Consider the following 230686-nt stretch of genomic DNA (forward strand, 5'->3'; position numbering starts at 1 on the left):
GGCTAGCCCGTTTTTAATGGCCTTAAATACAGCCATATTAGTTAGCAACCACGTTAAGTAGTTTACCTGGCACGTAAATGATCTTACGAATGGTTTTACCATCAGTAAATTTAGTTACGTTAGCTTCTGCAAAGGCAAGTGTTTCTACTTGTTCTTGCGTTGCATCTGCTGCCACAGTTAGCTTAGCGCGAAGTTTACCGTTTACTTGAACGATGATGAGCTTTTCATCTTCAACCAGGGCTGATTCGTCAACTGTTGGCCATGCTGCATCTAAAATATCACCTTCTTTACCAAGCTCTTCCCACAACTCATGAGATAAATGCGGCGTAATAGGGGCAAGCATAATGATTAACGCTTCAAGTGCCTCATTTGCAATGGCAATGTCTTGTGCATCGTTAAGTGGCGCTTTAATTAACTTATTAGACAGCTCCATGATGGCAGCAATCGCCGTGTTAAACGTTTGACGACGTTCAACATCATCACTTACCTTTGCAATGGCTTTGTGTAATTCGCGACGAAGTACTTTTTGTGGGTTAGTAAGCGCAGACTTTTCAAGTGCTTGGTAACCTGCCGCTTTCACGTCTACTGCGTATTTCCATACACGTTTTAAGAATCTGTGTGCGCCTTCAACGCCAGAGTCTGACCATTCAAGTGTTTGTTCTGGTGGTGCAGTAAACATCATGAATAAACGCACTGTATCAGCACCGTATTGTGCAATTACTTGTTGTGGGTCTATACCGTTATTTTTAGACTTAGACATTTTGCTCATGCCTGAAGAAAATACTGGTTCGCCATCTTCCTTGTGCCATGCTTTAGTAACTCGACCTTTTTCGTCAGTTTCTGTTTCTACATCGCTTGGTGAAATCCAAATATCACCACCTTTCTCATCTTTACGATAGAACGTTTCAGCCAATACCATGCCTTGACATAGTAAGCGGTCAAATGGCTCGTCTGAATTTACTAAACCAAAGTCACGTAATAGTTTATGGAAAAAGCGTGAGTACAATAAGTGTAAAATTGCGTGTTCAATACCACCTATGTATTGGTTTACAGGTAACCAATAGTTAGCGGCTGCTGGGTCTAACATGCCTTCGTCGTAACGTGGGCTACAGTAACGTGCGTAATACCAAGACGATTCCATAAAAGTATCGAAGGTGTCAGTTTCGTGAGTAGCAGGTACGCCGTTAACTGTGGTTTTAGCCCACTCAGGGTCTGCTTTTATTGGTGATGTTACACCATTCATTACCACGTCTTCTGGTAAGCGAACTGGTAACATATCTTCTGTTGCAGCAAGCTCGTTGCCGTTTTCGTCGCTCAGCATTGGAATTGGAGAGCCCCAATAACGTTGGCGGCTAACACCCCAGTCACGTAAGCGGAAGTTTACTTTACGCTCACCCACGCCTAGTGCTTCTAGTTTGTCGGCAATCGCATTAAACGCTGCTGAAAAGTCTAATCCGTCAAATTCGCCAGAGTTTACTAATACACCTTTTTCGGTGAATGCTTCTTGCGCTAGGTTTACTTCAAGGTCTGAGCCTTCAACTGGCGCAATAACTTGTTTAATATCTAGGCCGTATGCATTTGCAAACTCAAAATCACGTTGGTCGTGGGCAGGTACTGCCATTACCGCGCCTGAGCCGTAATGCATAAGCACAAAGTTAGCCACCCAAATAGGCACTTGCTCGCCTGTTAATGGGTGAGTTGCGTAAAAGCCAGTTGCAATACCTTTTTTCTCCATTGTTGCCATATCTGCTTCGGCTACTTTGGTGTTTTTGCATTCTTCAACAAACATTGCAATCGCATCGCTGTTTTTAGCGGCTTCTTGGGCAATAGGGTGTCCACCGGCAACGGCAAGATAAGTTACACCCATAAAAGTATCTGGGCGAGTGGTGTATACGCTAAACTTTTCGTTGTTATCGGTACGCGTAAACTCAATGTCTAAACCTTCAGAGCGGCCAATCCAATTGCGCTGCATGGTTTTAACTTGCTCAGGCCAGTCTTCTAATTTGTCTAAATCGTCTAAAAGCTCTTGTGCGTAGTCGGTAATCTTAATAAACCACTGCGGGATTTCTTTTTGCTCAACCACAGCGCCAGAGCGCCAACCACGACCGTCAATAACTTGTTCGTTAGCAAGTACAGTTTGATCAACCGGATCCCAGTTTACGGTCGACATTTTTTTGTACACTAAGCCTTTTTCGTAAAGCTTAGTAAAAAACCACTGCTCCCACTTATAGTACTCTGGGTGACACGTTGCAATTTCACGATCCCAATCGTAACCAAAACCTAATTGCTTAAGTTGGTTACGCATGTAATCAATGTTTTCGTAAGTCCACTTTGCAGGCGCTGTTTTATTTTTAATAGCGGCGTTTTCTGCAGGTAAACCAAACGCATCCCAGCCCATAGGCTGCATTACGTTTTTGCCTTGCAGGCGCTGGAAACGAGAAACAACATCACCAATGGTGTAGTTACGCACATGACCCATATGCAGTCGACCACTCGGGTAAGGGAACATAGAAAGACAGTAATATTTTTCTTTGCTCTCATCTTCAGTGACTTTAAATACTTGATTTTCTTCCCAGTAGCTTTGTACTTTTGACTCTATATCTTGCGGGTTATATTGCTCTTGCATCTACGATTCCAGACTTCTTGCAAACTAATAAAAAATTGCCGATAGGATAACCCAAATAAAGCACTATTCACAGCGTCAAAAACACCGTTTTGCTAAATTGTAACCTTCATGTCAGATTAACCTATACTTATCTATGTTAAACGTCAGGCGTGTTGACCTGTGTAGATTGAAATTTGCTCAGTTTAGGGTTTTCTAATCACATTATAAAATGTTACCTAGTGGCCTGAGTAAAGATTCATAAATATTGCGTCAACCCAACTCGTTTATTAGCAATTTTGAAGGAGTACATAATGGCAGATTATAAAGCATGGCTTAGTGATTTAAGCGCGTGGCTAAAAGACATCAAAGATCATGAGGTAAAAGATGCGGTAACTCGTTTTGTTGAATCAGAGCAAGCACTTAAAAATTTAGGTGAGGAAAAATATCAGCTCTACCGCAACTACTTAAAACGTGACATAGAGCACCTTAGCGAGAACGATTCCCACTATAATTCGCTTGCATGGCAAGAACTTAAAGAGTCTTTATGGTTTGAACTTTCACATATAGAAGACAAAACTCAGCTGGAATGGCAATCCTTAAACCAAGATTTTAAACATAATGGGGTGTATCACGCAGGTGAATGGATAGCCATGGGCACATTAGTATGTAAGAATTGCACTCATAGTTACGATGTTTATCACGCCACACAAATTTTACCGTGTATTGAGTGTGATGGAATCTATTTTAGTCGTAAGGCACTGCACCCTTAAGCATATGTATTAAGTGGCTGCTGGCCACTTAATACGCCCAAAAGCCAGCGATTATGCTGGTATATAAAGAAGTTAGAATGACGAAAAAACTGCTGCCACTACCTGTATCAACGCTTGCACCTAGTATTTCTGCTAATCACGTACTGACGTGCATGAATAATCCCTACCCAGAGCAACTCAATTTTATTGGGCAACAACGTGCACAAAGTGCGCTGGACTTTTCGCTGGGGATGGAATTACCTGGTTATAACGTTTACGTTATGGGCGAAGCCGCACATGGGCGTTACACACTCGTCAAGGACAAACTAAAACAACATGCCAAAGGCCGAGTAACCCCAAACGAATGGTTGTATGTTAATAACTACGACGACCATCGCGAGCCAATAGCATTGTTTATGCAGGCAGGGCAAAGCAAGCAATTGAGTGACGACATAGACTCATTTTTAGACGAAGTGCTCGACACGTTTCCAGCCGCATTTGATAACCCTGCTTATCAGCGAAAGAAAAAATCAATTGATCGTGAATTTAATGATGCTTACGACAGCGCAATTACCGCCGTTGAAGTGGCTGCGCTTGAGCAAAGCGTTGCACTTGTTGAAGAAAAAAGCTCAGTGGGCTTTGCGCCACTTATTGATGGTAAGCAGTTGAGTGATAGCGAGTTTGCAGAACTAGAAGATGAACTTCGCGAAGAGTTTTTTGAGAAAATAGAAAAACTAGAAGATGCGTTAATTGAAGCACTGATAGAGTTGCCGCGTTGGAAACGTGAATCTAAAGAAAAACTCCGCAACCTTAAAAAGTCGACCGCTGAGCAAGCAACTAAACCACTGTTAAAAGATTTAGAACATAAATACGCCACACATATTGGCGTGCTTCGCTATTTAAAAGACATACGTGTAGAAATTATAGATGCTGTACTTGAATGGCTAGACGATGAAGACGAAAACGAAGAAAATAAAGAAGACTTTGATCGTAAAGGCATGCTCACTGACTTTTTTGCACCCAATATTTTAGTCGAGTTTAAAGAAGACGATGCAGCCCCCGTGGTGTACGAGCCTAACCCTACCTTTGGTAATTTATTTGGCAAAATAGAGTATGCCACTTCACAAGGTACACTAATCACCAGCTACCGCTCAATTCAGCCCGGTGCATTACACCGTGCAAATGGCGGTTATTTGATAATGGATGCTGAAAAAGTAATGGCTAACCCACAGGTGTGGGATGGGCTAAAGTTATCGCTGAAAATGCACCAAATTAAAAATGACTTACCATATCAAGATAGTACAGTAGGCACGAGCTTTACGCTTCGCCCGCAACTGATCCCACTTGATGTAAAAATTATTTTATTAGGCTCGCGCGATTTGTATTACACCATAGGTCAATACGATGAAGAATTCGCAGAGCTATTCAGAGTACTAGCTGATTTTGATTACTACTTACCAAGCAGTGATAAGTTACAGTATCAGTTTATTACTAAAGTGACAGAGTACTGCGAAAAAACGCTTAAGTGCACTACAACGCAAGCCGCTATGGTGAGATTGCTTAAATTTAGTTATCGCCAAGCTGAGCATCATAATAAGCTGTCAGCGCGTTTTGCTGATGTGTTAGAGCTGGTGGCTGAGGCAAGTTACTACGCAAAACAAGATAAGCTAACGGTTATTGATGCGCATCATATTGATGAAGCCATTGAGGGTAAGCAATACCGCACCGGTCAAATTAGTGAAAATATGCTCAGTGATATCAAAGAAGGCCACACGTTAATTGCTACAACCGGACAAGCCATTGGTAAAGTAAATGGCTTAACGGTACTGCACATTGGTGACACGTCGTTTGGTACACCGGCGCGAATTACTGCCACGGTATACGCCGGCGCTGATGGCGTAATAGACGTAGAGCGCGAAGCAGAACTGGGTAAAGCTATTCACTCTAAAGGCGTGATGTTACTTACTGGTTATTTAGGTAATAAATATGCTCAGCAATTTAGCCTTACGCTCAGCGCAAACATTGCAATAGAACAAAGCTATGGCTACATAGACGGCGATAGCGCCTCGTTGGCAGAGCTTTGCGCGTTAATTTCGGCTATTACAAGCTTACCAATAAGCCAATCAATTGCGCTTACGGGGTCTATAAACCAACATGGTGATGTACAAGCCATTGGTGGTGTAAACGAAAAAATAGAAGGCTTTTTTAAGCTGTGTAAAATGCGCGGCTTAACGGGTGAGCAAGGCGTTATTATTCCTAAGTCAAACCAAGTTAATTTGGTTTTAGACGACGAAATACTCAACGCAGTAGAGCAAGGTAAATTTAATATTTACGCAGTAGAGACGGTCGATCAGGCGCTAAATTTACTGATGGATATTGAAGCGGGCGAACTCATCGACGATGTATACCCTGAAAGTTCAGTAAACGGCATCGCACTTGCGCGTTTAAAAGAGATTGCCGATATTGTTAATGGCGATAACGAAGACGATGCGGATGACGAGCTAGAAAACGAAAAACGAGAAGAAGAGAAAAACTAATTATGATCAATATTATTTTGGCGGTTGTGATCGCTATTTTGTGCGTTTTAATATTTAAAAATAGTAAAAAAGCCAAACAACAGGCGATTGCTAATGCGCAAATTGAAAGCGACTATTTAGTGGCAAACGCTAAAGTAGATGGTGTATTGGAAACTGCATCTGGCCTGCAATATAAAGTATTGCACAAAGGAGAAAACAGCAACACACCTAGCCCAACAAGTATGGTCAATGTGCATTACCACGGTACACTCATCGACGGCACTGTGTTTGATAGCTCAGTAGAGCGCAAGTCACCTATCAGCTTTGGTTTACACCAAGTTATTAAAGGGTGGACCGAGGGGTTACAGTTAATGAGCCCGGGAGACAAATTTCAGTTTTATATACCGCACCAATTGGCTTATGGCGAAAAGCGGGTAGGGAGCATTCCACCAGCATCACTGCTTATTTTTGAAGTAGAATTGCTTGCAATAGAGTCATAAAGTTACCGTGTTTGCTCACTTTTAACCGATTAAAAGTGAGCATGACGTACTAACCTGCAAATTCAATGTGTGCTATTTCAAGCTTAAATTTTCCCGCCTGTTTTCCTGCAATCATAAAACCAAGTTGTCTAATATCACTAAAATCAATCACTGGTTGCTGGGCTAGCGTACGACCACGAAAAGTAAGCGTAAAATCGCTTGGGGTAAAATTAATGTTAGTCCATTCATTTTCTATTGTTTTAAATGAGTGTGTATACGCAGGTCCATCAAGGTAGTTGGATGTGCGCAGCCTTAGTTGATACGTTTGACCGTCACCTTTAACACGTAAATTAATAGTATTTGCGTTTTGGCCCTGTGTGTTGAGCTCAGTGCGGATAGAAGCAAACCCTCCGTTATTTTTAAGCGATACATTACCTTCAAATACCAATGCCTCTTTTGTATGGCTTACTTGGCTATTAGACACGCCCCCCATGACCGAATCGTTTACAACGTACCAACGCTGATTGGCGTTAACCTCTGCGCTTAGCAGCAAAGTATTAAATATAAAAAGAGAGGCTAATTGTTTAGTGGTCATTGGGGTTGCTCCTAAAGGCTTTGATTAACTAATACGCTCACACATATAAATTGTTCACTTAACCTAAACTAATTTATTAATAACGCGCAGGGCTTGCTGGCTTTTAAGGATAAAATATGTGAAATCTAGGGTTATTTAGTCGCTGCGCAAAGTTGGCAACTTAGTGGGCTAAATAAAAATTGAGTAAAGCTTCTGCGTCCCGCTCACCCTTTTACCTTCACCTTGAAGGCAACAAACAGTAAATAGCGCTTGTTTGAATTAGCTTGAGCAAAAAATAAAAAGCGCGTAAGTTAAACGCGTTACCTATTTTAATAACAAGAATTAAAATGAAAGCAAAAGAAATAGAACAATTAGAATTATCTAAAACCGAAACTAGAGAAGTCATTACCCCTTATGCATTTAAAGTTGATAACGCTCTGTTAGGCATTCCTCTAGCAACACCTCTTAAACGAGCTTTAGCAATAGTAATAGATGCTGCCCTAATATTTATAGCTGCAAAGCTTAGCGCCACCTTAATTGCGTTTGTTGCTGCTATGGCTTTTTATAAAGGCACCGCGCAGCAATACCTTCCTAAAATGTCGAGTGTATGGAGAAGAATATTAAAAATAATGGCAGCGAGTATTTTATTTGTAAGCGCTCTTGCAGTGCTTTCAATTGGCATAGACTACTTAGAAGACGATAACAGTGAAATCGCCTCAGTTATTCAAGGTGTAAAAATAGAAGACGAAATACAGCTTACTGAGTCAGAAAAACACCGTGTAAACGCCTATTTAATTGAAGTAGTAGACGAGAGCTGTGAGCAGTCTTGCCAACAAAATGCGCTTGATAATTTGATAGGACAAGTACCCAAGTTAGCAGAAATGGACGATCTTCAAAGCCCACAACTTGCTAGAGCACTTTTACAATTATTAGTGCTCAGTGAAAATAACGAAATAAAGCCTGCACAATTAATAGAAGAAAAACCTGCTCAAACAACTACAAACAGTATTTTGCAGTGGGGCAAAGGTATTATTCAAGACTTAGGCTTAGGTTTTGGGTGGGCTGCTGTTTACTTTACGCTATTTTCATTACTTTGGCGTGGTCAAACTCCCGGTAAGAAGGTGTGCAATATACGTGTTGTTGCCTTAAATGGCGAACCACTTGGTTTGCTTGATTGTTTTGGCCGCTACGGTGGTTACGGCGCAGGTTTTGCCACTGGGTTGCTAGGCTTTTTACAAGTGTATTGGGACCCAAATAGGCAAGCCATTCAAGATAAAATATCAGCGACTGTGGTTATACAAGGTAGCGTAAAGCAAATTGTGAATATAGAAACAGTAGAAGAAACCGTAAAAGCTAAATAATTAATAGTTATAGGTACGCAAGTGAAGTTTTTAATGTTGACGATTATCACTTTATTTTTTGCAATCAGTGCAAGTGCTTCCGAGTCGGTTTTATTAGCAAAAAATGATCATATAGAGTCTCGAATTTTAAAAGAGAGGCGATTTTATAGCGTTTACTTACCACCTAGTTATAGCCAAAATACTGATAAAACATACCCTGTAGTTTACTTACTTGATGGTGATAGCACACATTTAAAAGCAGTTGCAGGGCTGGTAGAAGCGCTAAGTACAGAGCGTTTAGAGCAACAAATACAGCAAGCTATTATTGTAGCTATTCCTAACAGCCAAAACGCAATAAGAGAGCGCGACTTTACACCTACCAATGTTGATTGGACGTTTAAGGGTAAATTATTAGAAAGGTTTGAAAATATCGGCAATGCCGCAAATTACAGTGCATTTTTTGAAAAAGAACTTATTCCACATATTAATAAAAACTACCGAACATCAAATAAGCGGGTATTAATTGGTGAGTCTTTTGGTGGCTTGTTTGCAAGTTACGTACTGTTGACTAATCACACATTATTTACAGATTACTTAATAATTGATGCTACCTACATTTGGGATAATAATTATTTAAACCGTTACTTTAAAAATAATCAACTTGAAAATAAAGAGATGGCAGGGAATGTGTATTTTACCTTTGCGAATAACGCAACAGCATTTGGTGATATAGGTAAAACAAATTATCAGTGGGGATTGGCGTTTGCAGATAAATTAAGGAATCACCCAAGTAAAAAATTAACAGTAAAACAGCGTTACTTTGAAAACGAAACACACGGTACCGTTGCTGCACTTAGCTGGTATTATGGATTGAAGGAGTTGTTGGTTTATTTATAGATCAAAAATGATAGCTGACTGCTGACAGCTATTACGCTTATATTAATTTCTAAACCTTACCCCAACTCCACCAATCCCCAATAACGCCACAATTCCCCATACAAACACATTGCCATATTGGCTATACACACTATTACCTTGTATCAATTTTACATCGGCTTTTAATACAGCGGCTTCAAACTGTGGCATGGTTTGTTGTGTATTGCTTAGCGGGTCGTATACGGCGCTTACACCGTTGTTGGTAACACGTACCAGCGGGCGTTGTAACTCAAGGGCACGCATGCGGGCAATTTGCATGTGTTGCAATGGCCCAATTGATTGACCAAACCACGCGTCGTTACTGACAGTAAATAATATATCTGAGTTAGTTTTATAATTGCCGCGTACTAAATCGGCAAATACTATTTCGAAGCAAATAGCAGGGAGCAGATTAAAGCCATTGGCGCGCAAGTTGTTTTGTATTCTGTCGCCTCGTGAAAATGAGGACATAGGTAAATCAAACAAAGGCGCGATTGGGCGCAGAATATCTTGAAACGGTACAAATTCTCCAATCGGCAGTAACTGGTGTTTTTGATAGCGATTTTTACTGAGGTATTCATAATGGCCGTGCTCGTCGCCGCGCTCTTTGTTACCCAGAACTATAAGTGTATTAAATATGGCTTTAGTATCGATTTGGTAGTCAACAATGCCCGTAATAAGGGCGGTTTCATTAAATGAGGCTGCGCTATCTAGCCCAGCTAAGTAGCTGTCGGCAAGGGCTTCTATTTCAGGAACTGCGGCTTCAGGCCAAACAATTAAATCAGCATCCCAATGTGGGCGAGTCATGTCTTGGTATTTGCTCATGGTGGTCCAAAACTCGCTCGGCTCAAAGCGAAGGTGCTGCTTTATATTGCCTTGTACTAGTAAAGTCGACATTGATTTACCTGAGTACTCAACGGTGTTTGTTGCACGCGAACCAATACACAAAACAGTAAATACAGTAAGCGTAACCAGCGGGGTCTTTATGTCTTTTTGTGTTATCCGGTACAGTGCAAAGCCAATGGCAATACATACTAAAGTCAATCCAAATTCACCAATGTAAGGGGCCAGTATATTTAATGGTCCATCGGTTTGGGTATACCCAAAACTTAACCACGGAAACCCGGTAAGGACCACCCCCCGTAAATATTCACTCAGAGCAAAAAAGCTAATAAGCAGCAAACCAAAGCTATTTGTGCTGGTGGCAAAACGAGTTGTTAAGTAGAACGCTAAGGCGGGATAAAGCGCTAAGTAGCCGCACAATAGTGCCATTAACGAAAAAGAGGCTACAAGCGGCATACCGCCAAAGGTAGCTATAGACACATGTACCCAACTAATACCTGCACCAAACCAGCCTAAACCAAATATAAAACCATATTTAGCGGCATTCTTCGCATGGGCTTTTCCGGTATTGTTTGGATTAATACAAAAAATGACAGCTGCAATACTAATAAATGCAATTGGCCAAATTTCAAAAGGGGAGTAGCTAAAAGTTAAAATAAGGCCCGCAATAAATGCGAGCCATGATTTTATATCTTTTGCTAATAGGGTCAGTCTAGTTAGCAGTTTCTTCACTGTCGGTGTCATCAGCCTTAGGAACGGTGACTTGCAGTTGCAAGATACGACGATTGTCGGCATTGGTTACTTTAAATTGGTAACCATCTATGTCTATTGTTTCACCACGGCTAGGCATATGGCCAAATGCATGTAAAACGGTGCCACCAATAGTGTCGGCTTCTTCTGTGCTATACCCTGTACTGAAGTGCTCGTTAAAGTCATCTACTGGCGTTAAGGCCTGAACAACATGAACGTGTTTTGCAAGTTGACGAATATCTTGTTGTTCTTCTTCTTCGTCGTGCTCGTCTTCTATTTCCCCAACAATGGTTTCAAGAATATCTTCAATTGTAACGAGTCCCGATACACCGCCGTATTCATCAATAACGACAGCCATATGATAGCGTTGCTGACGAAATTCATTAAGCAGAGTGTCAACACGTTTGCTCTCAGGTACGACCATGGCAGGGCGTAAGTAATCGCGTATTGAAGGTAAATGCTCGTCTTTATTTAAGATAAGCGGCAGCAAATCTTTAGCAAGTAAAAAACCTTCTACGTGATCTTTGTCTTCAATCACCACAGGGAAGCGTGAGTGAGTTGAGTCAACCATCATGGGTATTAGCTCTTCAAGCGGGCTGTCGATCTCAAGAGTGACCATTTGTGAGCGCGGGATCATTATGTCTCGCACTTTAAGCTCAGATACACTAAGCACACCTTCAATCATTTCTTTTGTTTCTGGATCGATTACGTCTCGTTCTTGCGCATCGGCAATCACTTCGACCAGCTCTTCTCTATTCTGGGGTTCCCCTTGCAGCATTTGGGTTATTCTACCCAACCACGTTTTGCCAGAAGAACCCTGGCTAGATTGCGAGTTACCGTCGCTCATTGCGTCTAATTGCTCCGTTAATTTAAATTTCGTCCCGGTATGGGTCTGCTATATTTAGCTCTGCAAGTAATTGCTTTTCTATGCTTTCCATTTGCAAAGCGTCTTCACTCTTTATATGGTCAAATCCAAGTAAATGCAAGCACCCATGAATGACCATGTGGGCAAAGTGGTCATGAAATGACTTCTCTTGCTCCACTGCTTCAGCCAATACAATGGCTGGGCAAATAACTAAGTCACCAACAAGGGGAAGCTCTATTCCTGGTGGCGCTTCAAATTCAAACGACAATACGTTAGTGGGTTTGTTTTTACCCCGGTAGTCGTTATTAAGTTGTTGTGATTGCGCTTCGTCGCTAATTACTATGGTGAGTTCTGACTCATCACGATATTGGCTTAACGCTTTATCAGCCCATAATGCAAATTGGGCTTCACTAGGGAGGTTGTCAAACTCACAGGCTATTTGTAAATCAAGTTCGGTTGTCAAAGTATTACTCTTTAGTAGTAGAGTTAAGTTGAGCAGCTAGCTCGTCTTTTGCTTTTTGCTTTTCAATTCGCTTCAAGCGCTCGCTCTCATCGTTACGCTCGTATGCTTCAACAATGCGCGCAACAACAGGGTGGCGCACTACATCGTGTGCTTTGAAGTAGTTAAAACTAATTTCATCTACGCTATCGAGCACTTCTATAGCATGGCGTAGGCCAGAGCGTGTACCGCGCGGTAAATCAACTTGGGTTATATCACCAGTGATCACCGCTTTTGAATTAAACCCTATACGGGTTAAAAACATTTTCATTTGTTCTGCTGTGGTATTTTGACTTTCATCTAAAATAATAAACGCATCGTTTAATGTACGACCACGCATATAAGCAAGGGGTGCAACTTCAATGATATTTTTTTCTATTAGCTTTTCGACTTTTTCAAAACCGAGCATCTCGAATAGCGCATCGTAAAGCGGGCGCAGGTATGGGTCAATTTTTTGGCTTAAGTCACCAGGTAAAAAACCAAGCTTTTCACCAGCTTCTACAGCGGGGCGCGTTAACAAAATACGACGAATTTCTTGTCGCTCAAGGGCATCAACTGCGGCAGCTACTGCTAGATAGGTTTTACCTGTACCAGCAGGGCCTATACCAAAAGTAATGTCGTGATTTAATATATTGGCAACGTAAAGGCCTTGGTTGTCGTTTCGGGGCTTAATAACACCACGGCGCGTTTTTATAACCATTTCTTTGCCGTATGCACTGCTTGAAGCATCTTGCTCTAGGGCTTTAGATTCTGTAATTGCCAAGTGAACATTATCAGGTTCTATTTCACCAATAACACCGCGTACAGGTTGAGTATCAACATATAGATTTTTTAAGATTTCGACCGCAGAGGCACTATTGAGTAGTTTTCCCGTTACTTTAAAAAAGTTGTCACGGTGAATAATTTCAACAGCTAGGCGGCGTTCAATTTGTTTGATGTTTTCGTCAAACGGGCCACATAAAGAAGATAGGCGTTTGTTATCGGCAGGTTCTAAATAAATCTCTAATGTTTTTAACTGATTACTCAAAATTGCTTCCTATAGAACGGCGCCAGTATTTACTGGCGCTAGGTATATTGACTAAGGAACGAAAGTAGCTACGCCAATCTCGTTAACAGTCTCTGGTTTTGGCTCACTGCTTGCTGCTTTGGTTAAAATAGCTGATGGAGCGATATCGCGTCGTAAGTTCATTTCTGATTCTGTACGAATTAAGTCACCACGTAAAGAGTTAGGCAGTGCTTCAGTGATACGTACGTCAACGAACTGGCCGATCACCGAATGTGGACCAACAAAGTTAACAACACGGTTATTCTCGGTACGACCGCGTAATTCCATTGGATTCTTTTTCGATGGACCTTCAACCAAAATACGCTGTTCTGTATCGAACATTTGGCGGCTAATGTGCTGTGCCATTTGTGTAATACGGTTCTGTAACAGGTATAAGCGTTCTTTTTTCTCTTGCTCAGTTACGTCGTCTGGTAAGTCGGCAGCAGGCGTACCAGGGCGTGCGCTGTAAATAAAGCTAAAGCTCATATCAAACCCAATATCGTTGATAAGGTTCATCGTGGCTTCAAAATCAGCTTTACTCTCTCCCGGGAACCCGATGATGAAATCTGACGACATGCTTAAGTTAGGGCGAATTTTACGCAGCTTTCTAATTGTTGATTTGTATTCAAGTGCCGTATGGCCGCGTTTCATTAGGTTTAGTATACGGTCAGAGCCACTTTGTACCGGTAAGTGTAAGTGATCTACAAGCTCTGGTACGTCAGCATATGCATCTATAATATCTGGTGTAAACTCTACTGGATGCGATGTTGTATAACGAATACGGTCAATACCATCAATTGCAGCAATTAATCGAATTAAATCGGAGAAGTAACAAATGTCGCCATCGTGAGTATCACCACGGTATGCGTTCACATTTTGCCCCAATAGATTTACTTCACGCACGCCTTGCTCTGCAAGTTGTGCCACTTCAAGGAGTACGTCATCAACTGGGCGGCTAACTTCTTCGCCACGGGTATAAGGTACAACACAAAAGGTACAATACTTAGAACACCCTTCCATTATTGATACAAACGCAGAAGGGCCCTCAGCTTTTGGCTCAGGTAGGCGGTCAAACTTTTCAATTTCTGGGAACGAAATATCAACAACTGACGAACCTTTATTACCTTGCACTTGCTTAATCATTTCAGGTAAACGGTGCAGTGTTTGTGGGCCAAAAATAACATCTACAAATGGAGCTCGCTGGCGAATAGAATCACCTTCTTGAGAGGCAACACAACCGCCTACACCAATAATTAGCTCTGGCTTGTCGTCTTTTAACAACTTCCAACGGCCTAATTGGTGAAATACTTTTTCTTGTGCTTTTTCACGAATTGAACAGGTGTTAAGTAAGATTACGTCGGCATCTGTTGCATCTTCAGTTAGCTGGTAGCCATTGGTGGCATCTAAAAGTTCAGCCATTTTCTGAGAGTCGTATTCGTTCATCTGACAACCCCAGGTTTTGATATGCAGCTTTTTGCTCATTGAAATTTAGCCTCGTGTTCAATTCGATAATGGCACAAATATGTGCTTGAAACAGAATTAAGGAGCAAGCTTGCTCACTTAAAGGACGCGTATTTTAGCTGGATACCCGCCCAGATCCAAGTATAGTTTTCATGTTTGTGATCTCAAATCAAACTCAGACGAGTTTAATAGCTTGATAGTTATATACTCTCGCACTATAGCGGTGAGTTACGGTACAATTAAAATAGATTAACGTATTAACAAAATGATGAAAAACATGACTCAAAATAATGTGATAGTGGTTGGCGGCGGCATGGTTGGTGCGGCAATGGCAATAAAATTAGCACAACAGGGTAAGTCAGTGCGCATTATCGAAAAACACCTAATCGATCCGCCTCATGTTTTGAGTAATGACAACGTTGATATAAGAGTATCGGCTATTAATCGTTTTTCTGAAAAGTTACTCGATGGTTTAGGGGCTATGCCCATTTTAAGAAAAGGCCGGATTGCGCCATACCAACAGTTAGAAGCTTTTGAACGCGGCGACGATAAATTGTTATTTGATTGCGCCGACATTAATACCACGCATTTGGGCCACTTAATCGAAAACAGTTTAATACAAGCCAGTTTATGGATGCAGTTTGAGCAATACGATATTGAAGTCATCGAGCAAAAACAGGTTGTTAGTAAAATTGAACAAAATGCCGATTCGATTACCTTGGTATATGGCGAGCAACGTTATACCGCAAGCTTAGTGGTTGCAGCCGATGGCGGACAATCACAATTACGAACTAAAGCAAATATTGGTGTAACCGGTTGGCAGTACCAGCAGCAATGTATGGGCGTACTTATTAAATTGGACGCGCCTCAACAAATAAAGACATGGCAGCAATTTACGCCATCAGGCCCGTTGGCTTTTTTACCTATGCAAGCACCTTACGCTAATTTAATTTGGTATGACGATGCCAACACATTAAACACATTTAAAGGATTAGATGGAGCACAATTAAAAAGTCATATTTTGGCTAAGTTCCCTGGCCTTGTAGGCGATTTTGAAGTGCAAAGTCATGCTGTGTTTCCAATTACTCGTCAACATGCTAATAATTATTCTTATGGTCGTTTGGTGTTAGTAGGCGATGCTGCGCACACTATTAATCCATTGGCTGGGCAGGGCGTTAACTTGGGTTTCCAGGACGTGGTCGCCTTAGCCACTATATTAAATGATGCAACCGACGTCGGATGCGCGTTAAAGCTGCAAGAGTACGAACGCACTCGCCGAAAAGCTAACTTATTAATGATGAGTATGATGGATGCCTGCTATTTTGGTTTTTCAAACCAAATAGCCCCACTAAAATGGGCGCGTAGCCAATTTTTAAAAATGGCTAACAATACTGGGGTGGTAAAAAACTGGGTATTAAAGTACGCAATTAGCGGTGAATTTAGCTAAGAATATGCGTTTACATTTAAGATATGTATTTTACTCATTAAACCAATTTGTAATCCTTTGACTATTCAGCCCTTAAAATGAGAGCTTAAAAGTTATTTTAAAGCTCTTAATCCTAATTTTATTTCCCTTTTACGTATATTTGCCATACTCAAGTAATAAGAAGTCTTTAGCTTGAGGGCCTATGGAAAGTTTATTAATTGTAATCTTATTAGGTATTTTGCTTTTAGGTTTTAGCATTCAGCCAATAATAACAATATGCAAAAAGACTAAAAATATGGCATGGAGTTTACTTCTTGCTTTAGTTGTTTTATTTATTTTTGGGTATTGTTGGATATTACATTATTTTGCAAATAACACTTTAGATAACTTGGTCTTAATTAGTATCTCACTCATTTTATTAGGAGGGGGTATTTTTGTATTTCTAATAATGCGCCTCAGCTTAAAAAGTATTTTAGAAATAGAAAAGTCTGAAAATCATCAACGATTCCTAGCAGAGCATGACAGCTTAACAAGCCTCCCTAATCGCAAATGTTTTTTTAATCTATTGATTCAGCATATTAATAATGAGCAACCATTTAGTTTATTTTTATTTGATTTAAGTAATTTTAAACGTGTAAATGAGCTCTACGGTAATAGCTTAGGAGATGAATTGTTGTGCATATTCTCCAAAACATTAAATCTAAATTTATTAAACATAGGTGAACTGCACCGAATTGGCGGTGATGAATTTGCGTTAATTTTAGATTCAGCAAATGAGCAAGATATTTATGATTGTATAGACGTTATAAAGGGTTCTGTTGAAGAGCCTTTTTTAATTAGTGCGCAAAAAGTATGGTTAAAGCTAAAAGTCGGCGTTAGCTCATATCCTCAAGATGCGTTTTATGCCAATGAGTTATTTAAAAATGCAGATTTAGCTTTACTTGAAGCTAAAAGCACACAGCAGTTATTTGTTAATTATTTTGAAGGATTGAGTGAAAGGGCTGATAACTTTCTTGATATGACTACAAAAATAAAAAGCGCCCTTATAAACCATGAATTTGAGCTTTATTTTCAGCCAATATTTTGCACTCGTTTTGACGAAATACATGGTGCAGAAGTATTAATTAGGTGGCCGCAGAAGGACGGTTCGTTTATTACTCCTGATCAATTTATCAAAGTGGCTGAGCGTACGGGGATGATTCTTAATATCACTCAATGGGTTGTAATTGAAACAATAAAAAATTTACAGCGTTTAAAATCGTTAGGTTTTACTGGCACCATGCACGTAAATTTATCAACACGAGACCTTGAAAGTGAGAGCTTTGTGCAGTTTATAGAAGAGCTCCTTAAAGAGGACCCTACGTTAAGTAACTACATTGTTTTTGAAATTACAGAAGGTGCAATGATGACTGACTTGGAGGCTGCTCGAGCAATGATGTATAAACTTAACAGTCGTGGATTTGAATTTAGTGTAGATGACTTTGGTACCGGGTTTTCTTCCTTATCTTTACTGCGAGAGCTACCTATAAATCAAATTAAAATAGATCGGTCTTTCATTAATAATATGCTTACTAAAATAGCTGATTATGCAATTGTAGAATCGACGTTATTTTTAGCACATAGGCTCAATTGTAATGTGGTTGCAGAAGGAATCGAAACGAAGGAGCTACAAGAAGCACTTAAATCAATGAATTGTGAATTCCTTCAAGGCTATTATTTTAGCAAGCCACTACCTTTAGGGCGCTTTATAGAGAAATACTTAAATAAAGGCAGCTAAAGCATTATGTAGTAATAGCAATGCGTAATAAAATTTATGAGACTAAACTTGATGTTAGTAGTATTGAGATTTTTAATAAAACGACTAAGTAACTCAATTTTCACTATGAATCAGCAGTGTTTTTATTTACAGAATTAAATTATTAAACGTATTATTTTTTCAATCAGCTTCAGTACATTTATATCACGAGGTGTTTAGCGACTGATCTTAAAATATTGAATTAGTTGGATAGATTTTATAGAAGATGATCTATTGGATGATAGAATTTATTTTAGATAGTACAAAGGAGACGGTTAGAAAATTGGCTGGGATACCAGGATTTGAACCTGGGAATGCCAGGATCAAAACCTGGTGCCTTACCGCTTGGCGATATCCCAACTTTAAATTTGGATGAGTTTTAGTTCTAATTAAGAACGTGGTGCGGAAGGAGAGACTTGAACTCTCACATCCTAAGATACTGGAACCTAAATCCAGCGCGTCTACCAATTCCGCCACTCCCGCAGTTCTATTCTTTATCAACATTCTTTGGTAGAAGAAGTTGGCTGGGATACCAGGATTTGAACCTGGGAATGCCAGGATCAAAACCTGGTGCCTTACCGCTTGGCGATATCCCAACAAAGAAATATTTGATTGTTTTAGTTCTAATCAAGAACGTGGTGCGGAAGGAGAGACTTGAACTCTCACATCCTAAGATACTGGAACCTAAATCCAGCGCGTCTACCAATTCCGCCACTCCCGCAGTTCTATTCTTTATCAACATTCTTTGGTAGAAGAAGTTGGCTGGGATACCAGGATTTGAACCTGGGAATGCCAGGATCAAAACCTGGTGCCTTACCGCTTGGCGATATCCCAACAAAGAAATATTTGATTGTTTTAGTTCTAATCAAGAACGTGGTGCGGAAGGAGAGACTTGAACTCTCACATCCTAAGATACTGGAACCTAAATCCAGCGCGTCTACCAATTCCGCCACTCCCGCATATAGTTTTATGTTTATACTCATAACAGAGTTATTCTTTAACAACACTCTTTGGTAGAAGAAGTTGGCTGGGATACCAGGATTTGAACCTGGGAATGCCAGGATCAAAACCTGGTGCCTTACCGCTTGGCGATATCCCAACAAAGAATTAGCTGATAGTTTTAGTTCTAATCAAGAACATGGTGCGGAAGGAGAGACTTGAACTCTCACATCCTAAGATACTGGAACCTAAATCCAGCGCGTCTACCAATTCCGCCACTCCCGCATATAGTTTTATGTTTATACTCATAACAGAGTTATTCTTTAACAACACTCTTTGGTAGAAGAAGTTGGCTGGGATACCAGGATTTGAACCTGGGAATGCCAGGATCAAAACCTGGTGCCTTACCGCTTGGCGATATCCCAACAAAGAATTAGCTGATAGTTTTAGTTCTAATCAAGAACATGGTGCGGAAGGAGAGACTTGAACTCTCACATCCTAAGATACTGGAACCTAAATCCAGCGCGTCTACCAATTCCGCCACTCCCGCATTTTAACTTTGAATAATCAAAGAAAGGTAGTTATTTTAAACTCTTCATTGAGTTGCAATTTAACTCTTGCAGAGCCAATTCTTAAAAAGAAATGGTGGCTAAGACGGGATTTGAACCTGTGACCCCATCATTATGAGTGATGTGCTCTAACCAGCTGAGCTACTTAGCCATTGTTGGCTGGGATACCAGGATTTGAACCTGGGAATGCCAGGATCAAAACCTGGTGCCTTACCGCTTGGCGATATCCCAACAATAAACAACTGATAGTTTTAATTCTTATCAAGAATAATGGTGCGGAAGGAGAGACTTGAACTCTCACATCCTAAGATACTGGAACCTAAATCCAGCGCGTCTACCAATTCCGCCACTCCCGCACACAAGGTAGTTATTTTAAACTCTTCATTGAGCAACAAAAAATAAATGGTGGCTAAGACGGGATTTGAACCTGTGACCCCATCATTATGAGTGATGTGCTCTAACCAGCTGAGCTACTTAGCCATCTTTTTTGTTAGCACTTCATCGCTGAGTGCGGGGCGTATTATGCTGACATGACCCAAATTCGTCAACACCTTTTTTGCAAAAAAACGCTTAACTGTGTTTGTTTGCAGGAAAATTAAGCTAACAGGCTAAATTTTAATAAAAACGACGTTTTTTTAACACCGATTAAAGAGGAAGTATAACAGGTTACGCTTTTTTAAAATTAACTTAGTGTTATTTATCCCCTAAAAGCTGACAGCGTATATACGTTTAAAAACAAAAAAGGCTCGTAAAAACGAGCCTTTAAAATTTATTTCCCTAAATAGAGGGAATAAATACTTATACGTTAAACAGGAAGTTCATTACATCGCCATCTTTAACAATGTACTCTTTACCTTCTTGGCGCATTTTACCCGCTTCTTTTGCACCACTTTCACCTTTACAGTTAATGTAGTCGTCATAAGCAATGGTTTGTGCACGGATAAATCCACGTTCAAAATCGGTATGAATTTTACCAGCAGCTTGCGGCGCTGTTGCACCTACAGGAATTGTCCAAGCTCGCACTTCTTTTACGCCTGCGGTAAAGTAAGTTTGTAGCTTGAGTAATTCGTAGCCGCCTCGAATTACAAGGTTAAGGCCTGGCTCTTCTAAGCCAAGGTCAGCCATAAATTCGAGTTTGTCTTCATCATCAAGTTCAGATAACTCAGATTCGATTGCTGCGCACACAGGGACAACCACAGCGCCTTCTGAATCAGCTATAGCGCGAACGCGGTCAAGTAGTGGGTTATTCTCAAAACCATCCTCAGCTACGTTTGCAATATACATAGTTGGCTTGATAGTTAAGAAGTTAATAGAGCTGATAGCTGCTTTTTCTTCTTTAGTTAATTCTAACGATCGAAGTGTAAGGCCTTCATCAAGGTGTACTTTTACTTTTTCAAGCGCCGCATTTTGTTCTTTTGCGTCTTTATCGCCGCCTTTCGCTTTTTTAGCATTACGGAACATAGCTTTCTCAGCACTGTCCATATCAGCAAGTACTAATTCAGTATTGATCACGTCAATATCGTCAGCAGGGTCAATTGTACCCGCTACGTGTATTACATTTTCGTCTTCAAAACAACGTACTACATGACCAATTGCATCAGTTTCACGAATATTCGCTAGGAACTGGTTACCAAGGCCTTCACCTTTTGATGCGCCTTTTACAAGGCCTGCAATATCAACAAACTCCATACTTGTAGTAAGAATACGTTGTGGGTTTACAATTTTAGCAAGCTCGTCCAAGCGAGGATCTGGAACAGGTACCACACCTGTATTAGGCTCAATGGTACAAAAAGGAAAATTAGCGGCTTCAATACCCGCTTTAGTTAATGCATTGAAAAGCGTTGATTTACCTACGTTAGGCAAGCCAACGATGCCACATTTAAAACCCATAGTAAGATACCTTGTTTAGAATTCGTTTAACCGTGCACTTGGACTCAAGTTTATTAGGGTTTAAACGAATGAAGTCTGTTTTGTGCTTTTAGCACGCCGTCTTTTGCAAGTATTTCCATACAACGAACCGCTTCATCTACAGCAGCATCCATTTTTTCTTGGTCAACCTTTGGCGCTTTTCCAAGCACCCATCCGGTAACCATTTCACGATGTCCTGGATGACCTATGCCAACACGTAAACGCATAAAATCTTTTTGATTTGCCATTTTTGCCATAATGTCTTTTAAGCCATTATGACCACCGTGTCCGCCCCCTTTTTTTAATTTGGCGACACCGGGCTCTAAATCCATCTCGTCATGTGCGACTAAGATATTTTCAACAGGGATTTTGAAAAAGTTGGCTAAACTACTGACCGCTTTACCACTTAAATTCATGTAAGTAGTGGGGATCAATAACTTGAATTCTTGGCCTTGGATTATCACTTTGCCAGTAAGGCCGTGATATTTAGGATCGTGTTTTAGCGTACAGTTGTAGCGTGCTGCGAGTTGCTCGATGAACCAAGCACCTGCATTGTGGCGTGTATTTGCGTATTCGGGGCCTGGATTAGCCAGGCCCACAAGCATTTGAATAGAATTCAAGGTGCGAGACCTTAAATATTATTCTGCAGCGTCTGAAGCTTCTTCGTCTTCAGCTGGAGCTGCTTTGTTTGCTTTGATTGTAACTACTGAAAGGTCATGGCCTTCGCCTTTACCTAATTCAACAGACGCAACGCCTGCAGGTAGTTGTAAATCAGAGATATGGATTGAATCACCAGCTACTAACTCAGAAACATTTACTTCAATGAATTCTGGTAATGCTTTTGGAAGACAAGAAATTTCAACATCAGTTAACTGGTGAACAACAGTTGCGCCAGCTTTAGTTACGATTTCTTCACCGATGAAGTGAAGAGGAACTTTAGTTGTTAATTTATGAGTTGCGTCTACACGTTGGAAATCAAGGTGAGTAAGCTTAGGCTTGAATGGGTGACGTTGAATATCTTTTAAGATAGCTTCAACTTTCTCGCCGCCTACATTAAGTGTAAGAATATGAGTGTAAAAACCTTCGTCTTCTTGTGCTTTGATCATATCTTTATGAGCAAAAGTAAGAGATAAAGCTTCTTTGTCAGCTCCGTAAAGGATTGCAGGAACTTTGTCTTCGCGACGTAGGCGGCGGCTCGCACCAGTACCAGTTTCTACGCGAAGTTCAGCGTCATATGTATAAGTTGTGTTAGACATGATGTCTCCAATTATTTAAAAGTTTAGGGCCTTTGCGACCAAGGTCCCTAGCCAAAAGGCGCGCTATCATACCACTGTGATTCAGTAAAATATACATAGCATACAAAAAAAGCGCCAAAAGGCGCTTTTGTTTTCAGCAAATACCTGAGATTAGTGCTCAAACATCGCTGAAATAGATTCTTCGTTGCTAATACGACGAATAGTTTCTGCTAACATATCAGCAAGCGTTAGCACTTTTACTTTATCAAGCGCTTTAAGTTCATCAGATAATGGAATTGAGTCGGTTACAATAACTTCGTCAATAACAGAATCACGTAAATTTTCAGCTGCTTTACCTGATAAAATAGGGTGAGTTGCATAAGCAAATACGCGTTTAGCACCATGTTCTTTAAGTGCTTCAGCGGCTTTACATAACGTACCGCCAGTATCAATCATGTCATCAACAATGATACAGTCACGGCCTTCTACATCACCAATAATATGCATTACCTGAGAAACATTTGCCTGTGGGCGGCGTTTATCAATAATAGCCAAATCAGTATCGTCTAATAGTTTTGCAATTGCACGTGCGCGCACTACACCACCAATATCTGGAGAAACAATAACAACATCATCAAAATGACGCTCTTTCATATCTTCAAGTAATACAGGGCTACCAAATACATTATCTACTGGTACATCAAAGAAGCCTTGAATTTGCTCTGCATGTAAATCAACCGTAAGTACACGGTCTACACCTACACTCGATAAGAAATCGGCAACAACTTTAGCAGTGATTGGTACGCGGGCAGAACGTACGCGACGGTCTTGGCGGGCATAACCAAAATAAGGAATGACGGCAGTAATACGACCCGCAGATGCGCGACGAAGAGCATCAACCATAACGATAAGTTCCATAAGGTTATCGTTTGTAGGGGCACAGGTTGATTGCAAGATAAAAACATCCGAGCCACGAACATTTTCATTAATTTGAACACTGATCTCACCGTCGCTAAAACGGCCAACAACAGCATCGCCTAATTCAATATATAAACGTTTTGCAACTTTTTGAGCTAACTCAGGTGTTGCGTTACCAGCGAAGAGCTTCATGTCAGGCACGGTAGGGTTCCTCAGGCACTGAAATTTTGGACTAACGAGCAATGATAAAAATCATTACGAGTTAACTTATGATTACTTTTACGTTACTTCATTGATCGAAAATGGCGGTTAACTCCGTATGAGCAGGAGAGATATTAGCATTTGACGCTACAAATCCCTGCCAAGTATGGGGGAGGTTAGCAAGTACATGGCTAGCTTGAGCTTGTGTATCAAACTCTACAAAACAACATGAACCTGTTCCGGTCATCTTCGACGGAGCGTATTTTAGCAACCACTGGAGGGTTTTTTCAACCTCGGGGCATAGCTTTTTAACTAAAGGCTCACAATCGTTGTGCAAAGTTTGCTGTTTCCAATCACCTGAGATTTTTGGTGTATCGCGTTTTAAGTCGGGGTGAGTGAATATTTTAGCGGTGCTTACATGCTGGTTTGGGTGCACAACACAGTACCATTTTTGCGCAAGTTCAACACGGTGTAGTTTTTCCCCAATGCCTTGCGCAATGGCGCTTTCACCACGTATAAATACAGGCACATCAGCCCCTAATTGTAAGCCTAAATTAGCAAGTTTATTAATGTCATAATTAATATTCCACAATTTATTGAGCGCTAATAGTGTTGTTGCCGCATCAGACGACCCCCCTCCAACACCTCCTCCCATAGGTAGTCGTTTTATCAAATTTATTTTTACACCGTGCTTAGTTTTAGTATCAGTTTGTAACATTAAAGCAGCTTTATAGATGAGATTATCTTCAAGTGGTATGTCTTTAGTATCACCAGTGATTAAAATTGATGATTCATCTGTTAACTCAAAAGAGAGCTCATCGCCGAAGTTTAAGAAGGTAAATAAGGTTTCTAATTCGTGATAACCGTCATCTCGGCGCGCATTAATATGTAAAAATAAATTGAGTTTTGCAGGTGCAATAAGTGAAAAAAAGGTTTTGCTATTCATAGTTAATTAAATTGCCAGTCATATAGTTGAATTTTAATTTTAATTTTTTGGTGTTTGAGCGTCAGTTTTGTAGGCAACCAATAACCAGCGGTTTGTATATAATCTGCATAGTTTATTTGCCATTGTTTACTTTCATTATCTAACCAAAGTACTTGTTTCGAACGGCCAAGTTCATCAACTTGCAACGTTTGTGAATCAATAGTGCCTTTAAGCCAGTTATCAGCATTATTAACAGGTAAAGCAAAGCCAGTTAAGCGCTTAAGCAGCGCAGATGCATTGGTATCTACATAAACTTTATCGTCAAATTCAAGCTCAGCAACATTGCGCGACTGTTTTAGTTGTAAAATGCGTGTGCCAATAAATGAAGTCAGTACTAAATTATTGTTATTTTCTTGTTGCTGCCAATTTAAGTTTGCAGATTGGCGCTCATCGGGACTAATAAAAGCAAGTTTCCCCTCTACATGCCAAGTTTTTTGATTGGCGAGTTTACCTTTCCAGTTGTCGTAAATTGCTGTTTTATTTGGTAATTGTTGCGCGCAGCCACTTAAAAACATAAAAGTTATAGCTAATATTAAATAATGTCTAATCAAATGTTGTTCCTTACTTTCCATATTCCGCTGATTTTTGGTAAAATTGCCGCCTTTAAAGTAGGGCTCAGCAATATTTGGCAAACATGACCATAATAGCACTAGGTATAAATCACAAAACTGCTTCCGTAGAACTGCGTGAAAAAGTGGCTTTTTCGCCTGAGCAAATGTCAGAGGCGTTGCAGCAATTAAGTGGCCATGCCGACTTTAATGAAGCTGTGATCGTGTCTACCTGTAACCGAACAGAAATCTATTGTAGCCTTGCTCAGCAAAATTCCCAAACACTGTTAGCATGGCTTGCCAGTTTCCATGGTTTAGATGAACAGGAACTGAGTAATAACATTTATTGCCATGAGGGCAATCAAGCAATTAACCATTTAATGCGCGTTGCCTGCGGTTTAGATTCGCTTGTGTTAGGTGAACCGCAAATTTTAGGGCAAATTAAACAAGCCTATAATAGTGCTAAAACTCATGATGCAGTGGGTGTTACATTTGATCGTTTGTTTCAAAAGACATTTTCGGTTGCGAAAGAGGTCCGAACTGAAACTAATATAGGCGCCAGTGCAGTTTCGGTGGCGTTTGCGGCTGTTAATTTAGCTAAGCATATTTACGGCAAGCTTGATAAAACCAATGTGTTATTAATAGGTGCAGGCGAAACAATAGAGCTTGTTGCTAAGCATTTGTATCAAAATGAGCCACAAAATATAACAGTAGCCAATAGAACGATTGAACGAGCACGAAACCTCGCTGATGAAGTGTCGGCAGATGTCATTGCATTAGCGCAGTTGCCAGAGCGTTTGCACAACGCAGATATTATAATAAGCTCAACGGCCAGTACACTGCCTATTATTGGTAAAGGTGTTGTGGAGCAAGCACTAAAGCAGCGCCGTAACAAACCGATGTTATTTATTGATATTGCGGTACCGCGCGACATTGAAAGCCAAGTTGGTGAGCTAGATGCGGCTTATTTATACTCGGTTGACGACTTACAAACGATTGTAAGTGAAAATATGGCAGCGCGAGAACAAGCTGCACAGCAGGCACAAATAATTATTACTGAGCGCACTAAAGAGTTTTGTATGTGGATGCGTTCACTCGATTCTGTGGGGTTAATTCGTCACTATCGAAACGATGTTCAAACAATTAAGTCGGAATTAGTAGAAAGAGCAGTTAGCCAGCTTTCTAGTGGTAAAGACGCAGAAAAAGTAATTTTAGAATTGGCCAATAAGTTAACCAACCGCTTAATGCACGCGCCTACCCGTGCCATTCAAGATGCGGCTAAAAAAGGTGAATTGGCTCAATTAAATCAGTTGAAAAAAATGTTAGGTATTGATCAGGAATAACCGTTAAATGAAAGAGTCTGTTTATAATAAATTAGAAACGCTAGTAGAGCGCTACGAAGAAGTACAAGCACTGTTGAGCGACCCGTCGGTTATTAGCGATCAAAATCGCTTTCGTGGCCTTTCAAAAGAATACTCTGAGCTTGAAGAAATAGTTAAAACTTTTTTAGCATATCAACAAACAAAAGAAGATTTAGCAAGCGCTGAAGAGATGCTTAAAGACTCAGACCCTGATATGCGAGAAATGGCACAGGAAGAGTATAAAGAAGCCAAAGCACAAATATTAAGTCATGAAGATGAAATTCAGGTATTAATGCTTCCTAAAGATCCAAAAGATAATAACAATGTATTTTTAGAAGTCCGCGCAGGCACAGGGGGTGATGAAGCCGCTATTTTTGCCGGTGATTTATTTAGAATGTACAGCCGTTTTGCTGAAACGCAAAAGTGGAAATTAGAAGTAGTAACTACCAATGAAGGTGAACACGGTGGTTACAAAGAAGTCATTGCTAACATTAGCGGTGAAGGCGTATACGGTAAGCTTAAATTTGAGTCTGGCGTACACCGTGTACAACGTGTACCAGAGACTGAATCGCAAGGTCGTGTTCATACATCGGCGTGCACCGTAGCGGTAATGGCAGAAATACCAGAAGCTGAAGCAATTGAAATTAACACCGCCGATATAAAAGTAGATACTTTTAGAGCATCGGGTGCAGGTGGCCAGCACGTAAATAAAACTGACTCAGCAATTCGTATTACGCATTTACCTACGGGTGTGGTTGTTGAATGTCAAGATGAGCGTTCGCAACATAAAAACCGTGCTAAAGCGATGTCAGTACTTGCAGCACGTTTACAGCAAGCTGAAGATGAGAAGCGTCATGCAGCAGAAGCCTCTGAGCGTCGTAACTTAGTTGGTAGTGGTGACCGTTCTGAACGTATTCGTACATATAACTATCCGCAGGGACGTATAACCGATCACCGTATCAACTTAACGCTGTACCGCTTAAATGAAGTTGTAGCGGGTGATTTAGGTGCCATTGTAGACCCATTAATGCAAGAGCACCAAGCTGATTTACTTGCCGCAATGGGCGATGAGTAATAGTGAATCAAACTCTCGAGCAAGCTGTTGCTGCTGGCGCTAATTTATTAGCGCAAAGCAGCGAAAGTGCGAAATTAGACGCACAGGTATTACTTCTTCATGTTCTTGATAAACCACGTAGCTACCTTTTTACTTGGCCCGAAAGGTTGCTCAGTACAGAGCAACAACACACCTTTGACACTCTTTGCGCTCGGCGATTAAACGGCGAACCTGTAGCGCATATTATAGGGCAACGTGAGTTTTGGAGTTTAACCTTAGAAGTCAATGCAACAACGTTAATTCCGCGGCCAGATACTGAAACATTAGTTGAGGCTGCACTTGGTTTAGGAATTTCAAAAAATGCAAAAGTTTTGGACTTGGGAACAGGTACTGGGGCAATTGCATTGGCATTGGGTAGTGAAATGCCTTTGTGGAATATTACAGCGGTAGATAAAGTGACTGACGCTGTAGCGCTTGCAACTCGGAATCAACAGCGTCTAGGACTTGGTAATGTGCGTGTTAAACAAAGCAATTGGTTTAGCTCACTTGATAATGAATATTTTGATCTTATAGTTACCAACCCGCCGTACATAGAAAGTAGTGACGAACATTTGGCTCAAGGCGATGTGCGATTTGAACCTTTATCTGCCTTAGTTGCTGAAGATTCAGGAATGTCTGATATTAAACAAATAATTACACAATCACGTGACTATTTGCTATCTAGTGGCTATCTTCTAATAGAGCACGGTTATGACCAAGGTTTTGCTGTTCGTGAATTTTTTAAAACGATGGCCTTTGTTAATATTAAAACGATAAAAGATCTTGGTGAAAATGACCGTGTAACGCTCGCACAGTGGCCATAATAAGCTTAATTATTACTGCATCCGTGTGTTAAATGTGTCATGTAGGAATTCTAATTATGATGGGTGACTTTTTATTTTCAGATGAGCCAGATACACCGGTAGATAACACCGATCTGGGCACCTGGAAAGTACTAATCGTTGATGACGAACCTGAAGTTCATGCAGTTACTAAATTGGCATTGAGTGATTTTGAGTTTCAAAATAAACGTTTAGAATTTATCAGCGCGTATTCTGGCGCTGAGGCTAAAACTTTAATTGATGAGCATAAAGACGCAGCAATTGTTCTACTTGATGTTGTAATGGAAACAGACGATGCAGGCCTACAAGTTGTAAAATACATTCGTGAAACCGCAAAAAATAACCACATTCGTATTATTTTACGCACCGGCCAACCTGGTCAGGCACCAGAACGCCAAGTAATAGTTAATTTTGATATTAACGACTACAAATCAAAAACAGAACTCACCGCACAAAAATTATTTACAGTTATCATGTCGAGCCTTCGTTCGTACCGCGATATTATTTCAATAGAACAATCTCGTGTTGGCCTTGAGAAAATAATAACTGCATCACGCAATATTTTTTCTGCACATTCAATAGAGCATTTTATAGAAGGAGTAATGCAGCAACTTACATCATTGCTTGGTATTTCAGATCAGGCTATGTACGCGACCACCCTTGTTGCACAAAACCCAGCATCTCAGAACAATAAAATGATTATTTGTTCAGGTACCGGTGAGTTTGAAAAAAGTGAAGGTAAAGACCTTGAAGAGGTGCTACACGCAGATCAACTAAGCGCATGCCAAGAAGCGTTAAATAATCAGTCTATTATCTACAAAGATAATTACCTATTTGCTTATTGCAGCAGTGAATATAACCACAGCTCAATGCTGTTTATCACAGGCATTCCAAATACACTAACCGATACACAACGCAACCTCGTTGAAATTTTTGCTCAAAATGTACAATTAGCCTTTGAAAATGTTCAGTTACAATCAGAGATTGAGGCCACGCAACAAGAGCTTGTTTACAGATTAAGTGAAGCGGTTGAACAACGCTCTACTGAAACAGGTAATCATGTAAAACGTGTTGCACATATTTGCCATGCTTTGGCGCTTGGTTATGGTTTATCTAAACAGCAAGCTGATTTGATTAGATTAGCTGCGCCTTTGCATGATGTAGGCAAAGTAGGTATCCCCGATTCGGTATTAAATAAGCCCGCAAGGCTTGATGCACCAGAGTGGGAAGTAATGAAAACCCACACTGATAAAGGCTATGGGATTTTAAAAGGATCAGCACATGAAATTGTCAGTGCAGGTGCCACTATAGCCAAGGAACATCACGAAAAGTGGGATGGTTCTGGTTACCCTGAAGGTTTAGCAGGGAATAAAATTAATATATTCGGCCGCATTGTGGCATTGGCTGATGTATATGATGCGTTAAGGCATAAACGCTGCTATAAAGATTCATGGACGCTCGAGCGTGTTGTTGAAGAGATAAACGCACAAAAAGGCACGCATTTTGAACCAAAGTTAGTTGATGTTTTTAACGCAAACCTTGATGAACTTGAAATAATTATTAAACGTTACCCAGATTAATTTTATATAAATAGAAGAACAGAGGCATATGGATTATTTAGCAGTAAAGCACTCACACATGGCAATAGCAGCATTGAGTGTAGTTTTATTTTATATTCGATCTTTTTCACGAATGGGCAGTGGCAAAATTGCTCGCAATAAAGTTGTATTTATTGGTAGTCATAGCATGGATACATTACTTTTAATTTCTGCATTTACACTCATGTATATGGGGAAGATAAACCCGTTTGAACAACATTGGTTATTAGAAAAAATTATATTAGTGGTTGCTTATATTGCTATTGGAATTATAAGCGCTAAGCAAACTAATTTTTTGGCTAAAATATCTTACCTTATTGTAAATACGTTTGTTATTTTAGCTATTGGTTATTTGGCAACAGCCAAGTCAGCATTACTACTTTAAGCCTTAAATAAACTTACCGAGCTTTAGTATCTCTAAAGCTCGAATATTCCCTCCATGCATTTGATCAAGTACATTTCGTTATTGGAATATATGGGTAGAATTAGGTAAACTACGCGTTCGTTTTCTAGAAATGTTGCAGTATTGATGACCACTTTTGGGTTTGATGAACACGATGACTCTTATATTGATGATGCTTACGATGACTTTACCCCTGCGGCAATTTATCGTTGTATTAAGGCTGAATCGAAATGGGATCCACAACTAGACTTAACAGCCGCTTTTGATGTTCTTGCTGATTTTGAAAAACAAATTAATGCATTATGTATTGTTGTACCCGACTCTCATGAACGCTTAGATAAGTTGCTAGACACCTTTTACAGTACATGGCTATTTAGCGCTTCGAGTTTAAAAGTACCTGAGCATAAATTAAATAGCCTAAGCTACACCCTAACTATGCGTAGCGGCTCGCCAACTACTCTGGCAATTTTACTTTGTCATTTTTTACAACAGGCTAACCTCGATGCCAGTATGAGCCTAAATCAAGGCGATATAGGTGTTCATATTGCTATGAGCGATGAAGAAGGCTATTTGGTTGAGCCAAGTAGCGGTCAGCAAAGTTGGTATATTATTCCTGAAAATGCTGATGAAGCTGAAGGGCAAGAACAAGAGCCCTTAGAACTTATTTTTGACGATGAAGTTTATAAGCTTTTCTTAGCGCAGCAAAAGTGGTCTTTCATTAGTGAAAATAAATTTGGCCATGCATTAACATGCGTTGAAATGTTAATGGAATTAATTGGCGACGACCCTTACGAAAGGCGTGATAGAGGGTATTTATTAAATCAGCTCGATTGCCCTAAAATGGCCCGAGATGATCTACAATTTTTTGTAGATGAATGCCCAGATGATCCAGCAATAGAAATCATCCAACACCAAATTGAAGAATTAGAAGATAATAATAAAACTCACCATTAATATTAGGGAATACCATGGTTGAAACACAAAGCGCATTAATCACTAATGATGCAGTTGTGCTTGGTTTACTCGCAGTTATTTTGGGGTTTATATTTAAAACCTCAAACAGCGAGCGCCCAGCATTAAAAACGTTCTATAAATATGTACCGGCTCTATTACTTTGCTACTTTTTACCTTCTTTGCTTAATACGTTTGGTATTGTCGATGGTAATAAATCGAATGTTTATTACGTTGCTTCACGCTATTTATTACCTGCCTGTTTGATACTTTTAACTATTAGCATTGATTTAAAAGCGATTTTAAACTTAGGCCCTAAAGCACTAATTATGTTTTTAGTGGGAACGCTCGGTATTGTTATCGGCGGACCCCTGGCTATATTAGTTGTGAGCGCGGTAGACCCTACAATTGTAGGCGGGCATGGGCCAGATGCTGTATGGCGCGGCATGACCACCGTAGCTGGAAGCTGGATTGGCGGTGGTGCAAACCAAGCCTCAATGAAAGAAATGTTTGAGGTGGGCGGCGATATTTTTTCAGTGATGGTCACCGTTGATGTCATAGTGGCTAATATTTGGATGGCAGTTTTGTTACTAATGGCAGCTAACCATAAGAAAATTGATGCTGCTACAGGAGCAGACACCAGCGCCATTGAAGATTTAAAGCAGCGTGTTGAAAAATACCATGCAGAGCATGCGCGCATGCCAACACTGAATGACTACATGACATTGCTTGCTATTGCATTTGGTATTACTGGTTTAGCCCATTTTTGCGCAGACTTTTTAGGGCCGTTTTTCGCTAATAACTATTCATGGGCAAAAGAGTACAGTTTAACCAGTAAGTTTTTCTGGCTAATTGTCATTTCAACTACCATTGGTATTAGTTTGTCTTTTACTAAAATAAGACAGATTGAAGCATTTGGTGCATCTAAAGTAGCTTCAAGCTTTTTATACATTTTAGTTGCCTCAATTGGCTTACATATGAATGTAACTGCTATTTTTGATAACCCGGGCTTGTTTTTAGTGGGCGCTATTTGGATGCTAGTACACGCTGGTTTAATGTTGCTTGTTGCAAAATTAATTAAAGCACCGCTTTTTTATATGGCAGTAGGCTCGCAAGCTAATGTCGGAGGCGCAGCGTCTGCGCCTGTTGTTGCGTCAGCATTTCACCCTTCGCTTGCGCCTGTCGGTGTTTTACTGGCTGTATTAGGTTACGGAGTGGGTACATACATGGCTTATATTTGTGGATTAATGTTGCAAGCAGTTGCACCTTAAGGAATTAAAATGAAAGATCAAATTATCAAAATTAATGATATTGAATTGGCAAACAACAAACCGTTTGTTTTATTTGGTGGTATGAACGTTTTAGAATCGCGCGATTTAGCCATGCGCATTGCAGAACATTATGTTGAAGTGACAACTAAACTAAACATACCATATGTGTTTAAAGCATCATTTGATAAAGCTAATCGTTCTTCAATCAACTCGTACCGTGGTCCGGGAATGGAAGAAGGGTTAAAAATATTTGAAGAAATTAAAAACACCTTCAATATTCCTCTTATCACTGACGTTCACGAACCGCATCAAGCGGCGCCGGTTGCTGAAGTGGTTGATGTTATTCAGTTGCCTGCTTTTTTAGCCCGTCAAACAGACTTAGTTGTTGCTATGGCAAAAACAGGTGCGATTATCAATGTTAAAAAGCCGCAGTTTTTAGCACCACATGAAATGCGCCACATCATTACTAAATTTAATGAGGCTGGTAATAATAATATTGCACTTTGTGAGCGTGGCTCTAGCTTTGGTTATAATAACCTGGTTGTTGATATGTTAGGAATGGATGACATGAAAGCAATGGCACCTGTAATTTTTGATGCAACGCATGCGTTGCAACGTCCAGGTGGTCGTGCAGATTCAGCTGATGGGCGTCGAGCTCAAGCGGCAGAGCTAGCCAGAAGTGGAATGGCTTTGGGGATCGCTGGTTTATTTATAGAAGCACATCCAAACCCTAATGAAGCAAAGTGTGATGGACCATGTGCATTAGCCCTAAGTAAATTAGAAGGTTACCTATCGCAAATGAAAGCAGTAGATGATTTGGTTAAGAGTTTTGCGCCTTTAGATACCAGCGCTAGCGACTTATAAAAAGTGACCGCATAATAAAAAGCGACATTAGTCGCTTTTTTTACACCTTAAATATACTCTTTCTTGTCATGGGTATATAATTCATGCATAAGAAAAACTAATTCAAAGCTTGGTTATTATGTCAAGACGAGTCCCCCCATTAAACGCACTCAAAGCATTTGAAGCTGCAGCACGGCATTTAAGCTTTACAAAAGCCGCAGAAGAGCTTTATGTAACGCAAGCAGCTGTCAGTCATCAAATAAAAACACTCGAAGAACATTTAGGTTTAAAGCTATTTTTACGAAAAAATCGCTCGTTATTATTAACGGAAGAAGGCCAAGGTTATTTTTTAGATATTAAAGAAATTTTTACGCAACTGATTGATGCTACAGAAAAGTTACTTGCGCGAGGAGCTAAAGGCTCATTAACGGTAAGTTTAACCCCTAGTTTTGCAATTCAATGGTTAGTGCCTCGTTTAAGTTTATTTAATGAGTTACACCCTGAAATTGACGTAAGAATAAAAGCACAAGACCAAGACGAAAATTCGTTAAGTGACGATGTCGATATTGCCATTTACTACGGGCGTGGCCACTGGAATGGAGTGCAAGCTTATAAGTTACATACAGAGTATTTAGTGCCATTGTGCAGCCCTATGTTATTGAGTGGCCCCAAACCACTTGATCAACCCAGTGATTTAGCACAGCACACCTTATTGCATGACACTACACGTAAAAATTGGAAAACGTGGATGAAAACTGCGGGTGTACGTAACGTACAAGTAAATCAAGGGCCTATATTTAGCCACTCTTCTATGGTGCTGCAAGCTGCTGTTCATGGCCAAGGCGTTGCAATTGGGAATAGTGTGTTAGCCAAACCAGATATTGATGCAGGGCGACTAGTTATTCCGTTTAGCCACAGTCTAGAAAGTAAAAACGCTTATTATTTGGTGCTTCGTGAGTCACAAACTGAACTGGGAAAAATAGTGTCATTTAAAGAATGGATGCTAAGTTTGGTTGAACAAGAGCAAGAGTATTAATCATGATTGAATGGTTCAAAAGTCAAAGCCAACCCGCAATTGCACAGTTTATTTTTGCCCATGGTGCTGGTGCTGGCAGTGATTCTGATTTTATGCAGCACGTGGCTGCACTGATCAGTGAGCAGGGTGTTGATGTTGGTTTATTTGATTTTGAATATATGCAAATTGCAAAGCAAACCGGCAAGCGACGCCCACCAGAGCGTGCTCCCAAGTTGCTTGCATACTATGAGCAAGTATTAACGCATGCCCAACCTAAATTACCCTTGTTTATTGGCGGTAAATCAATGGGCGGGCGAATGGCGTCAATGCTTGCATGCACAACTAAGCAGCCGATCAAAGGCGTTATTGCATTTGGTTACCCATTTCATCCACCAGGTAAACCAGACAAGCTTCGAACAGAACACTTTGCTGATATTCCTTGTCCTTTTTTAGTGTTGCAAGGTGACCGAGATACATTTGGTACGCGTGAAGAACTAAAAACGCTGGCAATGCCAAAACAGCCCGACTATGTATGGCTGGCTGATGGTGACCATTCATTAAAACCACGTAAAAAAAGTGGCATTACTGAATTAGAAAACCGCCAAATAGCAGCTTCTAGTGCAGTACAATTTATAAACAAAATGTTGGGTAAATAATGACAAAACTATTTTTAATGGCAGGCAGTTTATTTTGTATGTTTTCGGTTATGTTGGGGGCTTTTGCCGCTCACGGACTGAAAAGTCGTCTATCAGAATATTCGATAGGTGTGTTTAAAACAGCCGCTGAGTATCAAATGGTGCACGGTTTAGCATTAATTGCAGTAGCTTTACTCTTAAAATGGGGTATTAGCCTAAATTGGGCTGGCCACTTTTTTATAATAGGTACATTGCTTTTTAGTGGCAGCCTATATTTATTAGCACTGACAGGAATGAAGTGGTTAGGGCCAATTACTCCTCTTGGTGGGGTGTGCTTTATTATTGGTTGGATTGTTATTTTAGTGCAAGTTGCACGATTTAAGTTTTAAAAAGTTTAAGGGTTATTATGTCTAGTGTTGTGATTTATTGTCGCAGTGGGTTTGAAAATGATGCAGCTGCTGAAATAACATTTCATGCTGCTGAGCAGGGTTTTGCAGGGTATGTAAAGGCAAAACCTAATACAGGTTACGTTATATATGAATGTTTTGAAGCGCAGCATAGCGACGAGATAATCAAAAAAATCGATTTCAAAAATATGGTGTTTGCTCGCCAGTGGTTTGCCGGCACATTATTAGAAGATATGCCTTTAGAAGACCGTGTAGGCGCAGTTGTGCAAGCAGCTAAAGATTTTCCTTTATGCGCTGAACTACGAGTAGAGACGCCTGATACAAACGAAGGGAAAGAACTACTTACTTTTTGTAAAAAAATATCCACACCGCTTAAAAAAGCACTAGAGAAACAAAACACCGTGTTGCGTGAGTCAAAGGCAAATCGGCCTGTGATGCATGTGTTATTTTTGGAAAATAATACCGCATATGTTGGCTACTCATACAGCTATAACAATTCACCCAACTTTATGGGGATTTTACGTTTGCGTATGCCAAGCGATGGTCCTAGCCGTTCTACACTTAAACTTGATGAAGCGTTTTATGTGTTTATACCAGAGCAACAAAGAGAAACACGTGTTGCTGCAGGTATGCGATGTGTTGACCTAGGCGCATGCCCAGGTGGTTGGACATATCAGTTGGTGCGCAGAGGCATGTTTGTTAATGCAATAGACAATGGACCAATGAATGATAACCTAATGGAAACAGGGCAGGTTAAGCATTTTAGAGAGGATGGCTTTAAATATCGTCCAGAGAAAAGAAACATTACTTGGCTTGTATGTGACATGGTAGAAAAACCAACCAAAGTAACCAGCCTAATGATTGACTGGGCAGTTAATGCCTATGCAAAAGAGCTTATTTTTAATCTTAAGTTACCAATGAAAAAGCGCTTTGACAGTGTATATGAGTGCTTAGCAATGATAAAAGAAGAGCTCGCTAAGTACGGTATTAGCTACGAATTACAAGCTAAACATTTATACCATGATAGAGAAGAGATCACGGTGCATTTAAATGTGACTAAAGTCCCTCAAAGCTTATACAGGTGATTAAAGACAAAAAATGGGCCGCTAGGCCCATTTTTATATACACACTGTTACTAAAGTAATAACTTCATTTAAGAGTTAGCTTCGGTATTTTGGTCGGTAATTATCTACCCACAAACGCGTAGCACCGCATACGGCAACAGGCATTACAATTAGGTTCACAAATGGGATGGCTGTTAATAACATAACAGCAAAACCAAACCCATAAGAAAGCCCTTGTTTAGACTTTAAGTCGTTTTTCATCTTTTTAAAACTAATTTTATGGTTATCAAACGCATAATCTTTATACTGCACCGCATACATCCAGCAAGTAAATAATACCCACAGAATTTGCCCTATTACCGGTAATACCCACAGTAATATAAAAAAGCCAATAGCACGTGGTAAGTAATAGCATAGCTTGGTCCACTCACGGGCAAGCATACGTGGTATATCTTTTATTAAGTCAGCAAAGCCATCATCGTTAATTTTTTGACCCGTTAGGTACAACTCTACTTTTTCGCTTAAAAGTGCATTAAATGGGGCTGCAATAAAGTTTGTAATCACGGTAAACACCATACTATAACTAAATAGCACGACTAATACCGCAATTGGCCACATTAACCATTCTAACCAGCTTAGCCATTCGGGAAGCATATTGTTGATATAATTAAAACTGTCACTCAGCCAGCCAAATAAGAAAAATAATGAACTACCGAATAATAAAATATTAATCAAAAGCGGAATGAGCACAAAGCGCTTTAATCCTTTTTGGCTTATTAATTTAAACCCTGAAAAAAAATATTCCATACCTTGTATGATCTGCACAACAACCTCAATCAATGTTTACAACTAAAGTTAGTATAAATAGCTTAATAATTTTGAACAGCTATTTTGCGTAACAAAGTGTTTAAAGCAAGGTATACGCATTTTTTATCAGTTCCTTATTTGAAAGTACTGAGTCTGAATAATTTAAAGCTGTAATTGTGTTAAAACACCATGCAGAGGTTGTTCATTTGTTACAATTCGGTATAGTTTCACAACATATAATTAATATAAATTTGAGATACTCAATGCAGTTAGTTGATTTAAAACCGAATGACCAGGATGTGATTAATGTTTTTGCTGATATCGACCGACTTATAAACTCTTTATACCCTGTAGCTACCGCGCAATCACTTACCTTAAGCGAACTAGATAAACCTAACGTTTATGCCATTGGGTTAAAAAATGATGACGGGATTGTTGCTTGTGGGGCAATTGTAATGCAATCAGGGGAACCATCTTACGCAGAAGTAAGACGCCTTTATGTAAACCCTAGTTACCGTGGGAAAGGGTTATCTCGCAGAGTTATGCAAATTCTTTTGCACTACGCAGGCGAAGAAGAAATACCATTAATTAGATTGGAAACCGGCCCTAAACAAATTGAATCGATTAAACTATATGAAAATTTAGGATTTAAACGTTGTGGTTGTTTTGGTTCTTATAAAGATAACCCGCAAAGTGTGTTTATGGAGCTTGGCTTAAGCCAATAACAAGCAGATTTTAAAACACCTATATTTTATAGACTAACGCTATGCTGTCTATTATTGTATAAAAAACAGCAGTTAGCAGTAAAAGTCGTTTATTTAAAGCTATACTTTACGTTACCTAAGCGAATAATTTTATTCGGTACTGAATACGTACTGTTTTTAAAAAACATCTGTAAGCTAAAAACAATAATGAAAGTGTGTGGTGTCAAATGGAAACAGTTAGATTAAATAAGTTGTTATCCCATCAGCAAGATATTTTATCTAAAATAGCGCTTGGACTCCCGTTTGAGGATGTTCTTGACGAAATTTGCTTATCGATAGAAGAACTTATTGATGAAAAATCCGCTAAATGTTCTATTTTGTCACTAAACAAAGGGCAATTGCTGCACTGTGCCGCGCCTAACATTGAGGATGGTTATTGTCAGGCAATCAATGGGGTTCACATAGGTCCAAATGTTGGCTCGTGCGGTACTGCTGCTTATTTAGGCGAGCGCGTTATTGTTGAAGACATAGCTAATTCATCGTTGTGGGCTGATTTTAAAGACGTCGCTTTACAGTTTGGATTGCAGTCGTGTTGGTCTACCCCTGTTATTTCAACTAAATCTAGTATTTTAGGCACGTTTGCCATTTACCACGATAAGCCCAAAAAGCCTTCACCTTTCGAACTTGAATTAATCGACTATTTTGTAAATTTCACAAGTATTGCACTTGAAAAAAATGCAGAGTACATAAAAGCTAACCAGCTCATTACTGATTTAGAAAAAAGTAATGAAAAATTTGCAGCTTTTACAAAGGTTATGCCCGATTTAACACTTATTATTAGTGAAGAGGGTGAGTATATGGATATTTATGGCACCACCGACGCGCTTTTATACAAGTCACAATCTGACTTAATAAATAAAAAAATTAATGACGTAATGCCTGCTGAAGATGCCACATCAATAATGGCGGTAATAAATAAAACATTGCTCACAAACGATGTTCAAGTATTTGAATACGAATTAGATATCGACGGCAAAATAATGGTTTTTGAAGGTCGTACATCACCCATTAAAGATTACCAGTCAGATAACCCATCTCAGCGTTATATTGTTTGGGTTGCACGCGATATAACAACAAGAAAAAAAGCAGAGCTAGAAGTAGAAAGGCTTGCCTTTTATGACCCATTAACAGGTTTGCCAAATAGACGAATGCTGAATGACAAATTATCAGCCTATGTTGAGAATATAAAGCAAAGCGATGTGACCGGTGCGTTATTATTTCTAGATTTAGATAACTTTAAACGAATAAACGATTCAGTAGGCCACAGCGCGGGTGATGAAGTTCTTGTAGAGCTTTCAAAACGATTTAATGATGTTGTTAGTGAAAAAGATACATTAGCGCGTGTTGGTGGCGATGAGTTTATTATATTGCTTGAATATGTTGGTGATAATACAGAAAGTGCAATTTTAGAGTCTGAAAAAATAGCAAAAATAATACAAAGTGTTTTTTATGATAAATTTGAAGTGGGCCGCTTAGCCTTTCAGGTCAGTTGTAGCATTGGTATTTGTTTAATAGATAAAAGCAATCATTTAACCGATAATATTCTTAAATTTGCTGATACGGCTATGTACCGTTCTAAAATGAAAAACGGCAATAGCTGCAGCTTTTATGATCCCGAGTTACAAGCATTGCTTGAAAATCAGGCCGAACTTGAAACCGACATTGTAAGAGCCATTGCACACGATGAGTTTAGTGCGTATTTTCAGCCGCAAATAAATGCAAATGGTAAAATTACGGGTGCAGAGGCTTTAATTAGATGGCATCACCCTAGTAAGGGGCTGATTGCGCCTAATGACTTTATTCCAATCGCTGAGCAAAATGGGGTTATTCAAAAGCTCCAAAATACCGTTCTACGTGATATTTGTATTTTAATAAATGAGCTTAATAGCAAGCAGCTGATTGATGATTCATTTAAAGTGTCAATCAACATCAGTCAAGTCCAGTTCAATTCAACGACGTTAAAAACGGAATTATTAAATGTTGTTAATGATTATAATGTTAATCCATCGAATATTAAGTTAGAGATCACAGAGTCTATGCTTAGCGGCGATATAGCCAGCGTAATATCGCAAATTGATGAGTTAAAGCAGCAAGGTTTTATTTTCTCAATAGATGACTTTGGTACAGGCTATTCGTGTTTAACGCATTTGAGCTCGTTTTCAGTGAATGAATTAAAAGTAGATAAAAGCTTTATAGATAAAATATTAGATAAAGGCACAGGGTTTAGTATTGTGCAAACCATTATTAATTTAGGTAAAAGCCTTAACTTAACAGTTGTTGCTGAAGGTGTTGAAACCGAAGAACAATTTACCGTACTTAAAACAATGAGCGTTGACATGATTCAAGGCTATTTAATTGCTAAGCCTATGAACTTCGATGATTATTTATGCTGGCATCAGTCTTATTAAAATGTAGACACCTTCAATTTTAAATTAACATGCTTTGGTAATTTGGCTGGAGTCTGTCGTAGTATCAAAACGACTAACAAGAATCCTGTTCTTGTTAATCACATTCGTATAAAATTCACCACCTAACGTCCTATAGTTTTCACAATTAACGCAATACAGAGCGAGACTTCCTTATCCTTTCTAATAAAGACACCAGTTCAGTGACCGATTTAACAGTAGTTACTCATAACGGTAATTTTCATGCCGATGATGTATTTAGCATCGCGGTGCTTAAACATGTCTACCCTTCGTTTAATTTAGTACGTACACGTGATAAAGCGCTTATGGACAGTGCTGATATAGTGATTGATGTAGGTGGGCAATACGATCCCGATGCTGGGCGTTTTGATCACCACCAACGTGGTGGTGCAGGGGAACGTGAAAATGGAATACCGTACTCGTCATTTGGATTGGTGTGGCAAAAGTATGGTTTAGCACTGTGTGACAATAATCAAGCAGTTGCAGACAGAGTTGATGCAGGATTAGTTTCAACCATTGATGCAATTGATTGTGGTCATGTTGAGGGTGTTCAGCAGGGTATAAGTTTAAGTCAAACAATTTCAATGTATAATCCAACATGGGAAGAGAGCCCAGAGTTTGATAAGTGCTTTGATGAAGCTGTCGAATTTGCTTCTCGTATGCTGACTCGATTTATAGCGTCAGCAAGTGGCAGTGTCAATGCAAAAGCAATTGTCGCTAAAGCGATAGAAAGTGCTGAAGATCCTCGCGTTATTGTGCTTGAAAAGTACACGCCATGGAAAAAAACAGTCCATATTTTGTCAAGCGAAGCGTTGTACATGGTTTACCCTTCACATTCAGGTCAATGGATACTTCAAACAGTTCCTGTTGAGCCCGGCTCGTTTGAAGATAGAAAGTCGCTTCCTAAAGCATGGGCTGGTTTGTCTGATGAAGATTTCCAAGCAAAAACGGGGTTAGACGACGCTGTTTTTTGTCACAATGGGCTATTTATTGCTGGCACTAAATCATTTGAGAGCACAATGAAGCTTGCCGAAGTGGCGTTAGCTGAATAAATGATTTAGCTTCAATAGTTAATTAGCCTGATTCTGAAATCAAATCTCTAAAGCAGACTTCAGGCTAAGTAATTAATTTGCTCCTACGCAGTTGTTTAAACCACACCTAACATTACCCCTCAATATATAAGTGTGTTACCAATCTGAGCTTTTCTTAAAGCTAGGCCCAATAAAATAAGGTTTTGTTGGTCATGCTGTTTACTATTTATTTTTAATATTAAAAATCACTCGTTACGAGTAAAAATACTTGTTGGACTTAAAGGTCTATTTTTCTTTTAATGCGCGCAATTAGCCGAACCGGCATTCATTAAATAAAAGAGAAAGATAAATGAAAGAGACAACATCACTAGAACAAGCTCGCACGAGTTACAATGTTCGTCATTGGAGCCAAGGTTTTTTTGGTATTAATGATCAAGGTGATGTGTATGTTGCCCCAAAGGCTCACGCCCCAGAGCAAACTATTGCACTGACAGATATTGCAAAACAACTTCAAGAAAAAGGCTTAAGCTTACCGGCTTTAGTGCGCTTTCCACAAATTTTACATCATCGTGTGCACAGTTTATGTGGCGCATTTAATACCGCGATTGAAAACTATGGTTACCCAAAAGACTACTTATTAGTTTACCCAATTAAAGTAAACCAACAACGTGAAGTGGTTGAAGAAATAGTAGCAAGCCAAGCCGAATTAGAAAAAAAACAATTAGGCCTTGAGGCGGGCAGCAAACCAGAGCTTTTAACTGTTTTGGCAATGGCAGAAAAAACCAGTGCAGTGATTGTATGTAATGGCTACAAAGACAAAGAATATGTGCGCTTAGCACTGATTGGCGAAAAGCTAGGCCACAAAGTATACATAGTGCTTGAAAAGCTCTCTGAGCTTGACATGGTACTTAGCCAAGCAAAAGCGCTAAATGTTAAACCACGTATTGGTATTCGCGTTCGTTTAGCATCACAAGGCAAAGGTAAGTGGCAAGCAAGTGGCGGTGAAAAATCTAAATTTGGCTTATCAGCGTCGCAAGTTTTACATGTAGTAAACCGCTTAAAAGAGGCAGGTCAACTTGATTTAATGCAACTTGTGCATTTTCACTTAGGCTCGCAAATGGCAAACATTCGTGATGTGCGTTTAGGTGTGAGCGAAGCCGCGCGTTTTTACTGTGAGCTACGCAAATTAGGTGCAAGCATTGAGTGCTTAGATGTAGGGGGCGGTTTAGCTATTGATTACGACGGTACGCGCAGCCAATCGCATAACTCAATGAATTACAGCTTAGCTGAGTATGCAAATAACATTGTGTACACCATAGGTGATACGTGTAAGCAGTACGCGCAGCCCATGCCGACGATTATTTCTGAGTCGGGGCGTGCACTAACGGCGCACCATGCGGTGCTTATATCAAACGTGATAGGCACAGAAAGCTACGTACCAGAGGAGCTAAAAGCGCCTGCTGGCGATGCACCGCTTTTATTAAATAATATGTGGGCATCGTTTGTGCAGTTAACCGATTTAACGGATGACCGCGCACTGATTGAAATTTATCACGACAGCCAAGGGGATTTAGCAGAGGCACATAACCAGTTTGCACTTGGGCTTTTAGATTTAACGCAGCGTGCGTGGGCAGAGCAAGTTAACTTACGTATTTGTTATGAGCTTAACAAACACATGGATAACAAAAACCGTTTTCATCGTCCAATTATTGATGAGTTAAATGCGCGTTTAGCCGATAAGTTTTTTGTAAACTTTTCGCTTTTTCAATCATTGCCTGATGCGTGGGGGATTGATCAAGTGTTTCCGGTATTGCCATTAAGTGGCTTAACCGAAGCACCAAAAAAACGTGCTGTATTACTTGATATAACCTGTGATTCAGACGGCGCACTTGAGCACTATGTTGATGGCCAAGGCATTGAAAGCACTTTACCGGTGCCTGAGTACAGTGCAGATAAGCCTTACTTAATGGGCTTTTTCTTAGTGGGTGCATACCAAGAAATTTTAGGTGATATGCACAATTTATTTGGCGATACGCACAGCGCTATTATCAATATGGATGAGCAAGGCGTTGCCAGTATCAGCGAAATAAATCAAGGCGATACGGTGGCCGATATGATGCGCTATGTGCATTTAGATGTTGAGAGCTTTCAGCAGTCGTACGCGCAGTTAGTGTCTGCAAAAATAGATAAAAATGAACAGCAAAGCGTTTTAGACGAGTTGCAAAACGGCCTTAATGGCTACACTTATTTAGAAGAGTTATAAGCAATGTCTAGCTTATTTGGTCATGTTGACCACTCATTGTATTCAAACGGGATGACGTTTTTACGTCGTCCTATGGTGCAAAATATTAATGCCATTGATGCAGATGTCGTTGTACTAGGCTTACCGTTTGACTTAGCAACATCGGGCCGTCCCGGTGCTCGCTTAGGGCCAGATGCCATTCGTAGAGCGTCGGTACATTTAGCCTGGGAAGACACTAAATACCCGTGGACATTTCCTTTGTTTGAGCGTTTAACGGTTGCTGATGCGGGTGACTTTACTTATCCGGTAGGCGATCCTGAGTATTTTACGGCACAGCTAGAAATGGCTGCAGAGCAAATACTTCGCCAAGGGGCAACGCTGTTAGGCCTTGGTGGCGATCACTTTGTAACGCTTCCGCTATTGCGCGCGCATGCAAAAATACATGGCAAAATGGCGCTGGTTCATTTTGATGCGCACACTGATACATACAGCAATGGCTCGCGTTTTGATCACGGCACTATGTTTTATCATGCACCCATGGAAGGGCTGATTGATGTAGAGCACAGCATACAAATAGGTATTCGTACCGACTTTGACCAATCAAAGCATGAGTTTGCAGTGATTGATGCAATGCAAGCTAACGATTTGCACGCCAATGAAATAGCAGCCCAAATACGCGAGCGGGTAGGCGACTTACCCGTTTACCTAACGTTTGATATAGACTGCCTTGACCCGGCATTTGCACCAGGTACAGGCACACCGGTTTGTGGTGGTTTAACATCAGATAAAGTGCTTAAAGTACTGCGCGCGCTTAAAGGTATAAATATGGTGGGAATGGATGTGGTAGAGGTATCACCGTCGTATGACCAAAGTGAGCTTACCGCTATTGCCGCAGCAACAATTGCGAGCGAATTATTGCATTTGTGGACACATAAAAATAAGTACTCACTCTAAAGTGCCCCAATAATAAAAGAGGATGTAAATCCTCTTTTATTATTTAGAGGTATCGATTACTCAAGAGTTTTATTTCTTTCAGCCATATAAAGCTCAAGGCAATAAGCGGTAAGTTGGTAGTAACTGGATTAAATGCTTCTATTAACAAATTTGGCTGCATGACCGCAACGGCCCCTAACAGGCCGCATAATAAGAAAATATTTAACCAAACTAGCTGTTTATTTTTATAAAATATAATAAGTAACAGCCCAAAAATAACCTCAGCAATACCGGCACCACGCGTAATCAAATCAGACACTTGTGCAGAATAGCCAGCACTGCCAGTCATTAACTTTTCAAGAGGGGCAACGTGATAAATTTTTGGAAAAAAGCCATGATACATCCAACTCAACCCCACAATATAGCGTGCAATTTGTATATAACCGCGGTTATTTCCTAGCATTATCTATTCGCTCCTGTGAGCTGGGGTGGCTTGATAAGTATTCGAGTAAGTTATTTACCTTTTTAAGGTGTTCGTTTTCAGTGGTATGCGCACTTTGCAAAGCTTCAATTGCATCGGCAAAATCGTTGCTTGAATAGCCTAAGTTTTCTAGTTGAGTTAATGCATAACTGTCGGCTTCTCGTTCCATATCTCGCGAAAAGCCTTGTTGGGCAAACGAGGCACCAGTCCCCAAGGCAACCTCAGCTATTCCCTCTAAATCACCGAATATAACGGCAAGTACAATCGTACTTGCTGCCGATTGTGCTGTTATGCGAACACTATGCTGGTGGACGACATGGCCAATTTCGTGAAGTAATACGGCTTTTAGTGCATTGGGCTTATCGGCCAGTAAATTAGCTAATTCATCTGTGACCACAATTCGGCCATGAGGGAGTGCAAACGCATTAGCACCAAAGCTTTGGGATTTATAAAACGAAAGCCTATACACCGACTTTTCAAGTGCAAGCTCATCAAGCATAGTTTTAAAGTGTCGCTGAACTCTGGCTTGTTGTTCGTCAGGTAGCTCTGTTGGGTCGAGTGCTAATTTTTTAATTACAGCAAAACTTTGCTCACCCATTTGTTCAACAACGCTATGCGGTAGAGTATCAACACTGTAAACAGCAATTGCGGGCACAACTTTGTATAGCATTAACCACATAAAAAGAGGTGTAACTACAATTGCTGCAATAATAGCCCACTTGTTTTTTTCAAGCCGCTCTAATGAGTGATGATTTTTGGCGTTAAATGGCCACCTAAAATCTACATCAAGCGGAATAAAGCGACCACCATCGTCAAAGCTTAGTTCGTCGGCAAGACCTGCAATCGCCGAACTTAAATTAAGTTCGTTAATTGCATAGCGGACAGGTTCTTCGTTACCGTGATTAATTTCAACGTGTGAGCCGCTAATTTTAGCGACACACAGTTGATAGTTACTCGAAGCGTTTGGAAAATAATGTCCCTGAACGTTCATAATAAACTCTTATGTTAACGACAAATCAATATCAAATACGTTAGCCGCTTCCTCAGCAAAGGATGACTGCTGCTCTTGCGTTGTATCTATTAAGTTTAATGCGCCAGGGTATATATCAACGGTTGTAGCCTCGGCAAGCATTTTTGATGTGCGAATTTGTGTCCAGGGGTAAGCAAGCCCTAATGAAAACACAATAGCTAACATGTTGGTTAAAAGTAAAATGGCGTAAGGAATAGGCTTAAGCTGTGATTTAAACGATGCTACATCTTCAAATTGGCTATTATTAAAAATATGATTTCTAATTGCCGCTTTCCATACCGCGGTTACTATGGCAATCATCACGACGTAAGCAATCATTAACCCACCAAACATAACCCCCATTTTTGCAGGGTCTTGAGCTGCTTGTTGGTTTTCTACATTGAGTAAATCAAGTCCAAATAGTCCTAAAATAGCCATAAATATCACCATGGTGATAGAGCTCACCACAAAACAAATAAGGGCTGTAAGGTAGTAGGTTTCACCTTTGAGGTTTACGGCTAATGGCTTATTACCGTAACTAATATTACTGTGAATGTAAGTATCTATGCGCTTTAAAACATAAGGCATTAATAAATAAAGTGTAAATACACTGGCAATAGGTAAAAGAATAAAGTTAATGAAGGCTTCGCCGTAATCTCCTTTAAACGAAAAACGCACATTACGATGACGGGTCATACGCATATTAAAACGTAAGCCTTGGTTAATAATCCACGGCATTAAAAAAATAAAAGCGATGGCAAATAAGAAGCCTATGAGTGGAAGAAAGCTGACAGCAAATGTGTAAATTAAAAATACAATAACGGCTAAAATACGGCCTTTTAAAATTTGCATTGGAGTAGCTAAGTAGTCAAAGCTGTGGCCATCTATACGAGTATGCCCATAAAAATAACGCATTGTACGCACTTTTGCCCAGGCAGAATAAATGCCCAATGTTAATACGCTTAGTAAGATATTAACTATCCAAATACCAAAAAACTCACCGCCTTTGCCACTAAATTGTACTTTAGAGCTAGATAGCGGGGTGAGTGGATTCGCGCTCGATTCGTTTGATTGTGAAGGAGTTGGGTGTATTGATTCCATTAAAAGCCATTCCATGTTGTTTTTTTGTTAATTTACCGATTTCAAGTGCAAAACTCAATATTTATCCCTGCAATCGGACTTTTAATCTCTAAGGTGAGTTCAAACTAGGTGATACATTTTTTATAATGAACTCTGTTATACTGGGCGGATAATTTTATGGGGCTGTTATGATTTCAAAAAACCAACTCAAACTTATTCGCCAACTTGGCCAAAAAAAGTACCGAAAGCAATATAATCAATACCTTGTACAAGGCGAAAAAAACGTACTTGAGTTGCTTAATAGTTCACTAAACGCAGTTGATGTATTTGCAACTTCGGCATTTATAAATGCTCATCAAAGCCGTTTTCCAAACACCCATATCATTGAAGCTGACGAGGACGTTCTTACTAAAGCGAGCACGCTTGTAAGTAATAATGCTGCTATTGCAATTGTTGATATGCCAAAAGCCGACTTACCCACAATAAAAGGGTTAATATTGGCCCTTGATGGCGTGTCTGATCCTGGCAATTTAGGCACAATAATTAGAGTAGCCGACTGGTATGGTATTAAACACATTGTAACCAGCACAGACAGTGCAGATGCCTATAACCCAAAAACAATTAGCGCCACAATGGGGTCATTTGTAAGAGTTTCAGTTAGTCAGGTCGATTTGCCTGCTTACCTACAAACACTCAAGTTACCAATTTACGGTGCGTTTTTAGATGGCCAAAGCGTACACAAAACACAGTTTAATGGCGAAGGTGTATTGTTAATGGGGAGTGAGTCTCATGGCATACGACAAGCCTGTGCGGGTTTAGTAACCGATAAAATAACAATTCCTGCGTTTGGTGAGGCCGAGTCGCTCAATGTTGCTATGGCAACTGGGATTATTTTAGATAATTTTAAACGTCAAGCTTAACAAACGTGTGTTCTTTGAGTTAAATTGCCCATGAATAACAACAATAATAAATTGGTAAAACAACAAGATGCGCTTAAGCACTATTAAATTAGCGGGCTTCAAATCGTTTGTAGAGCCCACTAAAATACCGTTTCCAGATCAAATGACCTGCGTTGTTGGGCCAAACGGCTGCGGTAAATCTAATGTGATTGATGCGGTAAGATGGGTGCTTGGAGAAAGCTCAGCTAAAAACCTGCGTGGCGATGCCATGACAGATGTTATTTTTAACGGCTCAACTAATCGAAAAGCCATTTCGCAAGCCTCTGTAGAGCTGATTTTTGATAACTCGCTAGGCGAGCAAGAATTAAAAAGCACCTTTGCCGATAGAAACCAAATAGCGATTAAGCGTTTAGTAACACGCGATGGCCAATCGTTATACTTTTTAAATGGCAGCAAATGCCGCAAGCGTGACATAACTGATATATTTTTAGGCACTGGGCTTGGTCCTCGCAGTTATGCGATTATTGAGCAAGGGATGATATCGCGCTTAATTGAAAGTAAACCTCATGAACTTCGCGTGTTTTTAGAAGAAGCTGCGGGCGTATCTAAATACAAAGAGCGTCGCCGCGAAACGCAAACGCGGATTAAAAGTACCCGAGAAAATTTAGAACGTTTATTAGATGTTCGTAAAGAGCTGCAAAGCCAGCTCGATAAATTGGCTGTTCAGTCACTTGATGCTAAAAAATACCGTGAACTTAAAGCAACAGAGCGCACATTAAAAGGTCAAGTAGCTGTCTTAAAATGGCAAAAGCTGCATCAACAACAATTAGACAAAAGCGAGCAAATCAAAAAGCTTAATGAGCAAATAAGCTTTTTTAAAACGGCTCACTCAGGGCACGATGATGTGCTTGCAACACTTGAAGGAGAGGTTCAAGCTCAGCAAGATAAATTAGGTGATGCGCAGCACCAGCAACATCTTATTCATACCGAGTTAACTCGAGCCGAACAGCAAAAAATTAGTGTTAAACAACAAATACAGTCACTTAAACAAAGCTTAATAAAATTACAACAACGCCAAACAGATAGCCTTGAGCAAAAAGCGCAACAGCAGCACATATGCAAAGAACTTGATGAAGCACTGCAAGAGGCAATAGAAAGCAGTTTAATGTGCGAAGAGCAAGTGAGTGAATTGTCATTTGAGCTTGAGGGGTTGCAGGGTACTAAGCAGCGAAGTTATTCGAATTGGCAAACACTCAACGAACAACAGCAACACCTTACCAATCAGGTGCAGTCGCAAAGTAGTGAAATAAAGCACACGCAACAGCAAATAAATCATGTTAATGAGCAACTTAGCCAATTAAATTTACAGCTTGATGAACTAAAAAATAATAATGTAGAACAGCAGCTGGCCGAGCAAAAACAGCAGCGCCAAGCACTCACTGAGGCGCTTGCAAAAAATCAAAGCGCGCTTGCGCAATGTGAAGTTAAATTGACTCAGCAAAATAGGCAGGTTGATGAAACTCAAGACAATCATAAAACACTGACACAGAAAGAAAATGAACTAAACGCCCGTATTGCAGGGCTTAAAAGTGCATTGGGGTTAGATGAAAAGGTCACTAACTCAACTGGGGTTTTAAGTCAGCTCATAGTGCTAGAGGGTTTTGAGCCATTAATAGAGCAAGCACTTAAGTCGCTTACGCATTTAAGTGTAACAGAGCAGCAATCAACTAATAGCATATGGCCAAGCAGTCAGCCTTCACTTAAGGCAAGCTTGGCAGATTATATTACCGCTGGCGTGTACCCTGACTTACTCACGCGAATTGGCTATAGCGAACACGCCGATTTATCTATGCTAAATGATGACTATTACATTGCGATAATGGATAAAAAAGGCGCATTGCATGGTCGTAATTGGCACGTAAACGCAGACAGTAACACCGACAACTCATTGCTAATAAAGCATAAGCAACTTCACGCGCACACCGATGAGGTCATACAGGTTAAAAGTCAGCTTGAACAGGTCAAAAGTGAGCTTGAACAATACACTGTAATACAAGCAGAGCTTAATACCGAACAAAAAGCACTCAAAGACGTTATTCATCAGCTTGCTCAACAAATTGCTATTTCAAGTACCCGAAGCGATATGCTCACAGAGCAAGTTACTCAACATCAACATCAGCTATCAAAAATAAAAACACAAGAGCAAACAATAAGTGCGTCACTGGTGCAACTCAATAAGCAGCTTGATGAACAAACCGAGCAATATGAACTATTTGTTGAGCAGCAATCAGATTTAACAGATGAAACTGAGACTGCGAATGATGAGCGCATGCTCAGCGATAAAAATTATAGCCAAGCACTCAGCGCATTGGAGCAATACAAAGCGCAGGCTCATCAGCTAAGCTTAAGTCAGCAAAAAGCACGTAGTGAATGGCAGTTAAGTCAAACAAAACTGAGCCATGCAGCGCAAGCCTATGAAGAGGCAAAACAAGGAGCTGAAGAATTAGTTTTGGAAATAGAGGCGTTACTTATACCAGAAGAAACACTCAGTGAATCAATCTCAACCTTACTAGAAAAGCATCAGCAAGGCGAACAAAGATTAGCGCAATTGCAAAACGATTTATCACAAGCTAAAGACGCCTTACATACAAAGCAAGCTAGCCTTAAAAATTCGCAAGGTGAGCTGCAAGGGCTTCAAGAACAACATCAAAAATTAACACTTGAAGAGCAGAGTTTACTAATAAAGGCACAAGCTGCACTTGAGCCATTAGAAGAGCTTAAACAAAGCTTAAAAGCCGTACTTGAAACATTACCTGACGACTTAACCCTAAATGCAGCGCAAAACCAATTAACAGGTATTACAAATCAGCTAGACAAGCTGGGTGCGGTTAACTTAGCAGCTATAGAAGAGTTTGATGTTGCAAAACAGCGCAGTGAGTATTTAGATAATCAGTTAGAGGATTTAACTAAAGCGTTAAATACCCTTGAAGGGGCTATTCGGAAAATAGATACCGAAACAAAAACACGCTTTAAAGCCACGTTTGATCAAGTTAATGAAGACTTTGCACAGCTGTTTCCTAAAGTTTTTGGTGGAGGGAGTGCGTATTTGGAATTAACCAGTGACGATTTACTTGAAAGTGGTGTTAGTATAATGGCACGGCCGCCAGGTAAGAAAAATTCAACTATTCACTTGTTAAGTGGTGGAGAAAAAGCGCTGACGGCATTATCATTAGTGTTTTCTATATTCAGGCTAAATCCAGCCCCGTTTTGTATGCTGGATGAAGTTGACGCACCATTAGATGACGCAAACGTTGTTCGCTTTTGCCGTTTGGTGGAAGAAATGTCACAATCAGTGCAATTTATTTATATAAGCCATAACAAAATTGCAATGGAGATGGCGGGGCGTTTAACCGGTGTTACCATGGCAGAGCCGGGTGTATCTCGAATGGTTGCAGTAGATATTGAACAAGCGGTGCAACTTGCACACGCATAAATTTTTATAACACGTGTATTAGTTTTTAATTACTATACAGGTTTTAGGCATAACAAATAATAAAAGGTGAGGGGATGGCCGAACAATTAAGATGGGTTTTAATCATTATCAGTGTGATTGTCATTGGTGGCTTATTAGTCCATGGTTTATGGTCTGTAAGAAAAAAAGAGAGCCCAGATACGTCCGTTAATGAACGGGTTGAACCACTCCAAGAAAGCCAAACAGCTTCCTCTCATTCATATACTCAAAAAGCTGAGCCAAAAGAGCCGGTAATTAGTGAGCGTGACGAACCACAGCTAGGTGAACTTAACTTTGATGCTAATGAGCCTCAAATTGAGCCCAGCGCGCCAGAGGTTCCTATTGAAGATGACCTAAGTGTTGTTGACGATTTAGAGTCGGTTGAGCAAACTAATGAACAACCAAAAGAGCCAGTACCCGATTTTGTTATTGTACATATACAAATGCCAGAAGGGTTAACTATGCAAGGCAGCAAGTTATTACCTGCTGTGAATACGCTTGGTTTTAAATATTCTGAAGAAGGCTTTTTTAATCGTCATTTAGACCCTGCAGGCCAAGGACCAGTGTTGTTTAGATTAGTTAATATGTACAACCCAGGAACGTTCGATATAGACAATATGGAACAGTTTAGCACCGCAGGTGTTAGCTTATTTATGACCTTGCCGTGTGACGGTGACGGACTAGCAGCCTTTAATATGTTGCACAGTGCGGCTAAAAAAATAGCCGACGAATTTGGCGCGCACATATTAGACGCAGAACGCGAAGAAATGAGTGTTGAGCGTGTAAGGCAATATGTTGAGCAGGTTCGTGCTTTTTCAGCGTAACAATTTGTAATATATAATTTTTACAAGCCACTGGGCGATATCGTCAAAGTGGCTTTTTTATGTTTTTTGAGGTTTAAATGTCTAGCAGCATTAGTGAGCAAATTAATCATCTTCGTACCCTATTAGAGCAGCACAATTATAATTATTATGTGCTTGATACCCCAAGCATTCCTGATGCTGAATACGATAGGCTATTACGCGAACTCAGTGCGCTTGAAACACAAAATCCTGAATTTTTATCTGCTGACTCACCGACTCAAAAAGTAGGTGGTGCAGCGCTTAGTAAATTTGAGCAAGTTGCTCATCAAGTGCCAATGCTATCGCTTGATAATGCGTTTAGCGAAGATGAATTTACGGGCTTCAATCGCCGAATAAAAGAGCGCTTAATGAGCACCGATGTGCTCACTTTTTGCTGTGAGCCAAAACTTGATGGGTTAGCGGTATCTATTATTTATCGTGATGGAGTGTTGGTACAAGCTGCAACACGGGGTGATGGCTTTACAGGCGAGAATATTACTCAAAATGTAAAAACAATTCGTAACGTCCCCCTTAAGTTGCGTGGCGACTACCCCAAAGAGCTTGAAGTGCGTGGTGAAGTATTTATGGACAGCGCTGGGTTTGAAAAGCTAAACAATGAAGCGCAAAAGCGTGGCGAAAAAGTATTTGTAAATCCACGTAATGCGGCGGCAGGTAGCCTACGCCAGCTAGACTCTAAAATTACCGCAAAACGCCCACTGATGTTTTATGCATACAGTACTGGTTTGGTTGCTGATGGCTCAATCCCTGAGGATCACTTTCAGCAATTAGAAAAGCTAACTGATTGGGGCTTACCCCTTTGTCCAGAAACAAAGCTGGTGGAAGGGCCACAAGCTGCACTTGATTATTATGATGATATTTTAACGCGTCGCAGTGAGCTTAAATATGAAATTGACGGCGTAGTAATAAAAGTTAATAAAAAAGCCCTACAAGAGCGTTTAGGCTTTGTAGCGCGGGCACCTCGTTGGGCTATTGCCTATAAATTTCCGGCGCAAGAGGAAGTCACTCAACTCCTTGATGTAGAGTTTCAAGTTGGTCGTACAGGTGCAATTACGCCTGTTGCTCGTTTAGAACCTGTGTTTGTAGGCGGTGTAACGGTGTCTAATGCAACGCTTCACAATGGTGATGAAATTGCTCGGTTAGGCGTTAAAGTCGGCGATACAGTGATTATACGCCGTGCTGGTGATGTGATTCCGCAGATAACACAAGTTGTGCTTGAACGCAGGCCCACAGATGCAAGAGACATTGTGTTTCCATCAGCTTGCCCTATTTGTGACTCCCATGTAGAAAAAGTAGAAGGGGAAGCTGTAGCCCGTTGTACTGGTGGCCTAGTATGCCCCGCGCAGCGCAAGCAAGCTATAAAGCACTTTGCCTCGCGCAAGGCACTAGATATAGATGGTCTTGGCGATAAAATTGTTGATCAATTAGTGGACCGTGAGCTTATAAAAACTCCGGCTGATTTATTTATATTAAAGCAAGGTCACTTTGAATCACTTGAACGCATGGGGCCTAAATCGGCTAAAAACTTAGTTACTGCTTTAAATGAAGCAAAAGCCACTACCCTTGCTAAATTTTTATATTCACTGGGTATTCGAGAAGCCGGTGAGGCTACGGCACAGAATTTAGCGAATCACTTTTTAACGCTAGAGAATATTATTAGTGCTAGTGTTGAAAGCCTCACACAAGTAAGCGATGTAGGCGATATTGTGGCATCGCATGTACGAGGCTTTTTTGATGAAGAGCACAATTTAGCGGTGGTCAATGCGCTTATTGAGCAAGGTGTTCATTGGCCTGCGCTAAGTGCACCGTCAGAGGATGAGCAACCGCTGGCGGGGCTTACTTATGTACTTACAGGTACGCTCAATACGCTTAACCGCAATGATGCTAAAGCGCGCTTACAACAGCTAGGTGCAAAGGTGTCAGGTAGTGTATCTGCTAAAACTGATGCTTTAGTAGCGGGTGAAAAAGCCGGTTCTAAACTCACAAAGGCTCAAGATTTGGGGATAGACGTGCTCACAGAGGATGATTTAATCGAGCTCCTTAAAAAGCATAACGGCTAGGAAAGTAGTAATGAGCCAATACGGACCTCAATACTGGGATAAATACGGGAGTTATCGCACGCCTGTTGCGTTTCACTTAAGTTTAGTGGTGTTGCTGCGTGCTTATTTTATTTGGGTTATTGCGGCACTGAGCCGACGACCAGAGCTTGACTTAATGTCGTTATTTTTTAGATCTAAAAGCGACTTTTTTATTGCTATTGCCATTGGCAGTATTGCGATATTACCTACGTTGTTATTTTGCTTGCGCCGCCCTCGCGATTCACATAAAGCCACTGACAGATTAGCGAGTATTTGGCGGCATATGCGCTGGCCATTAATTGTATGCGCGCTAATAGATTTAACGTGGCTAATAGTACAAGCGGCACATAGCCATTACCGGTTTTCACTTTTTTTAGCGGTGCAAATGGTTATTGTTTTTTGGGTGCTTTGGTATTTAGTTAAAAGTCGTTATTTAACCGTGTTTTTTAAAGATTGGCCTGAGCCAACAGAAAAAGCATCAGATGACAAAAAAGATCTTAAAAAGGATTCATAGTGGACGCAGTAAACAAAAAAATAGCATTAATCATTGCACTCATCGGTTTTGTGCTTATTGGTTTAATGTTTGCTTTTGAGTTGTTTGAAGTTATGTGGTTTAAAGTGTTGATAGGAGTTTGGGTGTTTGTATTTTGTTCAAGCATGTATAGGCTTACACCACTATTTAAAGCGCGAAACCGTTTAGAGCACTTTGTTCAACGCGATGCGCAGCACTTACTAGTGTTTAGCCTAATGGGCTTTTTTGATAAAAAACATGGTCCAAATTGGTTGGTTATACAAAGTATTGAGCGCGTAGTGAGTAAAGATGACGAGCTAATTATTTGTAGCAATAATGACCGGCAACTAAGTGTTAGCTTACCCGTTAAAAAAGCGGAATTAGAGGCGTTTATGCAGCGTATTTTTACTACTGCAGAAAAGCAAACCATTACCTTTGAACAAGCTTGATCGTGGCGTCATTCATCCACGTAACAATAAAAAGATTTAGCCATATAACCTGATCTTTGTTTTATATAAATTAATTATCTAGAGGCCAGATTATACACCCTATTCGTAATACAGGTTTTCATGAGGTTACTATGTTGAAATGGAAAGATGTGATTAACTTTGCCAATAATGGCAACCCTGCACCCAGTAAAAAAGTCATTAAAACCGATGAACAATGGCGTGAACAATTATCAGAAAACGAATACTACGTAACTCGTATGAAGGGGACAGAGCGTCCTGATATGTCTGGCAGTTGTACATTACTAGAGCCCGGTAAATATGTGTGTGTTTGTTGCGATAATTTATTGTTTGATGCTGACGAAAAATTTGAAAGCGGAACAGGCTGGCCTTCATTCACTCAGCCAGCAACGATAGAAGCAATTGGCTATGTACGCGACGTCAGCCATGGCATGGAGCGTGTAGAGGTTGTATGCAACGTGTGTGATGCGCATTTAGGGCATATATTTCCAGATGGACCACTACCGACGGGCCTTCGATACTGCGTTAATGGTGCAGCAATGAAAAAGCTTTAGTCTTTGAGGTTTAGCTTCATCTCTTTTGCTTGATTCATAATTTTATCTAAGCGCTGCGCTTGATCTGCTGGCAGGTCAGATTTGTCCAATAAGGCGTAGCATTTTTTAGCAAGCCCTATATTCAATGAGCTGCCACTTTGCTTGGTCGAATCAAACAAGCATTGTAATAAATTAAGTGCAATGCTTTGATTGCGTGGCATAACTCTAAACGCATGCGTAAATGCTTCAAGTGCTGTGTTTAATTGCCCTTTGTTAAATTGGGTTACCGCATGGTTATTAAGTTCTTTTGGCCCCATTTTAATGTCACGTCGTTCGCTTTGTTGTTGCTGTATATAGCGTAAGTAGGTGGGTTCGCTGGTATTTGGGTGTCTTTCACAATGATTAATTATTTGCGAAAATAACATTTGCGCCTTTTGATGAAACCCTAGCTCATGAAAGGCTTTTGCTTTATCAAGTGCGCCATCTACTGAGCGTATTATAGAGTCGTCATCTTCTAATTGTTCAATGAGCTTTTTAGCTTTTTGATGCTCATCTTTTAAATAATGAAGCCGCGCATTAAGCACATCAATTTGCGATTGATTCGTACTGTTAGGAAATTGGGTTTTTAAATCGTTTATATACTTATTTGTCTGCCTTGAAATTCGCTGCACTTGATCGGTTTGATCCGTTGTTAACGCAAAATCGATTCCTGCTCGAGCCGCATTTAAGTAAATGTCGGGATGATCGTAAATAGAGTGCTTAGCAAAGTTTGCTATATCTTTTTGTGTAAGGTAATTTTTTTCGTAGTCGTGGTTAATTAACGAGACCGTACTTAACGATTTTTGACGCGATATATTACGAGGTGCAATTGTGGCAGCTTGACTCAAAAAATCTTGTGCCAATTCAAATTGATTGAGTTTTATTTCTAACCGGCCTAGTAAGTCTAATGCAACAAGGCGTGTTTCTTGACGTTCTAGCATGGTTTTTAACATGCGCTGCGCCAAAATGTGCTCGTTGTTGGCTATAAGCGCTTCAACTAGCCCCACCTTTGCCCAGGCAAACTTTTGAATGTCGAGCACGGATTTAAAAAAATCTTTGGCCTCTTGAGCCCGCTTTAACCGAAGAAGAGCGTCACCTTTCAGGCGAAGTAAGATAGGGCTGTAATTATTGTCTTTTCTTTCAAGTGCGGCATCAATATATTTTACTGCTTTTGAATCATTGCCATCATCAATAAGCGTGAATACGGTTTGAAGATCGTGTTTGCGCTTTAAAATACGTTCAATTCGGGTTTTGAGTTCTTGCCCTGTAAAAGGTTTAACTAAAAAATCATCCGGTTGAAGCTCAAGTACACTGTGTACTAATGAGCCACTTGTTTCAGCTGAAATAAAGATAAAGCCAGTGGAGTTTTTTATAAGTTTTTTTACTCTTAGCTCTTCGTACAATTGGTAACCGTCTTGGTGTTTGTTTAAATTAAACGAACAAACAATTAAATCAAACGATTCACTTAAACATTGCTCTTTGGCTGAATTTGCATGATCGGCAAAACTCAACTGCCGAAAGCCGAGCCTTTCTAACGATTGTTTCATATAGCTTTGAGCAAGCGGTTGCTCTTCGACTATTAGTATTTTGGCTTTTGAAAATATCTTAGTTGGCATTGGCTTAAGCGTTATCACTTTTAACACAGACTATAATCAACAGTTTAGCTGGTTACAAGGGAATTTAAATGTTAGTTGTATTTATTAGGTAATTCGGTTTAACTAATACGTTTGTATGGTCATAAAATGCCATTTTTATTCAGTGCTGTAATGACGTCTTAATAAGGGGGGCTTTTTTATAATAGATTTAATTATTAGAATGGGTATTGAATAAAAATAATTGAGAGTGGGTATTAAAGGAGTAGTTACATGCGGTGGGTGATACTGGAATTGAACCGGTGATCTTCGCCATTACTTGTAAAGAAAGGCGATGCTTTTTTATAACTTATTTATTCTAGTAATCATTTAATAAAAATAGGAAAGGAATTGAAAATAGGTATCGAAGAAGTATTTATATGTGGTGGGTGATACTGGACTTGAACCAGTGACCCTCGCCTTGTAAGGGCGATGCTCTCCCAACTGAGCTAATCACCCACATATAATAGGTATTACTTTTTTAAACTTATTAATTAATCGCTTAGTATAATTTGGTGGGTGATACTGGACTTGAACCAGTGACCCTCGCCTTGTAAGGGCGATGCTCTCCCAACTGAGCTAATCACCCAAATTATATATTTAATATGCACCATTCTAAAAATGGTGGGTCGTACTGGACTTGAACCAGTGACCCTCGCCTTGTAAGGGCGATGCTCTCCCAACTGAGCTAACGACCCATATTAAATTTTAAAACGCGACTATCAATATAATAGATTTATATGTGGTGGGTGATACTGGACTTGAACCAGTGACCCTCGCCTTGTAAGGGCGATGCTCTCCCAACTGAGCTAATCACCCACATATAAATTAAAAAGCTACTATTAAAATAAATAGTACTGGACTTTAACCAGTGAACCTCGCCGTTACTTGGAAGTAGCGGTTATGCTCTCTTTTTTCTAAACTGAGTAATGACCCATTTAGATTTTTGTAATATGCACCATTCTGAGAATGGTGGGTCGTACTGGACTTGAACCAGTGACCCTCGCCTTGTAAGGGCGATGCTCTCCCAACTGAGCTAACGACCCATATTACAATTTAAACTACTATTTTTATAATCGATTTTATATGTGGTGGGTGATACTGGACTTGAACCAGTGACCCTCGCCTTGTAAGGGCGATGCTCTCCCAACTGAGCTAATCACCCACATATAAATTAAAACACGACTATTAAAATAAATAGTACTGGACTTTAACCAGTGAACTTCTCTGTTACATGTAAGTAGCAGTGATGTTCTCTTTTTCTATATGAACTTAGCGTCCGTATAGAATTTAGATGCGAACACTTTTAAAAGTGGTGGGTGATACTGGACTTGAACCAGTGACCCTCGCCTTGTAAGGGCGATGCTCTCCCAACTGAGCTAATCACCCGCATCTAAACAACTTCACATTGCTGCGTTGTTGTGGGGCGCTATTATAGATAGAGTTGAAAATGTGTCAACACTTGAATGACAAAAATGTACTGAATGAAGGTTTTATAAACAACAAGATATGGCGGGCGTCTATTTTATAGGCAAAACATGTTCAGTAACGTAATTGTGTGGTGTATTTGTGGTGTTTATAACTCACATTAGTGGTTAATCTAGTTTTTTTGGGGGAATACACAAGCGATCACTTTTAATTGTTGAACATTTAAACCTTCTATAATAAGAATATATATTTTGTTACCTCTCTAAAAAGTCATAACAAATAAAATAGAAAAAGTATTTTAAAGTGTAACTATAAAAAGCATGTGTGTTTTACTACATTTACCCAACTGGCCTGTTGATATGAAAGTGGGATGTTAGGTCGGTAATTTATAAATTATATTTGCAATGTTTGAATTGCATATAAATGTATACCTTTTGAGGGTAGGGTAGTGAACTACAATTCACTGACTAGCAACGCTACATAAAATAAAAGTGTAGGGGAGTCGCATTAGGGCAATGATTTTAATCAAATTGTGTTTTTTAGCATGCTTGATAGCCAGTTTGTTGAAAATTAAACCATTTAAATAAAGCTGGATAAAAAACTGTTGACTTTATTTTGGGTGGTGCATAGAATGCGCCCCGCACTAAGCAATACACGACGTAGTTATTACGGCGAGTGTTGATTAAGTTGGGGCTATAGCTCAGCTGGGAGAGCGCTTCGCTGGCAGTGAAGAGGTCTGCGGTTCGATCCCGCATAGCTCCACCAATTATCAGTGTTTGTCCTAGGGTAGCAGTTTTCTGCGTCCCCATCGTCTAGAGGCCTAGGACACCGCCCTTTCACGGCGGTAACAGGGGTTCGAATCCCCTTGGGGACGCCATCTAGTTTTAAGCTAGAGGTGGTTTTACCAAGAGAATAGCGTAACAATTAAAGCTCGAGTCTTTAATTGTATTATATGCATTACCTTAGCAACTCATGATGTGAGTCAAACTCATCAAATGTCCTAGTGACACATTTATGTGTCCCCATCGTCTAGAGGCCTAGGACACCGCCCTTTCACGGCGGTAACAGGGGTTCGAATCCCCTTGGGGACGCCATCTAGTTTTAAGCTAGAGGTGGTTTTACCAAGAGAATAGCGTAACAATTAAAGCTCGAGTCTTTAATTGTATTATATGCATTACCTTAGCAACTCATGATGTGAGTCAAACTCATCAAATGTCCTAGTGACACATTTATGTGTCCCCATCGTCTAGAGGCCTAGGACACCGCCCTTTCACGGCGGTAACAGGGGTTCGAATCCCCTTGGGGACGCCATCTAGTTTTAAGCTAGAGGTGGTTTTACCAAGAGAATAGCGTAACAATTAAAGCTCGAGTCTTTAATTGTATTATATGCATTACCTTAGCAACTCATGATGTGAGTCAAACTCATCAAATGTCCTAGTGACACATTTATGTGTCCCCATCGTCTAGAGGCCTAGGACACCGCCCTTTCACGGCGGTAACAGGGGTTCGAATCCCCTTGGGGACGCCACTTACTATTTTAATAGTTAGTGTAGTGTTATTAAGAAAGCTCGCCTGAAACGAGTCAAACCATTCAGTTGTCCTAGTGACACATTTATGTGTCCCCATCGTCTAGAGGCCTAGGACACCGCCCTTTCACGGCGGTAACAGGGGTTCGAATCCCCTTGGGGACGCCACTTGCTTTCATAAAGTAGGGTAGTGTTGTTAAGATTTAAATATACCTCACCAACTATTTTTATTCATACCTCAATTTATTTTCCAAGTTTATTTTCATTTTAATCACAATCTAAAATATCCACTCAATTATGTCCTAGATTTAAGCAGACTCAACAAACATAACCTGTATGATCCATTCAGGGCTTATAAATATTTTACTTGTTAACCTATATAAAACTTCCAGAAAAAGAGGAGGATTTATGGCAAGTGGATGGGCGCGAGATGGCGCAATTCAAGAGCAAATAGATGCAAGTGTTAACGATGCAGTACAATACGCAAGAAGAAACTTAATCACTGGAGCTAGTGCTGAGATTTGCGATGAGTGTGACGAGAAAATACCACAAGCAAGAAGGCTAGCATTACCAGGCGTACGCTACTGCATTTCATGTCAAGCAGAATTAGAAGGACTACCAAGCAATTCTAACGCGTTCAATCGCCGTGGTAGTAAAGATAGTCAACTACGATAAAGGTGCCAAAGGCACCTTTTTTTATGGGTAAAATACCACGCCTTATTATTTATGATTTTTTCTGAATAAGCTCAATTGCATACCCATCAGGGTCTTTAACGAATGCAATTTGGGTTGTCCCACCTTTAACTGGGCCGGGTTCTCGACTTATATTTCCACCTGCCGCTTTTATGTCATCGCACGCTTTATATATGTCTTCAAATTCAATGGCGATGTGCCCGTAGGCGTCTCCTAAGCTGTAACTACTTTGATCCCAGTTGTATGTTAGCTCAAGGACGGTTGTATCTTTTTCGTCGCCATAGCCTATAAAGGCCAACGTGTACCGGTACTCTTCATTTTCAGAGCGACGTAGCTCTTTCATACCAAGAACATGCGTGTAAAACGCAATGGATTTTTCTAAATCTGTAACGCGAAGCATAGTGTGTAATAAGCGCATTTAAGTAACCTTAAACTTTATTGGAATGTAGTCGGCCTTTCATTCAGACGTTTTGAAATACGTTTTTTATAGAAGGCGTATTGCTTTGTTAGTTTGAGATTATATAAGGGCAGCACATGTTTATTACAACCAATAAAACGTCCATTTAGTATTTAAGTATGAATAAATAAAAAATTTATTATTTATATGTGAGTTAACAACTTAAATTAATTACCAATTTTAAATAAAAATGCGACTGGTTAGCCAATTTTTACGCTTATTGGTCAACCTGTCACTGAAAGTTTATTTTAATATTATTTAACAATGCTTTTACACGAAGAGTTAGGTTTTAGCTTTTATCTTGTTGTAATTATTGGGTATTTTTATTTACATTAGTATTTGGTTGTAACTGGCTAATTTACAAAAAGCAACTTATTGGTTGACAATAAATGCATTTGGTCATAATGTTTGTGCATACCAATTGGTAACCTCGTTAACGTTGTTACTAAATGGGATAGCAATTAACTAGAGTTACACTAAATTTTTGAACTTAAATAAGAACTAAAAATGCAAAAACCAATAAAAATTTGGCTCAACATTTTTACTTACACTAAGCACGGAAAACTTATTTATTTAACTTAATAAAGTGGCTCTACTGAATTAAATAAAAGACAGAGCGTACCTATTTTATGGGGTAAATCATTACTCATTATCATAAAAGTTTGCGCCATCATATCTAGGAGTTTTTCATGTCAAAACCTGTAATCGGTTTCATCGGTCTAGGCCTTATGGGCGGCAATATGGCCGAAAATTTACAAAACAAAGGCTATGAGCTGATTGTTATGGATTTAAGCAAAGATGCAGTTGCTGCATGTGTTGCTCGAGGCGCAAAAACAGCAAGCACGGCGAAAGAACTTGCTTCAGGTGCAGATATTGTAATGCTTTGTCTAACAACTTCAGCTGTAGTTGAAAAAATTGTTTACGCAGATGATGGTATTTTAGCTGGGATCAAAGAAGGCGCAGTGCTTGTGGACTTCGGTACATCGATACCATCTTCAACTAAAAAAATTGGTGCTGACTTAGCTGCTAAGGGTGCTGGTATGATTGACGCGCCATTAGGTCGTACACCTGCACATGCCAAAGATGGTTTATTAAATATTATGGCGTCTGGCGATATGGCGACCTTTAATAAAGTGAAATCTGTATTAGAAGACCAAGGCGAGAACGTTTTTCACTTAGGTGATTTAGGCGCTGGCCACACAACTAAGTTAATCAATAACTTTATGGGAATGACGACTGTATGTGCTATGTCACAAGCGTTTGCTGTTGCAGAGCTTGCAGGTGTAGACCGTCAGCAATTGTTCGACATAATGTCTACTGGTCCGTCAAATTCTCCGTTTATGCATTTTTGTAAAAACTACGCGGTTGATAATGTAAGCGACTTAGGTTTTTCTATCGCCAATGCAAATAAAGACTTAGGCTATTTTTTACAAATGGTTGAAGATTTAGGCACTCAATCAAAAATTGCTGAAGGTTCGTCTGCTAACTTACAAGCTGCATTTGACGCAGGTATGGGTCAAGGCAACGTGCCAGAGATATTTGATTACTTCAAAAAACTAGAAAAGTAATTCTTTTCTAGCTTTAAAGCGCTTTAAGCTTATGACTTAAAGCGCTTCAACACACATGACACCAATTGACTTAAGTCTTTATGTATTGTCAGTCTATTTAACCCTGATAGCGCATTTACTTAGTCACAACGAAAAAGAGTTAACTATGCGTTTGATTAATACAATAAAGCTTAGTCTAGTTCTCATCGGTTGCCTATCAACACACATAGCGGCCAAAGATTATTTTGTAGAGGACCAACAGGCTTTCAACGATATTGCAGCAAACCTACTTGCAGGCGATAAAGTTATTCTTAAAAATGGAACTTGGTCTGATTTTGAAATTTTATTACAGGGCCAGGGTAAAAAAAATGCACCTATTACGTTAACAGCTGAAACACATGGCAGCGTTATTTTATCAGGCCAATCTAACCTTCGTCTTGCGGGTCAATATCTTGAAGTGTCGGGTTTAGTTTTTAAAGATGGCTATACACCCAGTTCAGCAGTAATTGAGTTTCGTCGAAATAAAAAAGAGTTAGCTTACCACTCTCGTGTTACCAACGTTGTGATCGACAATTATAATAATCCAGATAAGCGAGAGTCAGATTATTGGGTAGCACTATACGGCCAACACAATAGATTTGACCACAGTCACCTTGTGGGAAAAAGAAATAAAGGCGTGACAGTCGCTGTTCGATTAAATACTCCTCAAAGCCAACAAAATCATCACAAAATTGACAATAATTATTTTGGCTACCGTCCTACATTTGGATCTAATGGTGGCGAAACACTACGAATAGGTACAAGTCATTATTCTTTAACTGACTCGTATACCTTGGTTGAAAATAACTACTTTGAACGCACTAATGGTGAAGTTGAAATAATATCTGTTAAGTCAGGTAAAAATACCCTTAAAAATAATGTGTTTTATGAAGCTCGAGGCACACTAACGCTACGCCACGGGAATGGAAATCTCATAGAAGAAAACGTATTTATTGGTAATGGTGTTGATCATACTGGCGGTATTCGCGTAATCAACAAAGACCAAATTGTTAAAAATAACTACCTAGAAGGGTTAACTGGCTACCGCTTCGGGAGTGGTTTCACTGTGATGAACGGCGTACCTAATTCGTCAATTAATCGCTACCATCAGGTAGAAAACGCCACAATCGAAAATAATACATTCGTAAATGTACGTCACATACAGCTCGCGGCAGGAAGTGATGCTGAACGCAGTGCAGTCCCAATAAACAGCACAATGAGCAACAATTTGATTGTAAATCAAGGTGGTAATCAGCCATTTACAACATTTGACGACGTGACTGGTTTAGTACTTAGTAATAATGTTGCCAATACCAACGTGATAGATGAGCTAGCTTATGGTGTAGAAAAGCAAGATATAAAGCTAAAAAAAGCCAAAAATGGATTATTTTACCCAGTATCTAAAAAGTTAAATGTAGGCGTTAAACGCGACTTAAAAGTATTACAAAAAGAAGAGGTAGGTGTTAGTTGGTATCCTAAAACACCTGCATTAACAGCATTTGATTCGGGCAAAACAATCAATGTTAAAGCGGGTGCAGATGCTTTATTAAATGCTATTGAAAATGCTAATACAGGTGATGTATTGGTATTGGCACCTGGTCAATACGATATTTCTAAATTAGTAAAAATAAACAAAACACTTACCATAAAGGCAAAGAAAGAAGGCCAATCAAAGCTTACCTTTCAACGTTCTACCATATTTGAAATTCATGATGGCGGCAGCTTAAAAATTGATGGTTTATCAATTTCAGGTGAGAACGCCCCTGACGCTATTGGTAACAGTGTGGTTCGTACACAAAAGTGGGGAATGATAGAAAATTACCGCTTTGAAATGACAAATACAGAAATCAATGCATTAGATATTAATCATTCATTTCATTTTTTTGTCACTGGTAAAGGGGCTATGGCCGATACCGTTGTATTAAATAATAATACATTTAATGAAATTACGGGTGATGTATTACGCCTAAATACAGAAATTGAAGACTTAGGTGTTTACAACGCAGAGTACGTGACGGTTACGGGCAATAGCTTTAAAAATGTAAAAGGCAGTTTAGTAAAACTCTACCGAGGCGGGTCTGACGAGAGTACATTTGGCCCTCATTTTGAGATGAAAAATAATACGCTTAACAATGTTGGCCTTGGTAAACGCAATAAAGAAAAAGCCAGTATTTATGTTCATGGTGTGCAGGTAACTAATATTGAAAATAACGAGTTCACTAATTCTGCACCCATAGTCGTTGAGCATACTGTTGGCGAGCCAATCACAAAAGTATTAAAAAATACATTTAAAGAAACACCCACCCCAAGTGTAAAAGAACTAAGAGTTGAAGGTCCGCATACCGCAATTCTTGAAAATAACAACGTGATAAGCGAGGGGCAGTAAACTGATGAATTTTTTTAAACGAACAACACACATAAAAGCTGCTTTTTTAGGTTTATTTTCATTGTTACTGTCATCAGTAGCCAGTGCTGGGTCACATCCAAACCTTGTAATCACAATTGACGATGTAAAGCTCATGCGCCAAGCAATAAAGGATGAGGGACAGTTTGCAACGGCGTATAAAGATTTAAAAGCGCGAGTAGATAAGCAAATAAAGCAGCCTATCACGGTGCCAGTACCAAAAGATGGTGGGGGCGGATATACGCACGAACGCCATAAAAAGAACTATCAGGTAATGTACAACGCGGGGATTATTTATCAATTAAGCGAAGACGATAAATATGCTGATTATGTTCGTGACATGTTGCTTGAATACGCAGCACTTTACCCAACACTTGACGTTCATCCAAAGCGTAAAGTTAAATCACAAAACCCTGGCAAGCTATTTTGGCAAAGCCTGAATGAAGCTATGTGGCTTGTTTATACCATACAAGCTTACGACCTTATTTATGATTCATTAAGCGCAGCACAGGTTAAAACAATAGAGGATGATTTAATACGCCCTGTTTCATTGTTTACATCAGAGGGTCAACCATCAACGTTTAATAAGGTACACAACCATGGTACATGGGCCACGGCTGGTGTAGGTATGGCAGGTTATGTATTAGACGAGCCAGAGTGGGTGGAAAAATCGTTGTACGACCTAGACAAGTCGGGTAAAGGTGGTTTTATTAAGCAATTAGAAATGCTGTTTTCACCACAAGGCTACTACAACGAAGGTCCGTATTATCAGCGTTTTGCATTATTGCCATTTGTTACGTTTGCTAAAGCAATAGAGAATAACGAGCCGCAACGTAATATTTTTGAATACCGCGATGGTGTGCTACTCAAAGCGATTGATACCACTATTCAACTTAGCTACAACGGTTTATTCTTCCCAATTAATGACGCTATAAAAAGTAAAGGTATCGACACTATTGAGCTGGTTCATGGCGTTACAGCAGCTTATGGGCTAACAAACAACACCGGTTATTTAGATATTGCGAAAAAACAAAACCAGACAATTTTATCTGGCGATGGTTTAAAAGTAGCTCAAGCGCTAGACAATCAAATGCAAACACCTTACGAGTTTAGATCTGTAGCGTTTGGTGATGGTAATGATGGTAAGCAAGGCGCGCTTGTGGTTATGAGAACGCAAGTAGGTGGTGATCAAGCTGTTTTATTTAAACCTGCGGCACAAGGTTTAGGCCATGGCCATTTTGATAAATTGACTTGGCAGTTTTATGATCGAGGTAACGAAATTGTATCTGACTATGGCGCGGCTCGTTTTTTAAACGTTGAAGCTAAGTTTGGTGGTCGTTATCTTCCAGAAAATGAAACCTACGCCAAGCATACCGTTGCACACAATACAGTTGTGGTAGATGAAACATCTCATTTCAATGCTAATGTAAAAGTGGGGAACAACAATCACCCAACACTAAATTACTTCACTACCAATGAGTTTGGTACTGTGGCAAACGGTTCAATTAGCTCGGCTTACAAAAACGTAGAGCTAGAGCGAACCCTTGCTTTAATAAACTTACCAGAGCTTGATAGCACTATTACATTAGACATTTTTAATGCCAATGCTAAGACTAAACATCAATTTGATTTACCCCTTCACTATAAAGGGCAGCTCATTGACACAAGTTTTGACTTAAAAGCGAATGCATCACAGCTATCTGCATTAGGCAGTAATAATGGTTACCAGCATTTATGGCTTAAAGCACAAGCAACACCTCAAAATGGCCTTGCTAAGGTGACATGGCTCAATGATAACGGACGCTTTTATACGCAAACAAGTTTAGTTTCGGGCGATGAAAAATTCTTGTTTACTCAAATTGGTGCAAACGATCCACACTTTAATTTACGTAATGAAAATGGCTTTATTCGTCGCGTAGAAGATCAAAAACAGCATACGTTTGTATCTATCTTAGAGCCTCACGGTGAATATAACCCTAGTAAAGAATATACCCTAGAGGCTGTTAGCCGTGTGTCAGCTGCCAACTATATCGAGCAGGATAATTTATTGCTCGTGCATTTAATCATTAAGAACAAAGCCTACTTAGTCGCTATTAATAAAGCGCACAGCAAAGCAAGCAACACATTCACATTTAAAAATAAGTCATTCACCTTAAACGACCGACTTGGCGTTTATGCGTTGAAGAATAATTAGGAGTAATTAGGATGCAAAAGCAAAGTGCACATTTTTCATTTGGTGACAAAACTGAAATTGAAGATTTAGGTAATGGTTTAAAGCGTCAAATGTTAGGTTTTAACGAAGAGCTTATGGCCGTTAAAATTTGGTTTGAAAAAGGCGCAATTGGTTATAACCATGCCCATAGACACTCACAAGTAACCTATGTAGTTGAAGGTGAATTTCACTTTAACATTGACGGCGTCACTGAAATTTTAAGACCCGGTGACAGCTGTTTTATTCCTCCGTTTGCAGATCATGGCGCTACATGCCCAACAGGTGGTATTTTAATCGATACTTTTAGTCCAGCTCGTGAAGACTTTCTTGAGGAATAATTATGCAACTTAAAGGCTTACGCTGGTGGGTTATTGCGTTAATCGCGTTAGCAACCATCATTAATTATATCGACCGCCAAGCACTTAGTGTGCTTTGGCCGGATATTGTAGAAGAAATGTTCCCTGATGAATCAGCATTAGAACGTAAACAAATATACGCAAATATTTCCATCGTGTTTGTGTTTGCCTACGCATTTGGCCAAGCTATTTTTGGTAAAATATTTGACTGGGTGGGCACCCGTTTTGGTTTTGTTTTATCAATTGGTGTGTGGTCGTTGGCAACCATTGCGCATGCATTTGCACAAGGTGTTTTAAGCCTGAGTATTTTTCGTGCCATTTTAGGAGTAGCTGAAGCCGGTAACTGGCCAGGCGCTGCCAAGGGAAACGCTGAGTGGTTCCCAACTAAAGAACGCGCACTCGCACAGGGTATTTTTAACTCTGGTGCTGCAATTGGTGGCATTATCGCTATTCCTCTAATCGCTTACTTAACAGTGTATTTTAGCTGGCAAATGGTGTTTGTTTTTGTAGGTGCCTTGGGTTTTCTATGGTTAGTTCCATGGTTAATTTTAGTAAAAGCGCCACCAAGTTCTCACCCTTGGATAAGCGAAGAAGAGCGCGAGTACATTTTAACAGGTCAAAGACGTGTTGATGATAACGGCGATGTAACAGCCGAAGACGAAGAAGAATATAACCCTTCTACTGGCGAGTTGCTTTCACGTAAACAAAGCTGGGGTGTAATTATAGCTTCTGCGGCGATTGACCCAATCTGGTGGTTATTCGTTTTCTGGATCCCTATTTATCTAAACGAAGTGTATGCCATGGATGTTAAATCTATTGGTATATATGGCTGGGTTCCTTATGTAGGCGCAATGTTTGGTGCATGGTTTGGTGGTCTACTTGCTCAAAATAGACTTAAATCAGGTTGGAATACTGACAAAACACGCAAGCTCACTATTACACTTGGTTGTTTAATCATGCTTCCTGCATTACTTGCCATGGCTAACCCAGGTGGACCCACAACAGCTGTTCTTATCATGGCCGTTATTTTGTTTGGCTTTCAAACTGCTATTGGTAATGTTCAAACTTTACCAAGTGACTTACTGGGCAAAAAAGCGGTGGGTACCTTATCTGGTTTTTCTGGCATGGCTGCAAAACTAGGTGCGGTAGGTCTTACGTCACTTGTACCAATATTAACCGCTGATGGTAATTATGCTCCGGCATTCATAATTGGTGCATCACTTGCCATTATAGCAATGGCTGCAGTGTGGATTTTAATCCCTAAAATTGAACCTCTTAAAAAGCCTGATTAATCTGCTTTAACTGCTATGCCAACACGGTAGTGCTTGTGCATAGCAGTTAGTTACAAAGGATACTTTCAAAAATGAATACTATTTATTTTATGGGTGAATGCATGGTAGAGCTCAGGGCTATGAGCGCTGCTACGTTACATCAATCTTTTGCAGGCGATGTATATAATTCAGCGGTATATTTGAAACGCTGTTTTCCTGAAGTAAGCACATCTGTAATTACGGCTTTAGGGCAAGACAACCTAAGTAAAAAAATGCGCGAACGCTTTGAAAGTGAGCAGCTTGATACACAGTATGTATTTAGCCACGAAAGCAAAGTGCCCGGCATGTACTACATTGAGACAGATGAGCACGGTGAGCGAAGCTTTATATATTGGCGAAGTGATTCGGCGGCGAAAAAAACAGTTGAGTTTTTAAATGCCGAGTGCGTTGACCAATTATGCCAAGGTGATATGTTTTTCTTCTCAGGGATTTCTTTAGCCATCGTAGATAAAACATCACGTGATCAATTCTGGAAAGTTTTAGAGCAACTAAAAAGTGCTGGGGTTAAAATTGTATTTGATCCTAACTACCGAGCTCGTTTGTGGGACAGTGTTGAGGATACTAAGGCGCAGTATCATTTAGCATTTAGCCTTGCAGATATAACTCTACCAGGAGTTGAAGACCTTACAACATTATATGATGTTCACAGCGTTGAGGCGGTAATAGAGTACTTAAAGCCATATCAAATTAATGAGATTGTGGTAAAAAATGGTCCAGAATCTGTTATTACACAACAAAACAACACACTTCAAACCCACACAATAATACCTGTCAAGACGGTGGTGGATACAACGTCAGCGGGCGATGCCTTTAATGGTGTTTATTTAGGCGCTCGACTTTCAGGTAAGTCAATTGCGGCAGCAGTTCAACTTGGCGCTAAAGCAGCCGGAGCTGTGATTCAACAACCGGGTGCAATTGCACCAAAAGATGTTTTTCAACATGCAATGGTTGAAGCTGGTATCTAATAAAATTTAAGGCCTCCATACCCCGGCCAAACTACTTAAAATAAAGGAACAACGTTATGACTCGCTTTTCTGAACTTATGTCAGGGCAAACTCTGCTACCTATAATTCAAGCTGATACCCCAGAGCAGGGTGTTCAAATTGCAAAAGCTATGGCTAAAGCAGGCCTTACTTTGGTTGAAGTTGTGCTAAGAACAGACGCCTCAATTGATGCTTTAAAAGCGATTAAAGAGCAAGTCCCAGAGCTTAAAGTTGGCGCAGGTACCGTTATTAACGAAGCTATTTTACAGCAAGCAATTGAAGCAGGTTCTGATTTTATTGTAACCCCAGCGGTATCTCCTAAATTACTAACTGCACTAACAAAGTGTGGTGTTCCTGTTTTACCCGGCGTATCAAATACCGGTGATATTCTAATGGCGCTAGAGTATGGCTTTGAGGAGCAAAAATTATTCCCTGCATCGCTAGCAGGAGGGGCTCCGTTTGTGTCGGCTGTATCGAGTGTATTTAGAGCGGTTAGCTTTTGCCCAACGGGTGGGGTAAGTGAAAGTAACAAAATGGATTATCTTTCTTTAAATAATGTATTTGCTGTAGGTGGTACATGGGTTGCTAAAAAGGAATGGGTTGCACAAGAAAACTGGCAAGCTATTACAGACTCATGTATTCAAGCAATAAAATAGCAGGGAGCGCTAAAATGAACGATTTATCTCAAACTATTTTACCTGGCGTAATAGTGGGTGACGAGGTAAGTGCAATATATAACCATGCGCGTGCTAACCAGTATGCGCTGCCAGCTGTAAATGTAGTTAGCACAACCTCAATTAATGCAACTCTTGAAGCCGCGAAAGAAATGAAGTCACCGGTTATTATTCAGCTTTCAAATGGGGGTGCACAGTTTTTTTGTGGTAAAGGCCTCTCATTACCAGAACAACAAGGTGCAGTACTTGGTGCGGTGAGCGCAGCTAGGTATGTACATAGTGTTGCGGCGCACTACGAAATCCCCGTTATGCTTCATACCGATCACGCAGCCAAAAAATTATTACCATGGATTGATGGTTTGTTGGATGAGGGTGAAAGGCATTTTAGATTGACAGGTAAGCCGTTGTTTAGCTCACACATGATCGATTTATCTGAAGAGCCGCTAGAAGAGAACATAGAGATATGTGAGCGCTACCTAGCACGCATGGCTAAAATAGGAATGACACTAGAAATTGAGCTTGGTTGTACAGGCGGAGAAGAAGACGGTGTTGATAATTCCCACCTTGATAGCTCAGCGCTTTATACGCAGCCAGAAGATGTTGCTTACGCTTATGAACGCTTAACTGCTATTAGTCCTAATTTTATCATTGCCGCTTCTTTTGGCAACGTGCATGGTGTTTATAAACCAGGAAATGTTGTCCTTACGCCTACTATTTTAAAAGATTCGCAAGCATATGTAGCGAAAAAATTTAACTTACCGAGTAATTCAATTAACTTTGTATTTCACGGGGGCAGTGGTTCAGAGGAAGAAAAAATTGCAGAGTCATTAACGTATGGCGTAGTTAAAATGAATATTGATACCGATACGCAGTGGGCATGTTGGAATGGTGTTTTAGATTACTACAACAGCAACGAGGCCTATCTACAAGGTCAAATTGGTAACCCTAACGGTGATGATAAACCTAACAAAAAGTACTATGACCCACGCGTGTGGCTTCGTCACTCTGAGCAGCATATGGTAACAAGACTTATCCAGTGCTTTAAAGATCTTAATTGTGTAAATCGGTATAGCTTATGAAAAGACTCAATACAGTATTAAAAGAAGATGGTGTAAGAACGGATCTAATTTTACTTATCCGTACTATTTTAGCCACAAGTAAAGAGATTGCGTTTAGGGTTGGTCAAGGTGAACTTGCAGGTGTTTTGGGTTCCACAATGAATGAAAACATTCAGGGTGAAGTTCAAAAAAAACTAGACATAATTGCCAACCAATTACTTAAAGATATTCTTCTTGACGACAGCTCTGTAAGAACCGTTGCCTCTGAAGAAGAAGATCATGCGGTTGGTGGCCACCCTGAAGGCACTTTTATTGTTGCTTTTGATCCACTCGATGGCTCTTCTAATATCGATGTAAATGGTCAAATAGGCACAATATTTACTATTTATTTGGCAAGAGACGACGTACCTTTTGACAGTGATGAGCAGTTTAACCAACCGGGTGTAAGCCAAGTGTGTGCAGGCTATGTATTATATGGCCCTTCATCATTGCTCGTAATGACCACCGGTGGGCCAACACGCTGTTATACTCTTGACTCAACACATGGTGGGTATTTACTCACTAATCCACAACTACAAATTCCTTCGCAAAGCCGAGAGTTTGCCGTCAATATGGCAAATTATCGTTACTGGGATGAGCCTACACAAGTGTACTTTGACAAGTTGCTTTACACATCTGAAAGCTTTGAAAAAAGCTCAATCCGATGGAATGCGGCAATGGTAGGTGATGTACACCGGATATTATGTCGCGGTGGCTTATTTTTATACCCGCAGGATAAACGCGTTGGTAATGACAATGGCAAAATTAGGCTTTTATATGAAGCCAACCCGCTTGCAATGCTCGTAGAAAATGCAGGAGGCAAAGCCACATCGCGTGGCGCTCGAATTTTAGATATAACTCCTGACGATTTACATCAACGAGTTCCCGTTACTTTAGGTTCGATTGAACCCGTTGATTATTTTAACAATTCAGCGCTAAGCTAATTCGATACCCTTCACCTCGGTTATTTAGTAACAGAGAAAGCTTTTCTCTGTTACTTTCCTTTTCAACTAATTACTCATCTTCTTGTTCTAGCAATTCTATTAATACGCTCATTAGTTAAATAGTCATTTGTATTTTAGTGTCATTATTGTAAAGCCAATTGGTAAAAATTTATTTTTTGTCAATGCTGATTTTTGTACATTTATGCATACTTTAAATAGGTTAGTGGGTTACCTATGTGCCTTGTATAGGTAAAAAGGTACATTGAGTTCGGTAAATAAGCTGGAAATATCATTTCTATTGTGGTTATATGACCAAGTTGGTTAACAAATTATTTTCAAATAAAGTAAATTTGGTAACAACTAATATGATTATTTGGTAACACACACAATAGCTGGCCAAATATTTAACCTATAAAATGGAGAATAGAGGCATCATGAATTTAAAACACTTTGCACTATGCGCTATTGCAGCGGCAATAGTTGGTTGTGACACTGACGCAAACAACAATGACAACGAACTGGGCTCTATTGCTCTGTCAGGAACAGCCACAAGCGGTCAAACATTAACAACAAACGTGTCAGATCCTGATGGTATATCAGGAACTGTTTCTTATTTTTGGTATGCAGATAACGAAGTAATAGAAGGCGCTAATAGCGCATCGTTTACACTTACGGACGATCAAATTGGTTTAGCTATCACAGCTCAAGCTAAATATACTGATGATGGTGGTGTTAACGAGTCACATATTTCAGATCCGACCTCTGACGTAGCAGCCATTGCATTTCCAGCAAGCGTAACAATAACAGGTGATGCACTTATCGGCTCAGAGCTGACCGCGAATGTTGAAGACGAAAATGGTTTTGATAGTTTAACAGTTGTATACGAGTGGTTGGCGGATGACGTAGTAATCGAGGGAGAGGTTCTTTCATCACTCATGCTTACTGAAGCACAGTTTAATAGCGTGATCACCGTTACAGCAACGTTTGAAGACGATCGTGGGTTTGCTGAGTCAGTGACGTCTGTTGGCACTGCGCCTGTTGCGCGTGTTAATGCGCAAGGTGATGTAGCAATTAGTGGCACACCCACAGTGGGTAATACGCTTAGTGCTGATATTACTGATATGGATGGTGTATCTGGCGAAGTCATTTATCAATGGTTTGCTGACGATGAAGAAATAGTTGGTGCAAACCAAAGCGAATATATTGTAGAGGCTGCTTTAATTGGGCAAGCTGTATCGGTACAAGTGACTTATACAGATGACAATGGTTTTGTAGAAGATAATACATCAGAAAAAACAATTCCCGTATCGGCTGTTGCGGTTGATGAAGCGGGAAGTATTACAATTATAGGCACATCACCTTACTTAGTTAGCGGTGAATTAACAGCGCAACTAACAGATAATAATGGTATTGAAGAAACAAATGTCACCTATAGCTGGTTTGCCGATGGCGTTGAAGTAGCCGATACAAACAGTAATACGTTTTCACCTGCGGCATATGCGGGTGCAATTATATCTGTGAGTGCTTCTTATACCGATAACGACGGATTTGAGGGTTCTGTAAGTGGCTCACTAGAGACGGTAATTTATTCCCAACTTGTTAGCTCACCAACAGAGCTACTAAGTGCGGTAAGTGGCGGCCTTGCTGATGGTGATGTTGTTGGCCTTAATACCGGTGTTTACGCTGATATGGATGAAGTTTTACTCACCAGTGGTGTAACGCTTCGCGCTGTTGAAGAACAAACGCCAGTTATTAGTGGCGAAGTATGTATTCACGTTGCTTCAGGTGTAGAAGGTGCAGCGCTAACAGGCCTTACGTTTAAAAATATAGATACAAAATCAGGCTCATTTTGTGAAACCCAAGAAAGTGCAGTTATTTATTCTGAAGGGAATAACTTCGAGTTTACTCAAAACACAATGGATGGCGATGAAGCCGAGTTAAATAATTCGACTTACCACTGGTTAATGATCAAAGGCACAGGCGCGCTAATAGAGCGAAATACATTTAGTAATCGTGATAATGCTGAAAATGGCTCCGTTATTAAAATTGCTTCATCAGGCAGCGACCATGTTGTTCAATACAATTTATTTAGTGGCACCAGTGCGAATCCAAATTTTGGTAACTCAAGCCTTCATTTAATTAATGCGGGTAGTACTACCGGTTCAGATGCAGCTGACGATGCAAACTTTACTATTCAATATAATCGAGTAGAAAACTTTGTAACCGGTCGTCGTTTAATGCGTGTGCAAACATCGGGTGCAACTATCAAAGGTAACACTGTGGTTAACCCTAATGGCGGGATTTCACTAGAAGATGGTGGTTTTAATAACGTGACAGACAACGTTATTATTCGTACTACTGATATTGCAAGCTCGAGCGATCGTCCTGCTGGTGTGCTAATTACACCGCTAGGCCACACAGTTAGTAACAACTACATTGCAGGTATTCGTTCTGGTAATAAAGAGGCTGGTGGAATTGTATTTACAGCAAATCCATTCTCTCAAGCTGATGGCGGTATACCAAACTCAGGCAACCAAGCTGTATTAGATGCGGCGGGTGACTTCACATTAACGGTAACTAACAACACTGTTTTGAACTCTCAGCAACCAATCGTGTTTAGTACTGAAATAGGTTCTCGTGCCCCTGTGGGTGATTGTGATGAACTTACAGTGGATAATGCTCCTGTACTCTATGGCTTAACTAAAAATGCATTTGTCATAAACTTTGATGGAAACCTTATTGCTAATGGCTTAGGTGATCAAACTGATGCAGATACCATTGAAAGTAGCGCCTTAACACAAGGATTATTCTATCCAAATACGCTTGATAGCGACCATGCTTTTGAATACGACTGTGATTTAATCAAGCATGATACATCAGTATTAAGCAACAACTTTGGTTACATGGATAGCCGTGTATCTGGTGATACAAGTGGCGATTGGGTTGCAATCAGAAACCTAAATGGTAACGGCTCATTTGATACCGATGGTGCTATTGATCAAGACCCAGCTGCAAACGGTAAAGAAATACTTGAATATGTATTCGCAGCAAGCACATTACTTGAAACCGACCCAGCAGGTTTACAAGCTGTGGCAGGTGCAAAAGGGCTTTACTACATTCAAGCGAGTGATGTAGGTGTTGGCTCAACATGGGTTGTTAATAACGACTAACCTAAGTAAACACTCTTAATTAAAAAGCCCCTTCTTTGGGGTTTTTTTATGCCTGTGAGTAAAATATGACCGAAAAATGCGTATGCTTATCTAATTATTTTTTATTACATCGTCGCTTGACCCCTTGGTAATACTGCTTTGCGGTAATTGGTATGTAAATTGGTAATGTTTTGATTGTTAAATTGGTTGATCATCCGTGGTTACTTGAGTATATTAACAACAGTTGTCACATAACTTATACAGATGAATAACAAGTCAACACACAATAATCACACAACAATAACCAACGGAGCATAAAATGTCGTTGAAGTCTTCAAAAAATAATAAAATGCGTTCAGGTCAATTCGCACTGAGCCCGGTAGCTAAATGGGTACGAACAGCCGCTATTGCCGGTGTAGCAAGCTCATGTGTATTTTCAGCGCACGCACAACAAGAACAAGCAAAAGTGACTGAGGTCGAGCCTGATGTAGAAATCATCAGTGTTACTGGTACACGCAGAACAATTCAAGATCAAATAGCCATAAAGCGCGAAGCCACAACCGTAGTTGATGGTCTTTCATCTGAAGATATTGGTGATTTACCCGCTTTATCGATAGGTGAAGCATTAGAGTCTATTACAGGCGCAGCATCGCATCGTGAAAATGGCGGTGCGACAGAAATTACCATTCGCGGCCTAGGCCCATTTTTAAGTGCAACACACATAAACGGCCGTGAAGCAACCAATGGTAGCGGTGACCGCTCAGTAAACTTTTCACAATTTCCATCAGAACTTGTAAAAAAAGTAGCTATTTATAAAACCCAAGATGCTTCGATGATTGAAGGTGGGGTTGCGGGTGTTATCGCACTTGAAACGGTTACCCCATTGGATTACGGCAAGCAGCGTTTGCAAGGTGAGGTTAAACTTAACTACAACCCTGACGAAAGTAATGTAGATAACTCACTACAAAGCGATTTAGGTTATCGTGGCACATTTAGCTATGTTGACCAGTTTGAGTTTGATAATGGTCAGGCAGTTGGCTTTTCTTTTGGTGTGCAACGACAAGATATTTCGCAGCCAGAAGCAGAATACCGAAGCTCTAGCCCATCAGGTTCGTCTCTTTGGGCATGTTTAAATGATCCAACAAATACGAATGAAGGTTTTTACCGCAGTAGTGCAGGTGATTGTGAGGATCAAGTAAACGGAAGTAATAACCAAGGTTATGACACAGAAATTGACCCTGACACAGGCAAAGCCGTGAGTGATGGTACTCCATACGCATGGACTGGCAGCAGCCGAAGCTTTCGTCAAAACGAAACGTCAGACGAGCGTGACGCGGTATTTTTTGCCTTTCAGTACCAGCCGTCTGCAGAATGGGATATTAATTTTGATAGCCAAATTTCTGATAGAACGCAACGAGAAGCACGCCATGATTTAATTTTCTTACAAAAGCGCGCAACACCAGGTGTAACCGGCCCATCACTTGTCACTAACGATGTAGGCGGCATTTTACATTGGGAAGGTGAAGAACGTATTGAGTCTGCTGGTGAGCAATTTTCTCGTGAAGAAAACTACCGTGGTTACGGCTTAAATATCGAACATACTGTAAATGATAGACTGACCATTGATTTAGATTTAGCGTATTCAAAAACCTCGCGTGAAGAACTGCAAATTTCTAACCGAGGCAGAACCGCTGGACGTAATTTCTTCTCGTGGGATATGGGCGATAACATCCCACATTTTACGCTTACTGATTTTGACGTAACAGATATATCTAATTTTACTGACAGCTTAAGAACGCGTATTGACCGTGAAAACGTGAGAGATAACAAAGTTGTGTCTGCTCGTTTAGATTTTGACTATTTAGTTGATAGCGGTATGTTCACCACAATTCAAGGTGGCGTTCGTACCTCAGAGCTTAGCTTTACACAATTTGGTGGAACGAACGGTAACGGCTCTCGTAATCAATTTACTTTAGGTTCAGGTGCTGAAGCGCTTGATGTGCTTCAAGGTTGTCAAATTGATTTTCCTGAATCAGGCTTTTTGTCTAGTGTGTCAGATGGAAATATCATCACGCATGTAGATAGCGATGGCAATGTGGTAGACACAGGGACAGGCTCTTCATGGGCGACTTACGATAATGAGTGTTTTTCTCAAGCCGTTGTCGCGTCTAATGAGGGTGGAGTATTTGAATACCCTGAGGTTGAATACCAAAACGCAGGAACCATTGACGTAACTGAAAAAACAACGGCTGCTTACTTAATGGCTAATTACGATACAGAAATGTTTGGTAAATTCATTCGTGGTAACTTTGGTTTGCGTATTGTCGATACTGAAGTCACATCAATTGGTTTTAGAAATAGTTTTGACGTTGTTACCAGTGATACAGGTGTGCTTGAACTTGTTGAATCAGACACAGGTACTCTTGATAGAATAAAAGGGGGCGGTGATTACACCAAGTTCTTACCTAGCTTTAACTTAGTGGTCGATTACAGCGAAGATATTTTATTACGTGCCGGTATTTACCGTGGTATGTCGCGTGCAGATCCATCTGATTTGGGATATAGTCGCTCTTTCCAACAGGACACATCTGATACGGCCACTACAATTAATGACTTGTTAGTGGGTGTAAACGGCTCTGGTAACCCAGATACGCAGCCTCTAATGTCATGGAACTACGATGCAGCATTTGAGTGGTACCCTAATGAAGATTCTATTTTTGCATTAAGCTTATACTACAAACAGTTCCAAGGCGGCTTTCAAAAGCGCACAGTTATTGAAGACTTTGTTGTAGGGGGGGAAACCGTTTCATTGCCTATTACAAATTCAGTAACAAACGACGAAGAGAGTGAGATTTTAGGCCTAGAAACATCATTCTCATACCGTTGGGACAATGGTATAGGTGTTAAGTTTGGTTATAACTATGCCAACACTGATTTTGAATTTGAAGACAGCCTATACGGTGATACATTTGTAACAGACGTTGATGGCAATACAACTCAGCTTAAAGAAGGCATTGTTGAGCCAGGTTCTGTACCTGGGTTTTCTAAGCATGTATTTAGCAGCCAACTTTATTACCAAATAGGTGGCTTTGATACTGCGGTTATTTACAAATACCGTAGTGAGTATTTCCAACCTTATACAAGCAATGGTACACGCTTACGTTATGTTGATTCGGTAGGCGTATGGGAAATGCGTGCATCGTACAAAATTAACAAGCACTTTAGAGTTAAGGCAGAGGCAATTAATTTATTTAGTGCTCCTAAATCTCAAGACTTTTTTGTTGAAGATAACTTAGGTGAAGTAAACGATTACGGCCCACGTTTATTCTTAGGTTTAAGTTATAAACTGTAAAAGTTAGTAACTTATAAAAACCCCCAATTGGTTTAACTAATTGGGGGTTTTTTGTATCTAGGTGGATGTGCATACCTTTATCACTGACTTCTCTAAACTAAACCATCTAAACTGGTCGCAGATTAAATTCTATTCAACTTTTACAGCCTTTGTTGTAAGCCAAAAAAACGCCTTTGCATTTTTATAAGCGTAAATGCGATTAGTCTGTTTTATTTTTGTACCTTTTTATTCTAGCCAAAAGTCTAATAGATTTTAATTGGTTAACCAATTTAAAGGCTTTTTATACTTTTATAATTAAAAGCTTTCAGTTTATAGCTAAATAATATAACGGAATAATGAACTTAAAAATACAATTTAACTACTACTATAGTGTTGCATGCCTGATTTAAAAACTATATGTATTACAGGTGGTTGTATTTTTTTCCTACATTGTTGTAGTTGTCAGGTATGGGGAATTTATTTTTGGTAATAACAAAATTGAGTTATTTTATAATATTTGACTTACAACGTGGTTGACCTTTTTGGTTTTGAGTGTAAATATTCAGTTAACCTTTTGTAATACATTAATTCACTTTTGTATGAAAAGTAACAAGTAGCATAGCGTTTCACACACACAGGAAAAAACTATGAATCATAATTTATCAAAAATCACACTGGCGGTTATCTCTGCAACGGCAATGAATATGTCTTTATCTGTTCATGCGCAGGAAGAGACAAAAAATGTTAAGGATGACCTAGAGGTAATTGAAGTTTCTGGTATACGTCAGTCTTTAACTAATGCGCTTGCTGAAAAACGTTCAGCAGACAGCCTTGTAGAAATTATTCAGTCAGAGGATATTGGTAAGTTACCTGATCAAAATTTAGCTGAAGTACTTGAGAACGTAACGGGTATTCAGATCACGCGTCAGGCTGGTGTAGGTACGGGTGTTCAAATTCGTGGTACCGATGCAAACCGTACTGAAATAAATGGTGTTTCAACTGTGGGTTCAGGCTCTGGACGCAGCGGCATTAGCTTTGAAGACGTGTCGGCTTCTATTATCTCTAGCTTAGAAGTTATAAAGTCTCCTGAGGCCAAAACAATAGAAGGCTCAGTAGGCGGAACAATAAATCTTAAAACAATACGTCCACTTCAATTAGGCGAACAACTAGCCACAATTAGAGTACAAGGCGAAAATAGTAGTTTAAGCACTGATAGTGGCTTACAACCTCGTTTTTCTGGTACTTTTGCAGATAACTGGGAAGGCGACTTTGGTGAGTTTGGTATTTTAGTAAGCGGCAGTTATGCCGAGCAAGACGTAACAGCATTTCGCCCTCGTGCAGACAGAGACAACATTGTAACCTCTGATAGTGGAGTAGCCAGTGCACAGTCTTTTGACTTTTTACCTATTCAATTTTTTGTCCAAGACTACGATAACTACGAATACGAAACAAAGAACTTTGTAGGTACGCTTGAGTGGGCACCAAATGACAATACTAAGTTTTATTTTGATGCGGTTGTAAACGATCAGGAACGTCGTCAAGAGAGCTCTCGTGTTCAAGCATCGGGTGTCAGTGCATTGAATGACATTTCGGTTCCTGATGAATTTGAAACAATTAATCTAGGTTCTTTAGGTGGAACTAATTTAGGTTCAATTCAAGCGGCTTTACGCGGTGTAATCCCAGTTAATTTAGCAAATGATGATGACGATCCAAATTTACGTTTTTCGAGTGATACAAATTCTCGTGTTACCGACAGTAATATTTTTAGACTAGGCGGTGAATGGCAAGGTGATAAATGGTTTGTAAGTGCTGAAATTGCGTCGTCATCTTCTGATACAACAACACCAAGCTTTAATACTACACTTAACTTCATTAACCCTAATGCACCTTTAGATGCTGGTGGCGGTAATGATAACAGTGTGCCTTTTGAATACGACCTGTCAGGTGGAGCACTTACTTTTGGTATTGCACAAGGTGCTGAATATGCACCTTCGGTTGAGCAATTACTTGACCCTGCAAATGTAGTACTACGTGATGTAAACATTGGTCAAGATACCGTTGAGAACTCTGAAGATGCGTTCCGTATAGATTCAACATATTACACAGACTCAATAGTTACCTCTGTTGATTTTGGTTACCGTTACAGCAAATCGGCGAGTAAGCAAAACGAAATCACATCAAGTGTTGGTCTGCGCTCTATGGCAGATAGCCCAAGAGGTGATTTATTCGCTGATCTTTTAGTCGCGGGTCCTGATAACTTTAATGAGGCTGATGGTCGTTCGTTATACATAGGCGATTTTTTACTGATTGACCCAGAACTCGTGGCATCAGACCCAGATGCAGTACTTGCAACACTTCAGCAAGCATTACAAACTCATGGCTCTAGCCGTACGCTAAATGCACCAACGTCAAGTTCTTCAGGCTTTTTTGATATTGAAGAAATTACCCACGCTTTTTATGCACAAGCTAACTTTGAATACGACATGTTCCGCGGTAACTTTGGTTTACGTTATATTCAAACTGATGTTGAATCGACAGGTAACTCTGTAACGCAAGACGGCAGTGGCAATGAGCTAGTAACGCGTATTACAAATGAGTCAGACTACAACTTTATCCTACCGCGTTTAAACTTAGTTGCCGACGTCTCAGAAGATGTAGTGGTTCGCTTTGGTGCAGGTAAAGACATTCGTCGTCCAGATTATAACGACTTATCTACTTCTATTACTTATAGCACGAGCCCAAATGATGAAGTTGAATTTGGTAACCCAGCACTAAAACCAGAAGAAGTATTATCTTATGATTTATCAGCAGATTGGTACTTTACTGAGGCGAGCGTATTTAGTGTAGGTATTTTCCATAAAACGCGTAAAGAACTTCATGTTAATCAGTTAACATCGCCGGTAGAAGACCCAGTAACAGGCTATCGTGATTTAACAGACCCATGTGAAGGGGGTGGCATATTTAACCCAATTGCAGACATTAACGTGTTTGGTCCTGAAAATGGTCGTGGTGTATGTGTAGGTACTGAGACAAAAGTAAATGACACTGGCGAAACAACCCAAAAAGGGATTGAGTTTGCGTTCCAGTATGACCTATCTAGCTTTGAAAAAGATTTAGGATGGGCGTCGGGTTTTGGTGTTTTAGCTAATTACACAATTCAAGAGTTCTCGGGCGGGGAAACAGTCAATAAGGCGACTTCAAGAGCGAGTAACGTATTTGCTGCAAGCACCGGTACACCGGGTATTGAAGTAAGCGAAATACAAGGTTTGCTTAACTTATCAGAAAATGCGTATAACTTTACTCTATACTACGAAAAGTTCGGTTTATCGGCACGTATGCGTTACACATGGCGTGAAGGTTACCGCTCAAACGATTTTGGTAGCACGTCAAGCTTCCCATGGGGGTTCCCTGTAGTGCAAGAGGACCGTGGTCAGCTTAATGCAAGTATTAGCTACGATGTAAATGAGCAGCTTAATATTGGCTTAGAAGCCGTAAATATTACTGAGTCTGAAATTAGCCAGTCTTGTGTTAACGAAGGGTCGTTATTGTGTTTCCAAGGCCTTACAGACCGTCGTATTACGTTTGGTGCTAGTTACCGTTTTTAAAATTTATGTTGAAAGTGTGTAGCCTTTGAACGGGCACAAAAAGCAAGCCACTATGGCTTGCTTTTTTATTTTTAAGGTTTAAATAATGAGCAGTTTTTAAATTAAATTAGGTACTAATTGGTTTCATTTTCTCTATTTGTTTACTACCTTTTTGGTATTAATATTTTTTCAAATGAGATCATTCATGAATGGTATCAGTGATTTAAATTTTAAAAACTTACTTGAGTATGCACAAGTAGGTGTGATTATTCATAACTGGGATACATCAATTGTTTACATAAACCCAATCGGTTTGCAGTTACTAAATTTAGATTACGAGCAAGCAATAGGGCGAGACATTTATGACCCTAATTGGACACTCATTGACGAGCAAAGCAATCTAATGTCTGTTGATGATTATCCAGTTAATATTGTTAAAGCTACAAAAAATAAAGTAGTTAATAAAATTATAGGTGTTGTTGGCGGGGCAAAAAAAGACATAAGCTGGTTTATGGCTAACGCTTACTTTGAAGGCCACGATAATGATAAAAACTTTATTGTTGTAACCATCACTGATATTTCTGACGCTAAGCAGCAAATTTCATTTCAAGATGTGGTCGAAAATACGCAAGACATGGTTGTTATTACCGATGCAAAAAATATCAAACACCCTGAAGGGCCTAAAATAATTTACGTAAATAAGGCTTTTGAAGTACTCACTGGCTATACCTCAGCAGAAGTTATTGGTGAAACGCCTCGAATTTTACAAGGTGATTTGACCGATTCTAAAGGCAAACAAAGAATATACGCTGCGCTAGAACGTCGAGAAGAAGTAACTGAAACACTGTTAAATTATGATGTTAGAGGAAGGCCCTATTGGGTTGAAATGAATATTATTCCGTTGAAAAATAAGTTTGGTGAGGTTACTCATTTTGCAGCAATTCAACGGGATGTTTCAAAAAGTAAATTTCAAACCGAACAGTTAGAAAAACGAAATAAAGATTTAAAAGAGTTAAAAGTTAACCTAGAAAATTTAGTACAAGAAAGAACATTTGAATTACAACAAGCTAAGTCTCAACTTGAAAAAATAGCGTTTTTTGACCCATTAACTGGAATTCCTAATCGTCGCTTTTTTTCAGATCAAGTTAATAAATTAGTCAAAGGAAGTGTCAGGCGTGGGGGTATAATTGCGTTTGGATTATTTGATGTTGATAACTTTAAAGCTGTTAACGATACCTATGGTCATGATGTGGGTGATCGCGTACTTGTTGAATTAGCAAACATATTAACGCACATATTGAGAATTGATGATGTATTTTGCCGCTTTGGTGGTGAAGAGTTTGCTTTTGCTGTTATTTTAAAAGAAGTAGACGATGCTGAACCCGTTGCCGAAAAACTTATAAATGCAATTAGAGATCTTAAAGTGCCTGTTGAAGGTGAAAACACAATAAATGTAACCGTAAGTATGGGGTTAAACGTGGTATCACCAAACAATAGCACTGACATAGATGATGAAATAAAAAAATCAGATGCGGCAATGTACCAAATTAAAAAGTCTGGCAAAGATCGTTATAAAATTATTTATGAACCATAAGATAAGTTGGGTTATGCAGTGTTACTAAGCTAATAAGTATAACTTTTCACAAGTTAGGTACTCACTCTTTTACATTTATAAGGCGTTAAAATATCGCTTTTATTGTGCTAATTTTGTTGGCTCCATTGCTTGGGCGATAAGCCATACATTCTTTTAAACTCTCTGCTGAACTGAGAACTGCTTACATAACCCATTTCCATGGCTGCAACATTGACATTGGTTCCTTGTGTTATTTGCATGGCGGCATGATTAAGCCTCATTGATTTAACAAATTGAATAGGGGACATGTTAGTTGCTTGTTTAAATTTACGATGGAATACAGCGCGGCTCATACCTATTTGGCTAGCCATGTCTTCAATAGTTATGTTTTCATGCAAATGAGAGGATAAAAATGCAATTGAACGTGCAATCTCGTTACCCACACCAAATGCCCGTTTAAACGCATAGCCTGCTTGACCTTTTAACAGCGCGTAATATAGTTCACGCAAGCGTGCTTTCTTCAATATGGCTAAATCAATAGCATCATCGTCGAGCAGCAACACTTTATACAACGCATCGGTAAAGTTATGTTCCCAATCGGCAGTTAAAATACTTTGTGAAGGATAACTCACGTTAGGTATTTGTTGGGTGCTAGTTGCGCTCTGTATCTCGAGTGCTAACTCGGTCATAATTCCTGTATCTATCGAAATATATACACCTATTAATGGGTTATCTGTCGAGGCTTTTGGAGTGCCGGCTTCAATAGGCATAGGCATTGTGCAACATATGTATTGTGTGTTGTCATAAAAGTGTTTGTTGCCATCTAAAATAGCTTCTTTTGTGCCTAAAACAATAGCCGTGACAGAAGGTTCATAGACCGCTGGTGAACATTCAATAGGGTCTGTGATTTTAAATAATTGAATGCCTTCAATACCTGTTTGTACCATGCCGCTTTCATTCATTTTTCTATTAATTAGTTGTAGTATTTTGGCTTTACTCATAGTCAATAATCACTCGTTAAACAGGTGGTAAAATTAGCATTAGAGTTTGTGTAACTCAATAAGGTGATACAAATAGGCATGTTTTAAGGATTATTAAGCCTTTTAGCATGTGTGGCTGAGATTATAATGTCTGCATATCAAAATTAACGTTATTCATCTCGGACAACATTATGACGCAAAAAAATCAATTTGGGCCTAACGGCTGGACACCTGAGAACTTAAGCGCTTTGCATGGCAAAACTTATCTAATTACGGGAGCAAATACAGGCGCAGGCTTTCAAGCAACTCGCATATTACTTTCTAAGGGAGCTAATGTTGTTATGCTAAATCGTAATCCAAGTAAATCTGTGCTGGCAATTACAAAGCTCAAGGATGAATTTGGCAGCGGGGCAAACGTCAGCTTTATAACATTGGATTTAGCCGATTTGACATCAGTACGCACTGCTTGCACAGAAATTTTGATAAAAGTACCTCAAATTAACGCACTAATTTGTAATGGTGCAATAGCGCAAGTTGAGCAGCAACAATTTACAGCAGATGGTTTTGAAAGCCAGTTAGGCGTTAACCATTATGGCCATTTTTTATTATGCGGTTTGTTGTTTGAGCGAATTAACACATCGAAGGGACGTATTGTTGTGGTGTCGAGTGAAGGGCACAAAATGGGGCTTAAAACAATTCAGTTTGAAGACATGAACTGGGATAAAAATTACAACGCAAATAAAGTGTATAGCCAAAGTAAATTGGCGCAAATGATGTTCGCTTACGAACTGCAAAGTAAAGTTAAAGCGGCCGATAAAAATGTGGAAGTATATGTTTGTCATCCTGGGGCATCAAACACATCATTAATTAGGGAAACAGCAAGTTTTGCTACTAGGTTATCGTGGTCATTTATGGTCAAACTGGGTGTTGCTCAATCAGCTGAAAAAGGCGCTTATCCAGAAGTAATGTGCGCAGCTCAAAGTAACCTAAAACAGCATGCCTACTACGGACCAACCGGATTTTTAAACTTTGGCGGCCCTGTAGGCGAATGTAAGCTCGAATCATTTGTGTTAGATAAAAAGGTTTTAACAAAATTATGGACGCTTTCGGAACAACAAACAGCATTTAAATGGCAACTGTAGAAAGCAATATTTACTTGACGGGCACCTCACCTATAAAACATTTCATTTATATATTGGGAGTATTTATGTCGGCCTCAACAACGTTAGCGAATGAACTTATTAGCGAACAAAACACTTCACAACCATCAATAAATAGCGCGTTGGTTCAGGATCATGAAGGTAATATTTATCGAACAGTTACGATTGGTAAACAAATATGGTTAGCTGAAAACCTTCGTGTGACTAAGTTTCAAGATGGCTCAAAGGTTAATACTGGCTTTATACCTAATGATGATAAAAGTAATTTAGCTATTTATGGTAGGCTTTACGATTGGTATGACGTAACAGATACGCGAAACCTCTGCCCAGAAGGATGGCGAGTCGCCTCTGATGAAGACTACAAAGCTTTAGAGATAGCTATAGGAATAGATAAAACAGACGTGGATAAACTTGGGTGGCGTGGACAAGACGACGTGGCAATTACGTTAAAAGTAAAGCAACCCGACACTATTTTTAAGCGTTTTAATCAATTGCAAGTAAATAAATACGGCTTTTCTGCTATGCCTGCGGGGGTCAAATTAGGAAATTGGTATATCACTCAGGGTATGTATACCGAGTTTTGGACAAGCACCAATGCAACTAATTCTGAGGCTTATGCAAGAACACTTGCTTATTCGTGGTGGAACTCTCACAAGGGCGAAATTCGCCGTGCGAAGCTTAATAAAGAGTATATGTTTTCAGTTCGATGCGTAAAAATTTAGGTGGTTAGATAATGCTATTAAAAATTACATTCGTGTTGTTTATTACACTTTTTACAGCAACAGGTTGCGTAAATACGAACCAAGCTTCGTCGGGCGATGATATTGATAAAGATCTTATTGTGCTGGCACATGGATTAGGAAGAAGCGATTGGGCCATGTGGAAATTAGCGCAAAGGCTAGAGCAAGCAGGGTATAAAGTATGCAGTTTAGATTACGCAACAATTGGCGAAAGTGTTGAGGCAGTATTGAAAGACACAACAAAACAAATAGATGCCTGTATTATCAATTCTTCAAAAGTGCACTTTGTAGGGCATTCTTTAGGTGGGTTAGTAATTAGAGCATATTTACAAAACGCTAATCACACACTAAAAAATGCGGCTATAGGAAATAGTGTTTTAATAGGCACGCCAAATAAAGGGAGTGAACTGGCTGATCACTTTAAAAACTCTTGGTTAATTACTTTAGGAGGTGGCATTAGCAAATCATTAGTTACAGGTGTGAATAGCCTTGGTAATAATTTGGGAGAGTTAACTGTAAAGTTTGGCGTAATAGCAGGTACAAAGTCGTCTAGCTTAACTAACGATAAATTTAATGGTGTTAATGATGGGCTTGTATCGGTTGAATCCACTAAATTAGCGAACATGCATGATTTTATTACTATTAATGTAAGCCACTCTGAAATGCGCTACAACGAAAATGTTGCTTATCAAACTGTACATTTTTTACAAACAGGTTATTTTAAGCACTAATTTTATGCATGATTAGCTAGCTACTATCAAAAAATACTTCAGTTTATTTAACCTTAACAGAGAGGTTAAAAGCCACCGTTTAAATATTAAACCCACTTAATAAAGCCTCTTCAGCAATATTTACCATCGACTAAAAATAGAGAGTTAACAACGCGTTTAACGCTTGAATTGAAAAATTTTATTTGAACTTGTGATTTTTTCGCAGTTGCTGCGAATAACTAGGTAATAAACTAAGCAGATATTACTTTAGGGTCGATATGTTTTAAATAGTATTTAAAACATATCGAAGGCATACCCGTAAATAGGGCTAGAGTGCTTTATGCTATTAAATAAACTTCAAAACCTCAATATTATGAAATTAAGAAAAAGTGATGGATTAACCAGTAAATGACCACAACTAAAAAAACACAATTTGCTCAAGCAATGGAGCAACATAAAGGCATTATTTATAAAATTGTGAATTCATACTGTCAAAACAAAGATGACCGACAAGACTTAGCCCAAGAAATATTAACAACGATGTGGTTAGCTTATGATAATTACAACAATGCTTATAAGTTTTCAACGTGGATGTACCGAATTTCGCTGAATGTAGCTATATCTTATTACCGAAAAGACAGTCGGCGAGAAGATAAAGCAAATGAAGAGTGCATAGTGAAGATTGCTGACTTATCGCAAGAAGGTGAGAGCAACGAGGTGGTAAAGCAGTTATATGAGTTTATTGGTCAACTCGATAAATTAAATAAGGCGATTATGCTCCTTTATTTAGAGAGTGAATCTTACGAAAGCATAGCCAATAGCTTAGGGATCAGTAAAACCAATGTTGCTACGCGAATTAGTCGAATTAAACACACATTAAAACTTCAATTTGAAACACGGGATTCTTAACATGAATTTAGATAACTTTAAAAGCGCTTGGCAACAACAAAGCACTGATACACATAGTGCTATTGAAATTAATCAAGCAAAGCTTGCTGAAATAAAAATAAATAAACAAATAAAAGCACTTAATAAAATGAAATGGGCACGAATAATTGAAAGCGTTGTCTTTTTAATTATCATTGTACTGTTGTGGAAGTATATTGCTGCAGGCTTTACTTTTTCAGCGCCAATAATTTCAGGCTTTGTCCTCAACCTGTTTGCCATCATTGGGCTTGCAGGAAATATTGGCCAAATTGTTTTAATTTCAAACATTGACTATTCAAAACCAGTTAACCAACTACAAAAAGATTTTTACCGTGTTTGTTCTCATAAATTAGAATTGACCAAGTTGCTACTTATGTCAGTTCCCTTTTATCTTGCTTATGTTTTTATTGGGTTTGATCTACTTTTTGGAATTGATTTATATCAGTATTTAGAGCTGCACATGATTTGGTTTTACTCTTTGTCGTCAGTACTGCTTTTTATAGCTACAGCATGGGTATTTGCTAAATTAAATTATAAGAACATTTCTGAGAAATGGGTTAATGCGAGTGTTCAATTTATTGTTGGTAAACGTTTGGTCACTATGGCTGAGTTTTTAAATAGCTCTGAGTTAATAGAAAGTTAGTTATCAAATGCTGTGTTTGTGTAGAAAATAGTTAATGATTTTTTTGCATAAACTCTTTAGATAATTGATTTTTCTGTAATTAAGCTGCCAAATTTTTTCATCGCTTCTATACTATGTAAAACGCGTAGTTAATGAGTTAGAAGTAGTGCCTGCCAGTAAAAATAATCTAGAGCAAGAAAACACAAAACTAAAGCGAGCGATTGCTGAGCTTACTTATGAACGAGATAAGTACAAAAAAATCTTTGACGCTTCGGCCGACGCGTATTCAGTTATCGATTTAAGCTCAGGTAAGTTTATAGAATGCAACCAAGCAGCTATTGATATGCACGGTGTTAATAGCATGGGCAACTTTTTAAACCTTAGTCCTGCTGACTTGTCACCCGAGTTACAACCCTGTGGTAATCGTTCAGATGTTTTAGCTAAAGCGCATATAAATTGCGCCATAGAACAGGGCTTTCATAGTTTTAAATGGATACATTCGCGTTTAGATGGCACAACGTTTAACTGTTTAGTTAACTTGACTGGATTATTCATAGAGGGCAGTCAATTAATATTGGCGGTTGGTCGAGACATATCCGATATAGAAATAGCCCAAAAAAAAATCAGTACCGAAGCTTCAGAAAAGCAGCGATTTAAACAAGCGTTTTTGGGAGAAAAAGAAAAGTTTGAAAAGTTTGTTGATTTGGCACCCGTTGGTATTGCAATTAATTCAATATCTGACGGCAGCTTTGAGTTTGTGAATGAGGAGTTTGGCAGAATCACAGGCTATAGCGTTGATGAGCTAAATCAAATGGACTATTGGCAGCTCACCCCTGAAAAGTACGAGAAACAAGAACATGAACAGCTAGAATTACTTGCTAAATATGGCCAGTATGGGCCGTATCAAAAAGAATATATACATAAAAACGGCAATGTATATCCCGTATTATTATCGGGTATAAAAATTACAGATAGCAAAGGTGAAACATTTATTTGGTCTGTCGTTCAAGATATAGCTCATCAAAAACAGAGTGAGCAACAAATTAAAACGGCGAAAGAAAAGGTGGATTCTTTTGCTTTGCGTATGCAATTAGCCAATGACTCTGCGGGTATTGGGGTATGGGAGTTAGATTTAAAAACAGAAAAACTAGTATGGGATTCTTGGATGTACAAATTATACGGCATCTCAGAGTTAGAGTTTTCCTGCACATACCAAGCATGGCTTGATAGAGTTCATGTCGATGACGTTGAACATAATGAACGTATGTTGGATGAAGCAATCAACGGGGTAGGCATTTACGACCCAGAGTTTCGCGTTGTACACCCTGATGGAAATATCCGGACAATTAAAGCAAGTGCAGAGATATTGAGAGATTCGCATGGTGCAGCCATAAAAGTAGTTGGTGTAAATTACGATGTAACCGAAAAAGTAGATGCAATACGAAAATTGTTCGATGCAAAGTTAGCTGCTGAAAATGCTGCACAATCAAAAAGTGACTTTTTGGCTAATATGAGTCATGAAATTCGCACCCCTATGAATGCAATTCTAGGTGGTTTGCAACTGTTAAAAAATATTAATTTACCTGAAGAGTTAAGGGCAGTACTTAAAAATGCCTCTTATTCGGGACAAAGCCTTTTAACTATTATTAACGATATTTTAGATTACTCTAAGATAGAGTCCAACCAACTACAGTTAGAAAAAGCATCATTCTCATTAACTGAGGTATTAAATTCTATAACCTATGACTTAGACTCCTTAGTTAGTGAAAAACGTATCGGCTTTACCGTAAATAAAGATGAAAGTTATTACGAATATTGGGTAGGTGATTTAGTTCGAGTTAAGCAAATACTATTAAATTTAAGCTCTAATGCGGTTAAATTTACAGATAAGGGAAGTGTTAAAATAAACGCGAGCAGTAAAGTTTTTGAAGGTAAAGAGGCTATATATCTAGAGGTTGTAGACTCAGGAATAGGTATGAGCAAGGAAGTTACTGAGCACATTTTTGAGCGGTTTACTCAAGCAGACTCCTCTACAACAAGAAAATATGGCGGGACAGGTTTAGGCATGTCTATTACCACCAGCTTAGTTAAAATGATGGGCGGCGAAATCGATATCCAAAGTAAGCAAGGGCTTGGTACAACTGTCACGATTAAATTACCATTACCTAAAGCAAATAACATAGCAGATAAAGCCCCTAAAAAATCGTTTAAAGCGCCTAATTTAAAGGGTAAAAAAATACTTATTGCTGAAGATAACAATATTAACCAAGTGTTGATTAAAGCCATGATGGCTAAAACAAATGCCGATATTACAATTGTCGAAAATGGTTTACTTGCGTTTGAGGCAGTTCAACTAGAGTTGTTTGATTTGGTATTTATGGATATTCATATGCCGGTTATGGATGGGATTGAGGCTAATCAACAGATAAAAACAATACTGCCAAATTTGCCTATTATTGCGTTAACAGCCAATGTAATGGATAAAGACGTAAAACATTACTACCAGCAAGGTTTCATCTTTCATGTACCTAAACCAATCGATATCAACGAGTTATATGGCACACTCAGGCGTTGTTTGTATTTAATCGCTTAATTAATGTTGGCTATATAAAATAAGGCCTGTCCAATAGAAAAGTATTTGGTTTTGAAAATAACATCAGCAGGGTTTAAAAACTACTGACAAATTTCTCGTAGAATATTGTATGTAATACTAATCTGCAATAATACTTAATCATTTTTCGAGGCTAAACATGTCGCTACCTGCGTTACAAAATGTTCATTTAGAGCAACTAAATAGTGATATTTTTGCCTAGCTATCAACACGTTTTTCCAGCCTCAAAATAGCTCACTTAATTAAGTGAATGGGTCCAATACTGGTTATTTTTCTATTTTACCTTTTAGAACATAAATTTCACCATCAAAGCTACCTTGAATAGTTAACCCTTGACCGGCAAGCTCTTTTAAGTATTCGATATGCTCTTCAGTGATGTGTTGCCCTGGAACTAATAACGGTATACCTGGAGGATAGGGGGTAACTAAACCAGCACAAATACGATTATTGCTTTTAGCAATAGGCACCGACTCGCGTTCGCCATAAAAAGCATCGCCTGGAATACACGCTAAATCGATGGCTGGTAAGCTTTCTGGCAAGCGAGAGCGCCTTGTTGATTTGGCTAGTTTTACTCTCCCACTATCAAGTTTTTTTAATGCATTGTATAAACGAATAATCTTTGAACGAGTACCACCAAGCGTTAATAATACCAAAATTGTACTGTGAGTGTATTTTTCTATTTCTAGGCCAATTTCATCTAATAAAAACTTATGAATGTCTTTTAATGAGTAGGGTAATTCACTAATATCGATAAGGATTTTTAGTGGATCGTGACCCATATTATCTTCACTAAAGTGTGGAAATATTTCCATAAAATCGTCTTTACCCAGCACTTTAATGTATTTCAACGATGCCATTTGTTGTTTAAATTCGTCGACATGGTTTAACAAGGCATTAAGTAATTTATAGCCTTCCATTTCCAATTGTTTTTGGCATACGTCAAGCGAGGCAATAAGCTGATACTTGGGCGATGTACTGGCGTAAATACTGTAAATTTCTCTAAAAAAATCTGCATCGAAGTCTGGATCATTCACATGAATATAAGACGCCTGTGAAAACGCCGATACCACTTTATGTGCTGAATGAGTGACATAATCGGCTCCAGCATGAATGGCTGAGTAGTAACGCAGGCTCGGGTGAAACAAAGAGTAAGCAAACCAGGCTTCGTCAATGAATACTTTAATGCCGTGTTGATGGGCAAAATCCACAACTTGTTTTAAATCGCTTAATAAACCATCGTAAGTACAACCGGTAAGCACCAGTAGTTTTGCATCGGTATTTTGCTCTATTGTTTGTTTTATATCGGCTAACGAAGGTGGCGCAAAAATACCATATTTAGGGTTTAATATACTCGATAAATAAATGGGTAAACTGGCTGATTGCAAAATGCCATAATGAACAGATTTATGACAATTACGGTCAATAATGACCTTATCCCCCTTACGTAACAGGGTTTGTAAAATAATTTTATTTGAAGTAGAAGACCCGTTAGTAACAAAGTAGGTATGCTTTACCTCAAACGTTGCAGCTGCAGATTCTTGAGCACGCCCAATGGTATTGGTGCTATCAGATAAAGAGCCTAACGAATCGACAGATACCGACAGATCGCCAACAAACACATTGCGGCCATAAAACTGATAGAAGTCTTTAATATAAGGCGAGTTTCTAAAGCTAGAGCCACCACTATGGCCCGGTGTGTGCCATGAATCGTTCGACTCGCCAACATAACGGCGATACGCAGTCCAAAACGGGGTTTCTGAACGGTCGTCAAAGTCGTTGATCATATAGCCTAAAATAGCTTCGGGGTCAGAAATAACCTCGTCTTTAAAGAAAAACGATTCAATTTCTTCTGACTCGTTGACTATTTCCAGCCCTTTAGTATCATCGCCAATTACATAAACTGGAAGCTCTAATCGAATGGCTTTTAACTGCTCAATAAAGCGGCTATACGTTCTCTCGCCAACCTTGTTTTGTAAATCCCAACTAAGTACAACAGCCTGAATATCACCATCTTCTTCAACACTTGTTATCGCATCTTTAAGCGTAAAACGCTCAAGAATATCGATATGGATATCGTCTCGCTCAAAATTTGGTATCGCTTTAGAGAGATTTGTAGACAACTCTTTTAAAGTGGCTTGGTCTTGCTCAATTAATAATATACGCAGTAAAGGCAACATAGGGGTTTTCGTAATAAAATCATATAATACTCAGTAGCATAACCAATGCATTGGCACTTGTGAAATTAATACTTTGTAAATGTGCATTAATTATATTTTATGCACGTCCATGTTTAATGTTTCATTCTCAATAAAAGTTCACGCAAGCGAATGTCCTACAACTGTTTTAAAGTAAAAAGTTGATCACTATGCGTAAACTTATCTTTTACTCTGTTTTATCTTTAAACTCACACAAGTCTTCAATAATACAGCTGCCGCATTTAGGTTTGCGAGCAGTGCACACGTAGCGGCCATGAAGAATTAACCAATGGTGGACATCAACTTTGAACTCTTTTGGCACTACTTTTTCGAGCTTTTTTTCCACTTCAACAACGTTCTTACCCATAGCAAATTTAGTGCGGTTCGATACACGATCGATGTGTGTGTCGACAGCGATTGTCGGCCAGACAATATATAATTAAACTAGATTGTGATACAGTCCTTTCATAATAGATAACTAACGATTTGAAAAGCCCTATGTCAGAAAAACCTTTGTTGTTCAGCTATGTGAGATTTTCTACTCAAGAGCAAGCCAAGGGACATTCCCTTAAAAGGCAATTAGATTATGCAAATAAAGTAGCTAAGGAAAGAGGATTATTATTGGATGAGTCTCTTACAATGAGAGATCTAGGCCTTAGTGCATATCATGGAAATAATATTAAAAAAGGTGCATTTGGAGTATTTTTAAAAGCGATAGAGGACGGTAATATCCCTTCAGGCTCAGTTTTGCTTATTGAAAGTCTAGATAGAATGTCAAGAAGGAAGGTCTCAGAATGCGCAAGTATTGTAACTCAGATAATCAATGCTGGTATTACAGTAATAACCGCAATAGACAACAAAGAATATAACAGCCAACTTATTGATGAAAACCCGTTTGAGTTACTTGCCATGTTGATGATCTTCATGCGAGCAAATGAAGAGAGTGAAACCAAATCTCAACGTGTACGAGATGTATTGAAACAGCAGTGTGATGATTGGAGTGCGGGCAAGCGTGGATTCAGAGTAAATTGTGGTAAGCCGCCTAGTTGGACTGTGTGGAATGATGATAAAAAAATATTTGAATTTGAGCCACATCATAAAAAAATTATGCTCCGCAAAATAGAGCTTTTTAAAAAAGGATATGGCGGCATAAAAATAGCAATGTTAATTAATAGTGAGTTTGGTGCAGGCACTATTCATCATACTGGTGCCAATGTATATAAAGAGGTTAAGCGTCGTTCACTTATTGGTGAGCTCAATGTAAAAGTAGGGAATGCAGAGTATGGCCTTAAAGGTTATTATCCTCCGCTGATGAGTGAATCTGAATTTAACTTTTTAGTCGCTGATTCATCTAAGCGTGGCGCTACTAAACAATCACAGAAGTTTGTTGGTATTTTATCTGGGGTAGGTGTATTTAAATGCGGCAATTGCGGAAAGTCTGTAGGTTCACATGTTGTTTATCGAAACAAATGTTTGAATGAAGTAAAAAGCAGCCATAAACGATATGGCTGTGTTGAAGCACGGCGAAAAAATAACTGTGAAATGAATTCAACCGTCCAAATTGATGTGATAGAAAAAGCAGTTGTCACTTTTTGCCAAGATAAGGTTAACCTACAGCGTATTTTGTTAAAAGGTGGAGATAGGGAGGCCATTAACAGCCAAGAGGCTAATCTTAGGGCGCGTTTAGTTAAAATTAATGGTGATATAGATTTATTTACTGAGGCTCTTCTGACTTTAAATGGAACTCCGCCACAGGCCATTGCTAACAAAATATCCAAACTTGAGTCTGAGGCACGTGATGTTGAGTCGCAGATTAGTATTAGTAAAAATAAGTTAGCTAGAATTGATAACTCATTTCGTGATGAAGTAACTGATCGGTGGTTATCAATTACTAAAAACCTTATAAAACTTTCCAACGACGAACGTCTAGCTATTCGTCAACTAGTTAAAGACACTTTTAAAAGCATCAGTTTACAATTAAATACATTTAGCGGCGATAAAGGTGGCCTCAATAATGTATTTGAGCGTCTGTTAGGTACCTCAAATGCTGATTACTTTGAGCTTTTACTTGAATTTCATAATGATAAGAGGCGTTTGTTACGTCTGCATAAACATACTGGTGAGCTAGTTAGTGGTTATGACTTTTGACGTAATTACGAAGAGGTCAGTTGCAAGTTTAACCTTGCAACAGGCCATACTTAATATTACTTAGCTAAAGGGCTTAGCTATTGAGGTTCTTTAAAATAATTAGGGTCAATACTTGTAAACTTAGAACAAAAGGTTTCAATAGTGTGGGCCAACATGGCTTCAAAGACCATTGACTCAACAACCATTCCTGACTGAATAATCTTACCTTGATTGGTAATTATCGCTAGCGCAAATCCTTTTTGCATTTGAAGTCCATCATTATTAGAAAAAATAATTTGCATAGAAACCTTTAATTTATTAAAAAAAGAATTGGTTAGCTTGAAGTTTTAATTAATCAAACTAATAGTACTATGATAACTAATTTCAATAAATTTCAAAAGTTTAGTGATTTTTTTGATGAACTTCTGAATACCTCCGCCAAATGGAGATTTACGTTTCATCTTGATTAAAATTCAGAAAAATATACAAAATTTTATTTAATTTTTTTTAGATAAATGGAGGATAAAGTAATTTTATTTGTGTTTTTTTTAAGCGATCGTTAGGGTTGGTTCATTAATTGTTCAATATTTTTATTATCAATAGGTAGGCTCAAGTTACTCTTCACGCTGAATTGTCTAAGCACTTAAAATATAGGTTTACTTTCTGGACTTTTTAATAACCACGACTAAAACTATTGTTAATACGGTCGCAGGTAATAACCAAATATATTCCGCCATATTATTCATCCTCAAGGTTGTACAGTGATATTCCAACATTAATGATTTTTATTATTTTTGCAAATTAAACCAACAAAACGCAATTCTTCACTTTTACCCATTGCATGGCCCTAGTTAATTTCAGGACAATTAACGAGGACAAATCATGAAAAATATTAAATCTCAATTTATTCGCCAATACGTTCGAGCCAGTAGATCTCCGTGGGATGACTGCTCTACAATTTTATTGTTAGCAGATGTAGTTAATGAACAAACATTAGAGTTAAATTTCAATAATTACATCTATTTACATAGAGATAGCGTTGGAAAAATACTTGGCATTAGTATTTCAAATAGTATGTTGGAAAAAAATCCAAGTTTTGAGAATAGGTATTTAGAAGGGCACGACATGACGCTTTTTTTACTTATCTACATAGAGCAAATAACACAGTTTTGTGAGCTGTTCTCTGAAGAGTTCCAGCAAATATTTATGCAAACGCCAACTACATTTTTTGCAGCAACAGAAAGTGATTGGGTCGATATTATCGACAATGCATAACCCCCTAAGCGAACATTTGTTCGCTTTTTTAAAAATATTTTTCGTAAACCGTTTTAAATACCCATGCCTGATTTTATTTACTAATACGTTATCGATTTTGATAACAAAACACACAAGGATAGTGAAAAAATGAAACATACATACGTATCAACATTGGATTTTTTAAATTTATTACACTCATTTAGCCGAGTAATCACCGCTAATGACCACCAGATAAACTTATTAGAATTACGCAGTGATAATGCGAATTTAGATGAGCTGTGGGAGGTTATTGGCCCTGAAATTACAGCGAATAAAACACTAAATGAGTTTGCTATGCGAAAACTTGCTTATGAGCTCATGCACAGCCTAATTAGCCACCCAGTAGAGCGTGTGGAGCTGCCGTGTGACTTTGAAGATGATGTTTTTGCTTAGTGTGAAATTGAAAAAATTAACGATTGAAACTGAGGTCATAATGGTTATTTTCAAAATCAAAATAACAGCCTAATCATATCTCCCAAAATATGCCTGAATCATTATTTGCTGATTCGTTGCCCTAACTGCAATAGCGTTTAATAGGGCATTTTACTCAGTTACTGAGTATCAAACCTGGGAGGGGGTCCTGCGCAAATACAGGGTTTCGTTACGATGCCTCAAAAGCGAGGTCATTGTAATCATGTTTGGCAAGGCCATAGGTCAAATGCACAAGGGAGGTAGATTTATGTCTATCTCCCTTTTGCGTATTTCAGTAAGTCAGTTCACTCAGTAGTTTTATTACAAATGATAGTGGCGGGGTAAAAAAATAAAAAATAAAAAATAAAAAAATAATTAATTTATTTTTTAACCGTCAGAAATGAATTAATAAATTTATAAAAGTTGCAAATGTGCCTGTATTTTTATTTTTTCTATTTTAATACTTTTAGAGGGGGTTATCTTATTGAAATTAAATAAAATATTTACTGTTTTGGTGGGCAATTTATATGTTTATTGTGGCATTTTATACGAAATGAGTAGGCAATTTATACGGTTTAGGGGGCCATTTTCACTGTAAATAAATAAAACTTTTTTTACCAAAAAACTTACCGAAATTTCTTTTATTCGTTGAGCCGCGGTTAGCATAACAGCATAAACTAGAAATGAGGTAGAGAAATGAGTAGTAAAAATTCTCCAAGAATTGTTTTCGGCAATAAGCTGTTACATGCGGGTTATTCGCTCGATATTAATGAGCAGCGATTAATAAATCTCGCGCTGTCTAAAGTAAACTCCAAAAAGTCTAACCCAGGAAAAATTCTGATTTATCCAACGGAATATGCCAAGTGTTTCGGCCTGAGTAAGTACAGCGTTTATGAGCAGCTGAGTTCTGCCGCAGAGTCACTCAGAGATAAATCTGTAAGCATTTTAGACGATAGCGGGCAGTCGCTTTCAATTCCTTGGGTGAGTAGCGCTTCATACGAAAAGGTGAAAAATCAAGGGTCTTTCATTACACTTGAGTTTTCAGAAGAAATCGAGCCGTATATTTTTAATATAGAGAAAAATTTCACAAGGTTATTTTTTCATAACACAGTAAAATTAAACAGTCTGGCATCATTTCGATTATACGCACTCCTTAATCGGGTGCGAAATTACCACAATTACAAACGACGGGGCGCGGTAGTTGTGAATTTTCAATTACCAGAGATGAAACAAAAATTATTTTTATCCGAATCATATGGAGCATGGCGCGATTTTAAAAACCGCATCCTGTTACCTGCTATTGAAAAAATTAATGCCCACACAGATGTACGCGTAACGTTTAAGCCTAAAAAAATGGGTAACTGTATTACTGCCATTGAATTTTCCTATTTTACTCAATGCTCTAGTGAAAGTGAAGAGTTTGCTAGGCCAAGACTATCTCGTCGCCCTAAAGTCAATAAGGGGTCGCATGCTGAGGGTGTGTGGGCTCGGGGAAACCTCAATCGATTAGGAAATTATGAGCTATCAAACCAAAACGAAAACCCCGCTTTTAGATTGGCAAAAGCAGATATAAGGCGCTGTATAACGTATGCAAAAATCATTGGTGACGATGAAGCTAAGATTTTTTACTCTAAACAATTGAATAAATAAAATAATCATGATGTCTCAATGTTGATACTACTGCATTACGAGTAAAACATTTTTTCAATTTCAGAGCACAATTTAGTTCGGTATATTATTGAGGCACGCAGCAGCTCAGCATCGCTCTCACTGAGAAGTGGTGCTCGTGTCTTCTTGTCAAAACGTTGCGGCATTTCCTCAAATAGTTGTTCGTGGAGTCGTTTAATGTCATCAAAAATTTTGACCGATTGAGAGAATAAAAAAATCTTACTGTAATCGTTTTTTTTTAACGAGGCCAAATATTTTAGTAAAATAGCCTGCCGTGCCGTTTTATTTTTAAATGAGTGCTCAATTTCAACTGCTGCAATAGAGCCATCTAAGAGTCGCACAGCACCATCCACGGTTCGTGTATCAGATAGGTTATTAATACGTTTAAATTCAGGCTCGGTAATAAACCCATTCCACATTGGGGCGTACGTTTCATCACTGTGATAATTATGTATACCGCGCAACATTACAAATGCGTTTATAAGGTTGTGTGCTACATTATTTTGGTTGAACTGCAGAGCAGGGTTTTTATTACTCCTAAAATACACGTCGATGCCCATTAACTCCTCGGCAAATTTGGCAGCAGTATAGGTAGGCACGTAGACACGACCATCTGGACTGCGGTGTGTTTTTACTACACGCAGTAAACCATCTTTTTCTAGCCTGTTTAGGTGTTCCAACGCGAGGCGATGATTAATGCCGTAGAGCCAACGCACAATGCCTGGTGTAACAATAGAAAACCGAATTGCAATAAGCACCGAGACCTTGGTTCTGTTAACCCCTTTTTGGTGGTTATTTTCGCCTAGATAATACCGCATATTAATATCAAAATAGCGAGGGTAGTGAGTATGAAGCGGGTTTTTCGTTTCTAAATCTTTTGATGGTTGCTGAGTCAATTCAAAAATCCTTTTGGTGAGTTAATTATTAAAATTAACTAGCACCGCAACACAAAAATTATCATCATTTTATAATTATATTGCCGTTTTTCATTCCGAGATGCTCTGGCAGCATGTACGGAATGATTGTCGCGATAATTATCGCAACAAAAGCCGCTTTCAGCGGATGGCCTCGTCGCTTCGCTACTCAACCATAGGTCTAAAACGCCCGTCAGCTCTGGTGTTGCTCCGCAACGAGCTGGCTCAACGCGCTATCGCGCTAGCGTTTTATACCCAGCGCGAATGCACCGAGCTACGCTCTGTACTGACCGCCATACTGCCGCTTCAGACAATGCGATGGGTGCCCCATTATCCGCATTTTTCTTCGCTTTTATTTTCTGACGAAAATTATGGTTCGATATCAATTTGTGCCAAATTTTAATCGAATTTCGCTGATGCGAAACACTATCGCGGTCAGTACAGACCAGCTGTACATTCGCGCTTTCTCCATGTGTCTACGGCTTCGCCTACACCACATTACGCGCTTGTTGGCCTCATTCTGAGGCGCTATTTTGCAGTTTTTCGTGCCGAAAAATGCGATCTAAAAACCTGTCTTGCAGACAAAAGCCGCCTTCAAATTAAACTTATTAATAAACTTTTTAGATAAAGAGGAGAGGGTTTTTACTAAAAAAATTAAGTGAAAATAGAAGAAAAGTGAATGCCTTATTCAAACTGTTTGTTGCTGAGCTGCGCAGTCAAACAAGTTTGTTTTTTATCACGAAATCATTAAATTTGAAAGCATTAATTAATGATTATTAAGGTTTAAAAATGAAAAACGACGCTAATGATATTGCTATTAATCCAACAACAGGACTACCTATCACAAATGCCAGTACTAATATCGTAGATGTTGGTGGCAATGTGGTGGGCCAGCCAGACAGGGTAATGACTGTTTATGAGATTGAAGATTCGATAGCCGATTCAAACAATGATGACTGTTTTGATGCATTTGACTCGTTTGATGATGGTTTTTAATGCACAAAATATTGAAAACTATTAATCAATATCGAATAGAAGTCGTCTATTCGACTATTGCATTCATTGGCTCAGCTATACTATTTTTTCAATATCAATCAACTCAAAATTTTGCGTGGTTTATTTCGCTCACTTTATTCTGTAGCAAAATGGCTATTGGCATAATTAACTATGAGCAATATTGCCAAAGCAATAAGCGTAGTATGAAGATAGCGCTCAAATATTTGTTATTTAAATTTGTATAAAACCTGTTTATTTGTCCTAAACACAAAGCGCTCCGAGTTAATCAGGGCGCTTTTTTAGTTTTATAAGTATTTAAGTTTTTGACCAGTCTGCCTTTAAGCTAGTTAAAATATTTTGATTCGACAAACATCAACGTATAAATTATGAAATATTAGATATCAAGTGTGGGCTTGTGGGTACCATCATTTCAGATGATTTTGAGCCACAGCTTGAGAATAACTACAATTTGAAGTAAAACAGGGCACAAAAATTGATATTTTTGATTAGAGCTTCAATTTTAATTTAGAGTAAAAGTATTTTCAGTTAGTGCCAGAGTAGGTCGGATAAGCTAAGCGCCATCAGACACAGTAAAATACTTTACCAATTATTATGTTGTCGAGTGGCTGGAGAGTGCCAAAAGCGGACACTTCTAGTCAATGGTGAGCAACGAATTTATAGCTTGCACAAATATCAGATGTACCTAAAAGTATTTGTAAGTTTAATTAAAGCAATATAGCTGACGAATCCCCACGAATGGCGTAGATAAAACAAATAGTTAGAGGCGAAGGGAACATTCATGGCAGTTCCCGATCTGATCTTTCGCCAAAAACACCTAACCATGAATGCTGCCATGAATGTAAAAACAATGCTCGCCGATTTCCTCTCATTTGTCACCCCCAAATGTATGCACAAAGCCCGATTTTTAGCTGTGGGGGCGGCAGTACAAAGCTTGATGCAGAATGGCCAATGCACGGTAACGGCTATCGGCCGTAATTTTGACAGTGAAACGTCATAAAAACACGGCATCAAACGAGCTGACCGTTTGCTAAGAAATGAAGCGCTTCAAGCAGAGGCGCCGCTTATTTATGGCGAAATGACCCGCTTGCTACGTCAGGGCAAACAGCCGCTGATTTTAGTGGACTGGAGCAATGCCGACACCGAAAAGCGCCATTTTATCCTGCGTGCCAGCCTGGCGCTGGAAGGTCGCCCACTGACGTTACATCAAGTTGTTGTGCCGATGGACGAATATACGTGCCCACACGTACACAGGGCGTTTTTATACCGGTTAAAGCAGGTACTGCCGGCAGACTTTAAGCCGGTGATTATTACCGATGCGGGTTTTAAAGTGCCGTGGTTTAAGCAAATACGTAAGCTCGGCTGGCATTACATTGCCAGAGTTCGTGGCAACCAGACACTGCAACTACCCGGCCAGGATGCCTATATCACGGTTGCCAAAGCCTACAAAAAAGCACGCCCTACGCCCCAAGTCTTGGGTGAGGTTAAGCTGACCAAAGCCCAGCAATATCGCACTCAAGCCGTGCTGGTGGGCACCGGTTGGAAGCTGCGAAAATCCGACAAACACAAGCAATATAAAGAGCCGTGGTTGTTGGTCTCATCCTTGCCCAATTGCTTCGATTACGCGACGAAGATTGCCAAATGCTACGGCAAACGCATGCAAATAGAAGAGAGCTTCCGCGACCAGAAAAGCCAGACCTATGGCTTAGGTAGCGAAGCCCACCGTACTTATAAACGCGAACGATTGGAAGTGCTGTTGCTATTGGCGGCACTGGCAAATTGGTTGCATTACATGATAGGGCTGGCGGCAGAGCTGGCCGGGAAGCACTTGCAGTTTCAGGCTAACAGCATCAAACATCGGCGAGTACTCTCATTTAACTACCTGGGAATGCGATTATCAAAGGCCGCCCAGCTGGGCTTAACTGAAGAAGAGATACAAGCGGCAAGACGGCAAGTCACGCTCTGGGCCGCAGAGTTTGACTGGGGTGTCATCAAACTGGAAAAGAGCTGATACTATGGTCAAATTCGAGGGGATCCCTCAGCAAATATTCATAAATGTTTATACAGCATCAATTGACTTAGTCAAAAATTTGCATTAGTATTAGAGATGTATATTTGTAAGAGAATTTTATGTCTAAAGCATTTTCAAAAGTCTTAGTAATGACGCTTATGCTGGTTGCCTTTGTAGGGCAAGCATTTGCGTATTCTGCTATGCCTTGCGAAATGTCATCAGGTTCTCACGAATCACACATGAACATGAACATGAACATGAACATGGATCATGGTGATATGAATAAAAGCAGTAATGGTCAATCAGAAGATTGTTGTGACGTTGAATGTATTTGTCCTGCAAATGCTTGCTCATCTACGACAGTCCTAAATTCCAGTATTGATTCGACAGATATTCAAATATTCAGTGAATCTGTAGCTGCTCTGCAATCTAAACAACCTCATTCAATTTCCACTTCCCTTTATCGTCCACCAATTTTTGCCTAATACAGGATTAGTGCGTCCAAATTTCTCGCACATGTAATTAATTTTTCTGTTAGTCAATATAGCGTCGTAGCGCTATAGATATTTTCCAGCGATGTCTGGGGGCAAAAATGATCAATAAGTATTTAAAAATAGCAGTAGTAATGCTGCTTTCACCTGCGTTTGCAAACGCCAACGAACATAACCATGCACACAATAACGACGTAACACCTTTGGAGTTAATCGTTTATAAAACCCCTACTTGTGGGTGTTGTAAAAAATGGATAACTCATATTGAAGACAAAGGGATCGTTGCGCATTCCAAAGATTTCCGAAACATCGGCAACATCAAAACTAAGTATGGTATCAAACCTAATTACCGTTCATGCCACACGGCAGTGAGTAGAAATGGATTTGCCTTTGAAGGTCATATACCTGCTAAATTTATTCAGCAGTTCTTATCAGAAGAACATCCCAATGCGATTGGGCTTTCAGTTCCAGCAATGCCAGTTGGCTCTCCCGGTATGGAAGTCGATGACCGCTTTATGCCATACAACGTGTTAATTCTATTTAAAGATGGAACGAGCAAAGTCTATGCAAAAGTTAAGACATACGAGGAGCAATTCTAATGAAATTGAACTCTTCAAACCTTACTTCACTTTCAACTGCATTAATACTCGGCTTATCTGTATTCTCAGCTCAAGCTGAGAAAGTAGTGTCGCTTGAACAAGCTATCACCTTAGCTCAGCAAAATGATCCTTGGCTTCATGGTAGCCGATTGAAACAAAGTGCAGTTGAAAATAGAAGTATTGCTTCAGGTACTTTGCCTGATCCGAAAGTATCGCTAGGGATAATGAATTTACCAACAGATACTTGGGATTTAGATCAGGAAGGAATGACTCAGCTAAAGGTTGGCGTCTCTCAAATGTTTCCGAGAGGCGACAGTCTAGAGATCAAGAAAGACCAGTTACAAATTGAGTCCACGAAATTTCCACTGTTACGAGAGGATCGTAAAGCTAAGTTGAAAAGCCAAGTGTCACAACTTTGGTTAGATGCTTACTTAGCCCAACAAACTATTAAATTGATTGAAGATGATTGGTCTCTCTTTGAGCAGATGGCGGAAGTGGCTAAAGCTAGCTATTCAAACGTTGTTGGTAAAACTAGACAGCAAGATGTTATTCGTGCTCAGTTGGAAATCGTGCAGTTAGATGACAGATTAACTTCGCAAAAGCAGAAACTAGAAACGACAATCGCTCGTCTCAATGAGTGGCTTCATATTTACGATGCGGATCGTTTGAATGAATCATTCAACTTTGACGCGCAACCATTAGAGTTTAGCGTCTCAAAAGAATTGCCTTCGATTCAATTGAATAATCCAACAGTCCTAAAAGCATCTAATTACTCAAGAAATCTATTGGCTCAGGAGCTTTCGAATCACCCAGTCATACTTGCGATTGATATAAAACGCAAAGCTTCAGAAAAAGGAATTGAGTTAGCCAAACAGCAATATGAGCCGCAATGGGGCGTTAATGCTAGTTATGCCTATCGCGACAATATGCCCTCTGGTGATAGCCGAGCTGATTTATTTTCTGTTGGGGTAACGTTTGATTTACCCTTGTTTACCGAGAACAGACAAGATAAGCAAGTTGCAGCTTCTATTGCAGATTCAGAGACTATTAAAACCGAGAAACTATTACTGACAAAGCAAATGATCAGTGTTTTAGAAAAAGAACTAAGACAGCTTAAACGCTTATCAGATAGACAATCTATCTATCAAGAACAACTCCTTAAACAAACTCATGACCAAGCAGAAGCGTCATTGACAGCCTACACAAATGATGATGGCGATTTTGCCGAAGTTGTTCGAGCAAGAATTGCCGAATTAAATACCAGAATATCAGCTTTAAGAATTGATGTTGACGCACTTAAAACAGTTGCTCGTATCAACTATTTCTTTGCGCATTCTCAATCTAACTCAAATGCTGAACATAAGTCGATGCAAACTTCACACAAAACTAATCAGCACTTATCCAGTCAGCAATTTGGAGAAAAATAATGTCAACGAATACAAAAACAATTATTGCCATCATCATTGGGGCAGCACTTGGTGCTGGAGCATTGAGTTTATATCAAGGTACTGGCTCAAACAGTAATAGTAATGAAGCAACATCAGGAGAAAAAAAGCCTCTGTATTGGGTTGCACCGATGGATTCTAATTACCGCCGGGACAAGCCCGGTAAGTCGCCTATGGGGATGGATCTAATTCCAGTGTATGAGGAAGGATCATCTGGTGATGACTTTGGCCCCGGAGCAGTAAAAATTGCGCCTCATGTAGTGAATAACCTTGGGGTTCGCACTGCACCTGTTGAACTGAAAAATATGCATACTGAAATCTCAACGGTAGGTTATGTTCAATATGATGAAGATAAGCTAATTCATATCCACCCACGGGTTGATGGCTGGATTGATAAACTTTACATCAAAGCAGCAGGTAACCCTGTAGAGAAAGGGCAGCCTCTTTATACACTATATTCTCCTCAGTTAGTTAATGCTCAGGAAGAGCTGTTAATAGCGTTAAAGCGCAACAATAGTTCTTTAATTTCAGCAGCCAAAGATCGCCTAAAAGCGTTACAGCTTTCAGCAGACTTTGTTCAAAAGCTAGAAAAGACACGAAAGGTTCAGCAAACAATTACCTTTTATTCACCACAAGCAGGTGTTGTCGATGGTTTGAAGGTTAGAGAAGGTTTTTATGTAAAGCCGGGAAACACCTTATTAAGCATTGGCCAGCTAGATCAAGTTTGGGTTGAAGCAGAAGTGTTTGAACGTGACGCAGCCTTAATTAAAAAAGGACTTCCTGTATCAATGACACTGGATTATTTACCCGGTGAGGACTGGGCTGGTGTCGTTGATTATGTTTATCCAACATTGAACAGTAAAACACGCACACTCCGAGTGAGATTGAAATTTGATAACACAGACTATCAATTAAAACCAAATATGTTTGCACAAGTCTCTATTCACGCTAATCAAGCTGATAGCACCATCCTCGTGCCTAAAGAAGCCGTTATTAGAACAGGTAAACAGGACAGAGTAGTACTTGCGTTAGGTGATGGGCAATTTAAATCTATTGAAGTGACTATTGGCCGGGTTGATATCGACAGCATCGAAATATTAGACGGCTTAAATGAAGATGACGTTGTGGTGACATCTGCCCAATTCTTGATTGATTCTGAATCAAGTAAAAGCTCTGACTTTAAACGAATGACTCATGATGAAGTGCCTAACTCTGTTTGGATGCAAGGGGATGTTAATAGTGTTATGGCAGGGCACCGCATGGTTAATATTTCACATGGCCCTGCTGAAGCTTGGGATTGGCCTGAAATGGTTATGGATTTTACTGTGGCTGAAAAAGTCGATATTGACTCATTAAAGTCAGGTCAATCTTTGCACTTTGAAGTGAGCAAAACCGAAGACGGTGGATATGAAATTACTGGAATTCATATCATGAGTGAGCCTGAAGTATCATCAGCAACAGTATCTGGTTTGATTAATGCGATTGATATTGATACACGGATTCTAAATATTAGCAGAGGCCCAATAGAGAAATGGGATAGACCTGCTGCGACGATGGATTTTATCGTCGCGGACAATATAGAAATGGTTGATTTCAATGTCGGTGATAATGTCACTTTCACTTTTGAGGTTAGAGATGACTTAGTTATCACTGACATTTCTCTTGAATCAGATGAACAACACGGCAAGGAAAATAAAGCTGCTGTTGATCATTCTAATCATTAAGTGGGAGAAAAATAATGATTGAATCAATTATTAGATGGTCTATCGGCAATCGTTTCTTTGTTTTGTTGATTACCTTAATTATCGCGTTTGGTGGTTTGTATTCATTACAAAAAACACCAGTAGATGCACTCCCCGATCTTTCTGATGTGCAGGTGATAATTAAGACGAGCTATCCGGGACAGGCACCACAAGTAGTGCAGGATCAAGTGACATTTCCTCTTACTACAGCGATGTTATCAGTGCCGGGGGCGCAAACTGTTCGTGGTTACTCATTTTTTGGTGATTCCTACGTCTACATTATTTTTGATGACGATACTGATTTGTATTGGGCTAGAAGCAGAGTACTTGAATACTTAAGCCAAGTAGCATCAAGCCTGCCTGATTCGGCAAAACCTCAATTAGGACCTGATGCAACAGGTGTGGGTTGGGTATACATTTACGCTTTAACAGATAAGTCTGGAAACCATGATCTAAGCCAATTAAGAAGCATTCAAGACTGGTTCTTAAAGTATGAACTACAAACTGTTCCGGGCGTGTCCGAAGTTGCCGCCGTTGGTGGTATGGTTAAGCAGTATCAAGTGCAAGTAGATCCTGATAAATTGAGAGCTTACGATATTCCTCTAAGTTTAATACAAATAGCCTTACAAAAAGGGAACAAAGAAACTGGCGCATCCGTTGTGGAAATGGCTGAAGCTGAATATATGGTTACCGCAACGGGGTATATTCAATCAGTTAGTGATATAGAGAAAATCCCACTTGGTATTAACGAACAAGGCACGCCATTGCGTATTGGTGATGTTGCTACCGTTAATTTAGGGCCTCAAATGCGCCGTGGTATCGCAGAGCTTAATGGTGAAGGCGAAGTTGTTGGTGGTGTTGTCGTTATGCGCTTTGGTGAAAACGCTCAACAAACCATAAACGGGGTAAAAGAAAAACTTGAATCGCTTAAATCTTCTCTACCAGAGGGGGTGGAGATTGTCCCTGTTTATGACAGATCGAAGTTAATAGATCGTGCTGTTGATAATCTTTGGAGCAAGTTGCTAGAGGAGCTTGCAGTCGTTGCTATTGTCTGTGTGGCTTTCCTATTTCATCTTCGCTCATCTATTGTGGCAGTTGTTACTCTGCCATTAGGTATCTTGGTGTCGTTCATTATCATGTATATGCAAGGCATCAATGCCAACATTATGTCTTTAGGCGGTATCGCTATTGCGATTGGTGCGATGACTGATGGTGCAATAGTGATGATTGAAAATATGCACAAGCATATGGAGAAAACACCACTAACAGATGAAAATCGCTGGCAAATTGTTGCTAAGGCTGCGAGTGAAGTAGGCCCTGCACTATTTTTTAGCTTACTGATCATTACAGTCTCATTCTTACCTGTATTTATCTTGGAAGCGCAAGAAGGAAGAATGTTCTCTCCGCTCGCCTATACAAAAACCTATGCAATGGCGGCATCAGCAGGTTTGGCGATCACATTGGTGCCTGTTTTGATGGGCTACTTTATTCGAGGCAAAGTTGTTTCTGAAAAGAAAAACCCGTTAAACCGATTATTGATTGCTATCTACATGCCTGTTTTAAAGCAAGTCATGAAGTTTCCAAAATCGACAATAGTAGCAGCAATATTAGTGACTATCGTTGGCTTTTGGCCTGTCGATAAAATTGGTAGTGAATTCATTCCGCCATTGGATGAAGGCGATCTCATGTATATGCCTACTACCTATCCCGGTATTTCAATTGGTAAAGCAAGGGAGTTATTGCAGCAAACAGACAAGCTTATTCGCACTGTGCCAGAAGTTGAAACTGTATTTGGTAAAGTAGGAAGAGCTGAAACTGCAACCGATCCTGCACCTTTAACCATGATTGAAACCTTTATTCAATTGAAGCCACAAGAGCAGTGGCGAGAGGGTGTGACTACTGAATCGTTAAAAGCTGAGTTTGATAAATTGGTTAAGTTTCCGGGCTTAACGAATGCTTGGGTTATGCCAATCAAGACCCGAATCGACATGTTAGCAACAGGCATAAAAACGCCTGTGGGTATTAAAGTCGCCGGACCAGAGCTTGATGTGATTCAGGAAATCGGCCAACAAATAGAGCAAATTTTACCCGAAGTTACAGGCACAGCATCAGTTTACTCAGAGCGAGTTGCAGGTGGACGATATATCAAGGTTGATATTTCACGCGATAAGGCAAGTCGCTTTGGGTTAAACATCGAAGATGTTCAACAAGTGGTTTCTACAGCTATTGGTGGTATGAACGTTACCCAAACGGTAGAAGGTCAAGAGCGTTACCCTGTTAACTTACGCTATCCGCAAGACTATCGAGACTCTCCTGAGCAGCTATCACGATTACCTGTTGTAACACCAAGTGGTCAACGCATTGCACTAGGTGATGTCGCAGATATTCGAGTTGAGAACGGTCCGCCGGGGATTAAGAGTGAAAATGCTCGTTTAAATGGCTGGACGTTTATCGATATAGACGGTGTTGACGTAGGTACTTATGTTGAAAGTGCAAAAATACACTTGGCTAATAATCTAAAACTACCAGCAGGTTATTCAATTACTTGGGCTGGGCAATACGAATATATGGAAAGAGCGAAAGAAAAGCTCACCTATGTATTGCCTTTAACACTCGCCATTATTGTTATTCTACTTTACTTAAACTTCAGAGCGTTTAGTGAGGTGGCTATCATTATCGTTACCTTGCCGATGGCGATGATTGGTGGCTTATGGTTGATGTATCTGGAAGGGTTTAACTTCTCTGTGGCTGTTGGCGTGGGCTTTATTGCTCTAGCTGGGGTAGCGGTTGAGATTGGTGTGATAATGTTGGTCTATCTTAATCAGGCACTTGCTGAGCTTAAGGAAAAAGCTGAAGAGCGAGCTGAACCTATCTCTGATGATGCATATCAAGATGCATTATTGCACGGTGCAGCCTTACGAGTTCGTCCAGTAATGATGACAGTTGCAACAATCATTATCGGCTTGATGCCCATTTTATATGGTACAGGAACAGGTTCGGAGATTATGAGTCGTATTGCTGCACCTATGGTAGGCGGAATGACAAGTGCTGTGCTACTCACTCTTATTGTGCTCCCAGTAATTTACTCAATCGTTAAAAAGCCAGAATTAAACGCCTTTAACAAGGAGCTTTCTAAGGCGGAGCTAAAAAGTAATGCTTAGCGAAGTTAAGAAACCATAAATAGCAATTTCAATAAACTAAAATAGAGGTAAATATGAAAAAACTAATTAAATTTTTAACCGTAATCAGTGTCGTTTTTAGTAGTGCGGTATTTGCGCATGTGCATCTTGAAAAAAGTGTGCCTGCTGATAATGCAATGCTAATGAATCCTCCAGAAGAGTTAACTTTGGTGTTCACCAAAGAGGTACGTGTTGTAAAAGTTTCATTGGCCAATAAACAAGGCGAAGAATTTAAATTTGGATTCGAGCCTTCTAAAGTCGCTACTAGCAAATTTACATGGAAACTACCTAAATTAGCTCCTGCAAACTATGCTGTGGATGTAACCTTCTTAGGTAACGATGGTCATAAAATGAAACATAGCTTCGGCTTTATGGTTCACTAAAATAGGCGGTGTGATTGATATGGAAATGTATATCTGGAATACAGTCATTGTACTGTCAAAAATTGTATTTTACGTCGGCTTTGCCTGTATTGCTGGTTATACATTTTTCAGGCAAATATTTGAGAATAATGAATCTCATACTAATACTGTAATAGCGAATTTAACGTGGACAAGAACTTATATAGTTATGGCTTTGATCGCTAATATTACTTGGTTCTTTGCCAGTACTGGTGCAATGGCAGAAGAGGGAATTCAGGGGGCGATAGACGCTGATATATTGGCTATTATGTGGGACTCCTCTGTCGGCACTGGAGCTTTGCTTCGAGCGCTTGGGCTAGTTACCGCAATAATCGCTTTAGCTTTAAGGTTCAAACTCGCTGTGAACTCGTACTTAAAACAAAGCGCTTTAATGTTGAGTTTATTAATCCTTGCATACTCATTCACGTTACTGGGTCATATTTCTGAGTTAGGCACAATTGAAAAAGGCTTGCTTATTTTGCATGTGCTCGTTATGGCATGGTGGTTTGGGGCGTTATTGCCACTAAAACAGGCTTGCCATCAGCTAAGTTATGCAGAACTTCATTTGCTGATGGAAAGCTTTGGCAAACAAGCAAGTTTTACAGTGAGCCTATTGTTGGTAGCAGGCCTCTGGCTCGTGATTCAATTGGTCGGAAGTCTTGATGCACTAATAAGCTCAAGTTACGGACAAACACTGTTGTTTAAATTGGCCCTTGTAGTGTCTATTTTGGCACTTGCTGCTAAACATAAACTAATACTCGTTCCACAACTTAAAAATAGTCAAGGCAGAGAGGCTTTATCTAAATCTATCTCGATAGAAATGCTAGTAGCTTTTGCCATTTTATCTGTAACGGCTGGGCTTACTAGTGTTGTTGGCCCTGCAAATTAAAACCTAAAAGAGAGAATGAAAATGAAAACAATAAATATATTACTCGTTTTATTAATGACGTTTAGTTTCGCAGCAAACGCTCATGGTGATAAGAACAAAGACAAAGGTTTGTTTAAAGGTATAGATACCCCTGCCGCAAAAGTTGTTTTGGCATTTCATCAAGCACTTGAAACTGGCAATCAAAAACAGGCTAGAGCGCAGTTAGCGGATGATGTCACCATTTTCGAGGGAGGCCGCGTTGAAAGGAGCGCTGATGAATATGCTCATCATCATATGTTGTCGGATATGAAGTATTTAGCAGCGATGAAGAGCGACACACTTGAACATCAAGTGACGATACTTGGAAATACCGCTATCTCTGCGTCGCGTAGTCAAACTACAGGTACTCATAAAGGTGTTGAACGCGATTATCAAGGCATGGAAACGATAGTGCTGGAAAAACAAAATGGTGAATGGAAGATTAAGCACATTCATTGGTCACATTAATTTATTGGTTAAATAACGGAGTACAAAATGAGAATTAAAAGTCCATTACATCAAGTTTCTACGCCACGTAGACGCTTTGTACAAGGTGTAATTGCTGGCGGTGTATTAGCTGCTTTTCCAAGTGTTCTTCATGCAGCTTCATCTTTGATTGCTGGAACTTCAACAGGTACTGCGCCCGAACTAAGTGGAGAAGTAATAGATTTAGTGATAGATGAGTCACCCGTAAACTTCACAGGTGTTGTAAGAATGGCTACAACAATCAATGGCTCAATACCAGCTCCTACCTTGCGCCTCAGAGAAGGTGATGACGTTACTATCAGGGTAACTAATAAATTATCAGTGCCGAGTTCAATTCATTGGCATGGGATCATTCTTCCGTATCAAATGGATGGCGTACCGGGTATTAGCTTTAAAGGTATAATGCCGGGTGAAACCTTTGTTTATAAATTTAAGCTGCAACAAAGCGGCACATATTGGTATCACTCACACAGTGGCTTTCAAGAAATGACAGGTATGTACGGCGCATTAATTATTGAGCCAAGAGAAAAGGATATTATTAGTGCTGACAATGAGCATGTCATCCAATTGTCTGATTGGACTGATGATGACCCAATGGATTTGTTTCGCAAGTTAAAAGTACAGGGCGATGTATTTAACTTTAATCAACCTACTGTTCCAGAGTTTTTTGATGACATTTCAAATAGCAGCGTTTCAAATGCGCTACAACGCCGGGAAATGTGGAATAAAATGAGAATGAACCCTACAGATCTTGCAGACTTATCAGCATCTGCAATGACTTTTTTAATGAATGGTTGTGCGCCTTTGACAAACTGGCGTGGAATGTTTAAAGCTGGCGAAAAGGTTAGGCTTAGATTTATTAACGGTTCTAGCAATACGTTTTTTGATGTAAGAATACCTGAGCTGAAGTTAACAGTTGTACAAGCTGATGGACAAAATGTTGAACCTGTGACAGTAGATGAATTTAGATTTGGTCCCGGTGAAACTTATGATGTACTTGTCGAGCCAAAAAATGATGCATATACGATTTTTGCACAAAGCATGGATCGCTCAGGTTATGCTAAAGGTACTTTATCAATGGCACCTAACGTTGATGCACCAGTACCTTCTTTAGACCCCGTTGAGTGGTTAACGATGACAGATATGATGGGCAATATGACCCATGATAGTGTGCATTCTACAATGGCTGATACGGCAGGTATGTCGGGCATGAATTCTAATAAAATGGATCATAGTGCAATGGGTCATGGAGCGATGGCAATGGATCATAGTAAACATGGAATGACTAAAAACCCATTAGCTGTTGCTAGCACTAAAGTGCGTCATGCAAAAACAGAGTATGGAGCTTCTGTTGATATGCGTGTTGATATGCCTAGAACAAACCTTGATGATCCCGGTATAGGTTTACGTAAAAATGGACGCCGTGTTTTAACACTTGCAGATTTACATTCTCTTGAGGGAATTACAAACCAGCAAGAGCCAGAGGCTGAAATTGAATTACATTTAACTGGAAACATGGAGCGTTATAGCTGGTCATTTGATGGCTTGGAATTTGGAAAAAGCACGCCAGTTCACATGAAGCATAATCAACGTTTAAGAGTTATTTTACAAAACGATACAATGATGACACATCCCATGCACCTGCATGGTATGTGGAGCGATTTGGAGAATGAAAAAGGTGATGTACAGGTTCGTCGCCATACTATCCCTGTACAACCAGCGCAAAGAATTAGTTTTTTAACAACACCTCATGACGTAGGTCGCTGGGCATGGCATTGCCATTTATTATTCCACATGGATGCAGGTATGTTTAGAGAGGTAGTTGTATCATGAAAAAATTAATACTAACCAATACGTTAAGACTATTATTAATAGGTTTGCCCCTTATAAGTGTATCTGTATCTGTATCTGTATCTGCAAAAGATGAGATGACTGAGATGGGTGATTCTAAAATGCAAGCACAAGGTGGAGATGCACCTAAAGATGCTAGAGACCCCCATGCTTATGCAGCAGGTACAACTTTGACTGAAGGCCCTTATGCACTCAGTAGCGACAAACGACTGACTTTGGCAGATGAGCATTCATTTTACGCGCTACTAGGGGATCGTCTTGAATATAATGAGCAAACAAACGCAGGTGTTTTTGACTTTCAGGCATGGTATGGCACTACTTTTGATAGATTAGTCATCAAAACTGAAGGAGATTTTAGCGAAGGTAATTTAGAGGAGAACCAAACAGATTTTCTATGGGGCCACGCAATATCTGCTTATTGGGATACACAAGTCGGTATTCGACTTGATTACAATAACGAAGGTGAAAACCGCAAATGGCTAGCTTTTGGTTTACAAGGTCTAGCCCCCTACTGGTTTGAAATTGATATGACTGCGTATTTAGGAGAGCAAGGTAATAGTGCATTTTCGATCGAAGCTGAGTATGAGCTATTACTTACTCAAAAGTTAATTGTTCAACCACGAGCAGAGTTGACGCTTTACGGTAAGGATGACGTCCAAAATAACCTTGGTAGTGGCTTGTCTAGCAGTGCTATTGGTTTTCGGGTTCGTTATGAGTTTACCCGCCAGTTTGCTCCCTATGTTGGCGTTGAGTGGACAAATAAATTTGGTAATACAGCCGACTTTGCGAAGTTAAATGGGCAAAGTACTCGTGATACTGCTTTTGTTGCAGGTATCAAGTTCTGGCTCTGATATGAAGAAATACTATATTGACTTGATGAGAGCTACCGCAACTATATTGATGGTAGCTTTCGTTTTTTGGGATTTAAACCATTTTAGTTATGTTAGGAAAGGCCTAGCTAATAGTTTTTTTGGAAAGAACTAAGAGCAGTAATAGTAAGCTACTTCTTGTTTTCAATCGGTGCCAGTCTGGTGTATACCTATCAAGGTGGAATATCAGCTAAGAAGTAAAGTTGGCGAATGGTTAAGGTTAAAGAGTCAAGGCAAAAAACATCGCCATTGAAAGACGTACAATAGGCCATTTTATCACTTTTGATGAACGGGAATTGGATGTGCCCGGGATAGAACCGATTGTTGCAAAGTACTGCGCTTAAAGCTGAACAATTGGAAAAATGATCCATTACTCAATACCTAGTTATGAGCGTAGGGTTTTTATTTCTTTTAATGGTGCTCATGCTTGGCTTCAATCTCATGAGTATAAATTAGACACCCCTTTTATACTTGTGAAGTTAAAGCTGTTTAAAAAAGTAAAAAGTAAAAAGTAAAAAGTAAAAAGTAAAAAGTAAAAAGTAAAAAGTAAAAAGTAAAAAGTTTAGGTTTTAGTTCAAAGGTTGATCAAGATCATAAAATTATTTTTATAAAGTGGCTAATATTGTAGGTGATAAATAAGGAATTAAAATGTTTGGACTTTTCAAGTGGTTTAAAATAGTGGTAATTACTCTGTTGCTTACGCAGCATGGCTTTGCTATTGCTAAACCAATGAATTGTGAAGAACATCAAAATGGATCTTCCGACACGCATATTATACAACCAAGCAAAAATATGCATCATCAATCAATGAATGACAATAGTCACTATCACACTGAAAATTCGCAAGATTCTAAAAACCGTCATGGTGATGAAGACTGTGAAAAATGTAAAGCTGGTGATTGTGTTTGTTGTGAAGGCGGTTTTTGTACAAGCTTTCATTTAAATGCCTATCTTGTGGAAGCGCAAGACGAAGGTATTTGCAATATTCATTCTGAGCTAATTCTACAGCGTATACCCCTACCAAAATCTGGTATCCATCTCTTACTTTATCGTCCACCAATTATTGGCTAATCACGGGATCAGTGCGCCTTTTTTTCGCCAGTCCCATCAAAAATAAAACGATTTACTGATTGGTTTAAATTACCAACCGTTTTGAACAATTAGCACAATATTTTTTGGAGGCATGATGAACATGCTCAAACTATTGCTATTTACAGTACTTAATGCTGTCGATTTTGACCGAGATTTCTCTTTTACCAAAAAATTAGTTTTTAGCTTATTCACTAGAATTAGTACTTGACCTGTGTCTTAGACACAGGTCTAAGCTGAAGATGAGAGTACAAACTTAGCTAAAAAACTGAGGAGTGAATATGAAAGTTGCGGAGCTGGCAAAAAGCCTTGGAACGACTGCTGATACGGTGCGCTATTACACCAGATTAGGATTGTTAAAACCTGCTAAGTCAGTGAACGGCTACAAGTCATACTCGAATAAAGAAGTATCGAGACTTAAATTCATTTTAAGTGCCAGAAACCTTGGTTTTTCCGTTGCAGATATCAAGGAAATTATTAATGAATCTGAAGATGGTAAAAGTGCGTGCCCATTAGTCAGAAGCCTGATCAAAGAGCGGCTTGAAGAAACAGAAAAGCAGTTTCAAGCAATGTTGGCACTTCGAGGAAAAATGTCTTCTGCGCTTTCTCGATGGGAAGAAATGGAAGACAAAGCACCGACTGCAAACATGGTTTGTCATCTCATCGAAAACTTTGAGCAAATTAAAAAAGCATAGGAGGAAAAAGGGTGGCTACTAACACAAATATAAAAACTGAATCAGGCTGTTGCTGTCAGGCAAAAGCTCAATCCTCTTCGTGTAAAAGTAAGGAGAATACGTTGGAGAAAGTATCACATAACCAACAGCTTATCATTGAAGGTGCTGGGTGTGCTAGCTGTGTAGGCAAAATTGAAGGGGCGTTGAAGGCAACTCTTGGAGTCGTCAGTGCGGAAATGAATTTTGCTGATAGGACAGTAACAGTTTATGGGACAGCTAAAACAAAAGAGTTGATCAAAGCTGTTGAGTCAGTGGGGTATAACGCGAAGCCAATTGATGATAGCTCAGCAACAGATGCGCTTGATGAGAAAGAGGCTGCGGATTTTGCATATTACAAAAAGCTAATGCGCGATACGTTTATTGCCCTTTCACTCGGCGTTCCTTTGATGATCTACAGCATTGTAGTTGGAGAAATGACGGTTGAAACAAACCTTGAACGAATTTCTTGGTTGGTTGTAGGCATTTTAACTTTTGGTGTTATGTATTTTTCAGGCAAGCATTTCTATGTAGGAGCATGGAAGAGCTTCAAAAATCATTCAGCCAATATGGACACCCTAATTGCTTTAGGAACAGGCACGGCTTGGTTGTATTCGATGGTTGTCGTGTTTGCACCTGACGCTGTTCCATTGATGGCACGGCATGTTTATTTTGAAGCTACCGCCATGATCATTGGCTTAATTGATTTAGGTTTAGCATTAGAAATCAAAGCCAGAGGTAAAACCTCTGAGGCCATTAAACGTCTTATCGGCTTGCAAGCCAAAACAGCAACCGTGGTTCGTGACAACAAAGAAGTTCAGATAGGTATTGAGCAGGTTTTATTTAACGATATTGTGAAGGTAAAACCGGGTGAAAAAATTCCCGTCGATGGCGTGGTATTGGAAGGACACACCTCTATTGATGAGTCCATGCTGACAGGCGAACCTATGCCTGCTGAAAAAGCTGAAGAAGATGAGGTTGTCGCAGGTACTTTGAACAAATCAGGCATGATTTTATTTAGAGCCACACGCGTTGGTAAAGACACGGCGCTTGCACAGATCATCAATATGGTGAAACGAGCACAAAATTCGAAACCGCCGATTGGCCGTTTGGCCGATGTTATTTCAGCTTTTTTCGTACCTGTCGTGATGATCACCTCTGTGTTAAGTGCGCTAGCATGGCTTAACTTTGGACCTGAGCCAGCCATTGCTTTTGCCATCGTTTCAGCAACTACTGTGCTTATTATTGCCTGCCCGTGTGCTTTAGGCTTGGCAACACCCATGTCTGTCATGGTGGGAGTAGGAAAAGCAGCAGAAGCCGGAGTGCTTATTCGCAACGGTGAGGCACTGCAAACCGCCTCTAAAATCACTGCCATGATTTTAGATAAAACGGGCACTATTACTGAAGGGGCACCTAAGGTAACCGATATTATTTTAGCAAAAGCTACTGACGAAAAAGACGTACTACAGCTTGCAGCAAGTTTAGAAAGCGGCTCAGAGCATCCTTTAGCGCAAGCGATTGTTGAAAGTGCGTTAGATCAGGATATTGAGTTACTAAAAATTGAAGCCTTTAACGCCATTACGGGTTTTGGTGTAGAAGCAAGCTGCAACAACAAAGCCCTGCTTTTCGGAAACGATAAACTAATGAAGTTAAAAGGCATAGACCTCACAGGCTTTGTTGAAAAAGCACAGTCTTTAGCCAAAGAAGCCAAAACACCTATGTACTTTGCTGTAGATGGTGAACTTGCAGCAATCATTGCTGTTGCAGATCCTATCAAGTCAGACTCAATCTCTGCTATCAAACGGCTTCAGGCTAATGGTATACGCGTCATCATGTTAACGGGTGATAACAAGGAAACCGCTGCCGCCGTAGCTAAAAAAGTGGGTATTAGTGAGTTTCTTGCTGAAGTGCTGCCAGAAGATAAAGCCAACAAGGTGAAAGAGCTACAAGAAGGCGGCGAAATTGTTGGTATGACAGGAGATGGCATCAACGATGCTCCTGCGCTAGCGTTAGCCGATGTTGGCTTCGCCATAGGCACAGGGACTGATGTAGCTATCGAAAGTGCTGACATTACCCTAATGCGTGGTTCACTTCATGGCCTTGCTGATGCCATAGCGGTAAGCAAAGCTACTTTACGAAATATCAAACAAAACTTGTTTGGCGCGTTTGTCTATAACGTAGCCGGGATTCCTTTTGCTGCGGGGGTTCTATATCCCTTCTTTGGCATTCTGCTTAGCCCTGTAATTGCAGGTGCTGCAATGGCGTTTTCGTCATTGACTGTAGTGTCAAATGCAAATCGACTTCGCTTTTTTAAAGCAAAAGAGCATTAAGGAGAATCACAATGATGGTTATTAACTTATTAGGCTTAATGTTAATCGCGCTGATTGTTTGGTGGTTTTGGCTATATAAACCCAATAAAACAATCGTTCAAGGTAATGAAGTACTCATTGAAGTGAGGGATGGTGTGTATTCCCCATCCTCAATTCAGGTGTCTGCTAGCCAACCTGTCACTCTGAAGTTTATGCGCAAAGATCAATCCCCCTGCGCTGAAACAATGCTTATTCCTTCATTGGATATAAGCGAACAGCTTAAATTAAATGAAATTACTCAAATTACCCTATTGAACTTATCACCGGGAGAGCATGAGTTTCACTGTCAGATGCAAATGTATCGCGGTGTCTTAAAAGTCGTTTAGGAGGGCAATATGAAAAATCAACACCCTAATTTTTGGTCAACACCTACAGGCTGGGCTGCACTGGCACTTATTGCCGCAGTGACCTACTTCTTAGTGCTTGAGCATGGTCAACATATGCTGCAATTTCTTCCCTACTTGATTTTATTGCTATGCCCCTTGATGCACGTATTTATGCATGGCAGTCATGGTAAACATGGTCACGATCATTCACATGCGCCTGATGAAAAAAAGGAAGAGAGCTTTCAAGAACTCACGGATAAAAATGCAGCCTATCGCGATGGCTACATACAAGGGTTAGAAAAGGCACGTAAGGAATCACATAAAAAGGAGAGCAGTGATGAATGAAACATATGATTATGACTTATGGTCAATGGTGATACTGAACTCAGCAATTTTTATCTTTTTTGCCTTTAGTTTTGTCAAACCAAAAACATCAACTGATTGGAGAAGTCTAAGCGCGTTCTCTGCCTTTATTGTTGCCCTATTTACTGAAATGTATGGCTTTCCTTTAACTATCTATTTTCTGTCGGGGTGGCTGACGGAGACCTATCCAGAAGTAAATTTCTTTGCGCATGAAAATGGGCATTTATTACATACTTTCTTTGGATTTCAAGGTGATGCCCATTGGGACCCATTTCATATAGTGAGTATGGTGTTAATTGTTGCAGGTTTCTTTATGTTGTCTTCAGCATGGAATGTATTGCATCACGCGCAAAAACATCATCAATTGGCTACAACTGGATGGTATGCAAGGTGTCGCCACCCACAGTATGTAGCTTTCATTCTAATCATGTTCGGCTTTTTATTGCAGTGGCCGACAATCCCAACACTTGCGATGTTTCCGATCTTAGTCGTTGTTTACGTCAAGCTAGCGAAACGCGAAGAAGCACAAGCGATTGCTGAGTTTGGTTCGGAGTACCACAGGTATATGGAATCGACACCAAGTTGGATCCCAAATTTTAATAAAAGTGTAGAAGGTAAAAATCATGAAAACGTTAACTAAATCAATTTTATTTATTAGTTCACTACTTATAACCACTAGCTCATTTGCCCAAAACAATGAGCATAAGCATGAAGGTGCGAACAAAGCTGATATGCATCAAGGCATGGCAATACCACATGAGAACATGGGAGAAATGCACAAAAAGATGATGGAAATGAAAAAGGAAGTCCATGCCATTAAAACTGAAAAAGATCCTGAAAAGCAACAGCAGATGATGGTTGAACATCACCGTTCAATGATGAAGATGATGCAATCCATGCACAAAAACATGGAAGAAATGCCAATGCATCAACAAATCAAGATGGCTGAACATCATTTAGAAATGATGGGGAACATGATGCCGCAGATGAACCGTAAAATGGAAGAAATGAAAGATAGCAATCAACAGCATTCACACAAACATTAGGAGAAAAATTATGAGCGATTTAAATCATAGAGTTGGCGTTAAAGAGCAAAATTTAGTTGTTCGAAACCTAAAGCTTAGCAATGTCACAGAAGAAAGCTGTGACGAGTTAGTAAAAGAAATAGATCAGCTTTTTGGTATAGATGAAGTTAGTTACAACATCAAAGAAGGTGAAATACACCTTGCCTATGATGCCGCAAACGTAAGCCTTGATGGGATTGAGGAGGTAATCCGTAAGTATGGCGCAGATGTTCATGATGATTGGTGGACACATACTAAAGAAAGTTACTATAAATTTGTTGATCAGAACATCAAAGATAACTCTGTTCATAAGCCTTGGAGTTGTCATCAAGCACCTTCGGGGGCTGGCCGGAAAAACAAATGAATTCATAAAAAAGTGTATAGATAATTAGTTAGTCAAATGAGGTAACAGTGATGAAAACACCCTATATAAAAGCTCTTTTATTGCTTACATTCGGTTTATATTTAGTGGGTTGTTCCAATACCACTTTTTATCATAAATACATGATGAGAGGTCAGGTAGTAGAAAGTTCTGATAATCGAACTCTAATCTGTATTGGTGCTAAGCATGGCGCAGAGGTTGGGCAAAAATACAGTGTTATTAGATTCCATGAAAGAATAGTATTGAGTGAAGGTGAAGATCCCTACACTATCGAAAAGGTAGGAACGGTACAAATTACTAAAATTGTGAATGATCATTTCGCAACTGTAAAGCTAGTGTCTGGTGACATTGCAGCGAAAGATATGGTGGAACTTGAAAACTAATAAAGTGGTGGCGAAAGCCACCACAAGAGCATAACAATAAAACTTAATGAAAAAACTTTAGTGTTATTTTGTACAACCTTTGAGATTGTTTGCTCAGTTCTGGTTATCTTGATGCCAGTACGACAGAAAAAATGTTACATATGAATTAGAAAGGTATGGGCTGGCATCCTAAATAGCTGTTCCAAATAGTAGATCACCCGAGGAAGGGAACTCAATGCGGTTTGCGCGATCAGATCAGTCGCCAAACATAACCAATCAACAACCGCATTGAGTATGAACAAAATAGCATTTTTATACGGCGCAGAAACCCGCCGCTTGAAGAAAATTGTACATAAAACCCGAGATAAAGACCTGTGCCGCCGGGCAAATGCGGTGTTATTGGTGCTAAAAGGTGAAACCAAGTCGCAAGTAGCCCGTGTTTTGCAAGCAGGCCGTTCATCAGTAAACCGGTGGGTAACCTGGTATGAAGCAGCAGGTATAGATGGCCTTAAAACCAAGGGTGCTGGGCGACCACCAAGTCAGCCCAAAGGCTTTATCTGCGGTGTTTTAAAACTGTTGGTGAACCATGTACCCAGGACACTGGGTTATCAGCGGTCGCGTTGGAGTAGTGAATTATTCGCACTGCTACTGCATAAGCTTTACCGTATCGTTATTCATAGCTCAACTCTCAGGCGGTGGTTGCCACAAGTCGGCATCGTCTGGCGTCGTGCGGCACCGACGCTGTATATCCAAGACCCAGATAAAGAAGCTAAGTTAGCAGCCATGCGGGAGGCACTTGAAAATTGCAGCGTGGACCATCCGGTGTTTTATCAGGATGAGGTGGATATCCACCTGAATCCGAAGATTGGTGCCGACTGGGGCTTTAAAGGTAAACAGCGTAAGGTAGCTACACCCGGCCAGAATAAGAAACACTATCTGGCGGGGGCACTGCACAGCCAGACAGGACAAATCAGTTATGTTGGTGGTGAGCGCAAGACCAGTGATTTGTTTATTGCGCTGTTGGAGCAACTGAAAGGGCAATACCGGCGAGCGAAAAGTATCACGCTAATTGTGGATAATTACATCATCCATAAGAGCAAAAAAACGCAGAAATGGCTGAATGAGAACCCAAAGTTCAAGCTCTTGTTTTTACCGGTATACAGCCCGTGGCACAACAAAATTGAAAAGCTATGGCATGCGTTGCATGAAACGATAACCCGTAACCATCAGTGTAAGAACATGGATGACTTACTGGAGCAGGTATACCACTTTATGGACACAGCGGCTCCGTTCCCAGGTGGCAAGCATGGCTTGAAGCAGGTGTATCACAATTAGGATCAGTTATTTAGTCAGCAGTAAATCCCTAGCATGGACTTGCATCTGGCACCAAACTCTACGCAGTTCTTTTCCATGTGCCGCGCAAAAACTTTAGCTCAAAACCGTTCAGTATTCGGTAATGCTGAAGTGAACGTTGATGTCCGCTATTCGCTCTTTGCCGAAGTTTGGCTAAGTGCCATGAGCAGTCATTCATGATTAACTCGTTTCTGCCCCAAAACGAGTTTAGTCGAGCGTCGCAAATGAGCGAATTTGAGACACTGATTTTATGTTTGAGTTGTATCAATATATCTACAAAACGGACATTAAGCCTCTTATTTCCCCATGTTCAGTTAACTTAAATACTCTAATTTGTGATTTAAAATTGATTTTTCACAAAAAGAATCTGAAAACTTAGAGGGAAAGCTAGAGCTTTAACGAAATAGCTTTTAAATAAATTAAGTGTAAATTCAGCTAAACTTAAGTTTAAGGCGATATTCTGAATAATATTTACTCAAAGGCATGCATCATTGAAAGTTTTAATTATCGAAGATTCAGTTTCACTTAGGCGTAGTTTAAGAGTTGGACTATCCAATCTTGGTTTCACTGTTGATGACACTGGCGATGGCTCTGAAGGCTTAAGCATGGCTTTGTCTGGTGATTATTCTTTATTAATTCTTGATTTAATGTTGCCCTCTGTCGATGGTACTTCAATATTAAAGGCAATTCGTCAGGCAGGAAAAGATATCCGTGTATTAATTTTGTCTGCGAAAGACCTTACTGAAGATAAAGTTGACGGTTTGCTCAACGGTGCTGATGACTACCTTACTAAACCTTTTTCGTTTGACGAGCTACATGTTCGATTACTTTGTCTTATGCGCAGGGGAACATTGAATGTAAATGACAGCAGTGTCAACATTGGCTCAATATCATTAGATTTGCATTTAAAACAATTAAAATGTGGTGGTACGGATGCTCAACTTACACCCAATGAATACAAAGTGGTTGAATGTTTGTTTACCAATCAAGGAAAAGTAATTTCTCCTGAAAAGCTTAGCGAATATCTTGCCGGGCAGTATGATGCGATTGCAAAAAATTCTTTAGAGGCTCACCTTTCTTCAGCTCGAAAAAAAGTTAAAGCTTTGGGCTACGAGCTTCCAATCAAAACTAAGCGTGGCTTTGGCTACTTCGTTGAGAGTCATTAGTGAACTCAATTCATAAAAAGCTAAGTCGCTATTTATCCATTTCGATTTCATTACTGTTGATCTGTATCTTATTGGCAACTGATATCAGTGTCGATACATGGATTAGTGATGAATTTGACCGGGCTATGATTAACAAGGTTGGGTTACTTGAAACATTAGTTGAAGAAGATGAAGAAGGCATAGAATTTGATTTTGCTGGGGAATTTATGCCGGAATTTGAAGGTAAAGAGAACCCAGAATATTACCAGTTTTGGTATAAAAACGAGGTGTTTGAGAGATCAGACACGCTAGAGTTTTTTGAAATAAAGGATCTGCCAAAACTAGATGTGCAACTAGACAAGTTTATTTTTCAGAACATCACTCTTCCAGATGGACGAGCGGGAAAAATGTTATTCACTAAATTTATTCCTCAAGTTGATTCTGATGATAGAGAGCGATTAGGTATAACTAAAGAAGAGTTCGCAAAAAATCAGCATCCAATGGAATTTGCTTATGCTCTTAGCACTGAAGAATTAAACTACATTCTATGGTTTGTAGATATCATTTTTATAGTTACATCAATACTTGCCGTCTTTGCTGTGCGAAAAATTGTTACTATTGTTGTATTTAATAGTTTAAAACCATTAGATGAATTCAATCGTCAACTAAGAAAGGTAAGTTTAAATTCTGATAACCTTGAGATTTCTGTCGGCACGCTACCACAAGAACTTGTTCCCATTGCTAACGGTGTTAACCAATTCATCAAAGATAACCACAGCCTGTATTTGCGTGAACAAAGGCTAACCTCTGATATAGCCCACGAATTAAAAACACCAATTGCCGAACTAATAAGTTTGAGCGAAGTTGCCATAAAATTTCCTCATGAAAAACAAATAACAGATAACCTTGCCAGCGATGTTCATGAAATATCATCTCGATTAAAAAATATTGTTAATAGCATCATACTTTTGCAAAAATGTAGCAGTTCCAACGAATTAGCAACAAGCAAAATTAACTTAACCGAACTAATTGGAAATATTCTCGCTAGAGAAAATTCAGAAGACAGAGAGATTAAATTTCATCTCGATGTCCCTTTATTGATAGTTGAGACCAACAAATTTGCATTAGAAACTGTGTTATCAAATTTGATTAATAACGCAATTTTTTACAGTCCAACTAATACAGCAATAGAGATAGCAACGTCAAAAACTGATGACAACAACGCTTTGATCAAAGTATCAAATATATGCAATGAAGACTGTCAGGAAGATGATTTGAAATTGTTCTTTGATCCTTTATGGCAAAAAGACGAATCAAGAACATCGACAGAGCGATTTGGTTTAGGTTTAGCGATAGTAAAATCCTACTGTGAAAAAATTGGAGCAACTGTTGCAGTAACGTTAGTTGAGAGGAAAATAACATTTACTGTATCGCTGTAATGAAAAAGAATTTTTTTTCTTCTTTACTATTTCTTTACCTGTTTGCTTCAAGTATTGCCTTTGCAACTGAAGTGGTCGTTGATGGCTCCCTGAATGATTCAGGTTGGCACAGCGCGAAGCGAAACACAGTTAATTACCAAGTTGTTCCACTAACGCTAACAAAGGTAGAGGATAACTTTTCTTATCAAGTGATAACAACAGACCACGGCATATACATAGGTGTTGTGGCAACGACTAAAGCACCATTAAGAGTAAGGACTCAAGAAAACGATACGCTTTTCACTAATGATCATATTCAACTAATGATAGATATGAATAATACCGAGCAAACAAGTTATGTATTTTCAGTTAATCATCAAGGATATTTTTATGATGGTATCTATAAGCAGAATAAAGAGTTAGATTTAGATTGGAGCAGTCTATGGAACTTCAAAACTAAACTATTTACCGATTCGTGGAGCGCTGAAATTTATATCCCTTGGACTGCTATGTCTTTTGCCATTCAAGAGCAGAATGAATTCGGCCTTTCTATTACGCGTTTTGATGAATCCACTAATGCTACATATTCATCAATTCCGGCAAACGCTTCAATGAATAGCTTTTTGACAAACTTCAGCAAACGAAAAGTTGAAATCAACAATCAGTCGAGCCTAGATGTTTTTCCATACATTTCGGCCAATCGAGACATTGCAAACAACAAAAACTCTACTGATATAGGGGCGGAGCTTTTTTGGAAACCTACTAAAAGCCAACAATTAAGTGCCACAATAAACCCGGACTTTGGTCAGGTCGAATCAGATGAGTTAGTCGTTAATTTTTCAGCCATAGAAAGCTTTTTCTCGGAAAAACGACCCTTTTTCAATGATAATCAAAGTTTATTTGAAGTTTCCGGGCCAGAGTCTCTAAGAGTAGTACATACGCCAAGAATTGGCGGGGAGTCATATTATGATGAAGACTATTCAGGTGAGTTGGATTCTGCAATTAAATACACAATAAGTAGTGAACAATTAGATTTTGGGCTTTTATCTGCATTTGAAAGTGCCGATAGCGGGAAATCTGGTAGAGATTTTTGGTTGTTAAGAGGCCAGTACCGTTTAGGAGCTAACAAATTTGGCGCTTCACTTAATAGGGTTAATACGCCCAGCATTGAGCGAAATGCAATTATTATTGAGTCTGATTTCAATTATGCATACTCAGATAGTGCTGAGCTAAATTTCGGTATAATCAGATCTGATATAGAACAAGGACCTGAAACAACGAGCGATTTCGGTTGGTGGCTAACAGGAAGTACAGAGCCATCCGAGCAGCATAACCATGAGTTTAGTCTTTTTTACTATGGAGAAGATTTACAGTTAAATGACATCGGCTATGTTAAACGAGTCAATCGAAAGCAATTTGAGTATGAATATCAATATATAATTCCAGATTTAGATAGCTGGTCAATAAGAGATGTCACATTTGCTTTTGAGACGGAAATAAAAACGAACCACCAAAATGAACAACTACCTCGTATTGTCGGTGCAAGTGTTGAATTGGTGACAAATACTGAATTTGAATATCAACTTTCTATGGAATTAGGTTCGTCTGGGTATGATGATTTACTAACACGAGGGAATAATTCAGTATGGCTACCATCCTTTTATTTAGCCGAACTTGAACTGAATTCTCCAGAATATGACTGGGGAAGCATTGGAGTGGCGCTTGAGATAGGAACTGAGGGACTGACTGGTAACTTTTACAACTCTGAAGTGAGCATTGAGCAGCAGATTAGCACTCAGTTACACCTTGGACTAACGATATCTCAATACAGCAGTGATAGTTGGCTTGAGTGGGATGAAGGTAATACCGTCGATGAGTTTAACTTCACTGAACAAGGCATTGAGTTAAATTTAGATTATCAAATTAGTGAAAGTCAGGAAGTACGCATCAAACTTGAGTCTGTTATCGGCAAAGCAAATCACTTAAATCAATACTTCGTTGACACACTGGGTGAGCTGATAGGCTCTAAAAACCAAGATGATTTTTCTTTTTCTGAAAGTGCTTTCCAGCTTCGCTACAAATATTCTTTAAGTAAATTAACCGCATTTTACCTCAGCTATAGTTTTGGTGGGGAATTTGAAGACGATCTCGCGAAGTTTGGAAAAAGAAACCTTTATAAACAATCAATAAATGCAAAAGATGCTCATAATCTATTTGCGAAAATTCGACTTCATTTTTGATTAAGGCAACATTCAATCAATCTTATTTAAAGTTTCAGTTTCTACTAAGCAAAACTTAAGTTTAAATTTTTAGCATAAAACCACCAACATTGAGGTGATTTTATGCCAGTAAAACTAACAATTGGTCAACAGTATACTAAAGCCAGTTTTCCTTATTGGAAGCTTATAAGCTTTATATGTTTAATGAGTGCCGTAATGGTAAGTATGGCAATGAATAAAGACGCCTATATCGCCAGCCAAAAAGATATCTTTTCTATCAGTAATAACGCTCTGCAAATACTACCCAGTGAAATTTGGCACAATATTACGTACTTGGGAGATGCTCTGATTTTAATTCCGCTGCTTTCCTTCATTTGCCTTATAAATACGAGAATGTGGGCAGCTATGTTCGGAGCTGTGCCATTAGCTTTCTCACTTAGTTATTTAGGTAAAAATTTTTTTGCCATTCCAAGACCTGCTGCCGTTCTAGAACATCAGCAATTTACTATTATTGGTGAAACCCTGACTGCTTATACAAGTTTTCCATCGGGTCATACGATTACGATTTTTACAGCAATCTCTGCAATGGTATTTGTTCTTTTAAGAGAAGTTAAAATCAGCGAGCAAGGTAAAACGTATTGGATATATATATCGCTAATGGTCGCAACAGTAGTCGCCATTTCTAGAGTAGCCGTGGGTGCTCATTGGCCCGTAGATTTAGCATTTGGAGCAATACTAGGCACTGTTTCAGGGTTAAGTGGCGAATATTTATCAAGACATTATTCAAAATGGTGGAACTGGACAAAAGTAAAGCCAGCTCTTTTAGGGTATTTTATTCTTGGTTTTTGCTTCATCCTTTTTGTATTTACAATCAGTGTAAAACTTCCTGAACTAACTATAATTTGGATAGCAATTTCGGTCAGCGCTATTGTTGGTACATACATCGCATTAAAATCAATATTACAAAATGAACACTAAAGCCCTTTCTAATATTTTAATTTTGAAGGCAAGCAGTTTCACTTTTTGGGTGAGCATTGTAATGACGTTTGCTTACAATTTGGTGCTGCTAGAGTATGTTAATCAAAACACCAATGTATGGAGCACTAGCGGACTTGGAATATTGCTATCAACTGTTGTTATAGTATTTATCTTTTCATACACCATATTTTCATTGCTAGCCCTGACTTCACCAAAAATTCTGAAGCTCTTTCTCGTAACAATTACGATAATAAATGCTTTCGCCATATATTACATGAGCAACTATCAAGTGGTGCTAGATAGAACCATGATGGGAAATATATTTAATACCCGCTATTCTGAATCTATTGAACTACTCTCTGTAAGCTTGATTTTCCCAACAATAGTATTGGGTTTAATTCCAGCTTGTTTTGTAGCCTTAATTCAAATTAAACAAGTTGATAGAGTAAAAATATTAAGTAACGCGTCAATTGCATTAATATTCGCTTTTGCATTCTTGTATACGAACTCTACAAGTTGGCTTTGGATTGATAAGCATGCAAGTGTATTAGGCGGAAAGATTTTACCTTGGTCATACATAATAAATTCAGGTAGATATTACTCATCTATAAATAGAACAACTGACGGACAGAAAGCGTTGCCTGATGGCAATTTTCCGGATAACAATAAAACAGTCTTTGTATTGGTCATTGGTGAAACGGCTCGTGCTGCCAATTTCTCATTATACGGCTATTCCAAATTAACTAACCCAAAGCTCACTGAACAGTCTAATCTACTGGTGCTAAACAATACAAAATCCTGCACTACCTATACTACAGGCTCTCTAGCATGTATTTTAGCGCCTAGTGATCAATACTTAGACTATGAAGCACTGCCTACTTATTTAACTCGACATGGCGTTGATGTGCAGTGGCGAACCAATAACTGGGGTGAACCACCAATTAAAGTTACAAGTTATGTTGAGGCTAGTGAATTACGAGCTGACTGTGTGGGAGAAGGCTGTAAGTTAGATGAAGTGCTACTAACTAACTTAATCAATACAATTGAATCCTCTGATAAACAAAAAGTCTTTGTTGTTTTGCATACTAAAGGGAGTCATGGACCAAGCTACTATTCACGATACACAAAAGACTTTAACCAATTCACACCTGTTTGCAACGATGAAGAAATTAGCAAATGTAGCCCGGATGAGTTGATTAATGCCTACGACAATACCCTGCTGTATACCGATCATTTTTTGACGACACTTATAACGGAGTTACAAACATTAGCGAATACTTCATCAGCTATGATGTACATTTCTGATCATGGTGAGTCACTTGGTGAGCATGGACTTTACTTGCATGGCACACCATATTCATTTGCACCTGATTATCAAAAAGACATCCCTTTTTTATTTTGGGCATCTGATACTTTTTTAGATTCAAAAGGTTTAAAGCTGGAAGATCTAACTCAAGCTGAAAGCCATAATCAGTTTAACGTCTTTCATACTGTTTTAGGTGTGTTTAGCTTTGAATCATCAATATATGATAGTACGCTTGATGTATTGCATAACTCTGGTGAACATTAAAAATTATGTTGCTCTACAACAGCGTTATTAAAATTATTATATTGGTAATGCTTTATTTTGCATTGCCATTAACTGCTGCCCCTCTTATTAATAATGGTTCTGAAGAAGCATCTGGATTGAATTTATATACTGCGAAATACAGTGTATTACGAGGCAAGAAAAAATATGGTCGAGCCACAAGAACACTAAATAAAAATAACGCTTCTTATTCGCTATCATTCAATAGTAGCGCATCAATTTTTTTCTATAGCATAGATACGAGTGAAACAAGTACTTTTCTATGGCAGAGCAATAAAGTAGCGTTACTGAGCTATGAGGGGAAAGATTCGAGAACCTTTAAAAAAGATAAACATTTACAGTTAAAATTTGATCATAATAACCAAACTTTAATAACTAAAAATAATGGCGATATTAGTGAACACAAATTAACGGATGGCGTGTTAGACCCACTATTTGTGTTTGAAAAGTTAAGACTTGACGCACTGGAAAACGATGGGTTTTCTAATGTAAAACAATTGCATTACACCGTATATGATACAAGTGGCTTCAAAGAATATAACTTCCTGAATGGTGGACGAGTTACTATTGACACACCTCTTGGGGAACTTAATTGCATAAAATTAAGCAGGATTAGAAAAAACAGCACGAGAAAAACATATATTTGGCTGGCAATTGATAACGACTATATTCCTGTAAAGCTTTTACAAGAACACAAGGAAGAAGAAGTCGCGACATTACTAATAAGTTCTATTGATAAGCATTAAGAGTAATAGCTGCATAAACTCCTTACTAATCAAAGATAAAAAGCTACATTTATAACTTCTAGTTAACTTCATTAACTAATTATAGAAACTCAATAATAGGAAAGTTCCTTAAAGCAAAAATTGCAAAACTTTGCCAATTATCAGTTTAAGCTAAGCAAATCTTAAGTTAACAAAATTACCATAAAGTCATACTCAGAAGAGGTGTATTTATGAAAAAGCATTTTGTTATCAGCCTATTTGCAACATCGCTAATTTGGTTAACTTGTAGAGTACAAGCAGCAGATGCAACTGACGATAATTGTAATCAAAAAGATAAAATAGAATTAAAGACTAACGATATTTTTAATCTAGAAGACCCCGACACCATTTTTCTCCATCGCTGGGCTAACTTTTTTCATATCAAAACCAAAAATAAAACGCTTTACAATGAAGCTGCATTTTTCATCAAAAAGTGCGATGTAAGCCAAGCAGATCTTGAAGAACTGGAACGCCACCTCAGAGGTAAAAAATACATAAGAGATGCACGAGTATCTCGAAACGAGAACTCTGACAAAATCACAGTTGAAACATGGGATAACTGGTCACTAATGCCAACAGTAGATTTTGGCCGTAAGGGGGGAAAGAATAAATACGCTATTGGCATCAAAGACAGGAATTTCTTAGGCTTGGGTATAGACGCTGAGCTTGAATCGTTTACCAATGATCAACGCAGTGGGTATAAATTTAAAACACACTTTCCCTTATTTCTTAATAATAATATTAACGCGCAAGTTAACCTAACCAACAGCGACGATGGCACATCTGAATCAGTATTCATAAAGAAGGGCTTTGTAAGTTTTGATACCAACAATGCATTTAATGTTGGCTTTGATAACTTTAAGCAAGTAGATACTCAATACAAACTTGGCAAAACTTACAACAAATTTGAACACATTCAACGTTACTCAACAGCTAGCTGGCAATGGCTTAAAAATGACTCCAAGGAAGATACATTAAGATTTGGTATTGGCTTTACCAATGAGCAGCATGAATTTTCAGTAATTAATGAGATACAAAATCCCGAACTAATTTCTGTAGCACCTTCAAATAGAGGGTTTATGTACCCTTATCTTAGTGTTGAGTATTTGCAAAAAGACTTCAGAAAACTTTCTAACCTCAACCTGATAAATCATATAGAAGACTTCAATCTGGGGTGGAATTTAACAACTCAGGTTGGCACTGATATCGGAAATACAGATACCTCACCAACATTACTTTGGCGATCCAGTTTAACAAAGGGCATAGAAATATTTGATGATGCTTTTTGGTTTATTACTGCAACCTTAGATGGGGAAATTTACAGTGATTCCGACAATTCAAATAGAACTGTATTAAGCCTCAATAATGAATACTTTCATAAAATAAATGATAGCTGGGGTGCTTATTTAAAAAACAGCAGTCAATTTAGTGAAAATCAATTTCAAGACAGCCCTATTGTATTAGGTGGTGAAACTGGCTTACGGGGTTACCCATTACAATACAGACATGGCGATCATAGCACTCAATTTACGGCTGAAGCTCGTTATTATCCTCACATCAATATCTATAAATTAGTTGAGTTAGGCGGAGCTATTTTCGTCGATACAGGCAGAGTTTTTGGTAGTTCAGATAATACCAACGACCAAGCTTCGTGGATGACTTCCGTAGGCATAGGCGCTCGATTTTATTCGACGCAAACCAGCGAAGCTCGCGTAATACATTTAGATATCATCAAGCCAATGACCTCAGATCAAAACGTCAATGGTATCGAATTTCGTATCACTACAAAGCATTCATTTTAAGGTGTAATAATGAACAAAGCTTTAGTTTTTCTAAAAAATATCACACTTACCACCAATCAGTTAGTAATGGTCACTTGTGCATATGTAACATTGGTGTTGAACGCTCCGTTTATTTTAAAAACGTCTTCTGCAATATTAGCACTTAGTGAGTATAATATTTTCTTCTTACTATCTGTCCCAATATTCCTCCTGTCATTATCGGTCATATTTCAATGCTTCTTTGCATTTCGTTGGATAACTAAACCTATACTAATACTACTAGTACTAACATCTTCCCTTGTTTTTTATAGCACAGTGACCTACGGCATTGTTTTTGACTATGGGATGATACAAAACACATTTGAAACTGACAAAGCCGAAGCACTTTCATATGTTAACTTTTCTGCTTGTGTATTTTTTGTTGTCTTAGGTATTCTGCCATCAATACTGATTGCGAAAGTAAAGCTCACATATTCATCCTTCATGGGAGAGTTGCTATCCAGAGCTAAGTTAATCACAGGTAGTTTTGCCACCATTTTTTTAATAGCAATCGTTTTTTATTCTAGCTATGCATCAATTGGAAGAAATAACCGTGATTTGATCGGCTATTTAACTCCCTATGCGTTAATTGATTCTACGGTGAAATATGCAAACAGAAATTATCTCTATCCGCCTTTAAAGTTTACTTTACTAGATACTTCGCCAACTATTTCTAGTGCGAATAACACTAAAAGCATTACCGTTTTGGTGCTTGGAGAAACAGCTCGCACCCAAAACTTTTCTCTAAATGGTTATGACAAACCTACCAATAGCCAAACCAAAGACTTAGGCGTTGTTTCTTTTAAAGATGTTACCTCATGTGGCACAGCAACAGCGGTATCTGTTCCCTGTATGTTTTCTAGATTAAACAAAGAAGACTATGAAAAACGAGTGGCTACAGCTCAACAGAATGCCATCGATTTAATTCATTTGGCTGGGGCCGAAGTCTTTTGGATTAGTAACAATAATGGTAGCTGTAAGGGGGTTTGTGCTCGTGTCAAAACTGAGCAAATTTCAACAAATAGTAATAAGGCATTATGCGATGGTGAATATTGCTTTGATGAGGTGTTGGTTGAAGCATTAAGAAATAAACTTCATTCATTGAAAAGCGACAATACACTAATAGTACTTCATATGATCGGCTCTCATGGACCAACTTACTACCGACGCTACCCCAAAGATAAACGAGTATTTTCTCCTGACTGTCAACGTAGTGATATCCAAAATTGTAGTCAAGAGGAACTGGTTAATACCTACAACAACACTATTGCTTATACTGATTTAGTCTTGTCAGAAATCATCACAGAACTTGCAGCATTGAGCAATGAGAACAATATCAAAACATCAATGATTTATGTTTCTGATCACGGTGAATCTTTGGGCGAAAGTGGCGTGTATTTACATGGTTTACCTTACGCATTTGCACCAGAAGAACAAACAAAAGTGCCATTGATTTATTGGGGGGATAAATTACATCACAAAGCCAAGTTAGATTGTTTAAATAAAATTAGTGAACAGCCTATATCTCATGACAACGTATTCGATATTTTACTTGCTGAAATGCAAGTAAAGTCAAAAGTTTATCAACCTAAAAACAACCCTTTTAATCATTGTACTAATGGTGTTTCCGTAGCAAATGCAAAGTCACCAACAATTTCTCAAGGAGTAAACTAATCCGTGTTTGATAGTGAAAACAAGCCTAAAGGTTTTAATCGAGTTTATCTCGCAACATTAAATTCAACTAGAGCGTTCAAATGGCTCCTAAGGAATGAAGCCGCATTCAGACAAGAGTTACTGTTGCTCATATTGTCGATCCCCGTAACTTTCTTGTTCAATATTACACTGAAAGAGCAACTCATACTTATCATTGCGGTACTGTTCATTATGTTTACCGAGATAGTAAATACTGCAATAGAGGCAGTCGTTGACCGTATTGGTTTCGAAATACACCCACTGTCAGGTTTAGCGAAAGATTTAGGGTCTGCCGCAGTATTAGTGAGTATAGTGATTGCTATATGTATTTGGTTGGTAGTTCTTTTTTAATGACATACTCACATAGAGGAATTTTATATGAATAAACAATTTAACGATGCTCTGATAAAAGTACCTCAATTAACAATAGGGTTTTGGATAATAAAAATACTCGCGACTACGTTAGGTGAAACAGGTGGTGATGCTGTTTCAATGTCAATGAATTTGGGCTATTTAGTTGGAACTGTAATCTTTATGTCCTTTTTTATTGCTGCTGTTATTATGCAAGTAAAATCTACAAAATTTAGCCCGTTTATTTATTGGATCACTATTATTGCATCAACGACAGTGGGGACAACACTTGCTGATTTTGCCGATAGATCGTTGGGAATTGGGTATTTAGGAGGTTCAACTCTATTAGCTACTCTCTTAATTATTACATTAGCTATTTGGTATAGAACAATTGGAAGTATCAGTGTTTCTTCTATTGACAACCCTAAAGCTGAATCGTTTTACTGGTTAACCATTATGTTTTCTCAAACACTTGGGACTGCACTGGGAGACTGGACTGCTGATACTGCTGGATTGGGTTATATTGGAGCTGCATATATTTTCAGTACAGGCTTAGGAATTGTATTAACCCTATATATGTTCACTAAAGTATCTAGAACAATGTTATTTTGGCTTGCATTTGTTTTGACTCGTCCCTTAGGCGCGGTTGTTGGTGACTTTTTAGACAAGCCTGTTGCGCACGGTGGTTTGGAATTGAGTAGATATTCAGCTACCGCGACACTACTGTTTGTAATAGTAGTTTTGATCATACTTCTACCTCAACGACCTGCTTTAAAACAACATTAATGTCTAATTATCAGTTTTAATTAAGCAATTCTTAAGTTTAACCTAATACAGTAAACATCGTGTTATTCACTAAAAAGAATTGCGATGTTTACTTCTATCTACAGCTTTATCAGACCATTCCTACTATTCTCTGTTTCTGTCATGCTATTCCTAACCTTAGTACGAACAGGGTTGGCTATCTGGCAATTAGATAGATTTAATGACTTAAATAGTATATGGAGCCTAATCACAAATGGCTTTCGTATAGACTTAAGTAGCGTAGGTTACTTATGCGCCATCCCGGCGTTATTGCACCCTTGGGTGTCAAAAACTAGATTTCAAGAATATTGGTCATTGGTTTTGCGAATTTGGTTTTTGATCTGCTTTATGGGCATATTGTTTTTTGAATTAGCAACGCCCGCATTTATCAATGAATACGGCTTTAGACCAAACAGGCTATTTATTGAATATCTAGCTTATCCTGATGAAGTGTCTAAAATGCTGGTGAATGGTCATTTGATAACAATATTGATAGTGTTTGCTCTATTGCTATTTCCTGTTAAAAAAATATGGCAGTTTACTGATCACGTAGTCTCTAACAAAGTAAAAGAAGATAACGCAGCAATCGGAAGTAGGCTGGTTTCTTGTTTGATGCTTTTTGTAATAATTGCTTTATCTGCACGAGGGACATTAGGCCACAGACCAATCAATCCTGCCTTAGTGTACTTTTCCACTGACCCACTAGTTAATTCACTTACATTAAATTCGACCTACAGTGTTGCTTATGCGCTTAATCAATTCGGTGATGAAAAAAATGCAGCTAAGTTGTATGGCAAGATGGAAGATGATCGAGTTATTGAGCTAGTTCGTCAGGAGTCAAAACAACCTTTAGACAGCTTCAAAAACGATAACTTACCCACTTTAAGTAAGCGCTCTCCGAGCTTTAAGGGGCAACCAAAAAACTTGGTAATTATCCTTGAAGAAAGCTTAGGTGCCCAATATGTATCATCTCTTGGTGGAATCCCGCTGACACCTGAAATTGATAAATTAAATCAAGAAGGTTGGGCATTTAAACGATTATACGCAACAGGCACTCGCTCCGTTAGAGGTATTGAAGCGGTTATAACTGGCTTTACTCCAACTCCCTCTAGGGCAGTAGTTAAGTTAGACAAATCGCAAAAGGACTTCTTTACTATTGCATCTCTGCTAAAAGAAAATGGTTATGAGACTCAATTTATTTATGGTGGAGAAAGTCATTTCGACAACATGAAAAGCTTCTTTCTAGGAAACGGTTTTACAGACATTGTTGACTTTAATGATATTGAAAACCCACAATTTGTAGCGTCTTGGGGGGCAAGCGATGGTGATTTGTTTAATCAAGCTGATATTGAGTTAACTAAGCTTCATAACGAAGGAAAACCATTTTTTAGCTTCATATTTACGTCAAGTAACCATGATCCATTTGAAATTCCTGACGGTATTGTTACCTCTATCCAGTATAGCGATAAACAATTGACGAAGTATGATGACAAAGAATTACTGCGCCATAAAGCCATACAATATGCAGATTATGCCTTAGGACAATTTATTGCAAAAGCAAAGATGCAAGCCTATTGGGAAAACACAATATTCCTCGTTGTTGCCGACCATGATGCAAGAGCAATGGGTAAAGATCTTGTTCCTATTAACAATTTCCATATTCCGGGTGTGATCCTAAACTCAGGTAAAGAACCCACTTTAGATCAACGAATAGTCAGTCAAATCGATTTAGCACCAACTCTTTTGTCATTAATGGGTATAGAGAATATTTCACCAATGTTAGGTCAAGACCTAACAGTTCCAACGGCTTCTAATAGAGCTATGATGCAGTATGCAGAGAATTTTGCTTATATGGTTAATGATGAAGTAACCATCCTTCAGCCAAGTAAAGCACCTTTGAACTTTCAATATAATTATGAACTCAACACACTATCACCAATAGATGTTAATCATGATACTTCAGAAATTGCATTGGCCCATGTATTGTGGGGAAGTTTGGCGTATAAAAACTATTGGTATTCTCAGCAGGGAAAATAATACTCAACGATAAGTTTAATCAAAAATGAGATGGTGAACATCTGTAGTCGCAATTAGTTTTAAGATGTAATATTGCAGTCGAAAGACCGAAAATGGCACAGAGCCGTCCGTTGGCTCTAACTCATTTCTGTCCAAAAACGAGTTTACCCGACCCTCCGCTTTTCGCTCAAATAAGACCCCGAAAAATGGCTCATATAGCTATCTAGGCCAACGCTTTCAAAAACAGAAGTATATTTCCGATAACTACCTTTGAATTCCTATAAACGGAAGTTTGCTTCCGAAATATAGCAATATTGGGTTAGAAACCGGAAGTTTACTTCCGTTTTGTACTTTAAGTTTATAAACCGGTGTTTAATGAAAGCTGGGAAGTCTAGAGGTACAAGCAAACATTGGGTTATTAAATTTAATAATTAGCTTTTAGCTAAATTTAGAAAAACTTTAAAGCTGGTAGTTTGATTATTTGAACTGACCTCTATATTTCCACCGTTTGCTTGCGCTAGAGCTTTAACTATTGCAAGCCCTAAACCAGCTCCATCGCTGTGTCGTTGGCGCGATTTATCGGGTCGATAAAAGCGGTCAAATAAATAAGGTAAATGCTCAGAAGGTATTCTCTCCCCAGTATTAATCACTGAAATACATATTTTATCAGCGGTAAATATTTCACTATTTACTGTGATTGATGAGCCTTTTGGGGCATACCTTATTGCATTGGATAGGAGGTTTGATAATAATTGGCGAAAGTGTAATTTGTCACAATAAAAACAAAGGTTTTGACCTTTTTTCTTAAATGTAATCAATGAGTCTTCAGCCAAAGCATCAAAGTACTCAAATAATGCTTCAATTTCATCATGGCTTTTTAGAGTATTTTGAACGGGTTTAACCAGTCCATTCTGAGTTTTTGCAAGCCAAAGCATATCACTAACCATCTTAGTTAGTCGTTCCAGCTCTTCTAGATTAGAAAACAATAATTCTTGATACTCTAACAACTGTCTTTTTTTAGATAAACCAACCTGTGTTTGAGTGATTATATTTGTTAGTGGAGTACGTAACTCATGCGCAATATCACTAGAGAAATTTGATAAACGAATAAATTCACCTTGGAGCCTGTCGAGCATCGAGTTAAACGACTGCACCATATTAACAAGCTCAATAGGCACTTTATTTTCATCAAGCCTTACATCCATCTTATTAGTTTGGATGTCATGCATTTTCTGACTCAAACCTCGTAAAGGGTTCAATCCTTGATGTATAGCAAACCAAGCCACCAATAAAATGAGTACCGCAGAGCCAAACATAATAGCCCAAAGACTTTGTTGAAATTGATTGAGAAAGTGTAAATGAAAGCTCATGTCTATCGCTGTAGTAATTTTGTATTGCTGTTGCTCAGTACTTAAATTACTCACCAGAGCTCGGTAGGTGTGGGTATCATTTTGCCATGAGGTAATGTTGTTACGGTTAAAGCCAGTTGAAACCTTAGCACTCATTACAAAATCACTAAAATCTCGTTCAGAGCTTTGAAAAATGAGATCTCCTTTTGCGGTATTTACCTGATAGTAAACACCGTGATGACCCGCTACAGCGTTAGATAATTCATTTTTAAATTTCAGGTTTGATTTATAGTGTTGTCTTAAAACTAATTCAATAGATTGATTAATAACATGCAGTTCACTACTATCTTGCTGGAAAAAATGATGTTTTATCGAACTATTTATTAAGGTGGCAACTAAAGTTAAGCACGCAATAACGGTTACAGCCACAAACAACACAACACGCATCGTAAGTGATAAAGGCCGTGACTTAATAGCCATCAGTTTCAACCTCTAATTTATAGCCCATACCGCGAACTGTATGAATTAATTTAATAGTAAAGTCATCATCAACTTTTGCTCTTAGCCTACGAATGGCAACATCAATCACATTGGTGTCGCTATCAAAATTCATATCCCATACTTGAGAAGCAATTAACGAACGTGGCAGTACTTCACCTTCGCGCCGTAACAATAGTTCAAGTAAGCTAAACTCTTTATTACTCAATAAAATACGCTTGCCTGCACGTTGTATTTTTCGCTTTGGAATATCCATTTCTAAATCAGCAACGATCAGTATATCGTCAACTGTTTGTACTGCACCACGGCGAATAAGAGTGCGTACTCTTGCTAAAACTTCAGCAAAAGCAAAAGGCTTTATTAAATAGTCATCAGCACCAAGTTCGAGCCCCTTTACTCTATCGTCTATGCTATCGCGAGCAGATAAAAATAGTACTGGGGTTTTGTTATCTGCTTCACGTAGCGACTGTAAAATTTTCCAACCGGATACGTCAGGTAACATGACATCAAGTATTATTACATCAAATAATTCGGTCATTGCTAGGTGATGACCGTCAAGACCATTGCGCGCCAAAGAAACCTGAAAACCAGCTTCACTTAGTCCCTGTTTTAAATAATCTCCCGTTTTTGCTTCATCTTCAACAACTAATAAGCGCATACAATTCCTTCATTAAAGTCCTAACAACTACCTCTGCAAATATTATGCAGTATCTGTCACTACAGCAACATGACACCAAGATTACAACTTTGTAATGTTCGCGTCATGTTGAAGACAGGTCTATTTTCTATACTCAATACATATTCTGCTATGAAGGAGTAAGGAAATGGGGTTTAAAAAGTCATCACAACAGGTTAGCACACCACGAAGACGATTTGTTCAAGGCTTAATTGCAGGAGGTGTACTTGCTGCTTTTCCGAGTGTATTACATGCTGCATCATCTTTAGTAGCAGGAACAATAACAGGCACTGTGCCCGAACTTAGCGGCGAAGTAATTGATCTGGTTATAGATGAATCGCCGGTTAACTTTACTGGCGTAGTACGTATGGCGACAACTATCAATGGATCTATACCCGCTCCTACCTTGCGCCTCAAAGAAGGCGATGACGTTACTATTAGAGTAACAAATAAGTTATCAGTACCGAGTTCAATTCATTGGCATGGCATTATTTTACCGTATCAAATGGATGGCGTACCTGGTATCAGTTTTAAAGGCATTATGCCTGGCGAAACCTTTGTTTATAAATTTAAATTACAACAAAGCGGTACATATTGGTATCACTCACATAGTGGCTTTCAAGAAATGACTGGCATGTACGGTGCATTAATTATTGAACCGCGAGAAAAAGATATTATTAGTGCAGATAACGAGCATGTTATTCAATTATCTGATTGGACTGATGATGACCCAATGGCGCTGTTCCGCAAATTAAAAATACAGAGTGATGTATTTAACTTCAATCAGCCCACTGTTCCAGAATTTTTTGATGACGTTTCAAATAGCGGTGTTTCGAATGCTTTGCAACGCCGCAAAATGTGGAATCAAATGAGAATGAATCCTACAGATTTAGCTGATTTATCTGCATCAGCAATGACTTTTTTAATGAACGGTAGTACTCCAATGGCAAACTGGCGTGGATTATTTAAAGTCGGTGAAAAGCTTAGGTTAAGGTTTATTAATGGCTCTAGTAATAGCTTTTTTGACGTGCGTATCCCCGAGTTAAAACTAACGGTTGTACAAGCAGATGGGCAAAACGTTGAACCAGTGACAGTTGATGAATTTAGATTCGGCCCTGGTGAAACCTACGACGTAATTGTTGAGCCTAAAAATGATGCCTATACGATTTTTGCTCAAAGTATGGATCGCTCTGGTTACGCAAAAGGAACTTTATCAAGCTCGCCTAATATTGATGCGCCAGTACCTGCACTTGACCCTGTTGAATGGTTAACGATGACCGATATGATGGGCAATATGACCCACGGCGGTGAGCACTCTGCAATGGCTGGTATGGCAGGCATGTCAGGTATGAACTCTAAAGAAATGGATCATAGCGCTATGGGCCACGGTGCAATGGCGATGGATCATAGCAAACATGGTATGTCTGAAAACCCATTAGCGGTTGCCAGCTCTAAAGTGCGTCATGCAAAAACGGAGTATGGAGCTTCAGTTGATATGCGCGTTGATATGCCTAGAACAAATCTTGATGATCCTGGTATTGGTTTACGTAAAAATGGTCGTCGTGTTTTAACACTTGCAGATTTACACTCACTTGAAGGGATCACTAACCAGCAAGAGCCAGAAGCTGAAATTGAGCTGCATTTAACCGGAAACATGGAGCGTTATAGCTGGTCATTTGATGGCTTAGAATTTGGTAAAAGCACGCCAGTGCATATGAAGCATAACCAACGTTTAAGAGTTATTTTACAAAACGATACCATGATGACGCACCCTATGCATTTGCATGGTATGTGGAGTGATTTAGAAAACGAGCAAGGTGATGTGCAAGTGCGACGTCATACGATACCTGTTCAACCCGCACAAAGAATCAGCTTTTTAACCACCCCTCACGATGTAGGTCGCTGGGCTTGGCATTGCCATTTATTATTCCATATGGATGCCGGTATGTTTAGAGAGGTAGTCGTATCATGAAACAATTAAAACTATCTAAATCATTAGGTTTATTAATGTTAACAGGGGCTTCATTAATTAGTTTCCCTTTATTAGCGCAAAGTGAAATGGCACAAATGAATAGCGCTAAGATGCAACCACAAGGAGGAAGTGCACCTAAAGATGCAAGAGACCCCCATGCTTACTCTGCGGGAACAACTTTAACAGAAGGCCCATATGCGCTTGAGGGCAATGAGCGATTAACACTCGCTGATGAGCATCCATTTTACGCATTACTAGGCGATCGTCTTGAATATAACGAGCAAGCAAACGCAGGTGTATTTGACTTACAAGCATGGTACGGCACTACCTTTGATCGATTGGTAATTAAAACCGAGGGTGATTTCAGCGAAGGAAGTATTGAAGAAAACCAAACCGATATTTTATGGGGTCACGCCGTATCAGCATATTGGGATACTCAAGCAGGTGTTCGTCTTGATTACAATAAAGAAGGTGAAAATCGGCAATGGTTGGCTTTTGGCTTACAAGGTTTAGCCCCTTATTGGTTTGAACTTGATATGACAGCATACGTAGGTGAGCGAGGCAATACCGCATTTACGTTAGAGGCAGAGTACGAACTATTACTCACGCAAAAGCTAATTATACAACCGCGAGCCGAAATTACACTTTATGGCAAAAACGATAAACAAAACGAACTTGGAAGTGGCCTATCAAGCAGCGCGATTGGCTTTAGGGTTCGTTATGAATTTACACGCCAGTTTGCGCCCTATATTGGCGTTGAATGGAGCAATAAATTTGGCAATACCGCCGACTATGCCACATCAAGTGGACAAAGTAGCAACAACACCGCATTTGTTACGGGTATTAAATTTTGGTTTTAATCATTTTAAATAAGAGGTAATTATGAAGTTTTTTAATTCTGCAGTAGCTATTTTAGGTTTAGTACTTACATTTTCCGCATCAGCGCATATATCACTCAAGCAATCAACACCTGCGCAAGAAGCCATGTTAATGAAAAGCCCAGAGCAACTTTCGTTAACTTTTGGTGGTGAAGTAAGGCTAGCAAAAGTCATCATCAAAGATGAAAAAAATAAATCAATAAACTTTGATTTCAAACCAAGCTCTACCCCAAGCACAGACTTTAGTTGGTCATTGCCGAGCTTAGTCCAAGGCACTTACACGGTTAAATGGACAGCACTGGGTGGTGATGGACATAAAATGACCGACACGTTTAGATTTATGGTACACAAAAGTGAATCGCATAAGATGATGCAAGAACAATCTAATACCCACAGCAAACATAATCATTAAGTAGCAACATAATGCAATTAAGTGAATGGTCAGTACTCTTACTATTATTAAAACTAGCAAGCTATATCGCAATTGCAGGGCTTGCGGGCACTTTATTAATGCGCTTTATGTGTGGCAACAGCAATGTTGCAGGGCATCACTTAATTAGCTTTTATCAGTTCTTAAAACGTTGGCAAATTACGTGTGTAGTTACAGGTAGTATTGCTGCACTTTTACAAGTACCAATAGAAGCTGGAGCAATGGCTGAATCAGGCTTTATGGGAATGTTTGACCCCTTTATGCTTGAAATTGTTTGGCAATCAGTCATAGGTGACCAAGCAACGTTTAGAATACCAGCGCTCATTATTGCTCTAATTAGCGCATGTATGTGGAGTGTGGAATCAGATGATAACGTAGCAGGTTATAAAAACGTTGCCGTTATACTAATCATGCTTGGGTTTATCGCTTATAGCTTCACTTTTACTGGGCACAGTGCAAATGAAAATGGGTTAGTGAAAAGTATTTTAACCTTTCACCTTATTGCCATTGCGAGCTGGTTAGGGTCATTGTGGCCGCTTTACAAAAGCTGCACTTTACTACCTACCAGTGAAGTAAAGCGGTTAATGCATTACTTTGGTCAACTCGCTATTGTTATTGTATTTGTACTACTTATTTCGGGCTTAACTCTGCTCCTGCAGTACCTAGAGTCATTTTCTGCATTGTTTACATCAAATTATGGGCAACTAATTTTATTAAAGCTGTTACTCGTCAGCGCGATGCTGTTACTAGGTGCATGGCATAAGCTTTTTTTAGTCCCGCAAATCACTCAACAACACCATATAAGTATATTAAAACGCTCGATTACTGTTGAAATAGTAATTGCCCTGTTTGTACTTATTACAACAAGTGTATTTACCACACTTGTTGGTCCGCCTATTTAACGATTAATAAAAAGGGAAACGTATGTTAATTAAATCCTTTAATTTAAAAATTTTATTGCTACTAATTTTTAGCACTGTTAGTTCTTTTACTGTTAGTGCACATGACGATGAAAAATATTCAAAAAAAGGCAAGGCCTTTGTCAATGTTGATAGCGAGGCTGCAAAAACAGTCAGCCTATTTCATGCATATCTAAAACAAGGTAATCGCGAAGCTGCACGTAAATTACTGGCCGACGATGTCATCATTTTTGAAGGCGGAAGTGTTGAGCGTTCTGCAGATGAATACGCGAAACATCATATGATAGCGGATATGAAATTCTTAAGTGCTGTTAATAGTGAACTACTAGAGCATCAAGTTTACACAAATGGAGACATAGCTTACTCAATTTCAAGAAGTAAAACTCAAGGAAAGTACAAAGGAAAAGATATTAAGTCTATGGGAATGGAATCAATCACATTAAAAAACACCGATACAGGTTGGAAAATCACTCATATTCACTGGTCTAATTAAGGAGTTAACAATGCGAGTAATCTACATTACCTCAGCGTTTTTTTTATCATTAACTATGTCATTTTCGGCAATGAGTATCGAAAAACAGCATAAAACATCAATAATCTATGAAAATTCAGAAAAACCTGAAATTGAGCTTACCGTTTATAAAAGTAAAAATTGTGGATGTTGTAATAAGTGGATTGCTCATTTGAGTGAAAACAATATTCAAACAAAAGCAATTAACGTTAATGACATGGGGTCGATTAAATCTCAGTATCAAATAAAACCTAATATGCGCTCATGCCATACAGCCGTGTCAGCCGATGGATTTGTATTTGAAGGTCATGTTCCCGTTAAACATATAAAACAGTTTTTATCTGGGCAACACGCTCCGCACATTACAGGCTTAAGTGTACCAGCCATGCCTATTGGCACTCCCGGAATGGAAATGGAGGGTATATTTCACAAATATAATATTGAACTACTCACTGACAACTCAAATGAAGAAACCTACAGATACATAAGTAAATCCAGCGAGCAATTTTAGCCTAACGGCATAATTTTTGATTTAATTGTTAAATACCCATTTTACACAACAGGAAACACTGATTTGTGAGCTTGATAGTGTAAAAATTACTCACATGTAAAAACAAAATACAAAACTTTTAAGGAGCAATACAATGTCACACTATTCAAAATTTTTTTTAATGATAGCAACATCCACAATAACCATGTTTGTATTGATGTATTTGAACACCTACCAACTTAGTCATGTTTATTTTAGTGAAACTCGTACTTATATGGCGCTTTATATGGGAGCCACGATGGCAGTGATAATGCTACTTTTCATGCTCAATATGTATAAAGATAAAAAGAAAAATATAACAGTACTCATTGCTAGTGTTGCCGTATTTGCAGGAAGTTTATTTTTAGTTCGCTCACAAGTGACTGTTGATGATAGCTCATGGATGTCGGCGATGATCCCACATCATTCAATTGCCATACTCACCAGTGACAGGGCAAAAATCAAAGATAAACGCGTTCAAAAGCTTGCTACAAATATAATTGAAGCCCAAGAGCGAGAAATAAAAGAAATGCAATGGCTCCTAAAAGATATAGAGCAAAACGGCATTGCACAAACCAATGCTCAAGCACAATTAAGAGCTGTTCCAGATTTCAATTCAAATAAATAAACCGCATAACATAAGGAGTAAAGCATGAGTAAATCAGCCCAACTTTTTAGAATGGCAACAGATGAGCATATTTGTCCGTTTGGTTTAAAATCAAAAGACCTACTAGAGCGAGAGGGATATACAGTTGATGATCAGCTTTTAACTTCTCGAGAGCAAACAGATGAATTTAAAAAACAACACAGTGTAGAAACTACACCTCAAGCATTTATTGATAATAAACGTATAGGTGGCTACGACGATTTACGTGATTACTTTAATAAGCCACAAGCAGCCCAAGAAGGTACAACTTACACGCCCGTGATTGCGATTTTTTCGGTTAGTTTTTTGCTTAGTGTGGCATTTAGTTTTGCATCGGATAATAGCTTATTATCAATGCAAACCGCTGAACTGTTTGTAGCCCTAACAATGGCAGTGTTAGCAATACAAAAGCTTCAAGACTTATTTAGCTTTACTAATTCATTTATAACCTATGACTTAGTCGCTATGAAAGTAGTCAGGTACGCTTATGTCTACCCATTTTTAGAAGCATTTGTTGGCATTGGAATGATAGCCGGATTACCAGCCTATATTATTGCCCCTATTTCATTATTCATAGGTGGGGTTGGTGCTGTTTCAGTGATAAAAGCAGTCTATATAGATAAACGAGAGTTAAAATGTGCGTGTGTAGGCGGTGACAGTAACGTACCACTAGGGTTTATCTCTCTAACAGAAAACTTATTTATGATAGCTGCCGGTATTTGGATGTTTGTTAGGTAAATAACAGCTTTAATTTAAAAACATGATGATGTACTAGTGTGATTACCAAGGGATTATGTCGCTCTAATTACCGAGCGACTTTGTCGTAAATAGCATATCAGCTGTACTAGCTCATATCAGATCTCACAGTTTAAGTGAATAAGTTTAGACTTCATCAGGCAGACTGCTATGAGCTGTGAGTTCAACCACTCGATGCAACACACTGATTAAATCGCTCCGCAGGTGTTTCGTATTCTAGTGTTTTCCGCGGTCTCTCATTAAGTTGTCTGGCAACTTGGTTTAATCTTATCTGAGAATGCTCATTTAAGTTAGTTCCTTTTGGAAAATATTGTCTTAATAACCTATTTGTATTTTCATTGGAGCCGCGTTGCCAAGGTGATTGTGGATCGCAGAAATATACTTGAATATCTGTAGCTAGAGTAAAGTCTTTATGATTTGTAAGCTCACATCCTCTGTCCCAAGTTAATGATTTATAAAGCTCTGCTGGCAACTTATTAGCTTGTTTAATCAACGCTTCGATTACTGGCTTTGTTTTATTACTAGGTACTTTCACTAACATTACATACCTAGAGTGCCGCTCAACTAGAGTCGCGATAAAACTGTTTCCTGAGCCTTGGATCAAGTCTCCCTCCCAGTGGCCTGGAACAGCTCTGTCTTCAACATTTGATGGCCTTTCACTAATTGGTACAGCGTCAACTATCTTTCCTAACCCTTTACCTTTAAGAGTGGCGTGTTTTGATTTCCTGACTACCCGCTGCGTCCTTAAGTGTTTTTGTAGCTCTTTTTTTAAGGCGCCGCGGGTTTGTATATATAGGGTTTTATATATTGTTTCGTGCGACACATTCAAATCCTCATTATTGGGGTATCTCCGCCTAAGCCAACCAGAGATTTGCTGAGGTGACCATGCAGATTCCATCTTTTGAGCAATGATTAAACATAATTCTTTGTTGCCATACAGCTTACAAGGCTTAGGGCGTTTGGCATTTTCCCAGGCAACTTTGTCAGCTTTACTCGCTCGATATTTTTTAATCCCGCCGTGGCGGTTTACTTCACGGCAAATAGTGGAAGGTGAGCGATTAAGGTATCTCGCTATTTCTCGAAGTGACTTACTTGCTGCTAACCCTCGTGAAATGTCTTCTCGCTCTGCAAGAGTTAGTGTTGTTGGTGAGCGTTTGGGCTCAAGCGGCCGAACACCACCTGTTTTATGGATAATACCTAATATAGATGAATGGTATCGATCAAATAGCCTTGCTATATCATGCGCACTATCACCGCGCTGATATCGATCCCAAATTAACCTTCTTTGTTCTGCATTATAATAAATACGCTTTCTCTGTTTCATGTAAACGCTCCTTTAACTAATAATAAGGATAGCGTTGCATTCACCAGTTGAACTCACAGCGAAAAGCAGACATTGACCGTTAATCGTTTCAACGACGGCAATTAGCCATACGTTGCATGTTTGCTCCCTTACTGGTTTTACGATATCCAAAACCGACATAACGACCATTAAGCAAATACCAAAGTAAAATAGGTATGTGCTTCAATCATATAGCCAAAGAGGATAAAGCGTTAATAGCACTGCTACAGGCCCTAGAATGCTGAAGACAGCTCTGGTATGGTTTTTATTTTTGTGCCAGTTGTATAAGTTTACCAATAGTTCCAAAGATGCAAAAATAGGTAAAAGCGTATTTACAGCTATTCCTTCGAAGTGAGAGAAGAAGCCTAGTCCTAATGCCGATGCAAGTGACCTTAATGCAGGGAAGCAGGCCGTGCCGCTAGCCAAACGCCACTAGAGCCTACTCTGTCTAATATTTTATTTATCATTTGAAAGTCTATTGGTTGATATTACCATCATTCTAAACTCCGTATATAAGTACGGAGTCAATCATTTTAATGAATCAATTATGGGGCAATGTGTTGGATCTTCGTTTTGCATACAGGTATTTGTCATATCCACAATTACTTTCTCTAAACGTTGAAGGTCATTAATTTTGTCTCGAATGATTGCTAACTTTTGTCGGCTTAATAGCTCAACTTGAGTGCAGTTGCTGTCCATAGACATTAGCGATTTTATTTCTCTTAACGTAAAGCCGAGCGCTTTGGCTTTTGTGATAAACCTAAGTTGTCCTGCTATTGTTTCGTCATATTGTCTATAACCAGATATTGGTTTTTCAGGTTGTGTAATCAGCCCTTCTCGTTCATAAAAACGAATGGTTTCTACATTTAAATTTAATGATTGTGCTAATTTGCCAATGGTTTACATTATTGCCTTTGTGAATACTACTAATCTAAAGTTATATTTAGTTTAGCTATCCAATGATTTGATGATGCCGCACGCTTCAATTGTATTGTCTGAACCACAAGCACTTGCCATCTGTTGTAATTCAGCTTTAAGCGCCCTTAATTCTTTCATACGTTTATTCACTAGTGCAAGTTGCTGATCAATTAATGCATTAACGCTAGAGCAGCTTTCTTCTGGCTTATTTTTTAATTCGATAAGACGTTTAATATCATTGAGTGATATATCTAGGCTGCGACAATGCTTTACGAATTCCAATTGTTTAAGTGCTTTACTATCATACAGCCTGAAATTACCTTCTGAACGGTTTGGATTTAACAGTAATCCTTCTCTTTCATAATATCTAATCGTTTGTATTGAACAGCCCGATTTTTTTGACAATTCGCCTATTTTCATCAATTTCCCCCAGACATTTGACTCTATAGTTACTATAGGATCTATAGTATAGGTATGCAACGAAAGGGATATATAAAAATGACTGAGAAATATTTAAACAATACGAATATCGTTAATTTTGAACACAAAGATATCCAATCCCTGATCGATCAACGAGGGTGGAAAAATTTGGATAATTTCAACAAAATTGGTGCCGCTTATCAGTTTGTAAAAGATGAAATAATGTTTGGCTATAACAAGAGTGATGATATTTCAGCAAGCGATGTGCTAGCAGATGGTTATGGACAATGTAATACTAAGGGTAATCTGTTAATGGCACTATTGCGTGGACTAGGTATCCAGTGTCGTTTCCAAGGTTTTACCATTGATCAGCAACTATAAAAAGGTGCTATCCCAAGCTTGTATTTTGGTTAGCACCTAAATACATCATTCATAGTTGGGTAGAAGTTTACTTTGAAGGGCGTTGGATAAACTTAGAGGGCTTTATATTGGATGAGCAATACTTAAGCTCACTACAGCAGAAATTTAGCCAAGCAAAAGATGAGTTTTGTGGTTATGGTGTTGCAACAAAGTGCTTATCTTCACCCGGTACGGATTGGCGTGGAGAGGATACCTATATTCAAAAAGAAGGTATTCATGACGACTTTGGGCTTTATGATTCACCAGATAAGTTCTATCTCGAAAAAGGTACTAATCTATCAGGTGTAAAACGTTGGTTGTATCAACGAGTGATCCGACATTTGATTAATATGAATGTATCAAAAATAAGAAATAAAAAAGTACTGGAGGTACAAAATGCACAACCATAGTCACAGTCATCAGCATGGTAAAGACGACCGGATTGGTTGGGCATTTTTCCTTAATGTGATATTTACCATTATCGAATTTATAGGTGGTTGGCTCACAAACAGTACGGCGATAATGGCGGATGCCGTTCACGATCTTGGTGATAGTCTTTCAATAGGTTTTGCGTGGATTTTAAGTCGTTTTTCAGATAAAGAAGCATCAGACAAATTCAGCTATGGTTATCGCCGACTTACACTTTTTGGTGCATTGGTAAATAGTATTGTTTTGATTATCGGCTCTATTTGGGTTTTATTTGAAGCAATACCTAAGCTGTCCAATCCTGAAATGCCTGTAGTTGAGGGGATGTTAGGGCTAGCCATACTCGGTGTTGCCGTAAATGGTTATGCGGTATTCAAATTAAAAGCGGGTGAAACACTAAATGAAAAAGTGCTGACATGGCACCTACTTGAAGATGTACTCGGTTGGGTTGCCGTTCTTATAGTCTCTATTGTATTGTTGTTCGTTGAACTGCCGATATTAGATCCTCTATTATCAATAGGGTTTACGCTGTTTATCTTATTTAACGTTTTCAAAAATCTTAAATCAACATTGGTGCTTTTTCTTCAAGCTGCACCCGATAAAGAGACCCAAGAGCGTATTAAGCAGTCATTAAATGAATTTCCTGAAGTAAATGGTATACACCATATGCATTTTTGGTCACTGGATGGTGAAAGTCACGTTTTAACAGCGCACCTTGAGCTGAGTGACAACTTTGACGTTAAAGAATTAATTAAGCTTAAACAAGAGGTTGCAGCTAAATTATCTTCCTATCATTTATCGCATACGACGATAGAGTTTGAGTTTTTAAATGAAAATTGTAGGGATGAAGCAGAGTAAGTTTTATCAATAAAATTTTGGAGCATACAATATAAAAAGCAGCTTAATTAGGCATAACTTAGTAATTAAGCTGCTTTTTTGCTTTTAGATTTCGTCGGATTGCTGTTTGTTACTCTCAGCGCCATGCGCCCATTGATATAAAATAGGCAATACAAACAAAGTTAAAATGGTAGAAGATACAATACCGCCGATAACAACTGTTGCTAGTGGTCGTTGTACTTCTGCACCAATTCCAGTGTTTAACGCCATTGGAATAAAACCTAAACTTGCGACCAGTGCCGTCATTAAAATAGGTCTTAAACGAATGATGGCGCCTTCAATGATCGCTACGTATAGGTCGCCTTTTTCATGCCAAAGATCTCGAATAAAAGCCAACATAACCAAGCCATTTAATACTGCGACACCTGACAATGCAATGAAGCCGACACCTGCCGAAATTGATAAGGGCATGTCTCTTAAATAAAGTGAAAATACGCCCCCTGTTAATGCTAAAGGCACGCCACTGAAAATGATTAATGCATCTTTTAATGAACCAAATGCTATAATCAAAATACCTAGGATAACAACCAATGTTATCGGTACAACTAGGCTTAATCGCTTACTTGCTGATTCTAGTTGTTCAAACGTTCCACCATAATCAAGCCAGTATCCTGCTGGAATTTCTCCTTCCTGATTAATTTTAGCTTTAACTTCTTTTACAAAACCGCCTAAATCTCTACCACGAACATTGACGGTAACCACAACTCTTCTTTTTCCGTTCTCTCGGCTAATCTGCGCGGGTAAAGACTCTGATTTAAGCTCTGCAACTTCTTCAATTGGCACATAGTTACCATTCTCAAGTGGAAGCGGCAGATGCTTCAAGCTATCGATATCCGTTCTTATTTGCTCTGGTAGGCGAACAACTAACTCAAACCGTCTGTCACCTTCATAAATGATCCCCGCAGATTCACCGCCAATCGCAGTGGCAACCCAGTCTTGCAATTCGGTAACGTTCAATCCATACCTACCAAGCGCTTCTCGTTTAGGAATTACTGATAAAGATGGAACACCTGTGACCTGTTCCATTCGAGCATCAGCGGCACCATCCACGGTTTTCACAATATTTAGAATATCTTTTGCGGTAAGTAATAACCGATCCAAATCATCACCAAATATTTTGATGCCGACATCAGCTCTAACGCCAGAAATCAATTCATTGAAACGCATTTGAATAGGCTGAGTGAATTCATAGTTGTTGCCTGGAATGTTTTTCAGTACTTTTTCCATTTCTTCAACTAATTCACTTTTTGGTTTTGAAGGTTCGGCCCATTCTTTACGTGGTTTTAAAATAACAAAGATATCAGCAATACTCGGTGGCATTGGGTCGGTTGCTACTTCTGGTGTGCCAATGCGCGAGAATACTTTATCAACTTCAGGAAACGCTTTAATACGTTGCTCAAGTACTTCTTGCATTTCTACTGATTGCTCTAGGCCAGTCGATGGAATTCTTAATGCCTGTAGTGCAATATCACCTTCATTTAATTGAGGAACAAATTCTGTCCCAAGCGTAGTTGCTAACCAAAGGCTATACCCCATTAACAGCGTTGAGAATGAAACAATAATCCAACGAAATTTCATCGCCATTTTTAACAATGGTTCATAAATAGACTTGGTTGAACGAATAACTACACTTTCTTTTTCGCTGATTTTACCTTTCATAAACACAGCTACAGCAGCAGGAACCAGTGTAACTGAAAGGATCATTGCGGAAATTAACGCCATAACGACAGTTGCCGCCATAGGGTGGAACATTTTCCCTTCAACGCCAGTTAGCGTGAAAATGGGGATGTAAACAACAGTGATAATTGCCACACCAAACAAGCTTGGACGTATCACTTCTGAAGTGGCTTCAAAAACGGTATTTAGGCGTTCTCTTAAGTCTTGCCTATGACCGTTGTGTTGGGCCTGTGCTAACCTACGGACAGAGTTTTCAACGATGATTACAGCCCCGTCCACTATCAAGCCAAAGTCCAATGCGCCGAGACTCATTAAATTGGCAGATACTCCTGCTTGCACCATACCTGTGATTGTCATTAACATGGAAATAGGGATAACAGCAGCGGTAATGAGAGCTGCACGTAAATTTCCAAGTAGAATAAATAACACAACAATAACTAAAAGCGCACCTTCAACGAGGTTTTTGGTAACGGTTGCAATCGCTTTATCTACTAACGTTGTTCTGTCGTAAACAGGCTCTGCGGTAATGCCCTTTGGCAGAGATTTTTGTATTTCGCTGAGCTTATGTTCCACTTCTAAAGCAACGGTGCGAGAATTCTCACCAATCAGCATCATGGTTGTACCAAGCACTGTCTCAATGCCATTACGAGTAGCAGCCCCTGTTCTAAGTTCTTTGCCTATAGCAACATTGGCAACATCACTTATTTTTACAGGAATACCATCGTTCTTTTTGATGATGACATTGAGGATTTCATCCATTGTCGCAAGTTGCCCGATGGAGCGCACTAACACTTGTTGTCCGTTTTGCTCAATATAACCCGCGCCACGGTTATCATTATTTTTACGTAATGCATCAGAAACGTCTTCAAAGCTTACCTGATGAAAAAGTAATTTTTCGGGTTTCGGCGTTATATGATACTGCTTGTTATAGCCGCCGATGCTGTTGACCTCAATGACGCCTTTAACTTGAGCCAATTGCGGTTTAATGATCCAGTCTTGTATTTCTCTTAAGGCAATAGCGGTATAAGGCTCTCCATTAGGCATTTTAGCGTCAGGAGAAGCTTGTACGGTATACATAAATATTTCACCAAGCCCTGTGGAAATAGGACCCATCTCTGGCTCTAAGCCAGAGGGAATAACGCCTTTTATCGCAGCTAATCTTGCATTGATTAAGTTGCGTGCGAAATAAATATCGGTTCCCTCTTCAAAGATAACGGTCACCTGGGATAAACCATATCTTGAAAGAGAGCGGGTGTGAGACAGCTTTGGTAGTCCAGCTAATGCGTTTTCTACTGGAAAAGTTACCCTTTGCTCCGCTTCTAAAGGTGAATAACCGGGGGCAGAGGTATTTATTTGTACCTGTACGTTTGTTATATCTGGAACAGCATCAATGGGAAGTTTTTGATAACTCCACATACCAACGCCGATGATTACCATCAGCAAGCTTAATACTAAATAGCGCCTATTTATTGCAAGACGCAAAATTGATTCAATCATATTGCGTCTCCTAATCGTCGTCTTCTACTTCAGATTTCAAGATATCTGCTTTAATCAGATAACTGTTTTTGTTTACATATTCAGCGTCTTTACTGAGGCCATCAATGACCTCGATATAGTTTTTGTCTGAACGACCAAGGACAAGTGGTGCAAACTCGTACTCTTCATTTTCTTTTACAAAGACACCTAATTGTCCACCTAGCTCTTGTATGGCAACTTTCTCGACCGCTAAATCCACCTCAAATTGGTTTATCTTTACGTTGCCTTTTAATAATTGACCTGACGTTAGCTTTAACTCAGTGTTGTTTAATCGTACCCGTGCTAAAACATAAGGCTGATCTTTAGCTGGAATAATATTAGTGATGACTGAACTGAATGCGTGTTCACCTTGCTCAATATCAACATGCTGACCGACTTTGATTTGATTATATTGGCTGGTAAACACCTTAAATTCAGCCCACAAGGTGTCAAATTTGACGATTTCAAACAAGCTAGTGTTTTGCGTGATACCGCCAATATTTCCATTTCGCTGTAAAACAGTCCCAGAAACAGGCGATGTTATTTTATAAGTATTTAAGCTCTCATTAGATTCAATAACGGCTAATAGATCGCCTTTTTTTACCGTATCACCAACAGTGAAGTTTATTGTCTTTATAACGCCGTTATATCTAGCGCTAACTTGAAATAATTGTTCAGCGCCTATCGTCGTAGAGCCGTATACAGGGATAGTTTGGTTCAACGTTTTTGAAGCTAAATAGGCTGTTTCAACACCAACCTTTTTTGCCATGTTATTGTCGATTTTGCTTATGCCTTCTTCGCCTTCATGTTCATCTTCACTAGCGAAAACACTTTGAATGGGTGATAGATACCCAATAAAAATCAATAGTGCGAGTAAATAGTTTTTCATTTTGAATTCCTAAACGATTCAGTTAATCACTGAATCAATAAATTGTTATTAAACTTAAAGTGATGTTTATTTAGAGTGACAGCGCTTCGTTTGTTAGTTTTTCTATCTCTGCGCCATAAATTAGGGCAGCAGATGCCGCGTCAATAAGGGTTCGCCGAGCATTTAACAGCTCTTGTCTAGCCGATACATAATCAAGATATCCATATCGACCTTTTTGATAGGCGTCTTGAGTATCTTCCAGTGCATCTTCAAGCATTGGGATAACCGACTGCTTTAATGAATTAGCTGTTAATATGGCTTGTTTTCTATTGGAGTATGCTCGTAGTAAGTGATTTCTAAATCTTAACTTAGTCGCCTCTTTCTCTATGGCAACTTGGTCACGCTCTGCTAGCGCACTAGCGATTGCGCCAGAATTTCGCTTTTCAGCAAACAAAGGTAAGCTAAAGCCAGCGACCAGTGCCGTATCATTGGCTTCTTGAGAGCGCCTAACACCAACAGACCATTTGATATTGGCCGTTGACTCTGTTTTAGCCAACTGTAACTCGGCCTCTTTTAGTCGCTGCTCACTTGCATAAACTTGAATAGCAGGGTTTTTCTCTAATTTCGCAAAGAGACTACTAAAATCACTATCATTGCCAAACTGAAACAGATCTCCAGTTACTCTAGAGAATGACACTGATGTTTCTCCCCAGTAAGCTGATAAAGAAAGCTTTAGATATTCCAAGCGCTTTTGTTCAGATTGAAGGGTGAGGTTAGCCTGAGCAATAACTGCTTTTGAGCGTTTCACTTCAGCCTCAGGAGTAGCACCTGCGCGGTTACGCTGAGATACAATCTCTAAGGTTTCTTGTGCTAAGCTCAAAGCATTTTCTGCCAATATAACTCTTTGTTGGGCTGCAAGTACTTCCACGTACTTCTCAGTGACTTGAGCCATTAAATTAAGCGCAGAGACTTCTTTTTCAGCAGTGAGTAGTGTTCTTGATTTTGAAACAATTCCAATCCGCGCTGAGCGTTTATCTCCCATTTCGATAACCGAAGATAGAGCGACTGTTAATTCAGCACTGTCGAATGTATTAAATTCACCTGAGCCTGCAAAGTTCTCAGCTTCAAGCTCTAGTTCATAAGCAGGATTTAAACTTGCGATTTGTTCTCGTCCAATTAATGCCGTTTGCTTGAAATCAAATATTTTAAGTTCTGGATTTTGTTTAAGCGTCCACTGAATTGCCTCTTGAAGGTTTAACTGCTTCTCAAAGGCATAAACATTAAATGTAAAAAGTGACAAAGCGAGAAACGCGATATATTTAAGCCGAGGTGTTACACACCTTAAAATTGCTATCTTGCGATGCACACAGGTATTAAGTGCCATGTATACTTTCCTATAAATTTATATGTGATATTTAGGTCATTAACATTTGACCTTTCTTAATTTTCTATAAAATTTAGGCGTATTTAGGTGGGCGGAATGGCACCGAGATATAGCCTTTTAGCTCAGGGGAAACTAAGGCGTAGGTAGGGAAATATTCTATTGCTTGTAAAATATTACAAGAAGAATCTGTATTTAAAAATAACTGACAGCAGCAACAAAAATTACAATTATCAATTAAAGTTTGGCTATTACCCTCCTCAAATAAATTAGAGCTTTCAGGAGCTTTTAGCGGGGTAATAGACTCAGTTAGTGATATATTAAAAGAACTTTCAATTAAGTTTCCTTCAATCTCTTCTTGCGAAAAAAACACAGACTGCACCGCGATTAAAATCATTATCACGTATGATATATATGGTTTAAAATATGACGGGTGCATTCTTTTAACTACTTTCTACTTAAGACTTTAGCTGTAAGATGCGGCGAGCACCGTTTAAAACGACAACAGCAATAATCAAACCAATCACTAAATCTGGATAACGGCTGCTAGTTACTGTAACTAATAAGCCAGCTAAGATTACACCTACGTTTGCGATTACGTCATTTGCGGAAAAAATCCAACTCGCTTTCATATGAGCGCCGTCTTCTTTGTTGCCAAATATTAAAAACAGACAAGCAATGTTAGCGATTAGTGCTATTCCACCAAATATCATCATTAAAGAAGAGATAGGTTCACTACCGTAAATAAAGCGTCTTACGACTTCACTCAAAGCACCTAGCGCTAGAATAATTTGAAGTACACCAGATATATGTGCCGCTCTAAGTTTCATGCTTATGCTTTTACCGACAGCATATATAGCTAAACCATAAACAGCAGCATCAGCAAACATATCTAATGAGTCGGCAATAAGGCCAGCAGATTGCGCAATAATCCCAGCAATTACTTCTATAAAAAACATGACTCCATTAATGGCTAACAACCATTTTAGCGTTGATGCTTCTTTCATCTCATTTTTTTGGGCTAGATCTTTTGCTTTTGCAGCTTCGGTGCTGCAACTTTCTTTAGTTGATGCCAACTCTGCACCGAGATTGAGTTGTTGTAATTTTTTTGTTATCTCATCTAAATTTTCATCATGAAAAACCTTGACTAAACGGCTAGGAATATCAAATTGCAACCCAACTGAAGGCTCAATTGAGTCAAGTGCTAACCTAATCAATCTCTCTTCTGAAGGACAGTCCATTTGAGGTACTTTAAATGTACTGACAAACGCGCCACTATAGTTATCTAATTGTGTATCAATTTTTACATCTTCATTGGTAGAAGATGATTGACACTGACCACTACATTTTTCTGACATATTTAACACTCCGTAATAATATTAAAATAAGTATAAAATCTATAGTGGCTATAGAGTCAAATAAAAAATTATTTAATGTAAAAGCGTGGAAACTGAATTGAAAAGCTAGTTTAAGAAAATAGTTTCTGCTAGTATTTTAAATACTATATTTAACTGGTGATAACTTTGAACCTTAATGTTGTACTAAAAATGCTCTTGGTTATTTCGATTGTTTTACAATCGTTAACTGCTGTAGCATCCTCAACATCTGAGAATCACCAAATAGATATAGAGCACCTTCAAACTCAACATGATCATGCAGATGATCGAAATGTCTCAAATGATAATGTAGGTGATGAGCAGCATAATGAAAAAGATTGTCATCACTGCGGTCATTGCAGTGGCAGCCACTTATCTTGGATTTTAGTCAGTAATTCAAATACCACGGGCAAACTAAACATTATCAATAAAACGCCTTATCAAATTGATCAAACAAATACTTACCTTGAAGCGATACTTCGCCCACCCATTTCTTAATTAGATTGATTTTTAATGACCTATTTGTCCATGAGAAGGATAAAGGGTTCGTGTTTATAAATTAAAAAATTAAGAAGTTTTATGTATATATTTTTAAAAAATACAGGTTTAACCCTGTCTTTATGCATGGCTGTGAGTTTTTCAGTTGCCACTTATGGCAAACAGAAAAGTATTTCATGGCTAGATAGTCAAATAAATAAAGATCCCGAAGTTGTTGCGGCTAAAGAGTTACTTAATGCAAGTAATCATAGAGCCAAAAGCTTAACTCAAGCCGTATATAACCCAGAGCTTGAAGCAAGCTATGAAAAAGAAGGTGATTTTGATAATTACTCTATTGGTATCAGTCAAACGATAGATTTTTGGGATAAGCAATCAACAAATAAAACCATTGGTGAAATTGATGTTTATGCAAACCAGCAACAATTGTTATCTCTACTCGATTCTAAAAAGGCTAATGCCTTAACTGCATTAGTTAATTGGCAAGCAGCAAAAAAAGCTGCTCAGTTACTTTCAGAAAGAGAAGAGCAATTGCAAACGCTCGTTGGAATTGTTGAAGACAAACGAAAAGCTGGACTTCTAGAGCCACTTGACGCTGAGCTAGTCTATTTAAACTTGTCGCAAATTTTTAGTGAAATATCTGAGTCTCAAATTGCTTTGAAAAATGCAGAGGTAAAGGTTCAGGAGTTATTGCCTGATTGGACGCCTAATACTACCAATTTGTTTTCATTTACTTTTGGAGCAACAAGCTACTCATTTAACTCCCAGTGGGTTGAGGAACATCCAAAAGTTAAACTTGCTAGAGCGAAATGGAAGGGACAACAATCTAAAGCTCAACTAACCACTATGGAATCTAAAGCTAATCCAACCATTGGCGTTAGCGCAGGGAAAAGTGGAGATGAAGACTTGGTTGGTGTGACTTTTTCAATGCCTTTAAACATCAGAAATAACTATACAGATAATGTTAAAGCCGCTTATTCAGAAGCCATTGCAGCCGAGGCGAATTTTCAGTCGGTATATCGAAAGCAGTCTTTTGAAGCAAAAGCTAATTATGAATCGCTTAATGTCAGTAGAAAATATTATGAGCAATGGCAAAAACTGACAAAAGGCAGATTAGATAGCAGCGAAAACTTATTAAATAAGCGCTGGCAAGCTGGTGATATTAATACTTCTGACTACTTACTTGCATTAAATCAACGTGCGGAAGGGCTTCATGCAGGAATACGTTTGGAAAATCAATTCAAGCTTGCAGAAATATCCTTCATTTTAAGTATGGGTCAGTTATCCAAATTTGATATTTGAGCGCTTTGTTTTTTCAGTAGCGAAAAACGAAATCTTAAATTTATTAAAAATATAGGTTACAAAAATGAATACAGTAATTAGTAAAAAATTTTTAGCCGTAGTAATTAGCAGCCTGTTAGTTGGGTTTACTACAAATCATGATGCTTTTGCACAGTCGTCAGATGGAACTGGTTCTGTCACAAACGTTTCGAAACAAGAAGAAAAAGAACATCAAGATGAGCATGAACACGAAAAGGGACATGAAGAAGATAAAGGTGACCATGACGAGCACGGCCATGAAGGTGGTAATAAAGAGGGAGAAGAAGAACATGAAGAAGGTATCACTATTGATCCAAAGAAGATGTCGCTTGCTAAAATTAAAGTGGAAAGTGTTAAGCCTGAATATCAATTTAGCTCCGTATATGCACCTGGCGAAATAAAAGCTAATGGCTATAAAAGTTATGTGGTATCACCACGTACAGAGTCAGTCATTATCAGTCGCCATGCAGCGCTTGGCGAGTATGTAGAAATAGGTCAGAAGTTAGTTACATTATTTAGTGAAGCAATGGCACAAGCACAAGCTGACTATTTAATCGCTTCAACCGAATGGCAACGTGTAAAAAAGCTGGGTAATAAGACGGTGAGTGAAAGTCGATTATTACAAGCTGAAACAACATACAATGCGAGCTATGGCAAGCTCATTGCTTTAGGGTTAACTGAAAAAGCAATAAATGGTATTTCTAACAAAGACATTAAAGCATTTGGGCAATATGCATTAACGGCGCACCGTGAAGGTGTCGTGCTTCAAGACGACTTTATCCAAGGGCAACGTGTTGATGCTGGGGATTCAGTCATGTTGTTAGCTGATGAAAAACAACTATGGGTTGAAGCAAAAGTTTCTCCAAATAAAAAGCTAAATTTATCAATTGATTCTCCTGCGGTACTTAAATTAGAAGGCCAGAGTTACAATGCCAAAGTTATCCAAGAAGCCCATACAATTGATCCCGTAACTCGTACAAGAATTATTAGATTGGGGGTACAGAATGCTGATGATAACCTTCATTCAGGTATGTTTGTAAAAGTTTACTTTCAGTTTGCCACAAAGCAGAAAGTGATGGCTGTGCCAGAAGAAGCATTGATCCGCAGCGCAGATGGTGATTGGACCGTATTTGTCGAAGACCACCCTGGAGAATTTAAAGCTGTAGAAGTAGAACTAGGCCGAGCCTTAGGTGATTTTAGGGAAATCATTGGCCTTGATAGTGGGACGCGAATTGTAACCAAAGGCGCATTTTTTGTTGCTTCTGAAATCGCTAAAGGCGGATTTGATCCGCATAACCACTAAGGAGCAAGACTATGTTTAATAAAATAATAGATTGGTCTGTTAATAATAGACTCCTGATTTTGATTGCGCTGTTTGCCACAATTGTCGGCGCAATTATGGTTATACCAAAACTAAATTTAGATGCCTTTCCTGATGTTACTAATGTTCAAGTTGCTGTAAATACTGAAGCGCCAGGACTAGCTGCTGAAGAAGTTGAACAACTCATTACGTACCCCATTGAAGCGGTCATGTATGCCTTACCTGATGTAGAACAAGTGCGCTCAATTTCTAAAACAGGCTTGTCTGGCGTCACGGTTGTTTTCAAAGAAGGCACCGACATTTACTTTGCAAGACAACTTGTATTTGAGCGTCTTCAAGCCGCAAAAGAACTGATACCAGAAGGTGTCGGCACACCCGAAATGGGGCCAAACACCTCAGGGCTAGGCCAAGTATTTCAGTACCTTCTTATTTCAGATAAAGATGCAGGCTATGATGCTATGGCACTCAGGAGTCTCAATGATTGGGTAGTAAAATTACTCGTTATGCCTGTCGATGGTGTTACTGATGTACTCTCCTTTGGAGGTATTGTTAGGCAGTACCAAGTAAATGTAGATCCATCTAAGCTTCTTTCTTATAACCTAACGCAAGAAGACGTTGTTGGTGCCCTAGATAACAACAATGCCAATGTTGGCGGATGGTATATGAACCGTGGGCAAGAGCAGCTTGTTATTAGAGGTGCAGGTTGGTTTGAAAGTGGTGACGCTGGTATTAGTAATATCAAACAAGTTCCCGTCAAAACAGTTGATGGGACAGTTGTGACGGTTTCGGATATTGCTAAAGTTGAAATGGGCAGTGAAATTCGTCAAGGTGCTGTCACAATGACGCGCAAAACCGAAGACGGTAAAGTCGAAAATTTAGGTGAAGTTGTCTCTGGCATTGTCTTAAAACGCATGGGGTCTAATACTAAAGCCACCATTGATGGTATCAATGCAAGAATCCCATTAATTAATCAAGCATTGCCTAAAGGTGTTCGCTTTGAACCATTTTATGATCAGGCTGATTTGATTGAAAAAGCCGTTGATACAGTAGTTGATGCACTATTACTAGCATTTATTTTCATCTGTATTGTATTAGCACTATTTTTAATGAATATACGTGCAACCTTCCTTGTCCTAATATCTATTCCAATTTCAATTGGTATCGCGTTAATGATCATGGCTTGGTGGGGCATTTCTGCAAACCTTATGTCATTGGGTGGCATTGCCGTAGCCATTGGTATGCTAGTTGATGGTTCAGTCGTGATGGTTGAAAACATGTTTAAGCATTTAAATAGACCAGACTCTACCCATTTAAAAACTGTAAAAGAAAGAGTGCCTAGTGCTGATACTGATCCACATGATGTAGAACAAGATGAGCATGGTATTAAGTTACGTCTTCAAAATGCGGGTAAAGAAGTGGCTCGTCCCGTATTTTTTGCAGCTTCTATTATTTTAGTCGTATTTACGCCTTTATTTAGCTTTGAAGGTGTTGAGGCAAAGTTATTTCAACCTATGGCAATAAGCATCATTTTAGCTGTTATATCTGCTATTGTGGTTGCGTTGTTTGTTGTACCCGCTTTAGCTACTTATTTATTTAAGTCAGGTGTAAAAGAGAGGGAAAGCTTTGTTCTTAGGCCATTAGACAAACTCTACAGAAAAGGGCTTACATTCGCACTAAAACGCACCAAATTAGTCATTTCAGCCGCACTTATATTAGTTTTCTCTGCCTTTGCATTAGTTCCATTAATTGGTACTGAATTTGTACCTGAGTTAGAAGAAGGGACGATAAACTTAAGAGCAACGCTTGCACCTTCTTCCAGTTTAGATACCGCGCTCACTGTGGCACCAATTCTAGAAGAAAAACTAATGGCTTTCCCTGAAGTAACCTATGCATTAAGCCGAATTGGTCGAGCAGAAATAGGTGGAGACCCAGAGCCTGTGAATAACATCGAAATTTACATAGGGTTGAAGCCTGTTTCTGAGTGGACCAGTGCATCTAATCGATATGAACTTCAAGGAAAAATGGAGAGATCTTTAGAAGAATTCCCTGGGTTGCTACTCAACTTTTCTCAACCTATTGCGACTCGTGTCGATGAGCTACTATCTGGTGTTAAGGCTCAGTTGGCGATAAAGTTGTTTGGGCCTGAACTTGAGGTACTGGCGGCTAAAGGTCAAGAAATAGAAACAGCAATTAAAAACATTGAAGGTGCAAGGGATGTTGCATTGGAGCAAATTGCTGGTGAAGCGCAATTGGTGATAAGTCCTAACAGGCAAGAACTATCGCGCTTTGGATTGTCTGTGAGTGACATAATGGAGGTTGTGCGTGATGGTATTGGTGGTGTTGAAGCCGGACAAATAATCAATGGTAATGAACGTTATGATATTTACGTTCGCATAGAGGAAGAGTACCGAAGTAACAAAGAAGCTATTGCTGATATTCGGCTTCAATCACCTACTGGTGCTTGGGTGCGACTGGGTGACGTAGCCTCAGTCTCATTTGAGTCAGGCCCACCACAAGTTAGACGCGATGATGTACAACGAAGAGTCGTTATCCAAGCAAATGTACAAAATCGAGATATGGGAAGCGTGGTTGCCGATATCAGAACGGTAATTGCTGAAAAGGTTGACTTACCTTCAGGTTATTCTGTTTCGATTGGCGGCCAGTTCGAAAGTCAAAAACGTGCTCAAAATAGGTTAGCTATAGTTGTACCTTTATCGTTAGCACTAATCGCACTACTACTTTACTTTGCCTTTGGTTCTGTTGGTCAAGCTATGCTGATATTGGTCAACGTGCCGCTTGCTGTAATTGGCGGAGTTTTCTCCTTATATTTATCTGGACAATACTTGTCTGTACCAAGCTCCGTTGGCTTTATTACCTTATTTGGTGTAGCGGTATTGAATGGGGTCGTTATGGTAGAAAGTATCAACCAACGTATTAAAGACGGTCTAGAAGCATCTAAAGCCGTTTTTGAAGGCGCTACTTCAAGATTAAGACCTGTACTTATGACTGCTATAACATCAGCTTTAGGTTTGATACCGATGTTAATGTCTAATGGTGTTGGTGCAGAAATACAGCGCCCCTTAGCGAGTGTTATTGTTGGCGGCTTGGTAACTGCAACACTGTTAACATTATTTGTTTTACCTGTTTTATATCGCTGGTTTTCAGAGAAAAAAATAAAAGAGCTATCCAGATAAAATGACTGTGAACTCTAACCCCACGCTAAAGTCACGTTTAGCGTGGGGTTATTGAGTAGATGAACGAAAAGAAAGATTAGATTTAACAATAAACTAATAGTCATGACTGCTTTGTCGGAATATTTGTCGTTAAACAGGCCAAAGCTAACTTCCGCTTTCGTATCTTTGCAGTCTTAATCTTTATGTGTCTCAAGGTCGGCTTATGGCACAGAGCCGTCCTTCGGCTCTAACTCATTTATGTCCATCGACGATTTATCAATATAACTCACCTTTGCCCCAAAACGTGTTGAGGCGAATGCCTCAAAAGAGCGAAAACCAGTCATTGTAGTTCGAGCAATTTTACTTCGTATTGATATACTAATGTCATGATTAAAGTTGATTTTATGGTTGGACGATGAAAACAATAGGCAAGTTGGCTAAAGAACTTGATATAGGCGTAGAAACTATACGGTTTTATGAGCGGGAAGGCTTGATAAAACAGCCTCAAAAACCTCAAAATGGTTATCGTGTCTATGACGACTCAATCACCAAACAATTACAATTCATCTGTAAGGCCAAAGCACTTGGCTTTACTCTAAAAGAAGTGGCTTCATTGATGTCAATGGATGGCGATTGTGCCAAAGTAGAATCCCTAGGCTTGCTGAAATTGAACGTAATTCAAAATAAGATAGCTGACCTTCAACGCTTAGAAGTCGTCATAAAAGAAATGACTAATTCATGCCGCAACAATAACGATCAATCCCACTGCCCAATAATCGATTCGCTAAAATAGTATTGACTCCGTACCTACCTACGGAGTTCATACTCAAATCATTCAAATAATGTTAGACGTTAAAAATGATTAATAAGATTTTAGATAAAGTTAGCTCAGGTGGTGTTTGGCTTGCGGCTCTTAGTTGTACGGGGTGCTTCCCCGCACTCGGCTCGTTAGCATCAGCATTAGGATTAGGCTTTCTCTCTCACTTTGAGGGAATTGCTGTAAATACCTTGTTACCTATATTTGCAACTCTGGCATTGTTGGTAAATTTGTATAACTGGTATAAAAACCAAAATCATGCGAGAGGTATTCTTGGGGTTATTGGCCCTATAGCGGTTTTGTTAACCCTCTATCCACTATGGCAATACGAATGGAGCACTTATTTGTTTTATGTAGGTATTTGTTTGATGATTGTAATGTCCGTATTTAACATTGTTAAACCTTTGAAGGAGCAAACATGCAAAGTATAGAGTTAAATTCTACCATTACTTGCCCTGAGTGTGGCTTCAGTAAAACTGAAGAAATGCCAACCAACGCTTGCCAGTGGTATTATGAATGTGAATCTTGCAAAGTTCTCCTAAAGCCTTTGAAAGGCGATTGTTGCGTATATTGCTCTTATGGAACAGTGAAATGCCCGCCAATTCAAGAAGGTCAAAGTTGTTGCGATAGCTAAATGACAGTCTATTAATGGCAATGAGAAGGCATAAAAAGAAATAGTGAAATGTCAGCAATCGTATCATTGCAGCCTTTATCACTAAGTCACTCAAGGGCTGCTTTTGGCACAAACCAGAAATAGCTTCCAATGAATTCTGTATTTAAATTTTAGGTTTAAGCTGGGCTCTAATTAATAAATCATAATCTAATTGCAACACCTTGCTTAAATTCAAATTATTCTTAAGTTAACGCAAATTTTCAATTTAACTGGTGCTGGCCTAATAAAGGCTCATATGAGAACCAAATAGCCAACTTATTAAATGGAAACTAAAAAATGTGGCTGTTAAAAGGTTTATACTAACTAAAAAGTAACTACTCTTAGCTATGACTCAGTTTTCTCTTTATAGTCACACAAATCCTCGATTATACAGCTTCCACATTTTGGTTTTCTCGCTGTACACGTATAGCGCCCATGTAAAATAAACCAATGATGGAGGTTAAACATAAACTCTTTTTTATTTGGCGTATTTTTAATTATGGCCTGTTCTGTCTGCTCAACAGTTTTACCTTTAGCGTAACCCGAACGGTTTGCAAGACGTTGGATGTGAGTATCTACTGCTAAAAAGTATCTACCTTCATTATCCTTTAGCCAGCCGAAGGCGGTGTTGAGTACCACATTGGCTGTTTTTCGACCTACGCCGGGTAGGGCTTCTAGGGCTTCGCGGTTTTCAGGTACGATGCTGTCATGTTTATCTACCAATATTTGGCACATTTTATAAACGTTGGCAGCTTTAGAATTAAATAAGCCTATGGTTTTTATATAATCACGGAGTTTATCGTGGCCTATATCTAAAATAGCCTGTGGTGTATTTGCAACAGGGAATAGTTTTCGGGTTGCTTTATTAACACCAACATCAGTGGCTTGCGCTGACAGTGTAACAGCAACAAGTAACTCGAACGGGCTTGAATATTCAAGCTCCGTTTCTGGGTTTGGGTTGTTATCGCGCAAGCGTGTAAGTATTTGGTAGCGTTTTTCTTTATTCATATAACTTAAACGTACTACTTATTTAAAAAGCAGTACGTTTCCCCTTAAGTTAAACTGGTAACACGTGCACGAGGGCCTTTTTCGGCTTCTGGCGGTGCAATTTGTTTTGATTTTATTTGTGCATCAATCACATTTTTAGCGGCTATAAGTAACCCAAGCCCTAAAAATGCGCCAGGTGGTAAAATAGCAAGCAAGAACTGATTGTCAAAGCTAAACACTTCAATGCGTAAACTTTGTGCCCACGGACCCAGTAATAAATCGGCGCTGTCAAATAACGTACCTTGGCCAATGAGTTCTCGCATTGCACCCAGTACAACGAGTACAAGCATAAATCCAAGTCCCATCATTAATCCGTCAAAGGCAGATAAATGAATTGGATTTTTTGAGGCGTACGCTTCGGCGCGGCCTATAATGGCGCAGTTAGTTACAATTAGTGGAATAAATATGCCCAGCGATTGATAAAGTCCAAATGTGTAGGCGTTCATCAGTAATTGAACAATGGTTACAAACCCAGCAATGATCATTACAAAAACGGGAATACGTATATCTTTTGGTACCCAGTTTCGTACAATAGATACACTTACATTTGATCCGATTAATACCAAAAGTGTTGCAAGGCCCAAGCCCAGTGCGTTTGTAACAGTCGATGTCACAGCAAGCAGCGGACAAAGCCCTAAAAGTTGAACAAGAGCAGGGTTGTTTACCCACATCCCTTCTTTGTACAGTGTTTTTAATTCACTCATTGGCTTACCTCTTCACACTGGCTACTTGGGGCTGTAAAAATAGTATCAAACTCATTTTGCGCAAATAATACGGCGTTTTTAACTGAATTTACAACTGCACGAGGCGTAATTGTTGCCCCAGTGAACTGATCAAATTGGCCGTCATCCTTTTTCACAGCCCAGCGGTTATCGTCTTCACTGTGCACCGTTAAGCCTTTGAATGTGGTGATCCATGATGATTTTTTAATTTCTATTTTGTCGCCTAACCCTGGTGTTTCTTCGTGTTTAGTGGTTCGCACACCCGCTACAGTTCCATCGCGTAATATGGCGGTTAAAAGCTTTATATCGCCACTGTAACCGTTTGGTGTTACGTGCCTAACAACAAGGGCGACTGGTTGGTTATTTTTTCGTGCACGGTAGATAACTTGCGAATTATATGGTCCTAGTCGCTCATCTGTAATAACGATACAGTCTTTCGACAAGTCATTGTCGTAGGTATTAGGGTCAAGTACTTCGTGCAATTGTGATGTTAAGTATAGTTGCTCTTGCTCTGCAATTTTATCCGCCGTTAATGCATCAATAGTTGCCACTAGCCCAGTGGTTACAAGGGCAAACGCAGTTAAAATAGCGCCGTTTTTTGCCATAGATGAAACAATCATTTTACTGCTCCATGACCATAAGTACGTGGCTGTGTGTAGTAGTCAATAAGTGGTACTGCAATATTTAGCAATAGTACTGCAAAGGCAACCGCATCAGGAAAACCACCAAAAGTACGAATTAAATAAACAAATAACCCAATTAGTGCGCCGTAAATCAAGCGACCTTTATTTGTGGTTGAGGCCGACACTGGGTCGGTTGCAATAAAAAATGCGCCCATCATAGTTGCGCCACTTAGCAAGTGGAATACAGTACCCGGCTCTGTGCCCGGTGCCGCTATGTAACCAATAGCACTGCATAATGCTAAGCTACCAATAAAACTGACAGGAATATGCCAGTTAATTACTTTTTCTTTTAGTAAATACAACCCGCCAGCTAAAAAACCAAGGTTAACCCACATCCAACCTTGGCCTGCCCATTCGTTAAAAATAGGCTTTTGCATGCTTTCGCTCACTGTTAAACCATGAGCTACATCTGTTTTAATAGTGTCTAGTGGCGTTGCCATTGTAGTGCCATCAATACCTGCACGTACTTGATCTAAGCTATAACCAGTAGAGGTAAAGTCCGTAAAAATAAGCCGTAATTGTTCTATAAAGCCAATAGGGTTACTTGCTAGATCTGTAACAGGTAACCACGCAGTCATTTGCACAGGAAACGATACCAGTAGTAAAACATAAGCTGCCATAGCGGGGTTAAATAGGTTAAAACCTAAGCCACCATAAAGCTGCTTTACAATCACTATGGAAAATAAACAACCAATAATAATAATCCACCACGGTGCAAATGGTGGGATACTCAAGGCAAGTAACACCGCGGTTAACCATGCGCTGCCATCACTTAATGCAGGCCAAACAGGGCGCTTACGTATTAGCATTACTGCTGCTTCAAAAGCAGTGACAGCCACAAAAGCAAGGGCGAGTTGAATAAGTACACCTGTACCAAAAAAGAAAACTTGAGCAATGAGCCCAGGAATACACGCAGCAATAACGGTTAGCATTAATCGTGTTAGCGATTTATGGCTATGATTATGCGGCGAACTGGCCATGGTTAATTTCATGACTGATCATTTCCTTCTTTTTGTAACTTTTTAGCTTTGGCGCGAGCAATAGCGGCGGCCACTGCAGCTTTATTCTTTTCGGCGGCGGTTTGTTCTGGGGTAGCTTCACTTGGCGTTTCAGGCTCAGTTATCGCCACTTGGTCAGTATCTTCATCGCTTTGTGTTTGCTGCGCCTCTTTTGCGGCTTTTTTAGCTTTAGCACGGGCAATCGCAGCCGCTACAGCCGCTTTTTTGTTCTCTGCTGGTGAGTCTGCTTCTGAGCTTTCAGATTTAACATTGTCTGCTTGTTCTACAGTACTGTTCGATTCGTCCAATTGTTCTATTTTATCAGCTTCTTTAGCGGCTTTTTTAGCTTTAGCACGAGCAATTGCAGCGGCTACAGCCGCCTTTTTGTCATCTGCTGGAGAGTCTGTTTGTGACTCTTCAGATTTAACATTACTGGTTGATTTGTCGTTGAGACTTGGCTCATCTGGTTGCTCAGCAGCTTTAGCTGCCTTTTTAGCTTTAGCACGAGCAATTGCGGCGGCTACAGCCGCTTTTTTATCATCAGTAGGCGCTGCTGTATCGGCATCATCTGTATTAGCTTGAGCACCTTGTGCTGCTTTTTTAGCTTTAGCACGAGCAATTGCAGCGGCCACTGCTGATTTTTTATCATCAGCTGGTGCCGTATTGGCATCATCAGGATTAGTTTGAGCACCTTGTGCTTGCGCTGCCTTTTTAGCTTTAGCACGAGCAATTGCGGCGGCTACGGCTGATTTTTGATCATCAGCTGGTGCAGTACTGGCATCATCTGTATTAGTTTGAGCACCTTGTGCTGCCTTTTTAGCTTTAGCACGTGCAATAGCGGCAGCGACTGCGGATTTTTTGTCGTCAGGGGTTGTAGCGTCTTCAGAAAGCTCTTTTTGCTCTTTATATTTGCGAGCTTGCTCTTTGCGCAGTGCACGCTCTTTAGCTACTTCACTATTATCTGGCTCAATCTCTGTATTTTGGCCTTCAAGTTTTTTGGCTTTAGCGCGAGCTATTGCAGCAGCAACGGCTGACTTTTCATTCCCATCGTTCGATTTGTTTTTAACACGGGCAAGGGCATCCGCTACTTTTTGCTTTTCATCATCAGACTTAGCTGGTGCCTTGCGCTTATGACGATTTTTACGCTCTTCTTGTTCACGCTCTAAACGCTCCTTGCGCGCATCAAAGCGTTCTTTTGCTCTATCTGCTTTTATTTTTTCAGCTTGTTGTTCTTTTATTTCAACTTTAGCCACTCGGTAATATTGCACAAGTGGGATTTCGCTTGGGCACACATACGCACAGGCACCACATTCAATACAATCAAACAGGTTATGTTCTTGAAGTTTGTCGTACTCTTTAGATTTTGCAAACCACTGTAATTGTTGCGGTAGTAACGAAGCCGGGCACGCGTCTGCACACGCACTACAGCGTATACAGGCTTTTTCAGGTCCTGGCTCTGCAAGCTCTTTATGATCAGGGGCTAAAATACAGTTAGTTGTTTTAATTACACCAATCCGTACGGTGGGCAATGTAAAGCCCATCATTGGGCCACCCATTACAACACGTTGTTGTGGTACTGGCGAAAACCCTTGGCAGTCGAGCAGGTGTTTGATTTCTGTACCTAATAAAGCCCATACATTACCTGGTTTGTGTATAGTGTTACCCGTTACTGTAACCACTCGCTCTATAAGAGGTTTCCCTTCGTAAACAGCTTGTTGTACGGCATAAAGGGTACCTGTATTGTGCATGAGTACACCAATATCAGCAGGAATTCCCATGCTGGGTACTTCACGATTAGTCAGCAGTTTTATTAGTTGTTTTTCGCCACCTGAGGGATAAACTGTTGGCACGGTTTGAACAATAATTTTGTTGTTATGTTCAGCCGCTTTAGTCATTGCAGCAATAGCTTCTGGCTTATTGTCTTCTATGCCCACAATACACACTGTTGGGTCTAAAAGTTGCTGCATTAATTCGATGCCTTGGACAATTTCAGCAGCGTGCTCACGCATTAGTGTGTCGTCAGCGGTTATATAGGGTTCACATTCCACAGCATTGACAACAAAGAAATCTATTTTTTGTTTTGTATCGGCCTTGATATAAGTTGGAAAACCAGCGCCACCCATGCCACTGATACCCGCTTGATGAATTATATCAACTAACTGCGTATGGCTCAGTGTTTTTGGCTCACTTATTGGGTTAAGTGTGCACCACTCGTCTTTTCCATCAGGCTCAATAACAACACTTAGCTCTGGCAGTGCAGACGGGTGAGCCGAGGGCTTTGGCGCTATTTCTGTAATAACACCCGAACTAGGAGCATGTACTGGTACAGACCAGTTAGCAACGGGTTTAGTTAAGGCTTGACCTTTAAGTACGCGTTGGCCTTTTTCTACAAGTAATTTACCATTAGCGCCAATGTGTTGTTTTAGCGCAACTACAAGTTTGTCAGGTAGTGGAAGGCGAGCAATATTTGCACCGTTAGAAAGTGATTTTTGCTGTGGAGGATGCACGCCGCCAGGAAATTGCCAAACAGTACCTTTTTGTATTTGTTCAAGTAACTTTTCCACTCAAACCTCTAATCTATTTGTGTAACAGGAATAGCATCTAACTGCCATTTCCAGTTTTGTTTTGTTTCAGCAACCGGTAGCATATCAATACAATCTACAGGGCAGGGCTCAACGCATAAATCACAACCTGTGCATTCGTCTATTAAAACAGTATGCATTTGGCGAGTAGCACCTACAATGGCATCTACAGGGCAGGCTTGAATACATTTGGTACAGCCAATACATTCGTCTTCGCGTATGTATGCAACGGTTTTAATTGGCTCGGCTTGCTCTCCACCGGCAAGGGGTTTCTCATCAACGCCCATCAGGCCAGCAAGCTTTTTCATGGTGGCTTCACCACCAGGCGGGCACTTATTAATTTCATCCCCATTGGCAATTGCTTCTGCATAGGGGCGACAGCCTGGGTAACCACATTGACCACATTGCGTTTGCGGTAAAATGGTATCGATTTGTTCAACAATGGGGTTACTTTCTACGCGAAAGCGTATTGCAGCAAAGCCTAAAATTAACCCAAAAACCAGCGCGAGTGAGCCAAGCGCAATTAAGGCATAAAACAAGGTCATATTAAAATTTCACTAATCCGGTAAAACCCATAAACGCCATAGACATAAGGCCGGCGGTTATCATAGCAATAGAGGCACCTTTAAAAGGTGTAGGAACATCAGCAGCAGCAAGGCGTTCGCGCAGCGCTGCAAATAGTACGAGCACTAATGAAAAGCCAACCGCAGCACCAAAACCGTACACTGCTGATTGTAAAAACGAGTGGTCTTCTTTTATATTAAGTAAAGCAACACCTAGTACTGCACAGTTTGTAGTAATAAGTGGTAAAAATATACCCAATAAACGGTAGAGTGTAGGGCTTGTTTTACGTACCACCATTTCTGTAAATTGCACTACAACGGCAATAACTAAAATAAAGCTCATGGTGCGTAAAAATTCTATATCCAAAGGGATTAAAATATACTGATTAACCAAGTAACTAGTTACTGAAGCAAGCGTAAGTACAAAGGTGGTAGCTAAAGACATGCCGATTGCTGTATCAAGTTTTCCTGATACACCCATAAACGGACATAAGCCTAAAAATTGTACTAACACAAAGTTATTAACTAGAACGGTTCCAATCAATAACAATACATATTCAGTCATGCGAGCCTCGCGCTTTTAAAGTCCCGTGTATTATCCTTTTTTCTGCCCTGATTAACAACATGTGCAGTGATTATCATTTAAATAAACATTATTAAATTAACTAACAGTAATAATGATGTAATAGACCTATGAGTTAGACATACTTTTTTCTTTAACATGATGACTTTAATCATACTAATTTAAGGGGGACAGTGATCACCGTAGCGCTAAATAAAGGGGAAGGGCACAAACAAAAAAAGAGCAACGAGTGCTCTTTTTTAAAATAGGGGGTTAAATATCTTTCGGCTTTTCGATGTAGTAGCCTTGAACGCCATCTAAGCACAAGGTTTCTATTATGTGTTTTTCTTCTTGGCTCTCTACACCTTCGGCAAATACACTCACTCCAATCCTGTGTGCTAGATCTACCATTAGACGCATAAAGTATTGATTATTTTTATCGTCTTCTAAACCGCGAGTGTAACTGGCATCCATTTTTATGAAATCGGGTTTTAAATCACGGAAAAACTTGAATGATGTTAAACCGACGCCAAATCGCTCAACGGTAATACGTGCACCTACTCGGTGAACCATATCAATAAAGCGTTTACTGGCTTTAATATTTTGTTGTAAACCAAATTCACTTACTTCGAAAACGAGTTTAGATGCGATATGGGTATCTTTTAATAGGCGACGCTCTAGCCAAATTACAAACTGATCGTTATGTGCACTTGAGGCCGTTACATTTAAGCCAAAGAATTTCTCGGATAAGTTACGGCTTTTCACTTTTTCAAGCGATGAGTCAATAATAAGGCGGTCAATTTCTATTGCCATATCGAGTTTTTCAGCCATGGCTAAAAAAGATGCAGTAGGGAGCATTTGATTATCTTCGGTTTTAAACCTAACCTGTATCTCGGCGTATGCCTTAATGCTTTTACCCAAAGGCATAATATTTTGCATTACTAAATGCACGCGCTTTGATTCAATAACTTCGTTTATTACTTTACGCCAGTTTTGGTTACCAAAGCCTGCGCTTACATTGTTAACTAAATCGGTTTCGCGTTGTACGTGCCATGCATTAGTTTGCTTAGACTGAGCCATACTCATCGCGTTATCAACCACCGAAAGTAGCTCGCCTAATGGTTTACCTTTTTCGTAACCCACTATGCCGGTATTAGCCACAGAGCTTAATTCTTGGTTTTGTTGATATTGAGTAAAGCGGGACTGTAAGTTTTCACCAAAACGCTCAGCTTCTTTAAGCGGTGTATGCGGTAAAATAACAGCAAAGTCAGAGCTGTTTAGTCTAAACAATTGGCTGCCAGTATAAGTGCCGCTCAAGTGTTTAATTATATCAGCAACACCTCTTACGTACTCGTCACCTTTTTGGTAGCCACGGCTTTGATTAATTGCTTGTAACTCACTACAGCGCACCATAGCTAACGAGCCAAACGTACTTTGCTCGCAGTTCTCTATATGCTTTTCATAATACTCAACAAACATATTTCGGTTGCCTAAAGAAGTAATAACGTCTTTATAGGCTTCTTGTTTAATGCTCATTGCTGCATTTTGTATATCTTGACTTTTAGACTTTAAAAAGTGCGATAACCGGTTAAAGCTTGGAACTAAATCTTTCCCCAGCTTTTTGAGACTAGAACCATCGAGTGCAGTTTGTAGATCGTCATCAATTTGGTTTTGATTAATATATATATCAATGATGTCAGATACCGTAGTGCTGATATTTTTGTTCAGCTGGTAAAAAATTGACTTAAGTAAGATGATAGGAATGATCACCAACACCGCTGATATAAGTATTACTATGAAGAGGGCCGTTTGTAGCTGCGAAGCTAGTTGTTGAATGTTTAGCGTAAATTCTACTTTTACATCTGCTGCATCGTTGACAGCAAATTGAGGACGTATAGAGTTAAATTGAGACTGAATAAACTCGGCGAATGCTGGCAACTCTTCAGACGAACTAACACTAAAAACTTCCGCGCCTTGATAATCTCTAAGCGTGAAGTTTGAAAAGGTATTGCCGTTTGCAATTGATTTTTTTAAATTTTCTGCAGAAATATCGTCTATAGACAGCTCATTTATATACTTACTAACGGTTACTTGAGCACTTTTTTGTGCTTCGCTCACCGCGTTATCAAAGCCCACTGAAATGAAGTAGCTTCCTGCTGCAACACACAATAACCAAGATATTATTTGTATTAAAATAAGTTTTTTAAATCCAGCCATTTTTTCAATCTTTTTGATATTACAGAGGAAAGGAATCAAGTCCTTGATTATTTAACTAAATGCAACATTTATTAGTTTTTTTTCAATGTTTTAGTTCTAGAGTAGAAGGGTAGTGGAAATAGTAGTAAATGTCTATGGAATTGTTGAGAATTGGCTCCCCCTCCCCGACTCGAACGGGGGACCTGCGGATTAACAGTCCGTCGCTCTAACCAACTGAGCTAAGGGGGAACTAAATTTTGACTTGTATGATATTGGCTCCCCCTCCCCGACTCGAACGGGGGACCTGCGGATTAACAGTCCGTCGCTCTAACCAACTGAGCTAAGGGGGAACTACATCATATACATAAACTTGGCTCCCCCTCCCCGACTCGAACGGGGGACCTGCGGATTAACAGTCCGTCGCTCTAACCAACTGAGCTAAGGGGGAATCGTTTATGGTTAAAAAGCTTGGCTCCCCCTCCCCGACTCGAACGGGGGACCTGCGGATTAACAGTCCGTCGCTCTAACCAACTGAGCTAAGGGGGAAGCGTCTTGCCTTTCAACGGGGCGAAATATTAATGACCGCGCTGCAAAGTGTCAACATATAAAAGTCATAAATTAAAAAAAGAGGTTTATTCGTTGTTTTTATGTGCAATCTGCGTGTTTTATAGCTTTATTTGAAACCATTTATTGGCCTTTCAATAAAACCATCAGTAGTAAATTAGCGCTAAGTGATCGTTTGCTATAGCCAATTGAGTAAATAAAATACGACTTTGAAATGATTTGGTCTGTGTAAAACACAAAATTTAAAAGTACTGACTCTTCGTTTTAGCTATTTATACTCAAAAACCTGACGTTAGGGTATTTTTAATCCTAAGTAATAAAATCTAAAGCGTATGCTTTTTAAACGTTTGTAATTTTAGCACCTAACCATATACGCAAGTAAAAGCAAAGGTGCTCATAAATAATACAATCAATAACTTGCAATTATAAATGCTAAAAACAGGTTAGCTTAATAATCACATTGCAAATAAAATTTACTAACCTGATGAAATAGGTTTGCAAAGGTTATAAACAATATAAAAGCAAATCTCATCACTTTTTAAGTTAGTAGTAAAAATGTATCTCTCTTAAACCCTTTATAAATGCGGGGTCCAATGAGTTATCCACGGTTTCTGTGGATAACTCTGTTTATGAAACTTTAAGAACATCAGCAGCACCAGTAATTTAGAGTGCTACAACGATTTCAAGCTTTTAAATCATTATTTTTATTTTATTTAAAAACAATGGCTTAAGGTTTTTGTTTTATTGTGTGTGATACGATGAGTGGAATTTTTCGTTACGATAAATCAAAAAGGAAGTTTGTGCAAAAAAGCATCAGGTAACGCGTGTGTTTTGTAATAAAAGTAACAATTATGTGTCTTAATTGTTTTTTGGCGCGTTAACCCGCTGTTTTAACAAAACCGTTTAAAAAGCAACGTTTACTTCAAGGGCGCATTTTAAGCGGTTTTCTTGCATTAAATCTATTGATAAATCCGTGGCTTGAATTGCCCTGATGCTTTAAAATGATCAACTCAGTAAAAGAGGCTATTTATTTCATGCGCGTAACACAAAATACCAAGACTCGCCCAGATTTACTAAACGATCCCATCTTGCCCACGTTGAAAACCATGACTGTTCCAATGATTTTTGGCATGATCATGTTAATGATGTTTAATATTGTTGATACCTTTTTTATTAGTTTGTTAGGTACTGAGCCCCTTGCGGCAGTGAGCTTTACATTCCCTGTTACATTTACAGTCATTAGTTTGGCTATAGGGTTAGGAATAGGTACTTCAGCTGTCATTGCAAAAGCATTAGGCAGTAACAAAATAGATGAAGCCCGATTTGATGCCAGCATCTCTATAATGGTGGCTGTTGTATTGGTGCTTGCGTTATCGCTTATTGGTTATCTACTTATTGACCCTGTATTTACATTATTGGGGGCAGGACAGCAGGTGCTTCCGTTAATTCATGACTACATGAATATTTGGTTTATTGGCAGTGTATTTTTGATCACACCAATGATTGGCAACTCCGTATTACGTGCCAGTGGCGATACTAAAACGCCAAGTATTGTAATGGGAGGGGCTGGGCTAATAAATGCAATACTTGACCCAATGCTGATATTTGGTTTTGGCCCTATACCTGCTATGGGTATTCAAGGAGCTGCGATTGCAAGTGTAATAGCTTGGGCTGTAGCAGTTGTGATTATTTTATATATATTAACTGTAAAAAAGCGACTACTTAGCTTAAAAGCAGGCTCACAAACGGTTGTGGGGGCAATCCGAAAAATCTTAAAAATAGGTGTGCCGGCTGCAGGTGCTAATATGCTCACGCCTGTTGCAATGGCAGTTATGACTGCACTTGTTGCTAATCATGGCCCTGAGGCTGTTGCCGCGTTTGGTGTTGGTAGCAGAATAGAGTCTATTGCAAGTATTTTAGTGCTTGCCTTATCAATGACACTCCCTCCATTTGTTAGTCAAAATTTTGGGGCTGGAAAGTTATGTAGAGTGAAAGATGCATACATAGGTACCTTGAAGTTCGTCATGGTTTGGCAGTTCATAATTTATATTTTACTGATTATTTTTTCTGGCGTTATAAGTCAGTTATTTGGTAAAGAGCAAGCGGTAATAGATGTAATTAAACTTTTTATTTATATCATTCCACTTAGTTATGGCCTGCAAGGTGTGATCATATTATCAAACTCATCGTTTAATGCTTTGCATAAACCAATGAACGCGCTGTTTTTAAGTATTATTCGGTTGTTTGTTTTCTATGTTCCGTTTGCTTATTTAGGTAGTCATTTTGCAGGGTTAACGGGATTATTTATAGGTGCTGCTGTCGGTAATTTATTTACCGCATTGGTAGCGTATAAATGGTTTATAAAAGAGCTTGAGTCTTTGAGCAGTCAGTCGTTACAGGAGTGCAATAGTTGAGTGATCATTTTCAGTTAAAATCACAGTTTAAACCAGCAGGGGATCAACCCACCGCAATAAAGCAGTTGTGCGAAGGTTTAGAGGCCGGGCTTGCTCATCAAACATTGTTAGGGGCTACAGGTACGGGTAAAACCTTCACCATGGCTAATATTATTAGCGACTTAAATCGCCCAACAATTATTATGGCCCACAATAAAACGTTGGCTGCGCAGCTTTATGGTGAAATGAAAGAGTTTTTTCCTAAAAATGCCGTTGAATATTTTGTTTCTTATTACGACTATTACCAACCAGAGGCCTATGTTGTATCGAGCGATACGTTTATCGAAAAAGATGCTTCAATAAATGAGCACATAGAACAAATGCGTTTAAGTGCTACTAAAGCACTTCTTGAACGCCGCGATACCATTATTGTTGCATCGGTTTCAGCTATTTATGGTTTGGGTGACCCCCAGTCATACATGAAAATGATGTTGCTTTTAAAAGTAGGCGAAAAAGTTGACCAGCGTGACATGCTTCGCCGCTTAGCCGAAATACAATATACCCGTAACGACATAGAGTTTAGCCGAGGTACTTACCGAGTTCGCGGCGAAGTGGTCGACATATTCCCGGCAGAGTCAGAAACATACGCAGTGCGGGTAGAAATGTTTGACGACGAAATAGAGCGCTTGAGTATTTTTGATCCGCTGACAGGTGCTGTTGAAAAACATATTGTGCGTGCCACTATTTATCCTAAAACGCACTATGTAACTCCGCGAGAAAAAATTCTAGGCGCAATCGAAAATATTAAAATAGAACTAAAAGATAGAAGAGCTCAATTACTCAGTGCCAATAAATTGGTAGAAGAGCAGCGTATTGCGCAGCGCACTCAGTACGATATAGAAATGATGACCGAGTTGGGTTATTGCTCGGGAATAGAAAACTACAGTCGATATTTATCGGGGCGAACCCCTGGCGATCCGCCACCAACATTGCTTGATTACCTGCCTGATGACGCATTAATGATTATTGATGAATCCCATGTAACGGTGTCGCAAATTGGCGCTATGTATAAAGGCGACAGAAGCCGTAAAGAAAACCTTGTAGAATATGGTTTTAGAATGCCCTCAGCCATGGATAATCGCCCACTTAGGTTTGAAGAGTTTGAAGCCATTGCTCCGCAAACCATTTATGTATCGGCAACGCCTGGTGACTTTGAAATGGAGCGCAGTGGCGGGGAAGTTGCAGAGCAAATTATTCGTCCAACAGGACTTTTAGACCCGCTTATAGAAGTAAGGCCTGTTGGCGATCAAGTTGATGATTTATTATCAGAAATATACCAATGTGTTGAAAAAGGTGAGCGCGTATTAGTGACTACGCTTACTAAACGTATGTCTGAAGATTTAACCGACTACCTAAGTGAACACGGCGTAAAAGTACGTTATTTGCATTCAGACATAGATACTGTAGAGCGCGTAGAGATAATTCGTGATTTACGCGCAGGGGTGTTTGACGTGCTAGTAGGCATTAACTTACTAAGAGAAGGTTTGGATATGCCTGAAGTGGCGCTGGTTGCGATACTGGATGCCGACAAAGAAGGCTTTTTACGTTCAACGCGCTCGCTTATTCAAACTATTGGTCGTGCCGCGCGTCACCTAGATGGCCGTGCTATTTTATATGGCGATAAAGTGACTAAATCTATGGCAAAAGCGATAGATGAAACAAGCCGCAGGCGCGAAATTCAACATCAATACAATATAGATAACGGCATAGAGCCACGTGCTTTAGCCAAAAAGATTCTTGATGTGATGGATGTAGGTGAAGAAGCTGGCCCTAAAGATAACCTACAACTTATTCGTAAAGAGTCTAAAAAGGTGCTTAGCGCGAAAGAAATTGCAGCGCAAATCAAGCAGCTTGAAACTAAAATGCACGCGTATGCGAGTAATTTAGAATTTGAAAAGGCGGGCTCTGTGCGCGACGAAATACACGAACTACAACAACAGTTGATTAATTAAAAAATGACTATAAATTTTACGCCTCTTATCACGGCACTTGAGAGTGCCCCTATTTTAAATAACGAACTGTGTCGTGTTTTTCACGGGCGAGGCCATAGTATTGAGGCATTAAGCCACTTAAATTTAGATTTTTACCCGCCAAGCTTATTTTTAGTCTCTTACGATGAAATAGACGACAACACGCTTAATCAGCTAACCGAAACACTTTGGCAGTGGGCGCAAGCGCATTACCCAGAGTTAATTACCTCGCTTGTTTATCAGCAGCGCGCAGGTGTACAAAGCCAAAATACCGTTATGTTTGGAGCGCTTCCTAACCCGCATACAGTAACCGAAAACGGAATTCGCTTTTTAGTTGATTTGCAAAGCCGCCAAAATACGGGGATTTTTCCAGATATGCGAAGCGGCCGTGAGTTTGTAATGGCGAATAGTAAGCATGGCAAAGTACTTAATTTATTTTCGTACACGTGCGGCTTTTCGTTAGCAGCAATGCAGGGCGGCGCTGATCACGTAATGAATATGGATATGAGCAAAGGAGTACTCAAAGTAGGTAAGCAAAACCATCAGTTAAATGGCTTTGACAAAGGCGTGAGTTACTTACCTCACGATATTTTAAAGTCGTTTGGTAAATTAAAAAAAGCGGCCCCGTTTGATCTAATTATTGTTGATCCACCAAGTTTTCAAAAAGGTAGCTTTATTTTAACTAAAGATTACCAAAAAGTGCTTCGTAGGCTCCCTGAGTTACTTAATCAAACAACTAAATTACTCTTATGCGCTAATAGCCCCGAGCTAACTGAGGATGCATTTAAAGCACTTATTGCTGAGCACACACAAGGTGCGATTGAATTTGTAGCGCGCCTTGCACCTACCGCACGCTTTATTGAAATAGACAGTGATAAAAGTTTAAAAGCGCTTGTCTATAAAATGTCACATTCGCCTGATTAAATGAAGCTCAGTAAACGACTGGCTGCGATTGATGCGCTGATCACTCGCCAGCAAAACACTATTTGGGATTGCTGCTGCGATCATGGCTATTTGGGAATGGCTTTGTTAAAGCGCTCAGCTGCGGATAAGGTCATATTTGTTGATATTTTATCCAATGTCATGGCCGACCTTGAGGCAACGCTTACACGTAACAAAAAACTAAGGACGCCTGGTGATAAAAAGCCTGAATGGCAGGTCTTGTGTCAGGACGTTGGAAGTATAAAGCTTGATGATGTAGTAAATCAGGTAGTGGTTATAGCGGGTATAGGTGGTGAACTAGCGCTGCGTTTAGTGCAGCAAATAATAGCTAACAACTCGCCAGAGTCTGTAAAGCATGTGCGATTTATTTTATGCCCAATTCACCACACCTATTTACTGCGCAGTGGTTTACACACGCTTAATTTGGGTTTGCATAGTGAGCACATCATAAGCGATAAAAACCGTATATACGAACTCATAGAGGTTAGCTTTAAAAGCAACCAAACGGTAAGTAAAACAGGTGATGCCATGTGGGACTTAAATAATAAACAGCATACGGCTTACATTCAACGACTGTTAAATCATTATAATAAAATGCTCAATAAAGATGAGCTTTATTATCAAAAAGTTATAAGCGACTATCAAAGTCTATACGATAGTTAAAAAAGCCCAATTTTGTCGGGCGGCTGTGATCTAATTACATAGCAAAACACGTAATGTAAGCACAGTTAATATCTTGCCCAGTGCGAGTTTATTTGGTTTATTTATGTCAGATAAAAATAGTCACCTAAATACGTTACTCAGTAACGACAAAAAATGGCAACATAGCTACGAGCAGCCAATTCCCTATGCGCCGCTTGTGCAATTAGCTAATAATAATTGGGTCGTTCCACAGCATTTTTTACGTTACAAGCATACACTTAAAAGTGTAAATGAAGTGCTCGAAAGCATAGAGTTTTCGGCGCACTTTAGAGTTCTTGCTGCACAAAAAGGCGATGAAATATACCTACAAGTTGCAGTACTAAGCCCTGACAACTACAAAAAAAGTGGCCATCAAAATGCCGATAAAGCAAAAAAATTGCTATTTGGTAGGCGCTGGATAGTAGAAGAAAACTTACCGACCTCAGAACTTATTCAAACTGCTTTTTTAGCTTTAAAAGTAGCGCGTGAGCACGAAGTGAGAGAGTTGTTTCAGTTAAAACAAAATGGTGCAATTAGCACACCGTTTAATAATCATCACGACTTACCTGTCATGGCGCAAAACCCTGAACTAGTCATACAAGCTCGGCATAATGATGACATTAATGATTTAATCAGCCGTATTGTTTTTGCTGACTCGACTGTTGAGCTTACCAGCCATCAAGTTATAAACGAGCAGCAACACTTGTATACAGTAAAGCTTCATTGCGACAACGCTCAGCTTAATGAATTTAATAACAAAACAATTGCGTTTTTAACTACGGGTTCGTCTACTAACCACTTTTTACATGGTTTTATTACAGCCTTAGTTAATACTAGCAACGACTACGTAAATGAGCAGTTTAAGTATCAAGGTTTTGCCCGCTTTAGTAAAAGTGTGGCGGTAGAAAGTATTGGTAAGTTAAGCATTGCAATGCGCTCACCAAATACAGTTGATTTGTGCTCAATGGGTAAGCAAGAAGCTAATCAATTAAACTTCGAAATAGACAGCGGGCGAGCACCTCAGGGGTGTGGACAAGCTATAGGTGGGTTTCTAGCAGCCCATGGAATAGAGCAACCAGAAAATGCCCATTTATACCCAAACTACCTTTAAGGGCCTTAGTGAACAAGTAAGCGTTTAACAACGCTTACAGTTTGTTTATTTCTTGCTTAACGTTAAAGCTTGAGTCGGTCACAATGGCTTCGAGTGTTTGTACACGTTCTTTTAGTGCAACCACTTCTGCTTTTGTTTCAGCAAGTTGTTTATGAGCATCGCTATTGTTGTTTTGCATTTTATGTTTAAACTCTAAATGCTTTTTATACATATCGTAAACCACACCCGAACCCACAGATATAAGCACGATAAGTACAATCATCGTAGTACCAGACATAACTATATTCCTTTTATATTTTTATTTTTAAAGTATACGCTTTCTTCCATTTAGATAAAGCTGACAATTGTAACTTTATTTGTAAAGGGCGATGATTTGAAATCAATCAATTAACACAGTGGCTATATACATGTAAATCAGTGCTTTTTATCTGGTGTTCATACTTTATACAGTAACAGGGTTGTTTAATGTCAAATCAATCGCCATATAGTTACTAACACACTATTTTATAAACTAATTTTATCAGAGAGTTATTATGCTAAATAATAAAATACCTCCCGTTATAGTTGTTCTATTTTTTGCAGGCATTATGGCGCTTATAGCGCATTACAGTGTTATTGACTTTACTGTATTTGTTGCCTACTTGGCGGCAAGTTTAGTTATTATTGGTTGTGCAAGCTGTGTTGCGGGTGTTGTGAGCTTTAAGCTAGCCAAAACCACAGTAAACCCCAATAAACCAGAACAGGCATCAAAATTAGTTACCAGCGGTATTTACCGAATTTCACGTAATCCCATGTATTTAGGATTTGCATTTATTTTAGCTGGGTGGGGTGTGTGGTTAAGCTCTGTTTGGGCAATGTTAGGTGTTATTGGGTTTATTGGCTATTTAACGTTGTTTCAAATAATGCCAGAAGAACGTGCGCTTACTAAATTATTTGGTGATGAATTTACTATCTATAAAGCTCGCGTAAGGCGCTGGCTATAGAGTCTGAAATGCCGTGTAATTAATTTACTATGCAATAAAAAAGGCTATGTAACATAGCCTTTCTCTTTTATTTATGTGTTGCTTATTCGTATTCTAACGGATCTGTAATATTGTTTAGTGCAAATGCTTCTAAACGTTCTTGGCACGCACCACACTTACCACAGGCCTTTTCACGGCCGTTGTAACATGTCCATGTTTGGCTGTAATCTAAACCCATTTTTATACCGTCAGTTAAAATATCAATTTTGGTGTTATTCAAATACGGGCTAAAAATTTCTACTGCATCGTAGTTTGCAATACGACATACATCATCCATTTTCTTCACAAACTCAGGGCGGCAGTCGGGGTAAATAGCATGATCCCCAGAATGAGCACCGTAATAAACTTGGCTTGCTTTTAGTGATACCGCATAACCAACAGCCAAAGAAAGTAAAATCATATTTCGATTTGGCACTATTGTGCTTTTCATACTTTCTTCTTCGTAGTGGCCTTCTGGTACATCAATGTTATCGGTTAATGATGAGCCACCAATAAGCTGATTAATAGCTGAAATATCAACTATTTTGTGTGGAACATTAAGCTTTTCACATACTTGCGCAGCAACTTTAAGCTCTTTTACATGACGCTGACCATAGTCAAACGAAAGGGCATATACATCATGGCCTTGTTGCAGGGCTTTATTTAATACGGTAAATGAGTCCATACCGCCGGAATAAATAACAACTACTTTTTGCGTCATATCTGTTTTGCTCTTAGTTTTAATAGAGGTTTATATCAGGGCGCGATATACTACACGGCCGCAGCTTAAATAACAATTTTTGCACAGCGCTTTTTCGTCTTTAATAGTAGCAATTTGGCTACTAGGTAGTAAGTGAGATCTCTTTTGTACAAAATTAATGAAGTGTTTGAAACCATTCAAGGTGAAGCAAGCTTTACTGGCACACCCTCAATATTTTTACGCCTGCAAGGTTGCCCTGTAGGGTGTTCGTGGTGCGACACAAAACAAACATGGGATGTAGACAACGTATACAAAGTGTCTCTTGACGAAACCGTAGAGAAAAAAGCCGACTCAGATCATTGGGCCGATGCCAGCGCCGAGCAAGTACTTGAGCTGTTTAAATCACGTGGCTATACCGCAAAGCACGTAGTAATTACTGGCGGCGAGCCGTGTATGTACGATTTAAACCCAGTTTGTAAGCTATTGCACGATAATGGCTTTACCACACAAATAGAAACCAGCGGCACGTTTGAAATACTTGCCCCTGAGCAAACATGGGTTACTGTATCGCCTAAAATAAACATGCGCGGCGGTTATGAAGTACTTACCAGCGCCATGAAACGCGCCAACGAGATAAAGCACCCAGTAGCGATGCAAAAGCACGTAGAAGAGCTTGAAGAATTATTTGCTAAAACAGGCGTTAACCCCAAGCTTGTTTATTTGCAGCCAATTAGCCAAAAGGTATCTGCAACCAAATTAGCAATCGATACCTGTATTGCAAAAAACTGGCGCCTATCAATACAAGTACACAAGTATTTAGGAATTAGTTAAAGCGCAAAGGCGGCTTTAAGTGCTTAGCTGTATGCGATAAGCTGCTCTGCGTTAAGTTATATTCTGTATATAAAAGGTTGGGTTGAGTTAAACGAAACCCAACACAGCAACTTCAATGCTCACTCTTTCCAAGCACTCTTTATATCAAGCTCTAACAAGCTTATTTAAACACGTAGGTCGGATAAGCAAAGCGCCATTCGACAATGTTAGTTAATTTCTTCCCTGCAGTGATAGCAATTATTTGTTGGCAGGCGATAGCTAGTAGCTGATTGCATTACCTGGTTTTTCTTACACTTTGGGCAGAAGTAATTAATAACATTCACAATTAGTACGATTGCAAAAATAATACCGCCAATATAAAACGGGTTTGCATAAAACTGATTACTTGCCGGCGAAAACTGAAACCCAATAATACATGTGATTAAAGCCACTAAATACGCTTTAAACCTAACTGCCTTTTTCAAATTTAAATCCTTATATTTAGTTTTTTATGCTCAATATATCAATAGACTATACCATGAAAGATGGTGAGTACTAGATTAAAGTGCACTTTAAGGGGAGCTTTTGACTAAGTATTTTTTATCCAGCCAATACTTAGTATATATCGGTTACCTTTTTCTACCTTTGATACTTGGTGCCTGCTGATATCAGGGCGAAATAACTTGATCCTTTCTGTTTCAAATATGAGGCTAGAGCAAATAAACTCTCCGCCTATATCCGCTTTTTTTAACACAATATTTAGTCTGTAATGCTGACCATCCTTAACAAGATCAGTGTGCGGTGGTATTTCACTTCCTTTTGGGAACTTTAATAAATACACATCAAACTTTATGGGCCAAAATGCACCACAAAGCAGCATTTTATCATAGCCCGATTTTTGCCTGCCTCGTGACCACCGAAATAGCTTTTTTACAAAAGACATACACACTCCTTGATTTAGAGACTTTAAATCGCGCTTTTAACGGTTGCTTAAAGCATTATGCACATTGAATATGAGCACTTTAGGGCTTATAAATTATCCAGCACCATTTGTTTTATTTTATGAGCTTTTACGAAGTGATCTAACTGATGAGTTTGAATCCACCAAGTAGCAGCTTCTATTAAAAGTTCAGGATTGTTGTTTTTATTAGCAAAAAAAGCATAGAAAGACAGACCTACATTATCACCTTTACTGGCAATTTTTTTATCACATACTTCAATTATTTTAGTTCTTAATTCTTGTCTCATAAATAAGTAAACTAATAAAGCTTATTGTTGAAAACAAAAAGGAACAAACTTTAACTTTAAATTCAAAACGAGCAGTTGTTTATTTATTTTTCGAAGATGCTTTATTTAACCACGTTATTTAGTAAATAACATAAAAAAGCGCTGCTCTAGGGCAACGCTTTATGTATTTTTTTGGTCGTAGTTAGCGAGCTTATTCTGCCGCCAAATAATCAAGCACCACTTGGTGATGATCTTTGGTCTTAAACTTATCAAATAGGTGTTTAATTTTACCGTCTTGGCCTACTAAAAATGTAAGGCGGTGAATACCGTCGTACTCTTTACCCATAAATTTTTTGTAGCCCCATACACCAAATGCTTCTGCAATGGCGTGATCTTCATCGGCGAGTAAATCAAAGTTAAGCTCTTTTTTAGTTTCAAAGTTTTTAAGGCGCTTAATTGGATCTGGGCTGATGCCTACAACACGGGTGTTAAATTTAGCAAGCTCGGCTTGTTGGTCGCGCAGATTTTCTGCTTGTACGGTACAACCAGGTGTAGACGCTTTAGGGTAAAAGTACACAAGTACTTGTTGCTCTTTTAACAATTCACTTAATGTGATTGTTTCGTCGTTTTGGTTTTGTAAGCTAAAAGCAGGTGCTGTATCACCAGCTTGTAATGGACTAATTGTGTTCATGCTATTTCCTTAACGAATGCGTTTAAAAATATAATCTACGTTTAGGGTATGAGAAAGGCTCTCAAAACTAATTTTAAATTTATCTATGTCTACATCTATGGGGATATTAAATTCTACTTCACAGCGCATTTTAGTGTCAGTTTTTTCATTAAACGTATCTGACTTTAAAGAACAAATGCTGATGTGGTTATCGGCAAAAAAGCGTGTCACTTTGCTTAGCGTACCAGGGGTATCTATACCCGTGTATTCTAATGTGTAACCGGCACAAAACTCGCTAGGAGTATGGCTGGTTGTGCGTTTCATCATGGTTAACAAGCCAAGTTCCATTGCTTTGGTTGGTAACACATGTTCAATTCGGCTTATGGCCGACATATCACCCTGCAATAACATTATAAAGGTAAACTCGCAGCCTAAAATGGCAATGCGGCTGTCAATAATATTGCAGTGACAGTCGCTGACTAATTGCGTCAGTTCACTGACAATACCTGGCCTGTCTTCGCCGATAGCAGTTAACACAATTTGATGATTTGAAAATGCAGTCATGGGTTAAAATACCTAAGTTACAAGGGTTATAACAACGCAATGGATAACACTACTAAATACACTCGAGGACTTGCTCGGCGGCGAAGTTTAACACAAAACAGTGTGTAAACTACAATGCGGGCTAATTAAGCGTGTTTAAAGTACGGTGTTTCTTGTTTTTACTAGCACAGGAAAGTACCATAGTTAAAATTTGCTTATTTGCCCTTAGTTTTTTCTAAGTTGAGGTGCTGAACTTTATTGTAATTAAGCAGCCAAATAAAAATGTAAAGTTAATATTGATTTTACACTGAACCAAATCGGCATAACCCACTCATATATTTGTTAAAACAATTAAAGGGTATGCTAAGGAGAATTATCTGTGCAGTATTGGATCCCAAAAGCACTTGCAGTAAGTGTATTGGTAAGTTTATCAGGGTGTAGTGTATTTGTTAACGATGCGCATAATGAACGTAATTACCGCGCGTATGAGCCAGTAAAAGCGCCAGCGTCTTTATCTCAGCCGGCTCAAGATCCAGTTTATAAAATGGAAGTAGGTCAATATAATAATAATCCAGACGCAACCAATTATCGTCCACCAGCTCAAGTACTCACTGTAGCAAAAGGCAGCTGGGTCGAAGAGGCTGATAATTTAGCACGCGTATATTTTGATAAAAACGATGGCATTGTTGATTTAGATGACTTTATTTGGGATTCAATTAAAGCTGTTTTAGCTGAAAATAACACCGCTACTACCAAAGAAGATAAGCTACTTGGCATTATTGAAACCGATTGGTACGCAATTATTAAAACCGAAGAAAGCTGGTTGTGGGGCGATGAAAAAAACGATGACCTGCAACGTTTTAGATTTTCTATTGAAAAAAAATCGCATGAACGTACAGCCTCTTTACGTGCTGAGTTAATAGATTTTAAAGGTGATACAACACTTACAGACTTGCTTAAACAGCAATTAGAAGTGCGTGCACTTAACCAAGTTATTACTGAATTTGATTTCCGCTATCGCCAGCTTGAAGTTGATATGCGCAAGCGCCAAGGTATTATTTCTTTAGAAATGGGCTTTGACAATAAAGGTAATGCAGCGTTGGTTACTGAGCAATCTTACGATGCGGTATTTGATCGTTTTTCAGGCTTTTTAGAGCGTTTGTCGTTTACTATTGTTGAAATAAACCAAGATACAGGTTTAATTACAGCTGACTATAAAGCACCAGAAAGCAGTATGTGGGATTCGATTTGGGGCGACGATGTTGCGCAATTACCAATAGATGAAGGCCAATACCAAATTTTAGTGAGTAAAACTAAGCAAGGTGGCACAAGCTTAACTTGGATGGACGATAAAGGCGAAACGCTAGAGCCAGGTACCATGAATGGTTTGCAGCAAGCACTAGAAGCAGCACTTATTAAGCGCGGCATTAAAATATAAATAATTATACTTTTTACCACAAAAAGAGCGCTTAGCTCTTTTTGTGGTTTTTATAGGTTAAAAATATGTCTCAGTTATCAACTTCACCTCAGTACGATTGGCGTACTTGGTTTGCGTTCCTTGTGCCTTCGCTAATTGGTGTGTTTTTGTTTATGACGCCGGTGTCGAGCGGTGAAGCAATGACCATTCCTATTGCAATGATGGCCAAAGCCATGCAAGTATTTTTTGCAGATACAGCACAAGCCATTATTACTGCCATAATTTGTATAACGGGTGCGTTTTCACTCATTGTAAGTGTTTTTAAGCCTCAAGTGATTTGCAAAGTACCACTGTTAAACCACTTATTTAATGTTAGTTGGATTTGGTTGCTTACGCGTTTATTTGGTACTGCATTTGTATTAATGACCTTTTTAGGCGTGGGGCCGCATGCGATAACGTCTGAAAATACAGGGGCACTCGTGTTAAACGACTTACTTCCTGTGTTGTTTTCGGTATTTATACTGGCAGGACTTTTACTTCCTTTGTTACTTAACTTTGGGTTGCTTGAGTTGGTAGGTACGTTATTAACTAAAGTAATGCGCCCGTTATTTGGCGTTCCAGGGCGAAGTGCCGTTAACTGTGTGGCATCGTGGTTAGGTGATGGCAGTGTGGGAATATTAATGACTGCGCGCCAGTACGAGGATAAATACTACACACAACGCGAAGCCGCTGTTATTGGTACTACATTTTCTGCTGTTTCAATTACGTTTTGTTTAGTGGTTATTGGCCAAGTAAAGCTTGAGTATTTATTCGCTCCGTTTTATTTAACGGTGTGCTTGGCAGGTATTACTGCCGCTATTATTGTGCCGCGCTTGCCACCGCTTAGGTTTAAAAAAGATTTACTTATTGATGGCTCAGAGCCTGACGCAAACGCAGAGCTGGTGCCTGAAGGTAAATCATTAGTGGGTCATTCTTTAGATATAGCGCTGGCCAAGGCAGATAAATCGCCGGGTGTAGTGGGGACATTAAAAGAAGGCGTACACAACGCACTTGATATGGTATTTGCTGTATTACCTGTTGTTATGGCAGTGGGTACATTTGCATTAATCATTGCAGAATATACGCCGCTATTTCAATATTTAGGTATGCCGTTTATTCCATTTTTAGAATTGTTGCAAGTGCCTGAAGCTGAGGCTGCAGCACAAACAATCATGGTTGGTTTTGCCGATATGTTTATCCCTTCAATCCTTGCAGCTGGGACTATTGAGAGTGATGTAACACGCTTTATCATTGCCGCGATGAGTGTGACTCAGCTTATTTATATGTCTGAAGTGGGGGCGCTGCTGTTAGGAAGCAAAATCCCAGTAAACATTGTTGAGCTGTTTGTAATATTTATTCTCAGAACACTTATAACATTGCCGATTATTTCGTTAATGGCACATTGGCTTGTTGGTTAAGCTTATTTTTTAAATTAAAAGCCCTGATTTATCAGGGCTTTTTTGTGTCTTGTTTGTTTTTTAAGTGCGAGTCTGACTTTTTAAATTCCATATTAGCACTGTGTTTTATTAAGGCAATATTTCCTATTACAACACCAAATACCATCACCACAATGAGGATTACTTGCCATGTTTGCATTTTAATTTCTCAGTTTTTGTTTGCTGATTATTTTACGTTTTTAAATAGTAATTACCAGCAAACAAATCAGAGCGTATTAAAATCGCTTGGCAACCGATAAGGTCATAAAATCAAGGCCTGGATTGGGCTTTTGAAACCCCGCATTAGAATAATGAATAATTCGCAAAGCAATGTTTGTATCGCCTAAGTCGGCAACGAGTCCAATACGATCTTCAAATTGATAATGGCTACTTAAATTTTTACCACCAAACTGTGTTTCGTCAATAAGTGAAACACCAATGCCTGCTTCAACATAAAACGGGGTGTTATTAAAACTAAATGCTGGAAACTGCAATACAGGCGATACCGCTAATACCAAGTTGGATTGTGAGTGGTGGCTATGCGCAAATTCCCACAGGTTTACACTGGTTTCGATATAAAAGCGGGTATCTCCAACTAAGTTTTGCATTTTTGGCATATGGTATTGATAAGCTAATTTTATTCCATTTATATTACCCGTGCCTTTAAGTACGTCGACTGCGTAGCCATGGTTTGATTGCGCTAATGCTGTGGTATTAATAAAAAGTGAGGCGATTAATAAAATAAGTATTCTAAAAAAGGATTTCATAGCTGCTCGCTGATAGTTGGTTTATCGAAAAAACAAATGATGAGGGTGGGGAGGTTATAAATTCAAGGCGAGCGAAAATGGGGATGTATACGGTGTGTTAATAGGTTTTATTAACTTATTGAAATTTAATTACTTAATCTATTGGTGCTTTTTGGGCATTAATAAGTTGCTTATTTGTGCCTTTTTTATTGCGTATTAATGACGTAAATTAGCCTTAACTTAATCACACAAACAAAAAATATTATGAAACTTATTAAACTATTTTTAATTGCTACCGCATTTTTAAGCACATCGCTTTATGCACAAGCTCAGCAATCACCAGATATACTTTTAGAGTCTGTAGCAGACACCCTTTTTGCTGATATAGGCAAAGTGAACAGTAAAGGTAATGCCAGTAAAAGTGAAATGTCGGGAATTGTTGAAAAACGTTTAATGCCACATATTGATATTAAGTTTGTGTCTTTTAAACTATTAGGTAAACACATTAAAGGCATTGAGCGCCAACAAGCTGTTGATTTTATTAACGCGGTTGAGCATTACTTAACTGGTACATATGCCGGTGCATTAATGAAATACACAGGCCAAAAAGTGGTTTTTGAGCACAATAATGCACAAAGCGATTCAGAATACGCCACGGTTAATACGCAAATTATAGAGCCTAACGCCCCCACAATTGATTTAAGCTTTAAGTTACGCCTAGGTAAAGATAATCAATGGAAGGTGTATGATATTGTAGCCGAGGGTATTTCGCTTTTAAGTGCTAAGCAAAAAGAGATAATTCAGCGCATTTCAGATGTAGGCATTGACCAAGTAATTAGCGAGTTAAAGAATAAATAATTAATCTTTTTGTGTGGAAGAGATTAACCCCAACTCCAACCTAAAAAGCAGCCATGTAATTACTTACTTGGCTGCTTTTATATTTTTCATTATTCATCTACTTTGTTCTAGCGTGGCGATCTGGGTGTGCTAGAATATCGCCTCTTTGATTAAGCGTGGTGTCAGCTGAAAGCTGCTATAACCTGACCACTTACCCAAGCTACACTGGAGTTGTGTTGTTTTAATGGAAAATGTACTGATTTGGCCAAAGGAATATCCGTTACTCATTAAAGGCCTTGTAGAGCAAAACGGTGCCTTTATTTTAGATGCTTTAGAAGCTTGGCCAGCTTGTCGTTCTACCAATGAAGACGATGGTGTGTGTACCACTGTTTTGCCCCCGATTTATTATTTGGCGTGGTTAACACCGCTTGAACCTTTTGAAGAATGCTATTTTCAACATATTTGTGAATACGACGAAGATGCACAGGCATACGTAGGCGCAATGAAAACCCACTTTTACGATAACGAATATACTCCAGAGAGCTTAGTGCTGTTGTTGTGTCAGCGTTTAGAAAAATACGCGAGTGTTGCCGCACAAAATGCAGTTGAAACACCGCTTTCATTATTTAATTTATTTTTTAGCAAACGTTATTTTACGCTCATTGAGCATGCTTTAAATAATGGCAGTAAGCTTAGTGCTGTTGATGCGTTATCGCTATGGAAAGAAGTTGATTTTAGAGATCGCTTAAGTCACTTTATACCTGAGTCAATTGCTGACTTAGAAGTGTTAAGTGGGCTTGCAAGTGACAAAGTAGCAATGGGTAAAGACTATTTTACTTTATTGAAACAAGTATCGCCTGATGTTGATTCTGTGGTTTTACTTGAGCAAGCGCTCCTAACACATTTACGTAAAAAAACGGCCAAGCAAACAATGGCTATGCGCTTTATTGAGCAAGGTGCAACAGGCACACTAGCTGATGATAACGGTAAAACAGCATTCATGTGGGCGGCAGAGCGTGGTTTTGTAAACGTTGTGCAAACCTTATTACCTCAGCAAGATAAAAAAGCCCTTGATAGCCTTGGTAATACTGCATTGCATTATGCTGTGCTCTCTAAAAATGAATCGTTAATGGTGATGCTAATAAAAGCAGGCTTTGATTTTAGAGCGCGTAATAACGAGGGCCTAAGTTGCTACCGATTGGCTGTGAGCATTAAAGCGCAAAACCTAGTTAAATGCCTAGAGCGTGATTTTGGAATTAAAGAGCTCTCCCCAGAAGGGCAATTTGATCGTATTAAAAAAGTGCATGTTTTACATGCTATTGTGACTTTATTATTGCCATTACAGTTATTTTTCTTTTTTGATGAAGCGCTGACCATAAAAAGTGAACTGACGCTTGGTTTAACTATGGTTACGGTGATTTGCTTTTTCTTTGCTATGAGCTTAAAGCGCTGCGCTTTGTATCCACATATAAAACACCCTTGGGGGTTATTTGTATTGAGGGGCTTTTCGTTATTAAGCTTATTAGCTCAGCTAGGTTTAGCGGGTATAGTGACGTTGGCTGCACTAAGTGAATTGGTTTAAATAGTTAATACGTATTTAAAATGTATAAAAGCGCGTTTACCCAATAGTAAACGCGCTTTTTTATTTTACTTGTTAAGTTCGTTAGCGGCTTTTTCGTCGGCTAAATCTTCTTTTAGTTTGCGAATTTTTAAGCCTAACTCTTGCCCGCGGTGTCTTGCATAATAAGTACACCCAATAAACATGAAAGATGCAAATAACAACTCAAGTAACACCCAAATCAGCTCGTCAGGTGCAACCCAAAGCATAGTTAAGCCATGAATAAAATAAAGCATAACAACAAAGTTTGCCCAAGCGTAGGTATAAGTATTGTCTTTTATAATACCTCTGAGTGGAAGTAATAGAGGAATTATAGGCACAAATAACGACATAACATCGAGCGGGCCTTCTTGAGGCGGCACAAAGTACATCCATAATGGCATTAAAATGAGCAGGCCAATATAGCCAATTAAAGCAATGCGTTGAAATTTTACGGTTATTGGCTTTTTAGCAGGGGGTTGCGCTGTGTTCATTGAAGTTTACTCGCAATTTTTGCCAGGCGTATACCAACGCTTTGGCATATTTTAATTTCGTCTTTACTTAACTGGGCACTATTGTTGCTACCGGCAACGTGCGAAGCGCCATAGGGGGTCCCGCCAGTTTGAGTGCCTAATAATTCGGGCACATCGTAAGGTACACCAAGTAGCATCATTCCGTGGTGTAGTAAGGGCAATGATAAATTAAGCAGTGTGGCCTCATTACCACCATGCATACTGCTTGACGATGAAAACACACATGCGGGCTTATCAATTAGTTGGCCTTTGAGCCATAGCTCGCTGGTGGTTTCCCAAAATGCTTTGGCTTGAGAAGCCATCATACCAAATCGGGTAGGTGTACCAAAAGCCAAGCCATCACACTGTATAAGGTCATCTTTACTAATGACAATGTCGTGCGGGTTTTTAGCTACAAACGTTCTCAGTAGGGCTGTTGCGCCTTGTTGCTCTATTGACTCAGCTATTTCATGGGCCATTGCTTCAACGGAGCCATGGCTCGAGTGGTAAAGTACCACGATGGTTGTACTCATTATAAAACGCTTAAAACGTTTTCTGGTGGGCGACCAATTGCGGCTTTACCATTGTGTTCAACAATAGGGCGTTCAATTAATTTTGGATTCTGAACCATGGCGTTTATAAGCGTGGTTTCGTTTGTTTCGTCTTTTAAATTTAGCGTTTTGTACTCGGTTTCTTTTGTACGCATTAAATCACGAGCAGAGCTAAAACCAAGTTGTTCTATAAGTGTAGTAATTTGATCAGATGTTAAAGGCGTTTTTAAATACTCAACAACGGTGGGCTCAATTGATTTACTTTGTAAAAGGGCAAGTGTTTCACGCGATTTAGAACAACGCGGATTATGATAAATAGTAACAGACATAAAAGTTTCCATAGTGTTAATTGCCTCTATTTTAGGGCAACAGCTTGCAGACTTAAAGCCTTGCAAGCTCTTTTTGTAAACGGCGGTACTGAGTAAGTAATGCTTTTAATCGCTGCTGTTTTATTAACTCTGTTGATTCTACGAAGTTAAGCGCTTTTTGGATTTCATCAGCGGCTTTCATGTAAGCACCGTATTGAGATAGCACGTCAGCGTTTGCCTCGTGATAGGCCGCCAATTTGTCTTGTTTTTTGTACGCGTCAGCCAGTAGCTCTTTACCTAAACTATGCTCTGGTTTTTCTAATAAAAAACCTTTAAGCACGTTTTCAGCAAGTTCGTATTGCTTAGCTTCTAATGCTGCATTTGCATAATTGAGCGTAATTACTTGATTGTTAGGGCGGTAATTATGTAGTTCAGCTAAAAATGAAACGGCTTCGTCTGCTTTTTTTTGCGCTATGAGTAAATCAGTTTGCGTATCAATATAAAATAAATTCTTAGGGTCACTTTTTAATAGCTTGCTTAAAATAGTGTCTGCTTCATCAAGTTTTTCTTGATCAAGTAAACTTAACGCTAAACCGTAATTAAGTGCTGTATTGCTGTAGCTTTTTTCACGAAGGAGTTTTCTAAATAAGGCTTCAGCATTTTCTGGTTTGTTGTCGTAACGCGCAAGCACTCGGCTTTTAGCAAGGTTAAATTCGAGGCTTGCAGGTAAGCGACGCTTTGGGTACTGCTCAGCACGAAGACGTACATCAGACACTCGACTTTCAGGCAGTGGGTGAGTAAGCAAAAATGCAGGTGGTTTATACTTATAACGAATTTGTGCAGCCAGTTTAGTTAAAAAGTCGCTAGATGCACGCGCATCAAACCCTGCATTATTAAGTGTTTGCATGCCTATTCGATCAGCTTCTTGTTCAGCAGAGCGACTGTGTGTTAATTGGCTAAACGCAGATTGTGTTTGGCTAGCTGAAATAATGGCAATACCAGCGTCAGGGGCAACAATAGTTGCTAAAATACCGGCAATCATCCCCGCTATAGTCATTGCGCTGTTATCTTGTTGTTGCTGAATTCTGCGTGCTAAATGGCGCTGAGTGACGTGAGCGATTTCGTGACCGAGTACAGATGCAAATTGACTTTCGCTATCGGCTTGCGCAATAAGGCCTGTGTGAACACCGACATGCCCGCCGTAAAAAGCAAAGGCGTTAATGTCAGAGTTATTGATCCAAAAAAATGAAAACGGAAAACGTACATCGTTTGCGTTTGCAACAAGCTTTCTACCAATGGTAGTTAGGTATTCATCTAATACGGGGTCGTTAATAATCGGTGAACCACCACGTATTTGCATCATCATTACTTCCCCAATCGCTTGTTCTTTTTCGAGGGGGAGTACTTGTAATGCAGAAGTTCCCAAATCAGGAAGATTAAAGTTAGTTTGCGCCTTTAATGGCTCACTTACTAGAAGGCTAAATGTAAGTACGGCACTGCATAAAGAGATAAAGGCTGATTTTAGCTGCATCTTATTCCTTGTTTATTGGCTCGCCAATGGCAATTTTGGCTATGTCTATTTCGTCACTGCTTGCACGGCTGTCTTTTTCGCACAACTGGTAGAGTTCTTTTATTGAGACTCCATCTATCTTTATTACGTTCAACTCTCGCTGCAAAAAAGTAATAATTTTATGAACCACTTTGTGTGAGTGCAAAATGAGGGCTTTATCGGCTTTATCACCGCGCTCAAAGTAAAAGCCAATAAACTTATGTAATTGATTTAACCTTAATAGTACTTTCATTGAATGCGGATCCCACACTCTAAATTCCATAAAGCGGTTATCTTTTATGTATTGGTCAATAACAATATCTTTTGCATAAGGCAGTGCCCACAGCTCAAAGCCTCGGTCTGTAAATACCTGATGTAACGCAATTCGCGGTTTATGTTTGGTATGGATTTCACCTAAATCGTCCTCAAAGCCGTCGAGTATGTCTAGATTCCAGTTACGTCTGTCTATAAGTTGCTTTACGGCGTTATCAAATCCATGCTCTAAAACACCCTCAGACTCGCTAACCGAAGAGGCAACTAAATGATAAAAAGGAGGAAGCTCCCCCCAATTTATTTGTTTTTTAAACCAATTAATCTCTTTGAGTGTTGGATTACTTGGTAGATGCGCTTTATTATGCGTGCGAGACATTAACCTGTCCTTACTGCTAACTATGTATTACAGAATAAACCATTGCAGGCGTTGTTTTAAGAAAAAGTTACATTTGTTGATGTTTTATAGACTATTAACACACAGCAATGCGACTTATTATTCATTTTAATAAATCGGTAAAGCGAGTATGTTACACCAAGATTTACGAAGTTATAGATGTCCTCAACAGTTTATTCAGTTTAAATTAGGGCTACGTGAAGCATTATCTTCACGGCAAGCCATCACTTTTAGTGTAAATAGTGATGAGAGCATGGATGATATTGAGCGATATTTAAAAAAATATGCTTACAGTTACAACTTAGATAAACAACAAGGTTTATTATTAGTGGAGCCATTACGTGTTTGAATATATAAAAACATGGTACGAAAGAAAATTTTCTGATCCTCATTCGGTCACCTTATTATTTTTACTAGTCGTTTCTGTTGCCTTACTGTACTTTTTTGGCTCGTTAATTGTGCCGGTTTTAGTGGCATTAGTTATTGCTTATTTACTTGATTGGCCAGTTGTTCACTTAGAGCGTTTTGGTTTACGCCGTTTTACAGCAACCGTGATCGTAATGCTTATATTTACAGGCATTATGCTTACTTTAATTTTAGTGATTGGTCCTGTTCTTTGGAAACAAACCAGTAACTTAGTGCAAGAAACCCCTCATATGTTAGAGCAAGGTAAGTCGTATTTAGTTGCCTTACCCGAGCAATACCCAAGTTTAATAAATGCCGACCAAGTACAAGGCATTGTTGCTACTGTCGAGGCTAAAGTTATTGAGTTTGGCCAAGTGGTTTTATCGTTTTCATTAACGTCGCTAAAAGATGTTGTAGCGTGGTTAATTTATCTTGTACTTGTGCCGTTGCTGGTGTTTTTTATGCTTAAAGATAAGCTCGAGTTAACGGGTAGTGTGGCTAAATTAATTCCGCAACAGCGCCGTTTAATTTTGCAAGTATGGAATGAAATGAACCAACAAATTATGAATTACATTCGCGGGAAAGTGTTTGAAATTTTAATTGTAGGTGGCGTTTCGTTTATCGCGTTTACATTTTTAGATTTACGCTACGCAGCCTTATTAGGTGTGTTAGTTGGTTTTTCTGTATTAATTCCGTTTGTGGGTGCTGCGCTGGTGACTATTCCGGTCGCTGCTGTGGCGTTATTTCAATTTGGATTAGAAACTCAATTTTGGACTATTTTGATTATTTACGGGATTATTCAGGCCCTTGATGGCAATGTACTTGTGCCATTGTTATTTTCAGAAGCGGTCGACTTAAATCCTGTATTTATAATTGTCGCAGTTTTGTTTTTTGGTGGTCTTTGGGGCTTTTGGGGGGTATTTTTTGCCATTCCTTTGGCTTCGCTTGTTAAGGCATTGATTACCGCTTGGTCTTCAACGCAAGAAGAACTAAATAATAAACTGACAGAGGGTTAGTTCAAAAAGGCATAGAAAACGCACCGTCAGTACTAATTGATTATTACTCAATACGTCTAAAGTTATGTAATATTGGTAATAAGATATATCTTTTAGTAATAAGGTGCGTTTTTAGATGTCTGACTCTTTATTTAGCTCTGAGCAAATTTACCTCGATGCAAATGCAACAACGCCGGTGTTGCCATGCATTGCTCAGGTGGTCTCTCATACAATGCAAATTTGTTTTGGTAATCCATCAAGCCCACACATTACAGGTATTCAAGCTAAGCATTTGTTAGAGCAAACCCGTGAAAATGCACGAACAGTGATAGGCGCAAAAGAGGGAAATATTTTGTTTACCTCTGGCGCGACTGAAGGCATTCAAACCGCTGTCGTATCCACACTCATTAATGCTAAAACTCATAAAATAGATAATCCAGTGCTATTGTATGGCGCTACTGAGCACAAAGCGGTACCTAATACCTTAAAGCATTGGAATGATGTATTGGGCATTAATGCTAAAATATTGGCAATTCCGGTAGATAGTAAGGGTATTCTAGACCTTACTTTTATTGCAGAACACATTCCTAATGCGCTTATGATATGCACTATGGCGGTTAACAATGAAACCGGCGTGTATCAAGATTTAGATGCTATTGAACAAACGATCCGTTTTTTAAACACTGACGTGTCGTGGATGGTCGATTGTGTTCAGGCATTGGGCAAAAAGCAACTTAATCTAAGCGCGACCACAATAGATTACGCTCCCTTTTCGGGCCATAAACTTTATGCACCCAAAGGCATAGGTTTTTTATATATACGTGCTGGCAGTGCCTATACACCGTTTATAGCAGGGGGCGGGCAAGAGAGCGGTATGCGTTCGGGTACCGAGAACTTACCCGGTATTGCCGGGTTAAATAAACTATTTAGCTTACTGCTAGACAGTTCAGATACAACGTTTAAACCAATCGATGTGCTTAATAGCTACCGTGCGCAAATAAAATGCGCGATTGAAGATACTTTTGGTGATGTTACGTTTAATCATAGTTTTGAACATTCGGTACCAACAACACTCAACTTTGCGGTAAATGAACTAACAAGCAAAGAAGTGATTGATTTATTTGATGCTGCTGGTATTCGTGTCAGTGGAGGGTCTGCATGTAGCACGGGTTCTTCGACAAGCTTTGTGCTTGATGCTATGGGTGTTAACCAATGGCAGAGTGAAAATGCAATTAGGCTATCGTTTGGTCCCGCAGCTACAGCCGAAGAAATTGCAAATGCGTGTGAATCTATACGTGCATTAAAAGCCATTTTGCAGGCTAACTGTTTAATCGTATCTGATAGCGCAACACCTCACCAAGATGTGTGCGCGCTTGGTTTAACGCAGTTTAGGCACCAAGGAGCCTGTTGCTGGTTATATGTAAGTGAGAATAAACAGGCAATTATTATAGATCCTATTGTAGAGCTCATACCGCGTTTAGAAAAAATAGCTAATACACAAAACCTCACTATTAAGGCAGTGCTTAATACACACGCTCACCAAGAGCGCCATTGCGGCGTTACTTTATTACGCAATGTATTGGGGAGTCGATGCGATGACATTGAAATAGATAAACAGGGGTGGCCAATACATGCAGCGTATATTGACCTTAATAACCAACGATTAGAAAAAATAGCCACACCAGGGCACAGTGAAGATAGCGTAAGTTATGTTCTAAAAAATGAAGATAATCACATCAATTATTGCTTTTGTGGTGACCTAATACTACCCGCAGGCTTGGGGAACACGTCTTTAGCTGGTGGCAGTGCAAAGACCATGGCTCATTCTATTCTAGCGCTTGCTGAGCAGCTAGGTAAAACAAGTGTGATTTGCTCAGGACATGATTATTTACAATGTTTTGCAATGAACTGGGAGGCAGAGCAACAACAAACACCTTTATTAAACGGATTAATAAACGGCCAAATGAATATTGATGAATTTGTTACTAAAAAACAGCTTGATGATCAGGCTAAAGAAAAATCGAGGTCACAATTGTGTGGTTATGTCACCGCGTTACCCGAATCATCTATTCAGCAATTAAATTTTGATAGTGCAAAGGCAATGCTTACTAAAAACGATGCATATTTGATTGATACTAGAGAGCCATACGAGCATGGTGCTAATAATGTATCGCAATTGTTTCGCACCAAAAAAATAAAAACACTTAATATACCGCTTAGTAGAATGGCTCACGCATTGATGGAAGGTCAGCTTAGTAAAAGCGGTAAATATATATTGTTGTGTCGTAGCGGTAACCGATCAAAGCTTGCGGCTGCTAACCTAACGCAACTAGGGTATCAAACAGTATATAACTTAGAGGGTGGTTTGGCATTGAGCCTCTAATTATACGACACTAATAGGATTCAAATTAAATCGGCTCTGGTAGCCGATTTTTTTATTTATTCACATAAATGTCATAACTATTAAAAAAGTACTGAACGTTTAGTAAAATTCACGAACATAGCAGCTTAATCGATTAAGCTTTATGGGTGCCTTTGAAATTGCGGGTAAAATAATTTGCAAAATATTTATGATACCGGTGTCAAAAGACAAAAATTGCGTTATCATCTGCGTATAAAATAGTAAAAGCAGCGCTTTTTTCACGTTTTTAACTATACTATCGGCGTTTTATTTTAGTGTGTTTAGCGCGTGTTAAAGACTTTTACATTATAAAAAGAAACTATAAATCAACCGGTTAAAATTTTTAGAGGATATTTAAATGTCGAACCGAACGCAATTAGCAAGTTGGCAAGCCCTTGAACAAAGTGCTGCTAAGATGAAACAAACACATCTTAAAACGTTATTTGCACAAGACGGTACCCGCTTTTCTAAGTTTTCAACTCAGATCCCAGGTATATTATTCGACTACTCTAAACAATTAATTGATAACGATGTTTTTGCTAATTTAGTGTCGCTTGCTAAAGAGTGCGATATTGCCTCTTGGCGAGACAAAATGTTTAGCGGTGAGAAAATCAACATCACCGAAGAACGCTCTGTACTGCATACTGCATTACGTAATCGTGCACATACTCCATTAATTGTTGATGGAGAAAACGTAACGCAAGCGGTTGATAATGAGCTTGCCAAAATTAAAGTATTTGTTGAAAAAGTGCGAAGCGGCCAATGGCTTGGTTATACGGGCAAAGCGGTGAAAGACGTTGTTAGCATTGGGGTAGGCGGGTCGAACCTAGGTCCTCAAATGGCAACTGAGGCGTTAAAAGCACTCGCAGATAACACGTTAAATGTGCACTACGTGTCAAATGCTGATGGTGTACAAATTGCTTCTGTACTTAAAAATATTGATCCTGAAACAACACTATTTGTTATCTCGTCAAAAACATTTACCACATCAGAAACCATGACGAACGCTAAAACAGCGGTAGATTGGTTTTTAGAAACAACAAAAGATGAAAGCACAATTGCTAAACATTTTGTTGCAGTAAGTACAAATTTAGAAAAAACAGCTGCCTTTGGTATTGCTGATGAAAACGTATTCACTATGTGGGATTGGGTAGGTGGTCGCTTTTCATTATGGAGTGCGATAGGCTTACCAATTGCGCTGTATTTAGGTTATGACGCATTTGAAGAAATACTAACAGGTGCTTTTGAAGTTGATGAACACTTTAAAAATGCGCCGCTTGAGCAGAATATTCCTTTAATAATGGCTTTGTTAAGTGTTTGGAATACCAGCTTTTTAGGGTATACGTCGCAAGCAATTTTACCTTACGACCAATCTCTTCACATGTTACCTGCGTATTTACAACAAGGTGAAATGGAAAGTAACGGCAAGCATGTTAACTTTGCAGGCAAAGTAGTACCGTACACCACGGTACCAATCATTTGGGGTATGACTGGTATTAACGGTCAGCACGCGTTTTATCAATGCCTGCACCAAGGCAACGTGATTGTGCCAGCAGATTTTATTGCCTCTGTTAAACCACAAATTAATGTTGATAAGCATCATGACATTTTATTATCAAACTTTTTTGCTCAAACAGAAGCAATGATGAGTGGCGTTGATGCAGAACAAGTTACAGCCGACTTAACAGCTAAAGGTAAATCGCAGGCGCAGATTGATGAACTACTAAATCACAAAATTCATCAAGGAAACCGTCCAACAACATCAATGTTGCTAGACACTGTTGATGCTAAAACGGTAGGGCGTTTAATTGCGTTATACGAACACAAAATCTTTTGCCAAGGCATAATTTTAGACATTTGTTCATTTGATCAATGGGGTGTTGAGCTGGGTAAAGGCTTGGCATCTAAAATTGAAAGTGAGCTGACAGATGATAGTGTAAATCACGATCACGATAGCTCTACAAGTGGACTGATGGCGTACTATAAGCAACACCGTACGCAGTAACAATTTAACCTACTTAAAAGTAGGTAAACCGAGTACCTTTGAACGGGTAGCGCTGGAGTGCTTAGGGTCTGTATTTTTGTGAGAGGAGATACAGAATCCTAAGGCTCATTTAATAAAGCGTAGATGATAAAAAAATAATAATACATCATCAATCAAGAACAATTCAGCAGGCTTTTTAACACATTATAAAAGCTATCATAATCCAAGTTATAAACAGGCATACCCGCGAACTTATTTAGGACGGGGTATCACAACGTAGAGAGTAACTATGCTTAATCCTTTTGATATCATAATTTTTGGGGGCGGTGGTGATCTTGCGTTACGCAAATTACTACCTGCAATGTACAGAGCATATCAAGAAGGGAACTTACCTGAAGGCTCACGCATCCTGCCAACAGTTCGTGAAGAAAGCAAACGTGCCGAATACATTGAAACAGCGCACAAAGCACTGCAAGAGTTTTTAAGTAAAGGTGAATTTAACGCCAAAGATTGGAAAGCATTTTCTACTTACTTAGTGCCAGTGGTGAGTAATGTTACTGAAGCTGACGATAACTGGGATGTGCTTAAAGAGATCTTAGATGAGCACGATAGCACTAAATCTCGCGTGTTTTACTTATCTTTACCACCAGCCGTTTATGGCAAGTGTTGTGAAATTCTTTCTACAAAAGATTTGATTACGCCAACATCGCGTGTAGTAGTAGAAAAACCAATCGGTTACTGTGGTGAATCTGCAGAAGCAATAAACGCTAAAATTGCTGAATTTTTTGAAGAAGACCAAATTTTCCGTATAGACCATTACTTAGGTAAAGAAACAGTACAAAACCTAATGGCACTGCGTTTTTCAAATTCATTATTTGAAAACATGTGGGATGCTAAATCGATTGATAATATTCAGATTAGTCTTTCTGAAACCGTAGGACTTGAGAGCAGAGCAGGGTTTTACGACAAAGCCGGTGCACTTCGTGATATGGTTCAAAATCACCTATTACAGCTTTTGTGCCTTGTTGCAATGGAAGCACCTAATAAGCTTAATGCTAATAGTATTCGTAACGAAAAACTAAAAGTACTCGAAGCGCTTCGTCCACTTTTTGATTCAGATGTTGATAGCAACATTGTACGCGGTCAATATGTACCGGGCGATTTAAACGGAAAAATAGTTCCTGGCTACCTAGAAGAGCTAAACGAAGGCGCTAGTAAAACAGAAACCTTTGTGGCTATTCGTGCACACATTGATAATTGGCGTTGGGCTGGCGTACCATTTTACCTTCGTACAGGTAAACGCATGGCAAAACGTTGTGCTGAAATAGTGGTTGAGTACAAAAAAGTATCGCACAATATTTATGAAGAAAATGTTGGCAACATTGAACCAAACCGCTTAGTTATTCGCCTTCAGCCTGAAGAAACGATTCAGCTAACGCTTATGTCAAAGCGTTTGGATAACCTTGAAATGCAATTAGAGCCGGTAACGATGAACATTGAGTTATCACAAGCTTACAGCAATGGTTTCCATTCTGATGCATACAAACGTTTAATGCTTGATGCGGCTGCAAATAACCCATCGTTGTTTATTCACCGTGATGAGGTTCGTCAAGCATGGAAATGGATTGACCCGATTGTTGAGCGTTGGCAAGATAAAGGTAAGCCTGCACTTTACCGCGCCGGAACGTGGGGGCCTGATGATGCCGATGAGTTATTAGCAGAAAACAACCACTTGTGGTTTAACACAGGTGATAAGGCATAATTATGGCGACTTTAGTTGAAAAATTTTTTGATGATAAAGATGCTCTCACAAAAGAGTTATCGGCAACCTTAGAACAATCATTAATAGATGGTATTAAAGATGATGGCCGCGCGGTACTAATGGTATCAGGCGGGTCATCACCCGCTGCAGCATATAAGCATTTATCAACTCTTGATTTAGATTGGCAGAACGTTGATGTAGCCATGGTTGATGAGCGCTGGGTTGAGCCAAATCACGAGAAAAGTAATGAAGCTTTCATTAAAAGTACGTTGTTGCAAAATTTTGGCAATGCAGCCAACTTTATAACAATGAAAAACGATGCTTCTACTGCACAACAAGGTGCTGAAAAATGTGAAGCCGCGTATAGTGCACTCAAAGCGCCTTATGATGTAACTATTTTAGGTATGGGGCCTGATGGGCACACTGCGTCTTTGTTTCCACACGCAGATGGGTTAGAGCATGGTTTAACCACCACTCAAACGGTTTGTGCGATTAACGCAATACAAAGCGACGTGACGGGGAGTATTACCGAGCGTATGACGCTTACCTTGCATGCAATAGCAAATTCTAAAGTGGTAAAACTACTTATTAGCGGCGATGAAAAACTTGCTGTGTACAAGCAGGCTAAAGCCGGTGGTGATGTTAACGATATGCCTCTGCGTGCTGTGCTAAACCATCCTGATATAAATATTGAAGTTTATTGGGCTCCATAATTTAATCAAATTTGCAGTACTCACTCAATTTTATAAAGGCAGCTAAATTAGCTGCCTTTTTGTTTGTTTAAATATTCTCCAATATGAGTAAGTTTATAGGTGAAAATCTGTTAACTATTGTAAATGGGTTGCTTAGTCTTGTATGCTAAATAGCCGCGTAACGCTTTATTTTTAAGCGTATTTTAAAATTATTACGTGTATGTTTTTTGGCAACGTGCAGATTTATTTAAATTTTATTTTTAGATGGCTTATGTCATAAAACTTTCCCTTCCTTTTTCGCCTCAAAAGCATTAGCCTTAGTGCATTAACAATGAAACTTATAAAATTAAAAACGGAGCAGTAACATGGCGGAGCAACAAGTACAGCCTTTACACAATGAAAAACATGCCAACATTAAAATTCAAAACGGCATCAATGTAGAATTTATGAAAACTCAACATTTAGTGCCTGTAGTAGCACATGAGTTTGCGCGTGTAGCAAATGAGTTTCCTATGTCGTTTGTTAAAAATAACGAAGCAGGTACTTTCCAAGCAGTTGCAATGTTTGGCTTAGAGCCAGGCGAAAACTTATTTGTTGAAGGCGACAAATGGACAGCTTCTTTTGCACCAATGGCGTCTACACGTTACCCACTAGGTTTAGTTAAACACCCAGAGCAAGACCAATTTGGTATTGTTATTGATGAAGCAAGCCCACTTGTAAGCGAAACAGACGGTAATGCGTTATTTGAAAACGGTGAAGAAACAGATTACCTTAAACGTCGCAAAGAGTCGCTAGTGTCTTTCATTGAATTTTCTCAAGTAACAGATGCGTTCACTAAATTCCTTGCTGACAAAGAGCTACTGATAGCACAAACGTTAACAGTAGACATCAAGGGCGAGAAAAAAGACATCAACGGTATTTACCTTATCGACGAGAAAAAACTAAATGAGCTAAGCGATGCAGACTTCTTAGAGCTTCGTAAGCGCGGCTATTTAGCACCAATTTACTCTTTCTTAACGTCTACTCACCAAGTAGCACGTTTAGCGCGTTTAAAAGCTAAACAAGCTTAATTTAAACACGTTTACTATAAAAAGCGCCTCAAGGCGCTTTTTTTATACCTTTAAACTTACTTTAGTTGAAATTTACGTTTTAACCGTTCACATTGGTTTAAATACTGATTTGATAAAGGCCAGCCATGAAAAAAATAATCTTATTATCTATTTTAGCCAGTGCGTGCATAGGGTTTAGTCACAGTGCACTAAGTGAAGAATCTCCGCTTGCCATTGCCATTCATGGTGGCGCAGGAACAATAGATAAAGCAAAATTTTCCCCTGAGCAAGAAAAAGCCTACCGTGCTAAATTATCCGAAGCTGTTGAAGCAGGTTACAGCGTACTTGAAAAAGGCGGGGAAAGCTTAGATGCGGTGACTGCTGCAATTACAGTATTAGAACAGTCTGAGTTTTTTAATGCAGGGCGCGGTGCAGTATACACATACGACGGTGGGCATGAACTCGACGCATCAATTATGGACGGGCGTAACCGCCAAGCTGGGGCTGTTGCAGGTGTAAAACATGTAGAGAGCCCAATTAAACTTGCTCGTTTAGTTATGGATAACTCAGTGCACGTTATGCTCAGTGGGCAAGGTGCTGAGGAATTTGCAAAAGAGCAAGGTATTGAACTTATCGAAAATAACATATTTGATACTAAACATCGTTACGATGCTCTGCTTAAAGCAAAAGATAAGCTAGATAAAGCCAAAGCAACAACTAAGTCATATCAGGCTGCACACAATGCGCTACCAGATAACTTTAAAATGGGTACTGTTGGCGCTGTTGCCCTTGATAAAAATGGTAATTTAGCTGCAGGCACATCAACTGGTGGAATGACGGCAAAACGCTACGGCCGTGTTGGAGATGCTCCTGTTATAGGTGCTGGTACGTTTGCTGAGAATGAGTCATGTGCGGTATCAGCAACCGGCCATGGTGAATATTTTATTCGCTACAACGTGGCAAGTGATATTTGCGCTCGTGTTAAATACCAAGGCAGTACAATCTCCCAAGCCGGTGATGAAGTAATAAACAAGGTATTAAAGCCAATAGGTGGTACAGGCGGTGTTATTATTCTCGACACACAAGGCAATATTAGCTTACCGTTTAACACGTCGGGAATGTATCGCGCGAGTAAATCGAATACGCAAGCAACTTATGTAGGCATTTTTAAAGGCGAATAGGAATACAGACTGATACATGTGATTAAATGTCAAACAACTGAGTGTTTAATGATTTGTAGGATTAACCCCAGCCGTTAACTTTGATACAATTACGGCTCTTTTATATATTTTATAAGGTATGCGGGTGGTTAACCTAGGTCAGTTGTTTGGCGAGCTAAAAACGTGCTTAAAAAAAGATCAATTCATATTCAAAAAGCGCCTTCATGGTGTTAAAAAAATAGCCGACGAAACTAAACAAGCCAATGCGCTTGAAAAAATAGCCGCAGATATAACCCGCAGCCAACAATCAAAAGAAAAACGATTAGCTAACTTGCCACAGGTAACATACCCTGAGCAGCTGCCTGTAAGTCAAAAAAAACAAGCCATTAAAGACGCAATAGCAAATAACCAAGTTGTTATTATTGCCGGTGAAACGGGCTCGGGGAAAACGACGCAAATACCTAAAATGTGTCTAGAGCTTGGCCGCGGCGTTGATGGGTTTATTGGCCATACACAACCACGTAGGTTAGCCGCACGCACCGTTGCAAACCGTATTGCTGATGAGATGAAGTGTGAACTTGGCCAACAAGTGGGTTTTAAAATCCGCTTTAGCGATCAGGTTTCTAACAATACATACATTAAACTGATGACAGACGGTATTTTACTGGCCGAAATTCAGCAAGATCGCTTTTTAAATCAATACGACACCATAATTATTGATGAAGCCCACGAGCGTAGCTTAAACATTGACTTTATTTTAGGGTACTTAAAAAACTTACTGCCAAAGCGTCCAGATTTAAAAGTTATAATTACCTCAGCAACTATTGATCCTGAGCGTTTTTCTCAGCATTTTAACGATGCGCCAATTATTGAGGTATCAGGTCGTACTTTCCCTGTTGATGTTCGTTACAACCCAATTAGCGATATTAAAAAAGAGGGTATGGAAGCAGAAGGTGACCAGTTACAAGGCATTTTTGATGCCGTTGACGAGCTGTGTGCAGAAGGCCCTGGCGACATACTTATATTTTTAAATGGTGAACGTGAAATTCGTGACACTGCCGACGCGTTGAGTAAGCGAAATTTAAAACACACTGATGTACTCCCACTGTATTCGCGTTTATCAAATGCAGAGCAAAACCGAATATTTGCACCGCATTCGCGCCGCCATATTATTTTATCGACCAACGTGGCTGAAACGTCTTTGACCGTACCGGGTATTCGCTATGTTATAGACCCAGGTACTGCGCGCATAAGTCGCTACAGCTACCGTACAAAAGTACAGCGTTTACCAATTGAGCCTATTTCACAAGCAAGCGCTAATCAGCGTATGGGCCGTTGTGGGCGTGTTGAAGCGGGTATTTGTATTCGCTTGTATTCTGAGGATGACTTTTTATCTCGCCCCGAGTTTACTGATCCGGAAATTCTACGTACAAACTTAGCCTCTGTTATTTTACAAATGCTTGCTTTGGGCTTGGGTGATATGGCGCAATTTCCATTTGTGCAAGCGCCAGATAGCAGAAATATCAATGATGGTTTGACTCTGCTTGAGGAGCTACAAGCAGTAAAGTCAGCCAAACGAGATAATAAAACTGCGTTAACGCAATCTGGTAGGGAGCTGAGCCGATTACCCGTTGATCCGCGTTTGGCTAAAATGGTGTTAACAGCGCATAAGTTAGGTGCACTTCGTGAAGTTATTATCATTGTGGCTGCTTTATCTATTCAAGACCCACGTGAACGACCTCAGGAAAAACGCGCAGCAGCGAATGAAAAACACGGCCGCTTTGATGATCCTGATTCAGACTTTATTGCCTTTTTAAATTTGTGGAATTACTTAGAAGAGCAACAAAGCGAGCTGACAAACAGTCAGTTTAGAAAATTATGCCAAAAAGACTTCCTAGCCTATATGCGCTTGCGTGAATGGCAAGATATTGTATATCAAATAAGTACTGTGTGTAACGAAATGGGCATGAAGGCAACAAGTGATGTTGCTGATAGTGAAGCCGTACACAAAGCCTTACTAAGCGGTATGCTTAGCCATATTGGTTTTAAGGACGAAAAACAAGCTTACAAAGGTGCGCGTAATAGTCAGTTTCATATTTTTCCGGGGTCAGGTTTATTTAAAAAAGCGCCTAAATGGATTATGTCAGCAGAGCTTGTTGAAACGAGTAAATTGTATGCGCGCACTAATGCAAAAATCGATATCAGTTGGGTTGAACCTTTAGCCCAACATTTGGTAAAACGCAGCTACTCTGAGCCCCACTGGGAGAAAAAACCTGGAGCTGTTATTGCCTTTGAGCAACAAACTTTATATGGATTGTTAGTTGTTAATAAGCGCCGCTGTGTGTATAGCAATATAGACCCTAAAGTTAGTCGTGAGCTGTTTGTACGCACAGCACTGGTTGAACAAGAGCTTGGTTTAAACGAACGTTTTTTACAGTTTAACCGTGAGCTAATAGAAGACATACAAGTTCTTGAAAATAAGTCGCGCCGCCGTGATATTTTAGTTGATGAGCAAACCTTATTTGAGTTTTACGATAAAAAAATACCAAAAGAAATTAACAATCGAGCCGCTTTTTTAAAGTGGTATAAAACTCAAAAACAACAAAATAAACACTATCTACATATGACTCGCGATGAGTTAATGCGCCATGGTGCAAACAGTATTACAGAGTTTGATTACCCAGATACATGGCAGCAAGATAATTTAATATTACCGCTTACGTATCACTTTGATCCAGGTCAAGCGGTTGATGGTGTTGCGGTGCAAATACCCGTTGCCTTATTAAATCAAGTGCAAGAAACCGGCTTTGATTGGCATATCCCTGCGTTTAGGCACGAACTTGTTAGTGGCTTGATTAAATCGCTACCAAAATCACTTCGACGTAACTTTGTGCCCGCTCCTAATTATGCCGATGCTGTTATTGCGGCGGTAGAGCCGATGCAAGGCACGTTGCTTGACGCACTTACCACACGTTTGTTGAGAATGACCGGTGTGCGCGTTGACCCTGAAGCGTGGGATTTAACATCACTTGCTTCTCATTTACGCTTACATTTTGAAGTACGCGATGAGCACAATAAACTACTTGCTCGCGGTCTAGACCTTGCGAAGCTCAAAGCAGAGCTTCAAGGAGAGGTAACCGAAACACTTTCTAAAGTTGCGGATGACGGTATTGAAAAAGCAGACTTAACACAATGGAACTTTGGTGAACTGCCTAAGTCTTACGTTAAAAAGCAAGGCCAGTACGAAATAAAAGCGTATCCAGCGCTGGTGGATAAAAAATCAAGTGCTGCGATTGAGCTATTTGATAACGAAATAAAGGCACAGATTGCACACCAGCAAGGCCTTCGCCGATTGGTATTATTAAATGTGCCTTCACCTATTAAATATTTACAGCAAAATCTGCCTAATAAGGCTAAGTTGGGATTGTACTTTAATCCTTTTGGAAAAATAGCCGATTTAATTAATGATTGTATTGCCGCGGGTGTTGATAGCTTATTACTCAAATATGGCGATATTAGAACGAGCAGTGAGTTTGAAAGTGTAAAAGAAGAAATACGTGGCGAGCTAGGTGACGCTGTAGTCGATATAGCTATTCACGTTGAACAAGTTCTTAGCATTGCGCATGCGCTACATAAAAAAATGAAAGGGCGGGTTGATTTGACCATGATCACTGCGCATGGCGATATTAAGTCTCAGCTTGAGTCGTTAATTTTTAAAGGGTTTGTTAGTCAACATGGTGCGACTAAGCTGACTGATTTAATTCGTTATTTGAAAGCGATTCAAAAGCGATTAGAAAAGCTCCCTGTTGACCCAAACAGAGACAGAGTGTGTGTACTTGAGCTTGATAAAGTGGCAGCTGAGTATAAAAAGCTGACTAATAAAATACCCAAAGGTATGCCAATACCCAGCGAGATAGAAGCTATATTTTGGATGCAACAAGAGCTAAGAGTTTCATTATTTGCACAAACGCTAGGAACGCCTTACCCTATTTCGTCTAAACGAATTTTAAATGCTATAAAAGAAGTTGAATAATGCTTGCATTTATCAAGAAGGTTAGTACCTTAAAGGTAGGATTTATTTTTGTTTTGAGAAGGAAACGACATAAGCATGTCCTCGGTGATTGAACCTAAAACAAAACGACTATTAGTTGTAGATGATGAGTATTTTAATTACGAAATGCTTAAACCTGCACTAGAGTCTAAATTTGACGTTAGTTATGCTGACTCTGGTCAGAACTGTCTTGCGTCTGCAATTGCCAATCCTCCTGACATTATTTTACTCGATGTATGTATGCCAGGCCTTGATGGCTATGATACATGCAGAATGCTAAAACATACGCCAGAAACTAAAAACATTCCTGTGGTTATGGTGTCAGGCCTAGAGTCTGAGCTTGAGAAGAAAACAGGGTTTGACGCTGGTTGTGATGCTTATGTAGTCAAACCGTTTGCCATAAGTGCACTGTTAGAGCAAATAAACACAATAGTTTAGAGGGAATTATGTTCACAGAAGATAAACGAAACTATAGACGCATGCAGGTAAACGCTACTGCAATGCTTACAACTATTGAGCCGGTTGCCGGCTTAACTTACACTGCTGAATGTGTAGATTTAAGTGCAACGGGATTGTCGCTGCATTTAGATGATTTATTAGAACCAAATACACTTTTGTCTGTTGATATTGCATCAACCCATCCAAGTATTGCCCCTTTAAAAGCGACCGCTAAGGTAATACGTGCCAGCAAAGAAGATGATGGCACGATTACGGCAGGGCTTGAGATAATAGAGTTTAATTAACCAATTAAATGTTAATTAATAAACTTTACAGATAAGCCCCTTTAAGTAAAAGCCTTCAGGGTAGCTGCCCGCAATTGGGTGGTCAGCTGCTTGGTTTAAACGCTCCATTATTAACAAGTCTTTACCCGCGTCTAGTGCTGCGTCTGCTACTACTTTCTGAAATAAGTTTTGTTCCATTAAGCCCGAGCAAGAGAATGTTAATAGTGTGCCGCCTGGCTTTAATATTTGCATAGCTATCATATTGATATCTTTATAGCCCCTGCATGCACCTGTTAGCTGCGCCTTGTTGTCGGCAAATTTAGGTGGGTCCATAACAATGGTGTCGAACTGTTTACCTTCGTCTCTGTACTGGCGTAAAAGTTTAAAAACATCTTGCTTAACAAAATCGACTTTATTTAAATCTAAATTATTATGCTCAACATTACGTTTAGCGGTATCGAGTGCTGGTTGTGATACGTCAACGTTGGTAACATGTGTACAGCCACCACGCAGCGCATAAAGTGAGAATGTCCCTGTGTAGCTAAAGCAGTTAAGAACAGTTTTATCTTTTGAAAAACGCTCAAGTGCTGCACGGCTATCGCGTTGATCTAGGTAAAACCCGGTTTTATGACCTTCTAAAATATCTACCTCAAGCTTTAAACCATTTTCTTCAATAAGCACTGGCTGCGTTGGCTCCGAGCCCCAGAGTATCCCTTTAATTGGCTCTAACCCTTCTTTTGTACGCACGTCTACGTCTGAACGCTCATAAATACTGCTGCCTGGAAATATAGCCATTAGTGCGCCTACAATTTCACCTTTGTGGCGCTCTGCACCTGCGCTTAGTAGTTGGCATACAAGTACATTATCAAACTTATCGATTGTAACACCCGGTAAGTAATCAGACTCTGCGGCACATAATCGGTAACCAGTTAATCCGCCTTCTTCAATTACTTGGCTACGAGCTTCAAGTGCTCGGCGTAAGCGTCTCTCAAAAAAGTGTTGATCTATAATTTCTTTTTCGTCAAAGCTCCAAACACGCGCTCGGATCTGAGAATGCGGGCTATAGGCTGCTGTTGCTAAATATTTACCTTCACTGTCGTGAATAGTTACCGTATCGCCCAGTCCCGGTTTACCTTTGATCTTTTTAATGGCTTTAGAAAATAACCATGGGTGTTTTCTTTTTAATGATTTATCGCGACCAGCTTGGAGATAAACGGCAGATGACATAAGGCTTCTCGGTTGTATTAAATAAGCGCTGTATTTTAGTCAAGGCAGGGGCAACATACAATGAATGTTTTGCATGAAGCCTATAAAGCGCGGTAAAGTATGACTAATTCAATATGTTAATAAATTTTGGAAACTCCCTTGGCAGAAACCACGTTATCTCCCGCATTACAAATACTCTCTGGGCAATGTCGTGACTTTATTACATCGCTTAAGCATGCTGATGTTGCTCACGATATTACCCATATAGAACGTGTGGTTAGGGTGGCAATACAACTTTGTGAAGCTGAAAATGCCAATATGGCGATAGTTTTACCTGCAGCATGGTTACACGACTGTGTCGCAGTGGCTAAAAATCACCCTGACAGAGCCAAAGCATCGACTATGGCAGCCGTTAAGGCGATTGGGTTTTTAAAAGGCTTAGGTTATGACGCAAACTTGTTTGATGAAATTCATCATGCAATAGCGGCACATAGCTTTAGTGCTAACATTAAAATTAAAACGCTTGAGGCGCAAATAGTACAAGATGCAGATAGAATGGATGCTCTTGGTGCCATTGGTGTTAGCCGTTGCATGAAAGTAGGGGGCTCTATAGGGCGTTTACTTTACAGCCCTGACGATCCTTTTTGTACAACTAGAGAGCCAGACGATAAAAAATTTACTTTAGATCATTTTTTTATAAAACTTTTAAATATTGCTAAGAGTATGAACACACCATCAGCTAAAGCTGAAGCACAAAGACGCACCCACTATATGCATGCGTTTTTAGAGCAGTTAAAATCAGAGATTGGTGAATAATATGAGCAACAAAACCATGCCTTTGTTATCGGGGATTGATCACTGCCACATAAACGTAAATAACCTTTCGAATGCAGTGGCTTGGTATGAAAAAGTACTTGGCTTTAAAGTAGTTGAGGAGCTTGCGTTTTGGGACGAGACAGGCAAAGGTCCTTTAACACTCCAAGATCAAAATACCACAACACGCTTAGCATTGTTTGAAGGTCAAGTTCGCAGCAAAGGAATTGCGTTTGGTGCTACTGGAGAACAATTTATAGCGTGGCTCGCGCACTTCAAATCAATGGACATAAAAACAGTATTAGCCGACCACGGTGTTACGTTCTCAATATATTTTAAAGATGAAAGCGGCAATAGCCATGAAATAACATCTCATGATTATGAACATATCAAGATGTTTTATCCATCTGTTGAGCAGGGCTCGCACAGTGCTAAAAAGAGTTAACGCTCTTGGTTGCTTTGCTTGATATTGAGTATTTCGTCTAGTTTATTAACTAATAAATCAATAATAGCTGGGTCAAAGTGGCTACCTGCTTGTTCTTTCATATGAGCAACTGCTTTTTCTACACTCCACGCGTCTTTATATGGGCGTTTAGATGTGAGTGCATCAAATACATCTGCAACAGCAACAATTCTACCTTCGATTGAAATTTCATCGCCTTTTAAACCGTAAGGGTAACCTGTTCCATCCCACTTTTCGTGATGCTCTATTGCTAATGTGTGCGCGAGTTGAAGCAGTGGAGATGATGAATTAGCTAAAATTTTTGCGCCAATTAAGGCATGCTCTTTCATGTGTTCAAATTCTTGCTCTGATAACTTTCCGGGCTTTAATAAAATTGCATCGGGAATACCTATTTTTCCAACATCATGCATAGGCGCTGCCTGATGCAGAAGCTCTGCTTGATTTTCTGACATGCCAATACCTAGCGCAAGAACTTTACTGTACTGGCTCATACGAACTATGTGCTCACCCGTATCGGTATCTTTATACTCTGCGGCACGCCCCAAGCGCTGAACTAAATCTATATGTGCTTGCTTTAATTGCTCTGCTTGTACCAAAGAAAGGTGTGTTTTAACACGCGCTCTTACAATAGCAGGGCTTATTGGCTTGGTTATGTAGTCGACCGCACCTAATTCAAACCCTTTATACTCATCGCTCTCGTCACCAAGGGCTGTGACAAAAATAATGGGGATGTGTGCGGTTTTTGGATTACGTTTAACGTATTCACATACTTCAAACCCATTCATATGTGGCATCATTATGTCGAGTAAAATGAGTTTGGGTAATTCTTTTTCAAGCAATGTTAAGGCTGCTTCTCCCGATTTTGCAAAGGACAGACGGTACTGATTGCCCAGTATTTCTCGCATAACCTTAAGGTTCGCAGGCTCATCATCAACAATTAAAATCCGAGGCCTGTGTGTAGCAAAAATCATTTATATACTCATATATCGTTTAGTTTGTTTATCAATGTGTCTAATTTGAGAATCGCATTTTCAAAATCAAATTCATCAAATGCATCAGCTATTGCGGCAATGTCATCTGAAAAGGGTTCACCTGAAAACGTTTGCAGGTTCGTCAATGCATTATCGTTTAATTCAGCGTTTTGTGCTGAGTCATAAAGTGCTTCACACAGCTGTGTTAATTCATCAATTGACACTACATTGTTTTTACTTTCAGGTTTATCAGTTTGATCACATTCTTTTGTCGTTAACAATTGTGAAATAACAGCCAGTTCAGCTTTTATTGATTGTAAAATATTATCAACGTCCTCGCCTTGTTTAATAGCTTGCTCTAGATTGGATAAAAGTCTCATTAGTGCAATAAGACCAAGGTTTCCAGCAATCCCTTTTAAAGTGTGTATTAAACTATAGCTATTTTGAGTGTTTAGCTGAGGCTCGTTTATAAGTGTGTCGAAGCGTTTGTCATTGTCTTTAATAAATTTAGTGATTTCAGTCAGCTGTTTACACTTCGATCCCCATAACGCTAATCCTTTTTTAAAATCGATGTGTTTTGCATTTGGATCTGTTTGTGCTATTTCGATTTCTTTCGAAACACCTAAACCAAGTACTTGTGCAATTTCTTGATTTAATTGATTAATGTCAATTGGCTTGTTTGCAAACCCATTCATGCCTGCTTTTTTAGCTAATAGTTTATCTTGCTGTAAAACGCTGGCGGTTAAAGCAATAATAGGAATATTTTTTAACTGTTGTTGTTTTTCTATCTCGCGTATTTTTATCGAAGCTTCAATACCGTCACATTCTGGCATGTGAATATCCATTAAAATGACATCAAAATCGTGTTGTTTGAAGGTGTCAATTGCCTCAAGACCATTACTCGCTTTTGTAACCGCATGGTGATCCCTGGAAAGTAATAACGAGAGAAGCTCAGTATTTTGTTCTATGTCGTCAACGACCAAAATTCTTAGGGCAGGTAACTGTGTATGAAGGCCATCAAAATAGTCAATTTTTTCTTCATCACCCACTTTAAGAGGAAGCGAAAAATAAAAGCAGGTGCCTTTATTTATTTCACTGACTAAATTTATAGTTCCCCCCATCAGCTCAACAAGTTGTTTGCTGATAGTTGTTCCAAGCCCTGTACCACCAAAGCGGCGGGTAGTCGTTCCGTCAGCTTGGACAAAAGGTTGAAAAATAGCGCTCACTCTATCCTTTTCAATCCCAATGCCGGTGTCTTGTACTTCAAAAAATAAATGCCCATTTTGTGTGGTGCTTACGGTAATGGTCACAGAGCCATGCTCTGTAAACTTAATAGCATTGCCAATAAGGTTAGTTAAAATCTGTCTTAACCTGTCTGGATCACCGTAATAGGTATTTTGCACTGATTCTTTAATAGTAAGATGAAGTAAAAGATCTTTCTTTTTTGCTTCTAACCAAAACGTTGAAATGATGCTGTCTATAACGGGTTTGAGGCTAAAGTGAACTGCTTCAATGGTCAACTTACCACGTTCTAATTTAGCTGAATCGAGTACCTCGTTAAGCAAGCGAAGAAGCGAACGGGCTGCGTTATTAACGGTAACAAGGTGCTTTTGCTGCTCATTATTGAGTGGTGTATCCATGAGCAGGTCGCTAAAGCCGATAATAGAGTTCATAGGGGTGCGTATTTCGTGGCTCATATTAGCCATAAACGACTGTTTTGCTTGTGCGGCTTCTTCAGCGATGAGTTTCGCTTTTTCGAGCTTCTCTTCGTACTCTTTACGCTCGGTGATATCAACAAACACGCCATCTATCCACTGAGCTTCGTCTTTATTATTAAAGTAAAAACTACCTTGGTCTAATAACCATAAAACTTTACCATTTCTATGACGAATTCTATATTCGATAGAATATTGGCGCTTTTCTTTAACTGCAGTAGTTACTGCATCTTTTACTGCCTGTTGGTCAGTTTTTAAAATAAGGTCGTTAAACTCTAAGCAATGCTCGGTAAATTCATTTGATTGATAACCTGTTAACTCTAAAATACTTGGACTTATGAATAACATACTCCAATTATCATCTAGCCTACATCTAAATACAGCACCCGGCATATTATTTATTAAAGAACGGTATTTTTGCTCTTTTTCAACAAGGCTACGTTGTAATTCACGTTGTTCGGTTAAATCAGTGATATAGCCAACATATAATGGAGTTTGTCCTGGCTGGTTAACTTCGCCAATGCCTATTCTAATAGGAAAAAGATGGCCTTCTTTGTGTTTTGCAAAAATTTCACGGTTTACACCGAGCACCTTGTTTGAGTTAACATCTTTTGCATTAGAGAGGTATTCATCGTGATGCTTAGCGAGCTTTTCATCCATTAACATTTTTATATTTTTGTTTTTTACTTCATGTTCTTGCCAGCCAAAAATATGTGTGGCTGAGGCATTAAAACTTAAAATATGCCCTCTGTGATCAATCGTTACTATGGCATCGATGGCTGTTTCGAGTATGGCATTCAGACGAGACTCATCGGCAGACTTTTCTTCTAGCAACATTTTATAACGAACCATTCCGTTAATAACCGCCACGACGCTTGTAATAGCAACCGTTGCTGTAGCAACAGCAATTGCGACAAATGTAAGACCGGCGGATGCGTTAACATCATCGAATAGCAGTGGCGAAGTTGCAACAAAACGGGTTGCTGCCATGCCCATATAGTGCATTCCTGCAACAGCAAGGCCCAAAATAATTGCGCTTATGGTGCGGCTTTGTAGAGGCGTTAATTTAGGGAAAAATTTATCTAAGTTAAATCGACTATAAAGAGCAATAAAAGAAAGTGCTATTGCGACAAATATTGATAAAACAAACATAAGTGGGTCGTAGCGTAATAAAGGAGCCAACTCCATAGCGGCCATGCCGCTATAATGCATTGTGCCAATGCCTGCGCCTAATAATACAGAACATAAACCAAGTATTTTGAAGCTCGCTTTATTGTTAATTAAAATAGCAATTGCAAATAGGCAAGCAAAAAAAGCAGGAAGAAAAGACAATATAGTTATTGTTGGGTCGTATTTAATATTTGTGCAGAGCGAGAAGGCCAGCATACCGATAAAGTGCATACTCCAAATCCCGGCTGAAAATATAGCAGCGGCAGTAAATTTTGCTAGGCGTTCATAATTATGAAATTTTGTTTCTTTGGCTAAATCAATCAATCGGGTTGTAAAAAAAGAAGCGAATATTGCTATTAAAACAGATATAGATACTAAAAGAGGGTCGTAAACGCCGTTAACTACTAGGCTAGGGTCGTGGTCTGTAATAAAAAATGCAGATAGCATATTGGCTCAAAAATTAGTCTTTAGGTAGCCAGTTTAATATATTCATCATATAAATAAATACTTAATTAACTAGAGCGGTATAAAAAATGAGTTTGTTTCAATTTTTTAACGTATAGTTTTCAAGTTATTATTTTTTATATTTATTTTATGCAAACTGATAGAAAAATATTTTGCTATCATATGAATAACACAGATGATAACCAACATGGGGTTACATCAAATTAGCATATAAATTTTTGTAGTGAATACTTAAAATTAGGTTAATGAGAAAAAAGTAGTGTTTGATTACCAGCTAAAAAAAAGTAAACGAAGAAAAACAGTCGCTATAAAGGTACATGATCAAGGTGTTACTGTATATGCTCCCCATTTTGTTGCCCAAAAACAAATCGATAGTTGGTTACTTGAAAAGCAACCCTGGATTGAAGCACAATTAAAAAAGCAGCTTAATGCAGTCGATACTAAGCAGTATCCCCTTATCCATAATAAAATTAAGATGTTTTCTGAGTGGGTTAAATTAAGTTTTTTAGAAAGTTCATTATCTGATATTCAAGAACACAATAATGTTTTGTTGGTAACACACTCTACTAGAGTAAAAAATCACAACGGTAAATACGAAAGTTTGATTAAACAGTATTTAGAAGAGAAGTTGGCGGCGTATATTGAAATGCGTATTAGCTATTATTGCAAAATAATGAAAGAAGAATTGCCTCAAAAGTTAAGTATTGCGATATATAAACGCCGTTGGGGGAGTTGCAACAGCAGGCGAGAGCTAACTTTTAACTTGCACTTAATCGGGGCTCCTCACGCCGTGATTGATTATGTAATAGTGCATGAACTTGCTCATTTGCAGCATTTAAACCACAGTAAGCACTTTTGGGCTAGAGTAGAGGCATTCTTTCCTGATCATAAAATTGCATCAGATTGGCTAAAAGCAAACGGAACAAGTTTACAGTGGGTGTTTTAAGCTAATTTGAATATAGGAATATAGGAATATAGGAATATAGGAATATAGGAATATAGGAATATAGGAATATAGGAATATAGGAATATAGGAATATAGGAATATAGGAATATAGGAATATAGGAATATAGGAATATAGGAATATAGGAATATAGGAATATAGGAATATAGGAATATAGGAATATAGGAATATAGGAATATAGGAATATAGGAATATAGGAATATAGGAATATAGGAATATAGGAATATAGGAATATAGGAATATAGGAATATAGGAATATAGGAATATAGGAATATAGGAATATAGGAATATAGGAATATAGGAATATAGGAATATAGGAATATAGGAATATAGGAATATAGGAATATAGGAATATAGGAATATAGGAATATAGGAATATAGGAATATAGGAATATAGGAATATAGGAATATAGGAATATAGGAATATAGGAATATAGGAATATAGGAATATAGGAATATAGGAATATAGGAATATAGGAATATAGGAATATAGGAATATAGGAATATAGGAATATAGGAATATAGGAATATAGGAATATAGGAATATAGAAGAAGTGGTGGAGGGAGCTGGATTCGAACCAGCGAAGGCTGAGCCGTCAGATTTACAGTCTGATCCCTTTGGCCGCTCGGGAACCCCTCCACACTATTTTTGTTACATTTGGCCCCACTTAACTTAGCGGTAAGAAAAGTGGTGGAGGGAGCTGGATTCGAACCAGCGAAGGCTGAGCCGTCAGATTTACAGTCTGATCCCTTTGGCCGCTCGGGAACCCCTCCAATGCAACGGCGCTGATAATAGCAAAATGTGCCTTTAAGTAAAGAAAAAAGCTAAAGAAAATTTAAATAAAGCCGATAAATATTCATTACTCATTCCAATCGGCTAAAGTCTATGCAAATCGATGATTTGTTAATCACAGAGCAGCAATTAAGTACTCGGTTAAACCAAAGTGTACATGCAGACCGCCGTGGTGAATTTTCATTGCTGTTGGCAATGCTTTCACAAGATGCTTTAGATTTTAGTCAATTTCATTTACCTAAAACTGAAATTGAAGAAAACACAACTCAAGAAGCGCAGTTAAGAGAGCAATTAGGAGCAGGACCAAAGCAGCCATTAGCACCCAGTGAATTTAATATGCTAATTGGGCAGTTTAATGCACAGCGTTTGTCTTTGGTTGGTGAGAATAAAGGCATGGCCGATATAAAGCTAAATCAGTGTTTAAACCCTGAGCCCTTTTCGATTAGAGATGATGTAAACCACATACCCCTACCCATTATAGATAATTGTGAACTTGCTGTGCGAAGACGTTTACAAAAAGACGAAATAGAAATAGATAATCCAAAAATGGATGTCGCAGGCTTTTATGACGTTCTAACAGACGTAAATCAGCGTGAACCATTACATTTGACGATGGCATAATTTATGATTTCATCAAATAGTGTCTAGTTACACTACCCATCACTGATTAAATTTTACGACTGCACCAAATCCGAATTGACTAAAAATTGATTTAATGTAAAAAAAGCATCCAAAAATTAAATGCAATTGCTATAATGGCTACAAATGGTATGACATGAATGCCGTTATCATTAAACCAAGGTAATTAGGAACGTAATGAAGAAAACATTCACGCTAAATCACGAGAAAATCAAATACCCTCGTATGGTTGATGCTGCAAAGCATGAAGTGAAAAAATATTTGAAAAGAGAGCGCAACAAAACTCTACCAGAAGATGCAGATTACTGGGCATTTGACTGTAAGTTTGGTAAAACGGTTGAAGATGCGCAAGTGGTTCATGTAGCTGAAATCAGCAACTGTATTAGCGATATTGAAAAGCAAGAATTGATGTCTTTTTACTTAGAAATATTGGCAAAACCTGCACAGCGTCAACAGCTAGACCTTGATAACGACGAGTAATATTTGTGCATATCAAATTATTTAAATGGGCCATTGGCCCATTTTTTATGCCTATAGATTACCTTCAAGCTTTTTTCTTTTGAGCTAGTTCAAAGTGTTTTTCATCGTTTTAGGGCTTTAACTGTTAAATTGTTATTAATGCTACCTTTTCCCTCAATATTAACCACTTCATTAATAGAGTTAGTACTAAATCTAAAAGGTTATAAAGGGAGTTGTGTTTAATAAATTTACGAAGCCATGCATTAAATGTGAGTATTTAATTAGCAACGGAGTGAAGTAAATAATGTACTTCACTTAAAAAGAGGGGATTACGCGCTATGGCATTTTTTGTATTTTTTTGCGCTGCCACAAGGGCAATCATCATTCCTGCCAACTTTCATATCAGCGACCGGAAATATAATACCATCGAGATATCGCCACTGGTGTTGCTCTTTTATAAATTGAGAGCGCTCATGTAACACACAATATAGGTTTTGATAAAAATAGGTAGCTTTAAACTCAACGACCCCTTTATTTTCATCGCTGTTTGTTTCAATAACAGATAAGCTTACAAATCGACAACTGGTCGCAAATTCTTTAATTTCATTTACAGGGTTTTCAGCTTGCTTTTCACTTGCATATGTTTGGTATACGTATTTAGCATTTTTTTGTACGTAAGCTGTATACCTAGAGCGCATTAACTGCTCGGGTGTTTCTGCTTGTTTATCACCTAATAGCAGTGGTTCACAGCAATCTTCGTAATTTTTTTGGTTTCCACAAAAGCAAGTGTTGTTATTTAAATAATTCATAATTGTTACATAAGATTTAAAACATCATTTTAGCAAGCTTGCTGTATGTAAGGTATATCAAGTACGTCAGAATTTTTAGTAAAACAGTATAACTTTGTTTTTGTGTTACTTAAGTTAAGCGATAAGTTGCTCAATAACTGATTGTTTAACATATCAGTCCATGTAATGACCGCTGCAAAGTTACCATTATGCAGTGCGCTACGCAGTACATATTCTAAATTTACTAAATGTTTTTGCCTAATGACTAATAGTTTACTTGTGTCTATTGAACATGAATCAAGCAAAGCTTTACTAGGAACATGGTCTGGTGCGATTAATAAAGTCCAAGCATTTAAACTATTATACTGGTGTAGCACCTTTAACAGCTCAAACGTTGCCGATATATCATCTTCAATTTGAATCACGTTAACACAATCAGATAGTTCGTCTTGCTGATAGCTTTTTACTGTTCTTACGGTTATAGGCTGTAACATATCATCTCGCTCACTGGGTTTATATACAGTACATGTATACAGTAGTTTATACAGTGTTATGGCGCAAGTGTTTTTTTGCTATTTTTTTATACAAATTTATATTCTATTTTTAAGGATATGTATTTTAATATTTATGTTGTTGATATTTATCGCTTTTATTTAAATTGGAATGTTAGTGGGTGAGTGTTTTTTATACAGGTTAAAAAGGTTTGCTTACGTTTTTTATAAATTTAAATTATAGCTCTGTACTGTATACAGTACTTTTACGAGCTAAGTTTCGGACTTTTTCTAAGGAGCAGGGGGAATTAAATGGGCATATTGTAATTGATGAATTTGTTCATATAAACTGGCCGCATAACATTGTGCATCCTTAAAACGCTTTGTTTCTATATATTTTCTCAAATCAGCAAGCGCAGCTGTAGCTGGCTCATGACCCTGGCTACTCGATAAGCTAAGCCAAGCGACTCCATGAAATACACTTTGTGGAACACCTTGGCCTTTTACAAAAAATAAGCCTAAATAAAATTGCCCTCGATGATCACCAGACATTGCCGATAAACGCATCCACTTTGCAGCTAAAGCAGGCTGGTTATTTTTTAAATAATATAGCGCCTTATTAAGCGTACTTTGTTGAGAGCTATCATTTTCAGGCGACGAATTAGTATCGCCTGGCTGTGTCACAAAAGACAAAATGTTGTCTAATTGTTGTTCTAAATCATAACCTGTTGGTGTGGTTTTTATCATATGCTGTCATTCGGTATAGTTAACTACTTCAATAGTTTAGTATATCGCAAGGTAAAATGTCCTGAAAAATATACTTTTTATGATAAAATCTCGCTACTTTTTATTGTCTTAAGTTCATTATGTTAGAAGCTTTATTTAAAATTAACGAAAATGGGTCCACGGTTCGTCGAGAATGCATCGCCGGAATGACTACTTTTATCACAATGGTTTACATTGTATTCGTGAACCCTGCGATGTTAGCAGAAGCGGGAATGGATCAAGGTGCTGCTTTTGTTGCTACTTGTATTGCTGCTGCAATAGGTTGTTTTATTATGGGGTTATGGGCCAATTACCCATTAGCTTTAGCACCTGGCATGGGGTTAAACGCCTTTTTTACGTATGGCGTTGTATTAGGTATGGGATACACCTGGGAAGCTGCGTTGGGCGCAGTATTTATGTCGGGTTGTATATTTTTATTATTAAGTTTATTTAAGGTTAGAGAATGGATAATAAATGCCATTCCATTAGTGTTAAAACGGGCTATTGCGACAGGCATTGGCGCGTTTTTAGCCTTAATAGCACTTAAAAATGCAGGTATTATTGTGGCAAGCCCCGCTACATTTGTGCAGCTGGGTGACATAACATCTGCGGGACCGTTACTGGCTATATTTAGCTTTTTTATTATTGCGGCATTGTTATATCGTGATTTTAAAAGTGGAGTGTTGATCAGTATTTTATCGGTTACAGCTATTTCACTTGGTTTAGGTTTAGTTGAATACCAAGGAATTATTGCTGCACCGCCTTCAATTTTACCTACTTTTATGCAGTTGGATTTTGCTGCTGCTTTAGAACTTTCAATGCTTAGTGTTATTTTTGCATTTTTGTTTGTCGATTTGTTTGACACGTCAGGTACTCTTGTAGCCGTAACGCAAAAGGCTGGTCTTGCAGATGAAAAAGGAAACATGCCACGCTTAGGACGTGCACTCAGTGCCGATAGCTCAGCTACCATTGCAGGTGCAATGTTAGGTACCTCAACAACCACATCATATATAGAGTCAGTGGCGGGTGTATCTGTTGGTGGGCGTACAGGTTTAACTGCAGTGGTAGTTGGTTGCTGCTTTTTGCTAATGATGTTCTTTGCACCGTTAGCTAATATGGTACCAGCTTATGCAACAGCGGGCGCAATCTTATATGTTGCTGTACTTATGTTACAAAACCTAAAGTTTGTGGACTGGGACGATATGACTGACGCTATTCCAGTAGCCGTTGTGCTGTTAATGACGCCGCTTACGTTTTCAATTGCGCATGGTATTGCGCTTGGTTTTATTTCATATACGGCGGTTAAGTTGCTTTGTGGTAAACGCAGTGAAATAACAATTAGTGTATGGATATTAACAGTGTTATTTATTGTTAAATTCGCGTTTTTATCATAAATAACAAAGTTTTGTTTTGATATATAACTACCAGCGACGTTATGTGATTTATCCCTGTTGGGGAAGCTAAACTCTCGGTTATAAAATTTAATGCTAAAAAAGCCCATGCACAGTATGGGCTTTTTTTATTATTCAGTGGAAAGCTGCTGTTACCATTTCTTTTTTGGAGCAAACAGCACATCTAAATCGTCTTGTTCTTGCTCGTTTTTCTTTTTTAGGGCGCTTGCGTTAGATGCTTTTAGCTCGACGCTAATTTCCTCTAAGTAACGTTCCACTTCTTGACGTTTAGCATTTACATATTCGTCTGAATAAGGCACTGCACTAAGCGTTGCGTAGGCTTTTTCAAAATATTGTCTAGCAGAGCCAACCATACTCGCAGAACGTGCCGAAATACCGCGTTTAATTTGGCTTTCTATATTTATTTTAAGCTGCAATTTCTCAAGTAGTTTGTCTTCGCCTGTAAATACCTGGCTATTAACACGGCCCTTAGTGTGTTCAGAACGTAGGATCACACGTAATTTTTTAATCCCTTGAATTAGCGCAACAAGCTGTTTGTCGTTACTTGGTAATGCTAATGACTCACTACTGGTTCCTTGCACCGGGTTAGAGAGATGCTGTTTCATTTCTTCTAAACGGCTCTTTAGTGCTTTTGAGGTTGGCGAATGCGTAACCATTGTTTTGAGTGCTTCGGCAATTCGGCTTTGTAGAACCCTAATAACGTTTTCAGATAGCGGAATATTAGCCTGGTTCATTAATGCTTCTTCAGTTTCTTCAATGATCGCCTTTTGTTTTGTGAGTTCTTTTCGGCGCTCATTTTCTTGTTTTTCTTTGTGTTGCTGAACAGCACTTACCCAAAGTGCAATCACAACCAAAGCAACTATAAGGACAATTATAATAGACACGATCATGGTGTAATTCTCGGATTCATAACCTAATTTTTTAATATTACATTAAATATAAGCCATCGGGGTAGTTTTGCGCGAATTAACTTCAAATTAGGTAAATTAACTGTCGTTAAATATAAGGACTATGAGATTAATTCGTCTAATCTTGGCTACCTCAAGTATATTTATTATGCTAGCCTTGAGCACCACTTCGATAAATGCACGCTATAAGCTTAATCAACGCTACCAGTAAAACTGATCTAGCTTTATAGAATTGCCTTTATTTATAATAAATTACAACGTAAAAATGCAACCATGAAATTACAACAACTCAGATACATAGTAGAAGTACAAAATCATAAATTAAATGTTTCAGCAACGGCTGAGAGTTTATTTACCTCACAGCCTGGTATTTCTAAACAAGTACGTATGTTAGAAGATGAGTTAGGTGTTCAAATTTTTGGGCGAAGTGGCAAGCATTTAACGCATGTAACTAGTGCCGGTGAAGATATTATAAATATCTCGCGTGAGATACTTTCAAAGGTAGAAGGTATAAAAGCAGTAGCTAACGAGCACACATTACCAGACCAAGGTAAGCTCAATATAGCAACAACGCACACTCAAGCACGTTATGCTTTACCTAGTGTGATTCAGGGGTTTATGAAAAAATACCCTGCAGTATCATTGCATATGCACCAAGGTACACCGCAACAAATATCTGATGCCGCAGCAAGGGGCGATGCCGATTTTGCCATTGCAACTGAAGCGCTTCATTTATACTCTGATTTAGTTATGTTGCCTTGTTATCATTGGAATCGCAGTATTGTTGTTGCAAAGGATCATCCACTTGCTAAAAAAGCCAATAGTTTAACGGTAGCAGATATTGCCGAATACCCGCTAATTACTTATGTATTTGGTTTTACGGGTCGCTCTGAATTAGACAAAGCATTTAGCGCCCATGGGTTAGAGCCGCATATTGTATTTACGGCGACTGATGCCGATGTAATTAAAACCTATGTTCGTTTAGGGCTTGGTGTAGGGGTAGTGGCTTCAATGGCGATTGATGAAATCACTGATACTGATTTAGTCTGCATTGATGCAAGTCACTTATTTGAAGCTAGCACAACAAAAATTGGCTTTAGAAAAGGCAGCTTTTTACGTACTTATATGTATGACTTTATAGAACGATTTGCGCCGCATTTAACAAAAGAGCGTGTGGAGCGCGCGAGTTTATTACGTAATCAAGATGATGTAGACAAGTTATTTGAAGATATAGAGTTACCTGTAAAGTAGCACTGGGTCTGATAACAAAAACCGACTATTTATTAATAGTCGGTTTTTTTGTTTAAGGTTAGCCTAACACTCAATAATGTTAACGGCTAAACCACCGCGCGCGGTTTCTTTGTATTTTGTTTTCATATCATTACCTGTTTCAAGCATGGTTTTTATTACTTTATCAAGTGATACTTTTTGCTCGCCACTACCACGAATTGCCAATCGAGAAGCATTGATGGCTTTTATAGCCCCCATCGCATTACGTTCAATACAAGGAACTTGCACTAAGCCGCCAACAGGGTCGCACGTTAAACCTAAATTATGCTCCATGCCTATTTCAGCTGCGTTTTCAACTTGTACAACATTGCCACCCACAATTTCAGTTAATGCTCCGGCGGCCATTGAACACGCTACACCCACTTCGCCTTGGCAGCCCACTTCGGCACCAGAAATAGACGCATTTTTTTTATATAAAATACCAATTGCAGCGGCTGTTAGTAAATAACGCGTGGCAATGTCGCGGTCTACTTCTTTTACAAATGTATGATAGTACATAAGTACAGCGGGTAGAATGCCTGCAGCACCATTAGTGGGGGCTGTTACCACTCGTCCACCGGCGGCATTTTCTTCATTAACGGCAAGTGCAAATAGGTCGACCCAATCCATTGCTCTGAGTGGATCGTTGCTCACCTCGATATTCAGTTTTAAGAATAGGCTGGGGGCACGTCGTTTTACTTTTAAACCGCCAGGTAAAATTCCTTCAGTACGCATTCCGCGCTCAATACAGGCTTTCATTACTTGCCAAATATGAAATAACTCATCTTTTATAGCGTCTTCGGTTCGAAGTGTGCGTTCGTTTTTCATCATCAAGCTAGATACACTCAGGCCTGAGTCTTTACACATTTCAAGTAGCTCT

Annotated in this window: 196 protein-coding genes, 33 tRNA genes and 3 pseudogenes (2 of these 232 only partly in view); 140 read left to right on the top strand and 92 right to left on the bottom strand. The window is 39.2% G+C overall.

Translation table 11 applies throughout. The features are described 5' to 3' along the window. Both PMAN_RS03810 and leuS read right to left on the bottom strand, forming a co-directional pair. A protein-coding gene (locus tag PMAN_RS03810; protein ID WP_006793400.1) for an LPS-assembly lipoprotein LptE crosses the window boundary here: on the bottom strand, positions 1-36 show its start. Its footprint begins 456 nt before the window's first position; 36 of the gene's 492 nt are visible here — the first part of the coding sequence; the start codon lies at positions 34-36; its stop codon lies off the left edge, out of view. A 1-nt stretch (position 37) separates the two neighbouring features. Then, positions 38-2626: a leucine--tRNA ligase gene (leuS, locus tag PMAN_RS03815; protein ID WP_010555994.1), complete on the bottom strand. Its 2589-nt coding sequence runs from the start codon at positions 2624-2626 to the stop codon at positions 38-40. A gap of 290 nt (positions 2627-2916) precedes the next feature. Here leuS and PMAN_RS03820 point away from each other — a divergent pair, with 290 nt between their 5' ends. The 3 genes from PMAN_RS03820 to PMAN_RS03830 all read left to right on the top strand — a co-directional run bounded on the left by PMAN_RS03820 (position 2917) and on the right by PMAN_RS03830 (position 6370). Further along, positions 2917-3375 carry a zinc ribbon-containing protein gene (locus PMAN_RS03820; RefSeq protein WP_010555995.1) on the top strand — a complete coding sequence of 153 codons (459 nt, stop codon included), beginning with the start codon at positions 2917-2919 and terminating at the stop codon, positions 3373-3375. Between the two features lie 77 nt (positions 3376-3452). Further along, positions 3453-5891 carry a Lon protease family protein gene (locus PMAN_RS03825; protein WP_010555996.1) on the top strand — a complete coding sequence of 813 codons (2439 nt, stop codon included), beginning with the start codon at positions 3453-3455 and terminating at the stop codon, positions 5889-5891. A 2-nt stretch (positions 5892-5893) separates the two neighbouring features. Next, the gene (locus tag PMAN_RS03830; protein ID WP_010555997.1) at positions 5894-6370 is read left to right on the top strand and encodes a BamJ family beta-barrel-assembly machinery protein; all 477 of its coding nucleotides are present in this window, start codon (positions 5894-5896) and stop codon (positions 6368-6370) included. A 49-nt stretch (positions 6371-6419) separates the two neighbouring features. On the opposite strand, the gene PMAN_RS03835 is transcribed toward PMAN_RS03830, so the two are convergent. Further along, entirely contained in the window at positions 6420-6944 is a 525-nt protein-coding gene (locus PMAN_RS03835) for a CIA30 family protein (protein ID WP_010555998.1), read from the bottom strand. Between the two features lie 326 nt (positions 6945-7270). Here PMAN_RS03835 and PMAN_RS03840 point away from each other — a divergent pair, with 326 nt between their 5' ends. Together PMAN_RS03840 and PMAN_RS03845 are read left to right on the top strand one after the other, a co-directional pair. After that, positions 7271-8284: an RDD family protein gene (locus PMAN_RS03840; protein ID WP_010555999.1), complete on the top strand. Its 1014-nt coding sequence runs from the start codon at positions 7271-7273 to the stop codon at positions 8282-8284. Positions 8285-8317: 33 nt separating this feature from the next. Further along, positions 8318-9160 (top strand): alpha/beta hydrolase, encoded by an 843-nt coding sequence (locus PMAN_RS03845; protein WP_422613657.1) that lies wholly within the window; start codon positions 8318-8320, stop codon positions 9158-9160. Between the two features lie 42 nt (positions 9161-9202). On the opposite strand, the gene lnt is transcribed toward PMAN_RS03845, so the two are convergent. The 5 genes from lnt to miaB are packed head-to-tail and all read right to left on the bottom strand — an operon-like array spanning position 9203 to position 14662. Continuing rightward, positions 9203-10753, bottom strand: a complete 1551-nt coding sequence (lnt, locus tag PMAN_RS03850; protein ID WP_010556001.1) for an apolipoprotein N-acyltransferase — start codon at positions 10751-10753, stop codon at positions 9203-9205. Beyond that, positions 10734-11618 carry a CNNM family magnesium/cobalt transport protein CorC gene (gene corC, locus PMAN_RS03855; RefSeq protein WP_006793412.1) on the bottom strand — a complete coding sequence of 295 codons (885 nt, stop codon included), beginning with the start codon at positions 11616-11618 and terminating at the stop codon, positions 10734-10736. The genes lnt and corC overlap by 20 nt, the downstream gene beginning before the upstream one ends. Positions 11619-11640: 22 nt before the next feature. Further along, positions 11641-12099 carry an rRNA maturation RNase YbeY gene (gene ybeY, locus PMAN_RS03860; RefSeq protein WP_006793413.1) on the bottom strand — a complete coding sequence of 153 codons (459 nt, stop codon included), beginning with the start codon at positions 12097-12099 and terminating at the stop codon, positions 11641-11643. Between the two features lie 4 nt (positions 12100-12103). Next, a complete protein-coding gene (locus tag PMAN_RS03865) occupies positions 12104-13162 on the bottom strand; it encodes a PhoH family protein (RefSeq protein WP_006793414.1) in 1059 nt (352 codons plus the stop codon). A 51-nt stretch (positions 13163-13213) separates the two neighbouring features. Next, complete coding sequence (gene miaB, locus PMAN_RS03870) at positions 13214-14662, bottom strand: tRNA (N6-isopentenyl adenosine(37)-C2)-methylthiotransferase MiaB (RefSeq protein WP_010556002.1); 1449 nt, start codon at positions 14660-14662, stop codon at positions 13214-13216. Positions 14663-14906: 244 nt separating this feature from the next. Here miaB and PMAN_RS03875 point away from each other — a divergent pair, with 244 nt between their 5' ends. Together PMAN_RS03875 and PMAN_RS03880 are read left to right on the top strand one after the other, a co-directional pair. Further along, positions 14907-16088, top strand: a complete 1182-nt coding sequence (locus PMAN_RS03875; RefSeq protein WP_033034951.1) for an FAD-dependent monooxygenase — start codon at positions 14907-14909, stop codon at positions 16086-16088. Between the two features lie 427 nt (positions 16089-16515). Next, the gene (locus tag PMAN_RS03880; protein ID WP_242032454.1) at positions 16516-17844 is read left to right on the top strand and encodes a putative bifunctional diguanylate cyclase/phosphodiesterase; all 1329 of its coding nucleotides are present in this window, start codon (positions 16516-16518) and stop codon (positions 17842-17844) included. 302 nt (positions 17845-18146) lie between these two features. Here the strand turns inward: PMAN_RS03880 and PMAN_RS03885 are convergent. From PMAN_RS03885 to lolB, 20 genes are all read right to left on the bottom strand, one after another. After that, positions 18147-18221, bottom strand: a tRNA-Gln gene (locus PMAN_RS03885). A 39-nt stretch (positions 18222-18260) separates the two neighbouring features. Continuing rightward, positions 18261-18345 (bottom strand) — tRNA-Leu (locus PMAN_RS03890). Between the two features lie 38 nt (positions 18346-18383). Next, positions 18384-18458 (bottom strand) — tRNA-Gln (locus PMAN_RS03895). A gap of 40 nt (positions 18459-18498) precedes the next feature. Continuing rightward, a tRNA-Leu gene (locus PMAN_RS03900) sits at positions 18499-18583 on the bottom strand. Between the two features lie 38 nt (positions 18584-18621). Next, a tRNA-Gln gene (locus tag PMAN_RS03905) sits at positions 18622-18696 on the bottom strand. 40 nt (positions 18697-18736) lie between these two features. Further along, positions 18737-18821, bottom strand: a tRNA-Leu gene (locus PMAN_RS03910). A gap of 65 nt (positions 18822-18886) precedes the next feature. Further along, positions 18887-18961 (bottom strand) — tRNA-Gln (locus tag PMAN_RS03915). Between the two features lie 40 nt (positions 18962-19001). After that, a tRNA-Leu gene (locus tag PMAN_RS03920) sits at positions 19002-19086 on the bottom strand. Positions 19087-19151: 65 nt separating this feature from the next. Then, positions 19152-19226, bottom strand: a tRNA-Gln gene (locus PMAN_RS03925). Between the two features lie 40 nt (positions 19227-19266). Continuing rightward, positions 19267-19351: transfer RNA gene (locus PMAN_RS03930), tRNA-Leu, on the bottom strand. A gap of 93 nt (positions 19352-19444) precedes the next feature. Then, positions 19445-19521 (bottom strand) — tRNA-Met (locus PMAN_RS03935). 5 nt (positions 19522-19526) lie between these two features. Beyond that, a tRNA-Gln gene (locus tag PMAN_RS03940) sits at positions 19527-19601 on the bottom strand. Between the two features lie 40 nt (positions 19602-19641). Further along, positions 19642-19726: transfer RNA gene (locus PMAN_RS03945), tRNA-Leu, on the bottom strand. Positions 19727-19773: 47 nt separating this feature from the next. Continuing rightward, positions 19774-19850, bottom strand: a tRNA-Met gene (locus PMAN_RS03950). A gap of 318 nt (positions 19851-20168) precedes the next feature. Continuing rightward, on the bottom strand, positions 20169-21260 hold the full coding sequence (gene ychF / locus PMAN_RS03955) for a redox-regulated ATPase YchF (protein ID WP_010556005.1): 1092 nt from the start codon (positions 21258-21260) through the stop codon (positions 20169-20171). 53 nt (positions 21261-21313) lie between these two features. Then, complete coding sequence (gene pth / locus PMAN_RS03960) at positions 21314-21898, bottom strand: aminoacyl-tRNA hydrolase (protein ID WP_008133146.1); 585 nt, start codon at positions 21896-21898, stop codon at positions 21314-21316. 18 nt (positions 21899-21916) lie between these two features. Next, a complete protein-coding gene (locus PMAN_RS03965) occupies positions 21917-22534 on the bottom strand; it encodes a 50S ribosomal protein L25/general stress protein Ctc (protein ID WP_008133144.1) in 618 nt (205 codons plus the stop codon). Positions 22535-22684: 150 nt separating this feature from the next. After that, positions 22685-23632, bottom strand: a complete 948-nt coding sequence (locus PMAN_RS03970) for a ribose-phosphate pyrophosphokinase (RefSeq protein WP_008133143.1) — start codon at positions 23630-23632, stop codon at positions 22685-22687. 88 nt (positions 23633-23720) lie between these two features. Further along, the gene (ispE, locus tag PMAN_RS03975; RefSeq protein ID WP_010556006.1) at positions 23721-24578 is read right to left on the bottom strand and encodes a 4-(cytidine 5'-diphospho)-2-C-methyl-D-erythritol kinase; all 858 of its coding nucleotides are present in this window, start codon (positions 24576-24578) and stop codon (positions 23721-23723) included. Between the two features lie 2 nt (positions 24579-24580). Then, the gene (gene lolB / locus PMAN_RS03980) at positions 24581-25168 is read right to left on the bottom strand and encodes a lipoprotein insertase outer membrane protein LolB (protein ID WP_010556007.1); all 588 of its coding nucleotides are present in this window, start codon (positions 25166-25168) and stop codon (positions 24581-24583) included. An 83-nt stretch (positions 25169-25251) separates the two neighbouring features. On the opposite strand from lolB, the gene hemA reads away from it, so the two are divergent. From hemA to rlmM, 12 genes are all read left to right on the top strand, one after another. Next, a complete protein-coding gene (hemA, locus tag PMAN_RS03985) occupies positions 25252-26508 on the top strand; it encodes a glutamyl-tRNA reductase (protein WP_010556008.1) in 1257 nt (418 codons plus the stop codon). Positions 26509-26515: 7 nt separating this feature from the next. Next, the gene (gene prfA, locus PMAN_RS03990; RefSeq protein ID WP_010556009.1) at positions 26516-27601 is read left to right on the top strand and encodes a peptide chain release factor 1; all 1086 of its coding nucleotides are present in this window, start codon (positions 26516-26518) and stop codon (positions 27599-27601) included. A gap of 2 nt (positions 27602-27603) precedes the next feature. Next, on the top strand, positions 27604-28443 hold the full coding sequence (gene prmC, locus PMAN_RS03995; RefSeq protein ID WP_010556010.1) for a peptide chain release factor N(5)-glutamine methyltransferase: 840 nt from the start codon (positions 27604-27606) through the stop codon (positions 28441-28443). 56 nt (positions 28444-28499) lie between these two features. After that, positions 28500-30041 (top strand): DUF3369 domain-containing protein, encoded by a 1542-nt coding sequence (locus tag PMAN_RS04000; RefSeq protein WP_010556011.1) that lies wholly within the window; start codon positions 28500-28502, stop codon positions 30039-30041. Positions 30042-30069: 28 nt separating this feature from the next. Further along, positions 30070-30444, top strand: a complete 375-nt coding sequence (locus PMAN_RS04005) for a SirB2 family protein (protein WP_010556012.1) — start codon at positions 30070-30072, stop codon at positions 30442-30444. A 144-nt stretch (positions 30445-30588) separates the two neighbouring features. Next, entirely contained in the window at positions 30589-31416 is an 828-nt protein-coding gene (locus PMAN_RS04010; RefSeq protein WP_008133135.1) for a tetratricopeptide repeat protein, read from the top strand. Positions 31417-31430: 14 nt separating this feature from the next. Further along, positions 31431-32684, top strand: a complete 1254-nt coding sequence (locus PMAN_RS04015) for a DUF819 family protein (RefSeq protein ID WP_010556013.1) — start codon at positions 31431-31433, stop codon at positions 32682-32684. A gap of 9 nt (positions 32685-32693) precedes the next feature. Beyond that, a complete protein-coding gene (gene kdsA / locus PMAN_RS04020) occupies positions 32694-33548 on the top strand; it encodes a 3-deoxy-8-phosphooctulonate synthase (protein WP_006794509.1) in 855 nt (284 codons plus the stop codon). A 118-nt stretch (positions 33549-33666) separates the two neighbouring features. Then, the gene (locus PMAN_RS04025; protein ID WP_006794510.1) at positions 33667-34563 is read left to right on the top strand and encodes a transcriptional regulator GcvA; all 897 of its coding nucleotides are present in this window, start codon (positions 33667-33669) and stop codon (positions 34561-34563) included. Between the two features lie 2 nt (positions 34564-34565). Next, the gene (locus PMAN_RS04030; RefSeq protein ID WP_010556014.1) at positions 34566-35198 is read left to right on the top strand and encodes an alpha/beta family hydrolase; all 633 of its coding nucleotides are present in this window, start codon (positions 34566-34568) and stop codon (positions 35196-35198) included. Beyond that, positions 35198-35566 (top strand): DUF423 domain-containing protein, encoded by a 369-nt coding sequence (locus PMAN_RS04035; protein WP_010556015.1) that lies wholly within the window; start codon positions 35198-35200, stop codon positions 35564-35566. Before PMAN_RS04030 ends, PMAN_RS04035 begins: the two co-directional genes overlap by 1 nt. A 17-nt stretch (positions 35567-35583) precedes the next feature. Next, the gene (gene rlmM / locus PMAN_RS04040; protein ID WP_010556016.1) at positions 35584-36669 is read left to right on the top strand and encodes a 23S rRNA (cytidine(2498)-2'-O)-methyltransferase RlmM; all 1086 of its coding nucleotides are present in this window, start codon (positions 35584-35586) and stop codon (positions 36667-36669) included. Positions 36670-36744: 75 nt separating this feature from the next. Here rlmM and cysZ read toward each other — a convergent pair whose 3' ends face one another. Next, entirely contained in the window at positions 36745-37455 is a 711-nt protein-coding gene (gene cysZ, locus PMAN_RS04045; protein ID WP_010556017.1) for a sulfate transporter CysZ, read from the bottom strand. Positions 37456-37718: 263 nt separating this feature from the next. Here cysZ and PMAN_RS04050 point away from each other — a divergent pair, with 263 nt between their 5' ends. The 5 genes from PMAN_RS04050 (at position 37719) to speB (ending at position 44872) form a co-directional block, all read left to right on the top strand. Further along, a complete protein-coding gene (locus PMAN_RS04050; RefSeq protein ID WP_010556018.1) occupies positions 37719-38180 on the top strand; it encodes a GNAT family N-acetyltransferase in 462 nt (153 codons plus the stop codon). A 206-nt stretch (positions 38181-38386) separates the two neighbouring features. Then, on the top strand, positions 38387-40627 hold the full coding sequence (locus PMAN_RS04055) for a sensor domain-containing phosphodiesterase (protein ID WP_010556019.1): 2241 nt from the start codon (positions 38387-38389) through the stop codon (positions 40625-40627). A gap of 200 nt (positions 40628-40827) precedes the next feature. Then, the gene (locus tag PMAN_RS04060; protein WP_006794517.1) at positions 40828-41697 is read left to right on the top strand and encodes an MYG1 family protein; all 870 of its coding nucleotides are present in this window, start codon (positions 40828-40830) and stop codon (positions 41695-41697) included. A gap of 328 nt (positions 41698-42025) precedes the next feature. Continuing rightward, the gene (gene speA, locus PMAN_RS04065; protein ID WP_010556020.1) at positions 42026-43939 is read left to right on the top strand and encodes a biosynthetic arginine decarboxylase; all 1914 of its coding nucleotides are present in this window, start codon (positions 42026-42028) and stop codon (positions 43937-43939) included. Positions 43940-43942: 3 nt separating this feature from the next. After that, positions 43943-44872: an agmatinase gene (gene speB / locus PMAN_RS04070; RefSeq protein ID WP_010556021.1), complete on the top strand. Its 930-nt coding sequence runs from the start codon at positions 43943-43945 to the stop codon at positions 44870-44872. A 43-nt stretch (positions 44873-44915) separates the two neighbouring features. On the opposite strand, the gene PMAN_RS04075 is transcribed toward speB, so the two are convergent. From PMAN_RS04075 to PMAN_RS04085, 3 genes are read right to left on the bottom strand one after another with little or no spacing between them, the layout of a single operon-like run. Continuing rightward, positions 44916-45314 (bottom strand): DoxX-like family protein, encoded by a 399-nt coding sequence (locus PMAN_RS04075; RefSeq protein ID WP_006794520.1) that lies wholly within the window; start codon positions 45312-45314, stop codon positions 44916-44918. Next, entirely contained in the window at positions 45301-46323 is a 1023-nt protein-coding gene (locus PMAN_RS04080) for a M48 family metallopeptidase (protein ID WP_010556022.1), read from the bottom strand. Before PMAN_RS04080 ends, PMAN_RS04075 begins: the two co-directional genes overlap by 14 nt. A 9-nt stretch (positions 46324-46332) precedes the next feature. Further along, a complete protein-coding gene (locus PMAN_RS04085) occupies positions 46333-47442 on the bottom strand; it encodes a YjgN family protein (RefSeq protein WP_010556023.1) in 1110 nt (369 codons plus the stop codon). A gap of 167 nt (positions 47443-47609) precedes the next feature. On the opposite strand from PMAN_RS04085, the gene PMAN_RS04090 reads away from it, so the two are divergent. The 7 genes from PMAN_RS04090 (at position 47610) to msrB (ending at position 56301) form a co-directional block, all read left to right on the top strand. Then, on the top strand, positions 47610-48341 hold the full coding sequence (locus PMAN_RS04090; RefSeq protein ID WP_010556024.1) for an RNA methyltransferase: 732 nt from the start codon (positions 47610-47612) through the stop codon (positions 48339-48341). A gap of 67 nt (positions 48342-48408) precedes the next feature. After that, positions 48409-51813, top strand: a complete 3405-nt coding sequence (locus PMAN_RS04095) for a chromosome segregation SMC family protein (RefSeq protein WP_010556025.1) — start codon at positions 48409-48411, stop codon at positions 51811-51813. 74 nt (positions 51814-51887) lie between these two features. Continuing rightward, entirely contained in the window at positions 51888-52655 is a 768-nt protein-coding gene (gene zipA / locus PMAN_RS04100) for a cell division protein ZipA (protein ID WP_010556026.1), read from the top strand. Between the two features lie 77 nt (positions 52656-52732). After that, the gene (gene ligA / locus PMAN_RS04105) at positions 52733-54751 is read left to right on the top strand and encodes an NAD-dependent DNA ligase LigA (RefSeq protein ID WP_010556027.1); all 2019 of its coding nucleotides are present in this window, start codon (positions 52733-52735) and stop codon (positions 54749-54751) included. A gap of 10 nt (positions 54752-54761) precedes the next feature. Further along, positions 54762-55283, top strand: a complete 522-nt coding sequence (locus PMAN_RS04110) for a DUF2919 domain-containing protein (protein WP_010556028.1) — start codon at positions 54762-54764, stop codon at positions 55281-55283. Next, a complete protein-coding gene (locus PMAN_RS04115) occupies positions 55283-55729 on the top strand; it encodes a hypothetical protein (RefSeq protein WP_010556029.1) in 447 nt (148 codons plus the stop codon). The genes PMAN_RS04110 and PMAN_RS04115 overlap by 1 nt, the downstream gene beginning before the upstream one ends. A 131-nt stretch (positions 55730-55860) precedes the next feature. Further along, entirely contained in the window at positions 55861-56301 is a 441-nt protein-coding gene (gene msrB, locus PMAN_RS04120) for a peptide-methionine (R)-S-oxide reductase MsrB (RefSeq protein WP_006794529.1), read from the top strand. Here msrB and PMAN_RS04125 read toward each other — a convergent pair. The 8 genes from PMAN_RS04125 to PMAN_RS04160 form a co-directional block, all read right to left on the bottom strand. Beyond that, on the bottom strand, positions 56298-57935 hold the full coding sequence (locus PMAN_RS04125; RefSeq protein WP_010556030.1) for a response regulator: 1638 nt from the start codon (positions 57933-57935) through the stop codon (positions 56298-56300). The two genes, msrB and PMAN_RS04125, sit on opposite strands and share 4 nt — an antisense overlap. Positions 57936-58333: 398 nt before the next feature. Then, a tRNA-Val gene (locus PMAN_RS04130) sits at positions 58334-58409 on the bottom strand. 54 nt (positions 58410-58463) lie between these two features. Next, positions 58464-58539, bottom strand: a tRNA-Val gene (locus PMAN_RS04135). 33 nt (positions 58540-58572) lie between these two features. Next, positions 58573-58648 (bottom strand) — tRNA-Val (locus PMAN_RS04140). A 45-nt stretch (positions 58649-58693) separates the two neighbouring features. Next, positions 58694-58769 (bottom strand) — tRNA-Val (locus PMAN_RS04145). A gap of 151 nt (positions 58770-58920) precedes the next feature. Then, positions 58921-58996, bottom strand: a tRNA-Val gene (locus PMAN_RS04150). A gap of 43 nt (positions 58997-59039) precedes the next feature. Then, positions 59040-59115 (bottom strand) — tRNA-Val (locus PMAN_RS04155). 148 nt (positions 59116-59263) lie between these two features. Then, positions 59264-59339 (bottom strand) — tRNA-Val (locus tag PMAN_RS04160). A 728-nt stretch (positions 59340-60067) separates the two neighbouring features. Between PMAN_RS04160 and PMAN_RS04165 the strand changes: the two genes are divergently transcribed. The 7 genes from PMAN_RS04165 (at position 60068) to PMAN_RS04195 (ending at position 61579) form a co-directional block, all read left to right on the top strand. Beyond that, positions 60068-60143 (top strand) — tRNA-Ala (locus PMAN_RS04165). 36 nt (positions 60144-60179) lie between these two features. After that, positions 60180-60255, top strand: a tRNA-Glu gene (locus tag PMAN_RS04170). A gap of 141 nt (positions 60256-60396) precedes the next feature. Beyond that, positions 60397-60472 (top strand) — tRNA-Glu (locus tag PMAN_RS04175). 141 nt (positions 60473-60613) lie between these two features. After that, a tRNA-Glu gene (locus PMAN_RS04180) sits at positions 60614-60689 on the top strand. Between the two features lie 141 nt (positions 60690-60830). Then, a tRNA-Glu gene (locus tag PMAN_RS04185) sits at positions 60831-60906 on the top strand. 90 nt (positions 60907-60996) lie between these two features. Further along, positions 60997-61072, top strand: a tRNA-Glu gene (locus PMAN_RS04190). Positions 61073-61312: 240 nt separating this feature from the next. Next, complete coding sequence (locus PMAN_RS04195) at positions 61313-61579, top strand: DksA/TraR family C4-type zinc finger protein (RefSeq protein WP_010558061.1); 267 nt, start codon at positions 61313-61315, stop codon at positions 61577-61579. 49 nt (positions 61580-61628) lie between these two features. Here PMAN_RS04195 and gloA read toward each other — a convergent pair whose 3' ends face one another. Next, complete coding sequence (gloA, locus tag PMAN_RS04200) at positions 61629-62015, bottom strand: lactoylglutathione lyase (protein ID WP_010558060.1); 387 nt, start codon at positions 62013-62015, stop codon at positions 61629-61631. A 728-nt stretch (positions 62016-62743) separates the two neighbouring features. On the opposite strand from gloA, the gene PMAN_RS04205 reads away from it, so the two are divergent. The 13 genes from PMAN_RS04205 to PMAN_RS04265 all read left to right on the top strand — a co-directional run bounded on the left by PMAN_RS04205 (position 62744) and on the right by PMAN_RS04265 (position 85299). Next, positions 62744-63622: an NAD(P)-dependent oxidoreductase gene (locus PMAN_RS04205; protein ID WP_008131457.1), complete on the top strand. Its 879-nt coding sequence runs from the start codon at positions 62744-62746 to the stop codon at positions 63620-63622. 145 nt (positions 63623-63767) lie between these two features. Continuing rightward, the gene (locus tag PMAN_RS04210) at positions 63768-66026 is read left to right on the top strand and encodes a polysaccharide lyase 6 family protein (protein ID WP_021032422.1); all 2259 of its coding nucleotides are present in this window, start codon (positions 63768-63770) and stop codon (positions 66024-66026) included. A 4-nt stretch (positions 66027-66030) separates the two neighbouring features. Then, positions 66031-68238: a heparinase II/III domain-containing protein gene (locus PMAN_RS04215; protein WP_010558058.1), complete on the top strand. Its 2208-nt coding sequence runs from the start codon at positions 66031-66033 to the stop codon at positions 68236-68238. Positions 68239-68249: 11 nt separating this feature from the next. Further along, a complete protein-coding gene (locus PMAN_RS04220) occupies positions 68250-68594 on the top strand; it encodes a cupin domain-containing protein (protein ID WP_006794594.1) in 345 nt (114 codons plus the stop codon). A gap of 2 nt (positions 68595-68596) precedes the next feature. Next, positions 68597-69904, top strand: a complete 1308-nt coding sequence (locus PMAN_RS04225; protein ID WP_010558057.1) for an MFS transporter — start codon at positions 68597-68599, stop codon at positions 69902-69904. A gap of 71 nt (positions 69905-69975) precedes the next feature. Further along, positions 69976-70908, top strand: a complete 933-nt coding sequence (locus PMAN_RS04230; protein WP_010558056.1) for a sugar kinase — start codon at positions 69976-69978, stop codon at positions 70906-70908. 56 nt (positions 70909-70964) lie between these two features. Beyond that, positions 70965-71582, top strand: a complete 618-nt coding sequence (eda, locus tag PMAN_RS04235) for a bifunctional 4-hydroxy-2-oxoglutarate aldolase/2-dehydro-3-deoxy-phosphogluconate aldolase (protein ID WP_006794597.1) — start codon at positions 70965-70967, stop codon at positions 71580-71582. Between the two features lie 14 nt (positions 71583-71596). Further along, positions 71597-72679 (top strand): class II fructose-bisphosphate aldolase, encoded by a 1083-nt coding sequence (gene fbaA / locus PMAN_RS04240; RefSeq protein WP_010558055.1) that lies wholly within the window; start codon positions 71597-71599, stop codon positions 72677-72679. Beyond that, positions 72676-73641, top strand: a complete 966-nt coding sequence (locus PMAN_RS04245; RefSeq protein ID WP_010558054.1) for a class 1 fructose-bisphosphatase — start codon at positions 72676-72678, stop codon at positions 73639-73641. Before fbaA ends, PMAN_RS04245 begins: the two co-directional genes overlap by 4 nt. Positions 73642-74075: 434 nt before the next feature. Next, complete coding sequence (locus PMAN_RS04250; RefSeq protein WP_010558053.1) at positions 74076-76811, top strand: poly(beta-D-mannuronate) lyase; 2736 nt, start codon at positions 74076-74078, stop codon at positions 76809-76811. Between the two features lie 298 nt (positions 76812-77109). Continuing rightward, positions 77110-80142: a TonB-dependent receptor gene (locus tag PMAN_RS04255; RefSeq protein WP_010558052.1), complete on the top strand. Its 3033-nt coding sequence runs from the start codon at positions 77110-77112 to the stop codon at positions 80140-80142. Positions 80143-80768: 626 nt separating this feature from the next. After that, on the top strand, positions 80769-83726 hold the full coding sequence (locus tag PMAN_RS04260) for a TonB-dependent receptor (RefSeq protein ID WP_010558051.1): 2958 nt from the start codon (positions 80769-80771) through the stop codon (positions 83724-83726). A 184-nt stretch (positions 83727-83910) separates the two neighbouring features. Continuing rightward, positions 83911-85299: a sensor domain-containing diguanylate cyclase gene (locus PMAN_RS04265; RefSeq protein ID WP_010558050.1), complete on the top strand. Its 1389-nt coding sequence runs from the start codon at positions 83911-83913 to the stop codon at positions 85297-85299. Positions 85300-85406: 107 nt separating this feature from the next. Here PMAN_RS04265 and PMAN_RS04270 read toward each other — a convergent pair whose 3' ends face one another. After that, entirely contained in the window at positions 85407-86279 is an 873-nt protein-coding gene (locus PMAN_RS04270) for an AraC family transcriptional regulator (protein WP_010558049.1), read from the bottom strand. Positions 86280-86449: 170 nt separating this feature from the next. Between PMAN_RS04270 and PMAN_RS04275 the strand changes: the two genes are divergently transcribed. The 6 genes from PMAN_RS04275 to PMAN_RS04300 all read left to right on the top strand — a co-directional run bounded on the left by PMAN_RS04275 (position 86450) and on the right by PMAN_RS04300 (position 93010). Next, a complete protein-coding gene (locus PMAN_RS04275; protein WP_010558048.1) occupies positions 86450-87400 on the top strand; it encodes an SDR family oxidoreductase in 951 nt (316 codons plus the stop codon). 65 nt (positions 87401-87465) lie between these two features. Next, positions 87466-88140, top strand: coding sequence for a fibrobacter succinogenes major paralogous domain-containing protein (locus PMAN_RS04280; protein WP_010558047.1), 675 nt, complete (start codon positions 87466-87468; stop codon positions 88138-88140). Positions 88141-88151: 11 nt separating this feature from the next. Further along, positions 88152-88889: an alpha/beta fold hydrolase gene (locus PMAN_RS04285; protein WP_010558046.1), complete on the top strand. Its 738-nt coding sequence runs from the start codon at positions 88152-88154 to the stop codon at positions 88887-88889. A gap of 387 nt (positions 88890-89276) precedes the next feature. After that, entirely contained in the window at positions 89277-89777 is a 501-nt protein-coding gene (locus PMAN_RS04290; RefSeq protein ID WP_010558045.1) for an RNA polymerase sigma factor, read from the top strand. Between the two features lies 1 nt (position 89778). Then, complete coding sequence (locus PMAN_RS04295) at positions 89779-90438, top strand: hypothetical protein (protein ID WP_010558044.1); 660 nt, start codon at positions 89779-89781, stop codon at positions 90436-90438. 145 nt (positions 90439-90583) lie between these two features. Continuing rightward, the gene (locus PMAN_RS04300) at positions 90584-93010 is read left to right on the top strand and encodes a PAS domain-containing hybrid sensor histidine kinase/response regulator (RefSeq protein ID WP_010558043.1); all 2427 of its coding nucleotides are present in this window, start codon (positions 90584-90586) and stop codon (positions 93008-93010) included. Between the two features lie 284 nt (positions 93011-93294). Here PMAN_RS04300 and PMAN_RS04305 read toward each other — a convergent pair whose 3' ends face one another. Together PMAN_RS04305 and PMAN_RS04310 are read right to left on the bottom strand one after the other, a co-directional pair. Then, the gene (locus PMAN_RS04305; protein ID WP_008131420.1) at positions 93295-95205 is read right to left on the bottom strand and encodes an aminotransferase class V-fold PLP-dependent enzyme; all 1911 of its coding nucleotides are present in this window, start codon (positions 95203-95205) and stop codon (positions 93295-93297) included. A 205-nt stretch (positions 95206-95410) separates the two neighbouring features. Continuing rightward, a pseudogene (locus PMAN_RS04310) lies at positions 95411-95650 on the bottom strand (endonuclease III); the annotation flags it as partial. 71 nt (positions 95651-95721) lie between these two features. Between PMAN_RS04310 and PMAN_RS04315 the strand changes: the two are divergent. After that, positions 95722-97371 (top strand): recombinase family protein, encoded by a 1650-nt coding sequence (locus PMAN_RS04315; RefSeq protein WP_004589241.1) that lies wholly within the window; start codon positions 95722-95724, stop codon positions 97369-97371. A 77-nt stretch (positions 97372-97448) separates the two neighbouring features. Here PMAN_RS04315 and PMAN_RS04320 read toward each other — a convergent pair whose 3' ends face one another. Beyond that, positions 97449-97652, bottom strand: a complete 204-nt coding sequence (locus PMAN_RS04320; RefSeq protein WP_004589242.1) for a hypothetical protein — start codon at positions 97650-97652, stop codon at positions 97449-97451. 580 nt (positions 97653-98232) lie between these two features. Between PMAN_RS04320 and PMAN_RS04325 the strand changes: the two genes are divergently transcribed. From PMAN_RS04325 to PMAN_RS04335, 3 genes are all read left to right on the top strand, one after another. Next, complete coding sequence (locus PMAN_RS04325) at positions 98233-98625, top strand: hypothetical protein (protein WP_010558040.1); 393 nt, start codon at positions 98233-98235, stop codon at positions 98623-98625. A 129-nt stretch (positions 98626-98754) separates the two neighbouring features. Then, entirely contained in the window at positions 98755-99039 is a 285-nt protein-coding gene (locus tag PMAN_RS04330; RefSeq protein ID WP_010558039.1) for a hypothetical protein, read from the top strand. A 714-nt stretch (positions 99040-99753) separates the two neighbouring features. Continuing rightward, positions 99754-100707, top strand: a complete 954-nt coding sequence (locus tag PMAN_RS04335) for a replication initiation protein (protein WP_010558038.1) — start codon at positions 99754-99756, stop codon at positions 100705-100707. 35 nt (positions 100708-100742) lie between these two features. On the opposite strand, the gene PMAN_RS04340 is transcribed toward PMAN_RS04335, so the two are convergent. Further along, on the bottom strand, positions 100743-101621 hold the full coding sequence (locus PMAN_RS04340) for a hypothetical protein (RefSeq protein WP_010558037.1): 879 nt from the start codon (positions 101619-101621) through the stop codon (positions 100743-100745). Positions 101622-102428: 807 nt separating this feature from the next. On the opposite strand from PMAN_RS04340, the gene PMAN_RS04345 reads away from it, so the two are divergent. The 33 genes and pseudogenes from PMAN_RS04345 (at position 102429) to PMAN_RS04505 (ending at position 139468) form a co-directional block, all read left to right on the top strand. Then, positions 102429-102635 carry a hypothetical protein gene (locus PMAN_RS04345; RefSeq protein ID WP_010558036.1) on the top strand — a complete coding sequence of 69 codons (207 nt, stop codon included), beginning with the start codon at positions 102429-102431 and terminating at the stop codon, positions 102633-102635. Positions 102636-103488: 853 nt separating this feature from the next. Continuing rightward, positions 103489-104664, top strand: a pseudogene (locus PMAN_RS04350) (IS4 family transposase). 119 nt (positions 104665-104783) lie between these two features. Further along, a complete protein-coding gene (locus tag PMAN_RS04355) occupies positions 104784-105149 on the top strand; it encodes a hypothetical protein (RefSeq protein ID WP_010558035.1) in 366 nt (121 codons plus the stop codon). 107 nt (positions 105150-105256) lie between these two features. Continuing rightward, complete coding sequence (locus PMAN_RS04360; protein WP_004589252.1) at positions 105257-105754, top strand: DUF411 domain-containing protein; 498 nt, start codon at positions 105257-105259, stop codon at positions 105752-105754. After that, positions 105754-107181, top strand: a complete 1428-nt coding sequence (locus tag PMAN_RS04365; RefSeq protein ID WP_010558034.1) for a TolC family protein — start codon at positions 105754-105756, stop codon at positions 107179-107181. The genes PMAN_RS04360 and PMAN_RS04365 overlap by 1 nt, the downstream gene beginning before the upstream one ends. After that, on the top strand, positions 107181-108923 hold the full coding sequence (locus PMAN_RS04370) for an efflux RND transporter periplasmic adaptor subunit (RefSeq protein ID WP_004589254.1): 1743 nt from the start codon (positions 107181-107183) through the stop codon (positions 108921-108923). Before PMAN_RS04365 ends, PMAN_RS04370 begins: the two co-directional genes overlap by 1 nt. 14 nt (positions 108924-108937) lie before the next feature. Further along, positions 108938-112102, top strand: a complete 3165-nt coding sequence (locus PMAN_RS04375; RefSeq protein WP_010558033.1) for an efflux RND transporter permease subunit — start codon at positions 108938-108940, stop codon at positions 112100-112102. Between the two features lie 53 nt (positions 112103-112155). Next, on the top strand, positions 112156-112503 hold the full coding sequence (locus tag PMAN_RS04380) for a copper resistance CopC family protein (RefSeq protein ID WP_010558032.1): 348 nt from the start codon (positions 112156-112158) through the stop codon (positions 112501-112503). A 19-nt stretch (positions 112504-112522) separates the two neighbouring features. After that, the gene (locus tag PMAN_RS04385) at positions 112523-113410 is read left to right on the top strand and encodes a copper resistance D family protein (protein WP_010558031.1); all 888 of its coding nucleotides are present in this window, start codon (positions 112523-112525) and stop codon (positions 113408-113410) included. A gap of 15 nt (positions 113411-113425) precedes the next feature. Further along, on the top strand, positions 113426-113896 hold the full coding sequence (locus PMAN_RS04390) for a YybH family protein (protein ID WP_021032425.1): 471 nt from the start codon (positions 113426-113428) through the stop codon (positions 113894-113896). A 27-nt stretch (positions 113897-113923) separates the two neighbouring features. Beyond that, positions 113924-115747 carry a copper resistance system multicopper oxidase gene (locus tag PMAN_RS04395; RefSeq protein ID WP_010558029.1) on the top strand — a complete coding sequence of 608 codons (1824 nt, stop codon included), beginning with the start codon at positions 113924-113926 and terminating at the stop codon, positions 115745-115747. Next, on the top strand, positions 115744-116616 hold the full coding sequence (locus PMAN_RS04400) for a copper resistance protein B (RefSeq protein ID WP_021032426.1): 873 nt from the start codon (positions 115744-115746) through the stop codon (positions 116614-116616). Before PMAN_RS04395 ends, PMAN_RS04400 begins: the two co-directional genes overlap by 4 nt. Positions 116617-117282: 666 nt before the next feature. Further along, positions 117283-117705 carry a hypothetical protein gene (locus PMAN_RS04405; RefSeq protein WP_010558026.1) on the top strand — a complete coding sequence of 141 codons (423 nt, stop codon included), beginning with the start codon at positions 117283-117285 and terminating at the stop codon, positions 117703-117705. A gap of 299 nt (positions 117706-118004) precedes the next feature. Then, entirely contained in the window at positions 118005-118418 is a 414-nt protein-coding gene (locus tag PMAN_RS04410) for a MerR family transcriptional regulator (RefSeq protein ID WP_008467855.1), read from the top strand. A 101-nt stretch (positions 118419-118519) separates the two neighbouring features. Beyond that, positions 118520-120763 (top strand): heavy metal translocating P-type ATPase, encoded by a 2244-nt coding sequence (locus PMAN_RS04415; RefSeq protein WP_010558025.1) that lies wholly within the window; start codon positions 118520-118522, stop codon positions 120761-120763. Between the two features lie 11 nt (positions 120764-120774). Further along, positions 120775-121128, top strand: a complete 354-nt coding sequence (locus PMAN_RS04420) for a cupredoxin domain-containing protein (protein ID WP_004589267.1) — start codon at positions 120775-120777, stop codon at positions 121126-121128. A gap of 9 nt (positions 121129-121137) precedes the next feature. Continuing rightward, positions 121138-121473, top strand: coding sequence for a DUF2933 domain-containing protein (locus PMAN_RS04425; RefSeq protein WP_008467859.1), 336 nt, complete (start codon positions 121138-121140; stop codon positions 121471-121473). After that, positions 121466-122131 carry a methyltransferase family protein gene (locus PMAN_RS04430; RefSeq protein WP_010558024.1) on the top strand — a complete coding sequence of 222 codons (666 nt, stop codon included), beginning with the start codon at positions 121466-121468 and terminating at the stop codon, positions 122129-122131. The genes PMAN_RS04425 and PMAN_RS04430 overlap by 8 nt, the downstream gene beginning before the upstream one ends. Next, a complete protein-coding gene (locus PMAN_RS04435; RefSeq protein ID WP_008467863.1) occupies positions 122115-122537 on the top strand; it encodes a hypothetical protein in 423 nt (140 codons plus the stop codon). The genes PMAN_RS04430 and PMAN_RS04435 overlap by 17 nt, the downstream gene beginning before the upstream one ends. 10 nt (positions 122538-122547) lie before the next feature. Continuing rightward, positions 122548-122919, top strand: a complete 372-nt coding sequence (locus PMAN_RS04440) for a hypothetical protein (RefSeq protein WP_008467865.1) — start codon at positions 122548-122550, stop codon at positions 122917-122919. 50 nt (positions 122920-122969) lie between these two features. Beyond that, on the top strand, positions 122970-123320 hold the full coding sequence (locus PMAN_RS04445; RefSeq protein ID WP_004589646.1) for a hypothetical protein: 351 nt from the start codon (positions 122970-122972) through the stop codon (positions 123318-123320). Between the two features lie 273 nt (positions 123321-123593). Continuing rightward, positions 123594-124634, top strand: a complete 1041-nt coding sequence (locus PMAN_RS04450; RefSeq protein ID WP_010558023.1) for an IS630 family transposase — start codon at positions 123594-123596, stop codon at positions 124632-124634. 509 nt (positions 124635-125143) lie between these two features. Beyond that, complete coding sequence (locus PMAN_RS04455; RefSeq protein WP_010558022.1) at positions 125144-125818, top strand: response regulator transcription factor; 675 nt, start codon at positions 125144-125146, stop codon at positions 125816-125818. After that, positions 125818-127236 carry a sensor histidine kinase gene (locus tag PMAN_RS04460; RefSeq protein WP_010558021.1) on the top strand — a complete coding sequence of 473 codons (1419 nt, stop codon included), beginning with the start codon at positions 125818-125820 and terminating at the stop codon, positions 127234-127236. Before PMAN_RS04455 ends, PMAN_RS04460 begins: the two co-directional genes overlap by 1 nt. Further along, positions 127236-129455, top strand: a complete 2220-nt coding sequence (locus PMAN_RS04465) for a DUF5916 domain-containing protein (RefSeq protein ID WP_010558020.1) — start codon at positions 127236-127238, stop codon at positions 129453-129455. The genes PMAN_RS04460 and PMAN_RS04465 overlap by 1 nt, the downstream gene beginning before the upstream one ends. Before the next feature lie 102 nt (positions 129456-129557). Beyond that, entirely contained in the window at positions 129558-130412 is an 855-nt protein-coding gene (locus tag PMAN_RS04470; RefSeq protein WP_010558019.1) for a phosphatase PAP2 family protein, read from the top strand. Continuing rightward, positions 130402-131982, top strand: a complete 1581-nt coding sequence (gene eptA / locus PMAN_RS04475; protein ID WP_033035414.1) for a phosphoethanolamine--lipid A transferase EptA — start codon at positions 130402-130404, stop codon at positions 131980-131982. Before PMAN_RS04470 ends, eptA begins: the two co-directional genes overlap by 11 nt. A gap of 5 nt (positions 131983-131987) precedes the next feature. Continuing rightward, positions 131988-132746, top strand: coding sequence for a DUF3108 domain-containing protein (locus tag PMAN_RS04480; protein WP_010558017.1), 759 nt, complete (start codon positions 131988-131990; stop codon positions 132744-132746). A gap of 209 nt (positions 132747-132955) precedes the next feature. Further along, on the top strand, positions 132956-134566 hold the full coding sequence (locus PMAN_RS04485; protein WP_010558016.1) for a hypothetical protein: 1611 nt from the start codon (positions 132956-132958) through the stop codon (positions 134564-134566). A 9-nt stretch (positions 134567-134575) separates the two neighbouring features. Further along, positions 134576-136258, top strand: a complete 1683-nt coding sequence (locus PMAN_RS04490; RefSeq protein ID WP_033035416.1) for a phosphoethanolamine transferase — start codon at positions 134576-134578, stop codon at positions 136256-136258. A gap of 3 nt (positions 136259-136261) precedes the next feature. Continuing rightward, complete coding sequence (locus PMAN_RS04495; RefSeq protein WP_010558014.1) at positions 136262-136627, top strand: diacylglycerol kinase; 366 nt, start codon at positions 136262-136264, stop codon at positions 136625-136627. A 27-nt stretch (positions 136628-136654) separates the two neighbouring features. Next, positions 136655-137413, top strand: coding sequence for a COG4705 family protein (locus PMAN_RS04500; RefSeq protein ID WP_010558013.1), 759 nt, complete (start codon positions 136655-136657; stop codon positions 137411-137413). 84 nt (positions 137414-137497) lie between these two features. Then, a complete protein-coding gene (locus PMAN_RS04505; protein WP_010558012.1) occupies positions 137498-139468 on the top strand; it encodes an LTA synthase family protein in 1971 nt (656 codons plus the stop codon). A gap of 410 nt (positions 139469-139878) precedes the next feature. On the opposite strand, the gene PMAN_RS04510 is transcribed toward PMAN_RS04505, so the two are convergent. Together PMAN_RS04510 and PMAN_RS04515 are read right to left on the bottom strand one after the other, a co-directional pair. Next, on the bottom strand, positions 139879-141276 hold the full coding sequence (locus PMAN_RS04510; protein ID WP_010558011.1) for a heavy metal sensor histidine kinase: 1398 nt from the start codon (positions 141274-141276) through the stop codon (positions 139879-139881). Then, entirely contained in the window at positions 141266-141952 is a 687-nt protein-coding gene (locus PMAN_RS04515) for a heavy metal response regulator transcription factor (RefSeq protein ID WP_010388408.1), read from the bottom strand. Before PMAN_RS04515 ends, PMAN_RS04510 begins: the two co-directional genes overlap by 11 nt. Positions 141953-142118: 166 nt before the next feature. Here PMAN_RS04515 and PMAN_RS04520 point away from each other — a divergent pair, with 166 nt between their 5' ends. The 8 genes from PMAN_RS04520 to PMAN_RS04555 all read left to right on the top strand — a co-directional run bounded on the left by PMAN_RS04520 (position 142119) and on the right by PMAN_RS04555 (position 148594). Next, complete coding sequence (locus PMAN_RS04520; RefSeq protein WP_010558010.1) at positions 142119-143942, top strand: copper resistance system multicopper oxidase; 1824 nt, start codon at positions 142119-142121, stop codon at positions 143940-143942. Beyond that, the gene (locus tag PMAN_RS04525) at positions 143939-144802 is read left to right on the top strand and encodes a copper resistance protein B (protein ID WP_002963237.1); all 864 of its coding nucleotides are present in this window, start codon (positions 143939-143941) and stop codon (positions 144800-144802) included. Before PMAN_RS04520 ends, PMAN_RS04525 begins: the two co-directional genes overlap by 4 nt. 22 nt (positions 144803-144824) lie before the next feature. Continuing rightward, entirely contained in the window at positions 144825-145232 is a 408-nt protein-coding gene (locus PMAN_RS04530; protein WP_010558009.1) for a copper resistance CopC family protein, read from the top strand. Positions 145233-145243: 11 nt separating this feature from the next. Beyond that, positions 145244-146152 carry a copper resistance D family protein gene (locus PMAN_RS04535; RefSeq protein ID WP_010558008.1) on the top strand — a complete coding sequence of 303 codons (909 nt, stop codon included), beginning with the start codon at positions 145244-145246 and terminating at the stop codon, positions 146150-146152. Between the two features lie 22 nt (positions 146153-146174). Further along, the gene (locus tag PMAN_RS04540; protein WP_010558007.1) at positions 146175-146663 is read left to right on the top strand and encodes a YybH family protein; all 489 of its coding nucleotides are present in this window, start codon (positions 146175-146177) and stop codon (positions 146661-146663) included. Between the two features lie 10 nt (positions 146664-146673). Further along, entirely contained in the window at positions 146674-147192 is a 519-nt protein-coding gene (locus tag PMAN_RS04545; RefSeq protein WP_002963058.1) for a DUF411 domain-containing protein, read from the top strand. 133 nt (positions 147193-147325) lie between these two features. Beyond that, positions 147326-147838 (top strand): DUF305 domain-containing protein, encoded by a 513-nt coding sequence (locus PMAN_RS04550; protein ID WP_010388415.1) that lies wholly within the window; start codon positions 147326-147328, stop codon positions 147836-147838. 24 nt (positions 147839-147862) lie between these two features. Then, positions 147863-148594, top strand: a complete 732-nt coding sequence (locus PMAN_RS04555) for a MauE/DoxX family redox-associated membrane protein (protein WP_002963060.1) — start codon at positions 147863-147865, stop codon at positions 148592-148594. 181 nt (positions 148595-148775) lie between these two features. On the opposite strand, the gene PMAN_RS04560 is transcribed toward PMAN_RS04555, so the two are convergent. The 4 genes from PMAN_RS04560 to cadR form a co-directional block, all read right to left on the bottom strand. Next, complete coding sequence (locus PMAN_RS04560) at positions 148776-149936, bottom strand: IS30 family transposase (RefSeq protein WP_138529284.1); 1161 nt, start codon at positions 149934-149936, stop codon at positions 148776-148778. Between the two features lie 201 nt (positions 149937-150137). Beyond that, a complete protein-coding gene (locus tag PMAN_RS19230) occupies positions 150138-150380 on the bottom strand; it encodes a MerC family mercury resistance protein (protein WP_327077832.1) in 243 nt (80 codons plus the stop codon). 102 nt (positions 150381-150482) lie between these two features. Beyond that, on the bottom strand, positions 150483-150851 hold the full coding sequence (locus PMAN_RS04565) for a MerR family transcriptional regulator (RefSeq protein WP_028834999.1): 369 nt from the start codon (positions 150849-150851) through the stop codon (positions 150483-150485). A gap of 51 nt (positions 150852-150902) precedes the next feature. Beyond that, positions 150903-151292 (bottom strand): Cd(II)/Pb(II)-responsive transcriptional regulator, encoded by a 390-nt coding sequence (cadR, locus tag PMAN_RS04570; RefSeq protein ID WP_002962247.1) that lies wholly within the window; start codon positions 151290-151292, stop codon positions 150903-150905. 78 nt (positions 151293-151370) lie between these two features. On the opposite strand from cadR, the pseudogene PMAN_RS04575 reads away from it, so the two are divergent. Together PMAN_RS04575 and PMAN_RS04580 are read left to right on the top strand one after the other, a co-directional pair. Further along, positions 151371-152101 (top strand): annotated as a pseudogene (locus PMAN_RS04575) (transglutaminase-like domain-containing protein). Beyond that, positions 152088-152975: a cation diffusion facilitator family transporter gene (locus PMAN_RS04580; RefSeq protein WP_010557526.1), complete on the top strand. Its 888-nt coding sequence runs from the start codon at positions 152088-152090 to the stop codon at positions 152973-152975. Before PMAN_RS04575 ends, PMAN_RS04580 begins: the two are co-directional and overlap by 14 nt. Positions 152976-153059: 84 nt before the next feature. Here PMAN_RS04580 and PMAN_RS04585 read toward each other — a convergent pair whose 3' ends face one another. The 5 genes from PMAN_RS04585 to PMAN_RS04605 all read right to left on the bottom strand — a co-directional run bounded on the left by PMAN_RS04585 (position 153060) and on the right by PMAN_RS04605 (position 159813). Beyond that, positions 153060-156188, bottom strand: a complete 3129-nt coding sequence (locus tag PMAN_RS04585; protein ID WP_010557527.1) for an efflux RND transporter permease subunit — start codon at positions 156186-156188, stop codon at positions 153060-153062. Positions 156189-156198: 10 nt separating this feature from the next. Beyond that, positions 156199-157095, bottom strand: a complete 897-nt coding sequence (locus PMAN_RS04590) for an efflux RND transporter periplasmic adaptor subunit (RefSeq protein WP_002962254.1) — start codon at positions 157093-157095, stop codon at positions 156199-156201. A 70-nt stretch (positions 157096-157165) separates the two neighbouring features. Beyond that, positions 157166-158458, bottom strand: coding sequence for a TolC family protein (locus tag PMAN_RS04595; protein WP_002962255.1), 1293 nt, complete (start codon positions 158456-158458; stop codon positions 157166-157168). A gap of 73 nt (positions 158459-158531) precedes the next feature. Continuing rightward, positions 158532-158852: a hypothetical protein gene (locus PMAN_RS04600; protein ID WP_024598538.1), complete on the bottom strand. Its 321-nt coding sequence runs from the start codon at positions 158850-158852 to the stop codon at positions 158532-158534. 61 nt (positions 158853-158913) lie between these two features. Further along, on the bottom strand, positions 158914-159813 hold the full coding sequence (locus tag PMAN_RS04605; protein WP_002962256.1) for a cation efflux transmembrane domain-containing protein: 900 nt from the start codon (positions 159811-159813) through the stop codon (positions 158914-158916). A gap of 156 nt (positions 159814-159969) precedes the next feature. On the opposite strand from PMAN_RS04605, the gene PMAN_RS04610 reads away from it, so the two are divergent. The 7 genes from PMAN_RS04610 (at position 159970) to PMAN_RS19105 (ending at position 167591) form a co-directional block, all read left to right on the top strand. Beyond that, a complete protein-coding gene (locus PMAN_RS04610; protein ID WP_227006932.1) occupies positions 159970-160329 on the top strand; it encodes a hypothetical protein in 360 nt (119 codons plus the stop codon). A gap of 81 nt (positions 160330-160410) precedes the next feature. After that, positions 160411-161628 carry a TolC family protein gene (locus tag PMAN_RS04615; RefSeq protein ID WP_010557529.1) on the top strand — a complete coding sequence of 406 codons (1218 nt, stop codon included), beginning with the start codon at positions 160411-160413 and terminating at the stop codon, positions 161626-161628. Between the two features lie 64 nt (positions 161629-161692). Beyond that, positions 161693-162949: an efflux RND transporter periplasmic adaptor subunit gene (locus PMAN_RS04620; RefSeq protein WP_010388432.1), complete on the top strand. Its 1257-nt coding sequence runs from the start codon at positions 161693-161695 to the stop codon at positions 162947-162949. 11 nt (positions 162950-162960) lie between these two features. Further along, complete coding sequence (locus PMAN_RS04625; RefSeq protein WP_004588883.1) at positions 162961-166161, top strand: efflux RND transporter permease subunit; 3201 nt, start codon at positions 162961-162963, stop codon at positions 166159-166161. Between the two features lie 394 nt (positions 166162-166555). Continuing rightward, positions 166556-166933 (top strand): MerR family transcriptional regulator, encoded by a 378-nt coding sequence (locus PMAN_RS04630; protein ID WP_010557530.1) that lies wholly within the window; start codon positions 166556-166558, stop codon positions 166931-166933. Between the two features lie 65 nt (positions 166934-166998). Next, a complete protein-coding gene (merC, locus tag PMAN_RS04635; RefSeq protein WP_010557531.1) occupies positions 166999-167388 on the top strand; it encodes an organomercurial transporter MerC in 390 nt (129 codons plus the stop codon). Further along, on the top strand, positions 167376-167591 hold the full coding sequence (locus PMAN_RS19105) for a GDCCVxC domain-containing (seleno)protein (RefSeq protein ID WP_076916053.1): 216 nt from the start codon (positions 167376-167378) through the stop codon (positions 167589-167591). Before merC ends, PMAN_RS19105 begins: the two co-directional genes overlap by 13 nt. Positions 167592-167954: 363 nt before the next feature. Here the strand turns inward: PMAN_RS19105 and nth are convergent, their stop codons facing one another. The 12 genes from nth to PMAN_RS04695 all read right to left on the bottom strand — a co-directional run bounded on the left by nth (position 167955) and on the right by PMAN_RS04695 (position 177508). Then, a complete protein-coding gene (nth, locus tag PMAN_RS04640) occupies positions 167955-168617 on the bottom strand; it encodes an endonuclease III (RefSeq protein ID WP_010557532.1) in 663 nt (220 codons plus the stop codon). 44 nt (positions 168618-168661) lie between these two features. Further along, entirely contained in the window at positions 168662-169360 is a 699-nt protein-coding gene (locus PMAN_RS04645) for an electron transport complex subunit E (protein ID WP_008131414.1), read from the bottom strand. Next, entirely contained in the window at positions 169357-169998 is a 642-nt protein-coding gene (rsxG, locus tag PMAN_RS04650) for an electron transport complex subunit RsxG (RefSeq protein ID WP_010557533.1), read from the bottom strand. Before rsxG ends, PMAN_RS04645 begins: the two co-directional genes overlap by 4 nt. Continuing rightward, the gene (gene rsxD, locus PMAN_RS04655) at positions 169995-171053 is read right to left on the bottom strand and encodes an electron transport complex subunit RsxD (RefSeq protein WP_010557534.1); all 1059 of its coding nucleotides are present in this window, start codon (positions 171051-171053) and stop codon (positions 169995-169997) included. The genes rsxG and rsxD overlap by 4 nt, the downstream gene beginning before the upstream one ends. Further along, positions 171050-173623, bottom strand: coding sequence for an electron transport complex subunit RsxC (rsxC, locus tag PMAN_RS04660; protein WP_010557535.1), 2574 nt, complete (start codon positions 173621-173623; stop codon positions 171050-171052). Before rsxC ends, rsxD begins: the two co-directional genes overlap by 4 nt. A gap of 8 nt (positions 173624-173631) precedes the next feature. Next, the gene (gene rsxB / locus PMAN_RS04665; protein WP_006794774.1) at positions 173632-174186 is read right to left on the bottom strand and encodes an electron transport complex subunit RsxB; all 555 of its coding nucleotides are present in this window, start codon (positions 174184-174186) and stop codon (positions 173632-173634) included. Between the two features lies 1 nt (position 174187). Then, positions 174188-174769, bottom strand: a complete 582-nt coding sequence (gene rsxA, locus PMAN_RS04670; protein WP_008134172.1) for an electron transport complex subunit RsxA — start codon at positions 174767-174769, stop codon at positions 174188-174190. Positions 174770-175039: 270 nt separating this feature from the next. Beyond that, positions 175040-176983, bottom strand: coding sequence for an EAL domain-containing protein (locus PMAN_RS04675; RefSeq protein WP_008131405.1), 1944 nt, complete (start codon positions 176981-176983; stop codon positions 175040-175042). Between the two features lie 151 nt (positions 176984-177134). Beyond that, positions 177135-177211: transfer RNA gene (locus tag PMAN_RS04680), tRNA-Asn, on the bottom strand. Positions 177212-177235: 24 nt separating this feature from the next. Then, positions 177236-177312 (bottom strand) — tRNA-Asn (locus PMAN_RS04685). A gap of 21 nt (positions 177313-177333) precedes the next feature. Beyond that, positions 177334-177410 (bottom strand) — tRNA-Asn (locus PMAN_RS04690). 21 nt (positions 177411-177431) lie between these two features. Then, positions 177432-177508, bottom strand: a tRNA-Asn gene (locus PMAN_RS04695). Between the two features lie 1052 nt (positions 177509-178560). Here PMAN_RS04695 and PMAN_RS04700 point away from each other — a divergent pair. The 5 genes from PMAN_RS04700 to PMAN_RS04720 all read left to right on the top strand — a co-directional run bounded on the left by PMAN_RS04700 (position 178561) and on the right by PMAN_RS04720 (position 184683). Next, positions 178561-179940: an MATE family efflux transporter gene (locus PMAN_RS04700; RefSeq protein WP_010557536.1), complete on the top strand. Its 1380-nt coding sequence runs from the start codon at positions 178561-178563 to the stop codon at positions 179938-179940. Next, complete coding sequence (uvrB, locus tag PMAN_RS04705; RefSeq protein WP_008129815.1) at positions 179937-181931, top strand: excinuclease ABC subunit UvrB; 1995 nt, start codon at positions 179937-179939, stop codon at positions 181929-181931. The genes PMAN_RS04700 and uvrB overlap by 4 nt, the downstream gene beginning before the upstream one ends. Before the next feature lie 3 nt (positions 181932-181934). After that, on the top strand, positions 181935-182873 hold the full coding sequence (locus tag PMAN_RS04710) for a class I SAM-dependent methyltransferase (protein WP_010557537.1): 939 nt from the start codon (positions 181935-181937) through the stop codon (positions 182871-182873). Then, positions 182874-183554 carry a tRNA (adenine(22)-N(1))-methyltransferase TrmK gene (locus PMAN_RS04715; protein ID WP_010557538.1) on the top strand — a complete coding sequence of 227 codons (681 nt, stop codon included), beginning with the start codon at positions 182874-182876 and terminating at the stop codon, positions 183552-183554. Positions 183555-183657: 103 nt separating this feature from the next. Further along, a complete protein-coding gene (locus PMAN_RS04720; protein WP_010557539.1) occupies positions 183658-184683 on the top strand; it encodes a hypothetical protein in 1026 nt (341 codons plus the stop codon). Positions 184684-184717: 34 nt separating this feature from the next. Here PMAN_RS04720 and PMAN_RS04725 read toward each other — a convergent pair whose 3' ends face one another. After that, entirely contained in the window at positions 184718-184960 is a 243-nt protein-coding gene (locus PMAN_RS04725) for a hypothetical protein (RefSeq protein ID WP_008129811.1), read from the bottom strand. A 256-nt stretch (positions 184961-185216) separates the two neighbouring features. Between PMAN_RS04725 and PMAN_RS04730 the strand changes: the two genes are divergently transcribed. Beyond that, complete coding sequence (locus tag PMAN_RS04730; RefSeq protein ID WP_006792319.1) at positions 185217-185666, top strand: methyltransferase family protein; 450 nt, start codon at positions 185217-185219, stop codon at positions 185664-185666. 82 nt (positions 185667-185748) lie between these two features. On the opposite strand, the gene queC is transcribed toward PMAN_RS04730, so the two are convergent. Then, positions 185749-186405: a 7-cyano-7-deazaguanine synthase QueC gene (queC, locus tag PMAN_RS04735; RefSeq protein WP_010557540.1), complete on the bottom strand. Its 657-nt coding sequence runs from the start codon at positions 186403-186405 to the stop codon at positions 185749-185751. A 144-nt stretch (positions 186406-186549) separates the two neighbouring features. Here queC and queE point away from each other — a divergent pair, with 144 nt between their 5' ends. Further along, the gene (queE, locus tag PMAN_RS04740; protein WP_010557541.1) at positions 186550-187215 is read left to right on the top strand and encodes a 7-carboxy-7-deazaguanine synthase QueE; all 666 of its coding nucleotides are present in this window, start codon (positions 186550-186552) and stop codon (positions 187213-187215) included. Between the two features lie 568 nt (positions 187216-187783). Here queE and PMAN_RS04745 read toward each other — a convergent pair. The 4 genes from PMAN_RS04745 to PMAN_RS04760 form a co-directional block, all read right to left on the bottom strand. Then, on the bottom strand, positions 187784-188137 hold the full coding sequence (locus PMAN_RS04745) for a 2OG-Fe(II) oxygenase family protein (protein ID WP_010557543.1): 354 nt from the start codon (positions 188135-188137) through the stop codon (positions 187784-187786). Between the two features lie 86 nt (positions 188138-188223). Then, on the bottom strand, positions 188224-188442 hold the full coding sequence (locus PMAN_RS04750; protein WP_010557544.1) for a DUF6500 family protein: 219 nt from the start codon (positions 188440-188442) through the stop codon (positions 188224-188226). 190 nt (positions 188443-188632) lie between these two features. Beyond that, positions 188633-189112, bottom strand: coding sequence for a thioredoxin-dependent thiol peroxidase (gene bcp, locus PMAN_RS04755; protein ID WP_008129802.1), 480 nt, complete (start codon positions 189110-189112; stop codon positions 188633-188635). A 9-nt stretch (positions 189113-189121) separates the two neighbouring features. After that, complete coding sequence (locus PMAN_RS04760; RefSeq protein WP_010557545.1) at positions 189122-189655, bottom strand: glycine cleavage system transcriptional repressor; 534 nt, start codon at positions 189653-189655, stop codon at positions 189122-189124. A gap of 358 nt (positions 189656-190013) precedes the next feature. Here PMAN_RS04760 and bamC point away from each other — a divergent pair, with 358 nt between their 5' ends. Both bamC and PMAN_RS04770 read left to right on the top strand, forming a co-directional pair. Continuing rightward, positions 190014-191072, top strand: a complete 1059-nt coding sequence (bamC, locus tag PMAN_RS04765) for an outer membrane protein assembly factor BamC (RefSeq protein ID WP_010557546.1) — start codon at positions 190014-190016, stop codon at positions 191070-191072. Between the two features lie 65 nt (positions 191073-191137). Then, positions 191138-192508: a YjiH family protein gene (locus PMAN_RS04770; RefSeq protein WP_010557547.1), complete on the top strand. Its 1371-nt coding sequence runs from the start codon at positions 191138-191140 to the stop codon at positions 192506-192508. Between the two features lie 31 nt (positions 192509-192539). On the opposite strand, the gene PMAN_RS04775 is transcribed toward PMAN_RS04770, so the two are convergent. Together PMAN_RS04775 and PMAN_RS04780 are read right to left on the bottom strand one after the other, a co-directional pair. Continuing rightward, positions 192540-192686, bottom strand: a complete 147-nt coding sequence (locus tag PMAN_RS04775; protein ID WP_006792328.1) for a DUF2897 family protein — start codon at positions 192684-192686, stop codon at positions 192540-192542. A gap of 76 nt (positions 192687-192762) precedes the next feature. Next, positions 192763-193293, bottom strand: coding sequence for an acyloxyacyl hydrolase (locus PMAN_RS04780; RefSeq protein WP_010557548.1), 531 nt, complete (start codon positions 193291-193293; stop codon positions 192763-192765). Positions 193294-193536: 243 nt separating this feature from the next. On the opposite strand from PMAN_RS04780, the gene PMAN_RS04785 reads away from it, so the two are divergent. Both PMAN_RS04785 and PMAN_RS04790 read left to right on the top strand, forming a co-directional pair. After that, positions 193537-194130, top strand: a complete 594-nt coding sequence (locus PMAN_RS04785) for an MlaC/ttg2D family ABC transporter substrate-binding protein (RefSeq protein ID WP_006792330.1) — start codon at positions 193537-193539, stop codon at positions 194128-194130. Between the two features lie 223 nt (positions 194131-194353). Continuing rightward, positions 194354-195691, top strand: a complete 1338-nt coding sequence (locus PMAN_RS04790) for an ankyrin repeat domain-containing protein (protein WP_010557549.1) — start codon at positions 194354-194356, stop codon at positions 195689-195691. Between the two features lie 65 nt (positions 195692-195756). Here PMAN_RS04790 and PMAN_RS04795 read toward each other — a convergent pair whose 3' ends face one another. From PMAN_RS04795 to PMAN_RS04815, 5 genes are read right to left on the bottom strand one after another with little or no spacing between them, the layout of a single operon-like run. Further along, complete coding sequence (locus PMAN_RS04795; protein ID WP_008129791.1) at positions 195757-196200, bottom strand: DUF2069 domain-containing protein; 444 nt, start codon at positions 196198-196200, stop codon at positions 195757-195759. Beyond that, positions 196197-196751 (bottom strand): NAD(P)H:quinone oxidoreductase, encoded by a 555-nt coding sequence (gene wrbA / locus PMAN_RS04800; RefSeq protein ID WP_010557550.1) that lies wholly within the window; start codon positions 196749-196751, stop codon positions 196197-196199. The genes PMAN_RS04795 and wrbA overlap by 4 nt, the downstream gene beginning before the upstream one ends. Beyond that, positions 196751-197098, bottom strand: a complete 348-nt coding sequence (arsC, locus tag PMAN_RS04805) for an arsenate reductase (glutaredoxin) (protein WP_033035949.1) — start codon at positions 197096-197098, stop codon at positions 196751-196753. Before arsC ends, wrbA begins: the two co-directional genes overlap by 1 nt. Before the next feature lie 52 nt (positions 197099-197150). Beyond that, the gene (bepA, locus tag PMAN_RS04810) at positions 197151-198608 is read right to left on the bottom strand and encodes a beta-barrel assembly-enhancing protease (RefSeq protein ID WP_010557552.1); all 1458 of its coding nucleotides are present in this window, start codon (positions 198606-198608) and stop codon (positions 197151-197153) included. A 1-nt stretch (position 198609) separates the two neighbouring features. Next, positions 198610-199275: a hypothetical protein gene (locus tag PMAN_RS04815; RefSeq protein WP_010557553.1), complete on the bottom strand. Its 666-nt coding sequence runs from the start codon at positions 199273-199275 to the stop codon at positions 198610-198612. A gap of 148 nt (positions 199276-199423) precedes the next feature. Here PMAN_RS04815 and PMAN_RS04820 point away from each other — a divergent pair, with 148 nt between their 5' ends. From PMAN_RS04820 to PMAN_RS04870, 11 genes are all read left to right on the top strand, one after another. Then, positions 199424-199642, top strand: coding sequence for a sulfurtransferase TusA family protein (locus tag PMAN_RS04820; protein ID WP_010557554.1), 219 nt, complete (start codon positions 199424-199426; stop codon positions 199640-199642). After that, on the top strand, positions 199635-200714 hold the full coding sequence (locus tag PMAN_RS04825; protein WP_008129786.1) for an AI-2E family transporter: 1080 nt from the start codon (positions 199635-199637) through the stop codon (positions 200712-200714). Before PMAN_RS04820 ends, PMAN_RS04825 begins: the two co-directional genes overlap by 8 nt. Before the next feature lie 115 nt (positions 200715-200829). Beyond that, positions 200830-203076: an aminotransferase class V-fold PLP-dependent enzyme gene (locus PMAN_RS04830; RefSeq protein WP_010557555.1), complete on the top strand. Its 2247-nt coding sequence runs from the start codon at positions 200830-200832 to the stop codon at positions 203074-203076. Between the two features lie 376 nt (positions 203077-203452). Further along, a complete protein-coding gene (gene pgi / locus PMAN_RS04835; RefSeq protein ID WP_010557556.1) occupies positions 203453-205099 on the top strand; it encodes a glucose-6-phosphate isomerase in 1647 nt (548 codons plus the stop codon). A 268-nt stretch (positions 205100-205367) separates the two neighbouring features. After that, positions 205368-206840 carry a glucose-6-phosphate dehydrogenase gene (zwf, locus tag PMAN_RS04840; protein WP_008129781.1) on the top strand — a complete coding sequence of 491 codons (1473 nt, stop codon included), beginning with the start codon at positions 205368-205370 and terminating at the stop codon, positions 206838-206840. Positions 206841-206842: 2 nt separating this feature from the next. After that, positions 206843-207553 (top strand): 6-phosphogluconolactonase, encoded by a 711-nt coding sequence (gene pgl / locus PMAN_RS04845; RefSeq protein ID WP_010557557.1) that lies wholly within the window; start codon positions 206843-206845, stop codon positions 207551-207553. A 344-nt stretch (positions 207554-207897) separates the two neighbouring features. After that, complete coding sequence (locus PMAN_RS04850) at positions 207898-208602, top strand: SapC family protein (RefSeq protein ID WP_006792343.1); 705 nt, start codon at positions 207898-207900, stop codon at positions 208600-208602. Between the two features lie 125 nt (positions 208603-208727). Next, positions 208728-209762, top strand: a complete 1035-nt coding sequence (locus PMAN_RS04855) for an isoaspartyl peptidase/L-asparaginase family protein (RefSeq protein ID WP_010557558.1) — start codon at positions 208728-208730, stop codon at positions 209760-209762. 124 nt (positions 209763-209886) lie between these two features. Then, the gene (gene hrpA / locus PMAN_RS04860) at positions 209887-213774 is read left to right on the top strand and encodes an ATP-dependent RNA helicase HrpA (protein ID WP_010557559.1); all 3888 of its coding nucleotides are present in this window, start codon (positions 209887-209889) and stop codon (positions 213772-213774) included. A 75-nt stretch (positions 213775-213849) separates the two neighbouring features. Beyond that, positions 213850-214230, top strand: coding sequence for a response regulator transcription factor (locus tag PMAN_RS04865; protein ID WP_008129771.1), 381 nt, complete (start codon positions 213850-213852; stop codon positions 214228-214230). 8 nt (positions 214231-214238) lie between these two features. Further along, positions 214239-214535 carry a PilZ domain-containing protein gene (locus tag PMAN_RS04870; RefSeq protein ID WP_006792347.1) on the top strand — a complete coding sequence of 99 codons (297 nt, stop codon included), beginning with the start codon at positions 214239-214241 and terminating at the stop codon, positions 214533-214535. A gap of 15 nt (positions 214536-214550) precedes the next feature. Here the strand turns inward: PMAN_RS04870 and PMAN_RS04875 are convergent, their stop codons facing one another. Then, positions 214551-215741 (bottom strand): class I SAM-dependent methyltransferase, encoded by a 1191-nt coding sequence (locus PMAN_RS04875; RefSeq protein ID WP_010557560.1) that lies wholly within the window; start codon positions 215739-215741, stop codon positions 214551-214553. A 138-nt stretch (positions 215742-215879) separates the two neighbouring features. Here PMAN_RS04875 and PMAN_RS04880 point away from each other — a divergent pair, with 138 nt between their 5' ends. Further along, a complete protein-coding gene (locus PMAN_RS04880) occupies positions 215880-216536 on the top strand; it encodes an HD domain-containing protein (RefSeq protein ID WP_010557561.1) in 657 nt (218 codons plus the stop codon). 1 nt (position 216537) lies between these two features. Then, entirely contained in the window at positions 216538-216978 is a 441-nt protein-coding gene (locus PMAN_RS04885; RefSeq protein ID WP_010557562.1) for a VOC family protein, read from the top strand. On the opposite strand, the gene PMAN_RS04890 is transcribed toward PMAN_RS04885, so the two are convergent. Both PMAN_RS04890 and PMAN_RS04895 read right to left on the bottom strand, forming a co-directional pair. Then, complete coding sequence (locus tag PMAN_RS04890) at positions 216975-217967, bottom strand: response regulator (protein ID WP_010557563.1); 993 nt, start codon at positions 217965-217967, stop codon at positions 216975-216977. The genes PMAN_RS04885 and PMAN_RS04890 overlap by 4 nt on opposite strands. 8 nt (positions 217968-217975) lie before the next feature. Next, positions 217976-221299 carry an MHYT domain-containing protein gene (locus tag PMAN_RS04895; RefSeq protein ID WP_010557564.1) on the bottom strand — a complete coding sequence of 1108 codons (3324 nt, stop codon included), beginning with the start codon at positions 221297-221299 and terminating at the stop codon, positions 217976-217978. A 277-nt stretch (positions 221300-221576) separates the two neighbouring features. Here PMAN_RS04895 and PMAN_RS04900 point away from each other — a divergent pair, with 277 nt between their 5' ends. Further along, positions 221577-222263 carry a M48 family metallopeptidase gene (locus PMAN_RS04900; RefSeq protein ID WP_010557565.1) on the top strand — a complete coding sequence of 229 codons (687 nt, stop codon included), beginning with the start codon at positions 221577-221579 and terminating at the stop codon, positions 222261-222263. A gap of 574 nt (positions 222264-222837) precedes the next feature. Here the strand turns inward: PMAN_RS04900 and PMAN_RS04905 are convergent. Together PMAN_RS04905 and PMAN_RS04910 are read right to left on the bottom strand one after the other, a co-directional pair. After that, positions 222838-222922, bottom strand: a tRNA-Tyr gene (locus tag PMAN_RS04905). A 49-nt stretch (positions 222923-222971) separates the two neighbouring features. Continuing rightward, a tRNA-Tyr gene (locus PMAN_RS04910) sits at positions 222972-223056 on the bottom strand. A 112-nt stretch (positions 223057-223168) separates the two neighbouring features. Between PMAN_RS04910 and PMAN_RS04915 the strand changes: the two genes are divergently transcribed. Next, a complete protein-coding gene (locus tag PMAN_RS04915) occupies positions 223169-223696 on the top strand; it encodes a VC2046/SO_2500 family protein (RefSeq protein ID WP_010557566.1) in 528 nt (175 codons plus the stop codon). 195 nt (positions 223697-223891) lie between these two features. Next, complete coding sequence (locus PMAN_RS04920; RefSeq protein ID WP_006792356.1) at positions 223892-224194, top strand: DUF6172 family protein; 303 nt, start codon at positions 223892-223894, stop codon at positions 224192-224194. A gap of 308 nt (positions 224195-224502) precedes the next feature. Here the strand turns inward: PMAN_RS04920 and PMAN_RS04925 are convergent, their stop codons facing one another. From PMAN_RS04925 to PMAN_RS04935, 3 genes are all read right to left on the bottom strand, one after another. After that, positions 224503-224982: a YchJ family protein gene (locus tag PMAN_RS04925; protein ID WP_010557567.1), complete on the bottom strand. Its 480-nt coding sequence runs from the start codon at positions 224980-224982 to the stop codon at positions 224503-224505. A 29-nt stretch (positions 224983-225011) separates the two neighbouring features. Then, positions 225012-225455: a SulA-like leucine-rich domain-containing protein gene (locus tag PMAN_RS04930; RefSeq protein ID WP_006792358.1), complete on the bottom strand. Its 444-nt coding sequence runs from the start codon at positions 225453-225455 to the stop codon at positions 225012-225014. A 288-nt stretch (positions 225456-225743) separates the two neighbouring features. Continuing rightward, positions 225744-226199 carry a tetratricopeptide repeat protein gene (locus PMAN_RS04935; RefSeq protein WP_010557568.1) on the bottom strand — a complete coding sequence of 152 codons (456 nt, stop codon included), beginning with the start codon at positions 226197-226199 and terminating at the stop codon, positions 225744-225746. 119 nt (positions 226200-226318) lie between these two features. Here PMAN_RS04935 and PMAN_RS04940 point away from each other — a divergent pair, with 119 nt between their 5' ends. Beyond that, positions 226319-227611, top strand: coding sequence for an NCS2 family permease (locus PMAN_RS04940; protein WP_010557569.1), 1293 nt, complete (start codon positions 226319-226321; stop codon positions 227609-227611). A 149-nt stretch (positions 227612-227760) separates the two neighbouring features. Here the strand turns inward: PMAN_RS04940 and PMAN_RS04945 are convergent, their stop codons facing one another. After that, positions 227761-228519, bottom strand: a complete 759-nt coding sequence (locus PMAN_RS04945) for a hypothetical protein (RefSeq protein ID WP_006792361.1) — start codon at positions 228517-228519, stop codon at positions 227761-227763. 291 nt (positions 228520-228810) lie between these two features. Here PMAN_RS04945 and cysB point away from each other — a divergent pair, with 291 nt between their 5' ends. Next, positions 228811-229788 (top strand): HTH-type transcriptional regulator CysB, encoded by a 978-nt coding sequence (gene cysB / locus PMAN_RS04950; RefSeq protein ID WP_006792362.1) that lies wholly within the window; start codon positions 228811-228813, stop codon positions 229786-229788. A gap of 63 nt (positions 229789-229851) precedes the next feature. Here cysB and PMAN_RS04955 read toward each other — a convergent pair whose 3' ends face one another. Beyond that, positions 229852-230686 carry the 3' portion of an L-serine ammonia-lyase gene (locus tag PMAN_RS04955; RefSeq protein ID WP_010557570.1) on the bottom strand. Its footprint extends 542 nt past the window's final position, so only the last 835 of its 1377 coding nucleotides appear in the window; the start codon falls outside the window, past its right edge; the stop codon is at positions 229852-229854.

This window comes from Pseudoalteromonas marina (genome assembly GCF_000238335.3).
GTDB lineage: Bacteria > Pseudomonadota > Gammaproteobacteria > Enterobacterales > Alteromonadaceae > Pseudoalteromonas > Pseudoalteromonas marina.

Excerpts from the sequence above, each read along its gene's own strand:
- leuS (WP_010555994.1), bottom strand. The coding sequence starts at position 2,626 with ATGCAAGAGCAATATAACCCGCAAGATATAGAGTCAAAAGTACAAAGC.
- PMAN_RS03820 (WP_010555995.1), top strand. The coding sequence starts at position 2,917 with ATGGCAGATTATAAAGCATGGCTTAGTGATTTAAGCGCGTGGCTAAAA.
- PMAN_RS03825 (WP_010555996.1), top strand. The coding sequence starts at position 3,453 with ATGACGAAAAAACTGCTGCCACTACCTGTATCAACGCTTGCACCTAGT.
- PMAN_RS03830 (WP_010555997.1), top strand. The coding sequence starts at position 5,894 with ATGATCAATATTATTTTGGCGGTTGTGATCGCTATTTTGTGCGTTTTA.
- PMAN_RS03835 (WP_010555998.1), bottom strand. The coding sequence starts at position 6,944 with ATGACCACTAAACAATTAGCCTCTCTTTTTATATTTAATACTTTGCTG.
- PMAN_RS03840 (WP_010555999.1), top strand. The coding sequence starts at position 7,271 with ATGAAAGCAAAAGAAATAGAACAATTAGAATTATCTAAAACCGAAACT.
- PMAN_RS03845 (WP_422613657.1), top strand. The coding sequence starts at position 8,318 with ATGTTGACGATTATCACTTTATTTTTTGCAATCAGTGCAAGTGCTTCC.
- corC (WP_006793412.1), bottom strand. The coding sequence starts at position 11,618 with ATGAGCGACGGTAACTCGCAATCTAGCCAGGGTTCTTCTGGCAAAACG.
- miaB (WP_010556002.1), bottom strand. The coding sequence starts at position 14,662 with ATGAGCAAAAAGCTGCATATCAAAACCTGGGGTTGTCAGATGAACGAA.
- PMAN_RS03875 (WP_033034951.1), top strand. The coding sequence starts at position 14,907 with ATGATGAAAAACATGACTCAAAATAATGTGATAGTGGTTGGCGGCGGC.
- PMAN_RS03880 (WP_242032454.1), top strand. The coding sequence starts at position 16,516 with ATGCGCCTCAGCTTAAAAAGTATTTTAGAAATAGAAAAGTCTGAAAAT.
- ychF (WP_010556005.1), bottom strand. The coding sequence starts at position 21,260 with ATGGGTTTTAAATGTGGCATCGTTGGCTTGCCTAACGTAGGTAAATCA.
- PMAN_RS03965 (WP_008133144.1), bottom strand. The coding sequence starts at position 22,534 with ATGTCTAACACAACTTATACATATGACGCTGAACTTCGCGTAGAAACT.
- ispE (WP_010556006.1), bottom strand. The coding sequence starts at position 24,578 with ATGAATAGCAAAACCTTTTTTTCACTTATTGCACCTGCAAAACTCAAT.
- hemA (WP_010556008.1), top strand. The coding sequence starts at position 25,252 with ATGACCATAATAGCACTAGGTATAAATCACAAAACTGCTTCCGTAGAA.
- prfA (WP_010556009.1), top strand. The coding sequence starts at position 26,516 with ATGAAAGAGTCTGTTTATAATAAATTAGAAACGCTAGTAGAGCGCTAC.
- PMAN_RS04000 (WP_010556011.1), top strand. The coding sequence starts at position 28,500 with ATGATGGGTGACTTTTTATTTTCAGATGAGCCAGATACACCGGTAGAT.
- PMAN_RS04005 (WP_010556012.1), top strand. The coding sequence starts at position 30,070 with ATGGATTATTTAGCAGTAAAGCACTCACACATGGCAATAGCAGCATTG.
- PMAN_RS04010 (WP_008133135.1), top strand. The coding sequence starts at position 30,589 with ATGACCACTTTTGGGTTTGATGAACACGATGACTCTTATATTGATGAT.
- PMAN_RS04015 (WP_010556013.1), top strand. The coding sequence starts at position 31,431 with ATGGTTGAAACACAAAGCGCATTAATCACTAATGATGCAGTTGTGCTT.
- kdsA (WP_006794509.1), top strand. The coding sequence starts at position 32,694 with ATGAAAGATCAAATTATCAAAATTAATGATATTGAATTGGCAAACAAC.
- PMAN_RS04025 (WP_006794510.1), top strand. The coding sequence starts at position 33,667 with ATGTCAAGACGAGTCCCCCCATTAAACGCACTCAAAGCATTTGAAGCT.
- PMAN_RS04030 (WP_010556014.1), top strand. The coding sequence starts at position 34,566 with ATGATTGAATGGTTCAAAAGTCAAAGCCAACCCGCAATTGCACAGTTT.
- PMAN_RS04035 (WP_010556015.1), top strand. The coding sequence starts at position 35,198 with ATGACAAAACTATTTTTAATGGCAGGCAGTTTATTTTGTATGTTTTCG.
- rlmM (WP_010556016.1), top strand. The coding sequence starts at position 35,584 with ATGTCTAGTGTTGTGATTTATTGTCGCAGTGGGTTTGAAAATGATGCA.
- cysZ (WP_010556017.1), bottom strand. The coding sequence starts at position 37,455 with ATGGAATATTTTTTTTCAGGGTTTAAATTAATAAGCCAAAAAGGATTA.
- PMAN_RS04050 (WP_010556018.1), top strand. The coding sequence starts at position 37,719 with ATGCAGTTAGTTGATTTAAAACCGAATGACCAGGATGTGATTAATGTT.
- PMAN_RS04055 (WP_010556019.1), top strand. The coding sequence starts at position 38,387 with ATGGAAACAGTTAGATTAAATAAGTTGTTATCCCATCAGCAAGATATT.
- speA (WP_010556020.1), top strand. The coding sequence starts at position 42,026 with ATGAAAGAGACAACATCACTAGAACAAGCTCGCACGAGTTACAATGTT.
- speB (WP_010556021.1), top strand. The coding sequence starts at position 43,943 with ATGTCTAGCTTATTTGGTCATGTTGACCACTCATTGTATTCAAACGGG.
- PMAN_RS04075 (WP_006794520.1), bottom strand. The coding sequence starts at position 45,314 with ATGCTAGGAAATAACCGCGGTTATATACAAATTGCACGCTATATTGTG.
- PMAN_RS04080 (WP_010556022.1), bottom strand. The coding sequence starts at position 46,323 with ATGAACGTTCAGGGACATTATTTTCCAAACGCTTCGAGTAACTATCAA.
- PMAN_RS04085 (WP_010556023.1), bottom strand. The coding sequence starts at position 47,442 with ATGGAATCAATACACCCAACTCCTTCACAATCAAACGAATCGAGCGCG.
- PMAN_RS04090 (WP_010556024.1), top strand. The coding sequence starts at position 47,610 with ATGATTTCAAAAAACCAACTCAAACTTATTCGCCAACTTGGCCAAAAA.
- PMAN_RS04095 (WP_010556025.1), top strand. The coding sequence starts at position 48,409 with ATGCGCTTAAGCACTATTAAATTAGCGGGCTTCAAATCGTTTGTAGAG.
- zipA (WP_010556026.1), top strand. The coding sequence starts at position 51,888 with ATGGCCGAACAATTAAGATGGGTTTTAATCATTATCAGTGTGATTGTC.
- ligA (WP_010556027.1), top strand. The coding sequence starts at position 52,733 with ATGTCTAGCAGCATTAGTGAGCAAATTAATCATCTTCGTACCCTATTA.
- PMAN_RS04110 (WP_010556028.1), top strand. The coding sequence starts at position 54,762 with ATGAGCCAATACGGACCTCAATACTGGGATAAATACGGGAGTTATCGC.
- msrB (WP_006794529.1), top strand. The coding sequence starts at position 55,861 with ATGTTGAAATGGAAAGATGTGATTAACTTTGCCAATAATGGCAACCCT.
- PMAN_RS04125 (WP_010556030.1), bottom strand. The coding sequence starts at position 57,935 with ATGCCAACTAAGATATTTTCAAAAGCCAAAATACTAATAGTCGAAGAG.
- PMAN_RS04195 (WP_010558061.1), top strand. The coding sequence starts at position 61,313 with ATGGCAAGTGGATGGGCGCGAGATGGCGCAATTCAAGAGCAAATAGAT.
- gloA (WP_010558060.1), bottom strand. The coding sequence starts at position 62,015 with ATGCGCTTATTACACACTATGCTTCGCGTTACAGATTTAGAAAAATCC.
- PMAN_RS04205 (WP_008131457.1), top strand. The coding sequence starts at position 62,744 with ATGTCAAAACCTGTAATCGGTTTCATCGGTCTAGGCCTTATGGGCGGC.
- PMAN_RS04210 (WP_021032422.1), top strand. The coding sequence starts at position 63,768 with ATGCGTTTGATTAATACAATAAAGCTTAGTCTAGTTCTCATCGGTTGC.
- PMAN_RS04215 (WP_010558058.1), top strand. The coding sequence starts at position 66,031 with ATGAATTTTTTTAAACGAACAACACACATAAAAGCTGCTTTTTTAGGT.
- PMAN_RS04220 (WP_006794594.1), top strand. The coding sequence starts at position 68,250 with ATGCAAAAGCAAAGTGCACATTTTTCATTTGGTGACAAAACTGAAATT.
- PMAN_RS04225 (WP_010558057.1), top strand. The coding sequence starts at position 68,597 with ATGCAACTTAAAGGCTTACGCTGGTGGGTTATTGCGTTAATCGCGTTA.
- PMAN_RS04230 (WP_010558056.1), top strand. The coding sequence starts at position 69,976 with ATGAATACTATTTATTTTATGGGTGAATGCATGGTAGAGCTCAGGGCT.
- eda (WP_006794597.1), top strand. The coding sequence starts at position 70,965 with ATGACTCGCTTTTCTGAACTTATGTCAGGGCAAACTCTGCTACCTATA.
- fbaA (WP_010558055.1), top strand. The coding sequence starts at position 71,597 with ATGAACGATTTATCTCAAACTATTTTACCTGGCGTAATAGTGGGTGAC.
- PMAN_RS04245 (WP_010558054.1), top strand. The coding sequence starts at position 72,676 with ATGAAAAGACTCAATACAGTATTAAAAGAAGATGGTGTAAGAACGGAT.
- PMAN_RS04250 (WP_010558053.1), top strand. The coding sequence starts at position 74,076 with ATGAATTTAAAACACTTTGCACTATGCGCTATTGCAGCGGCAATAGTT.
- PMAN_RS04255 (WP_010558052.1), top strand. The coding sequence starts at position 77,110 with ATGTCGTTGAAGTCTTCAAAAAATAATAAAATGCGTTCAGGTCAATTC.
- PMAN_RS04260 (WP_010558051.1), top strand. The coding sequence starts at position 80,769 with ATGAATCATAATTTATCAAAAATCACACTGGCGGTTATCTCTGCAACG.
- PMAN_RS04265 (WP_010558050.1), top strand. The coding sequence starts at position 83,911 with ATGAATGGTATCAGTGATTTAAATTTTAAAAACTTACTTGAGTATGCA.
- PMAN_RS04270 (WP_010558049.1), bottom strand. The coding sequence starts at position 86,279 with ATGAGTAAAGCCAAAATACTACAACTAATTAATAGAAAAATGAATGAA.
- PMAN_RS04275 (WP_010558048.1), top strand. The coding sequence starts at position 86,450 with ATGACGCAAAAAAATCAATTTGGGCCTAACGGCTGGACACCTGAGAAC.
- PMAN_RS04280 (WP_010558047.1), top strand. The coding sequence starts at position 87,466 with ATGTCGGCCTCAACAACGTTAGCGAATGAACTTATTAGCGAACAAAAC.
- PMAN_RS04285 (WP_010558046.1), top strand. The coding sequence starts at position 88,152 with ATGCTATTAAAAATTACATTCGTGTTGTTTATTACACTTTTTACAGCA.
- PMAN_RS04290 (WP_010558045.1), top strand. The coding sequence starts at position 89,277 with ATGACCACAACTAAAAAAACACAATTTGCTCAAGCAATGGAGCAACAT.
- PMAN_RS04295 (WP_010558044.1), top strand. The coding sequence starts at position 89,779 with ATGAATTTAGATAACTTTAAAAGCGCTTGGCAACAACAAAGCACTGAT.
- PMAN_RS04305 (WP_008131420.1), bottom strand. The coding sequence starts at position 95,205 with ATGTTGCCTTTACTGCGTATATTATTAATTGAGCAAGACCAAGCCACT.
- PMAN_RS04315 (WP_004589241.1), top strand. The coding sequence starts at position 95,722 with ATGTCAGAAAAACCTTTGTTGTTCAGCTATGTGAGATTTTCTACTCAA.
- PMAN_RS04320 (WP_004589242.1), bottom strand. The coding sequence starts at position 97,652 with ATGCAAATTATTTTTTCTAATAATGATGGACTTCAAATGCAAAAAGGA.
- PMAN_RS04325 (WP_010558040.1), top strand. The coding sequence starts at position 98,233 with ATGAAAAATATTAAATCTCAATTTATTCGCCAATACGTTCGAGCCAGT.
- PMAN_RS04330 (WP_010558039.1), top strand. The coding sequence starts at position 98,755 with ATGAAACATACATACGTATCAACATTGGATTTTTTAAATTTATTACAC.
- PMAN_RS04335 (WP_010558038.1), top strand. The coding sequence starts at position 99,754 with ATGAGTAGTAAAAATTCTCCAAGAATTGTTTTCGGCAATAAGCTGTTA.
- PMAN_RS04345 (WP_010558036.1), top strand. The coding sequence starts at position 102,429 with ATGAAAAACGACGCTAATGATATTGCTATTAATCCAACAACAGGACTA.
- PMAN_RS04355 (WP_010558035.1), top strand. The coding sequence starts at position 104,784 with ATGTCTAAAGCATTTTCAAAAGTCTTAGTAATGACGCTTATGCTGGTT.
- PMAN_RS04360 (WP_004589252.1), top strand. The coding sequence starts at position 105,257 with ATGATCAATAAGTATTTAAAAATAGCAGTAGTAATGCTGCTTTCACCT.
- PMAN_RS04365 (WP_010558034.1), top strand. The coding sequence starts at position 105,754 with ATGAAATTGAACTCTTCAAACCTTACTTCACTTTCAACTGCATTAATA.
- PMAN_RS04370 (WP_004589254.1), top strand. The coding sequence starts at position 107,181 with ATGTCAACGAATACAAAAACAATTATTGCCATCATCATTGGGGCAGCA.
- PMAN_RS04375 (WP_010558033.1), top strand. The coding sequence starts at position 108,938 with ATGATTGAATCAATTATTAGATGGTCTATCGGCAATCGTTTCTTTGTT.
- PMAN_RS04380 (WP_010558032.1), top strand. The coding sequence starts at position 112,156 with ATGAAAAAACTAATTAAATTTTTAACCGTAATCAGTGTCGTTTTTAGT.
- PMAN_RS04385 (WP_010558031.1), top strand. The coding sequence starts at position 112,523 with ATGGAAATGTATATCTGGAATACAGTCATTGTACTGTCAAAAATTGTA.
- PMAN_RS04390 (WP_021032425.1), top strand. The coding sequence starts at position 113,426 with ATGAAAATGAAAACAATAAATATATTACTCGTTTTATTAATGACGTTT.
- PMAN_RS04395 (WP_010558029.1), top strand. The coding sequence starts at position 113,924 with ATGAGAATTAAAAGTCCATTACATCAAGTTTCTACGCCACGTAGACGC.
- PMAN_RS04400 (WP_021032426.1), top strand. The coding sequence starts at position 115,744 with ATGAAAAAATTAATACTAACCAATACGTTAAGACTATTATTAATAGGT.
- PMAN_RS04405 (WP_010558026.1), top strand. The coding sequence starts at position 117,283 with ATGTTTGGACTTTTCAAGTGGTTTAAAATAGTGGTAATTACTCTGTTG.
- PMAN_RS04410 (WP_008467855.1), top strand. The coding sequence starts at position 118,005 with ATGAAAGTTGCGGAGCTGGCAAAAAGCCTTGGAACGACTGCTGATACG.
- PMAN_RS04420 (WP_004589267.1), top strand. The coding sequence starts at position 120,775 with ATGATGGTTATTAACTTATTAGGCTTAATGTTAATCGCGCTGATTGTT.
- PMAN_RS04425 (WP_008467859.1), top strand. The coding sequence starts at position 121,138 with ATGAAAAATCAACACCCTAATTTTTGGTCAACACCTACAGGCTGGGCT.
- PMAN_RS04430 (WP_010558024.1), top strand. The coding sequence starts at position 121,466 with ATGAATGAAACATATGATTATGACTTATGGTCAATGGTGATACTGAAC.
- PMAN_RS04435 (WP_008467863.1), top strand. The coding sequence starts at position 122,115 with ATGAAAACGTTAACTAAATCAATTTTATTTATTAGTTCACTACTTATA.
- PMAN_RS04440 (WP_008467865.1), top strand. The coding sequence starts at position 122,548 with ATGAGCGATTTAAATCATAGAGTTGGCGTTAAAGAGCAAAATTTAGTT.
- PMAN_RS04445 (WP_004589646.1), top strand. The coding sequence starts at position 122,970 with ATGAAAACACCCTATATAAAAGCTCTTTTATTGCTTACATTCGGTTTA.
- PMAN_RS04450 (WP_010558023.1), top strand. The coding sequence starts at position 123,594 with ATGAACAAAATAGCATTTTTATACGGCGCAGAAACCCGCCGCTTGAAG.
- PMAN_RS04465 (WP_010558020.1), top strand. The coding sequence starts at position 127,236 with ATGAAAAAGAATTTTTTTTCTTCTTTACTATTTCTTTACCTGTTTGCT.
- PMAN_RS04470 (WP_010558019.1), top strand. The coding sequence starts at position 129,558 with ATGCCAGTAAAACTAACAATTGGTCAACAGTATACTAAAGCCAGTTTT.
- eptA (WP_033035414.1), top strand. The coding sequence starts at position 130,402 with ATGAACACTAAAGCCCTTTCTAATATTTTAATTTTGAAGGCAAGCAGT.
- PMAN_RS04480 (WP_010558017.1), top strand. The coding sequence starts at position 131,988 with ATGTTGCTCTACAACAGCGTTATTAAAATTATTATATTGGTAATGCTT.
- PMAN_RS04485 (WP_010558016.1), top strand. The coding sequence starts at position 132,956 with ATGAAAAAGCATTTTGTTATCAGCCTATTTGCAACATCGCTAATTTGG.
- PMAN_RS04490 (WP_033035416.1), top strand. The coding sequence starts at position 134,576 with ATGAACAAAGCTTTAGTTTTTCTAAAAAATATCACACTTACCACCAAT.
- PMAN_RS04500 (WP_010558013.1), top strand. The coding sequence starts at position 136,655 with ATGAATAAACAATTTAACGATGCTCTGATAAAAGTACCTCAATTAACA.
- PMAN_RS04505 (WP_010558012.1), top strand. The coding sequence starts at position 137,498 with ATGTTTACTTCTATCTACAGCTTTATCAGACCATTCCTACTATTCTCT.
- PMAN_RS04510 (WP_010558011.1), bottom strand. The coding sequence starts at position 141,276 with ATGGCTATTAAGTCACGGCCTTTATCACTTACGATGCGTGTTGTGTTG.
- PMAN_RS04515 (WP_010388408.1), bottom strand. The coding sequence starts at position 141,952 with ATGCGCTTATTAGTTGTTGAAGATGAAGCAAAAACGGGAGATTATTTA.
- PMAN_RS04520 (WP_010558010.1), top strand. The coding sequence starts at position 142,119 with ATGGGGTTTAAAAAGTCATCACAACAGGTTAGCACACCACGAAGACGA.
- PMAN_RS04525 (WP_002963237.1), top strand. The coding sequence starts at position 143,939 with ATGAAACAATTAAAACTATCTAAATCATTAGGTTTATTAATGTTAACA.
- PMAN_RS04530 (WP_010558009.1), top strand. The coding sequence starts at position 144,825 with ATGAAGTTTTTTAATTCTGCAGTAGCTATTTTAGGTTTAGTACTTACA.
- PMAN_RS04535 (WP_010558008.1), top strand. The coding sequence starts at position 145,244 with ATGCAATTAAGTGAATGGTCAGTACTCTTACTATTATTAAAACTAGCA.
- PMAN_RS04540 (WP_010558007.1), top strand. The coding sequence starts at position 146,175 with ATGTTAATTAAATCCTTTAATTTAAAAATTTTATTGCTACTAATTTTT.
- PMAN_RS04545 (WP_002963058.1), top strand. The coding sequence starts at position 146,674 with ATGCGAGTAATCTACATTACCTCAGCGTTTTTTTTATCATTAACTATG.
- PMAN_RS04550 (WP_010388415.1), top strand. The coding sequence starts at position 147,326 with ATGTCACACTATTCAAAATTTTTTTTAATGATAGCAACATCCACAATA.
- PMAN_RS04555 (WP_002963060.1), top strand. The coding sequence starts at position 147,863 with ATGAGTAAATCAGCCCAACTTTTTAGAATGGCAACAGATGAGCATATT.
- PMAN_RS04560 (WP_138529284.1), bottom strand. The coding sequence starts at position 149,936 with ATGAAACAGAGAAAGCGTATTTATTATAATGCAGAACAAAGAAGGTTA.
- cadR (WP_002962247.1), bottom strand. The coding sequence starts at position 151,292 with ATGAAAATAGGCGAATTGTCAAAAAAATCGGGCTGTTCAATACAAACG.
- PMAN_RS04580 (WP_010557526.1), top strand. The coding sequence starts at position 152,088 with ATGCACAACCATAGTCACAGTCATCAGCATGGTAAAGACGACCGGATT.
- PMAN_RS04585 (WP_010557527.1), bottom strand. The coding sequence starts at position 156,188 with ATGATTGAATCAATTTTGCGTCTTGCAATAAATAGGCGCTATTTAGTA.
- PMAN_RS04590 (WP_002962254.1), bottom strand. The coding sequence starts at position 157,095 with ATGAAAAACTATTTACTCGCACTATTGATTTTTATTGGGTATCTATCA.
- PMAN_RS04595 (WP_002962255.1), bottom strand. The coding sequence starts at position 158,458 with ATGGCACTTAATACCTGTGTGCATCGCAAGATAGCAATTTTAAGGTGT.
- PMAN_RS04600 (WP_024598538.1), bottom strand. The coding sequence starts at position 158,852 with ATGATTTTAATCGCGGTGCAGTCTGTGTTTTTTTCGCAAGAAGAGATT.
- PMAN_RS04605 (WP_002962256.1), bottom strand. The coding sequence starts at position 159,813 with ATGTCAGAAAAATGTAGTGGTCAGTGTCAATCATCTTCTACCAATGAA.
- PMAN_RS04615 (WP_010557529.1), top strand. The coding sequence starts at position 160,411 with ATGTATATATTTTTAAAAAATACAGGTTTAACCCTGTCTTTATGCATG.
- PMAN_RS04620 (WP_010388432.1), top strand. The coding sequence starts at position 161,693 with ATGAATACAGTAATTAGTAAAAAATTTTTAGCCGTAGTAATTAGCAGC.
- PMAN_RS04625 (WP_004588883.1), top strand. The coding sequence starts at position 162,961 with ATGTTTAATAAAATAATAGATTGGTCTGTTAATAATAGACTCCTGATT.
- PMAN_RS04630 (WP_010557530.1), top strand. The coding sequence starts at position 166,556 with ATGAAAACAATAGGCAAGTTGGCTAAAGAACTTGATATAGGCGTAGAA.
- merC (WP_010557531.1), top strand. The coding sequence starts at position 166,999 with ATGATTAATAAGATTTTAGATAAAGTTAGCTCAGGTGGTGTTTGGCTT.
- PMAN_RS19105 (WP_076916053.1), top strand. The coding sequence starts at position 167,376 with ATGCAAAGTATAGAGTTAAATTCTACCATTACTTGCCCTGAGTGTGGC.
- nth (WP_010557532.1), bottom strand. The coding sequence starts at position 168,617 with ATGAATAAAGAAAAACGCTACCAAATACTTACACGCTTGCGCGATAAC.
- PMAN_RS04645 (WP_008131414.1), bottom strand. The coding sequence starts at position 169,360 with ATGAGTGAATTAAAAACACTGTACAAAGAAGGGATGTGGGTAAACAAC.
- rsxG (WP_010557533.1), bottom strand. The coding sequence starts at position 169,998 with ATGATTGTTTCATCTATGGCAAAAAACGGCGCTATTTTAACTGCGTTT.
- rsxD (WP_010557534.1), bottom strand. The coding sequence starts at position 171,053 with ATGAAATTAACCATGGCCAGTTCGCCGCATAATCATAGCCATAAATCG.
- rsxB (WP_006794774.1), bottom strand. The coding sequence starts at position 174,186 with ATGACCTTGTTTTATGCCTTAATTGCGCTTGGCTCACTCGCGCTGGTT.
- rsxA (WP_008134172.1), bottom strand. The coding sequence starts at position 174,769 with ATGACTGAATATGTATTGTTATTGATTGGAACCGTTCTAGTTAATAAC.
- PMAN_RS04675 (WP_008131405.1), bottom strand. The coding sequence starts at position 176,983 with ATGGCTGGATTTAAAAAACTTATTTTAATACAAATAATATCTTGGTTA.
- PMAN_RS04700 (WP_010557536.1), top strand. The coding sequence starts at position 178,561 with ATGCGCGTAACACAAAATACCAAGACTCGCCCAGATTTACTAAACGAT.
- PMAN_RS04710 (WP_010557537.1), top strand. The coding sequence starts at position 181,935 with ATGACTATAAATTTTACGCCTCTTATCACGGCACTTGAGAGTGCCCCT.
- PMAN_RS04715 (WP_010557538.1), top strand. The coding sequence starts at position 182,874 with ATGAAGCTCAGTAAACGACTGGCTGCGATTGATGCGCTGATCACTCGC.
- PMAN_RS04720 (WP_010557539.1), top strand. The coding sequence starts at position 183,658 with ATGTCAGATAAAAATAGTCACCTAAATACGTTACTCAGTAACGACAAA.
- PMAN_RS04725 (WP_008129811.1), bottom strand. The coding sequence starts at position 184,960 with ATGTCTGGTACTACGATGATTGTACTTATCGTGCTTATATCTGTGGGT.
- PMAN_RS04730 (WP_006792319.1), top strand. The coding sequence starts at position 185,217 with ATGCTAAATAATAAAATACCTCCCGTTATAGTTGTTCTATTTTTTGCA.
- queC (WP_010557540.1), bottom strand. The coding sequence starts at position 186,405 with ATGACGCAAAAAGTAGTTGTTATTTATTCCGGCGGTATGGACTCATTT.
- PMAN_RS04745 (WP_010557543.1), bottom strand. The coding sequence starts at position 188,137 with ATGTCTTTTGTAAAAAAGCTATTTCGGTGGTCACGAGGCAGGCAAAAA.
- PMAN_RS04750 (WP_010557544.1), bottom strand. The coding sequence starts at position 188,442 with ATGAGACAAGAATTAAGAACTAAAATAATTGAAGTATGTGATAAAAAA.
- bcp (WP_008129802.1), bottom strand. The coding sequence starts at position 189,112 with ATGAACACAATTAGTCCATTACAAGCTGGTGATACAGCACCTGCTTTT.
- PMAN_RS04760 (WP_010557545.1), bottom strand. The coding sequence starts at position 189,655 with ATGACTGCATTTTCAAATCATCAAATTGTGTTAACTGCTATCGGCGAA.
- PMAN_RS04770 (WP_010557547.1), top strand. The coding sequence starts at position 191,138 with ATGTCTCAGTTATCAACTTCACCTCAGTACGATTGGCGTACTTGGTTT.
- PMAN_RS04775 (WP_006792328.1), bottom strand. The coding sequence starts at position 192,686 with ATGCAAACATGGCAAGTAATCCTCATTGTGGTGATGGTATTTGGTGTT.
- PMAN_RS04780 (WP_010557548.1), bottom strand. The coding sequence starts at position 193,293 with ATGAAATCCTTTTTTAGAATACTTATTTTATTAATCGCCTCACTTTTT.
- PMAN_RS04785 (WP_006792330.1), top strand. The coding sequence starts at position 193,537 with ATGAAACTTATTAAACTATTTTTAATTGCTACCGCATTTTTAAGCACA.
- PMAN_RS04790 (WP_010557549.1), top strand. The coding sequence starts at position 194,354 with ATGGAAAATGTACTGATTTGGCCAAAGGAATATCCGTTACTCATTAAA.
- PMAN_RS04795 (WP_008129791.1), bottom strand. The coding sequence starts at position 196,200 with ATGAACACAGCGCAACCCCCTGCTAAAAAGCCAATAACCGTAAAATTT.
- wrbA (WP_010557550.1), bottom strand. The coding sequence starts at position 196,751 with ATGAGTACAACCATCGTGGTACTTTACCACTCGAGCCATGGCTCCGTT.
- arsC (WP_033035949.1), bottom strand. The coding sequence starts at position 197,098 with ATGTCTGTTACTATTTATCATAATCCGCGTTGTTCTAAATCGCGTGAA.
- bepA (WP_010557552.1), bottom strand. The coding sequence starts at position 198,608 with ATGCAGCTAAAATCAGCCTTTATCTCTTTATGCAGTGCCGTACTTACA.
- PMAN_RS04815 (WP_010557553.1), bottom strand. The coding sequence starts at position 199,275 with ATGTCTCGCACGCATAATAAAGCGCATCTACCAAGTAATCCAACACTC.
- PMAN_RS04820 (WP_010557554.1), top strand. The coding sequence starts at position 199,424 with ATGTTACACCAAGATTTACGAAGTTATAGATGTCCTCAACAGTTTATT.
- PMAN_RS04830 (WP_010557555.1), top strand. The coding sequence starts at position 200,830 with ATGTCTGACTCTTTATTTAGCTCTGAGCAAATTTACCTCGATGCAAAT.
- pgi (WP_010557556.1), top strand. The coding sequence starts at position 203,453 with ATGTCGAACCGAACGCAATTAGCAAGTTGGCAAGCCCTTGAACAAAGT.
- zwf (WP_008129781.1), top strand. The coding sequence starts at position 205,368 with ATGCTTAATCCTTTTGATATCATAATTTTTGGGGGCGGTGGTGATCTT.
- pgl (WP_010557557.1), top strand. The coding sequence starts at position 206,843 with ATGGCGACTTTAGTTGAAAAATTTTTTGATGATAAAGATGCTCTCACA.
- PMAN_RS04850 (WP_006792343.1), top strand. The coding sequence starts at position 207,898 with ATGGCGGAGCAACAAGTACAGCCTTTACACAATGAAAAACATGCCAAC.
- PMAN_RS04855 (WP_010557558.1), top strand. The coding sequence starts at position 208,728 with ATGAAAAAAATAATCTTATTATCTATTTTAGCCAGTGCGTGCATAGGG.
- PMAN_RS04865 (WP_008129771.1), top strand. The coding sequence starts at position 213,850 with ATGTCCTCGGTGATTGAACCTAAAACAAAACGACTATTAGTTGTAGAT.
- PMAN_RS04870 (WP_006792347.1), top strand. The coding sequence starts at position 214,239 with ATGTTCACAGAAGATAAACGAAACTATAGACGCATGCAGGTAAACGCT.
- PMAN_RS04875 (WP_010557560.1), bottom strand. The coding sequence starts at position 215,741 with ATGTCATCTGCCGTTTATCTCCAAGCTGGTCGCGATAAATCATTAAAA.
- PMAN_RS04885 (WP_010557562.1), top strand. The coding sequence starts at position 216,538 with ATGAGCAACAAAACCATGCCTTTGTTATCGGGGATTGATCACTGCCAC.
- PMAN_RS04890 (WP_010557563.1), bottom strand. The coding sequence starts at position 217,967 with ATGATTTTTGCTACACACAGGCCTCGGATTTTAATTGTTGATGATGAG.
- PMAN_RS04895 (WP_010557564.1), bottom strand. The coding sequence starts at position 221,299 with ATGCTATCTGCATTTTTTATTACAGACCACGACCCTAGCCTAGTAGTT.
- PMAN_RS04915 (WP_010557566.1), top strand. The coding sequence starts at position 223,169 with ATGCAAATCGATGATTTGTTAATCACAGAGCAGCAATTAAGTACTCGG.
- PMAN_RS04920 (WP_006792356.1), top strand. The coding sequence starts at position 223,892 with ATGAAGAAAACATTCACGCTAAATCACGAGAAAATCAAATACCCTCGT.
- PMAN_RS04925 (WP_010557567.1), bottom strand. The coding sequence starts at position 224,982 with ATGAATTATTTAAATAACAACACTTGCTTTTGTGGAAACCAAAAAAAT.
- PMAN_RS04930 (WP_006792358.1), bottom strand. The coding sequence starts at position 225,455 with ATGTTACAGCCTATAACCGTAAGAACAGTAAAAAGCTATCAGCAAGAC.
- PMAN_RS04935 (WP_010557568.1), bottom strand. The coding sequence starts at position 226,199 with ATGATAAAAACCACACCAACAGGTTATGATTTAGAACAACAATTAGAC.
- PMAN_RS04940 (WP_010557569.1), top strand. The coding sequence starts at position 226,319 with ATGTTAGAAGCTTTATTTAAAATTAACGAAAATGGGTCCACGGTTCGT.
- PMAN_RS04945 (WP_006792361.1), bottom strand. The coding sequence starts at position 228,519 with ATGATCGTGTCTATTATAATTGTCCTTATAGTTGCTTTGGTTGTGATT.
- cysB (WP_006792362.1), top strand. The coding sequence starts at position 228,811 with ATGAAATTACAACAACTCAGATACATAGTAGAAGTACAAAATCATAAA.